The 228684-nt window shown below is 62.3% G+C and carries 215 protein-coding genes and 2 tRNA genes (2 of these 217 cut by a window edge); 110 read left to right on the top strand and 107 right to left on the bottom strand.

The features are described 5' to 3' along the window. A protein-coding gene (locus HME9302_RS12485; RefSeq protein WP_115367285.1) for a DUF5935 domain-containing protein crosses the window boundary here: on the bottom strand, positions 1-349 show its 5' portion. Its footprint begins 1070 nt before the window's first position; only the first 349 of its 1419 coding nucleotides appear in the window; it begins with the start codon at positions 347-349; its stop codon lies beyond the left edge, outside the window. Between the two features lie 291 nt (positions 350-640). Here HME9302_RS12485 and HME9302_RS12475 point away from each other — a divergent pair, with 291 nt between their 5' ends. The 4 genes from HME9302_RS12475 to HME9302_RS12460 all read left to right on the top strand — a co-directional run bounded on the left by HME9302_RS12475 (position 641) and on the right by HME9302_RS12460 (position 10199). Then, positions 641-1873: a TIGR04063 family PEP-CTERM/XrtA system glycosyltransferase gene (locus HME9302_RS12475; protein ID WP_115367283.1), complete on the top strand. Its 1233-nt coding sequence runs from the start codon at positions 641-643 to the stop codon at positions 1871-1873. Positions 1874-1922: 49 nt separating this feature from the next. Beyond that, positions 1923-3815, top strand: coding sequence for a hypothetical protein (locus HME9302_RS12470; protein WP_115367282.1), 1893 nt, complete (start codon positions 1923-1925; stop codon positions 3813-3815). A gap of 295 nt (positions 3816-4110) precedes the next feature. Further along, positions 4111-8751: a glutamate synthase large subunit gene (gltB, locus tag HME9302_RS12465; protein WP_115367281.1), complete on the top strand. Its 4641-nt coding sequence runs from the start codon at positions 4111-4113 to the stop codon at positions 8749-8751. Between the two features lie 11 nt (positions 8752-8762). Then, positions 8763-10199 carry a glutamate synthase subunit beta gene (locus HME9302_RS12460; protein ID WP_115367280.1) on the top strand — a complete coding sequence of 479 codons (1437 nt, stop codon included), beginning with the start codon at positions 8763-8765 and terminating at the stop codon, positions 10197-10199. A 251-nt stretch (positions 10200-10450) separates the two neighbouring features. Here the strand turns inward: HME9302_RS12460 and HME9302_RS12455 are convergent, their stop codons facing one another. From HME9302_RS12455 to ung, 6 genes are all read right to left on the bottom strand, one after another. Then, a complete protein-coding gene (locus tag HME9302_RS12455; protein ID WP_115367279.1) occupies positions 10451-12811 on the bottom strand; it encodes an EAL domain-containing protein in 2361 nt (786 codons plus the stop codon). Positions 12812-12904: 93 nt separating this feature from the next. Then, complete coding sequence (locus tag HME9302_RS12450) at positions 12905-14101, bottom strand: ABC transporter permease (protein ID WP_115367753.1); 1197 nt, start codon at positions 14099-14101, stop codon at positions 12905-12907. An 8-nt stretch (positions 14102-14109) separates the two neighbouring features. Further along, positions 14110-14823, bottom strand: coding sequence for an ABC transporter ATP-binding protein (locus HME9302_RS12445; protein ID WP_115367752.1), 714 nt, complete (start codon positions 14821-14823; stop codon positions 14110-14112). Between the two features lie 155 nt (positions 14824-14978). Beyond that, entirely contained in the window at positions 14979-16328 is a 1350-nt protein-coding gene (locus HME9302_RS12440; RefSeq protein ID WP_115367278.1) for an efflux RND transporter periplasmic adaptor subunit, read from the bottom strand. Then, a complete protein-coding gene (locus tag HME9302_RS12435) occupies positions 16325-17857 on the bottom strand; it encodes an efflux transporter outer membrane subunit (protein WP_115367277.1) in 1533 nt (510 codons plus the stop codon). The genes HME9302_RS12440 and HME9302_RS12435 overlap by 4 nt, the downstream gene beginning before the upstream one ends. A gap of 199 nt (positions 17858-18056) precedes the next feature. Beyond that, positions 18057-18752, bottom strand: coding sequence for a uracil-DNA glycosylase (gene ung / locus HME9302_RS12430; protein WP_115367276.1), 696 nt, complete (start codon positions 18750-18752; stop codon positions 18057-18059). A gap of 110 nt (positions 18753-18862) precedes the next feature. On the opposite strand from ung, the gene HME9302_RS12425 reads away from it, so the two are divergent. The 3 genes from HME9302_RS12425 to HME9302_RS12415 are packed head-to-tail and all read left to right on the top strand — an operon-like array spanning position 18863 to position 20800. Next, a complete protein-coding gene (locus HME9302_RS12425; RefSeq protein ID WP_115367275.1) occupies positions 18863-19480 on the top strand; it encodes a ribonuclease D in 618 nt (205 codons plus the stop codon). Between the two features lie 55 nt (positions 19481-19535). Beyond that, positions 19536-20222 carry an LPS export ABC transporter periplasmic protein LptC gene (locus tag HME9302_RS12420; RefSeq protein ID WP_115367751.1) on the top strand — a complete coding sequence of 229 codons (687 nt, stop codon included), beginning with the start codon at positions 19536-19538 and terminating at the stop codon, positions 20220-20222. Then, the gene (locus tag HME9302_RS12415) at positions 20222-20800 is read left to right on the top strand and encodes an LptA/OstA family protein (protein ID WP_115367274.1); all 579 of its coding nucleotides are present in this window, start codon (positions 20222-20224) and stop codon (positions 20798-20800) included. The genes HME9302_RS12420 and HME9302_RS12415 overlap by 1 nt, the downstream gene beginning before the upstream one ends. Before the next feature lie 8 nt (positions 20801-20808). Here the strand turns inward: HME9302_RS12415 and HME9302_RS12410 are convergent, their stop codons facing one another. The 4 genes from HME9302_RS12410 to HME9302_RS12395 are packed head-to-tail and all read right to left on the bottom strand — an operon-like array spanning position 20809 to position 25440. Further along, complete coding sequence (locus tag HME9302_RS12410; protein WP_115367273.1) at positions 20809-21855, bottom strand: DNA polymerase III subunit delta; 1047 nt, start codon at positions 21853-21855, stop codon at positions 20809-20811. 7 nt (positions 21856-21862) lie between these two features. Further along, a complete protein-coding gene (gene lptE, locus HME9302_RS12405) occupies positions 21863-22387 on the bottom strand; it encodes an LPS assembly lipoprotein LptE (protein WP_115367272.1) in 525 nt (174 codons plus the stop codon). Next, positions 22384-24963, bottom strand: a complete 2580-nt coding sequence (gene leuS / locus HME9302_RS12400) for a leucine--tRNA ligase (RefSeq protein WP_115367271.1) — start codon at positions 24961-24963, stop codon at positions 22384-22386. Before leuS ends, lptE begins: the two co-directional genes overlap by 4 nt. Before the next feature lie 30 nt (positions 24964-24993). Continuing rightward, on the bottom strand, positions 24994-25440 hold the full coding sequence (locus tag HME9302_RS12395) for a DUF3576 domain-containing protein (protein ID WP_115367270.1): 447 nt from the start codon (positions 25438-25440) through the stop codon (positions 24994-24996). 426 nt (positions 25441-25866) lie between these two features. Between HME9302_RS12395 and HME9302_RS12390 the strand changes: the two genes are divergently transcribed. Further along, positions 25867-26682 carry a hypothetical protein gene (locus HME9302_RS12390; RefSeq protein WP_147270822.1) on the top strand — a complete coding sequence of 272 codons (816 nt, stop codon included), beginning with the start codon at positions 25867-25869 and terminating at the stop codon, positions 26680-26682. 152 nt (positions 26683-26834) lie between these two features. Continuing rightward, complete coding sequence (gene phbB / locus HME9302_RS12385) at positions 26835-27584, top strand: acetoacetyl-CoA reductase (protein ID WP_115367268.1); 750 nt, start codon at positions 26835-26837, stop codon at positions 27582-27584. Positions 27585-27621: 37 nt separating this feature from the next. Here phbB and HME9302_RS12380 read toward each other — a convergent pair whose 3' ends face one another. From HME9302_RS12380 to HME9302_RS12370, 3 genes are read right to left on the bottom strand one after another with little or no spacing between them, the layout of a single operon-like run. Next, positions 27622-27846 carry a hypothetical protein gene (locus tag HME9302_RS12380; protein ID WP_115367267.1) on the bottom strand — a complete coding sequence of 75 codons (225 nt, stop codon included), beginning with the start codon at positions 27844-27846 and terminating at the stop codon, positions 27622-27624. Then, a complete protein-coding gene (locus HME9302_RS12375) occupies positions 27846-32126 on the bottom strand; it encodes a translocation/assembly module TamB domain-containing protein (RefSeq protein ID WP_115367266.1) in 4281 nt (1426 codons plus the stop codon). Before HME9302_RS12375 ends, HME9302_RS12380 begins: the two co-directional genes overlap by 1 nt. Then, positions 32126-34570, bottom strand: coding sequence for an autotransporter assembly complex protein TamA (locus HME9302_RS12370; protein ID WP_230080003.1), 2445 nt, complete (start codon positions 34568-34570; stop codon positions 32126-32128). The genes HME9302_RS12375 and HME9302_RS12370 overlap by 1 nt, the downstream gene beginning before the upstream one ends. On the opposite strand from HME9302_RS12370, the gene HME9302_RS12365 reads away from it, so the two are divergent. Together HME9302_RS12365 and HME9302_RS12360 are read left to right on the top strand one after the other, a co-directional pair. After that, on the top strand, positions 34569-35717 hold the full coding sequence (locus HME9302_RS12365; RefSeq protein WP_115367265.1) for a YihY/virulence factor BrkB family protein: 1149 nt from the start codon (positions 34569-34571) through the stop codon (positions 35715-35717). The genes HME9302_RS12370 and HME9302_RS12365 overlap by 2 nt on opposite strands. A 3-nt stretch (positions 35718-35720) precedes the next feature. Continuing rightward, entirely contained in the window at positions 35721-35948 is a 228-nt protein-coding gene (locus HME9302_RS12360; RefSeq protein WP_115367264.1) for a ribbon-helix-helix domain-containing protein, read from the top strand. A 178-nt stretch (positions 35949-36126) separates the two neighbouring features. Here the strand turns inward: HME9302_RS12360 and HME9302_RS12355 are convergent, their stop codons facing one another. Both HME9302_RS12355 and murA read right to left on the bottom strand, forming a co-directional pair. Continuing rightward, positions 36127-36351, bottom strand: coding sequence for a hypothetical protein (locus tag HME9302_RS12355; protein WP_115367263.1), 225 nt, complete (start codon positions 36349-36351; stop codon positions 36127-36129). A 107-nt stretch (positions 36352-36458) separates the two neighbouring features. After that, entirely contained in the window at positions 36459-37742 is a 1284-nt protein-coding gene (gene murA, locus HME9302_RS12350) for a UDP-N-acetylglucosamine 1-carboxyvinyltransferase (RefSeq protein WP_115367262.1), read from the bottom strand. Positions 37743-37896: 154 nt separating this feature from the next. Here murA and HME9302_RS12345 point away from each other — a divergent pair, with 154 nt between their 5' ends. Beyond that, entirely contained in the window at positions 37897-38793 is an 897-nt protein-coding gene (locus HME9302_RS12345; RefSeq protein ID WP_115367261.1) for a UTP--glucose-1-phosphate uridylyltransferase, read from the top strand. A 2-nt stretch (positions 38794-38795) separates the two neighbouring features. Here the strand turns inward: HME9302_RS12345 and HME9302_RS12340 are convergent, their stop codons facing one another. From HME9302_RS12340 to HME9302_RS12310, 7 genes are all read right to left on the bottom strand, one after another. After that, the gene (locus HME9302_RS12340; protein WP_115367260.1) at positions 38796-39392 is read right to left on the bottom strand and encodes a hypothetical protein; all 597 of its coding nucleotides are present in this window, start codon (positions 39390-39392) and stop codon (positions 38796-38798) included. Between the two features lie 12 nt (positions 39393-39404). Then, positions 39405-40157 (bottom strand): SDR family NAD(P)-dependent oxidoreductase, encoded by a 753-nt coding sequence (locus tag HME9302_RS12335; RefSeq protein WP_115367259.1) that lies wholly within the window; start codon positions 40155-40157, stop codon positions 39405-39407. A 52-nt stretch (positions 40158-40209) separates the two neighbouring features. After that, entirely contained in the window at positions 40210-42042 is a 1833-nt protein-coding gene (locus HME9302_RS12330; protein ID WP_115367749.1) for a flotillin family protein, read from the bottom strand. Between the two features lie 87 nt (positions 42043-42129). Continuing rightward, entirely contained in the window at positions 42130-42765 is a 636-nt protein-coding gene (locus tag HME9302_RS12325; protein ID WP_115367258.1) for an OB-fold-containig protein, read from the bottom strand. Positions 42766-42992: 227 nt separating this feature from the next. Further along, positions 42993-43685, bottom strand: coding sequence for a M23 family metallopeptidase (locus HME9302_RS12320; RefSeq protein WP_230080001.1), 693 nt, complete (start codon positions 43683-43685; stop codon positions 42993-42995). 393 nt (positions 43686-44078) lie between these two features. After that, positions 44079-44561, bottom strand: a complete 483-nt coding sequence (locus tag HME9302_RS12315) for a peroxiredoxin (RefSeq protein WP_115367257.1) — start codon at positions 44559-44561, stop codon at positions 44079-44081. Beyond that, the gene (locus HME9302_RS12310; protein WP_115367256.1) at positions 44558-47260 is read right to left on the bottom strand and encodes a bifunctional [glutamine synthetase] adenylyltransferase/[glutamine synthetase]-adenylyl-L-tyrosine phosphorylase; all 2703 of its coding nucleotides are present in this window, start codon (positions 47258-47260) and stop codon (positions 44558-44560) included. The genes HME9302_RS12315 and HME9302_RS12310 overlap by 4 nt, the downstream gene beginning before the upstream one ends. Before the next feature lie 132 nt (positions 47261-47392). Between HME9302_RS12310 and HME9302_RS12305 the strand changes: the two genes are divergently transcribed. The 3 genes from HME9302_RS12305 to HME9302_RS13510 are packed head-to-tail and all read left to right on the top strand — an operon-like array spanning position 47393 to position 50305. Next, entirely contained in the window at positions 47393-49111 is a 1719-nt protein-coding gene (locus tag HME9302_RS12305; protein ID WP_181815771.1) for a M28 family peptidase, read from the top strand. Between the two features lie 25 nt (positions 49112-49136). Next, positions 49137-50117 carry an agmatine deiminase family protein gene (locus tag HME9302_RS12300; RefSeq protein WP_115367255.1) on the top strand — a complete coding sequence of 327 codons (981 nt, stop codon included), beginning with the start codon at positions 49137-49139 and terminating at the stop codon, positions 50115-50117. Between the two features lie 53 nt (positions 50118-50170). Further along, positions 50171-50305 (top strand): hypothetical protein, encoded by a 135-nt coding sequence (locus HME9302_RS13510; protein ID WP_268243482.1) that lies wholly within the window; start codon positions 50171-50173, stop codon positions 50303-50305. A 6-nt stretch (positions 50306-50311) separates the two neighbouring features. Here HME9302_RS13510 and HME9302_RS12295 read toward each other — a convergent pair whose 3' ends face one another. The 3 genes from HME9302_RS12295 to HME9302_RS12285 all read right to left on the bottom strand — a co-directional run bounded on the left by HME9302_RS12295 (position 50312) and on the right by HME9302_RS12285 (position 54750). Continuing rightward, positions 50312-51061, bottom strand: a complete 750-nt coding sequence (locus HME9302_RS12295; protein ID WP_115367254.1) for a sulfite exporter TauE/SafE family protein — start codon at positions 51059-51061, stop codon at positions 50312-50314. Next, a complete protein-coding gene (thrS, locus tag HME9302_RS12290) occupies positions 51061-53100 on the bottom strand; it encodes a threonine--tRNA ligase (RefSeq protein ID WP_115367253.1) in 2040 nt (679 codons plus the stop codon). The genes HME9302_RS12295 and thrS overlap by 1 nt, the downstream gene beginning before the upstream one ends. A gap of 63 nt (positions 53101-53163) precedes the next feature. Beyond that, complete coding sequence (locus HME9302_RS12285; RefSeq protein WP_230080000.1) at positions 53164-54750, bottom strand: alkaline phosphatase D family protein; 1587 nt, start codon at positions 54748-54750, stop codon at positions 53164-53166. A gap of 198 nt (positions 54751-54948) precedes the next feature. On the opposite strand from HME9302_RS12285, the gene HME9302_RS12280 reads away from it, so the two are divergent. The 9 genes from HME9302_RS12280 (at position 54949) to HME9302_RS12240 (ending at position 67105) form a co-directional block, all read left to right on the top strand. Next, entirely contained in the window at positions 54949-55578 is a 630-nt protein-coding gene (locus tag HME9302_RS12280; RefSeq protein ID WP_115367251.1) for a hypothetical protein, read from the top strand. Beyond that, positions 55575-55766: a helix-turn-helix transcriptional regulator gene (locus HME9302_RS12275; RefSeq protein WP_115367250.1), complete on the top strand. Its 192-nt coding sequence runs from the start codon at positions 55575-55577 to the stop codon at positions 55764-55766. Before HME9302_RS12280 ends, HME9302_RS12275 begins: the two co-directional genes overlap by 4 nt. 95 nt (positions 55767-55861) lie before the next feature. After that, positions 55862-56947: a YjgN family protein gene (locus HME9302_RS12270; RefSeq protein ID WP_115367249.1), complete on the top strand. Its 1086-nt coding sequence runs from the start codon at positions 55862-55864 to the stop codon at positions 56945-56947. 19 nt (positions 56948-56966) lie between these two features. Further along, the gene (locus HME9302_RS12265; RefSeq protein ID WP_181815769.1) at positions 56967-58076 is read left to right on the top strand and encodes a M48 family metallopeptidase; all 1110 of its coding nucleotides are present in this window, start codon (positions 56967-56969) and stop codon (positions 58074-58076) included. Between the two features lie 15 nt (positions 58077-58091). Beyond that, positions 58092-58847: an alpha/beta hydrolase gene (locus tag HME9302_RS12260; RefSeq protein ID WP_115367247.1), complete on the top strand. Its 756-nt coding sequence runs from the start codon at positions 58092-58094 to the stop codon at positions 58845-58847. A 30-nt stretch (positions 58848-58877) separates the two neighbouring features. Then, a complete protein-coding gene (locus HME9302_RS12255; protein ID WP_115367246.1) occupies positions 58878-59744 on the top strand; it encodes a tetratricopeptide repeat protein in 867 nt (288 codons plus the stop codon). 20 nt (positions 59745-59764) lie between these two features. Then, the gene (locus tag HME9302_RS12250; RefSeq protein ID WP_115367746.1) at positions 59765-60763 is read left to right on the top strand and encodes an LLM class flavin-dependent oxidoreductase; all 999 of its coding nucleotides are present in this window, start codon (positions 59765-59767) and stop codon (positions 60761-60763) included. Positions 60764-61030: 267 nt separating this feature from the next. Continuing rightward, positions 61031-65812: an NAD-glutamate dehydrogenase gene (locus tag HME9302_RS12245; protein WP_115367245.1), complete on the top strand. Its 4782-nt coding sequence runs from the start codon at positions 61031-61033 to the stop codon at positions 65810-65812. Positions 65813-65869: 57 nt separating this feature from the next. Beyond that, entirely contained in the window at positions 65870-67105 is a 1236-nt protein-coding gene (locus HME9302_RS12240; protein ID WP_115367244.1) for an NAD(P)/FAD-dependent oxidoreductase, read from the top strand. Here the strand turns inward: HME9302_RS12240 and queG are convergent. Next, complete coding sequence (gene queG / locus HME9302_RS12235) at positions 67102-68181, bottom strand: tRNA epoxyqueuosine(34) reductase QueG (protein ID WP_115367243.1); 1080 nt, start codon at positions 68179-68181, stop codon at positions 67102-67104. The two genes, HME9302_RS12240 and queG, sit on opposite strands and share 4 nt — an antisense overlap. 86 nt (positions 68182-68267) lie before the next feature. On the opposite strand from queG, the gene HME9302_RS12230 reads away from it, so the two are divergent. The 4 genes from HME9302_RS12230 to msrB all read left to right on the top strand — a co-directional run bounded on the left by HME9302_RS12230 (position 68268) and on the right by msrB (position 72552). Continuing rightward, positions 68268-69284: an ABC transporter ATP-binding protein gene (locus tag HME9302_RS12230; protein WP_115367242.1), complete on the top strand. Its 1017-nt coding sequence runs from the start codon at positions 68268-68270 to the stop codon at positions 69282-69284. After that, positions 69281-70576, top strand: coding sequence for an ABC transporter permease (locus tag HME9302_RS12225; RefSeq protein WP_115367241.1), 1296 nt, complete (start codon positions 69281-69283; stop codon positions 70574-70576). Before HME9302_RS12230 ends, HME9302_RS12225 begins: the two co-directional genes overlap by 4 nt. Before the next feature lie 84 nt (positions 70577-70660). Beyond that, positions 70661-72004 (top strand): cytochrome P450, encoded by a 1344-nt coding sequence (locus HME9302_RS12220; protein ID WP_115367240.1) that lies wholly within the window; start codon positions 70661-70663, stop codon positions 72002-72004. A gap of 56 nt (positions 72005-72060) precedes the next feature. After that, positions 72061-72552, top strand: coding sequence for a peptide-methionine (R)-S-oxide reductase MsrB (gene msrB, locus HME9302_RS12215; protein WP_115367239.1), 492 nt, complete (start codon positions 72061-72063; stop codon positions 72550-72552). A gap of 19 nt (positions 72553-72571) precedes the next feature. On the opposite strand, the gene HME9302_RS12210 is transcribed toward msrB, so the two are convergent. The 7 genes from HME9302_RS12210 to HME9302_RS12180 all read right to left on the bottom strand — a co-directional run bounded on the left by HME9302_RS12210 (position 72572) and on the right by HME9302_RS12180 (position 78648). Beyond that, positions 72572-74356, bottom strand: coding sequence for a hypothetical protein (locus tag HME9302_RS12210; RefSeq protein WP_115367238.1), 1785 nt, complete (start codon positions 74354-74356; stop codon positions 72572-72574). Then, positions 74356-74784: a GtrA family protein gene (locus HME9302_RS12205; RefSeq protein ID WP_115367237.1), complete on the bottom strand. Its 429-nt coding sequence runs from the start codon at positions 74782-74784 to the stop codon at positions 74356-74358. The genes HME9302_RS12210 and HME9302_RS12205 overlap by 1 nt, the downstream gene beginning before the upstream one ends. A gap of 122 nt (positions 74785-74906) precedes the next feature. Beyond that, positions 74907-76538 carry an NAD(P)/FAD-dependent oxidoreductase gene (locus HME9302_RS12200; protein ID WP_115367236.1) on the bottom strand — a complete coding sequence of 544 codons (1632 nt, stop codon included), beginning with the start codon at positions 76536-76538 and terminating at the stop codon, positions 74907-74909. Positions 76539-76612: 74 nt separating this feature from the next. Then, a complete protein-coding gene (locus tag HME9302_RS12195) occupies positions 76613-77398 on the bottom strand; it encodes a PilZ domain-containing protein (protein ID WP_115367235.1) in 786 nt (261 codons plus the stop codon). A 205-nt stretch (positions 77399-77603) separates the two neighbouring features. Then, positions 77604-77688: transfer RNA gene (locus HME9302_RS12190), tRNA-Leu, on the bottom strand. A gap of 202 nt (positions 77689-77890) precedes the next feature. Further along, the gene (locus HME9302_RS12185; protein WP_115367234.1) at positions 77891-78172 is read right to left on the bottom strand and encodes an integration host factor subunit beta; all 282 of its coding nucleotides are present in this window, start codon (positions 78170-78172) and stop codon (positions 77891-77893) included. Positions 78173-78300: 128 nt separating this feature from the next. Continuing rightward, positions 78301-78648 (bottom strand): GntR family transcriptional regulator, encoded by a 348-nt coding sequence (locus HME9302_RS12180; protein ID WP_115367745.1) that lies wholly within the window; start codon positions 78646-78648, stop codon positions 78301-78303. A 255-nt stretch (positions 78649-78903) separates the two neighbouring features. Here HME9302_RS12180 and HME9302_RS12175 point away from each other — a divergent pair, with 255 nt between their 5' ends. The 4 genes from HME9302_RS12175 to HME9302_RS12160 are packed head-to-tail and all read left to right on the top strand — an operon-like array spanning position 78904 to position 84069. Then, complete coding sequence (locus HME9302_RS12175; RefSeq protein ID WP_115367233.1) at positions 78904-80748, top strand: peptide MFS transporter; 1845 nt, start codon at positions 78904-78906, stop codon at positions 80746-80748. A 47-nt stretch (positions 80749-80795) separates the two neighbouring features. Then, complete coding sequence (locus tag HME9302_RS12170) at positions 80796-82181, top strand: amidohydrolase (protein WP_181815768.1); 1386 nt, start codon at positions 80796-80798, stop codon at positions 82179-82181. Then, positions 82178-83569, top strand: a complete 1392-nt coding sequence (locus tag HME9302_RS12165; protein WP_115367232.1) for an amidohydrolase family protein — start codon at positions 82178-82180, stop codon at positions 83567-83569. Before HME9302_RS12170 ends, HME9302_RS12165 begins: the two co-directional genes overlap by 4 nt. Further along, a complete protein-coding gene (locus tag HME9302_RS12160; RefSeq protein ID WP_230079999.1) occupies positions 83566-84069 on the top strand; it encodes an FKBP-type peptidyl-prolyl cis-trans isomerase in 504 nt (167 codons plus the stop codon). The genes HME9302_RS12165 and HME9302_RS12160 overlap by 4 nt, the downstream gene beginning before the upstream one ends. Before the next feature lie 64 nt (positions 84070-84133). Here HME9302_RS12160 and dxs read toward each other — a convergent pair whose 3' ends face one another. Both dxs and HME9302_RS12150 read right to left on the bottom strand, forming a co-directional pair. Continuing rightward, positions 84134-86065, bottom strand: a complete 1932-nt coding sequence (gene dxs / locus HME9302_RS12155; RefSeq protein WP_115367231.1) for a 1-deoxy-D-xylulose-5-phosphate synthase — start codon at positions 86063-86065, stop codon at positions 84134-84136. Between the two features lie 46 nt (positions 86066-86111). Further along, positions 86112-86432 (bottom strand): ArsR/SmtB family transcription factor, encoded by a 321-nt coding sequence (locus tag HME9302_RS12150; protein WP_115367230.1) that lies wholly within the window; start codon positions 86430-86432, stop codon positions 86112-86114. Between the two features lie 152 nt (positions 86433-86584). Here HME9302_RS12150 and HME9302_RS12145 point away from each other — a divergent pair, with 152 nt between their 5' ends. After that, positions 86585-87337: an SDR family NAD(P)-dependent oxidoreductase gene (locus HME9302_RS12145; RefSeq protein WP_115367229.1), complete on the top strand. Its 753-nt coding sequence runs from the start codon at positions 86585-86587 to the stop codon at positions 87335-87337. A gap of 99 nt (positions 87338-87436) precedes the next feature. Here HME9302_RS12145 and HME9302_RS12140 read toward each other — a convergent pair whose 3' ends face one another. From HME9302_RS12140 to HME9302_RS13345, 3 genes are read right to left on the bottom strand one after another with little or no spacing between them, the layout of a single operon-like run. Continuing rightward, entirely contained in the window at positions 87437-87904 is a 468-nt protein-coding gene (locus HME9302_RS12140) for a Fur family transcriptional regulator (protein WP_115367228.1), read from the bottom strand. Positions 87905-87950: 46 nt separating this feature from the next. Beyond that, positions 87951-88628 carry a peptide-methionine (S)-S-oxide reductase MsrA gene (gene msrA, locus HME9302_RS12135; RefSeq protein ID WP_115367227.1) on the bottom strand — a complete coding sequence of 226 codons (678 nt, stop codon included), beginning with the start codon at positions 88626-88628 and terminating at the stop codon, positions 87951-87953. Beyond that, the gene (locus HME9302_RS13345) at positions 88625-88777 is read right to left on the bottom strand and encodes a hypothetical protein (protein WP_181815767.1); all 153 of its coding nucleotides are present in this window, start codon (positions 88775-88777) and stop codon (positions 88625-88627) included. The genes msrA and HME9302_RS13345 overlap by 4 nt, the downstream gene beginning before the upstream one ends. A 131-nt stretch (positions 88778-88908) precedes the next feature. Here HME9302_RS13345 and HME9302_RS12130 point away from each other — a divergent pair, with 131 nt between their 5' ends. Continuing rightward, positions 88909-89760: an META domain-containing protein gene (locus HME9302_RS12130; protein WP_115367226.1), complete on the top strand. Its 852-nt coding sequence runs from the start codon at positions 88909-88911 to the stop codon at positions 89758-89760. Here the strand turns inward: HME9302_RS12130 and purH are convergent, their stop codons facing one another. The 3 genes from purH to rpe all read right to left on the bottom strand — a co-directional run bounded on the left by purH (position 89761) and on the right by rpe (position 93961). Further along, a complete protein-coding gene (gene purH, locus HME9302_RS12125; RefSeq protein WP_115367225.1) occupies positions 89761-91350 on the bottom strand; it encodes a bifunctional phosphoribosylaminoimidazolecarboxamide formyltransferase/IMP cyclohydrolase in 1590 nt (529 codons plus the stop codon). An 11-nt stretch (positions 91351-91361) separates the two neighbouring features. Then, the gene (locus HME9302_RS12120) at positions 91362-93200 is read right to left on the bottom strand and encodes a heparinase II/III family protein (protein ID WP_181815809.1); all 1839 of its coding nucleotides are present in this window, start codon (positions 93198-93200) and stop codon (positions 91362-91364) included. 98 nt (positions 93201-93298) lie between these two features. Further along, on the bottom strand, positions 93299-93961 hold the full coding sequence (gene rpe / locus HME9302_RS12115; RefSeq protein WP_115367223.1) for a ribulose-phosphate 3-epimerase: 663 nt from the start codon (positions 93959-93961) through the stop codon (positions 93299-93301). Positions 93962-94283: 322 nt separating this feature from the next. On the opposite strand from rpe, the gene HME9302_RS12110 reads away from it, so the two are divergent. After that, positions 94284-94781 carry a DUF2141 domain-containing protein gene (locus tag HME9302_RS12110; protein ID WP_115367222.1) on the top strand — a complete coding sequence of 166 codons (498 nt, stop codon included), beginning with the start codon at positions 94284-94286 and terminating at the stop codon, positions 94779-94781. A gap of 32 nt (positions 94782-94813) precedes the next feature. Here the strand turns inward: HME9302_RS12110 and HME9302_RS12105 are convergent, their stop codons facing one another. Continuing rightward, complete coding sequence (locus HME9302_RS12105) at positions 94814-95737, bottom strand: hypothetical protein (protein ID WP_115367221.1); 924 nt, start codon at positions 95735-95737, stop codon at positions 94814-94816. Positions 95738-95750: 13 nt separating this feature from the next. Then, positions 95751-96842, bottom strand: coding sequence for a diacylglycerol/lipid kinase family protein (locus HME9302_RS12100; RefSeq protein ID WP_181815766.1), 1092 nt, complete (start codon positions 96840-96842; stop codon positions 95751-95753). A gap of 187 nt (positions 96843-97029) precedes the next feature. On the opposite strand from HME9302_RS12100, the gene HME9302_RS12095 reads away from it, so the two are divergent. Continuing rightward, positions 97030-98562, top strand: a complete 1533-nt coding sequence (locus HME9302_RS12095; RefSeq protein ID WP_115367219.1) for a long-chain-fatty-acid--CoA ligase — start codon at positions 97030-97032, stop codon at positions 98560-98562. Between the two features lie 30 nt (positions 98563-98592). Here HME9302_RS12095 and HME9302_RS12090 read toward each other — a convergent pair. Beyond that, a tRNA-Arg gene (locus HME9302_RS12090) sits at positions 98593-98669 on the bottom strand. Positions 98670-98835: 166 nt separating this feature from the next. On the opposite strand from HME9302_RS12090, the gene HME9302_RS12085 reads away from it, so the two are divergent. The 10 genes from HME9302_RS12085 (at position 98836) to HME9302_RS12040 (ending at position 108573) form a co-directional block, all read left to right on the top strand. Then, a complete protein-coding gene (locus HME9302_RS12085; protein WP_181815765.1) occupies positions 98836-99243 on the top strand; it encodes a hypothetical protein in 408 nt (135 codons plus the stop codon). A 180-nt stretch (positions 99244-99423) separates the two neighbouring features. After that, on the top strand, positions 99424-99891 hold the full coding sequence (locus HME9302_RS12080) for an MmcB family DNA repair protein (RefSeq protein ID WP_115367742.1): 468 nt from the start codon (positions 99424-99426) through the stop codon (positions 99889-99891). Between the two features lie 97 nt (positions 99892-99988). Continuing rightward, positions 99989-100720 (top strand): sterol desaturase family protein, encoded by a 732-nt coding sequence (locus HME9302_RS12075; protein ID WP_230079998.1) that lies wholly within the window; start codon positions 99989-99991, stop codon positions 100718-100720. Continuing rightward, positions 100681-101178 (top strand): DUF2141 domain-containing protein, encoded by a 498-nt coding sequence (locus HME9302_RS12070; protein WP_230079997.1) that lies wholly within the window; start codon positions 100681-100683, stop codon positions 101176-101178. The genes HME9302_RS12075 and HME9302_RS12070 overlap by 40 nt, the downstream gene beginning before the upstream one ends. Before the next feature lie 146 nt (positions 101179-101324). After that, positions 101325-103118 (top strand): PAS domain-containing protein, encoded by a 1794-nt coding sequence (locus HME9302_RS12065; protein WP_115367218.1) that lies wholly within the window; start codon positions 101325-101327, stop codon positions 103116-103118. A gap of 77 nt (positions 103119-103195) precedes the next feature. Continuing rightward, entirely contained in the window at positions 103196-104371 is a 1176-nt protein-coding gene (locus HME9302_RS12060) for an App1 family protein (protein WP_115367217.1), read from the top strand. Next, a complete protein-coding gene (locus HME9302_RS12055) occupies positions 104371-105345 on the top strand; it encodes an alpha/beta hydrolase (RefSeq protein WP_115367216.1) in 975 nt (324 codons plus the stop codon). Before HME9302_RS12060 ends, HME9302_RS12055 begins: the two co-directional genes overlap by 1 nt. A gap of 10 nt (positions 105346-105355) precedes the next feature. Beyond that, positions 105356-106747, top strand: a complete 1392-nt coding sequence (locus HME9302_RS12050; RefSeq protein WP_115367215.1) for a M48 family metalloprotease — start codon at positions 105356-105358, stop codon at positions 106745-106747. 26 nt (positions 106748-106773) lie between these two features. Continuing rightward, on the top strand, positions 106774-107484 hold the full coding sequence (locus tag HME9302_RS12045; protein WP_115367214.1) for a DsbA family protein: 711 nt from the start codon (positions 106774-106776) through the stop codon (positions 107482-107484). 18 nt (positions 107485-107502) lie between these two features. Beyond that, positions 107503-108573 (top strand): M48 family metalloprotease, encoded by a 1071-nt coding sequence (locus HME9302_RS12040; protein ID WP_147270821.1) that lies wholly within the window; start codon positions 107503-107505, stop codon positions 108571-108573. Between the two features lie 4 nt (positions 108574-108577). On the opposite strand, the gene HME9302_RS12035 is transcribed toward HME9302_RS12040, so the two are convergent. Continuing rightward, positions 108578-109183 (bottom strand): HD domain-containing protein, encoded by a 606-nt coding sequence (locus tag HME9302_RS12035; RefSeq protein ID WP_115367212.1) that lies wholly within the window; start codon positions 109181-109183, stop codon positions 108578-108580. Between the two features lie 101 nt (positions 109184-109284). Here HME9302_RS12035 and HME9302_RS12030 point away from each other — a divergent pair, with 101 nt between their 5' ends. From HME9302_RS12030 to HME9302_RS12015, 4 genes are all read left to right on the top strand, one after another. Then, positions 109285-110622: a sensor histidine kinase gene (locus tag HME9302_RS12030; RefSeq protein WP_115367739.1), complete on the top strand. Its 1338-nt coding sequence runs from the start codon at positions 109285-109287 to the stop codon at positions 110620-110622. Further along, entirely contained in the window at positions 110619-111422 is an 804-nt protein-coding gene (locus HME9302_RS12025) for a LytR/AlgR family response regulator transcription factor (RefSeq protein ID WP_115367211.1), read from the top strand. The genes HME9302_RS12030 and HME9302_RS12025 overlap by 4 nt, the downstream gene beginning before the upstream one ends. Positions 111423-111803: 381 nt before the next feature. After that, positions 111804-112667: a carboxylating nicotinate-nucleotide diphosphorylase gene (nadC, locus tag HME9302_RS12020; protein ID WP_115367210.1), complete on the top strand. Its 864-nt coding sequence runs from the start codon at positions 111804-111806 to the stop codon at positions 112665-112667. 5 nt (positions 112668-112672) lie between these two features. Further along, on the top strand, positions 112673-113389 hold the full coding sequence (locus HME9302_RS12015; protein ID WP_115367738.1) for a ribonuclease T2 family protein: 717 nt from the start codon (positions 112673-112675) through the stop codon (positions 113387-113389). 18 nt (positions 113390-113407) lie between these two features. On the opposite strand, the gene tadA is transcribed toward HME9302_RS12015, so the two are convergent. Beyond that, a complete protein-coding gene (gene tadA, locus HME9302_RS12010) occupies positions 113408-113836 on the bottom strand; it encodes a tRNA adenosine(34) deaminase TadA (RefSeq protein ID WP_115367209.1) in 429 nt (142 codons plus the stop codon). Positions 113837-113913: 77 nt separating this feature from the next. Continuing rightward, positions 113914-114159: a hypothetical protein gene (locus HME9302_RS12005; protein WP_115367208.1), complete on the bottom strand. Its 246-nt coding sequence runs from the start codon at positions 114157-114159 to the stop codon at positions 113914-113916. A 163-nt stretch (positions 114160-114322) separates the two neighbouring features. Between HME9302_RS12005 and rpmB the strand changes: the two genes are divergently transcribed. Then, entirely contained in the window at positions 114323-114631 is a 309-nt protein-coding gene (gene rpmB, locus HME9302_RS12000; RefSeq protein ID WP_115367737.1) for a 50S ribosomal protein L28, read from the top strand. Between the two features lie 104 nt (positions 114632-114735). On the opposite strand, the gene HME9302_RS11995 is transcribed toward rpmB, so the two are convergent. From HME9302_RS11995 to xseA, 4 genes are read right to left on the bottom strand one after another with little or no spacing between them, the layout of a single operon-like run. Next, positions 114736-115782, bottom strand: a complete 1047-nt coding sequence (locus HME9302_RS11995; protein ID WP_181815764.1) for an esterase-like activity of phytase family protein — start codon at positions 115780-115782, stop codon at positions 114736-114738. 34 nt (positions 115783-115816) lie between these two features. Beyond that, positions 115817-116788, bottom strand: a complete 972-nt coding sequence (locus HME9302_RS11990) for a M23 family metallopeptidase (protein ID WP_115367206.1) — start codon at positions 116786-116788, stop codon at positions 115817-115819. Beyond that, a complete protein-coding gene (locus HME9302_RS11985) occupies positions 116788-116991 on the bottom strand; it encodes a DUF2093 domain-containing protein (protein ID WP_115367205.1) in 204 nt (67 codons plus the stop codon). The genes HME9302_RS11990 and HME9302_RS11985 overlap by 1 nt, the downstream gene beginning before the upstream one ends. 18 nt (positions 116992-117009) lie before the next feature. Continuing rightward, a complete protein-coding gene (gene xseA, locus HME9302_RS11980; protein ID WP_115367204.1) occupies positions 117010-118518 on the bottom strand; it encodes an exodeoxyribonuclease VII large subunit in 1509 nt (502 codons plus the stop codon). Between xseA and purD the strand changes: the two genes are divergently transcribed. Beyond that, complete coding sequence (gene purD, locus HME9302_RS11975) at positions 118517-119857, top strand: phosphoribosylamine--glycine ligase (protein ID WP_115367203.1); 1341 nt, start codon at positions 118517-118519, stop codon at positions 119855-119857. The genes xseA and purD overlap by 2 nt on opposite strands. Here the strand turns inward: purD and HME9302_RS11970 are convergent. Together HME9302_RS11970 and HME9302_RS11965 are read right to left on the bottom strand one after the other, a co-directional pair. Continuing rightward, entirely contained in the window at positions 119838-120776 is a 939-nt protein-coding gene (locus HME9302_RS11970) for a fatty acid desaturase (RefSeq protein WP_230079996.1), read from the bottom strand. The genes purD and HME9302_RS11970 overlap by 20 nt on opposite strands. 552 nt (positions 120777-121328) lie before the next feature. Further along, on the bottom strand, positions 121329-122339 hold the full coding sequence (locus tag HME9302_RS11965; RefSeq protein ID WP_115367201.1) for an adenosine kinase: 1011 nt from the start codon (positions 122337-122339) through the stop codon (positions 121329-121331). Positions 122340-122491: 152 nt separating this feature from the next. Between HME9302_RS11965 and HME9302_RS11960 the strand changes: the two genes are divergently transcribed. Together HME9302_RS11960 and HME9302_RS11955 are read left to right on the top strand one after the other, a co-directional pair. Next, positions 122492-123205, top strand: a complete 714-nt coding sequence (locus tag HME9302_RS11960) for an EI24 domain-containing protein (RefSeq protein WP_115367200.1) — start codon at positions 122492-122494, stop codon at positions 123203-123205. Beyond that, on the top strand, positions 123202-123657 hold the full coding sequence (locus tag HME9302_RS11955) for a hypothetical protein (protein ID WP_115367199.1): 456 nt from the start codon (positions 123202-123204) through the stop codon (positions 123655-123657). The genes HME9302_RS11960 and HME9302_RS11955 overlap by 4 nt, the downstream gene beginning before the upstream one ends. A gap of 24 nt (positions 123658-123681) precedes the next feature. Here the strand turns inward: HME9302_RS11955 and HME9302_RS11950 are convergent, their stop codons facing one another. The 10 genes from HME9302_RS11950 to HME9302_RS11905 all read right to left on the bottom strand — a co-directional run bounded on the left by HME9302_RS11950 (position 123682) and on the right by HME9302_RS11905 (position 132164). Next, the gene (locus HME9302_RS11950) at positions 123682-123984 is read right to left on the bottom strand and encodes a hypothetical protein (RefSeq protein ID WP_115367198.1); all 303 of its coding nucleotides are present in this window, start codon (positions 123982-123984) and stop codon (positions 123682-123684) included. 81 nt (positions 123985-124065) lie between these two features. Then, on the bottom strand, positions 124066-124428 hold the full coding sequence (locus HME9302_RS11945) for a HesB/IscA family protein (protein WP_115367197.1): 363 nt from the start codon (positions 124426-124428) through the stop codon (positions 124066-124068). Further along, positions 124428-124967, bottom strand: coding sequence for an SUF system Fe-S cluster assembly protein (locus HME9302_RS11940; protein WP_115367196.1), 540 nt, complete (start codon positions 124965-124967; stop codon positions 124428-124430). Before HME9302_RS11940 ends, HME9302_RS11945 begins: the two co-directional genes overlap by 1 nt. Before the next feature lie 8 nt (positions 124968-124975). Beyond that, positions 124976-126214, bottom strand: a complete 1239-nt coding sequence (locus HME9302_RS11935) for a cysteine desulfurase (protein WP_115367195.1) — start codon at positions 126212-126214, stop codon at positions 124976-124978. Between the two features lie 2 nt (positions 126215-126216). Next, on the bottom strand, positions 126217-126999 hold the full coding sequence (locus HME9302_RS11930; RefSeq protein WP_115367194.1) for a SufD family Fe-S cluster assembly protein: 783 nt from the start codon (positions 126997-126999) through the stop codon (positions 126217-126219). Further along, complete coding sequence (sufC, locus tag HME9302_RS11925) at positions 126999-127751, bottom strand: Fe-S cluster assembly ATPase SufC (RefSeq protein WP_115367193.1); 753 nt, start codon at positions 127749-127751, stop codon at positions 126999-127001. The genes HME9302_RS11930 and sufC overlap by 1 nt, the downstream gene beginning before the upstream one ends. Positions 127752-127796: 45 nt before the next feature. Then, a complete protein-coding gene (locus HME9302_RS13340; RefSeq protein ID WP_181815763.1) occupies positions 127797-128237 on the bottom strand; it encodes an endonuclease domain-containing protein in 441 nt (146 codons plus the stop codon). Then, the gene (sufB, locus tag HME9302_RS11915; protein ID WP_115367192.1) at positions 128234-129730 is read right to left on the bottom strand and encodes a Fe-S cluster assembly protein SufB; all 1497 of its coding nucleotides are present in this window, start codon (positions 129728-129730) and stop codon (positions 128234-128236) included. The genes HME9302_RS13340 and sufB overlap by 4 nt, the downstream gene beginning before the upstream one ends. After that, the gene (locus tag HME9302_RS11910) at positions 129727-130170 is read right to left on the bottom strand and encodes an SUF system Fe-S cluster assembly regulator (protein WP_115367191.1); all 444 of its coding nucleotides are present in this window, start codon (positions 130168-130170) and stop codon (positions 129727-129729) included. The genes sufB and HME9302_RS11910 overlap by 4 nt, the downstream gene beginning before the upstream one ends. A gap of 158 nt (positions 130171-130328) precedes the next feature. After that, entirely contained in the window at positions 130329-132164 is a 1836-nt protein-coding gene (locus HME9302_RS11905; RefSeq protein WP_115367190.1) for a DUF885 domain-containing protein, read from the bottom strand. Positions 132165-132530: 366 nt separating this feature from the next. On the opposite strand from HME9302_RS11905, the gene HME9302_RS11900 reads away from it, so the two are divergent. The 3 genes from HME9302_RS11900 to HME9302_RS11890 all read left to right on the top strand — a co-directional run bounded on the left by HME9302_RS11900 (position 132531) and on the right by HME9302_RS11890 (position 137379). Next, positions 132531-133568 carry a quinone-dependent dihydroorotate dehydrogenase gene (locus HME9302_RS11900; RefSeq protein WP_115367189.1) on the top strand — a complete coding sequence of 346 codons (1038 nt, stop codon included), beginning with the start codon at positions 132531-132533 and terminating at the stop codon, positions 133566-133568. 9 nt (positions 133569-133577) lie between these two features. Continuing rightward, positions 133578-135338, top strand: a complete 1761-nt coding sequence (ggt, locus tag HME9302_RS11895) for a gamma-glutamyltransferase (RefSeq protein ID WP_115367188.1) — start codon at positions 133578-133580, stop codon at positions 135336-135338. Between the two features lie 205 nt (positions 135339-135543). Beyond that, entirely contained in the window at positions 135544-137379 is a 1836-nt protein-coding gene (locus HME9302_RS11890) for an AMP-dependent synthetase/ligase (protein ID WP_115367735.1), read from the top strand. A gap of 16 nt (positions 137380-137395) precedes the next feature. On the opposite strand, the gene HME9302_RS11885 is transcribed toward HME9302_RS11890, so the two are convergent. Next, a complete protein-coding gene (locus HME9302_RS11885; RefSeq protein WP_115367187.1) occupies positions 137396-137923 on the bottom strand; it encodes a hypothetical protein in 528 nt (175 codons plus the stop codon). A gap of 141 nt (positions 137924-138064) precedes the next feature. Between HME9302_RS11885 and HME9302_RS11880 the strand changes: the two genes are divergently transcribed. After that, positions 138065-139468, top strand: coding sequence for an NAD-dependent succinate-semialdehyde dehydrogenase (locus tag HME9302_RS11880; RefSeq protein ID WP_268243495.1), 1404 nt, complete (start codon positions 138065-138067; stop codon positions 139466-139468). A 22-nt stretch (positions 139469-139490) separates the two neighbouring features. On the opposite strand, the gene thiS is transcribed toward HME9302_RS11880, so the two are convergent. Continuing rightward, positions 139491-140492, bottom strand: coding sequence for a sulfur carrier protein ThiS (thiS, locus tag HME9302_RS11875; RefSeq protein ID WP_115367185.1), 1002 nt, complete (start codon positions 140490-140492; stop codon positions 139491-139493). After that, complete coding sequence (locus HME9302_RS11870; protein WP_115367184.1) at positions 140476-140892, bottom strand: MerC domain-containing protein; 417 nt, start codon at positions 140890-140892, stop codon at positions 140476-140478. Before HME9302_RS11870 ends, thiS begins: the two co-directional genes overlap by 17 nt. A 239-nt stretch (positions 140893-141131) precedes the next feature. Here HME9302_RS11870 and HME9302_RS11865 point away from each other — a divergent pair, with 239 nt between their 5' ends. From HME9302_RS11865 to rpsI, 4 genes are all read left to right on the top strand, one after another. Next, on the top strand, positions 141132-142079 hold the full coding sequence (locus tag HME9302_RS11865) for a COX15/CtaA family protein (RefSeq protein ID WP_230080063.1): 948 nt from the start codon (positions 141132-141134) through the stop codon (positions 142077-142079). Then, complete coding sequence (locus HME9302_RS11860; protein WP_181815762.1) at positions 142076-142849, top strand: hypothetical protein; 774 nt, start codon at positions 142076-142078, stop codon at positions 142847-142849. The genes HME9302_RS11865 and HME9302_RS11860 overlap by 4 nt, the downstream gene beginning before the upstream one ends. A gap of 257 nt (positions 142850-143106) precedes the next feature. Continuing rightward, complete coding sequence (gene rplM / locus HME9302_RS11855) at positions 143107-143586, top strand: 50S ribosomal protein L13 (RefSeq protein WP_115367182.1); 480 nt, start codon at positions 143107-143109, stop codon at positions 143584-143586. Positions 143587-143924: 338 nt separating this feature from the next. Next, positions 143925-144395, top strand: a complete 471-nt coding sequence (gene rpsI / locus HME9302_RS11850) for a 30S ribosomal protein S9 (RefSeq protein WP_181815808.1) — start codon at positions 143925-143927, stop codon at positions 144393-144395. A gap of 119 nt (positions 144396-144514) precedes the next feature. Here the strand turns inward: rpsI and HME9302_RS11845 are convergent, their stop codons facing one another. From HME9302_RS11845 to HME9302_RS11830, 4 genes are all read right to left on the bottom strand, one after another. Then, complete coding sequence (locus HME9302_RS11845) at positions 144515-145846, bottom strand: Y-family DNA polymerase (RefSeq protein WP_230079995.1); 1332 nt, start codon at positions 145844-145846, stop codon at positions 144515-144517. 93 nt (positions 145847-145939) lie between these two features. Next, the gene (locus tag HME9302_RS11840; RefSeq protein ID WP_115367180.1) at positions 145940-146845 is read right to left on the bottom strand and encodes a metallophosphoesterase family protein; all 906 of its coding nucleotides are present in this window, start codon (positions 146843-146845) and stop codon (positions 145940-145942) included. Further along, positions 146838-147692, bottom strand: coding sequence for a diacylglycerol kinase family protein (locus HME9302_RS11835; protein WP_181815761.1), 855 nt, complete (start codon positions 147690-147692; stop codon positions 146838-146840). Before HME9302_RS11835 ends, HME9302_RS11840 begins: the two co-directional genes overlap by 8 nt. Next, positions 147689-147964, bottom strand: a complete 276-nt coding sequence (locus tag HME9302_RS11830) for a hypothetical protein (protein WP_230079994.1) — start codon at positions 147962-147964, stop codon at positions 147689-147691. The genes HME9302_RS11835 and HME9302_RS11830 overlap by 4 nt, the downstream gene beginning before the upstream one ends. Positions 147965-148094: 130 nt before the next feature. Between HME9302_RS11830 and HME9302_RS13335 the strand changes: the two genes are divergently transcribed. After that, the gene (locus tag HME9302_RS13335) at positions 148095-148247 is read left to right on the top strand and encodes a hypothetical protein (RefSeq protein WP_181815760.1); all 153 of its coding nucleotides are present in this window, start codon (positions 148095-148097) and stop codon (positions 148245-148247) included. A gap of 37 nt (positions 148248-148284) precedes the next feature. Here the strand turns inward: HME9302_RS13335 and HME9302_RS11825 are convergent, their stop codons facing one another. The 3 genes from HME9302_RS11825 to HME9302_RS11815 form a co-directional block, all read right to left on the bottom strand. Beyond that, positions 148285-149130: a LytR/AlgR family response regulator transcription factor gene (locus HME9302_RS11825; RefSeq protein ID WP_115367731.1), complete on the bottom strand. Its 846-nt coding sequence runs from the start codon at positions 149128-149130 to the stop codon at positions 148285-148287. A gap of 4 nt (positions 149131-149134) precedes the next feature. Continuing rightward, the gene (locus HME9302_RS11820) at positions 149135-150394 is read right to left on the bottom strand and encodes a sensor histidine kinase (RefSeq protein WP_115367178.1); all 1260 of its coding nucleotides are present in this window, start codon (positions 150392-150394) and stop codon (positions 149135-149137) included. Between the two features lie 97 nt (positions 150395-150491). Next, positions 150492-152024 (bottom strand): fumarate hydratase, encoded by a 1533-nt coding sequence (locus tag HME9302_RS11815; RefSeq protein WP_181815759.1) that lies wholly within the window; start codon positions 152022-152024, stop codon positions 150492-150494. Positions 152025-152199: 175 nt separating this feature from the next. Between HME9302_RS11815 and HME9302_RS11810 the strand changes: the two genes are divergently transcribed. From HME9302_RS11810 to HME9302_RS11790, 5 genes are read left to right on the top strand one after another with little or no spacing between them, the layout of a single operon-like run. Next, positions 152200-152814, top strand: a complete 615-nt coding sequence (locus HME9302_RS11810; protein ID WP_230079993.1) for a protein-L-isoaspartate O-methyltransferase family protein — start codon at positions 152200-152202, stop codon at positions 152812-152814. A 2-nt stretch (positions 152815-152816) separates the two neighbouring features. Then, positions 152817-154310: a TolC family outer membrane protein gene (locus tag HME9302_RS11805; protein ID WP_115367176.1), complete on the top strand. Its 1494-nt coding sequence runs from the start codon at positions 152817-152819 to the stop codon at positions 154308-154310. Between the two features lie 38 nt (positions 154311-154348). Continuing rightward, on the top strand, positions 154349-154897 hold the full coding sequence (locus HME9302_RS11800; protein ID WP_115367175.1) for a DUF2497 domain-containing protein: 549 nt from the start codon (positions 154349-154351) through the stop codon (positions 154895-154897). 49 nt (positions 154898-154946) lie between these two features. Beyond that, positions 154947-157103, top strand: a complete 2157-nt coding sequence (locus HME9302_RS11795) for an alpha/beta hydrolase family protein (protein ID WP_115367174.1) — start codon at positions 154947-154949, stop codon at positions 157101-157103. Further along, the gene (locus tag HME9302_RS11790; protein WP_115367173.1) at positions 157100-157507 is read left to right on the top strand and encodes a (2Fe-2S) ferredoxin domain-containing protein; all 408 of its coding nucleotides are present in this window, start codon (positions 157100-157102) and stop codon (positions 157505-157507) included. The genes HME9302_RS11795 and HME9302_RS11790 overlap by 4 nt, the downstream gene beginning before the upstream one ends. A gap of 27 nt (positions 157508-157534) precedes the next feature. Here the strand turns inward: HME9302_RS11790 and HME9302_RS11785 are convergent, their stop codons facing one another. Further along, the gene (locus tag HME9302_RS11785) at positions 157535-157831 is read right to left on the bottom strand and encodes a hypothetical protein (protein ID WP_115367729.1); all 297 of its coding nucleotides are present in this window, start codon (positions 157829-157831) and stop codon (positions 157535-157537) included. Positions 157832-157938: 107 nt separating this feature from the next. Here HME9302_RS11785 and HME9302_RS11780 point away from each other — a divergent pair, with 107 nt between their 5' ends. The 3 genes from HME9302_RS11780 to xth all read left to right on the top strand — a co-directional run bounded on the left by HME9302_RS11780 (position 157939) and on the right by xth (position 159639). Next, entirely contained in the window at positions 157939-158367 is a 429-nt protein-coding gene (locus tag HME9302_RS11780; protein ID WP_115367172.1) for a CBS domain-containing protein, read from the top strand. Positions 158368-158460: 93 nt separating this feature from the next. Continuing rightward, positions 158461-158790 (top strand): HesB/IscA family protein, encoded by a 330-nt coding sequence (locus tag HME9302_RS11775; RefSeq protein ID WP_115367171.1) that lies wholly within the window; start codon positions 158461-158463, stop codon positions 158788-158790. A 60-nt stretch (positions 158791-158850) separates the two neighbouring features. Then, a complete protein-coding gene (gene xth / locus HME9302_RS11770; protein ID WP_115367728.1) occupies positions 158851-159639 on the top strand; it encodes an exodeoxyribonuclease III in 789 nt (262 codons plus the stop codon). Between the two features lie 92 nt (positions 159640-159731). Here the strand turns inward: xth and HME9302_RS11765 are convergent, their stop codons facing one another. The 10 genes from HME9302_RS11765 to HME9302_RS11720 all read right to left on the bottom strand — a co-directional run bounded on the left by HME9302_RS11765 (position 159732) and on the right by HME9302_RS11720 (position 166361). Continuing rightward, positions 159732-160469 (bottom strand): cell wall hydrolase, encoded by a 738-nt coding sequence (locus tag HME9302_RS11765; RefSeq protein ID WP_230079992.1) that lies wholly within the window; start codon positions 160467-160469, stop codon positions 159732-159734. Positions 160470-160668: 199 nt separating this feature from the next. After that, entirely contained in the window at positions 160669-161001 is a 333-nt protein-coding gene (locus tag HME9302_RS11760) for a DUF1491 family protein (protein WP_115367170.1), read from the bottom strand. A gap of 3 nt (positions 161002-161004) precedes the next feature. Further along, complete coding sequence (locus tag HME9302_RS11755) at positions 161005-161463, bottom strand: PaaI family thioesterase (protein WP_115367726.1); 459 nt, start codon at positions 161461-161463, stop codon at positions 161005-161007. 16 nt (positions 161464-161479) lie between these two features. After that, positions 161480-161941, bottom strand: a complete 462-nt coding sequence (locus HME9302_RS11750; RefSeq protein ID WP_115367725.1) for a PTS sugar transporter subunit IIA — start codon at positions 161939-161941, stop codon at positions 161480-161482. A gap of 94 nt (positions 161942-162035) precedes the next feature. After that, entirely contained in the window at positions 162036-162614 is a 579-nt protein-coding gene (gene hpf, locus HME9302_RS11745) for a ribosome hibernation-promoting factor, HPF/YfiA family (protein ID WP_115367169.1), read from the bottom strand. A gap of 48 nt (positions 162615-162662) precedes the next feature. Beyond that, positions 162663-163358 carry a DNA polymerase III subunit epsilon gene (dnaQ, locus tag HME9302_RS11740; protein WP_115367168.1) on the bottom strand — a complete coding sequence of 232 codons (696 nt, stop codon included), beginning with the start codon at positions 163356-163358 and terminating at the stop codon, positions 162663-162665. A gap of 51 nt (positions 163359-163409) precedes the next feature. Beyond that, positions 163410-164021 carry a dephospho-CoA kinase gene (gene coaE, locus HME9302_RS11735; RefSeq protein ID WP_115367167.1) on the bottom strand — a complete coding sequence of 204 codons (612 nt, stop codon included), beginning with the start codon at positions 164019-164021 and terminating at the stop codon, positions 163410-163412. Then, positions 164018-164878, bottom strand: a complete 861-nt coding sequence (gene aroE, locus HME9302_RS11730; RefSeq protein ID WP_115367166.1) for a shikimate dehydrogenase — start codon at positions 164876-164878, stop codon at positions 164018-164020. The genes coaE and aroE overlap by 4 nt, the downstream gene beginning before the upstream one ends. Next, on the bottom strand, positions 164875-165519 hold the full coding sequence (locus HME9302_RS11725) for a Maf family protein (protein WP_115367165.1): 645 nt from the start codon (positions 165517-165519) through the stop codon (positions 164875-164877). The genes aroE and HME9302_RS11725 overlap by 4 nt, the downstream gene beginning before the upstream one ends. Continuing rightward, the gene (locus HME9302_RS11720) at positions 165516-166361 is read right to left on the bottom strand and encodes a pyruvate, water dikinase regulatory protein (RefSeq protein ID WP_115367164.1); all 846 of its coding nucleotides are present in this window, start codon (positions 166359-166361) and stop codon (positions 165516-165518) included. Before HME9302_RS11720 ends, HME9302_RS11725 begins: the two co-directional genes overlap by 4 nt. 382 nt (positions 166362-166743) lie before the next feature. On the opposite strand from HME9302_RS11720, the gene hemE reads away from it, so the two are divergent. From hemE to rho, 3 genes are all read left to right on the top strand, one after another. Continuing rightward, entirely contained in the window at positions 166744-167772 is a 1029-nt protein-coding gene (hemE, locus tag HME9302_RS11715; protein WP_115367163.1) for a uroporphyrinogen decarboxylase, read from the top strand. Between the two features lie 61 nt (positions 167773-167833). Then, positions 167834-168277 (top strand): CopD family protein, encoded by a 444-nt coding sequence (locus HME9302_RS11710; protein ID WP_115367162.1) that lies wholly within the window; start codon positions 167834-167836, stop codon positions 168275-168277. 229 nt (positions 168278-168506) lie between these two features. Continuing rightward, complete coding sequence (gene rho / locus HME9302_RS11705) at positions 168507-169772, top strand: transcription termination factor Rho (RefSeq protein ID WP_115367161.1); 1266 nt, start codon at positions 168507-168509, stop codon at positions 169770-169772. Between the two features lie 113 nt (positions 169773-169885). On the opposite strand, the gene HME9302_RS11700 is transcribed toward rho, so the two are convergent. Beyond that, on the bottom strand, positions 169886-171493 hold the full coding sequence (locus tag HME9302_RS11700) for an FMN-binding glutamate synthase family protein (protein ID WP_115367160.1): 1608 nt from the start codon (positions 171491-171493) through the stop codon (positions 169886-169888). Beyond that, positions 171493-172191, bottom strand: coding sequence for a dienelactone hydrolase family protein (locus HME9302_RS11695; protein ID WP_115367159.1), 699 nt, complete (start codon positions 172189-172191; stop codon positions 171493-171495). The genes HME9302_RS11700 and HME9302_RS11695 overlap by 1 nt, the downstream gene beginning before the upstream one ends. Before the next feature lie 143 nt (positions 172192-172334). Between HME9302_RS11695 and HME9302_RS11690 the strand changes: the two genes are divergently transcribed. The 9 genes from HME9302_RS11690 to HME9302_RS11650 all read left to right on the top strand — a co-directional run bounded on the left by HME9302_RS11690 (position 172335) and on the right by HME9302_RS11650 (position 183014). Then, a complete protein-coding gene (locus tag HME9302_RS11690; RefSeq protein WP_115367158.1) occupies positions 172335-172619 on the top strand; it encodes a DUF6489 family protein in 285 nt (94 codons plus the stop codon). A gap of 29 nt (positions 172620-172648) precedes the next feature. Further along, positions 172649-173932, top strand: a complete 1284-nt coding sequence (mnmE, locus tag HME9302_RS11685; RefSeq protein ID WP_115367157.1) for a tRNA uridine-5-carboxymethylaminomethyl(34) synthesis GTPase MnmE — start codon at positions 172649-172651, stop codon at positions 173930-173932. Between the two features lie 88 nt (positions 173933-174020). After that, entirely contained in the window at positions 174021-175874 is a 1854-nt protein-coding gene (gene mnmG, locus HME9302_RS11680) for a tRNA uridine-5-carboxymethylaminomethyl(34) synthesis enzyme MnmG (protein WP_115367156.1), read from the top strand. Then, positions 175871-176506 carry a 16S rRNA (guanine(527)-N(7))-methyltransferase RsmG gene (gene rsmG / locus HME9302_RS11675; RefSeq protein ID WP_115367155.1) on the top strand — a complete coding sequence of 212 codons (636 nt, stop codon included), beginning with the start codon at positions 175871-175873 and terminating at the stop codon, positions 176504-176506. The genes mnmG and rsmG overlap by 4 nt, the downstream gene beginning before the upstream one ends. Continuing rightward, on the top strand, positions 176503-177279 hold the full coding sequence (locus tag HME9302_RS11670) for a ParA family protein (RefSeq protein WP_115367154.1): 777 nt from the start codon (positions 176503-176505) through the stop codon (positions 177277-177279). The genes rsmG and HME9302_RS11670 overlap by 4 nt, the downstream gene beginning before the upstream one ends. After that, the gene (locus tag HME9302_RS11665; RefSeq protein ID WP_115367153.1) at positions 177276-178328 is read left to right on the top strand and encodes a ParB/RepB/Spo0J family partition protein; all 1053 of its coding nucleotides are present in this window, start codon (positions 177276-177278) and stop codon (positions 178326-178328) included. The genes HME9302_RS11670 and HME9302_RS11665 overlap by 4 nt, the downstream gene beginning before the upstream one ends. A gap of 252 nt (positions 178329-178580) precedes the next feature. Beyond that, positions 178581-179177: a DUF4402 domain-containing protein gene (locus HME9302_RS11660; RefSeq protein ID WP_115367152.1), complete on the top strand. Its 597-nt coding sequence runs from the start codon at positions 178581-178583 to the stop codon at positions 179175-179177. A gap of 189 nt (positions 179178-179366) precedes the next feature. Further along, the gene (locus HME9302_RS11655; protein ID WP_230079991.1) at positions 179367-180224 is read left to right on the top strand and encodes a fimbrial biogenesis chaperone; all 858 of its coding nucleotides are present in this window, start codon (positions 179367-179369) and stop codon (positions 180222-180224) included. Between the two features lie 114 nt (positions 180225-180338). Continuing rightward, positions 180339-183014: a carboxypeptidase-like regulatory domain-containing protein gene (locus HME9302_RS11650; protein ID WP_147270817.1), complete on the top strand. Its 2676-nt coding sequence runs from the start codon at positions 180339-180341 to the stop codon at positions 183012-183014. Positions 183015-183082: 68 nt separating this feature from the next. Here HME9302_RS11650 and HME9302_RS11645 read toward each other — a convergent pair whose 3' ends face one another. From HME9302_RS11645 to HME9302_RS11640, 3 genes are read right to left on the bottom strand one after another with little or no spacing between them, the layout of a single operon-like run. Further along, positions 183083-184153 carry a hypothetical protein gene (locus tag HME9302_RS11645; protein WP_115367150.1) on the bottom strand — a complete coding sequence of 357 codons (1071 nt, stop codon included), beginning with the start codon at positions 184151-184153 and terminating at the stop codon, positions 183083-183085. A gap of 1 nt (position 184154) precedes the next feature. Continuing rightward, positions 184155-184286: a hypothetical protein gene (locus tag HME9302_RS13505; RefSeq protein ID WP_268243481.1), complete on the bottom strand. Its 132-nt coding sequence runs from the start codon at positions 184284-184286 to the stop codon at positions 184155-184157. A 45-nt stretch (positions 184287-184331) separates the two neighbouring features. Then, on the bottom strand, positions 184332-184829 hold the full coding sequence (locus HME9302_RS11640; RefSeq protein WP_115367149.1) for a GAF domain-containing protein: 498 nt from the start codon (positions 184827-184829) through the stop codon (positions 184332-184334). A 120-nt stretch (positions 184830-184949) separates the two neighbouring features. Here HME9302_RS11640 and HME9302_RS11635 point away from each other — a divergent pair, with 120 nt between their 5' ends. Further along, positions 184950-186407 (top strand): PQQ-dependent sugar dehydrogenase, encoded by a 1458-nt coding sequence (locus HME9302_RS11635; protein ID WP_115367148.1) that lies wholly within the window; start codon positions 184950-184952, stop codon positions 186405-186407. A gap of 3 nt (positions 186408-186410) precedes the next feature. Here the strand turns inward: HME9302_RS11635 and HME9302_RS11630 are convergent, their stop codons facing one another. After that, positions 186411-188165 carry an acyl-CoA dehydrogenase family protein gene (locus HME9302_RS11630; RefSeq protein WP_181815758.1) on the bottom strand — a complete coding sequence of 585 codons (1755 nt, stop codon included), beginning with the start codon at positions 188163-188165 and terminating at the stop codon, positions 186411-186413. An 85-nt stretch (positions 188166-188250) separates the two neighbouring features. Here HME9302_RS11630 and HME9302_RS11625 point away from each other — a divergent pair, with 85 nt between their 5' ends. After that, the gene (locus HME9302_RS11625; RefSeq protein ID WP_115367147.1) at positions 188251-189216 is read left to right on the top strand and encodes an L-threonylcarbamoyladenylate synthase; all 966 of its coding nucleotides are present in this window, start codon (positions 188251-188253) and stop codon (positions 189214-189216) included. A gap of 17 nt (positions 189217-189233) precedes the next feature. Here the strand turns inward: HME9302_RS11625 and HME9302_RS11620 are convergent, their stop codons facing one another. The 6 genes from HME9302_RS11620 to HME9302_RS11595 form a co-directional block, all read right to left on the bottom strand. Then, positions 189234-189581 carry a hypothetical protein gene (locus HME9302_RS11620; protein ID WP_230079990.1) on the bottom strand — a complete coding sequence of 116 codons (348 nt, stop codon included), beginning with the start codon at positions 189579-189581 and terminating at the stop codon, positions 189234-189236. Positions 189582-189682: 101 nt separating this feature from the next. Continuing rightward, positions 189683-190423 carry a head GIN domain-containing protein gene (locus HME9302_RS11615; protein WP_115367146.1) on the bottom strand — a complete coding sequence of 247 codons (741 nt, stop codon included), beginning with the start codon at positions 190421-190423 and terminating at the stop codon, positions 189683-189685. 156 nt (positions 190424-190579) lie between these two features. After that, entirely contained in the window at positions 190580-191116 is a 537-nt protein-coding gene (locus tag HME9302_RS11610) for a CarD family transcriptional regulator (RefSeq protein ID WP_115367721.1), read from the bottom strand. A gap of 286 nt (positions 191117-191402) precedes the next feature. Next, positions 191403-191741 (bottom strand): ferredoxin FdxA, encoded by a 339-nt coding sequence (gene fdxA, locus HME9302_RS11605; RefSeq protein WP_115367145.1) that lies wholly within the window; start codon positions 191739-191741, stop codon positions 191403-191405. 15 nt (positions 191742-191756) lie between these two features. Continuing rightward, positions 191757-192053, bottom strand: coding sequence for an RNA-binding S4 domain-containing protein (locus tag HME9302_RS11600; RefSeq protein ID WP_115367144.1), 297 nt, complete (start codon positions 192051-192053; stop codon positions 191757-191759). Positions 192054-192060: 7 nt separating this feature from the next. Next, on the bottom strand, positions 192061-194619 hold the full coding sequence (locus HME9302_RS11595) for a helicase-related protein (protein ID WP_230080062.1): 2559 nt from the start codon (positions 194617-194619) through the stop codon (positions 192061-192063). 244 nt (positions 194620-194863) lie between these two features. Here HME9302_RS11595 and HME9302_RS11590 point away from each other — a divergent pair, with 244 nt between their 5' ends. The 4 genes from HME9302_RS11590 (at position 194864) to HME9302_RS11575 (ending at position 198746) form a co-directional block, all read left to right on the top strand. Then, entirely contained in the window at positions 194864-196513 is a 1650-nt protein-coding gene (locus HME9302_RS11590) for a M23 family metallopeptidase (RefSeq protein WP_230079989.1), read from the top strand. A gap of 64 nt (positions 196514-196577) precedes the next feature. Beyond that, the gene (gene hemB / locus HME9302_RS11585; protein ID WP_115367142.1) at positions 196578-197588 is read left to right on the top strand and encodes a porphobilinogen synthase; all 1011 of its coding nucleotides are present in this window, start codon (positions 196578-196580) and stop codon (positions 197586-197588) included. After that, positions 197554-198159, top strand: coding sequence for a GNAT family N-acetyltransferase (locus HME9302_RS11580; RefSeq protein ID WP_115367141.1), 606 nt, complete (start codon positions 197554-197556; stop codon positions 198157-198159). Before hemB ends, HME9302_RS11580 begins: the two co-directional genes overlap by 35 nt. Positions 198160-198164: 5 nt before the next feature. Next, complete coding sequence (locus tag HME9302_RS11575; RefSeq protein ID WP_115367140.1) at positions 198165-198746, top strand: gamma carbonic anhydrase family protein; 582 nt, start codon at positions 198165-198167, stop codon at positions 198744-198746. A 13-nt stretch (positions 198747-198759) separates the two neighbouring features. On the opposite strand, the gene HME9302_RS11570 is transcribed toward HME9302_RS11575, so the two are convergent. The 3 genes from HME9302_RS11570 to clpA form a co-directional block, all read right to left on the bottom strand. After that, positions 198760-200370 carry a cisplatin damage response ATP-dependent DNA ligase gene (locus HME9302_RS11570; RefSeq protein ID WP_115367139.1) on the bottom strand — a complete coding sequence of 537 codons (1611 nt, stop codon included), beginning with the start codon at positions 200368-200370 and terminating at the stop codon, positions 198760-198762. Between the two features lie 4 nt (positions 200371-200374). Beyond that, complete coding sequence (locus HME9302_RS11565; protein WP_115367138.1) at positions 200375-201394, bottom strand: ligase-associated DNA damage response exonuclease; 1020 nt, start codon at positions 201392-201394, stop codon at positions 200375-200377. 67 nt (positions 201395-201461) lie between these two features. Then, the gene (clpA, locus tag HME9302_RS11560) at positions 201462-203864 is read right to left on the bottom strand and encodes an ATP-dependent Clp protease ATP-binding subunit ClpA (RefSeq protein ID WP_115367719.1); all 2403 of its coding nucleotides are present in this window, start codon (positions 203862-203864) and stop codon (positions 201462-201464) included. A gap of 94 nt (positions 203865-203958) precedes the next feature. Here clpA and HME9302_RS13705 point away from each other — a divergent pair, with 94 nt between their 5' ends. The 4 genes from HME9302_RS13705 to HME9302_RS11540 all read left to right on the top strand — a co-directional run bounded on the left by HME9302_RS13705 (position 203959) and on the right by HME9302_RS11540 (position 208173). Then, positions 203959-204342 (top strand): hypothetical protein, encoded by a 384-nt coding sequence (locus HME9302_RS13705; protein WP_456061808.1) that lies wholly within the window; start codon positions 203959-203961, stop codon positions 204340-204342. A 76-nt stretch (positions 204343-204418) separates the two neighbouring features. Beyond that, positions 204419-205414 (top strand): NAD(P)H-quinone oxidoreductase, encoded by a 996-nt coding sequence (locus HME9302_RS11550; protein ID WP_115367136.1) that lies wholly within the window; start codon positions 204419-204421, stop codon positions 205412-205414. 133 nt (positions 205415-205547) lie between these two features. After that, positions 205548-206321: a DUF1013 domain-containing protein gene (locus HME9302_RS11545; RefSeq protein ID WP_115367135.1), complete on the top strand. Its 774-nt coding sequence runs from the start codon at positions 205548-205550 to the stop codon at positions 206319-206321. A 166-nt stretch (positions 206322-206487) separates the two neighbouring features. Then, entirely contained in the window at positions 206488-208173 is a 1686-nt protein-coding gene (locus tag HME9302_RS11540) for a long-chain-fatty-acid--CoA ligase (RefSeq protein ID WP_230079988.1), read from the top strand. Between the two features lie 65 nt (positions 208174-208238). Here HME9302_RS11540 and HME9302_RS11535 read toward each other — a convergent pair whose 3' ends face one another. After that, the gene (locus HME9302_RS11535; RefSeq protein WP_115367133.1) at positions 208239-208664 is read right to left on the bottom strand and encodes a bactofilin family protein; all 426 of its coding nucleotides are present in this window, start codon (positions 208662-208664) and stop codon (positions 208239-208241) included. A 4-nt stretch (positions 208665-208668) separates the two neighbouring features. Beyond that, positions 208669-209796 (bottom strand): peptidoglycan DD-metalloendopeptidase family protein, encoded by a 1128-nt coding sequence (locus HME9302_RS11530; RefSeq protein ID WP_230079987.1) that lies wholly within the window; start codon positions 209794-209796, stop codon positions 208669-208671. A 362-nt stretch (positions 209797-210158) separates the two neighbouring features. Between HME9302_RS11530 and HME9302_RS11525 the strand changes: the two genes are divergently transcribed. The 10 genes from HME9302_RS11525 to HME9302_RS11480 all read left to right on the top strand — a co-directional run bounded on the left by HME9302_RS11525 (position 210159) and on the right by HME9302_RS11480 (position 218954). After that, positions 210159-211463 (top strand): glutamate-5-semialdehyde dehydrogenase, encoded by a 1305-nt coding sequence (locus HME9302_RS11525; RefSeq protein ID WP_115367132.1) that lies wholly within the window; start codon positions 210159-210161, stop codon positions 211461-211463. A gap of 8 nt (positions 211464-211471) precedes the next feature. Beyond that, positions 211472-212152 carry a nicotinate-nucleotide adenylyltransferase gene (locus tag HME9302_RS11520; protein ID WP_230079986.1) on the top strand — a complete coding sequence of 227 codons (681 nt, stop codon included), beginning with the start codon at positions 211472-211474 and terminating at the stop codon, positions 212150-212152. Between the two features lie 74 nt (positions 212153-212226). Next, positions 212227-212640: a ribosome silencing factor gene (gene rsfS, locus HME9302_RS11515; RefSeq protein ID WP_115367130.1), complete on the top strand. Its 414-nt coding sequence runs from the start codon at positions 212227-212229 to the stop codon at positions 212638-212640. A gap of 285 nt (positions 212641-212925) precedes the next feature. Next, positions 212926-213348, top strand: coding sequence for a 23S rRNA (pseudouridine(1915)-N(3))-methyltransferase RlmH (locus HME9302_RS11510; RefSeq protein ID WP_115367129.1), 423 nt, complete (start codon positions 212926-212928; stop codon positions 213346-213348). A 5-nt stretch (positions 213349-213353) separates the two neighbouring features. Beyond that, the gene (locus HME9302_RS11505; protein WP_115367128.1) at positions 213354-214637 is read left to right on the top strand and encodes a murein hydrolase activator EnvC family protein; all 1284 of its coding nucleotides are present in this window, start codon (positions 213354-213356) and stop codon (positions 214635-214637) included. Between the two features lie 74 nt (positions 214638-214711). Continuing rightward, positions 214712-215713, top strand: a complete 1002-nt coding sequence (locus tag HME9302_RS11500; protein ID WP_115367127.1) for a GDP-mannose 4,6-dehydratase — start codon at positions 214712-214714, stop codon at positions 215711-215713. 35 nt (positions 215714-215748) lie between these two features. After that, positions 215749-217110, top strand: coding sequence for a S41 family peptidase (locus tag HME9302_RS11495; RefSeq protein ID WP_407641326.1), 1362 nt, complete (start codon positions 215749-215751; stop codon positions 217108-217110). A gap of 11 nt (positions 217111-217121) precedes the next feature. Beyond that, on the top strand, positions 217122-217622 hold the full coding sequence (locus HME9302_RS11490) for a disulfide bond formation protein B (protein WP_115367126.1): 501 nt from the start codon (positions 217122-217124) through the stop codon (positions 217620-217622). Beyond that, a complete protein-coding gene (locus HME9302_RS11485; RefSeq protein WP_115367125.1) occupies positions 217615-218163 on the top strand; it encodes a demethoxyubiquinone hydroxylase family protein in 549 nt (182 codons plus the stop codon). Before HME9302_RS11490 ends, HME9302_RS11485 begins: the two co-directional genes overlap by 8 nt. Before the next feature lie 116 nt (positions 218164-218279). Beyond that, positions 218280-218954, top strand: coding sequence for a nucleolar 14 family protein (locus HME9302_RS11480; RefSeq protein WP_230079985.1), 675 nt, complete (start codon positions 218280-218282; stop codon positions 218952-218954). Between the two features lie 6 nt (positions 218955-218960). Here the strand turns inward: HME9302_RS11480 and fabI are convergent, their stop codons facing one another. Genes fabI through HME9302_RS11465 form a run of 3 tightly spaced genes read right to left on the bottom strand, consistent with a single transcriptional unit; the run spans position 218961 to position 221818 of the window. Further along, entirely contained in the window at positions 218961-219800 is an 840-nt protein-coding gene (fabI, locus tag HME9302_RS11475; RefSeq protein WP_115367124.1) for an enoyl-ACP reductase FabI, read from the bottom strand. Next, positions 219797-220819, bottom strand: coding sequence for a YihY/virulence factor BrkB family protein (locus HME9302_RS11470; protein WP_115367123.1), 1023 nt, complete (start codon positions 220817-220819; stop codon positions 219797-219799). Before HME9302_RS11470 ends, fabI begins: the two co-directional genes overlap by 4 nt. A gap of 24 nt (positions 220820-220843) precedes the next feature. Beyond that, positions 220844-221818, bottom strand: a complete 975-nt coding sequence (locus HME9302_RS11465) for a DnaJ C-terminal domain-containing protein (protein WP_115367122.1) — start codon at positions 221816-221818, stop codon at positions 220844-220846. Positions 221819-221901: 83 nt separating this feature from the next. Here HME9302_RS11465 and pdxH point away from each other — a divergent pair, with 83 nt between their 5' ends. From pdxH to HME9302_RS11450, 3 genes are read left to right on the top strand one after another with little or no spacing between them, the layout of a single operon-like run. Next, a complete protein-coding gene (gene pdxH / locus HME9302_RS11460; protein WP_115367121.1) occupies positions 221902-222549 on the top strand; it encodes a pyridoxamine 5'-phosphate oxidase in 648 nt (215 codons plus the stop codon). Further along, the gene (locus HME9302_RS11455) at positions 222546-223529 is read left to right on the top strand and encodes a cation diffusion facilitator family transporter (protein WP_115367120.1); all 984 of its coding nucleotides are present in this window, start codon (positions 222546-222548) and stop codon (positions 223527-223529) included. The genes pdxH and HME9302_RS11455 overlap by 4 nt, the downstream gene beginning before the upstream one ends. Next, a complete protein-coding gene (locus HME9302_RS11450) occupies positions 223529-224341 on the top strand; it encodes a PhzF family phenazine biosynthesis protein (protein ID WP_115367119.1) in 813 nt (270 codons plus the stop codon). Before HME9302_RS11455 ends, HME9302_RS11450 begins: the two co-directional genes overlap by 1 nt. A gap of 19 nt (positions 224342-224360) precedes the next feature. Here HME9302_RS11450 and HME9302_RS11445 read toward each other — a convergent pair whose 3' ends face one another. Next, on the bottom strand, positions 224361-225518 hold the full coding sequence (locus HME9302_RS11445; RefSeq protein ID WP_115367118.1) for a serine hydrolase domain-containing protein: 1158 nt from the start codon (positions 225516-225518) through the stop codon (positions 224361-224363). 32 nt (positions 225519-225550) lie between these two features. Between HME9302_RS11445 and HME9302_RS11440 the strand changes: the two genes are divergently transcribed. After that, positions 225551-225898 carry a hypothetical protein gene (locus tag HME9302_RS11440; RefSeq protein WP_326833170.1) on the top strand — a complete coding sequence of 116 codons (348 nt, stop codon included), beginning with the start codon at positions 225551-225553 and terminating at the stop codon, positions 225896-225898. Between the two features lie 38 nt (positions 225899-225936). Here HME9302_RS11440 and mnmA read toward each other — a convergent pair whose 3' ends face one another. Then, positions 225937-227115: a tRNA 2-thiouridine(34) synthase MnmA gene (gene mnmA, locus HME9302_RS11435; protein ID WP_115367715.1), complete on the bottom strand. Its 1179-nt coding sequence runs from the start codon at positions 227113-227115 to the stop codon at positions 225937-225939. A 515-nt stretch (positions 227116-227630) separates the two neighbouring features. Between mnmA and sciP the strand changes: the two genes are divergently transcribed. The 3 genes from sciP to HME9302_RS11415 all read left to right on the top strand — a co-directional run. Further along, positions 227631-227930: a CtrA inhibitor SciP gene (gene sciP, locus HME9302_RS11425; protein ID WP_115367116.1), complete on the top strand. Its 300-nt coding sequence runs from the start codon at positions 227631-227633 to the stop codon at positions 227928-227930. 205 nt (positions 227931-228135) lie between these two features. After that, entirely contained in the window at positions 228136-228402 is a 267-nt protein-coding gene (locus HME9302_RS11420) for a GlsB/YeaQ/YmgE family stress response membrane protein (protein WP_115367115.1), read from the top strand. Between the two features lie 251 nt (positions 228403-228653). Further along, positions 228654-228684 carry the start of an efflux RND transporter periplasmic adaptor subunit gene (locus HME9302_RS11415; RefSeq protein ID WP_230079984.1) on the top strand. It continues 1202 nt past the right edge of the window, so the window shows 31 of its 1233 coding nt (coding positions 1-31); its start codon is at positions 228654-228656; its stop codon lies off the right edge, out of view.

The raw sequence follows: 228684 nt of genomic DNA, 5'->3' as shown, positions 1-228684 counted from the left end.
GCAGGAAAATCGCGAACACCAGCGCCTTCCAAACCCAGCCCCATTTATGCGCCGCGTCTTCCGGAAAGTCGGCCCAGCCGGTAGTGAGAAAAGCGTAGGCCAGCAGCAGCACCATCAGACCCTGCCGCACGCCGACGCGCATATCGCGCTTGCTGTCCACCGCCAGCCATCCGGCAAAGGCGGCACAAAATGCGATCAGCGACAGCGGCAGAGCCGGGGTGATCGACCAGCCGATCCGCTGCGGCGTAAGGATGTCGATATAGATATAGGTCAGCACCCACAGGAACGGCCGCCGGGTGCCCAGCGCGAGCAACGCCATGATAAAAAGGAACAGCGCCAGATCGATCATGGCGTCGGGCCGGTATTTGATGGCGGACCGGCGCGTGGGGGCTGGCCAGGTTCAGGCGGCGACGCGCGGCCGGCCGCCATGCGCTTGCGCCGAGTACGGACCGCTGCGTCCGATGGGGGCGGACCGCCTCCGGGTGATTCACGATCCAGATCTTCACGTCCCAGCAGGCGGAATACGACCACCAGCAGCAGGCCATGTATCAGTGCAAGGGAGAACAGGTCGATCACAAGTGCGCGCTTACAGGCAACCGGTTGAGCTTGCGTTAAGGGTGTTGTGGCACACACCATCGTCATGACCCGCGTGCTCCATGTCCTCGACCATTCGTTGCCGCTTCACAGCGGCTACACCTTTCGCACGCGCGCCATCATGACCGCGCAACAGGCGTCAGGGCTGGACGTGCGCGGGATTACCGGGATGCGGCACGCCGCAAACGGTCCAGTGATCGAACTGGCAGAGGGGCTGCAATTCCACCGCACTCCGGGCGAAGCGTCCGGCCCTTCCGGTATGCGCGAGTTGCGCGAAATCGGCGCGCTTGCGGATCGGATCGTGGCACTGGCAGCCACCTGGCGGCCTGACATTCTGCACGCGCATTCCCCCGCGTTGTGCGGCCACGCTGCGCTGCGGGCAGGCAAGCGACTGGGCATTCCCGTGGTGTATGAAATTCGCGCGTTCTGGGAGGATGCAGCCGTAGAAAACGGCACGGGGCGCGAAGGGTCGGTCAAATACCGGCTTACCCGCGCGCTGGAAAACCGCGCTGTCGCAGGGGCCGATGCAGTGTTCACGATCTGCCACGGATTACGCGACGATCTGATCAAGCGGGGCTTCGATGGCGGCAAGATCGGTATTGCGCCCAATGGCGTGGACCTGTCGCTGTTCGGCGAGCCGCCTTCGCGCGATGCCGCGCTGGCCGACCGGCTCGGCATCGGCGCAAATGGCCCGGTCATCGGGTTCGTCGGCAGTTTTTACGATTATGAAGGGTTGGACGATCTTATCGCTGCAATGCCGCTATTGCTGGAACGCGAACCCGATGCTCAATTGCTGATGGTCGGCGGGGGGCCGATGGATGCCGCATTGCGCGCCGCAGCTGAAGTTTCGCCTGCCGGTGACGCGATCCATTTTGCAGGGCGCGTTCCGCACAGGGAAGTGGAGCGCTATTACTCGCTGATCGATATCCTTGCCTTGCCGCGCACGCGTAGTCGCCTGACCGATCTGGTCACGCCGCTGAAACCGCTCGAAGCCATGGCACAGGGAACGCTGGTGGCGGCATCGGATGTCGGCGGCCACCGCGAATTGATCCGCCACAGTGAAACGGGGGTGCTGTTTGCACCCGGAGATCCTGCGGCCTGTGCAGACGTACTTGCCGCGATGAGCGCCGACCGGAGTGGTTGGGACGCGATGCGCACTGTCGCCCGCGCGCATGTCGCCGCCCATCATGATTGGTCGCGAAACATTCGTCGTTATCAAGACGTTTACCATCACCTGTTAGACCGTTTGCCGAATGGGGCGTTGCGCACCGCTGCCTGACCGGCGGCGGACGGTACCGGCCCGGCTAGCAACAAGGGTCGTCCACACCGTGACACGAAACGACAACACAGCATTCGGCACCAAAGCCCAGCCACCGAGCGCGAAGCGCACCGATGCGCCAATCACGGCCCATCCCGGGTTTCCGCTATTGGTGGCTATCTGGTTTGCGGCCCTCCTCGGAATCGGATCGATGGTGCTTCCCACCGCGCTGATCGAGCGCGCCGCAACCGCCTCGGGTCTCGCATCGATCCTGCCTGCCGCCAATCCGCCGCTGGGCATGACCGCCCGCATATTGCTGGCGCTGATCGCTGCGGCCTTCGGTGGAGCGCTCGGTTTTCTGATCGCCCGCAAGGCCGCTGCGCAGGCCGGGGCTGCATTAAGGGATGACCGAGTATCCGACTTGCACCGTAACGAAAGTCGCAACGAAATTCGTAGCGAGCCGGGCGATCCGGCAGTCGATCTGCCTGCAAAACGCCCGATTTCAGCTCGCGAGGAACTTGGTACCATGACTCTGGATGATCCGGTCGACGATAGCGATCTGCCCGGTTCGCAAGTGTTACCCGGCCGGCGGCGCGCGCTTTCGGTGACCGACGAAATACGTGACGTGGAAACCGGTGACGGCGAAACTGGCGACCAGAAAATCGGCGGGCAAAGCTTTGCCATCGGCGATTATGGTGATCTGGACAAGGACTGGCCATCGCAGGCAAACGACGATCCGCAGCACTACGGCAGCGGTTCGGCGGACCCTTCGGCGGCACCTTCGCCCTGGAATAATGGGGTTTTCGATCCTGCCACCGCTGCCGCAGAAACCACGCCCCAACCCGGGGCGGAAGCGCTGGACCTGGCCGATTATACCGCACCGGAAATCTCACCAAGCGAGAACGGAGCATTTGGACCACCGGGATCCCAGGATATCAGCGAGGAGAAAGCAATAGCGGATGCAGGACCTGAGATCCCGCACGCTTTCGATGACACCACCGAGTTTCCAAAAGAAAGCCGCGAGCCTGAGACAGTATTCCTTACCGGCCAGCCTGCGCAAGCTGGCGCAGCGTTCGAAAACCCCGCACGGACCGAAAGTTTCGCTGACACTGAAACCGGCGGTGAGATTGCCGGTGACGTTGCCAGTGACATAGCCGATGAAATGCCGCTCGAAGCGGAGCGCACCCCTGACGCCGCTTCGCAAACGCATTCCGAACCCAGCCTGGGCCAGTTGGTCGACCGCTTTGCCCGCGCTCTCCAGGCGCGCGAACAAGCCAACGCGCAAGGCACTGCCACATCGGCCCAAACGTCGGCCTTTGCTGTGGGCCGCCACGATCCCTTCGCGGCGCCTGCCGAACCGGCACAGCCAGCATTTTCAACGCCTGATGCCCCTTCGTTCGATCCGCAGGTTCCGGCTGCATTGCGCCCGGTCTCTCTCGAATTGTCCGACGAAGATGCTGAGCCCGACGAAGAGGACGCAAGCGACTTTCCCGATCTTTCTTTGGCCTTGGGCACCGCGCGAAAACCGTTCAACCCGCCGCAAGCGGATGCTTCGCCCGCATGCATCGCAACCGAGTTTTCATCCGGGACCGACAGTGCTTTTGGAAACGATGAAGACCAGTACGAAGCGGACGATGCCTATGGCGGCCGGGTATTTGCAAGTGGCGCTTCGGCAGCGGATAGCCAGCATGACCCATTTAGTTCCCTGTTGGCTATGAAAAACTCCGCCGGACAGACGCGTGAAGTCCCGGCAATCGACATATCTGACCAACTAGCGCCGCACCCAGCTGATACGGATACAAAGTCCGGTGTCTGGCCTAAAACATCCGCGCCTTTGGTAACGCCCTCTGCAGCCTCGCCGCGATCCAACGCCGTACCCAAGGCCGAGACGCCCGTTCCGGACAATGAACAGGCTCTGCGCGAAGCTTTGGAGAAACTGCAGCGGATGAGCGGCGCAGCCTGACGTCACGGCCAGCTCGTAGATCTCTTCACGGCTGGGTGGGGTCAGACCGCCTGGCGTGCGGCATCGAATGCGAGGCACCATCCCCTGTGCAATCGTATCCAGCAAAGCGCCCTATCCGCGAGCTTTAACCAGCCCAAGCATTCCTGTTCTCTTCGCAGTTGCAAAAAAACGATTCTGTCTTCAAAGATGGCGTTCGCGACATTTTCACATCCGCCTGGCGCGGTGTAAGTCGCGCTTCGTTGCCGGAAGCGCTGCCTGAAGGCTTGCCGTCCGGCCACTGCAGGATGGAATTGGCATGGCTTACCCAGAACCCCGGGGTCTTTATGATCCGCGTAACGAACACGATGCCTGCGGGCTGGGTTTTGTCGCGCATATCAAGGGTGAAAAAAGCCACGCCATCGTTACGCAGGCGCTGGAAATTCTCGCCAATCTGGATCACCGCGGTGCCGTGGGTGCCGATCCCTTACTGGGCGACGGCGCTGGTCTGTTGATCCAGATACCCGACGCGATCTTTCGCCGCTGGGCTGACAAGGCGGGCCATGATCTGCCGCCTTCGGGCGATTATGCCGTGGCCATGTGCTTCATGCCGCAAAGCGAAGCGGCCCGCACATTCGTCACCGAGCAGTTCGAAAAATTCGTGGCCAAGGAAGGCCAGCGCCTGGTCGGCTGGCGCGATGTGCCCTTCACGCTGGACGGTCTGGGCAAGGCGGTGATCGATTCCATGCCCGTCATCCGCCAATGCGTGATCGCGCGCGGCGAAAATTGCGCGGATCAGGACGCCTTCGAACGCAAGCTGATCGTGATCCGCAAGCAGACGCAGAACCCGCTTAAGAAGCTGGAGGCCAAGCACGACCTGCCCGGCCTGTCGAAGCTGTATATTCCCAGCTTTTCGAGCCGCACCATCGTTTACAAGGGGCTGCTGCTGGCGAACCAAGTCGGCAGCTTCTACGACGATCTGCGCGATCCAGAGTGCATCAGTGCGCTGGGGCTTGCTCACCAGCGGTTCTCCACCAATACCTTCCCCAGCTGGCGGCTGGCGCAGCCGTTCCGCCTGATCGCGCATAATGGCGAGATCAACACGGTACGCGGCAACGTGAACTGGATGAACGCCCGCCGCCGGACGATGGAATCGGAACTGATCGGGGCCGATCTCGACAAGTTGTGGCCCATTGTGCCGCACGGCCAGTCGGACACGGCCAGCCTCGACAATGCGCTCGAATTGCTGCTGCTGGGCGGATACCCGCTCGCCCACGCCATGATGATGCTGATCCCGGAAGCCTGGTCCGGCAACGCGCTGATGGACCCGGCTCGGCGCGCATTTTACGAATATCATGCTGCGCTGATGGAACCATGGGACGGGCCGGCTGCGGTCGCCTTCACCGATGGCCGCCAGATCGCCGCGACTCTGGACCGCAACGGTCTGCGCCCGGCACGGTTCTGCGTAACGAAGGACGATCTTGTCTGCCTCGCTTCCGAAAGTGGCGTGCTGCCATTTGCCGAGGAAGACATCACCCGCAAATGGCGGCTGCAACCCGGCAAGATGCTGGTAATCGACCTGGAAGAAGGCCGCATTATCGAAGACGCCGAACTCAAGGCCGATCTTGCAGCGGCCCAGCCCTATGCCAAATGGCTGGAGCAGGCGCAGTACAAGCTGGAAGATCTGGACGCGATTGAGCCCGACCTGTCCGAAGTGCCCGAACACACGACCAGCCTGATGGACCGGCAGCAGGCCTTTGGTTACACGCAGGAGGATATCACCCGCTTCCTCGAACCGATGGCAATAACCGGCGCAGACCCTATTGGCTCGATGGGAACGGACACGCCGATTGCGGTGCTGAGCGCGAAATCGCGGCTGCTCTACGATTATTTCAAGCAGAACTTCGCGCAGGTTACCAATCCGCCGATCGATCCGATCCGCGAAGAACTGGTGATGAGCCTACTGTCGATGATCGGCCCGCGCCCCAATCTGCTGGGCCGCGATGGTGGCACCCATAAACGGCTTGAAGTGAAGCAGCCGATCCTCACCAATGACGATATGGCCAAGATCCGGTCGGTCGAAGGTGCGCTGGATGGCGCCTTCCGCACAGCCACCATCGATATGACATGGGAGGTGGAAACCGGCACCGACGGCATCGAACTGGCGATCCGCGAGATGTGCTGGGCGGCTACAGAAGCCGTGCTGCAGGACCACACGATCATCATCCTGTCGGACCGGGCGCAGGGTCCGGACCGGGTCGCGATCCCCGCATTGCTGGCAACCGCCGCCGTCCATCACCACCTGACGCGGCAGGGACTGCGGATGCAGACCGGCCTGGTGGTGGAAACCGGCGAAGCGCGCGAGGTGCACCATTTCTGTGCATTGGCCGGCTATGGCGCCGAAGCGGTCAATCCATATCTTGCGTTCGAAACGCTGGAAGATTTGCGCGACGACAAGCTGGGTCATGCCTCCGCCAAGGAAGTACGCGACAATTACGTGAAAGCCATTGGCAAGGGCATTCTGAAGGTCATGTCCAAGATGGGCATCTCGACCTACCAGTCCTATTGCGGGGCGCAGATCTTCGATGCGGTGGGGCTCAGCTCCAACTTCGTGGAAGCCTATTTCACCGGAACCGCCACCACCATCGAAGGGGTCGGGCTGGCGGAGGTTTCGGACGAAACCATCAAGCGCCACACGCTCGCTTACGGTGACAATCCGCTATACGAAACCATGCTGGAAACGGGCGGTATCTACCAGTTCCGCCTGCGCGGCGAGGAACACGCCTGGACCCCTGCCAATGTCGCGCAATTGCAGCACGCGGTGCGCGGCAACCAGGCCGATACCTATGACGAATATGCGCGGTCCGTGAACGAGCAGGCCGAACGTCTGCTGACCATTCGTGGCTTGATGGAGCTCTCCCCCGCAGACAGCGCCATTCCGCTGGAGGAGGTCGAGCCTGCCAGCGAAATCGTCAAGCGGTTCAGTACCGGCGCGATGAGTTACGGGTCCATCAGCCGCGAGGCGCACACGACGCTGGCCATCGCGATGAACCGTATCGGCGCACGCTCCAACACCGGCGAAGGCGGCGAGGAAGCGGATCGTTTCCTGCCGATGGATAATGGCGACACGATGCGCAGCCGGATCAAGCAGGTTGCCTCTGGCCGTTTCGGCGTGACCACCGAATATCTTGCCAATGCCGACGATATCCAGATCAAGATGGCGCAGGGGGCCAAGCCCGGCGAAGGTGGCCAACTACCCGGTCACAAGGTCGACAAAGCGATTGCCGCCGTGCGCCATTCCACACCCGGCGTGGGCCTGATCTCCCCTCCGCCGCACCATGATATCTATTCCATCGAGGATCTGGCGCAGCTGATCCACGATCTGAAAAATGTGAACCCAGCCGCACGCATTTCGGTCAAGCTCGTGTCCGAAGTCGGCGTGGGTACGGTCGCGGCGGGTGTGTCGAAGGCGCGCGCGGATCATGTCACCATCTCGGGCTATGAAGGCGGCACCGGCGCGTCGCCGCTGACCAGTCTGACGCATGCCGGCAGCCCATGGGAAATAGGCCTCGCCGAGACCCAGCAGACGCTGCTCCTTAACGATCTACGCAGCCGCATCGCGGTGCAGGTCGATGGCGGATTGCGGACCGGGCGCGACGTTGCCATCGGCGCGTTGCTGGGCGCGGACGAATTCGGCTTCGCCACTGCCCCGCTGATTGCAGCTGGCTGCATCATGATGCGCAAATGCCACCTCAACACCTGCCCGGTTGGCGTGGCGACGCAGAACCCGGAACTGCGCAAGCGATTCACCGGTACGCCCGAACACGTCATCAATTACTTCTTCTTCGTGGCGGAGGAATTGCGCGGCATCATGGCCGAAATGGGCTTCCGCACGGTGCAGGAAATGGTCGGGCGCGTGGACCGGATCGATACCCGCCGCGTGGACCGCCACTGGAAGGCGCACGGTGTGGACCTTGCCCGGTTGCTCCACCGGATCGAGCCGCCTGCGGGGCGCGAACTTTACAACACCGAAACGCAAGATCACGGTTTGGGCGCGGCGCTCGACAATGAAATGATCGCGCAGTGCAAGCCTGCCATCGAAGGTGGCAAGCCGGTGGTGCTGGATATGCCGATCCGCAACCTCAACCGCACGACCGGGGCCATGTTGTCCGGCGCAATTGCCAGCGCATACGGGCATGCCGGTCTCGCCCCCGATACGATCCGTGTGAACTTTACCGGCACCGCCGGGCAAAGCTTCGGCGCGTGGCTCGCGCATGGTGTCACATTGACGCTGACCGGCGATGCCAACGACTATGTCGGCAAGGGTCTGTCCGGCGGTCGCATCGTGGTGCGCCAGCCCGAATACGTATCGCGTGAGCCGACCGAAAACATCATCGTCGGCAATACGGTGCTGTATGGCGCGATTTCCGGCGAGGCGTATTTTGCCGGAGTGGCAGGCGAACGCTTTGCCGTGAGGAACTCCGGCGCAATTGCCGTGGTCGAGGGGACCGGCGATCATGGCTGCGAATACATGACCGGCGGTGTGGTCGTCGTGCTGGGCAAGACCGGCCGGAACTTTGCGGCCGGAATGTCCGGCGGTATCGCCTATGTCTACGATCCCGAAGGCACTTTCGCGAAACTGGCCAACACCGCGCAGGTCGAGCTGGAGAGTATCTCCGCCGCGCCCGACCCCGATGAAGGCACGGGCCGACCGCAACAGCGTGCCAGCTCGGTTCATGATCTGGGGTTGGGGGACATGTTGCGCCATGATGCGGAACGGCTGAAAATCCTGATCGAACGACACAAGCTGCATACCGGCAGCGCGCGGGCCGCTGCTTTGCTTGGCGATTGGGACACCGCGCTCACGCAGTTCGTGAAAGTGATGCCAACCGATTACCGCGCCGCGCTGGAACAGCTGGAGGCCGAACGCGAAGAGGCCGCCGGAATCGCGGCGGAATAAGGAACAGGGCGATGGGCAAGGACACCGGTTTTCTCGAAATCGAGCGGCAGGATCGCAGCTATGCGGCGCCGGAAGAGCGGCTGGCGCATTACCGCGAATTTGCCATTCCGCACACCGAGGACGCGTTGAAACAGCAGGCAGCGCGATGCATGGATTGCGGCATTCCGTATTGTCATAACGGCTGCCCGGTGAACAACATCATCCCGGACTGGAACCACCTGGTCTATGAAGGCGACTGGAAGAACGCGCTCACCGTGCTGCATTCTACCAACAACTTCCCAGAGTTCACCGGCCGCATCTGTCCCGCCCCGTGCGAGGCAAGCTGCACGCTCAACATCACCGACGAGCCGGTGACCATCAAGAGCATCGAAGCCGCCATTATCGATCGCGGATGGGACGAAGGCTGGGTCATGCCGCAGATACCGAAGGCCAAGACCGGCAAGTCGGTGGCGATAATCGGATCGGGGCCCGCGGGCCTCGCCTGCGCGCAGCAACTGGCCCGCGCGGGGCATTCGGTGACCGTGTTCGAAAAGAGCGATCGGATCGGTGGCCTGCTTCGCTACGGTATTCCCGACTTTAAAATGGAAAAACACCTCATCAACCGCCGCGCGGTGCAGATGGAGGCAGAAGGCGTGGAGTTCCGCACCAGCAAGGAAGTGGGCGTCGATATCGCGTTTGCCACGCTGGAAGAGAATTTCGACGCAGTGGTGCTTGCAGGAGGTAGTGAAGATGCGCGCGCGCTCGCCATTCCGGGCGCGGAACTGTCCGGCGTGCGGCTGGCGATGGAATTCCTTACCCAGCAGAACAAGAGGAACGCGGGCGACGACGAAACCCGCGCCGCGCCGCGCGGAACGCTCACTGCCAAAGACAAGCACGTGATCGTGATTGGCGGCGGCGATACCGGGAGCGATTGCGTGGGCACATCCAACAGGCAAGGCGCCAAAAGCGTGACGCAGCTGGAGATCATGCCGCAGCCGCCGGAACGCGAAGACAAGGCGCTCACCTGGCCGGACTGGCCGGTAAAAATGCGCACCACTACCAGCCATGAAGAAGGCGCGAACCGCGATTGGGCGGTGCTGACCAAACGCGTGGCGGGCAAGGACGGCGATGTAACCGGCCTCGAATGCGTGCGCATCGAATGGGAAGGCCGCGAGATGAAAGAAGTGGAAGGCAGCGAATTTACCATTCAGGCCGACCTGATCCTGCTCGCGATGGGCTTCATCGGACCAAAAAAGCCCGGAATGCTTCAACAGTCGGGCGTTGCGCTATCGGATCGCGGCAATGTCGACGCAGATACGCAAAACTACGTAACGACTCGGGAAAATGTGTTTGCTTGCGGGGATATGCGCCGCGGCCAGAGCCTGGTGGTGTGGGCGATTCGCGAAGGCCGGCAGGCCGCGCGGTCGGTCGATCAGGCGCTGATGGGAACCAGCCAACTTCCGCGTTGAGCGGGTGACGGATTGTATGGGTGGTCTGTGTTTTCTTTTTAGATAACCTAGGGTTAACACCAATGATGCTGGCTGGAGAAGATTAGATACAAAAGAAAAAGGGCCCGGAATTCGGGCCCTTAAACTTATCTGGTTCTGCTAGTTTCTAGCGGCGGCCTGTGCCGAACAGTGCTTCAATGATCCACATAGCGAGCTCCTTTCAGTACGAGTTCACTATGAAAATGCATTAACCAATGAAGTTTGTCAAATATTTACCAAGTTTGTCCCGCTTTGGAACGCTCCTGGCGAAACGGTATTCTCTTCGCAAATTGTATGAGGTCAGCAGTGGATAATGGTTTCGCTATGCCGAAGCCTTGCACGATCGGACACTGCATGCGCCGAAGGTTAGCAATGGCTGCGGCATCTTCCGCACCCTCAGCAACAACCCGTGCACGGGTTTCGGCGCCGAGCTGGATGACGCCAGCGACAATACCGCGGCAAAGCGGTGAGTGATTCATTTTCGCAACGAACGTGCGGTCGATCTTAATTTCGTCGAATGGAAGGTTGTCCAGCACTTCGAAATTTGCACAACCCATGCCGAAATCATCAATCGACATCTTGATGCCCATACCCTTGAACCGGGCGAAAATTGCCCGCGCCATGTCCATATCGCCGATCCGAGAGGTCTCGGTAATTTCGAGCACCATATAGCGCGGATCGATAGTACTTTGCATCAACGCACGTTCGACGACATCGACCAGTCTCATATCGTCGAGAACAGTCGCCGACACATTGATCGATATTGAAAACGGTTCGGCGCTAGCCCAAACCTGTGAAAGTTCATCAAGCGCCCGGCGTAGGACCGTATCGGTCAGGCTGAGCATCCGGCCAGTCTTTTCACATTGTTCGATAAAAAATGACGGCGTGATGTTCCCGCGTTCTGCATCATGCCAGCGAACCAGAACCTCTACGCCCGACAAACTTCCATCGGCCAAAGAGATTTGCGGCTGGTAGACCGTGTATATGTCTCCGTTCTCGAGCGCCTGATCGATTTTCGACTGGAGGCCCATACCCCACAGTCGCTCTTCTTCGCGTTCGTCTCCGGCTGAAAATACAACCGGGTGATAGGCTTCATCACTTTTATCGGCGGCGCCATTTGCCGACGCTATCCGCGCGCGCGGACGTAATTCTTGGCTATCATCTATACCGAATGTGACCAGAGCATCGATCAGAGTGTTGCCGACCGACAGAGGTTGCGACAACAACGCGCGCAAACCGCGCAGGTGGTTTGCTAGCTCGTCGCGTGACAAACCGGGCATTCGCCAAGCCATCCGATCGCGACCATTGGTGTAGACAACCAAATCTTTGTCGAATGCGCGGATACGCCCGGCAATCGCGCAAACGAACTCCACGCGTTGGCTTTCGCTTAACAATGCGGCAATGTCCTCATGCCGATGGATACGCGCAATAATAAGAGGTTGAGCCTCGCCGGCAATATTACGGGCCAAGTCCGTTTCCAGCGCGTCGAATGTCTGCAATCCGGTGGATTGGTCGATGCCGAAACCAGCACCGAGCCTAGCCGTCGCCCTCAGCAGCGCAAAGATCCCTAGAGGTGCAAAAGCGACGCCTGCGCTGAAAGTTGCGGCGGTTAGGCCATCGAACACAATGAACAGGATTGGACTAATGACGGCTACGCCATAAGCGGCAATACGCCAACTGGTTCCGGAAAGAGAAACCGCAACGGCTAACAACAGAAGTGTAACGATAAACGGCGGCCAAGTAAGTGGCTCTGACCACCACGTAGAAGTGACGCTTTCTGCAGCCAAGATCGCTACGTACGGGCCGGGCACGGATAATTCGGAGGGGATAGCAACCACACCCGACGTGCTGCCGACGACGATTTTCTTTCCTGCCAACTTATCAACGTCGAACGATTGGTTTGCGAGGGTTTGAGCGCTCCAATTCGGAATGGCTGACCGATCTAGAGTGTAGTCGACGAAAATCGTATTCTCGATCCTTTTGTCCTGCCCGGAAAGGGATTGCACATACCAGGGTAGCCCCACATCGATGTTCTCGCTCGGACGCCTCGAATACCAGGTGTATCCCCACACATCGAACTGCTCGTCATACGCTACCGACCGTGGCTCACCGAGGGCTTTGCCCCAGTTCGGCTGCAGGGTAACGGTTCCGTCTTCGGCGATCGAGGTGCGCCGCACGATATGCAGGCCGCCGTCCCACGTACGGAATGCTTCGCGCAATTCGGCCTGGTCGTACGTGCCGGAACTTTTCGACAATTGTTCGCCCAGTTCCGGAATATCCAGGTAGACATCCTTTACCGCGGCCGCGTCCAGCGACTGGAGCAGCGCTCCCAGCTGATCGGCCTGTTGTTCCAGCGGTTGTTCGGAGAAGTCCTCGTCCAGCCCGACAAACGCGATATCACCCGAAGGCTCGCTGTCGAATGCCGCGGCCTCCACCATCCAGACACCCATATCGACCAATTCCCCAAGCCGAAGCGGGAAAATGACGCAGATGCTGAGAAGAGCGGCCAGAATGAATTGGCCTAAGCGGCTGCCTATCAACCACCGGGTCGAAAATCGCCTTCTGGCACGCCGGATGCTGTGTTTGAGCCCCATCGAGGCTGCGATAGGAGAAAGACAGTTAACATGTGGTAAGTATGACGGGTGCACTTCCCGCAGGCGTTGATATGCCTTGGTTAATTAATGCACCTATTCGTGGCGCAGCGCATCGATCGGATCGAGTTTCGATGCCCTTCGTGCCGGATAGTAGCCGAACACGATGCCCATGAAGGCCGAAAACACGAAGCTGAGGATGTTGATCGCGGGATCGAAAATGAAGTCCCATTCCAGCGCAGCCGACGCAGCGACCGAGAAAACGAACCCCAGCGCGATGCCCACCAGTCCGCCAAAACAGCACAACACCACCGCTTCGGTCAGAAATTGCAGCCGAACCTCCCGTGCCAACGCGCCAATCGCCAGCCGGATGCCGATTTCGCGGGTCCGTTCCGTGACCGAAACCAGCATGATGTTCATGATCCCGATACCGCCCACCAGCAGGCTGATCCCGGCAATCATGGCGACCATCAGCGTCAACACTCCGGTCGCCGCGCCTAGCGCGTCATTGACCTGCGCGGTGTCGATCACGTTGAAGTCGTTGTCGATCCCTTCCTGCAACAGCCGGCGTTCGCGGAGCAGTTCCACGAGTGACGCCTGGATGGTGCTGCTGGCATAGGCATCGTCATACTTGATTACGAAATACTGGATATCGTCACTGCCGACGAAACGTCGCTGCACAGTCTTCAGCGGCATCATGACGACATTGTCGTCATCCGTACCGCCGCCGCCCTGCCCGCGTTCTTCCAGCGTTCCGACAACCGTGCAGGACACGTTGTTGACGCGCATCCGTTCGCCCACCGGACTGGTGCCAGGAACAAAAATTGCTTCGACGACCTTGGGGCCAAGCAAGCAGACATTCTTGCCGGAGGTTTCCTCTTCGGTCGTAAACGGACGCCCATCGAGGACTTCGATCGATTGCGCCCGCAAGAATGCCGTGTCGGCGCCATCGACCTTGGTCGACCAATCCTGCCCGTTGTGAAACGCGGTGGCCGGGGCAGACGTGCTGCCGGCGGCATCCACCACGCCCGCGATCTGGCTGGCGACCGCATCGACATCGCTTTGGTCGAATGGACGCCGCACCCCGCTTTCGGATGGTACGGGGAAGACAATGAATACGTTGGAGCCGAGCGAGCTGATCTGCTGCTGAATGGATGCGGTCGCGCCGTTGCCTAGCGTGACCATAGTGATGACCGAAGCGACGCCGATTATGATCCCCAGCGTCGTCAGGAACGAGCGCATAAGATGGCGGCGTATCTCGCGCAGGGACAATAGCAGGGTGGCGCCGAACATGCCGAACATCAGGCAGACGCTCCTGCCGCGGGGGCAAGTGGCGCACCGGCCACGCGCGTACCGCTCTCGATCCGTTCCACGATACCGTCGCGGAAATGCACGATGGTGCGGGCAAACTCGGCCATTTCCTCCTCGTGCGTCACCATCAACACGGTGATGCCTTCGGAATTGAGACGGGTGAGAAGTTCCATGATTTCGATCGAGCGTTCGGTGTCGAGGTTCCCCGTCGGTTCGTCTGCCAGCAGTACGTCAGGCTGCGTCACGAGCGCGCGGGCGATGGCAACACGCTGTTGCTGGCCGCCCGAAAGTTCCGCCGGAGTGTGGTCGGCCCATGGCACGAGTCCCACCTGGTCCAGAGCGTGCAGCCCGGCTTCGCGCCGCTGCGCCTTGGTTTCCCCGCGATACAGCAGTGGCAGTTCCACATTCTCCAGCGCACTTGTCCGCGACAGCAGGTTGAAGCCCTGAAACACGAAACCGAGATAGCGCCGACGCAACAAGGATCGCTGATCCGGATTGAGCGCCTGCACCTGCACTCCGCGAAACTTGAATATGCCTGTGGTCGGTACGTCGAGGCAGCCGAGGATGTTCATCGTGGTGGATTTGCCGGAACCGGATGGGCCCATGACCGCCACGAAATCGCCGCGCTGAATTTCGAGATCTACCCCGCGAAGCGCCTGGAACGCGGCCTCTCCTTCACCGAAAGTCTTGGTAATCCCTTCCATTTCTATAAGCGGCGCGTCTTCGCAAGGCGCAAAACCGGGCGAAGCGCCTTCGCTTCCCGCTTCGGGAGCATTCTCGCGCGCGTCCTCGCGCCGGTCGTCGATCTCGTCCGGCTTGAAACCCGGTACGCCTTGAGAAAAAGGAAACGGTTTGCGGCTCACTCGGTTTTCGCCCCGACGCCGGTTACGACCTTCATGCCCGGTTCCAGGGCGCTGGACGTCACCACGGTCATCCGTCCGTCGGTCTGCCCGGTTATGACGTCGATCGCTTCCAGTGTGCCGTCATCTTTCAGCACATGGACGCGCTGCTTGCTGCCGACGCCGATGGAGGCCTGCTGTTCCTGCTGTTCCAGACCCACTTCGACATTCAGCGCACTACCGCCGCCCGTATCGACTTCCTCGTCCGGATCGAACCGCAGCGCGCCGTTGGGCACCAGCATCTTCTTGCCGGTGCTCTGCGTGGCGATAGTGGCCGTGGCCGTCATGCCGGGGCGCAGTAGCCCTTCGGAATTGGTCACCGCCAGCCGCGCTTCGTAACTGACCACCGAATTGGCACCCGGTGTCGCCTGCCCGGTTTGGGAGCCGGTGTTGCTGCTGGCCTGATCGACCCGCTCGACCACCGCAGGAAAACGGCGGCCGGGATACGCATCGACAGTGAAAGTCGCCTTCTGGCCCTCCTCGACCTGACCGACATCCGCCTCGTCGATTTCCACCCGCAGCTGCATGGCTGCGAGGTCTTCGGCGATAATGAACAGGTTGGGCGTGTTGAAGCTGGCAACCACAGTCTGACCAGGTTCGACCTGCCGCGCCAGCACAACACCCGATACCGGCGAACGGATTACCGCCCGGTTGCGGCTGGTGACAGAGGACGACAGTTGCGCCTCGGCGGAAGTGATGTTGGCCCGCGCAGAAGCGACTGCGGCGGCGCTGCGTTTCACTGCGGCCTCTGCCTGTTCGAGCTCGGTCTGGGACGGAACCTTGCCGCCCGATGCCTCGTACACGTTGCGCAGGCGCGCCAATTGCGCACGTTCCACATCCAGCGTGGCCCCTGCCTGGTTGAGCTGGGCACGAGCGGCGTTCACGTTCGCCCGGCCTTGCGTCACCTGATCGCCGATGACATCGGTGTTGATCTGGGCCAGCACCTGACCGCGTGCCACACGGTCGTTCACATCCACCAGCACGCGGTCGACCCGGCCGGAAACTTCGGACCCGATATCGACCTGGTTGGTCGGGCGCAGATTGCCGGTCGCGCTGACGGTAAGGTCGAGACTGCGAGCCACCACATCATCGGTAATGTATTCAGGCTGCTCGTCACCGCCCATGCATTGGGAAACCGACAGTGCCAGAATGACGAGCACCAAGACCGGCAGCCACACCTTCATCCACCGGCGCCACCACGGACGCGGTTTCGCACCCAGGAACTCGTCGATCTGGGCGGGATCCGGATTGCCGGTCCGGGGTGTTGCCCCGGTACTGCTGGCCGTGCCGGAAACATTTGCCTCGGTCATTCTTCGATCCTTTCGCCCATGGGCGTCACGTCGTCAGCTATCAGCGGTGCATCGGACAGGTCGGCATCCGGAACCCCGGCGTCCTGTAAATCGGCCCTTTGCAAATCGGCAGGAGTCCAGCCGCCGCCCAGCGCCTGCGTCAGCCGGACGAATGCAGCCGCGCGGTCCGCTTCGCTCGCTACCAATGCGTTGCGCGCGCCCAGCAACTGATTTTCCGCTGTAAGCAGGGTCTGGAAATCGATCAGCCCGGCCTGATACTGGCTGCGCGCAAGCAGAGCGGCGTTTCGGCCCGCGTCCAGTGCCTCATTAAAAATGACAACGCGTTCGCGCGCGGCGCGCAATGCCACAGCGGCGCTTTCGACATCTTCCAGCGCACCGAGAATGGATTGCTCCCACCCGGCCAGCGAAGCCCCGGCGGCCGCCTCCGCGCCGTCGATCTGTGCGCGGGTGCGCCCACCATCGAACACCAGCTGCCGGACGCCTGCGAACAGCCCGCCGGTTATGATGTCGAACAGGTTGGACGGATTAGTGAAGGCAGCGCCGATATTGCCGGTCAGTTGTACCAGCGGCAGCAATTGTGTGCGCGCCAGACCCAGCCGTGCCGTGTCCGCCAGCAAGGCGGTTTCCGCACGGCGTACATCGGGACGACGGCGCAGGATTTCGGCAGGTGCGTCGAAGCCGAACCCGGCAGGCGGCAGGGGAATTGTCGCGGCATCCTCAAGCAACGCGAGCACCGGGCCGGGTGCCTCACCGATCAGCGTGGAAATCGCATTCGCGCTGCTGGCCAGATCGCTTTCGATGGCCGGGATGGTAGCGGCCGTCTGGGCGCGCTGGCTGCGCGCCTGTTCCACATCCAGGCTGGATACGAGCCCGGCTTCGCGCCGCCAGCGCGCGATCTGCAGGTTCTCGTCCTGGATCGCCAGCGTGTCGCGCGCAATCGCCAGCCGGATCGCCGAAGCGCGCGCGGAAATGGTAGTCTGCGCGACCTGCCCCACGATCAACCGTTGCAGGTCAGCCAATGCAAAGCCGGACCCCGCCAGCTCCGCTTCCGAAGCTGCAACGGCGTAATCAACGCGGCCGAAGATGTCTGCTTCCCAACTGACATCCCCGCCGAGCGAAAAGTTGAGTTCGTCGGAAGCGAAATCACCGAAGTCGCGCCGCACGCCGCCCGACGCATCGACCTGCGGCAGATAGCTCGCACGCGCCTGACGCACCGCGCTGCGCGATTGCGCCACGCGCGCCGCAGCAGCGGCAAGTTCGCGGTTGGCGGTAATCGATTGCGCCACGAAACGGTCGATCAGCGGATCGTCCAGCAAACGCCAGTAATCGACCAGATCGATTGTAAGCGGTGCCGGATCGGCCTGCTGCCAGGCTGCCGGCACCGATACTGCGGGCCGCGGTGCTTCCAGCGCCAGCGGCGCAGTACACGCGGAAAGGACGGAAAGGGACGAAGCAAGCGCCAATGTGCCAGTCACCCGGAACCGGCGCGGAGCCTGTTGTATAGAAGTGCCGGTAATTCGCCCCAGCATTTGGTCCCATCCCCCTTATTGCACTGCCGCCCCTGATAGTCTTGTCGAAACAAACCGGTAAGGCCCGTATCGAGACCCGGCCGCGAAGCAGTGTCTTACTCGACTATAGCAGCAGCTTTTGCCAAGCCAAGAGGCGGAACCGGCTTTTATCGGTTCATCTACGCCGTTGGTCGGGTTGGCAGCGCGGATGACTCGGGGATCAAGCCGCCGCCCAATCGATCGCCCCGCGACCGCTGGCTTCCAGAAACACATTCGTCCTACTGAACGGCTGCGAGCCGAAAAACCCGCGATAGGCCGAAAGCGGGCTGGGGTGCGGCGCGGTGAGGACCAGATGCGGCGTTCCATCGCCCGGTTCGGATCGCAGACCATCGATATGCTGCGCCTTGGCCTGCGCTTGGCTGCCCCATAGAATGAAGACGGCGGGGTCCGCGCGTTTGGCTACGCTCGCCACAATGGCATCGGTAATTGCGGACCAGCCTGCCTTTGCGTGGCTTCCGGCTCGTCCTGCCTCGACCGTCAGCGCCGTGTTAAGCAACAGCACGCCTTCCCTTGCCCAGCCGTCCAGATTGCCATCGGATCGCACCACGCTGATATCGTCCGCCAGTTCGCGGTAAATGTTGCGCAGCGACGGCGGTAGCTTCACCCCGGCGGGGACCGAGAAGGCGAGACCATGAGCCTGCCCCTCGCCATGATAGGGGTCCTGCCCCAGGATCACCGCCTTCACCGCATCAGGCGGTGTCAATTCGAGCGCGCGGAATCGCTGATGCGGCGGGGGGTATATCGTCTTCCCCCGATCGCTATCGGCTTGCAGGCGTTGTTCTAGCGCAGCCGCGTGGGGGCTTTCAAACGAAGGGGCAAGCGCGTCGCGCCAGCATTCGGGAACGGTGTCCAGCATACACCGCCATGTGTCGCCTGCGCCGCGCGAAGTCGAGAGGGCCGTCACGAAAAAAACCCGCGCCGCGCGCCCTTCCCGTTTGCCTGCAATACGCCTACACACCGCCGCCTATGACCGTATACTTTCATGAAGAAGACCTGCCCGCAGGCGCGCTCGCCGATGGTCCTGTCGCCGTCGATACCGAAACCATGGGCCTCGTCACCACGCGCGACCGGCTCTGCGTGGTGCAGATTTCGGATGGCGGGGGCGATGAACACCTCGTGCGGTTCAAGAACGACAGCGCTTACGATGCGCCCAATCTGAAGGCGGTGCTGGCCGATCCTGACCGGGTGAAGCTGTATCACTTCGCCCGGTTCGATCTCGCCGCGATCGAACACTATCTAGGCGTGATGGCCGCGCCGGTATTCTGCACCAAGATCGCCAGCAAGCTGACGCGCACCTATACCGACCGCCACGGCCTGAAGAACCTGGTGCAGGAATTGCTGGGCGAGGATATGTCCAAGGCGCAGCAATCGAGCGATTGGGGCGCAGATACGCTGACCCCGGCACAGCAGGATTACGCCGCATCGGACGTGCGTTTCCTCCACCGGATGCGGGACATCCTGGAAGTGCGGCTGGAACGCGAAGGCCGCACCGAAATGGCGCAGGCCTGTTTCGACTTCCTCCCTGCACGCGCCCGGCTGGATATCGCCGGTTGGGCCGAGCACGACATCTTCAGCCATATGTAATGCGGGCAAGCGCACAGCCATCGCGATGAACGATCTCTCCACCGCCACGGCCGAGATGCCCAGCGCCGAGTTCACAGCTACCGAGCTGGAAGCGCATGAAACGCGCGCGGCGGCAGAACTGCGCAATGCGCGCCAGCATTTCGCCACGCCCGGCGGCTTTCACGATAAGGTAGTGCGGTTCCTGGGTGCAGCGCTGCCGATGGGCGTGGGTGTGGTGGCGGCGTTAATGGTGGTCACTCCGCTCACTCCGCGCGGAGAAGTCAGCTTCCTGCTAGACCGCAACAAGGTTGCCATCATCGACGAGCGCCTACGGGTGGACAACGCCACCTATCGCGGTTCCGATACCAAGGGTCAGCCGTTCTCCCTGATGGCGGGGGAAGCGGTGCAGAAATCTTCCGCCGAAGGGATCGTGCGGATGCGCGAACTGGTGGCGCGGATCATCCTGCCCGAAGGTCCCGCCCGCCTGACCGCGCAAGGCGGTTCGTTCGATATCGACGAGGATACGGTGGCCGCCGTCGGTCCTGTCCGGCTGACCGCTGCCGACGGTTATTCGATGGTCGCGCGCGGCGTGTCTGTCGATCTGGCAGACAAGCGTATGGTCGGCAGCCGAGGCGTGGAGGGTGCGATTCCCGCAGGCACATTTTCCGCCGACGCCATCCGCGCCGATCTGAACGCGCGAACCATATTGCTCGACGGGAATGCGCGGTTGCGCATGGTGCCCGGTAAGTTGAGGATGCCCTGATGAAACCTGTGTCTTTCCCGCCTTCGCGCACGGCCTGTCGGAACGCCGCCATCGGCTTCGTCGCAACGGCGATCATGCTGGGCGGTATCCAGTTGAGCGCGCAGGCGATCGGCGGGCATAACTCCAACGCGCCCGTTTCCTACGCCGCCGACCGGATCGAATTGCAGGACCGGCAGAACCGCGTCGTGCTGTCGGGCGGGGTGGACATTACCCAGGCCGGATTGCGGCTGCGCGCACCGCGCACGGTGGTGAACTATTCCGATGCGGGCGGTCTTTCGATCCAGCGCATCCTTGCCACCGGCGGGGTGACGGTTACGCGCGGCAGCGAGGCGGCGAGCGGGAACGTGGCCGTGTATGATTTCAACCGCCGCATCATCACCATGGCGGGCAATGTGCGCCTGCGCCGTGGTGGCGACACGCTGAATGGCGGACGCCTCACCATTGATCTCAGGACCGGTATTTCCAGCGTCGACGGGCGTGCGGGCGGTTCCAGCAGCGTGACCGGTGAAGACGGGACGGTGCGGGACAATGGCAGCGGACGCGTCACCGGCACGTTCTCCGTTCCCGACCGGAACTAGGCCTTGGGCTAGCGCCTGACGCGGGCAGCGCGGGCGATTTCCGCCAGACCCTGCGACAGCAGCACTTCTGCCGACTGGTTGTTGGACAGGAGCGCGCGGTGCAATTGCATCAGCCGTTCCACCAGCCGCGAAAGCTTGGCTTCGGAATTCCAGCAGCGCAGCTGGTTGTCGAGATCGCGGCGGTCCTTCCAGAACACCCGGCGCGCCTGCTGTTCGTTTTGCAGCACGCCGGAGATATCTCGCTCGCTGCGGATTTTACCCGCGATCTGCGCCAACTGTGCCGTACGCCGTTCGAACGCCAGCAGCAGCCCGACGGGGTTCAACGAAACTTCCCGCATCCGCCGCAATTCACCGGGTAGCTTGGCCGTTTCGCCCGACAGCACCGCATTGACGAGCGGCATGAAGCCGTCCTCTTCCGTCGCCGCGCCGATCGCTTCCAGATCTGCGGCATCGGCGGGCTTTGGCGATTCCACACTGGCATCGAGATATAGCGCGAGCTTGGTTACTTCCGACTGCGCCAGTCGCACGTCGAGGCCCGCGCCGCGCGCAATGCGCTCCCCCAGATCGCCATTAAGGCGCACTCCGGCGGCATCGCCCATTTGCCGGATTTGCGCGGCTACGGCAGGCAGTTCGGGCGGGTAGAACATGCCCACCAGCGCATCCTTGCGCTTCAGCAACAGCTTGGCCGTGCGGGATTTGTCGGTGGCGGACGTCGCCACGATCAGCACCGGACAGGCCGCACCCAACCCCTGGTCCACGCCATCGACCAACAGCTTCACCGCATCATGCGCCTCCTCGCCATTGGCGCGGACATAGATGTGGCGGGTGTCGCCGAACAAGGACGAGGATCGCGCCTCGTCGCCCAGCCTGACCGGATCTTTCCTGAGATCCCCACCGCTCATATCCACCCGCTCGCCGGGGTCGGGCAGGAGTTCGTGGATGCGCGCCGCCGCCGCCGACGCCCCCGCTTCATCGGGACCGCAAAAGAAGAAGATGTTCGCCTCTTTTGCCGCACGCGGGGCCGCGCCTGCGAAATCCTTCTGGGAGGTCTTCATCGCGGCCTCATTCAGGCGCGGAAGCTGGTTTCGTGGCCTCGCCGCGTGTCCGCAATTCCAGCGCCACCCGGGTCACGATCTGGTCGGCCACTTCCTTGGCGAGATTTTCCAGCGCGCGCTGTTCGGCGGCAATGGTCGCATATTCGCTCGACACGACATCGATGCCGGCGTCCGATCCCGCGGTGGCGTCAATCAGGATGGTGTCGGCAGCGATATCGACCAGCTGGTAGCGCGCACGCAGGGTCCGGCGTTCGCGGCTGACCGTATCATCGTTGAGAACGCCCAGCCCTTCCAGCTCGTCATCCAGCCGCACGTCTAGCCGGTAGATGGCCCCGCCGGTGCTACCGCTATTGCCCAGCCGCTGGTTCAATTCGCCCTGCAGCAGCCAGCCGCTGCGATACGGAATGTCGGACACCGTAATCTGGCCAAGCCCCTGCGCCACTGCTCCGCTCGATCCGCCGGCATACATCGGCGTCAGCCCGCAGGATGCGAGCAGTAAGGCCATCGGGGCAAAAAGGATTACGCGGATCATGTAACGATGTTCACCAGCCTGTCGGGCACCACGATCACCTTGCGGACCGCCGCGCCATCGAGCGAACGCTGGACCTTCTCGCTCGCGAGCGCAAGCGTCTCCATCTCGTCCTTCGGCAGGCCCTTGGTCACGGTCAGCGTGTCGCGCAGCTTGCCCTTGTGCTGGATCGCAATCGTCACTTCGTCCTCGACCAGCAGGCTTTCGATGACCTCCGGCCACGCAGCCTGCGCGATCAGCCCCTCTCCGCCGATCCTGGACCAGGCCTCTTCAGCCAGGTGCGGCATCATCGGACTGGAAAGCAGCATCAGCGTGCGGATCGTCTCGCTGCGCGTTGCGGACGGCGCGGCTTTCTCGGCCAGGCCGGTCAATTCGTACAGCCGCGCCACAGCCTTGTTGAAGGATAAAGCCTCGATATCCTCTGCCACAGCAGCGATGGTCTGGTGCGTCTTGCGTTCGAGCGTTATGTCCTCGCCAGCCGCGCTCGCATTATACTGCCCGAACAGCCGCCAGAGCCGCTGGACGAACCGCCCGCAGCCCTCGATGCCGGCTTCCGACCATGGCAGGTCGCGCTCGGGCGGCGAGTCCGACAGCATGAACCAGCGCACCGCATCGGCCCCGTAATCCGCAATGATCGCGTCTGGATCGACCACGTTCTTCTTGGATTTCGACATTTTGACCACGCGGCCGATTTCGACTTCGCCGCCATCAGCCGTCAGCCGGGCGGCCCGCGCCTCGCGACTGATCTCGGTGGGGGCGTAATAAACCGGGCGGCCATCCTGGTTGCGGCTGTACGTTTCGTGCGTCACCATCCCCTGCGTGAATAGCGAGGCGAACGGCTCTTCCAGATCGATCAAGCCGATAGCTTTAAGCGCCCGCGTCCAGAACCGCGCATAGAGCAGATGCAGGATCGCGTGTTCGACACCACCGATATATTGTTCGATCGGCAGCCATTTCGCCAGTTCCTCCCGGTCGAACGGCTTGTCCGCGGGCTGGCTGGCGAAGCGCAGGAAATACCAGCTGGAATCGACGAACGTATCCAGCGTGTCGGTTTCCCGCACCGCATCGCGTCCGCATTTCGGGCAGGCCACGTGCTTCCAGCTCGGGTGTCGTTCCAGCGGATTGCCCGGCGTATCGAATTCCACATCTTCGGGCAGAGTGACCGGCAACTGGTCTTTGGGCACCGGCACCACGCCGCAGCCTGACCCCTCCCCGTCGCTAACGGCATTGCCGCAATGAATAAACGGGATCGGCGTGCCCCAGTAACGCTGGCGCGACACACCCCAATCGCGCAGCCGCCAGACGGTTTTGCCTTCGCCCCAGCCCGCATCCTCGGCGCGCGCGATGACTGCAGCCTTGGCGTCGTCGACACTTTTACCGTCGAGAAAGTCTGAATTGACGATGCGGCCTTCGCCGGTCTGCGCCTCAGCCAAAGGAGTGGCAGCATCTGCGCCGTCTTCCGCCACTACGCGCACGATCGGGAGGCCGTATTTGGTGGCGAAGTCGAAGTCGCGCTGGTCATGGCCCGGTACCGCCATGATCGCGCCGGTGCCGTAATCCATGAGCACGAAATTCGCGATATAGACCGGCAGGTCGCCGCCTGCCAGCGGATGGATCGCAACGATCCCGGTGTCAAAGCCCAGCTTCTCTGCCGTTTCGATTTCCGCCGCCGTGGTCCCGCCGCGCTTGCATGTCGCAATAAAGTCCTGCGCGGCCGGATTGCCGTCCGCCGCGCGCTGCGCCAGCGGATGGTCGGGCGCGACCGCCACGAATGTCGCGCCAAAAATCGTATCAGGGCGCGTGGTATAAAGGTCGATCTGCTCGCCACCGACAACGCCGTCACCCTTCAGGGCGAAGCGCAATTCCATGCCCTGCGACTTGCCGATCCAGTTTTCCTGCATCAGCCGCACTTTGTCGGGCCAGCTTTCCAGTTTGCCCAGACCTTCCAGCAACTCATCGGCAAAATCGGTGATCTTAAGGAACCACTGGTTCAGCTTGCGCTTTTCGACTTCCGCGCCGGACCGCCAGCCCTTGCCGTCGATCACCTGTTCGTTGGCAAGCACGGTCATGTCGACCGGATCCCAGTTCACCGTCGCCTGCTTGCGCGTGACCAGCCCGCCGGCATACAGGTCGAGAAATAGCGCCTGTTCGTGGCCGTAATATTCCGGATCGCAGGTGGCGAATTCGCGCGTCCAGTCGAGCGCGAAGCCGATGCGCTTCAGCTGCGCTTTCATGTTGGCGATATTGTCGCGCGTCCAGCCGCCGGGATGCACGCCTTTTTCCATCGCCGCGTTTTCCGCCGGCATGCCAAAGGCATCCCAACCCATCGGATGGAGCACTTCGAACCCGCGCATCGCCTTGTAGCGCGCCAGTACGTCGCCCATCGTGTAATTGCGCACGTGCCCGATATGGATGCGCCCGCTGGGATAGGGGAACATCTCCAGCACGTAGCTTTTGGGCTTCGGACTGTTCGAATCGGCGGCGAAGCATTGCGCCTCGTCCCAGGCCCGTTGCCACTTGGCGTCGGCCTGCGACGGGTCGAAGCGCGCCGTTTGCTGTGCGCCGCTATCGTCGCTCATGTAATGCCCCGGTATGTCTGCGTGGTGGGTTTAGCCGGACACGGCCTGGCGGCGCAGCGTGCGGGCGCGGGTGAGAATGATATCCTCCAGCTTCTGCACGGTGGCGGCCTGTACTGGTGCATCGACCCAGGATCCTGCCTGCGCTACCTGACGGCTGGCAGCCACGCGCACCGCATCGGCGCGCAGATCCTGATCGAGAATGGTGACCGTCATCTTCACTCGCTCACCCGGATTTTGCGGATTGGTATACCAATCGGTCACGATAACGCCGCCAGCGCTGTCTGTCTGGAGCAATGGCGCGAAGCTTAGTGTTTCAAGGCTGGCGCGCCAGAGATAGGAATTCACCCCGATGGTGGTCACCTGCGCCGCGGCAAGGTCGGCGCGGGGCCGGTCGCCGCCGCCGCATGCGGCCAGCGCGGCAAGCGCGGTTCCGGCGATGATTAGGCGAACGGCTTTGGTCGGGTTGTGCGCGGTCATGATCGGGCGATACGTCCTTGGGCGTTGGTTGTCTGCGCCTCTATACCTTTGCGGGCGCCGGCGGCAAGCTGCATGGCTGAATGATCGCGCCCGCCATACAGGCACGAACTTTTTGCATAGGCGCTGTTGCGAACTTCTGCGCTGAATAGCGGCTTAATTGGCACTGGGACCGTAGCGAGAGCCGTAGCACACCAAGGTGTGGGCGCGGAGCAACACCTTACTTGGAATACTCCGCACGCAGCATCCGACAGCCGGGGAATGTCTGGTAAGCCCGGTCGGCATATCGTAGCATTACAGATGTTCCCGAGTCGTTTTGACGCGCAAGGCCAATATCTTGCGGTCGATAAGGGGTCAGGAACCGTTCAGCGGGTTTAGGGTCTGATTAGAACCGGACCCGAACATGAACGTTCAAACAAGGGGCGAAGGATGTCGAGTCGGCTTAGCAACACGAAGGCAGTATGGCAGCGCGCAGCGCCTGTGTTGCTGTGTGTTGCTGCGGCATCGGCACTGGTCCCTACCGCCGGTTGGGCGCTCGCTGGATTGGGCGATGCAGCCGCTTCCGACAATACTACCCAGACATTCACACCCGCCAATGTCGATCCGGCATTGGCGCTGCGCGTTGCGCAACGGATCGAGGCGAAGGGTCTGGCTCTGCGCTTCACGCCGGCAAGCTCCGCCGCACGCAACGAACGCCCGGTTACAGTGGCCGTTCGGGTGGACGACAAAACTGCCAAGGCGATTTCGATCCGCACGGCCATCAATTCGGTAATCGACGCGGAAGCGGGCAGGGACAATCGCCTGCCGGCGACGGTCGCGGTTGCGCCTACTCGCTATAATCTCGGTGTCTCGCGCGGGTATCAGAGCTTCGCCAAGCCGAGCGCGGTTTCTCCGGTCGATCTGCCCGCATCTTTGGCCGGTCCCAAGTCGCTGTCAGGCAAAGTTCGCGACATTTCGATGCCCGATCTCAGCAGTTACAAGTCCAGCGTCGGTGGCAATGACAAGCCGAGCCGGTTCCAGCCGCGCATCGCACTGGAACAGCAAGCCCGCACCGGACGCACGCCGAGCACGCTGCAGGGTCTCGGTGAACAGTCGGTCGATGTTGGCGGTGCCTATTCGATTACCCGCAATCTCGATGTGACGGCCGGTGTCCGGGTGTCGCAGGATCGCGCGCGCCTCGCCCCGCTGACAGACACTGCGTCGGACGATCAAGCGGTCTATGTGGGTACGCAATTCCGGTTCTGAGCGCCTGCCCGCCCACCCATTTAGTCTGAACAGGATTACACCCCGCCACCTTTGGCGGGGTTTTTGTTGGCGCGGCATTCGCCATTCATTATCATTCCCTCCAACGCGCAGCCGCAACAAGCGGCGCGCCGATCGACAGGGAGAATGATGAGATGGCGAATGAAGGTAAGGCGAATTCCACTTCACGAATAGCAATCGTCACCGGCGGTACGCGCGGCATCGGCCGGGCCATTTGCGAAATGCTGGCGAGCGAAGGGCGTACCGTCATCGCCAATTACGGCGGCAATGACGACGCGGCCCGCGCCTTTACGGACGAAACCGGCATCGTAACGTACAAATGGGATGTGGGCGATCATGAGGCCTGCATCGACGGCTGCGCCAAGGTCGAGGCGGATGTCGGCCCGATCGATATCGTGGTCAACAACGCCGGCATAACGCGCGACGGGGTGCTGCACCGGATGACATATGACGACTGGCACGATGTGATGCGCGTCAATCTGGGCGGGTGCTTCAACATGGCCAAGGCTTGCTTCCCCGGAATGCGGACGCGCAAGTGGGGCCGGATCGTTAATATCGGCTCGATCAACGGGCAGGCGGGCCAGTACGGGCAAGTCAATTACGCCGCCGCCAAATCGGGCATCCACGGCTTTACCAAGGCACTGGCGCAGGAAGGGGCACGGTCGGGCGTGACCGTAAACGCCATCGCACCGGGCTATATCGACACCGACATGGTCGCCGCTGTGCCCGAAGCCGTGCTGGAAAAGATCGTCGCCCAGATCCCCGTGGGCCGATTGGGCCATGCGGAGGAAATCGCGCGCGGCGTAGCGTTCCTGGCGAGCGAGGATGGCGGCTTCGTCACCGGCTCCACGATGAGCATCAATGGCGGCCAGCACATGTACTGATCTGCGCGGGCGTTTGGGTGCGGGCGTAACTTGCTAGTCAGGATACGGGGTCTGGGACAACCTCGCCGTTCGCCTTATCGGGGCCAGACTTGTCTGCTTTATCGGCGGACCGGGCATCTGCAGCTTCGAGATCGTTTTCGATGCTTTCAGCCTTTTCCTCGATTTCAGCCTGCGCCGCCTCGAACCGTTCGTCGAAATCGGGCTCGCTGTCGCAGCCTGATAGTACGAGCGCAAAACCCAGCAAGACAGCCACCTGCCGCATCAATAATTCTTGCGGTATCGCACGTTCACATCCGTGCCGCCCGATCCACCGGCACGGCTCAGGATCGACAACGCCGGCGTCAGGCTGATTTCCAGCTGCGTTGCGGTAAACCCGCGCGCATCGGTGACCAGCTCGATATAGATATCATCGGTAATGTACTGTCCGGCCGCAAGAGCGGTGCCCTGGCCGGTGGTGTCGTCCGGTCCGACGATCCGCAGCCGGTCGACACCCGTGGCAGAGCGCAGCTTGCCCAATGGATTGAGCCCGCCGCCGGTACTCCGCAGCGAATTGAGCGAGGCAGCCAGCTGCACCGCCTGAATGGCGGACAGATTGCCGACCGAATTTCCGAACAGAATGCGCGAAACAATCTCGTCCTGCGGCAAGCCGGGCGAACTGGAGAAGGCGACTTGCGGGTCGTAGGCGCGGCCGGTCACGTTCACGTTGACCGTTACATCTTCGATATCGTCGCTCGCCACCAGACGGATGGTCGGGTTGATCGTGCGCCCACCGGTAAAGCCTATGCGGCCTTCTTTTAGTTCGAACGAACGACCGGCGAAGCCCAGCGTACCGCGGATCAAATTCACCTGGCCGGCCATTACCGGGGCAGCGCTGGTGCCTGTGAGTTTGAAGTCCGCGCTCCATTCCGATTCCAGGCCCATGCCCGAAACATACAGCTTTTCAGGTGCGCGCAGGCCGATATCGAGCCGTAGCAGCGAGAACGCTCCGGTCGCTACATTGGCAGGCTCGTCACCGGTGATGCGCACCGGACCCTTGGGCGGCTTAAAGCGCACCCCTGACAGGACCGGTATTTCGGCAGCACCCTGTCTAACCACCTCATATCGCGTTTCCGGTAGGCGCAAGGTGCCTGCGAGCAGCGCTGTCTGCCCGGCAGCCTTGGTCAGACGCAAATCGCCATTGGCGCTCGCGGACAGTGCATCGCTTTCAGCAAGTCGCGCATCGTCGAGCTTGATGACTACATTCATGGGGTAGCCGCTGTCGGATGCCAGACCGACGAACCCGCTGGCAGAGACCGTGCCGTTGCCGGCAGCCGCCTGCAGCCGGGTAATTTCCAGCCGGCTTCCGTTGAACTTGCCCTCGATCGCCATATTGGCGAGGCGCGTGCCGTAAGTCTGGTTCTCGTAAGTGAGGTTCTTCGCCCGGATGATGCCGTTGAGGCACGGGTCGGACACGCGGCAGGAGAAATCAGCTGCAATGCCGATTGGACCGGACAGGCGCTGGTCGGGCTGCCCGGCGAGCGAGAACAGCGTGTCGGCCGGGCCGTTATACCGCACACCGCCACCTAAGGGCGCTTCCAGCAGGCGTGTGGTCCAGGGGCCGGTCCCCGGCGGAAGCGGCGTCAGTGAAAGATTGAGCCGCCCGATCACGCTGCCGCGCCGCCGGATTACCGCGCGCGCATCGCCGCCATCGGCCAGCAGCTTGCCTACGAAGTTCACATTGACCGGCTGACTGACCGAAACCGCCGTGGTACGGGTGAAATTGCGGATCGACAGACGCGCATCGGCGCGCGGGAAAGCATTGTCAGCTTGCGCGAAATCGAGGCTGCCGGTCGCGTTCCCGTTGATCCCGAGCCCGGGCATGAAAGCGTTCACGATGTCAAGATCGATTTTATCGAGCCTGCTCTGCACCTTTAGCGCACCCTCGCCATAATTACCGGCCAGCCGCAAATTGCCGCGGCCGAAATCGATCCGCGTCGGAAGCAGCCGGTAGTTGCCGTCGCCCGGCACGATGCGCGCAGGACTGGTCGTTGCAAAGCTGATGCCGCGTGCCTTGCCCTTGATTGCGGCACGCCAGAGATCGGGCTGGAGGTCGGCATTGGCGGCCACGCGGAAAGGCACGCCGCTTTCGCCGGTTGCCAGCAACCGCGCAGTGCCACGCCCGCCGCGATAGTCGATCTTGGCCCGCGCCGTGGAGATGAACGCAGCGCCCAGCTGCGTATCGGCGAGCTGCGCGTCGGCCACGACATAGGGCGTGTCGTACAGCACCACGCGCGCATCGACGATTGCTCTGCCGATGCTCAGCGCCATCGGCCCGGGCATGGTCGCGTTGCGCGCGCGCAGATTGACCAGCGCCTCCTGGTACTGGCCCTCCGCACCCAACCGGACCACCCCGTCGAAGCCATTGCCGGTAGCATTTAGCCGGCCTGCAAACGGTCCGGATGCGGTCTGCACCAGCGCCCCATTGAAATCCACGCCGCCCAGATTGGCGCTGCGAACATCGATGGCGAGATTGGCGCCCTGTTTCAGGATGACGTCCGCGGTTAGCAATCCGTAATCGGTATCGCCCCGTGCGTTCAGCCGGTAACCGCCATCGGCGCCTGTGATCTTGGCATCCAGATTGGCGAGGCCGATACCGAAATCCGGATTGTCGGCCAGGATCGTGGCTTCGGGGTTGGTAATCGTGCCCGCCACCCGCACCCCGACCTTGCCATAGGCGTCGGTAAAGGCGGTGCCGTTGAACGCGATCCGGCCGTCCGGGGAATAGCTGCCGCTGCCGCCCGTTATGCGAACCAGCGGCGCGCGCACGGTCAGATTGGAAAAGCGCGCCACCCCATCGGAGCCATACCGAACATCCGCCGCCGCCACGGCATTCCCGCCGAGAAAATCGCGTACGCCTTCATTGGCGATTTGCCGCGAGCGCAGATTGACGCGGCCGGCAAGGGCAAAGCCGTCGCCTTCGGTCTGCAGGTCGATATCGGTTTCGATATCGAAAATACCCACGCTTTCAACGCGGTAATTGTCGATCCGGCCATCGACCGCGCCGGTATAAAGCCCGGTGGACATATCTGCGACCAGGATCAATCCCGCATCGATCCGGTCCGACCGCAGGCGCATATTGTCGGACAGGATGCGCGGCCCTTCGATGGCGAGATCGCCGTCGAGCCGTACATTCGCAAGCGAGCCGCCCGCCACCGTGTCGAGGCCTGTGATCCGCCCGATACGCGCAGAAATCGGGATCATGATGCGGTCGGCATCGATGCGTGCCTCACCCGAAGCGGTCAGGTTTTGCAGCCCCATGTCGTTCATCACGATCCGGTTTGCGTTGATTGTGTAATCCACCACCGGCGTGGCGAATGCCCCATCCAGTGTCACTATGCCGCGCAGGCCGCTGCCGCGCAGGTTCTCCGCCAGAACCGACGGTTTGAGAAGCACGAACGAGGCCTTGAACCCGTCGAAGCCGTTGGTCGCAAGATCGATGATGCCGTTGGTGTTGAGGCGGAATGCGTCGCTGGAAATATTGCCCGCCAGATCGACGCGGCGATCTTCCGGCGTGGCGGTCAGATCGACATTGGTGATTGGACCGAGCAGCGCCTGCGCCTGCGCCTGCCCCTGCAGCAATCGCGCGATACGGGTGGGGCCCTTTACGGTGAATACCCCGTCGCGCGCAGTCAGGTCGAGCCGGGCGAACGCGCTACCGGCAAGGTCGGAAACCAGCCTGCCGTTCCAGCTTTCCCAGCTACCCTTGCCCGAAAGCTTGACCGTCAGCGGATCGGTCAGCCCGGACAGCGCGGCAATCACTCCGTCCGCCGGCGCGTTCAGGTCGAGATCGAGCGCCAGCCGGTTGTCCTCCGGTACCGCATCGAGGTCGAGCACGAACCTGTCACCGCCCGCGCGACCCCTGCCAGCTACCGTGCCGCCGGACGCCTGCACCTGAGCACGGCCATCGGAAATATGCGCCTCGCCCAAGAGCGAAAGCACACGCCGCTCGCCCGAAACCGGCGCTTCGGCAATGAACTGATCGATTTCCAACCTGCCGATATCGATGTCGAGATCGGGCAATAGCGGATCATCGGATGGCGGTGTGTCGGCGAATTCGGGAAGCCTCGCCAGGATTACGCGCTCCGCCACGGCCGAAGTGATGTCGATATGACTGCGGAGCGCCTTGAACGGGCTGTAATCCAGCGCGACCTGCGGCACGGTCAGGAACACGCCCTTGGGATCGGCAATTTCCAGATCGTGCAGCGTCATTTCGCCATAGATCGACCCCTCGATGCGCCCCACGCGCACTTCCATGCCGTTCTCGAATTCCAGCCCTTCGATCTGGTTCGCAATGAACCGCTTGCCGGGGCCGGTGTTGAGGCCGAACAGCACCAATGCGGCCAGAGCAACCAGGCCGAGCAGAACAATGCCGACCCATTTGGCGATGGTTTTGGGCCAGTTGTGCCTCTGTCCGCTCGCCCGCTCGGGATGCCGCTCGCGCTCCTCCACACGATCCACCGCGTCAGGTTCGGTTCCAGCATCGATGACGGTCGGGTCTGTCATCAGAATGCCTGCCCGATGGAAACATAAACATTGATCCGCGATTCGCCTTCACGCCGATCGAGCGGGGTTGCCAGATCGACACGGAAGGGGCCGAAATTAGTGTAGAACCGCCCGCCGATACCGGCCCCGAAACGCAGGTCCGAAAAGCCCGGTGTGGTGCTGTCATACACTTGTCCGGCATCGATGAAGCCAACCACACCGTAATCGCCGAACCGGTAGCGGACTTCGAAGGATGCTTCGTTGAAGCTGCGGCCTCCGATCGGGCGCGAGATGAACGGGTTGTCCTCCTCGTCCGGATCGGTCGGATCGAAATCGGGGTTGGGCTCGATCGATTTGGGGCCGAGCTGCTGGTAAGCGAAACCGCGCACCGATCCCCCGCCGCCGGCATAGAAGCGGCGTGAGGGTGCGAGGTCGAAGCGGTCGATGCCCTGAATGGTCCCGGCACTGGCCCGGGCCGCAAGCACGATGGAATCGCCGAAGGGGAAATATCCCGATCCATCCACCCGCGCCCGGACATAGGGCGAAAATCCACTGTTCAGCGACCCCTCCGGCTCGATCAGCGCGGTGGCACGGAAGCCCTTGGTCGGATTAAGCAGGCTGTCCGAACGGTCGATGCCGATCTGGCCCGTCAGGCCGCCGATAAAGAAGGTGCGGTCCTCACGCTCCTGCGTTTCGACGTTGAAGTCATCTTCGATCGTGCCCAGCAATTGCACGCCATATGCATAGGTGAACGGCTTCTGCCACAACGGCGTGCTATCGTAGCTGACACGGGCTGCCAACCGGCCGGTCAAAGCCTCGAACGCTTCGTAATCGCTGCGAAGTGCTTCGGCCACGGCGGTGAAGCTGCGATCGCGGCGGCCAGCGTTGGAACGGCGGAAGGTCACGCCTGCGCCCTGTTCCTGCGTACCAAGCACGGCCTGCGCGATCAGCGCGCCTTCGGGCGGGAACAGGTTGCGGTGCGCCCAGCTGCCCGAAACTCGCAGACCCTGTCCGGTGCCGAAGCCCGCACTCGCCGCCAATGTGCGCGGCGGGGAGGCGACCTGCTCGACCGCGATATTCACATATTCCGTGCCGTCGCCCGCCACTTCGCCGGTCAGTTCGGGCACGACCGAGGCGGTGCTGAGGAGCCCGGTTGCGATCAGTGCCTGCCGCAAATCGTCGACCATGCGGCTGTCATACAGTTCGCCGCGTTCGAAGCGCGCCAGCAGGCCGACATGCTCCGCATCGAAGGCAATCTCGCCGCCATCCGCCGGACCTGTGGTAAACCCGCCAAACCGGGCACGCGGGCCGGTTTCTACCGGCAGCGTATAGACGCCGTCATCGGTGTCGGGGTCGAGCAGAATGTCCCGCTGGCCGACTTCGGCAAACGGATAACCCTGCTGTGGCAAAGTGACGGCAATCTGCGCTTCGACACCCTGTACACGGGCGGCGATAATCGGATCGCCCACTTTCAGCGCCATGTTATCGGCGATCAGGGCGTCCGGCACAGTCCGGTCTGCCAGCACGTTGATTTCGGCAAAAGTGTATCGCGGCCCCGGCACCACGTCGATCACCGCTGCCAGCGGCTGGCCGTTAACTTCGGGAGAGCGGTCGATGCGGCTTGTGATTGTCGGACTGTAATAACCCTGCGCCGCCAGCAGCGTTTCAATGAGCCGGCTGTCTTCCTCCAGCCGCGCAGCCACTTGCGCGACGTTGGAAGCCTCTCCATCGCCATCTTCCAGCGCCGAAAGATCTTCGAACTGATCGCGCAGGGAGATTTCCGTATCGGCCTCGGCCAGTTCCAGCCCGTTGACGACGGTGCCATATTCCACTTCCAGAATTTCGGCATCGGCTTCGGTTTCGGCAAACTCGACCGGTTCCACATCGAACGCATCGAGTGCAGGCAGCGGCACCGTCAGTTCTGCGTCGCGCACCGGCGCATCGCCGATTTCCTCCACTGGATCGCCATCCACCAGCGCCGGGATCGGCGCTATCTCGTCGTCTGGCGGCCCCACGCTACCTTCAATACCAGTTTCAGCACCGCTGGTTTCAGCACCGGCGTCGGCCAGAGCCTGTTCCTCGGCCAGGCGCGCCTCGAATTCGGCGATGGATTCCATCGGCCGGTCGAGTTCGATATCATCCTCGGCCGAAAGCTCGGGAATATCCTCCGCGAATTCCTCGTCGGTGACGATCGGTTCTATTTCCGGCAGTTGCGCATTGAGCGGCGGGGCCGGTACGTCCAGCTCCATCTGCACGACATCGCCGTCCGGGCGCTGCTCCGCACTATCTTCCGGCGGCGTAGTCTGGCTACCATCTTGCGCAGATGTCGGTGCAGCCAGCAAAGCCACGGACAGGGCGCACAGCCCGGTACCGGCGCGAAACGCGCAGGTGAGGGCACGATTGCCCGATCTGGTCCCGCTCGCGTCCATTGTTTTCAACCCCGGCACGTGCCAGTTGGGCCCCATGCAATCACTCGATCAATCCGGCAGCAACATCCCTGCCGAGGGAACCGATGGGGATCCCGACTCAGCTTCCGTTCCCATCCACAACCAAACCGAGGCGGTAACGATACCGGGCGCTGCCGCCAAGTCCCCTTGGCAACTGCCCGCATCCGCCTGGTGGCAGATTGTGAAGCGGGCCTTCATCATGGCGGGTTTCCACAACCTGAACCTGCTGGCGGCGGGCGTGGCGTTCTTTACCTTCCTGGCCATCACACCGCTCATCGCCGCCACGGTCATGACGTACGGCCTGATCGGCAATGTCGAGACGGTGGAACGGCAAATGCAGGCGGTAACCGAATTCGTGCCGAGCGATGTCGCATCGGTTGTAAAAAACCAGCTGCTCGGCGTGGTGACGGCCAATGCCGGGGTGACGGGCTTCGCATTGGCTATCGCATTGTTCTTCGCGGTATTCGGCGGGATGCGCGCGGCGAACGGATTGGTGGCGGCGCTCAATGTCATCAACGAGGAACATGAAACGCGCGGGTTCCTGCGCGTCACCATGCGTGCCGCCTTGCTTACGCTAGCGGGCGTGGCCATCGCCATTACCGGCGTCGTCAGCGCCAGTGTGTTTGCCTGGCTGCAAGTGTCCTCCACACCGCTACTGGGACCGATTGCCGAACGCGTGGTCGAGGTGCTGACCTGGATCGTGGCGCTGACCCTTGGCAGCATAGGCTTTGCCGTCATCATGCGGTTCGCGCCTGACCGGACGCGCGCGCAATGGCGCTGGTTGATGCCCGGAGCCCTGTTATCGACGCTGTTGTTCCTGATCGTGTCGTTCGGCTTTTCGCTCTACGTCGCTTACGTATCGGACTACAACGCAACCTATGGCTCGCTGTCGGCGGTGGTGGTCTTCCTGATGTGGCTGTTCCTGGCGGCTTACGGCATCCTGATCGGCGCGCTCGTCAATGCCGAAGCGGAACGGCAGACATTCAAGGATTCCACTATCGGGCCGGATCGCCCGATGGGGCAGCGCGGCGCGGTGCTGGCCGATAGCGACATGCTGGGCGGACATAGCGAAGCGATGGCGGAGAAGAAAAGGCGCCGGCATGCGCGGCATCTCGCGCAAAAGGCCGCGCGGGAGGATGCCGGGCAGCGAGCGGGCGGGAGTTAATCCGTGGGCACGCCCTATCACCCGCCGGTAAAACGATCGGTCGAGATCGCGGGACACAAGACCTCCATCAGTCTGGAGCCGGTTTTCTGGGACATGCTGCGCGCCGTTGCTGAAGCCGAGGGCTTGCCGATTAACGCGCTGGTGGCCCGGATCGATGCGGAGCGTCTGGAAGCGGACACGGTGCCGGGCCTAGCCGGCGCAATCCGTATCTGGCTGGCCACCCGGCCTTGATTTAGCTGGTCGGCGCATCGCGGGTCCCTGTGAAGACCGCCACGGTCTTTCTGACCGACGAACCAAGTTCGATGTTAGAACCAAGCAAACGCATTTCTAAGCGCAGCCTACACAGAAAAACGCCGCCATGACGATTGCATGGCGGCGCTGTTTCATACCCGGACCTACACCAATCTTGTCAGTAATTGGCGGGCGGATCGCTGGCGGGGAAGCTTTCGTCGAGTTCCTCATCGGTCTTCGTCCAATTCTTCGGCTTGTCCCGCATCTGGTCTGCGCCAGCATTCCGGACAGTACCGGTCTGGTCCTCGTCGAATGCCGCTGGTGAAGTGTTCTGGCTTTCCTGATATTTCTTGTACCCGAAATAGCCGAGGCCGCCCAATATGGCCATTCTTATCAAACCCATAATCCGTCTCCATAATGCGTCATGCCCTATCAACGGGCAATCGTATCAATGGGTCCGGTCTTGCTACATATCACGTTGGCCCGAACTCTGGATTAGGAGAAGTCTGGTCAGTCGTCGCCCACACGCTCGATATCGGCGCCGACCAGCTGCAGCTTTTCCTCCAGCCGTTCGTAGCCGCGATCGAGGTGGTAGAGGCGCCTGACCTGCGTTTCGCCCTTTGCCGCCAGCCCAGCGATAACAAGGCTCATCGAGGCGCGCAGATCGGTGGCCATGACCTCGGCACCGGTCAGGCTTTTGACGCCTTTTACGATAGCCGTACGGCCCTGCGTGTCGATATCGGCACCCATCCGGATCAGTTCGGGAACGTGCATGTAGCGGTTTTCAAAGATCGTTTCTTGAAGGACGCTAGCGCCTTCCGCCATCGTCAGCAGCGCCATCAGCTGCGCCTGCATATCGGTAGCAAGGCCGGGATAGGGGGCGGTAGACAGATTCACCCCGCGCAAGGGGCCGTTAGCAGAAATGGTGACGCCTTTCTTGTCGGCTTCACATACGACGCCGATGTTCCTCAACGCGTGCAGCGTGCTGGCCATGTCGGTTCCGTCCGCGCCTTCCAACCGGACATTGCCGCCGGTGATCGCGGCGGCACAGGCGTAGGAGCCGGCTTCGATCCGGTCGGGCATGACCTTGTAGGTCGCACCGTTCAACCGTTCCTGCCCGTGTATGATCAATTCGGATGTGCCTATACCCTCGATCTCCGCGCCCATCGCCACCAGCAAATTGCACAGATCGACGATTTCCGGTTCACGCGCCGCGTTCGACAACCGGCTGGTGCCTTTCGCCAATGACGCCGCCATAACCGCGTTTTCGGTTGCGCCGACGGAAACCACGGGGAAGGCGTAATCGCCGCCTGACAGCCGGCCGCCCTTGGCCACCGCTTTCACGTAACCCTGCGCCAGCTCGATTTCCGCGCCCAGCGCTTCCAGCGATTTGAGGTGAAGGTCGATGGGGCGATTGCCGATCGCACAGCCGCCCGGCAGCGACACCGTGGCCTCGCCCGCGCGGGCCACCATCGGGCCGAGCACGAGGATGGAAGCGCGCATCTTGCGCACCAGATCGTATGGCGCAACGGTGCCGGTCAGGCGCGTCGCCTCGAACGTGATAACCCGGCCGAAATCTTCGGGACGCTTGCCCTGAATGCCGGTCGACACGCCGAACTGCGTCATCAGATGCTGGAAACCGTCAATATCGGCGAGACGCGGCAAGTTGCGCAGCGTGAGCGGCTCTTCGGTCAGCAGCGCGCACGGTATCAGCGTCAGCGCGGCGTTCTTCGCGCCGGAAATCGGAATGGTGCCGGAAAGCGTCTTGCCGCCGCGTACGAGTATCTTGTCCATGGGGCAGAGGCTTTAGCGGTTTCGCCCCACACGGCAAGATGCGCCCCGTTCGAGATGCCGTGCCCCCGAACTTGCGGCGGGCGCTTCTGGCGGGACAGGGCGAAGCATTTGATGCGCTTGACGCCGGCTTGCCCCGCTCCCTATCCCCCACGGCATGACCATCCGCAAACCGATCAAGAAAGCCGTCTTTCCCGTGGCCGGGCTGGGCACGCGTTTTCTCCCCGCGACCAAGGCCATACCGAAGGAAATGCTGCCTATCGTCGATCGGCCGTTGATCCAATATGCGGTGGACGAGGCGCGCGAGGCGGGGATCGAACAGCTGATTTTCGTGACCGGACGCGGCAAGACCGCGATCGTCGAACATTTCGACGTAGCGTTCGAACTGGAAGCCACGATGACCGAGCGCGGCAAGGACATGTCCGTGCTCGACGCAGCGCGCGCCACGCCGGGCGATATCATTACTGTGCGCCAGCAAGTGCCCATGGGGCTGGGCCATGCAATCTGGTGCGCGCGCGCCATCGTGGGCGACGAACCCTTCGCCATCATGCTGCCGGACGAATTGATGGTAGCGCAAAAGGGCGGCGGCACCGGTTGCATGAAGCAAATGGTGGAAGCCTATGAGGAGGTCGGCGGCAATCTCATCTCCGTACTGGAAGTGCCGCATGACGAGGTATCGAGCTATGGCGTGATCGATCCGGGCGCGTCAGGTCTGGGAGCGAACGGCGCGCTGACGGAAGTGCGCGGGCTGGTGGAGAAACCGCCTTTGGACGAGGCTCCATCGAACAAGATCGTATCGGGCCGCTACATCCTGCAACCCGAAGTGATGCGCACGCTGGAAACCCAAAGCGCCGGCGCAGGCGGCGAGATCCAGCTGACCGACGCCATGGCCAGGATGATCGGCGGCCAGCCATTCCATGCCGTGACTTTCGCCGGCAGGCGCTTCGATTGCGGCAGCAAAACCGGCTTCGTCGAAGCAACGCTGGCTCTGGCGATGGAACGCGAGGACATGGGCGAGGAGGTGCGCGCCATCGCCCGGCGTTTGCTGGGGTAGGTTTAGGGGTCGCTAAGGTCGATCCCTGCGGCATTAAACATCTGTAACAATCGCCCGACTTCTGTGCCTGCCATGGTAGTGGTGAGGCTATCGTTGATTTCTATCAACATCTCCTTGAAGCCGATAAGCCGAACAGGATTTCCACCAAGAGCCTCTTGGAATGGTTTATGGTTCTCCCACATCCCTCTATCTCCGCGAATTTTGGAAACTGCAGTAAAATATGTGAACTCACGGCTCCCTGTTGCGACCTCAATTGCGTCAACAAAAGCTTCGGACCATTTGGGCTTCGTCAGTTCGCGAAATCCCTGCCACGCTTTCCTGCCACGTATCGTTTTGTCATTCATTATAGCGCTTAGTTCGGATGAAGGTCTGAAGCCGTTTTGCCAACTCTTACAACTCACCGCGACGACGCGCTCGGGTCCAACTTTCTTCGGATGAAACCCGATTATATCGATGTCGCTATGGTTTGAGTCCATTCGGCTGTCGTGCTCAGGATGATCGCGGCGGGGTAAAAATTTTACATTGTGTTGCACGAAATAGCCGCGATGGATCAGGAACTCCTCGACGACCTGTTCTAAAATATCTTCTTTGGTCGCCATCTCAAGCCGTCCTCACATCAGCGTTAGCCCGCCATCCACCGTCAGGGTCTGTCCGATCATATAGCTGGCCATGGACGAGGCGAGGAACATGGCGGCGTCGGCTATCTCGTCCTGTTCGCCAGTGCGGCGCAGGGGGATGGTCCGCAATGTCTGGGCCTCGCGCTTCTCGTCTTCGAACTGTTGCGCGGTCATTTTGGTGCGGACGAAACCCGGTGCGATACCGTTTACGCGAATGCCGTCGCGCGCCCATGCCAGCGCCAGCGCCCGGGTGAGCGCGATGGCGGCCGCTTTCGAAGCGCCATAGGCAGGATTGGTCGCGGTGGCCTTGTATCCGGCGATGGAACTGACGGTGATGAGCGAGCCCTTCGTGGCGGCCAGCAGCGGATGCATCAGCCGCGCGCAATCCATCAGCGAAGTGAGGTTTACATCCACCACCTCGTCCCACGCATCGCGGCGATATTCCGCAAGGTCGTATTTGACCACGCCTTGGCTGAGCATCGCGATATCGAGCGTCTCGGGCAGGCTTGCCGCATCGAGCGAAGCGCGGTCCGCCACGTTGACCTGCGCGTAATGCAGCCCTTCCATATCGGAATCGCCGTAATCCGACGCTGCTGCTTGGGTGCCCCACACATGGACCGTTGCCCCGGCACGGCGGAACGCCTGCGCGGTCGTGTTGCCGATCCCGCTCGACCCGCCCACCACCAGCGCGGTCTTGCCGGAAAAGTCGAATGGGTTGCCGGCTAGGTTCGGGGCGGTATCGGTCATGGTCGGTTCTCCTGCGGCAACACGCCGCCGCGTCGGTTGGTGTCGATCGGAATTAGCTGTGCGAAGATGATGTGTCGTCTGGCGAAGCTTTGGGCAACCGGCGTTTCGAACCGCTGTCCTGTGGTTGCGAATCCTGGCGCTGCTTACCTTGCGACCCGCGGTCTTGCTGCTCGCTATCGGTCTTATGTTCCGGTTGCGACCCTGACTGCGACGCCGACTTCGATGCTGGCTGGGTAAGGGCGGGCCGTGATGCGGCAGGAGTGGCTTGCGCTTCCGCTTCGCTCGCGCCCTCGACCAGCTTGGAAAGCGAGGAGCCGTCCAGCCCCAGCTCCTTCATCAACCCGTCGAGCACTGGTGCCTGTGCACGATAGGCAAGCGCGGCCGACACGGCGTCACCGGCCAGATTGCCCGATCCGCTTCCGGAGCCATTCGACCCGTCCCCCGAACCACGGCCCGAACCGCCATTCTGGGTCAGCCCGTCGACCTGTACGATCTTGATCGAATCGATCGCTTCCATCGGCTTGGCGCTTTCACGCACCAGGTCCGGCATCACCTCGAGCAGCGCCAGCTTTGTCTTGAGCGAGATTTGATCATTGGACAGGATATTGGCCGCTTCGTTGACTGCCTTCTGGCCTGCGGCTTCCACTTCGAAACGGACGCGGGCCGCATCGGCGCGCAGTTTTTCCGCTTCCGCTTCACCCTGCGCTTCAAGACGCTGGGCCTCGGCGCGGTTGGAAGCGGCATCCTTTTCCGCTTCGGCTTCCACCCGCACGTGGATGGCATCGCGTTCCGCCGCCTTGGCCGCCTCGATCAGCTCGATGCGCTTGTCGCGATCGGCCACTTCGGTTTCGCGGGCGGTCTTCACGCCCTCTTCCGCTGCAACCGCGCTTGCGCGAGCTTCGTCGGCCTGCGCCTTGGCCTGGCTTTCCTCGCGACTTTTGTTCTGCACCGCGATCTGTTGTTCCTGACGGGCGATTTCCAGCGCGCGGGTCTGGTCGATGCGCGCCTCCTCCACCAGCCGGTCGGCCTCGATTTGCTGGGCGTCGACCTGCTTCTTCGCTTCGATCCGGGCGGCATCCGCCTCGCGGTTGCGTTCGGCCTGTTCGCGCGCAATTTCGGCGGTCTGTCCAGCGCGGCGAACCTCGACCTCGCGTTCCTGTTCCAGCCGCGCATATTCCTGGTCGCGCCCGATTTCGAAGCTTTTCTGATCCGCCTCCAGATTCTTTGTTTCCATCTGGACGCGCGTGTCCTGTTCGATGTCGTTGCGCGCTTTCTTACGCAGCTCGATCTGCTCGGTCAGCTTGGTCAGACCTTCCGCATCGAAAGCGTTGTTGGCATTGAAATGTTCGATGCTGGTCTGATCGAGCCCGGTCAGTGAGACCGATTCCAGTTCCAGCCCGTTCATGGCGAGATCGCTGGAGGACACCTGCTGCACCTTCTGCACGAAATCTGCCCGCTGTTCGTGTAGTTGGTTCATGGTCATGCCCGCCGCGACCGACCGCAGCGCATCGACGAATTTGCCTTCGACCAGATCCTTCAGCGCTTCGGGTTCCATCGTGCGTAGGCCCAGCGTCTGCGCGGCCATGGCAATAGCGCCTGCATCGGGCCGCACGCGAACGTAGAATTCCGCCTTTACGTCGATCCGCAACCGGTCGAGCGTGATGAGCGCGTCGGCATTCTTACGCTCCACTGCAAGCCGCACGGTGTTCATGTTGACCGGCATCGTTTCATGCAGGACCGGCAGCACCAGTGCGCCGCCATTCATCACCACCTGCTCGCCCCGGAACCCTGTCCTTACGAATGCGACTTCCTTGGTCGCGCGGCGATAAAGGCGCGTGATTACGAACGCTATAATCAGCAGTACAGCCAGTACGGAGCCGGCCATAACGGCGAGTTCGATCAGGTTTTCCATGAGTTCCCCTCAGTAGGATTGTTTGGGTGTTGGCAGGTCGCCGGCGGAATGACACGCCGGTCAGGGCGAAAGATTGCGTTGCTCCATCGACTGGGCGAAAAATATGTCGCCTTCGCGGCGGACGAGCAGGACCTGCTCGCCCTCCTGCAAAGTCTCCGTATCGTCATGCGGTTCGACCATCACGAAATGCGGATGGCCATGGAGGTCAATTACCTTGGCACGGGCGGATGAGGCGCGCCGTGCGGTACCGGTTTGGATATGCGCACGGCGGCCGAGCAGGCTGTCCACGGTGACAGCGGTGGTTTCGTCCTGCGGCAGGATACGGCCGAGCGGACGGGCAAGCGCGCCGGTGACCGGCACCGCTGCAGCCCCGGCGCCCAGCGCCGCCAGCCAGGGAAGCACCGGCGCGCCCAGCACGGCCACCGCCAGCATCTGCCCGCTTATTCCGATCAGCGCGAAGCTCAGCAAAAGCAATGAGAGCCAGATCATGAAGGGCACACGGCCAAGGCCCGCAACGCTCATCAACCCGTCGATCGGACCGCCGCCGGTCGCACCGTCCGCGTCGAAGCCGGGGTCCATTTCGGCATCGGTCCCATCGAGCAAATCGCCGATACCGACCATCTGCAGCAGGAGCAGCGCCAGCATTACTGCCAGCGCCAAGCTGAAGGGCAGGTTGTAGTCGGCCAACAGGGTCAAGCCGCCCTGCCTTTTATGTGCCGATACAATGGACTGCCCACGTGCCTCACCCCTTATCTGCTTGGCGGCAAGCTATCAGAGGCAAAGCACCCGTTCCAGCGATATCGGATTGAAAGCACCTGCCGACACGGCGTTCATCGGGCGTGGTGATACGTCAAAAGAAAAGCGACGAACCCTTATCGGGTTCGCCGCCTCAAATCCCGTCCAAGGGTTAAATTGATACTGGCTTACTGACCGCCGCGGCCGCCTTCGGCCATGGCCAGCGCGAACGCCTGCTGTGCCTGGCTTTCGACCATGTAAGGTACGGGGTTCACAGCCTTACCAGCGATCCGCACTTCATAGTGCAGGTGTGGTCCGGTGGAGCGACCCGTGGAGCCTACATAGCCGATGATCTGGCCTTTCTTCACACGGTCTCCACCGCTCACGGCGAGGCGCGACATGTGGGCGTAGCGTGTCTGCAAGTTCGCGCCATGGCCCAGGCTGACATAAAGGCCGTAGCTGGAGAACCAGTTGGCCCGCTCCACGATACCGTCAGCCGTGGCGTAAACCGGCGTGCCGGTCGGTGCAGCGAGGTCGACACCTTTGTGACGCTTGCGCTTGCCGAGAACAGGGTGGGTCCGCATTCCGTAATCGCTGGTCAGCGCAGCATTGCTGAGCGGCATGCGCGATGGAACCGATACTGCCGGCGCAGCGGTTTCCGATGTGACATCGCCGCCATCCAGATCACGCCATTGCGCGAACATCTTTGCGAATTTGGCATCACCCTTGTCGAAGGGCGAGGATATTGCGGACATTTCGCTGGTAACACTTACTGCGGCTGTTTCGGCGGCGGCTGGTGCCGCACCCATTGTGAGGGTTGCCCCGGCCAGAGCCGCGAAGCCCATGGCAAAACGCTTGGTAAAGTTGCCTGCAAAACCCATCCCGAACCTTCTTTCCGGTGCCTCTGACACCGTTGCGACCCCGGTTTCCCGGCTGTCATGCAAACCTGCGACCCCTCGCAGATAATGCGTTTCAAAAAATATTTTGAAGCAATCCGGAACCCCATCCCGCTTCGTGCATTTGTGGGTTAATCGGACAATCCTTAACGGGACAAGTGCGTTTATCGCTGGTCACGACAGGATGCATTCAACGCGGGTTGAACCGTTGAAATGCGCTTAAAACTGCCATTTTTTCAAACAGGAAGCGCACCGTCTGTGCGATTTTCGTACCTGAACGCGCTATCCTGTGGAAATCACAGACTGCACTCTTGCGCTGATTCGCAGCGATTGCGTTCCGGTCGTCAATTCCAACGTGGGCTGATCAGGACCGTATCGTCACAGAGCCTGCGCCGCAGCCAGAACTTCAGCAGCATGACCTTTCACGCGCACCTTGTTCCAGACCTGCGCGATGGCGCCGTCCGCCGCAATCAGGATCGTGGTGCGGACCATTCCCATATAAGTTTTCCCGTACATCTGTTTCTCGGTCCAGATGCCGAGCGCGTCCGACAAACCACCGTCAGCCGCGTCGGTGGCCAGCGGGGTTTCGAGATCATGCTTGGCAATGAAGTTCCGGTGCTTCGTCGGCGAATCCTTGCTGACACCCAGCAGGGCCGTGTCCGCCGCAGCGAAGTCCTTCGCCAAAGCTGTGAAATCCTTGGCTTCCGTCGTACAGCCCGGCGTATTGTCCTTGGGATAAAAGAACAGCACCAGCTTGCGGCCCTTGAATTCCGTTGGGCTCACGGAGCCGCCAGCAGGTGTTTCCATAGCAATGTCCGGGATCGGCTGGCCGTGTTGCAGAATTTTATTATCCAGGGTCATATCTCGTCCTTAAATCTTTCGCCGAAAATGTCGGCCCATGCATTCTTTACCGTATCGCGCGCGGAGGTGAACGCACTCTCGACCTCCATCATGTCTTTCAACCGGCAGCTTTTCGCCAAAACATTCGCCGGGCGCGCGGGGGGCTTGGTTCCGTCAGGGGCGAACAGGCGCCCGGCCACCAGCAGCCGTGTCATCAAACGATGCGCCTTGCCGATACCGTCTGGCAAATGACCTGCCGTCTCCAGCGTAGCGATGGCTGCCGTAACGTCAGGTGAAAGGCCGGTGCGATGACGCAATTGCAGATAGTGAACCAAGAACTCGCAATCGACGAGCCCGCCACGCCGCAACTTGGCGTCAAGTTCGCCTTGAGGTGCCTTATGCGCGGCCATTTCAGCACGCATGGCCATCACGTCGGCGCGCAACTTGCCAGGATCGCGCTCCGTCATGAGTACGCTTTCGATGACTGCGGCAACTTCCGCCCGGGCTTCCAACGATCCCGTCAGCGCACGCGCGCGGCACAGCGCCATATGCTCCCACGTCCACGCATCCTGCCGCTGATAGCGCGCAAAGCTGTCGAGGCTGACAGCCAGCGGCCCCTGCGCGCCTTGCGGCCGAAGCCTTGTATCAACCTCATACAAAGCGCCCTGCGCTGTCGGCACGCTGAGCGCCCCGCCAATCCGCTGCGCCAGCCGGTTGAAATACAGCGTCGCACCAAGCGGTCGATCCCCATCGGATTGGGCCGCATGGTCGCCCGTGAACAGATGCACGATATCGAGATCGGAAGCATGGGTCAGCGCCCCGCCGCCCAGCCGCCCCAGCCCCAGCACCACCGGCTCCGCGCCTGGCACGCGGCCATGGGCGATGGCGAACTCCTCCTCCGCCGCATGTTGCGCCACCGTCAGCGCCGCTTCCGCCACGCGCGCCAGCCCTTCCGCAATGTCGAGCGGGTCCTGCGCCGCCTCGATCAGTTGCACACCCAGCGCAAAGCGTTTCTCGCCCGTCACGATGCGAATGCGGTCGAGCTGGCGTTCGTAATCCTCTACCCCGCGCCGCATACTCGCGGCGATGGTGTCCACCGGGCCGGGCAGATCAAGCGCACTGCGGTCAATCAGCGCGTCCAGCAATTCCGGCCGCCGCGCCAGCCTATCCGCCAGCGGCGGAGCGAGGGTGATGATGTCGACCAGCTGATCGAGCAGAGCGGGCCGCGCTTCCAGCAGGCGGAACAAGTTGATGGCGCTGGGCAACTTTTCCAGCAAAGTCTCGAACCGCATCAGTGCGCGCGCCGGTTCGGGTGCAGCAGCGAACGCCTCCAGCAGCGCTGGCAGCAACGCATCGAACGCCTCACGCGCGCCGTCGGAACGCAGTGCGCGAAACCGGCCATCGCGCCAGCCAGTGATGCGCGCGGCCAGCCGTTCGCCTTCACCAAAGCCCATGGCGCCTAGCTGCCTTGCAAGCTTGCGCTCGTTCGGGCGCGGGGCGGGTGAGGTGTCGTCTGTCTCGATCAGCGTATCGAAAATACGCGCGACGTCGGCGGTTGTTTTGCGCAGATCGTCCAGCAGCGCCGCCCCATCCGCAAAGCCGTCGAGCCGGGCCAGCGGATCGAGCGCATCGCCGGCCGGCAGACTGTGCGTCTGCTGGTCGCGCACCATCTGGATGCGGTGCTCCGCCGTGCGCAGTCGGTCGTATGCGGTGCCTAGTATCTCCGCTTCCCGCGTGCCGATCCGCTCGCTCGCCACCAACGCTGCCAGTGCGGGCTTCGTACCGCGCACCCGCAGCGACGGATCGCGTCCGCCATGGATCAGCTGGTGGGTCTGGGTGAAGAATTCAATCTCGCGGATACCGCCGCGCCCTTGCTTGAGGTCGAAGCCGGGCTGCGGATGCGGCGGGCCGCCATTGGCGCTGCGTATGCGGGCGGTCAGCTTGGCGATTTCGCGCGCTGCCCCGAAATCGAGGCTGCGGCGCCAGACGAAAGACTGGATCGCGTCGAGAAATTGCGCGCCAGCGGCGATATCGCCCGATGCTGCGCGCGCGCGAATGAACGCCGCGCGTTCCCACGCCAAAGCGGAGCTTTCGTAATGCGACAGCGCGCCGCCCAGCGGGATGGCCAGCGGGCTGACTTCGGATTGCGGGCGCAGCCGCAGATCGACGCGGAACACATATCCTTCCGCCGTCACGTCGGACAACAGCTGCACTACGTCGCGGGCATAACGCTGCGCCGCTTCGCCCGGCTCGTCGCGCGGACGGCGCGGCAAGTTGTCGGGATCGTAGAGCAGGATGGGATCGATGTCGGAGGAGTAGTTCAATTCGCCCGCGCCATGCTTGCCCAGCGCCAGCGCGATGAAGCCTCTGGTCGCGTCGTCGCGCGCCAGATCGGGCAGGCGGCGCATCACGGCCGCCGCCATCGCCGCATCCAGCGCCCTGTCCGCCAATGCCGACAACTCCGCCATGACCCGGTCGAGCGAGAATGCCCCTGCCAGATCGCCAATGGCCAACGCGATGGCGAGAGCCGTACGTTCGCGCCGCAGGGCGACACCGACTTCCGCGATCCCTTCGCCGGCCGCGCGGGCATGAGCCAGCGCCGCCTCGCCGTCCCCCGCCGCCAACATGGTCGCCAGGTCCGGCAAGCGGTCCAAGCCGCGCGCGAGAAACGGTGCCTCGGCGCGGGCGCGTTCGAGCGCCGATGTCCAGTCCGGTTCCATATCGCGCGTCCTGACGCGGCGGCACACTTGTGGCAAGCATGCACGCTACCTTGCCTAGCGCGCCAGGACTTGCGACAAGGGCGGCAACACAAAGATAGAGCGCGAACGCGCCCGTATGAGGATCAAACCGCCATGAAACGCATCATATCGACAGTTCCCGCATTCGCGGCCGCGCTGGCATTGTCCGCCTGCGCCACTACCACCGGCATGAACGACACCGCATCGCTCGACATTCCGGCGGTTGCCGCAGGCACCATTTCCGAAGCCACGATGAAGAATATCACCCGCACGCTTTCGTCGGACGAGTTCGAAGGCCGGATGCCCGGGACCATTGGCGAGGAAAAGACCGTCGCGCTGCTGATCGAACGGTTCAAGGCCGCCGGATTGCAGCCCGGCAACGGCAATAGCTGGGTGCAGAACGTGCCGCTCGTAGAAATCACCGGGCGCGATTTCGCTCCGCTGACGATTCGCGGTGGCAGCGGCGGCAGCACGGGCGACATGAAGCTGGACTTCGCCAAGGACTGGGTCGGCGTCAGCTATCGTGAGGATGCCCGCACCGTGCTGGACGATAGCGAGCTGGTCTTCGTCGGTTACGGCATCGACGCGCCCGAGAAGGGCTGGAACGATTATGCCGGTATCGACATGACCGGCAAGACCGCCGTCATCCTGGTAAACGATCCCGATTTCGGCGCGGAAACGCTGGAAGGGGACTTCAACGGCAAGGCGATGACTTATTATGGCCGCTGGACCTACAAATACGAAGAAGCCGCCGAAAAGGGCGCGGCGGGCGCCATCATCATCCATGACACTGCGCCGGCCTCCTATGGCTGGAACGTCGTGGAATCCTCATGGTCCGGCCCGCAGGCCTATGCCCAGCGCGGCGCCAACGCTCCGGCGCTGACGCAGATGAACGGCTGGGTGCAGAAGGATGCAGCGGCGAAAATCATGGCGGCGGCGGGCAAGGACCTGAATGCACTGTCCGCTGCAGCGAAGCGCAAAGGCTTCCGCGCCGTACCGCTCGGGCTGACGGCCTCGACCAGCTTTTCAAACGACATCAAGACCTACGAATCGCAGAACGTAATTGCGATTCTGCCGGGTAGCAGGCGGCCTGACGAATATGTCATGCACACGGCGCATTGGGATCACCTCGGCCGTTGTACGCCCGCGCCGGACGGCGATGATATCTGTAACGGCGCGGTCGATAACGCGACCGGCACGGCGGCGCTGGTGGCTCTGGCCGAAGCCCACGCCAAGGCGGGCGCGCCCGATCGCAGCCTGGCATTTCTGGCGGTGACGGCGGAAGAACAGGGCCTGCTCGGCGCGGATTATTACGCTGCCAACCCCGTCCTGCCGCTCGCCCAGACGGTTGGCGGCATCAACATGGACGCGTTCCAGGTGGCCGGTGTGGCCAAGGACGTCACCGTGGTCGGTCCGAACAAATCGCAGCTCGACCAATTCCTCAACGCCGCGCTGGTGACCGATGGCCGCGTGGCGACGCCCAATCCTAAGCCGGAAGCGGGCTATTACTACCGCAGCGATCACTTCGCCTTCGCCAAGCGCGGCGTGCCGATGCTGTATATCGATGGCGGGGAAGATCTGGTCGCGGGCGGCGTGATGGCCGGCGCGGAAGTGGCGCGCGATTACACCGAAAATCGCTATCATGGGCCGAAGGACGAGTTCAACGAGAACTGGGACTGGTCCGGCGTGATGGCCGATTTGCAGCTGTTCTACCGCATCGGCCGCAGCCTCGCCATGAGCACCAGCTGGCCCAACTGGAACCCGGGCGATGAATTTCGCCAGACGCGCGACGAAAGCTGCGCGGCGGCGGATGGCGAGGGCTGCGGGTCTTAGCCCGCACCTTAGCCGGGCTTGGTCCATGTCGTTGGTAATGCCGCCTGAATGGGCGCCGCAGGACTGGTTGTGGATCGGCTTCCCTCACGATGCGACGGAGTGGCCGGGCATCCTGCCGCGCGCACAGGAACAGATCGCCGCCTTCGCCGACGCCGTTGCCGATAGCGGACAACCCGTGCGCCTGCTGGTGCGCGACGCCGCAAACGAAGCGCGCGCGGCCTCACTATGTAGCGCATCGATTGCGCTGGAGCGCCGCGAATATGGCGATATCTGGCTGCGCGACACCGGGCCGCTGGTGGTGCTGGATGATCGCGAGCGCGCGGCACGCCGGTTCGGCTTCAACGGCTGGGGCGGGAAATACCGCATGCCGGGCGACGAGACTATCGGTGCGGAACTGGTACGCGATGCCGACCTGCCGCTCGAAACCGCGGACTGGATCCTGGAAGGCGGCGCGGTGGATAGCGACGGCACGGGGCTGGCCGTGACCACCGAGCAATGCCTGCTAAACCCCAATCGCAATCCCGACCTTTCGCGATCCGATATCGAAGCGCGGCTGGCGCGCGATCTAGGGTTTGACCGGGTGTTGTGGCTCGGCGACGGATTGCTGAACGACCACACGGACGGCCACGTAGACAACCTCGCACGCTTCGTCGCGCCCAATAAGCTGGCGCTTCCCAAAGCGACCGGCGCCGATGATCCAAACGCCGCGATCTACGCCGATGCAAAAAAGCGCGCGCTGAATTTCGGTGTCCGCGTCCAAACCATCCCTTCGCCCGGGCGCATCATGCGCGGCGATCTGGTGGAACCGGCAAGCTACGCCAATTTCGCCATAACGACCCATCTGGTCGTGGTGCCGACATTCGGATCGGTGCATGATGCAGACGGCGTGGCGGCAATCGCCGACCTGTTTCCGGACCGGACAACCATCGGCCTGCCTGCCGATGCCGTATTGGCAGGCGGTGGCGGTTTCCATTGCGCGAGCCAGCAGATGCCGTCCGCCGCTTAATCCGGCGGGTCGTATTAAGGTATTCTTAGGCGGTGGCTGCGAAACTAAGTTCCATGACCAAAGCCGCCAACCAAGCCTGCGATTACGCTGCCGCACACCACGCAGCGCTGGCGGAGGCGTTGCGTATCGTAATTGTCAGCGGATGCGGCATGGCACTGGTAATGGCCGGAACCGCGCTCCCGCTCTGATAGGCTTCAGCCGCCGGCGAGCTTGATTAGCGCCGCAGCCGCAGCTGCAAACAAAACAAGGCCGGTGAAGCTTCGCCATACGGTATCGCTCACCTTGCCGAACGCCTTCGCGCCCAGCCAATTGCCGATGATGACAACGGGAAACAGCAGCAGCGCCAACCCCAACAGCCGCCATTCCAGCGCGCTGATAGCCAATCCCGATCCCAGCCCGGCAAAGGCAGCAATCGTGAAGATCAGCAGCATCGACGCCTTGGCCGTATGGCGCGGAATGTCGCGCCCGACGTAGTAAGGCACCACCGGCGGGCCGGGCATTCCGGCAAACCCTGTTAGGAGCCCTGTGGCAACACCGGTCAGCCCGGTCGTCAGCCGTCCCGGCACGGCCGCTCCCCGTTGCGGCAGCAATACGGCGGCAAACGCGGACAGCGCCACCAGCGCAATCAACAACCGGGCCAGCGCCGCCGGAGTAGCCGCCAGCAGGATCAGTCCTGGAGCGGTCGACAGCAGCACCAGCGCACCAAGTGTCCAGGCGGACCGTTCGGCTTGCTTCAGTATCCAGCGCATTTCGCTCAGGCCCAGAAACAGCGCCACGAAATTGGTGACCAGCACTGCCTCGACCGGCGTCAGGGCCAGTGCCAGCACCGGTACCATCAGGATCGCCATGCCGAACCCTGCCAGCCCGCGCACGAACGCGGCGGCGAAGGTCGCCGTCAGCGCCACCGCGATCTGCAGCAGGCTGAAGCCCGCAATCAGTTCCATTATTTGAGGTCTGGCGCAGTCGCCTCCCCGCGCAGCATTGCAATCGCCTCGTCCAGCGGCATGACGCGCTGGTCCTTACCGCCAAGCGTGCGCAGCGCGACGGTGCCCTCCTCCGCCTCCCTCTGGCCCACGACCAGCAGATACGGCACTTTTGCCAGGCTGTGTTCGCGCACCTTGTAATTGATCTTCTCGTTGCGAAGGTCGCTTTCCACGCGAATGCCCGCTGCTTGCAGTTTCGCCAGCGCCTCGCCGGCATAGGCGTCCGCATCGGACACGATGGTGGTGACGACTGCCTGCACCGGTGCAAGCCAGAGCGGCAGCTTGCCCGCGTAGTTCTCGATCAGGATGCCGATGAAGCGTTCATACGATCCGTAGATCGCGCGGTGTAGCATGACAGGACGGTGTTTGCCGCCATCTTCGCCAATATACGTCGCATCGAGCCTTTCGGGGAGCACGCGGTCGGACTGGATGGTGCCCACCTGCCAGGTGCGCCCGATCGCGTCGGTCAGATGCCATTCCAGCTTGGGCGCATAGAACGCGCCTTCGCCTGGCAGTTCCTCCCAGCCGAATTCCTCCGACGCCATGCCGGCGGCCGCCACGGCGTCGCGCAGTTCCTGTTCGGCCTTGTCCCAATCCGCATCGCTGCCGAAGCGCTCGTCGGGCCGAGTGGCCAGCTTGATGGCAAATTTTTCAAAGCCCAATTCCTTGTACACGCGGCTGGCGAGGCGGCAGAAGCGGTTCACTTCCTCCACCACCTGATCTTCCGTACAAAAGATATGCGCGTCGTCCTGCGTGAACTGGCGTACCCGCATCAGTCCGTGCAGCGCGCCGTGGGGTTCGTTGCGGTGGCAGCAGCCCATCTCGCCCAGCCGGATCGGCAGGTCGCGGTAGGACGTGATGCCTTGCTTGAACACCAGCACATGGGCCGGGCAATTCATCGGCTTGATCGCCATCCAGTCGGCATCGTCCGCCACCTTGGGTCCGGCCGCTTCGCCTTCGCTGTCCACATCGGGCACAATGTCGGGCACGGCGAACATGTTGGCGCTGTATTTGCCCCAGTGGCCGCTGCTTTCCCACTGCCGCACATCCATCAATTGTGGCGTCTTGATTTCGCGGTAGCCGCCGCCATCCATCGCGCGGCGCATATAGGCTTCCAGCTCGCGCCAGATCATGTAGCCCTTGGGATGCCAGAACACGCTGCCATGCGCCTCTTCCTGGAGGTGGAACAGGTCCATCTCGCGGCCCAGCTTGCGGTGGTCGCGCTTGGCGGCTTCTTCCAGCCGGATGAGGTGCTGTTTCAGCTGTTTGCGATCGAGCCAGCCGGTACCGTAAATGCGCGACAGCTGCGGATTGCGCTGGTCGCCGCGCCAGTATGCGCCCGACACCCGCATCAGCTTGAACGCCTTGGGATCGAGCTTGCCGGTGCTGGCGAGATGCGGCCCGCGGCATAGGTCGAGCCACGTGCCGTCGGCCCCGACATCGCCCGAATGATAGACCGTCAACGGTTCGCCTTCGGGCAATTCCTGCGCCCATTCCGCCTTGAAGCTTTCGCCCTTGTCCTTGAACCAAGCGATCAGGTCGTCACGCGTCCACTCTTCCCGGATGAGGGGTTTGTCCGCAGCGATGATCTCGCGCATCTTGTCTTCGATAACCGGCAGGTCTTCTTCGGTAAACGGCCCGCGGCTGTCGCCCGTGCTGAAATCGTAATAGAAGCCATCATCGGTCGCCGGGCCGAAAGTAATCTGTGTGTCTGGCCATAGCGCCTGCACGGCCTCGGCCAGCACATGCGCGTAATCGTGCCGCACCAGTTCCAGCGCGTCCGCCTCGTCGCGGCTGGTGATCAGTTCCATCGAGGCGTCGCCTTCGAAGGGGCGCATGATATCGCGCACTTCGCCCCCCTCGCCATGATCGATCCGCGCAGCCAGCGCCGCTTTCGCGAGGCCGGGACCGATGGCCGCCGCCACATCGGCGGGGGTGGAGCCTGGCTCGACCTCGCGCACCGATCCATCGGGCAGGCTGATTTTCAGAAGTTCGGTCATTGTCGCTCGTCTCTTTCGTTTGACGGCGCAATGGCAGAACCGGGCGCGAACCGGAAGAGGGGACTAGCCCTGCGCCAGTTTGTTCGTCCCGGCCGCCGTGGTCATCCTGTGGCTACCCGCCAGCCGGGCGGAGCGTTTCCGCACGCGTTGCGTAAATCGCCAGTCGCAAACCGCCGACGCGGGCGTCAGCTCCACCGCCATATAGCCGCGTTGCGAAGTGTCGGTCCATGTAAGCTGCGGGCTGGACTGCATGGTCGAAGCCGCCAGCATTTCGGGCGGCAGGCCGGGTAGATAGGTTTCGAAGCCGGGCGAGGTTACGCTTTGCCCGCCGAATTCGACCCCCGCCGCCATGCCGTCGTGGGTCAGGTCGAACGCCCAGGCGTTGTGCGTGTCACCCGCCAGCGAAATGAGGTTCGCATCCGCATTCAGCGCGGACACCAGCAACCGTTCGCGCGCGGCGGGGTACCCGTCCCAGGCATCCATATTGAGCGGCAGTCCCGCTCGGCTGGCAAGCGAGGCGGCGCGCAGCCGCCCCTGTACGGCAGCAGGCGCGCGGTCGACGATCGCATCGAGCAGATCGGCATTGCTGGACACCTGGCCCATCAGCACCTGCTGCGCCAACACCTGCCAGGTCTTGCCGTCCGACCGCGAGCGTTTCAGACCGTTCGCCAGCCAGTCCTGCTGCGCCTGCCCCAGCATCTCGCGAGAGGAATCGCGATAGGCGCCTTCCCGAAACGCGGCGAGCGCCGCCATCATCTCGTCCGGCGATTTCCCGCCTCGCAACACCGTGCCGATATCGAATTGCTCGGACCGGTTGGTCAGGCGCGTTTCCAGTCGGTACAACGTGGCCAGCTGCCCAATTTCATACGCCGCCCAGGGTTCATCCGATACCGGCAACCATTCGCGATAGGCGCGCGTCGCGGCATCGGTCCGCGCGCGCCATGTTCCTTCGGTTGCAACATCGTGGTTTTCCGCCCCGCCACTCCAGCTGTCATTGGCGGTTTCATGATCATCCCAGCCCAGCACCATGGGGTAGATCTGGTGCAGGCGCTGGAGGTCCGGATCGGCGCGGTAACTGGCGAAACGCGCGCGGTAATCGGCCAGCTTCAGGGTTTCGCTCGCCGGTGAAATCTCGCGGTCTGCAATCGTGCTTTCCGCATCGGGATAGGTGCCTGCGCCATATTCGTAGAAATAGTCGCCCAGATGGAGCACGAGATCAAACTCGTTCGCCTCCGCTGCATGGGCATAGGCGTTGAACCAGCCGAACCCCTTGTTGGAACAGCTGAACACCGCCATCCGGAAACGCGACACATCGCCAACCGGAAGCGTTCGCGTGCGGCCGTCCGCGCTGGTGGAGCCGTCCGGCGCTGTGAACTGATATGTGTACCAGCGCCCCGGCTCCAGCCCGCTCGCGACGGCTTTCGCGCACCAGTCGGTATCGGACGAGGCAAGCGCCGTCCCTTCCGCAACCACGCGCCGGTTCGCGTCCATCTCGCGCACGACATAGGTGAGCTGCGTATCCTGCGCGCCTGCAAAGCGCGTCCACAAAAGCACCGAGCCCGACGTCGGCTCGCCACTGGCCACACCATGAGTAAAGCCGCGCCCGCCAGAGGTTGCGGCGAGCGGCGCTGCGGCCGCGAGCCCGGACATTAGCGCCCCCGACTTGAGAAGTGTGCGGCGGTCGAAAGCGGGCTGGGGATGTTGGTTCATTTGGCGGACAATAAACATCGTTCGCAGCAGAACAATCGCCGTTTCGCGTCAAGGCTCGCAAACATTTTGTCAATCTCACTTGACAAGCAACTTTTCTTTGTCTAGTTTCCTTGACATAAATTCAATGGAGCTTGTCACATGGAAAAACGGAAAAGCACTTTGGAAAGATCTCCCGGTTTCTGGGCCGGGATGATGTTCGCGGCGTACGGGGTTATCGTCGCGCTACAACTGACAAACGCTGTCGAAGGCCCGGCCGCAACTCTGCTGTATTTCCTGCCGATCGCCCTTCTGTGGCCGCTATATCGGTCCGCGTCGGCGCTGCACCGCAAAACCGGCACGTCCAGCGCGGCGGTCCGTCGCTACAATCAGCGCTTCCTGCTCGCCGCATTGGGCTACATGCTCGGGCTTGGCATAGCCGTTACCTTGCACAACAAGTTCGAACTGAGCGCGAGTGCATTGTTCGCCATCGCCATGCTACCCGTGATCCCCATTTGCGGCATGATCTGGGCGATGGCGCGCTATCTACTGGAGGAAACAGACGAATACCTACGGTACCGCGCGGTCAACGCTTCGCTTGCCGGGCTTGCGGTATTGCTGGGGCTGGCGTCATTCTGGGGCTTTCTGAAAACGTTCGACGTCGCTCCGCACGCACCTGGCTGGCTCGCCTTTCCGATATGGGCGGGCGGCATGGGGATTGCACAATGCTGGATGAGCCTGCGGGCACGCAGCGATGATAGCGCTGGTGACGATATGGCGGGTGAGGCATGAAAAATCGCCTCAAGGTCCTGCGGGCTGAACGCGATTGGAGCCAGCAGGCGCTGGCCGACCGATTGGAAGTATCGCGCCAAAGCGTAAACGCCATCGAAACCGGCAAATACGATCCCTCCCTTCCCCTGGCATTCAGGATCGCCGATCTGTTCAATCTTCCCATCGAAGAGATATTCCTGCGCAGCTGACCGTTAGCGGCCCAATCCGGCGCTTCGCCCGACTTGTCCTTGATAACCCGAATGATAGTGGGCATCCCCTTACTAATTAAAGGGGAGGTGGGGTTATGGACGAACAGCGGCAGGACGCCGAAAGTGCATTCGGCTTCGAGGGGGCGTGGCAAGAATATGCCCCGATTGCCTTTACCAATTTGCTGCTGACGATCGTCACACTGGGCATCTACCGTTTTTGGGCAACGGCGCGCACCCGGCGGTATTTATGGTCGCGCAGCCGGTTCGTGGATGAACCGCTGGAATGGGCGGGGACCGGGATGGAACTGTTCATCGGTGCCTTGCTGGTGCTGGGGCTGATCGGCCTGCCGTTCTTCCTGTCATCCTTCGCTACCCAGGCTCTGGCGATGCGGGGCTACGAAGCTGCCGCGGTCCTGTTGCAGATCGCCGTCCTGGTGGCTGTGTTCTACCTTGTCGGCGTGGCGGTGTTTCGCGGTCTTCGTTACCGCCTGTCCCGCACACGCTGGCGCGGTATTCGCGGCGGTAGCGATGATGCCGGCTTCGGCTACGGATTTTCCTACATGTGGAAGACAGTTGCCGGCTACATTCCGCTTGGTCTGGCTGTGCCGTGGTCCATGACCAGCCTGTGGAACGAGCGCTGGAACACAATGAGCTTCGGGCCGCACAAATTCGAAGCCAACGCCGAATACGGCAATATCTTCGCGCGGTATCTACTGTTCTACCTCGCGCCGTTCGTATTCGTCATTCTCGCGATCCTGTTTGGCGCTACGGGCGCGCTGGCGGGTTTCGGGGTTGGCGGACAGGATGGCGGCCTTGGCGGAACCTTTTTCGGAATTTTCCTAGGCGTTATCTTCGCCTACCTCGCGCTGGGCCTGATCGCGATGGCGTTCTACGCCAAATACTTCCGGGAAGTCGTGGGATCGACCCGCTGGCACAAGCTGCAATTCCATTTCAACGCATCGACGATGGACTGGTTCAAGCTGTTGATCGGCGACATCCTTCTAGTGGTGTTTACGCTCGGCATAGGAGCGATCTTCCTGACGTATCGTCACTGGAAATTCTTTATGATCCACATGGATGCAAGCGGCGAAATCGTGTTGGACGAGCTGACCCAGTCTACCACAAGAACGGCTGGCCATGGCGAGGGGCTGCTCGACAGCTTCGATATGGGCGCAATCTAGGGTGCGGGATGACGGCGGAATGGCTGCGTCCGAAGCGGCGAGCGCCGTGCGCGCAAGCTGGTTCGACGGGCTTACTGCCGTCAAGCATGAAGGGGTGGCCGCCGCTTTGGACGGCAATCTGTTGCTGCGGGCGGATGCCGAACCGGGCGATCGGGTGGAGGATATCACCGTCCCTGCAAGCGAGCTGCAATATCTCGACAAACGCGCCGACGGCATAATCTACGGCCGCGGCGAGATTGAAGAATTCCGGCTGATCCTGCCTGCCGACCCTCCGCCCGCGATCGCAGCGTTGCTGCCGACAAAATCCGATTACGGCGCGTGGATCGACCGGCACGGGCTGCTGAAAATGACGGCCGGATTTGCCGCAGTCAGCGTTACTGCTGTCGCGCTGTTCATGACCGCGCCAAACTGGCTCGGCCCAATGGTACCCGAACGGTGGGAACGCAATATGGGCGAGGCGATGATCGGCGATTTCGGCGGGCGGCTGTGCAGCACACCTGAAAGCGATGCGGCGCTGGCCAAGCTGGTGCGCACAATGGACCCGGGTAGCGAGGAAGACGGCGCGCGCATCAAGCTCGGCATTGCCAATTTCGATATGGTCAACGCGGTGGCCCTACCCGGCGGGCAGGTGCTGCTGTTCGACGGGCTGTTGCAGGAGGCGGAAAGGCAGGATGAAGTGACAGGCGTGCTGGCGCATGAGGTGGGTCATGTGCGCGAACGCCATGTGATGACCGCGGTGCTGCGCCAGTTCGGCCTGTCGATCCTGTCGGCGGGTCTGGGCGGCGGTTACAGCGAAAGCGCGCTGGGCATCGCCTCGCTGGATTATTCGCGCGAGGCGGAAACGGAAGCGGACGAATTTGCACGCGAAAGACTGCGCGAAGTGCGCGTTTCACCCGATGGCGCGGCAGCGTTTTTCGATCGGGTGGCGGAAGAATATGAAGACACGAATGCGCCGGCCATCACCGGATGGCTCGCCACGCACCCCGCTGCCAAGGAACGCGCCGATGCCTACCGCGCCAGCAAGGATCCGCAGGCCAGCTATCGCGACATCCTGACGAAGCGTGAATATGCCGCCATCCTGTCCGCTTGCAAGAACGATCCCGATGTGGAGGAGTTCGATTTCTTCTAGGGAAGCGACCGACCGATGACCCACATTCCGATCGAGTATTTTGCGCTTCCCGAACGCATCGACACAGCGCGGCGGAATATTGCCTTCCGCTATCATCCCGCCCCGCCCGGCGCGCCGACAATCGTGTTCCTGCCCGGCTATATGTCGGACATGGACGGCGGCAAGGCGACCGCCACGATGGAGTGGGCGAGAGCGAACAAACGTGGCTGCCTGCTGCTCGATTATTCGGGTTGCGGATCGAGCGACGGGGAGTTTGCAAACGGCACGCTGACACAATGGCGGGACGAGGTGCTGGCGCTTATTGCAGCCAGGGCAAATAGCCCTGTCGTGCTGGTCGGTTCGTCGATGGGCGGTTGGCTGATGCTGCTTGTGGCGCGCAAGCTCGGGGCTTCGCTCCACGCGATGGTCGGCATCGCAGCTGCGCCGGATTTCTCGCAATGGGGCTTCGATGACGGTCAGAAGGCCAAACTCGCAGCGGGCGAGACAGTCTTCGAGGACAATCCCTACGGCCCTGAACCCACGCCGACATATGCGAAGTTCTGGCAGGACGCGCAGCAATCGTTGCAGCTCGGCGGCGAGATTCCGGTCGATGTGCCGATGCGCCTGCTCCACGGGCAACGCGATGCCGATGTGCCGTGGGACATCAGCTTGCAACTCGCAGCCGCGCTTCGTTCGGACGATGTACAGGTGACGCTCGTCAAGGACGGCGACCACCGCCTGTCGCGCGATACCGATATCGAGGCGCTGCTAGGCATTTATTCCGCGCTTTGACGCGCGCGCCCCACCGGGACGAAACGAACCATGACTGCTACCTTTGCCGGACTTGTCCTGCCCATGCTGATGCAGGTCGGCCCCGCACCGCGTGAAAGCGTGATAAGCGCGCTGCCCGAAGAACTCGCCAACCGGCCCGACCGCCCCACGCCGACACCCATGCCTACTCTCGATACCGGCGATGCGGACGAAACCACGGCGCAATTGCCCGCTGCTTTGCAGGATTGTCTGCAACTGATCCGCAGCAACCCCGCTGTGGCGCGCGACCGTGCGGAGCGTAATTTGCTCGGCGCGACTGGCGAGCGCCGTATTATCGCCGCTCATTGCCTCGGCCTTGCGCGCAGCGAGCTTGGACAGTTTACCGGAGCGCGCGACGCATTCCTGACCGCGCGAGAGAGCGTGGTGGATACCGATGCCAATTACCGCGCGATGCTGGGGCTGCTGGCAGGCAACGCCGCGCTCGCCAATGGCGATGCCGCCACCGCGCTGGCAGATTTCGGGCCTTATGCCTTCGGGCTGCCGCTGGCCGGTGACATCGCTCTCGACAGCGCCCGCGCGCTGGTGGCGCTGGGGCGGCTGGACGAAGCCGCAAGCGCCTTGGCTTTCGCCCGCGAGGCCAAGGCTGGCGATGCGGCACCGTTTCTCTATTCCGCCACTCTCGCCCGCAGGTTGGACGATCTGGCGGCAGCGCAAATGCATATCGAACAGGCCGTCACGCTCGATCCGCTCGACCCGGCCATCGGTTTGGAGGCAGGCGTCATCGCAATCTTGCAGGGGCGCGAGGATGCCGCGCGCAAGAGCTGGCAATCTGTACTGGACACGGCGCCGGATGGGGCGGAAGCGGAAGTCGCAAAAGGCTATCTCGCGCAGATCGCCCAACCGGCCCCGAACCCGTGACTGCACCCGCGACCACATCGATACCCGCGCTATCCGTTCTCGATCTCGTACCGGTACGCGAAGATAGCTCGCTGGGCGAAGCTTACGAAGCTGCGGCGGACCTGGCAAAAGCCGCAGAAGATGCCGGCTATGCGCGGTACTGGGTGTCGGAACACCATGCGATGGAGGGGGTTGCAGGCGCAGCCGCCGCGGTCGTCATCGCCCATGTCGGCCATGCGACGTCCACCATCCGCGTCGGATCGGGCGGGATCATGCTGCCCAATCACAGCCCATTTCTGATTGCGGAACAGTTCGGGACGCTGGATGCGCTGTTCCCCGGACGGATCGATCTCGGGTTGGGTCGCGCGCCGGGCGCGGACCAGCGGTTCCAGCGGGCGCTACGCAAGAACCTGCACGCCGCAGCCGAACAATTCCCGCAGGATGTGGTGGAGCTGCGTGCGCTTCTGACCGGCGACATCGACCTGCCGGTAACCGCCACGCCCGGCATGGGCGCGAATGTGGAAATGTGGATGCTGGGCAGCAGCCTGTTCGGCGCGCAGTTGGCGGCGAAGCTGGGGCTGCCTTATGCGTTCGCAAGCCATTTCGCGCCCGACCATCTGGATGCCGCGCTGGCGATCTATCGCCGCGACTTCCAGCCTTCCGCCGCGCTGTCGCAGCCCCATGTGATGGCCGCGATGACGGTACTCTGCGCCGAGACCGACGAAGAAGCGTACTACCACGCCAGTTCGCAGCAACAGGCCTTTGTCCGGCTGCGCAGTGGCAGCCCGGGCAAATTGCCGCCGCCGGTTCGCAATTACGCCGACAGCCTGCCTGCACCTGCCCAAGCGATGCTGGCGCATCTGTCGCAGGCCAGCGCGATAGGCAGTCCGCAAACCGTACGCACCGCCATCGAGGCATTTGTGAAACGAACAGGTGCGAACGAGATCATCTGCGCCGGATCGACTTACGATCCCGCAATCCGCGCCCGCTCGCTCGGCCGGGTCATGGATATCCTTGGGGCGGACATCCCCGGCGACTGAGCGAGCGGGCGCGGCGGCCGGTACGGGTATAACCGGCTGGGTAGAAGACCAGGCCCTTCAGGGCCGGCCTGCAAGCGGCGAGGGGCGGAAGGGACCGGCACCGCAACAGCTTGCTTTAACGTTATAGAGCGATGCGGCGGCATTCGGGCAGACGCACATAAATAAATTACGCTACGGTATGACCGCAGGGTCATGACGCAGCCAAATTAGACTGTTACATCGCTGCGCGAGGCGGCAATATCCTTGCGCCGCCCGAGGAGCACATCGATGGCCGCCCGCAAGAAATCCGCCAGCACAAAATCCGCGACGAAGGTTTCCGGGGCTGACGGCAAACTGTCACGATCGGACGCGGCACTGGTTGCAAACCTTTCGGACACCATGTGCGCCTCCATCCTGCCCGGCGAAGAGCCCTTCTCGCGCGAGCAGATGGACGAGGCTGCAGCATTCCTCTTTACCGCCAGCGAAACGCGCGAAGCGGGCGAACCGGTGGTCGAGATGACCAGCGCCACGGCGGATAAACGCTTCATGCGGATCGCGGTGGTGAACGAGGATATGCCGTTCCTGGTCGATTCCGTCGCGTCGCTGATCACGGCGGAAGGAGTCACCATCGACCGGCTGGTTCACCCGGTGGTGCCCGTAAGGCGGAACGCCGGTGGCCGGATCGAGGCACTGGGCGGGTCGCTGTCGCCTAGCGACAAGGCGGTGGTCGCGGAGTCCATGATCTATATCGAAACCGACCGGGTGGATGCCAAGCAGCGCCGCGCACTGGAACGCGCGCTGCGCACCGTGCTGGGCGATGTACGCGCCGCGGTGAGCGACTGGTCCAAGATGCGCGCGGCGATGGAAGCCGATATCGAACGCGTCGTGGACGAGGAGGGCGCGGCACTGCTCGACTGGCTCAATAAGGGGATGCTTACGCAGCTCGGCCATATCACCCGCCACCGCGATGGCAGCCATTCCAAGGTGCTGGGTATCTGCCGCCGCAGCGCCAAGAGCATTCTGGCCGATGAAAGTTACGACCGCGCGTTCGCATGGTTCGAAAGCCGTGACGAGGGGTCCGAACGCGCCCCGCTGGTGGTGAAGGCGAACCGCCTGTCGAACGTCCACCGCCGCGTCCCGCTAGACCTGTTCATCGTGCCGGTGCGCGAAAACGGCGATCTCGTCGCGCTGTCCATCCATGCCGGTGTCTGGACCAGCGCCGGATTGAGCGCGCCGCCCGCCTCCGTCCCGCGCCTGCGCGCGCAGCTGGTACTGATGATGGACGAATTGCAATTCTCCCCCACCGGCCATGCCGGCAAGGCGTTGATCCATGCGCTGACCACCCTGCCGCACGATCTGCTGGTCGGGTTCGAAGATGAAGATATCATCCGGGTGACCACAACCATGATGAGCCTGGTGGACCGGCCGCGCCCGCGCCTTGCGCTGGTCGAGGCACCGCTGGCCCGCCACCTGTTCGCTTTCGCCTGGCTTCCCCGCGATTCGCTGTCCACTGCCGTCCGCCTGCAAATCCAGAGCCTGCTGCAGCGCGGGGCGAACGCCGATATCCTCGACTGGAGCGTGCAGGTCGAAGGCGGCAACCTTGCCATGATGCGCTTCGTCCTCGACTTGCGCGGCGGCGATTACACGATCGACGAGGCAGCGCTCGACAAGCGCTTGCAGGATATGCTGCGCGGCTGGAGCGAGGCCGTGGAAGGCGAGCTGGCGCACGACATGGAGCCGGGGCGGGCGGCGGCCATCGCCCAGCGTTTCGCGGGAATCTTCCCCGCCACTTATCGCGGTACGTATGGCGCGGCGGAGGCAGCGCGCGATATCGGACGCTTACGGCGCCTGTCTGCCCTCGATCTCAAATCCAGCCATGCCGCCCCGCTGCGCGATGCCCGATTGTATCGATTTGCATCTGACGCACCGGGCCGTCTGCGCCTCAAGGTCATCCAGCATCGCGGTGCGCTCGCGCTGACCGATGCGGTTCCGGCGCTGGAAAATTTCGGTTTCACCGTGCTGACCGAAAGACCCACCCCGCTGAACGATGGCGAACTTGGCACGATCAACGATTTCCTGCTGTCCCTGCCCACATCCCCCGAAACCCCCGACGCCGCCGCGACGACCGACGCAATGCTGCAACGCGGCGATGCGATCGAGGAGGCGATTGCCGCCGTTCTCAACGAACATGCCGAGGACGATCCGTTCAACCGGCTGGTCATCACCACCGGCCTGTCGGCGCAGCAGGCCGGCTGGCTTCGGGCGACCTATCGCTATCTGCGGCAGACCGGCATGGGCTTCACCATCTATACCGTCGTCGATGCGCTGGACCGCGCACCCGACGTCACACGCGCGTTGATTGCACTGTTCGACGCGGTCCACGATCCCGATTTTTCCGGTAAGCGCGAACCGGTTGCGAAGGCTGCGCGCGAGGCAATCCGTGCAGGGTTGGCAAACGTCCACGCCATCAACGACGATCGATTGCTGCGCCTGTATCAGGCCGTGTTCGAAGCGGTGCTGCGGACCAACGCGTTTGCCCCCGCGGCGGACGAGGCGCTGGCGTTCAAGATCGATTCCTCGCTCATACCCAATTTGCCAAAGCCTGTGCCATGGCGCGAGATCTTCGTCTATTCGCGGCGCGTCGAGGGTATTCATTTGCGCGCCGGCGCAGTCGCGCGCGGCGGGCTTCGCTGGTCCGACCGACGCGATGACTTCCGCACCGAAGTGCTGGGTCTGATGAAAGCGCAGCGCGTGAAGAACGCGGTGATCGTGCCGACCGGTGCGAAAGGCGGGTTCTATCCCAAGCAGCTTCCCTCCCCCGCGATCGACCGCGAAGGTTGGGCTGCCGAAGGGCAGGCAAGTTACAAGGTGTTCATCCGCACGCTGCTGTCGGTGACGGACAATATCGTCGACGGCAAGGTCGTGCATCCCGACCGGGTCGTCATTACCGACGGCAACGATCCCTATTTCGTGGTGGCGGCGGACAAGGGCACTGCGCGCTTCTCCGACGTTGCCAACGCCATTGCGGAAAGCCGCGATTTCTGGCTCGACGATGCCTTCGCCAGCGGCGGGTCGAACGGGTACGATCACAAGGCGATGGGCATCACCGCGCGCGGCGCATGGGTTTCGGTCCAGCGCCATTTCCGCGAGATGGGCGTGGACGTGCAATCGGACGAGATTACCGTGGCCGGCTGCGGTGATATGTCGGGCGACGTGTTCGGCAACGGAATGCTGCTGTCGAAGACCATCCGGCTGGTCGCCGCCTTCGATCATCGACACATCTTCATCGATCCCGATCCGGATGCCGCGAAAAGCTGGACCGAGCGCAAGCGCCTGTTCGGCCTCGCCCGGTCGAGCTGGGAAGATTACGATTCCAAGCTGATTTCGAAAGGCGGCGGTGTATTTCCCCGAAGTGCGAAACGCATCGAACTGTCGGACCAGACCCGCGCGCTGCTCGGTATCGAGGCGGACGAGATCGAACCCGATGCGCTGATCTCCGCAATCCTCAAGGCCGAGGTCGACCTGCTGTGGTTCGGCGGCATCGGCACTTACATCAAGAACAGCACCGAGAATAACGCCGTCGTGGGCGATCCTGCCAATGACACGATCCGCATCGACGGCGAGGAAGTGGGCGCGAAGGTTATCGGCGAAGGCGCAAACCTTGGCGTGACGCAGGCAGGCCGCATCGAATTCGCGCTGGCGGGCGGGCGCATCAACACCGACTTCATCGACAATTCGGCCGGCGTGGACTGTTCGGATAACGAAGTGAATATCAAGATCGCGCTGGCCGCCGCCCGGCGTGACGGCAAACTGTCGGAAAAGAAACGCAACGCCTTGCTCGTCCAAATGACGGACGAAGTGGCGCAGATCGTGCTTGAAGATAACCGGCTGCAGGCGCTGGCGCTGTCCATTGCGGAAATTGGCGGGGCCAAGGCAACGGCTGCGCAGATGCGCCTTATCGAAACGCTGGAGGAGATGGGCGATCTCGACCGGCGGACCGAAGGTCTGGCGGATGGCGAACAGCTTTCGCGGCGCGCGGCCGATGGTACCGGCCTGACCCGGCCGGAACTGGCGGTGCTGCTATCCTCGGCCAAGCTCTCCCTGCAGGACGCGATCGAAAACAGCGCCTTGCCGGACGATCCGGCAATGGAACCTGTGCTGTTGGGCTATTTCCCCGAACCCATGCGCAAGACCTATCGCGCGCAGATTCTTGGGCACCGGCTACGACGCGAGATCATCGCCACCGAAATCGCCAACCGCGTGGTCAACCGGCTGGGCCTCGTTCACCCGTTCGAGTTGCAGGAAGAAGAGGGCGTCACGCTGGCGCAGGTCGCCACCGCTTTCGTCACCGCCGAAGAGCTGTTCGACTTTCCGGACCTGTGGGAACGCCTGGAACAGAGCGATATGAACGAAGATGCGCGGCTGTTGCTGTTCGACAGGGTGGCTGTCGCGATGCGCGGCCAGATGGCGGACCTGCTACGCATTGGTGTGGACCGGCTCGGGCCGGCGGAAACGGTCGCGCAATTGCAGAAAGGCGTCAGCGAACTTTCGCGCGAAACCGGCAGCCTGCTTGCCGCCGAATCGCGGCAGCAAGCGGAAACCCTGTGCCGCACTTTCACGCAGGCCGGTGCGCCTAAGGATCTGGCCACCGATGCGGTCCATTTGTTCGAAATGGATGGAAGTATCGGGCTGGCACGCCTGGCGGTCGATACCGGCATCGCGCCGCGCAAGCTGACCGGCGCGTTTACCGAACTGGGTGGCGCTCTCGGTCTCGATTGGGCGCAGGGAACCGCCACGCTGATGAACCCGTCCGACATCTGGGAACGGATGCTGGTAGCCGGACTCGCCCGCGACTTTCAGCAGATGCGGCTCGATTTCCTTGCCCGGCTGGCCCGCCGCAAGGATGGCAAGGCCGATCCGCGCAAGGCAGTGACGGCATGGCTGGACGCGAATTCTGACGCAATCCGCCAGTTCCGTTCGATGATCGGCCGGGCGCAGCGGCATCCGCAGGTCGCGCCTGCCATGCTCGCCCAGATCGCCAGCCAGGCTCGCAACCTGCTGCTGCGCTGATGAGGCGAGACGGGCCAAACTTGACGCGAGCCCGCCGGATGCCCATTCCGCTGCCGCATGGATAGCACCCACAGCACCGATGTCCTCATTGTGGGCGGCGGCCATGGCGGCGCACAGACCGCCATCGCGTTACGCCAGAACGGCTTCGAAGGATCGATCACGTTGCTGGGGCGGGAACGGGAGCGGCCTTATGAACGCCCGCCGCTGTCCAAGGATTATCTCGCCGGCACGAAACCGTTCGACCGGATAGCGATCCGTCCGCAACAATTCTGGGACGATCGCAACATTGCCTTCCGCATGGGCGTGGCCGTGGTGGAAGTGAACGAGGCCGCTCATAGCGTGACGCTGTCCGACGACAGCACGATGACCTATCGCAAGCTGGTATGGGCCGCGGGCGCAGATGCGCGGCGGCTGTCCTGTCCGGGGTCCGACTTGGACGGCGTCCATTCGATCCGCACCCGCGCCGATGTGGACCGTATCATTGCGGACCTTGCGCGCGGTGCGCGGCGCGTAATGGTGATCGGCGGCGGCTATATCGGGCTGGAGGCGGCTGCGATCCTGCGCGAGCGTGACTGCGAAGTAACCCTGATCGAAGCAAAGCCGAGGCTGCTTTCACGGGTGGCCGGGCCGCAGCTATCCGCCTTCTACCTCGAACAACATCGCGCCCATGGCGTCGATATTCGCCTCGAAACCGAGATCGAGGGTCTGGAAGGCGAAAACGACCGCGTTACCGGTGTGCGGCTGGACGGGGGCGAGATTTTACCGTGCGATATGGTGGTGGTCGGTATCGGCGTGGTTCCGGCAGTCGGTCCGCTGATCGCGGCCGGCGCGGCGGGCGCGAATGGGGTGGACGTGGATACGCTATGCCGCACTTCGCTCGACGATATCTACGCCATCGGTGACTGTGCCGCCCACGCCAATCCCTATGCCGATGGTCGGGTGATCCGGCTGGAATCGGTGCAGAACGCCAATGACATGGCCACCACGGCAGCGAAATCGATCTGCAAGGTACCGGAAGATTACGACGCCCTGCCGTGGTTCTGGTCCAATCAGTACGATCTGAAGTTGCAAACGGCGGGGCTGTCGCTGGACTATGACGAGACGGTCTTGCGCGGCGATCCGGCAACCAAATCGTTCTCGGTAATCTATTTGTCCGAAGGGCGGGTGATTGCCATCGATTGCGTCAATTCGGTGAAAGATTACGTTGCCGGATCGAAACTGGTGAAGGCCCGTGCCGGGCCCGATGCCGCGCAGTTAGCCGATATCGAGGTTCCACTGAAGGATCTGCTCTAGACTGCCGCCTTGCGCAATCTGGCCGCAGCCCAACCGGCGGCTTCCGCCACTACCGGATCATCGTCGCCGCGTAGCAGTTCCGCCTGCCCCAGCAGCATGGCATCGCCGCTATTGCCTGCAGCGATAAGACAATTGCGTACGAAGCGGTTACGCCCGATGCGCTTGATCGGGGAGCCTGCGAACAGCCGCCGGAACCCGGCATCGTCCAGCATCAGCAAATCCGCCAGCTTCGGCGCGGCGAGTTCCGCACGCGGCAGGAACGCGCGGTTGGCTGCCGCGCTTTCAGCGAACTTGTTCCACGGGCACACCGCCAGGCAATCGTCGCAACCATAGATGCGGTTGCCCATCGCTTCCCTGAATTCGTCGGGAATCGGACCTTTATGTTCGATGGTGAGGTAGGAAATGCAGCGCCGCGCATCCAGCCGGTAGGGCGCTGGAAAAGCGTCCGTCGGGCAGGCCGTCTGGCAGGCGGTGCAGGCGCCGCAGCGGTCCACGTGAGGGTCGTCCGGCGCGAAAGGCAATGTGGTGTACATCGCGCCGAGGAACAGCCAGCTCCCCTCGCTACGGCTGACCAGATTGGTGTGCTTCCCCTGCCAGCCGATCCCCGATGCTTCCCCTAGCGGCTTCTCCATCACCGGAGCGGTGTCGGTAAACACTTTGAGTTCCACCGGCCCCAGTCCCGCCGCATCCGCTTCGCCGACCAGCCAGCGCGCCAGCACCTTCAGCGCCTTTTTCACGGTGTCGTGGTAATCGCCGCCCTGCGCATAGACGGAAATGCGCGCGCGATCCGTCGCCTCCCCCAATTTCATAGGGTCGGTTGCCGGGGCGTAGCTCATGCCGAGTGCGATGGCGCTGCGGGCGTCGGCCCACATGGCCTGCGCGCCGCTGCGGATTTCGCTGCGCTGCGCCATCCAGTCCATCGTGCCGTGATGGCCGTCCTCCAGCCACTGTGCCAACCGCGCGGCGCGCAAGGGGTCGTCGCCTGGCGGCGCGAAACCGATCGCGGCGAAGCCCACCTCAGCCGCCTTTTCGCGCAACCGCGCCTGCAATCCGTCGAGCGCAGGGTCCTTAACCACGTTTCGGGTTGCTCCCGTTCATGGCCCGCGGGTAACACCGGCAGCGAAACCGTCAACCTCGCGCCCTGAAAGCTTGCCCCCAGACCATGAATGCAACCGCAAAGTCTACCGATCCGCAAGCCGTGCGCGTATCCGGCCCGCTGGCGATCGAAGCGACCGGCCTGGTCAAGCAGTTCAACGGCATAACCGCCGTCGGCGGGGTGGACCTTGCCGTTCCCGAAGGGGCCATTTACGGCATCCTCGGCCCCAACGGCGCGGGCAAGACCACCACCATCCGGATGCTGCTGGGCATTATTGAACCCGATGCGGGCGTGCGCCGTATCTTCGGCCATGAACGCCCGCACGATGTGGCGCGGATGATCGGCTATCTCCCTGAAGAGCGCGGGCTCTATCCTTCGATGAAGGCTTATGAAGCGATCGGTTTCATGGGTTCGCTACGAGGCCTTCCGCAGGCGGAAGGGCGCCGGCGCGGGCGCGCCATGATGGAGGAATACGGGCTGGGCGAGGCGGTCGACAAGCAGATCCGCCAATTGTCCAAGGGCATGGCGCAGACCGTGCAACTGCTCGGCACATTGGTCCACCGGCCCCGGCTGGTGGTGCTGGACGAACCGTTCTCCGGCCTCGACGCGATCAACCAGGGCAAGCTGGAAGTGATGATCCGCGATCTGGCGGCGCGGGGCACCACGGTGATCTTCTCCACCCATGTGATCGCCCATGCCGAACGCCTGTGCGAAGGGGTGGCGATTATTGCAGGCGGGCGCGTACCCTATGCCGGATCGGTGGACGAAGCGCGCGACCGTATTCCGGCGCAGGTCAGGCTGGAAACCCGTGCGCAGGATGGATCTTGGCGCGGTGCTCTGCCAGCCGACGCAAAACACGATCAAAAGCGCGAAAGCGGCGGGACGACTACGGGCTATTTATGGACATTCTCGCTCCCGGAAACCGGTATCGAACCGCTGCTGCGCGCCTTGATCGAGGGGGAGGCCGGCATTCAGTCCCTCAGCATCGAACGCGCCGGACTGCATGATGCCTTCGTGCATATCGCAGGCGAAGCGGCGGCCGCCGCGCTGGATGAACCCAATACACTGGAGGCCGCCCGATGACCGGTTCTGTAACAACTGGCCCCGCAACAGCTAACTTCGCAACAGCCGGGGCTGGAACCCACGCTAAGGATCGCCTGTCCATCTGGCAGGCAGCGTTCGTGATCGCCCGGCGCGATTTCACCGCCATCCTGTTTTCCAAGGCGTTTTTCTTCTTCCTGATCGGGCCGCTGTTCTTCCTCGCCATCAGTGCCGGGGCAGGTTTGCTGGGAGCGAGCGCGGCCAGCAGTGCCGACAGCCCCAAACTGGCGGTCGCCATGGCGGGCGAAGATACCGCCGCCTTCGCCGCTGCGCATAAGGAGCTGGACGAGCTGATCGGCATGCCGGACATTCTCAGCATCGATCCGGCCGAGGCGGACAATACGCAGGCGCTGCTCGCCGACAAGGATCGCAATATCGCGGCCGTGCTCACCGGCAGCCTGGCCGCGCCCGAACTGGTCGGCACGCAGGAACGATTGGACCGGTGGGAAGGCGACGTGGCGCTGATCGCTGCCAACGCCGCCGGAACTGCCGGCGAGTTTCCACCGGTTACCATGACGGCGACTGCCAATAGCAGTGCCAATACCCGCAGCGCCAATGTCGCCACCGGTACCGGTGCGCTTACGCTGTTGTTCATGTTGACCATGCTGCTTGCCGGGATGGTGCTGTCCAATCTCGTCGAGGAGAAGGGCAACAAGATCATCGAGATCCTCGCTGCCTCGATCCCGATGGATGCGGTGTTCCTGGGTAAGCTGTTCGCCATGCTGGCCATCAGTTTCGTCGGAATTGCGGTGTGGGGTACGGTGGCCGGTGCGCTGCTGTTTTTCGGGGCAGACGCGCTTCCGGCAATCCCCGCCCCGGCGGTTGGCTGGCCGCTGTTCGCGGTGCTGTTCCTCGTTTATTTCGCCATGGCTTACCTGCTCATCGGGTCGGTCTTCCTGGCAGTCGGATCCATGGCACCGACGGTGCGCGACGTGCAGACGATATCGATGCCGGCCACGATCCTGCAGCTATGCGTGTTTTTCCTGGCGACCTTCGCCATGACGAAAACCGGGTCTGCCATCGAGCTGTTTGCCGTGTTGTTCCCGCTTTCCAGTCCGTACGCCATGGTGGCACGCGGCGCGCAGGAAGCGGCACTCTGGCCGCATTTGCTGGCGCTGGTGTGGCAAATCATGTGGGTCGCGATCTTCGTGAAGGCGGGCGCCACGCTGTTCCGCAAGAAGGTGCTGCAATCCGGCTCCACCCCGAAGGAGCGGCGCACCAGGCGGAGGTTCTTCGGCCTCGGCCCGAAAATACCGCTCGATCAGATGGGTTGAACCGGCGCGTAATCGGTTTTCATTTGCGACCCACTATTGACATTGGTGTAAGCAGGTTCAGGATAGCGCGAACGGAGAACGGATATGGCGACCCAAGCAGCAGATCTCGGACCCATCTTGCCAGCGGGGGGAACCGGCTGGACCCGATCACCCAGCGCCTATGCAGCGCTGCGCGGTCATCGCGAAGACCATCCCGAACAGCAGCCGAAACATCCCGACCCGTTCGATGTCAGCCGCAGCGACATCTATGCCGAAGACCGCTGGCAGCCGATTTTTGCCGAGATGCGCGCCAAAGGCCCGATGCATTACATCGAGGAAAGCCCCTTCGGCCCCTACTGGGCGGTGGTCCAGCACGAAGCGATCCAGCATATCGAGGCGTTGCCCGATGTCTTTTCCTCGAGCTGGGAACATGGCGGCATCACCATCCTCGACCGGCTGGAGGAGATCGAGGGCGACCGGTTCGAACTGCCGATGTTCATCGCGATGGACCGGCCCGAACATACCGGCCAGCGGCGCACCGTTGCGCCTGCATTCACGCCGAAGGAAATGAAGCGGATGGATGGCGATATCCGCAAGCGCACCGGCGACCTGCTCGATTCGCTGCCCGAAGGGGAACAGTTCGACTGGGTGGAAAAGGTTTCCATCGAACTCACTACCGGAATGCTGGCCTTGCTGTTCGATTTTCCATGGGAAGACCGCGACCTGCTGACCTTCTGGTCGGACTGGGCGGGCGATACCGAACTTGCCAGCGTGCGCGATCTTGATGAACGCAGGCGCGCAATGCTGTATGAAATGGCAGGCTATTTCCAGCAGCTATGGGCCCGCAAGAGCGGTGAGGAGCCGCAGCCCGACCTGATTTCCATGATGATCCATTCGCCCGCCATGAACAGCATGAGCCCGCAAGAATTCATGGGCAATCTGATCCTGCTGATCGTGGGCGGCAACGACACCACCCGCAACACCATGTCCGGCATCGTGCATGGCTTCGACAAATTTCCCGATCAGCGCGAGCTGTTCGAGACGCAGCCCGACCTCATCCCCAATGCGGTGCAGGAATGCATCCGGATGCAGACCCCGCTGGCCCACATGCGACGCACCGCCACGCAGGATCACGAATTGTTCGGCAATCAGGTGAAGGCCGGCGACAAGGTGGTGCTGTGGTACCTTTCCGCCAATCGCGACGAGCAGGTGTTCGACAATCCGGACAAGCTGGACATCACGCGCGACAACGCACGCCGCCATCTCGCCTTCGGCTATGGCATCCATCGCTGCGTTGGGGCGCGGCTGGCCGAATTGCAGCTTCGCATCCTGCTGGAGGAAATGCATTCCCGCCGAATGCGCGTGAAAGTAACCGGTGATGTGGAACGTGTGCAGGCGAACTTCGTCCATGGTTTCCGCAAGCTGGAAACCACCATTTCGCGCTTTTGACGCTGCACGCAATGCTGTTCAGTAACCGTTAGACCGGTTTGCGCGAATACAGACGCATGAACAACATCCAATCCTCGCGCCGCAATATCCTACGCTGGGCCGGTATCGGTGTGGCGATGCCCATGCTGGCATCATGCGGCTCGCCCGCCGAAGCGCGCAGCTGGAAGGTTTCGTTGACAGAAGCGCAGTGGCGCAAAAAGCTGACTGCGGCCGAGTTTCGTATCCTGCGAAAGGCCGGGACGGAGCGGCCCTATTCCAGCCCGCTCGACAAGGAAAAACGCAAGGGCATCTTCATCTGCGCCGGCTGCGACAACCGGCTGTATGCCTCGTCCACAAAATTCGATTCCGGCACTGGCTGGCCCAGTTTCTGGAAACCGCTGCCCGGCGCCATCGCCACGAAAACGGATTACAAGGTCGGCTATCCCCGTACCGAGGTTCTGTGCGCCGATTGCGGCGGGCATCTGGGCCATGTGTTCGACGACGGGCCCAAGCCGACCGGCAAACGCTATTGCATGAACGGTGCGGCAATGGATTTCCGCCCCGCCTGAGCTCGGGCTCGGTTCTCAATTATGGCCGAATGCGGTAGATCGCCATGCCGTTGTTGCGCGCGGTCGCCAGCGGCTCCAGCCAATCGGGTGTGTCGCCCGATACAAGCTGCGCCATCAGGCCGTTCGGTGCCATTTCGACATAGCGCGCAGGCTCGATCAGATCAGGACATATGGCGATATAGTCGGTGCCGCGTGCCGCGAGCCGATCGCGCGCATCGGCAGGTGTCCCGGCGAAGATATCGATTGCGGCGCGCATCCCCGGCTGGCCGCGATGATGTGCGGTGGCGACCACCTCATGCTGCGTTTCATACAGCAGGCGCGGCCCGATATCGAACGGGCTGAGTATCTCGCCCTGCGGCAATGCACGCAGGAATTTGCCGGCCCGCGGAATATCGCAGCTGGCCACGCGTTGGACCGGCACGGTGCCAAGCCGCGAACTCGCGCTGGCAGGGATGGCCACGGTCAGCAATGTCAGCGGCATGGTGGGCAATAGCGCAAGGCAGATGGCGATCAGCGCCAACGCCCGTTTGCCGGGTTTGCGAACATGGCGCGCAGCGCGCACCCAGACGGCGATCTGCCAGCCAAGCGGTATTGCAGCGAGCGCGCCCGCCACCGCCCCGGCGCGGGTTACGAACACTGCCACGAGCAGACCTGCCACCAGAAGTATCGCATAATCGAGCCACCAGCGGGCGAGCCATCCGCCATTCTGCCGCGCAAGCTTGATCGCGGCTGCAATGCCCAACAGCGGCGGCACAATCGTCTGCAGCGCCAGCGCGGGCGTCTGGTGCCAGATAGGCATGCCTTCCAGCACACCATCGAACCAGAACCCGGCCACAACCGGATCCATCCCGGCAAAGCCGCCGCCTGCGCATTGCGGGACGACTTGCCACACAACAGTAAACGCAGCGGCACCAATAGCGGCAAAACCTGTCATCAGCGCCACGCGCGATATGGGTTCCATCCACGAAAGAAACGCCGCGCCGGCCGCACCAATCATGAAAATGCCCACATGCGCTGGGCCGATAGCGTCGCAGTAATTAACCAGGCCGGCCATGCCACGTGTCAACAGCAGCAGCACAACCGACACCGCGGCCAGACTGACTACCAGATTGACGAACAGCACCCGGTCCTTCCGGTCGCGCAGCCAGCGGAATGCCGCCAATGCACAGATTACAGCGGCCAGCGGCAGACCCTCGATCGATATCGCCATCCAGAACGCCAGTGCCGCACCGACGAGGCGGCCGCCCAGCGCAGGGTTGCGCGCCACCAGCCCGTTGACTGCCAATAACGCGAACACGATCTGCCACCCGTGGTGGTCGATCCGCATGGGCCGCAATTGCGAAATGACGGGAATGGACAGTGCCATGGCGAGGCACGCGAACCCGGCCGCCTCCTCCCCGATCAGGCGCCACGCAATCCGGCCTGCAAGCAGCAGGGCAATACCGAAGGTCACCAGCGGCACGGTAACCAGCGCAGTCATCTCCGCTGCCGATTGTCCGATAATCGGGGTCAGCGCGGCGATAACCAGCATCAGGGGGATGTCCACGAGGCGCGACCAGTGCATCGCCACGCCGCCGGCAGCGGCATCGATACGGTACTGCTGAAGGTCGAACCAGCTTTGTCCGGCCAGCAAATCGCGCACCTGCACCAGCCGCAGCGTATCGTCCGGATCGGGGAAACGTGCCGCGGAAATGGGACCAATATTGGTGACCAGCAGGACAGCGCAGATCATCAGCCAGGCAAGGCCCACGATCAGCAGCAGATCGACAGAGACCAGATTGCGACGGCGTTCGATAAACGACATCAGCCCGCCCTCCGGTCCAGCGCAGGCGCGCGGAACACCACGAGGGCGCGCAATAACCAGGTTGCGGTGAAACTGACGAACACTGCAATCAGTTTGGCCAGCCGCGGATCGAACCCCGCATTGTCGGCGCTCCCCACAATCAGCGTCGTAAGCAGCAAACCGATGAAGGCGGAAACGACGAACAGCGCCTTTTGCCGCCAGCGTTCAAACCCGCCATCCGCGACGTTGTCGGTAAAAACCGTGCGGCTGGACAGCAGCCAGTGGGCCAGGATGCCGAAACTGTAACCGGCAGCCGATGCGGGCGCGGGATCGAGCCCGATCTGCATCAATGACAGGAAGCACGCGATATCCAGCGCCAGCGCACCAATGCTGGCCAGCAGATAGGGCAGCAGACGCAAATTGCGGAGCAGGGCCAGCAGCCAGTTCATACCAATGCGCCTCCCCCCTTTGCCCTTGCGACGAACCCGTCGATATTCTGCGCGGCACACAGCAGCCCGCAGTCGGTCAATTGCTTCCCTATGCCTTTATTAAGGTAAAGATTTTTACAATTTCACGCCGCGCGGTTATCTTTCGATTTACCATCGGCGGCAATCCGTTCCGGCACACCGCGCAACGATGTGAGCGCCGCGACCTGATCGTCCGACAATGGTCTTGAAGCTGGCGCATTATCCGCCCCGCCTGTTTCGCGCGCCGGCAGCGCAGCTTGTGCGCCCTCGTCACCCGCCTCGTGATATTCAGCGTCTTCGTTAACGCACCATGTGTCGTAGACGCGGCTTCCGGCGAGAATGTTCTCCACCGTCAGCATCGCCGTCATCATGGCGTGATCCTGATTGTTGTAACGGTGCATCCCGTTGCGTCCGACCAAGTGCAGCGTTGGATGCGTTTCTTCCAGTTCCTGCCGCAGAGCCTCGACATGGGACGCGTAGTCGCCGTCATAGACCGGATACGCCTTTTCCTGCCGCACCACCGCGCCGCCGACCACATCGGCCGGATCGGCCAGGCCCAGCGCCTGCATTTCCTTCGCGGCCAATTCGACAAGCGCATCGTCATCCATCGACCAGAGGCCGTCATTCTCGAAGCAGAAATATTCCAGGCCCACGCAGGCGACATCGGGATCGGGCACCATCTCGGGCGACCAGCTGCGGAAGTTCTGTACCCGGCCGACTTTCACCGAATCGTCGTGGATATAGATCCAGTTGTCGGGAAACAGGTCTTCCGATCGGATCATCAACGCCACGGTCAGGAAGTCACGGTATTTCAGCTGTCCGCCGTTCCACGCGGTGTCGGGCAGGGGGTGGAGGCGTGCGGCGAGTTCGCGCATTGGCGCGCTGCTGATGACATGCTTCGCACGGATCGCCAGTTCGCCATCGGGCCCGTCCGCCGTGACCCGCCAGCTATCGTCCGACCCTTGCGACATCTGCTTGAGGCCGTGACCCATATGCACGGTGCCGCCAGCGGCCACGATCTTGTCGCGCGCCGCATCCCACATCATGCCCGGGCCTAGGCGCGGGTAGCGAAAGGTTTCCAGCAGCGTCTTGTGTTCCTGCCCGTCATTTGGCCTCTTGTTGAGGCCGAGCGAGCGTTTCAGCCCGTCGATAACCGCGCTCCACAGGCTCAACCCCTTGATCCGCTGGGCCGCCCAGTCCGCGCTCATTTCGTCGCATGGCATACCCCACACTTTTTCGGTGTAGGTCTTGAAAAAGATCGAATACAATTTCTTGCCGAACTGGTTGATGGTCCAGTCCTCGAAGCTTTCCACGTTCTTCACTGGAAACAGTTTGTAGCGCAGATAGCTCGCCATGCAGGCAGTGCTGCGCCAGATGCCCAGATTCCCCAGCGCTTCGAACGCGCGCAAGGGATAGCTGTAGAATTTGCCTTCGTAATAGATGCGGCTCATCCGCGGGCGCTGGATGAAATCGTCGGGTAATATCTCGTTCCACAGATCGACGACCTGCTGGCTTTTGGAGAAAAACCGGTGTCCGCCGATGTCGAAGCGGTATCCGTCATGTTCCACCGTGCGGCTGATGCCGCCAACGTAAGTGGCGTCCTTCTCGATGATCGCGACTGATTTACCCTGCTTCGTCAGCAGATAACCAGCTGTCAGTCCGGCAGGTCCCGCGCCTACGATCGCCACGTCGACATCCAGCTGGTGTGAGCCGGTTCCGGCATTATGTGCGGTCATCGATACAGGCCCCCATGATCATTTGCCAAAATTCTTGGCTCACTTGGGAGTGAAGGAAATTGGTTAGGCTAAAGTTAACGCGGGTGCGGGTCTCCGTGCGATGGCAGGTTTACCGCGGCCCGATGCATAGCCATTCCAGACATCGCTTCGTGCCGGTAGGCCGCGTGGTTACCTGCCCCCTGCAACGTCGCCACGAAACAGGCCAGTTCGCGCATCGAGATGGTGGTGTCGAGCACGAGGCCATAAAGGTCGCCCCTGCACCAGCGAACGCGCGCCTCGATTTCGGGCAGGCCGTCTGCGGTCAGAATCAGGCGCTGTTCTGTGGCCAGAGGCTGATCGCAACGCACCAGAGCACCTTGTTGCGACAGGTTAAGCATTTGCGCGCGGCCAGACGCGCCGCGGACGCGCAACTGGACCGCAAGGTCCAGGGAAAAGCGCAAATGGCGGCTGCCATAGGGACCTTTTTCAGAAACGATCAGGCGCAGATCGGTGGGTTCGTGGAAGCGGAACCCAGCTTCCATCTCCCGGCCCCAGACCCGGTCCAGACGATGCCGCTGGCCGCTTCTCAATTCCAGTTCGCAGCGATGGTCCGAAGGGCCAGGATGGAAAAAGCGCAGGCACAGTCCGGAGCTCGACACGTCTCTGATGACCGCCAGGAACTCCCCCCTGCCGGTAATCAGCTTGGCTGGACGGATCAGCAGCGTGACCCGTTCATCCTGCCGACCATCGATGTCGCTGGGCATATCGGCATCGTAGCGGTCGTGACCGGCGGCGTTATTGGATGCCGGGCTCGAAGGAGCGGGCGATGCGGACGAGACTTGCGGTCGCGGCTGCGGCGGCGAAATAGCGTTGTGATTCATCGGACCCTCTCTCCGGTGGAGAACAATGGATCCGAGGCATAATCACATCGGTTTGCCGGGAAATGGCCCGGCGGTTAGGGGTAACTACCGAATTTCAGAGACATTTCGCGAACACGCACCGCAAACATCGCAGCATGTTGCGGCATATCGCGGCATGGGGGCCTCCGGCCGGAGGTTGCGCCGGAAGGAATGCGCGCTGAAAGGATGGTGCGGGTGGTGGGACTCGAACCCACATGACCAAAGGTCGAGGGATTTTAAGTCCCTTGCGTCTACCATTCCGCCACACCCGCGCGCGCAAGCCTTTGTGTCTCAAAAACGGCCCTGCGCTTCAACAGGGCCGAAACGGCTTGACGATTTGCCCCTACCGCGCGTCGGCGGGCGGCGCAATCGGGCCAAGGCTGAACGCCTTAGCCAGACAAATGCGAATAAGGAAATGAGGATAGCAAGTGCAGGGGGAGAACCGGAACGCTCCGGCAATTCCCCTATTGCAGATCAGCCGGCGTTGAGACGCTCGCGCATGTCCTTGCCCGGTTTGAAATACGGCACCCGCTTCGCCGGTACGTCCACTGCCTCCCCGGTGCGCGGGTTACGGCCTTTACGCGCCTTGCGTTCGCGCGTGGAAAAGGCACCGAAACCGCGAAGTTCGACCCGGCCGCCTTCCGCAAGGCGGTTTGCGATTTCACTGAAGAAAACGTCCAGCACCTGCTCCACCTCGTCGGGCTTCAGGTCGGGATTGTCCTTCTGCAAAGCTTCCAGTAATTCGGAACGTATCATGAAAATCCTTCCGGTAATCCGGTTCGTGCAAAGGACGGTTTCGTTTCAAAGATTACGTAGTTTCTCACCACTTGACTTAATCCAAGTCAAGTCCCCCGGGAAACATCTGGGCTGTCTGGGCGCGTTAATCAGGCAGATTCCTGCGTCAAAAGAGCGGCCGGATCGATCCGTAGACGTTGCATCCGGGCTTTTATTTCCGGCCACTCCCCACTGAGAAAGGCCTGCCGTTCGGCAGTGCGCAACTTGTCGGCGGCGCCCTTGGTTACATACATGCCAACCCCGCGCTGCACAGCGACCAGCCCGTCGGACTGGAATTGTTGATACGCCTTGGCCACGGTGAGTGGATTGGCCCCCTGCTCCGCCGCGAAAGCGCGTACCGATGGCAACATGGCCCCTTCGGCATACCGCCCATCCATGATCGCCGCGGCAATCATGTCGCGCAGCTTCAAATATACAGGACGGGCAGGTTCGGACATTCGGGTCTCCGGAAGGAGGTGCATCACTGCCATAATACACCCGGGCAGGTCAAGGTTGTGGTACTATACATCCAGGCGCAAGGCAGCGCGGCGGATCATGACGTTTCCGGTCCGTAATCCTGTTCAGAACAGCGAAATGACAGTTTCGCTTGAAACTTCCACTTCACAGAACCGAATTCGCCGCTAGGGTGCGGCGCTTGACTGTCGGCGGAGGGGCCGGCCCATAATAATATGTGCAGGGAGGGCGCCGGGCCCATGTATGAGCTGATCTTTACCTTCGATTCCGCATATGAGGCTATCGCCTTCTGGGTGGCTGTAGTCGCGCTGGCAGGATTCCTGCTGGGTGGTCTGTTTCTGGTAACGCGGCCGACGGCTGAAGTCGTTGGGCACCCCAAGGGGCTTTTCCTCCTTTTCATGGCCGAAATGTGGGAACGCTTTTCCTATTACGGTATGCGGGCGCTGTTGATTTTCTATCTGGTTCAGCACTGGGCCTTTTCGGATTCCGACGCCTCGATAATTTACGGGGCCTATACCGCGCTCGTTTATATCACTCCCGTCATTGGCGGATATCTGGCCGACCGCTATCTGGGTCAACGCAAGGCTGTGCTTTTTGGTGCGGTCCTGTTGACCTTCGGGCACTTCTTCATGGCGTTTGAAGGTGATGGCGGACAGGCTGATCCGACTATCAACGTTTTCTGGGCAGCGTTGGCGCTTATCATCGTCGGCTCCGGGTTCCTGAAGGCGAACATTTCAGTCATCGTCGGGCAGCTCTACTCGCGTACCGATATCCGCCGCGACCCGGCTTATACCATTTTTTACATGGGAATTAATGTTGGCGCCGCGACCGCCGCTATCATCTGCGGTTATCTTGGCCAGAGCCCCGAATGGGGTTGGAGCTGGGGCTTTGGCCTTGCCGGGGCAGGCATGTTGATTGGACTGATTTTCTTTGTCGTCGGCAAACCGTTGCTGCTGGGGCGCGGCGAAAGCCAGCATCCGGAACGCATCGCAGGCGGCAGGGAATGGGGCATTTACGGCGTCGGCCTCGCAATGGTCGCGTTCTGCTGGATTGCTATTCAGTTTCAGGACGAAGTTGGCGTATTCCTTGGGACATTCGGGGCAGCATTGGTCTGTTATGTTCTGGCTATTGCCACATTCCAGCTTCCCTACGGTAGCTATGCCAATGCCCCGCGGCCGGCTTTCATGGTATTCATGGCCGGTGCGGCGCTGCTCGTACTTTCGATGTTCTTCCTCGTAATCGGTAACGAAGGTGCGAAATGGCCGGCCGTCATCGGCGGGGGAACGGTTCTGACCGTCTTGGTTACGCAGATGATCGGCAAAGTTGCCCACGACCGCGACCGTATTGTTTCGGCAATGTTCCTGATCATTGTGTCGGTTGTGTTCTGGGCGTTGTTCGAACAGGCGGGCTCCAGCCTCAATCTGTTTACCGACCGCCACGTGGATACGCAGGGTGTGAACGCATCCATGTTCCAGTCAATCAACGCGATTTACATCGTTCTGCTGGCACCGATATTCGCAATGCTGTGGCAGGGATTGGCGCGAAAGGGGGCCGAGCCGTCTACGCCAATGAAGTTCGGCTTGGCTTTGGTGCAGGTGGGCCTCGGCTTCCTGGTCCTTAAATGGGGTGCCGAGTCCGTTGGGGTCAATATTCCGACCCCTGTGATTTTCATCTTCCTGATCTACCTGCTGCACACAACTGGTGAATTGTGCCTTAGCCCGGTGGGTCTATCGGCGATGAACCGGTTGGCACCTACTCATATGGCTTCGCTGATTATGGGTACTTGGTTCTTCGCGTCAGCCACTGGTAACTTCGCCGCTGGTCTTATTGCGGCTGCGACTGGTGCAGAAAATGTCAGCGAGGCTGCAGGCAAGCAGCTTGTCCTCGATGTGTATGGAACAGTTGGCTGGTATGCGATGGGTATCGGTGTGGCGGCGATGGTGATTAGTCCGCTGATTAAAAAGTTGATGCATCTCGATACGCTGGCCGACGATAATGTGGGTGATGATCTGGAAGGGCTGTCGCAGGCCGGTCTGGAACAGCAGGAAGCGGGCATTCATCCCGCGACGCGCCCAAAGGGCTAATTGTATAAGCGACTGACAGGTACTGAATTGGAATGAGGAATATCGCGATGCATATCCGCGCCATGGCAACACTTGCAGGCGCGGCTATGCTCGCGGCCTGTTCCACCTCCGGCGACAATAATAGGGGCGATGTTGCCTCCGCTCGCGGTGCGCCGCTAGGCGATAATGACCGCGTTCCCTTCGCCTCGACCTACGAACCCTATCCCGGCGCGCCCACCGCTCTGGTCGGCGCGACCGTGTTCGACGGGGCCGGCGGGCGGATCGACAACGGCACGGTGCTGTTTTCCGGCGGCAAGATCGTGGGCATCGGCGACGCATCGCTCGGCACCGATGGCTACACCCGCATCGATGGGACCGGCAAATATGTGACGCCGGGTATTATCGACGTGCATTCCCATCTGGGCGATTATCCCAGCCCCAGCGTGGACGCGCATTCCGACGGCAACGAAGCCACCAGCCCGACCACGCCCGAAGTCTGGGCGGAACACTCCGTCTGGCCGCAGGACCCCGGTTTCAGCCGCGCGATGGCCAATGGCGGGATCACCAGCCTGCAAGTCCTTCCCGGCAGCGCGAACCTGATGGGCGGACGGTCCTCCACTTTGAAAAACGTGCCCAGCCGCACGGTGCAGGGCATGAAATTCCCCGGCGCACCCTATGGCTTCAAGATGGCCTGCGGTGAAAACCCCAAGCGCGTTTATGGCGGCCGTGGGCGCGCGCCGTCCACCCGGATGGGCAACTTCGCCATCAATCGCCAGACGTGGTTGGATGCTAAGGTCTACGCCGATGGCGACCGTGACAAGCGCGACCTGGCCAAAGAGACACTGGCCGGCGTGCTCGACGGCGATATCCTGGTCCACAATCACTGCTACCGCGCCGACGAAATGGCACTCGTCATGGATATGGCGAAAGAGATGGGTTACAAGGTGACCGCCTTCCACCACGCCATCGAAAGCTACAAGATTGGCGATTTGCTGCGCGAAAACGACGTGTGCAGCGCGATCTGGGCGGACTGGTACGGTTTCAAGATGGAAGCCTATGACGCGATCCCTGAAAACGCGGCGCTGCTGCAGAAACAGGGCGCCTGCGTGGTCATTCACTCCGACGATGAAAACGGTATCCAACGCCTGAATCAGGAGGCTGCCAAGGCGCAGCACGCCGGTCGCCGCATGGGGATCGAGATTGCCGATGCCGAAGTCATCCGCTGGATCACACTGAACGCAGCCAAGGCGATGGGCGTCGAAGCAATGACCGGCAGTCTGGAAGCGGGCAAGATGGCCGATGTGGTGCTGTGGAACGGCAACCCGCTGTCGGTCTATTCGCGGCCGGAAAAGGTCTGGGTCGATGGCGCGCTGCTATATGATGCGATGGATCCGAAACGCCGACCGGTGAGCGATTTCGAGCTTGGCCAACCCGGTGAAGGGGACGTGAAATGAGCCGCTTCTCGCACATCCTTGCTACTGCGACTGCTGTGGTCGCGCTCGCGACACCAGCGGGGCTTTGCGCGCAGGACATCGCGATCACCAACGCCACAGTGGCCACCGGCGACGGCAGCGAGCCGATGGAAGGCGCAACGGTCGTCGTGCGCAGCGGCAAGGTCGTCGCGGCTGGGCGCGGCGTAACCGTTCCTGCCGGAATGCAGACTGTCGACGGCACCGGCAAATGGGTCACGCCCGGCATCTTCGCCGCCGCCACCACGCTCGGCTTGTGGGACGTGGGCGCAGTGAGCGAAAGCAACGATCTCACGGCCGGAAATTCGCCCTTCAGCGCCGCGCTTGACATTGCACCCGCTCTCAACCCCTCGTCGCAGCATGTCGCGGTCAGCCGCGCGGGCGGCGTCACAAGGGCAAGCATCGTGTCGGCACCCGCCAGCTCGATCTTCGGCGGACAGGGCGCAATCGTGGACCTTGGCGCAGACCCTGACATGGTGGTCCGCCCGCGCGCGTTCCAGATGGTCGCACTGGGCGAATATGGCGCGCGTCTGGCGGGTGGCAGCCGGACAAGCGCCCACGCACTGCTTCGCAACGCCCTGCGTGAGGCGCGCGATGTCGGCAGCGGGGAAATGATTCCCGGCGGCCGGGCAGCGCGCGGCGCACCCCGGCAGGGCGACGATCTGGGGCCGGACAACCGCATGGCCCGGAACGAAACTGATCGCGGCAGCGACGTATTGCTAACACGCTTCGACGCTGCTGCACTGGTGCCGGTGCTGGATGGCACGCAGCCGCTCTATGTCGTGGTCGAACGCGCGGCCGACATTCGCGCGGTGTTGGCACTGCGGAACGAATTCCCCGCGCTCGACCTGGTGCTTGCCGGTGTCAGCGAAGGCTGGCTGGTCGCAAGCGAAATCGCTGCTGCCGGCGTGCCGGTGATAGCCGATCCGCTCGACGATCTGCCGTCCAGTTTCGAACAGCTGGCCGCCACGCAAAGCAATGTTGGCCGCATGGTCGCTGCCGGAGTAAAGGTCGCTATCGGCAGGCTCGGCAACGGTATCGAACAGCCGCGCAATTCGCCGCAATATGCCGGCAATCTGGTGGCGCTTGGCAAGATTCCCGGCGCATCTGGATTGAGCTGGGGCCAGGCGCTAGCCACCATCACCTCGGTCCCGGCAGAGATCGCCGGCTATGGCGGTCAGTTCGGGGTGCTCGCCACCGGCGCTGCGGGCGATATCGTCATATGGGATGGCGATCCGCTCGAGCTGTCGAGTGCGCCGACCGCCGTTTATATCGACGGCGTGCTGCAACCGGTCAGCAACCACCAGACCCGCCTGCGAGAACGCTACCGCGATCTCGACGAAAGCGATCTGCCCAAGGCGTATGACTGGTGAGCAGGCGTAGCGTCACCCTGTTTGCCGCAGCTGCCATGTTAGCGAGTGCATCGGGTGTAACCGCACAGGATCGTTCGGCGGACGCGACTAACCATGCGCAGGACGCCGCGTGGCATAACCGCCAGCAGGCGGCTATCGCGACACTGTCGGCCGAAGATGGCTGGGGTTACATCGATGGCGGTCTGATGTGGCGCAGGGTCGCGGGCGATGGCATTGGCCCCCGCCCGACCGTGGCCGATACGGTCAAGGTTCACTACGCAGGCACGTTTGTGGATGGGGAAACGTTCGACAGTTCCTACGACCGCGGGGAGCCGGTGGAATTCCCGCTCGGCCGTCTGATCTCCGCCTGGCAGCTCGCCATTCCGAAAATGGCTGTGGGCGACACGATTGAAATCGCGTCCCCTGCCAGTCTTGCTTACGGAGTGACGGGCAACCCGCGCATTCCCGGCGGAGCAACGCTGATGTTCAAGGTTGAGCTACTGGGAATTGCCGAACAATAGGCTCGGACGCTTAGCCGCTTCCGCTACCTGTACGGCCCAGCAAATTGCCCTTTCCGCGTTTCTCTCAGGCGCGTGCCTCTTCCACGCGCTGATCGTCCCCGGCGGTGTTGTGGCGTAGCGCCTTCAGCACAGTCTCGACGATTTGCGGCGCGTTCAGGCCGGCTTCGTCATATTGCTTGTCCGGTGCGTCCTGATCCTGGAACCGGTCTGGCAAGCGGAGCGTGCGGATTTTCAGGCCCGCATCGGTCAACCCCTCGTCACTGGCATAAGTGAGCACATGCGCGCCCAGCCCGCCAATGGCGGCTTCCTCCACCGTGACCACCACCTCATGGTCACGCATCAGCCGTGCAATCAGATCGGTATCAAGCGGCTTGGCAAAGCGCAGATCGGCCACCGTCGTACTCAAACCTTTGGCTTCCAACTGGTCGGCGGCCTTTTGCGCTTCGGCCAGCCGCGTGCCGAGCGACAGCAGCGCGACCTTGCTGCCTTCGCGCACCACGCGTCCCTTGCCGATTTCCAGCAATATGGGTGTTTCGGGCAAGTCCACGCCCACGCCATTGCCGCGCGGATAGCGCAGGGCGATAGGGCCGCTGTCATGTTCAGCGGCGGTGTAAGTCATATGAACCAGTTCCGCCTCGTCCGCGGCGGCCATCACAACGAAATTGGGAAGCGAAGCCAGATAGGTAATGTCGAAACTGCCCGCATGGGTCGCGCCGTCCGCGCCCACCAGACCAGCCCGGTCGATGGCAAAGCGCACCGGCAGGTTCTGGATCGCGACATCATGCACCACCTGATCATAGGCGCGCTGCAGGAAGGTTGAGTAAATCGCTGCGAATGGCCGCATTCCCTGCGCTGCCAACCCGGCGGCGAAGGTCACGCCGTGCTGTTCCGCAATGCCGACATCGAAGGCGCGGGTGGGATGCGCGGCGGCAAATTTATCGACGCCCGTACCGCTCGGCATGGCAGCGGTAATCGCGCAGATACGCGGATCATTATCGGCCAGTTTGGCCAGCGTTTCCCCGAACACGTTCTGATAAGCGGGCGGGCCGGCGGCGGATTTCGCTTTCTCGCCCGTGACCACGTCGAATTTGGGCACACCGTGATATTTGTCGGCGCTGTCTTCGGCAGGGGCGTAACCCTTGCCCTTCTTGGTGACGACATGGACCAGAACCGGGCCATCTTCCGCATCGCGCACGTTTTCCAGCACCGGGATCAAATGGTCGAGATTGTGCCCGTCGATCGGGCCGACATAATAGAAGCCCAGTTCCTCGAACAAGGTTCCACCGGTCACCATACCGCGCGTGAATTCTTCCGCCTTACCGAGCGAATTGTGCACCCGGCGCGACATCTTCTTCACCAGTTTTGACGCGAGGCTGCGCAGGCCGAGATATTCGCTGCTCGACACCATGCGCGCCAGATAGGCCGACAGGCCGCCCACCGGCGGAGCAATCGACATGTCGTTGTCGTTCAGAATGACCACCAGCCGATTGCCTGCCTGCTCGGCATTGTTCATCGCCTCATACGCCATGCCCGCGCTCATCGCGCCGTCACCGATGACGGCAATGCCCTTGCCCGGCGTGTCGTTGAGCTTGTTGGCCACTGCAAAGCCCAGCGCGGCCGAGATGGACGTGCTGGAATGCGCCGCGCCGAACGGGTCGTATTCGCTCTCGGTCCGCTTGGTGAAGCCGGACAGTCCGCCACCCTGACGCAGGGTGCGGATACGGTCGCGCCTGCCGGTCAAGATCTTGTGCGGATAGGCCTGGTGGCCGACATCCCAGATCAACCGATCGTCAGGCGTGTTGAACACGTAATGGATGGCCGTGGTCAGTTCCACCACGCCGAGGCCCGAACCGAGATGCCCGCCGGTACTGCCGACGGCGGAAATCATCTCGTCCCGCAGTTCATCGGCCAGCTGGCGCAATTGCGACTTGTCGAGCTTGCGCAGGTCGGCGGGCATATCCACCGTGTCGAGGAGCGGGGTCTTGGGAGCTGTCATCCCATCATGCTTACCAAGTGGCAGCCTGCGTGTCGATGAACGAGAATCAGGCCGAAGCGGCGAGCACGGCATTGAGTAGCTCGGGGAACCGAGCATCCACCGCCTGGCGGCGCAACCGATGCAGCACCCGAACGCCGTCCTTGCGAGCCTCGACCAGTCCAGCTGCGCGTAGGATGTTGTAATGGTTCGACATCGTCGCCCGCGGAAGTTCGGGGCAAGCTGCGTCGCTGCATGATAGCCCGGCGCCACCATCACGGCGATCTTCGTCCAGACGGCGCACGATATTCAGGCGTGATGGATCGGCCAGCGCGTGCAGCGCCGCGGCAAGCGGTACATCTGCAAGGTCAGGGTGAATGAAGCGGGCCACACAAACGATATAGTTCCGGAATGTCGAACTTCAATTTTTCTATTGTTCGGATATATTGAACTAATGCTCAATGCGCCTATTTCATCGACATGGTCGCAATGCCGCGGCCCCCGAGCAGGGTTGTTGCCAGCCCACAATCAAGGACGAATATCATGAGCAAATCACTTCACAACCAAACTGCCCTTGTTACCGGGGCCTCGCGCGGGATCGGCGCGGCTATTGCCCGCCGTCTCGCTGCCGACGGGGCGCATGTGCTAGTGCATTATGGCCAGTCCGCCGACGCCGCCGACGCTCTTGTCAAAGAAATCGCGGACGAGGGTGGCTCCGCCGTTTCGCTGCAAGGTGATCTGCTCGACCCCGCAGGACCGGCAGAACTGGCTCGCGAAACCGAGAGGCTGCTGGGCGAGGCCAAGCTCGATATCCTGGTGAATAACGCCGGAGTGGCCGAGTTCGTGGACTTTGCCGATACCGATGCGGCGGTGATCGACCGGCAATTGGCAGTGAATGTCCGCGCACCATTCCTGCTGGCAACGGGGCTGGCGGACAGGTTTGCGGATGATGCCCGCGTGGTGTTCACCAGCTCCATCGTGGCTCAGACGCATTTTTCCGGAATACCCGCTTATGCGCTGACCAAAGGCGCGGTGAACACGCTGGTGCGCGACCTTGCAGCCGAATGGGGCCCACGTGGCATCCGCGTAAACGCAGTGGCACCGGGCGCCATTCTGACCGATATGTCCGCTTGGCTGGAAAGCGAAGAAGGCGGTGAGAATGCGCGCAACATGCAGGCGCTGAAACGGATCGGCCAGCCGGACGATATCGCCGGAGTGGCCGCATTTCTGGCCGGTCCGGATAGTGGCTGGGTTACCGGCCAGGTGATCGACGCGTCGGGAGGCGCGAAGCTATAAACCAGTTCGGCTCAGACCGACTTGACCGAAGCCCGCCCTGCCCGCTTCTCCGGATAACCGCAAAGCAGCAGCGGCGGGCTTTCGTTTAAAGCGAAGGGATTACCGGCAGGCGCTGCATAGCCCGCGAATTTCGATAATCGGGCGCCGCGCCGTGAAATTGCTTTCCGCTGCAACGCCTCTGATGCGCTGCGATACCGCGTCGTCATCGACATGGGTGGCTTCTCCGCATTCGTCGCACACCATGAAGATGCAATCATGCGCGCAGCCGGGATGTGTGTTGGCGAGGTAGGCGTTGGCGCTTTCGACCCGCATGGCGAGGTTGTTGGCCACGAACAGGTCGAGAATGCGGTAAATGCTGTTGGCGGCCACCCGCTTGCCGCGTGCCTTACCCAGATTGTCGGCAATGTCGTAGGCGCTGGCAGGGCGTTCGTGCCGGGCGAGTTCGGCGAACACTGCCTCGCGCATACCAGTCCATTGTTCGCCCGATTCCACCAGGGAATTGCGCGCGGCATCGACCAGCTTTTCGCCGGAATGTTCGTGGTGATGGTGTTTTGCAGCTTCGCCCATGACGGCGATATAGCGACTGCCGTCGTCCGCTTCTACCCGCGCGCTGTTACCCTCGCTTGAAAGTGGCGCGGTATTTGGAAGGGTACAGCCGCTTCAGCGCGTTCACCTTGGGCGCATCCCACCGCCGGATATAGGGGTGGCCCGGGTTCTTCGCGGCAAAGTCCTGATGATAGGCTTCCGCCTTGTAGAACGTCTTGTGCGGTTCGATCTCGGTCACGATCGGGCGCGACCACTTGCCGCTGGCCTGCATCTGTTTGAGATAAGACGCCGCCACGATGCGCTGTTCCTTGCTGACTGGAACCAGCGCGGCGCGATATTGCGGGCCGCGATCAGGGCCCTGCCGGTTGCGCACGGTTGGATCGGCCCCAACGGAGAAGAAAATACGCAGCAGCTGGTCGTAGCGCACAACCTTTGGATCGTAGACCACCTTCACCGCTTCCGCATGCCCAGTGACGCCGGTGTTGGTTTGCGCGTAGGTGGCGGTCGCCTTGTTGCCGCCATGATAGCCGGCAATCGCGCTTTTGACGCCCTTGGTATGACTGAAAACCGCTTCGATACCCCAGAAACATCCGCCTGCGAAAATCGCAGTTTTCAAACCCGCGCCTTCCTTGGCGACCCGTTTGGCCAGAGGTGCGGCGACCACGTTTTCAGCGGCAATGGCGGGACCGTTGCAAGCTGACAGAACGAGCCCGGCAGCCGCGAAAAAGGGAAGTATGCGCCTCACAGTCCAGCCAGACCCAATACCGCACCCAGGATCGCAGGCGCGATTTCGGACCGTGCGGCAGAGTCCATCTGGATGATGGAAAATGCGGTGCCGATGGTGAAGCCGGCTGCAACAAGGCGGGTAACTTCGGATTTCAGAAAACTGGTCATGAGGACTCTTTCGAATGAATAAGCCAGATGGTTACAGCAGCACCTGTTAGCAATCGCTGAATTGCGGCGTTGCCTTGCGTTCAGGTGATCGGGCGGACACTGCGTAACTTGCAGAAAACAGGGGCGGTGCGATGTGGCATGTGAAGGCGGTGGTAGTGGCGGCGGGTATCGCGTCCGCTTTGTCGGTGGCCGCTTGTGTTCCGCCACCCACCACTGATCGCGCACCCACGCCTGCACCGGCAGCGGCGACACCGGCGGCAGATGCCGAAGCCGCAACCATGCTCGGGGGACAATGGATGGTCCAGCGCATCGGCGAACTGGCATATCCATCTGGCAACAGTGCGGATATCGGCATCGTACATTTTCAAAGCGACGAGTTTTTCAGTCACGAAGCCGGATGTGGTGGCGGGCATCCGGCGTTTTATGCAGCCGGGGCAGACGGGACGCTGCGAACCTGGCGGCGCGAAGCGGTGGTGATCGCCAAATGCTCAACCGCTGCAGCGCCTGAGCTGGAGCGTACCCTAGCGCGGTTCGTCGATCAGGCCAACGCATGGGCGGTTAGCGGCGACGGTACACTGACGCTGACGGCGACCGATGGGACCATGGCCGAACTGAAAAGGCGCATCGGTCCGGTTCCGGACTTGGAGGGGGATTGGCGCGTCGTATCTGTTGCTGGTGCCGCATGGAAAGGGCCAAAGCCCGCATCGGTCAGCTTCGCACCGAATTGGTACAGCGCCAGCGCGGGATGCAACAGCGGCGGCGCGCAATGGTCCTCACCCAAGGCAGGGCGACTTGTCATAGGCAGTTTTGCTAGCACACAGATGCGGTGCGAACCACTGCTGATGGAGGCGGAGGCAAGCCTGTTAGCTGCGGCCGAGATGGTGACCGGCTATCGCCTGCTGGCGAAAGATAAGCTGCAACTTACTGGGCCGGAGCCGATCCTGCTGCAGCGTATTTCGGAACCGCCGACCCGCGACCGGTAATCAATGCCGGAAGTGGCGCATTCCGGTATAAACCATCGCCAGTCCCGCTTCGTCGGCAGCGGCAATTACCTCGTCGTCACGGATCGAGCCGCCGGGCTGGATGACGGCTGTTGCTCCTGCCTCGGCGGCCGATAGCAAGCCATCCGCGAAGGGGAAGAACGCATCGGATGCCACTGCGCTGCCAACGGTTCGCGCCTGGTCCCAACCGAACGTCTGCGCAGCTTCGGCGGCCTTCATCGCGGCGATGCGGCTGCTGTCACGTCGGTTCATCTGGCCCGCGCCGATACCCGCCGTAATTCCGTTTTTAGCGTAGACGATGGCATTCGATTTGGTGTGCCGCGCCACGGTCCATGCGAACAGGCAGTCGCGCACCTCCTGATCCGTCGGTGCGCGCTTGGTGACCACTTTCAGATCGTCCGCAATGACCGCGCCATTGTCGCGGTCCTGCGTAAGGATGCCGCCCGCGATGATTGCCAGCGTCTGGCCGACGCGGCGCGGATCGGGGAAGCCGTCCACCAGGAGCAGGCGCAGGTTTTTCTTTTTTGCAAAGATTTCGAGCGCTTCATCGTCCGCACCGGGCGCAACCACCACTTCGGTGAAGATTTTCGTGATGGCCGTGGCCGTTTCCGCATCCAGCGGGCGATTCACTGCCACGATCCCGCCAAATGCCGATACGCTGTCGCATTCGAGCGCGCCCTGCCACGCATCGATCAGCGTGTCGGCCTGCGCCACGCCGCACGGGTTGGCGTGTTTCACGATCACGCAGGCTGGCGCGCCGCCGGCAAACTCCGCCACCAGTTCCAGCGCGGCATTGGCATCGTTGTAATTGTTGTAGCTGAGCGCCTTGCCCTGAATTTGCTCAGCCTGCGGCAGACCGGACGTGTGCGGCCCTTCCGGCAGGTACAGCGCCGCATCCTGATGCGGGTTTTCACCGTAGCGAAGTTTGCCTGCAAGCTTGCTCGCGATGGTGCGGCGGGGCGGGAATTTCTCGCCTTGATCGGCAAAGCCGAACCAGCTGGCGATCGCGCTGTCATAGGCGGCGGTGGCAGCAAACGCCTTGGCGGCCATGCGTGCGCGGAACGGTTGGGACGTCGCGCCGTCATGCCCGTCCAGCTCGTCTGCCAGCGTGCCGTAATCGGCGGGATCGGTCAGGATCGTGACGAAACCGTGATTCTTGGCGGCAGACCGGACCATGCTCGGCCCGCCGATATCGATGTTCTCGATGATTTCAGGGCGGTCCGCGCCCTTCGCCACGGTCTGCACGAACGGGTAGAGGTTCACCACCACCAGGTCGATCGCGCCGATGCCGTGTTCGTCCATCGCCGCCGCATGTTCGGGATTGTCGCGCACCGCCAGCAGCCCGCCATGGACCATCGGGTGTAGCGTCTTGACCCGTCCGTCCATCATTTCGGGAAAGCCGGTCAGGTCCGACACATCGCGCACTGCCAGTCCCGCATCGCGCAGCGCCTTCGCAGTGCCGCCAGTAGACACGAGTTCAACGCCGCGCGCGGCCAACATCTTGCCCAGATCGGCAACGCCGGTCTTGTCGGACACCGACAGCAGGGCCCGCTTGATCGTAACGTCAGTCATTTGTGCGAACCTTATCCCGTTTTCTTCAACAGCCAGGAAAAGCGCCCGCCGCCGCGACTCGTCATACCCTGGATGACAAGCTGCTGGATTGGTTGCGGGCGGCCCTGGCCATCCACCCACAGGCTTTCTTCCACGGCAACCTCGCCGTTGAAATTCGAATTGCCGACGCGGAACTGCCAATAGCTGCCGTCCGGCAAGGCGAGCCCTGCGCCCAACCGGTCCTCCGCCAGGCCGATTTCGATGCCAAGGCCGATGTGGAAGCGGATGGCGAAACCGATCTTGCCGCGCTTGCCATTCTTGCCCGAGGGCACCAGCACATCCTCGCCGCGCAGCTCGTCGCCATCATCCTTCATGATCAGGATGCGGCGATGGGTCAGGCCGTAACGCGCGCCATAGCCGTCATGGCTGGCCTCGATCCGAGTGGCGGTGCCGTTTTCGCGGCGCAGCGTACGGCGGTCCACCTCGACCTCCGTCACGCCCGCGCCAAGCTTGCCCTTGATATGGACGGCGGTGGAATTCGCATCGTCCAGAACCAGCGTGGAATGCGCAGCCGTGGCGCGCAGACCCTGCTCGATCCGTACCGGCGTCTGTCCGCCGGCAACCGCAGCCCCGCCGCAATTGACGATGATCCGGTGATCGCCGCTGCTCAGTTCGAACGCCAGCGTAGACGCGCAGCCCCAACGTGCGTGGCGCGCCAGCGGCGGCGGCGCGGCGTCCAGTTGCAGCACACTTTTGCCGGCAGCGATCCGCTGATACCCCCATTGCCGCACATCCTTCAGCGGGCGGGTACGGACCCCGCTGGCCGCAATCAGCGCGGCGAGACGTGGGGCGCGCACGGAATTCGCACCCTGCCAGCTCCCCAGCCGGCCATCGCTATGCACCAGTGCCAGCAGCGGCGGCACCAGCAGCGCGCGCATAGTATCGAGCGCTTCGGGTACGTCGCGTCCGGCAGCCTCGTAGCAGGCGGCAAGGTCGGTCAGCACGGTGATGGCATCCATCTGCGCCAGCGGACTGCGTGACAGCACGCCGCCATCATCCGCCACCAATTCGCCCAACGCACGTACCAGCCCGGCCTCACCAAAGATACGCCGTGGCTTGCCGTCGGGCAACAACAGCCCGGCGGCGGTAATCGCCGCCCAGCCAGCTACCGCACCCAGCTGATCGTCGGCCTTGGTCACATTCCGGTCGAGCCAGCGCGCGGTATCAGATATCGCCTGCAGGATCTGCGTGCGCGCCTTGTCGTCAGCCTTGTCCAGCACCAGCGGCGCGTGGACCAGCCACGCGAGCAGGCGATGTCCGGTATGTTCGACCTTCCATGCCGGACCGCGCGCAGGCTTGGGATTGGCTGCAAGCCATCCTGACGTCACGCGCCCCGCGGCATTCGCAACCTGTTCCACCGTACCGCATGCCGCCAGATCCCGCATCCAGCCGAAGCCATGGATTGCGCGTTCAAACGGGGGCGTGAGCGGCGCGCCGGTGGCGTAATCCATCTGCGCAATCGGCGCCTTGACGCCATAAATCAGGAAGTGGCCTGCACGCAAAGCCATGCCCGCGCTGCGATCACCGAATTCCGGCGGCTTTACCTTAGCCAGCAAGCGGGTACGCTGCGCCTTTCGGAACGGAGCCACGATGGTGGCGGAAGGGATGCCCATCCGATACGCCAGCCGGATCAGTTTCTCGCCGGGATTGAGGCGGGGCGTTGTAAAGTCGGATACGACCAGCGCACGACCGGGCTCCAGCAGTTCGCTACCCTTCGTTTCAGGCTGCAGGTCGGTATCATCCGACCCTGAATATTTGGCGCCATGTTCGGCGGCCGGTTCGTCGCGACCCGGCGCCAGCGGGATAGCCATCTGCGCCTCCTGTTCGGAATGGTCGGGCGCTGCACCATTGCCGGTGCCGTCGGAAGTATCGGGCGCTGCGGCGCGCGATGATTGCACGCCGAGATCCATTATACGCCGCCCTTCAGCGCCGCGATATTGCCGGCATAATGGTCGGGACCGCCCTTGAATGTGGCGGAACCTGCCACGAGCACGTCGGCCCCTGCCTCCACGCAGAGCGGCGCGGTCACCGCATCCACCCCGCCATCGACCTGCAACCGGATATCGCGGCCGGAGGCGTCGATACGCGCCCGGATATCGCGCACCTTGGCGAGCTGGTTATGGATGAATTTTTGACCGCCGAACCCCGGGTTCACGCTCATCACCAGCACGAGGTCGACCTGGTCGATCAGATAGTCCAGCGTATCGACCGGGGTGGCGGGATTGAACACTACGCCCGCCTTCTTTCCCAGCGCCTTGATCGCCTGCACCGTGCGATGGACGTGCGGCCCGGATTCGGGATGGACCGTAATATAATCGGCCCCCGCATCGGCGAACGCTTCCAGATACTGGTCCACCGGACTGATCATCAGGTGTACGTCGAACACCTTGTCCGAATGCGGCCGCAGCGCCTTCACCACGGCAGGACCGATGGTGATGTTGGGCACGTAATGTCCATCCATCACGTCGATATGGATCCAGTCCGCGCCTGCCGCATCTATGGCGCGCACTTCCTCCCCCAGCCGTGCGAAATCGGCGGAAAGGATGGATGGTGCGATCAACGGTTGGGGCATGGTGCCGGGGGAAACCTGGGTAAAATGTGGATACGGTTGCGACGTCGGTTACGCCTAGGTTGCAGGACCGACAAGCGCGCCCTTACCTGTTTTCCACATGGAAACCCAGCATTTCCGGCGATTCGCATGCGAAGAATCGTTAATTACGATACGGAGCGACAGCCCAACGCGAGACCCTGCCTGAAAGCCATGTTTGCGGGGGGAAGCCGGGCAGCCAGCCGCGCATCCTGCACCGCCTATTCAGGGCCAATTCAGCGCCTTCTCCCTAAAACCAAGCGCATATCACCAGCCCGACACGGGTTTCGGTCGAACGGGAATAATCATGACAAAGCATATTATTATGGGCCTGGCGGCCGCCGGTCTTATCGCGGGCAGTATCGGAATGGCTGTGCCTGCTCACGCCCAGTACAAACGTACTATTTCCAACAATCTATCCGACTGTAACGCCGGGTCATCGTCTGCCGTTATGGTGACAGTGGACGGGATCGACCAGTCCAGTGGCACAATGCGGGTGCAGATCTATCGCGGTACCGAAGGGGAATGGCTGAAAAAGGGCAAATGGCTGAGCCGGATCGAAACTCGGGCTAAAAACGGTTCGATGACGTTTTGCCTGCCGGTGTCCGGCCCCGGCACATATGCCGTGGCGGTACGGCACGATAAGAACGGCAATGGCAAGACGGACCTCACCACCGATGGCGGGGCGATGTCCAACAATCCCAGCTTGAATATCCTCAATCTTGGCAAGCCAAGTTACAAGAAAACCGCATTCTCCGTCGGTACCGGCGTGAAATCGATCCGCATCCGGATGCGTTACATGTAAGCGTGCCGGCGCCAAGTCAGGGCTGATGGGCGTCAGTGCCTTTTGCGCCTGTGTCGCCACAATCGGTAAAGGACTTCGGGCGCAGCCAGCAGCGGGCGCTTTTCGCGAGCCGGCGTGACCTCCATCGCAATGCCGGTATGCCGCTCAACCTTCCACGCCGCATAGCGCGCCGCGCCGTCGAAAGTCGTGCTCGCTTTCATCAGCCGCATCAGGTTGAGCGGTTTGCCCAAGCGTCGCCGCCTGCGCCACCAGCGCATGGCGCGCCGCTGCTCTTTCTCGCTCAACCTTGGGCGCAGGGTATTGCCCGCCCGTTCGAACACGAGGCCCTGGGCCGACCAGGCAAGTGGTAGCAATCCATCGAAATGGTCGGCGTTTACCGACAGGATGGAATCTTCCCGCCCGCGCTTCTCCACGCGAAACTCCGCCTTGTACGTCGCTTGGAACAAAGCGCGCCAATAGGCATCGGCGGTCCCGCTGGCGGGTCCCAGCGTGGCGGCCAGCCGTGACGCCGTCTTCGCCGCGTCTGCCAAGGCGGCCAGTACCGCATCGCGCGCGGCCTCGTCGCGCGACCATACCAATGCGCTCGGCTGCACGAACCGCGTCCAGATAGTGGTATCGCGCGATCTTCCTGCTGCAGCCCGCGCAAAGGTATCGATCGGCATGGTCGCCGTCTTTGCGCGCAATATCTGCGCGTCATGGCTGCATTCGCGGTACCCGATTCGCGGCCAGATACGATCGGCGCGAGTTTTTGCTGGGACGCTTTCACCCGCATCCGCCGGCATCAGCACATAGAAATCAAGCACCCCGTCGAGCGAGCCGGTCCGCAGGTTCGAACCGTAGAACAGCACCGCCGCGGCACCTGCCTCATGCGCAAGCCGTTCGGCAAACTGGGTAATGGCCGGATGCACCGCCCGGTCGGCGGAACGCGTTATCCGGTCGGCAAGTGTCTCGCTCACGGCAATACAGCGCTCATGGAACGACGAAACACAATTCAGGGCCGAGCGTGACACTGTAATTTCCCGGCGGGAACGCCTCCCCGTCAAGGATGAACTGCCCTTCCACGTGCATCTCCAGCCGGTCTGTTTCGGCACGGTGGAAGCCGCGCCCGGCCAGATAGTCCCCGTCCAAGCCCGCCGCGACTGCGGGCAACAAAGGCGTATAGCGCCGCAGCGGGCGGTCCATCGCGGCCAGCCTGATGGCTCCCTTGCGTTTGCCAAATGGCTGCAGCCGGAACGGCATCTTCTTCAACGTGCTGGCAAACAGCACCATGCGGCGGTCTTCCTCGCCAAGGCCGCTATGCGGCAGCGGGGTCTTCCGGTCGCCCAGCAGCAGTTCCATCTTTACGCCGCGGCGATATTTGTTGCGCGCACCGCCCAGCAGGATCTGGCTCATCGCCCAGCCCGTGGTCACACCCACCACCATGGAGTTGAACGCCCCGATCCGGTGCGCACCCTGCCCAGCGCGAATGGCCCGCGTAAATGCTCCCGCGCCAAGGATGAAGCCCTGCAGCACGCCCGCACTATGGTCGAGCGGTTCGATGGCGAGCGGGCGGCGGCGCACTTCCCGGCCGCTGTCCAGCGCATCGATCGCGGCATCCAGCGTCCAGTCCTTCGGCGCGCCCAGATCGACATTCAGCGCATTGGTCTTGCCCTTGGGCAGCACCGCGATCCGGGGCCAATTGTCACCGAAGAACGGCTGCCCGCAAGTCAGCACATCGCGCACCGTTCCATCGCCGCCATTGATGATGAGATAATCGATCCCGCTGCGCGCGAATTCCTCCAGCTGGGCAGGCATCTGGCGTCGCTTGCCGGGTGTGGCGATGGCGATGTCGGGCGCGTTGTCTCCACGCGAATGCAAAGCGAGGTCGCGGCCCTTGTTACCGTGGCTGCGCGGATTGTAGATCACCCCGATCCGGGGCACTCCTTCGCGCCGGACGGATGACTGGCGGAACGCGACCACACCGCCCGATCCCGCGCCGGTTATGCTGCCCGATACCGCATCGTCGCCGCGCAACTCGGCGCGGGCGGGCAGGCTGGAAAATTCCTTGATCGGACCAGGCATGGGTACTCCCTTAACGGGTTCGGCGCGGGTATGGCCAATGGATAATGCAGCGCGCCATAACGCGTGCCCCGGCCCACCCCATGTCGATTTACCCGGCGAGTGCATCCCGCACTTGGCGCATGCAGCGCTTCCTTGCTACTCCAGCGCCAAGGCCGACGTACAAATCGGCCGCAGGGAAAGGCCGGCAATGACAGCGACAACCTATGGCGAGGCACTGGCTCGTCACGCAGCAGAACGCCCGGCGCAAATCGCAGTCCGGTTCCAGGACCGGACATGCGATTACGCCGAGCTCGATCGCCGCGCCAACCGCATCGCCCGTGCTTTCGTCGCTGCAGGTTGCGAACCCGGCGCCCGCATCGCCTATGTCGGCAAGAACAGCGACCGTACTGTCGAACTGATCGCAGGCGCGGCGCGGGCCAATGTCGTGCTGGTGCCGATAATCTGGCGGCTCGCCCCTGCCGAAATCATGACCATCATCCGCGATTGCGAGGCCGCCATGCTGTTTGTGGAGGACGCCTTCATAAACGTCGCGGACGGGTTTGATGGTCCGGTCGTGCAAATGGAAACGGGTTTCGACGACTGGCGCGATGCGCAGGCCGATACCCCGCTTGGTATCGCTGTTTCGCCGGATGACGTGCTGCTCCAACTATATACCTCAGGCACCACCGGTACTCCCAAAGGCGTCATGCTGACCCATGCAAATGGCACCGCCACTCGCAAGCGTCTGAAGAAGGAGGGCATCTACTGGTATGCGCCGGACGCGGGCGACACCGGCATCCTGGCGATGCCTTATGGCCACATCGCCGGCATCGGCATGGCGCTGAACGGGCTGTTGTCCGGCATGGAAGTCATCGTCCATGCCGAATTCGATCCGCTGCTCACGATGACGGATATTGCCAGGCATCAGGTGAAGTGGATTTTCCTGGTACCCGCCGCGCTACGTATCATGCTCGCCCATCCCGAGGCGGACCGGGCAGACTTCAGCTCGGTCCGCGGGCTTACCTACGGCGCCAGCCCGATCCCGCTCGATTTGCTGAAGGAAGGGGTGGAGCGGCTGAAATGCGGCTTTGCCCAGCTTTACGGGTTGACCGAAACCTTTGGCACGGTGGTCACCCTGTCACCGGAGGATCACTTGCCGGGCCGCGAACATACGCTGCGATCGGCCGGGCAGGCCCTGCCGGGTATGGAACTGCGTATCTTGGGCGAAGATCTGGAAGCGCTTGGCGCGAACGAAACCGGCGAAATCGCCATTCGCGGTCCTGCAATCATGGCCGGTTACTGGAAGCGCGAGGAAGAAACGGCGCGCGTCATGCTGGACGGCGGCTGGTTCCGTACCGGCGATGCGGGCTATCTCGACGAAGACGGCTATCTCTTCATCCAGGACCGGATCAAGGACATGATCGTATCCGGCGGGGAGAATGTCTATCCAGCCGAAGTCGAAAGCGCGCTGTACGGGCATCCCGCCATCGCCGACGTCGCGGTAATCGGCGTGCCGGACGATGCCTGGGGCGAAGCGGTCAAGGCAGTGGTGGTACGCAAACCCGGCACCGATCTGCAAGCAGGCGATGTGATCGCCTACGCCCGCGAACGGATCGCCGGGTTCAAATGCCCCAAAAGCGTGGACTTCATCGCCGAATTACCCCGGAACCCCTCCGGCAAGATCCTGCGCCGCACCCTGCGCGAACCCTACTGGGCCGGACGCGACCGGCAGGTAAACTGACCAAGGTGCCGGATCGCCGGACTGAAATTGTGGTGCACCCGAGAGGATTCGAACCTCTGGCCTCTGCCTTCGGAGGGCAGCGCTCTATCCAGCTGAGCTACGGGTGCCGGTGCATTTTGCCAGGTTGACCCGGCGCAGGCGGGGCCTTTAGCAAAGGGCGATGCGCTGCGCCATGGGGAATGTGGGCCGGGATCGTCAGGGGCTGCTTGGCCACGGCTTGCCCGCCCGCGCGTTAGCGAATTGGCAAGCGAAATGCGGTTAGGGGTGGCATCCATGAACGCTGTTTCGAACTCCTTCCAAGGCACCGCTGCGCATTCTGCGGCACCCGCAGGTGCGGGCGATGAGCAGACAGACAACCACGCAGATAACCAAGCAAGCGCGTTTGCAGCCGAGTGGGCGGCGGTCGAGGATGCGGCGCGGGCGGTATCTTTCATGGCCGGTCTCGCGCCGGAACCCGCCTCGGACCAGCCTCGCGCCTTCCCGGATCTAATCCACGAAGCCGGCGGTTGGCGCCTGGACGAGGCTGCGCAGCGGCTCGCCGATCTCGCCGCGATCCTGACGCCCGGCGTAGCCGCGCTGCTAGGCGTGCTGGAACGAGGGCAAAATGCACGGGTACCCGCGCTCGTTCTGTGGCGCGAATATCACGCTTCCCGTTCTGCCCTGCTGGCTTTGGCAAAGTAACCGGACACGCCGGAACGCCGGCTAGCGCGCCGCCTGACATTTGTGTCGCCTCGGAAGCCATGGGCGCTTGACCGTGTTCGCTATTCGTTCCACATTGGCAGCATGAATTCACGCGCTCTCGCCCGCCCTTCGATGGATACTCCGCAGATTCGCAAACCGGCAACGGATCTGTCCCGCGACATGATTGCCGATGCAGTTGCCGTGGCGCGGGGTATCAAGCGCCTGTTTGCGCGCAACGATATCTGGTGCCTGTCCGAAATGCCGCTGCGCAACAACCGGCGGGCCGATCTGATGGGGATCGATCCCAAGGGCCGTATCGTAATCGTGGAGATTAAGGTGAGCCGCGCCGATCTGTTGGGCGATGGCAAATGGCCCGATTATCTCGATCATTGCGACCGCTTTTACTGGGGCCTGCCGCCCGAGCTCGACCGTGCCGTGCTGGAGGGAGAGGATTATCGCCCCGATTGCTGCGGGGTGATCGTGGCGGATGGCTACGATGCGGAAATCGTGCGGCCTGCGCCCTCCCACCCGCTGGCTGCTGCTCGCCGGAAGGTGGAAGTGGAACGCCTGTGCCGCACATCGCTACGGCGGCAGGTCGTTGGCGCGGACGAACATTGCGCGCCGTGGGGCGCCGGCGCCGGAACCTGACTACGCCCGGGAGTGCGGTCCCCGGTGCGGACGTCGCGCGCTCGTGCAAACCGATAGGCCTCGCGCTGCGTTAACCCTTGCGGCATAGGATGGCGGCATGACCGGCACCCTGTTCCTGTCCCTGGTTCTGACCAGCGCCGTGATGACGGCGATCGTGGCTGTGCGCTATCTTGCCATAAGCGGCGGGTTTGCATGGCTCAGCCGCAAGGTCCGCCCCGGCATTTACGACGGGCTTAGCCCCCAGATCCGGCGCGAATTGCGCTGGTCGCTCTTGTCGGCGGCGATTTACGGCATTCCGGCAGGCTTTGCGCTGTGGGGGTGGAAGGAACACGGCTGGACGCGTGTTTACACCGGCTGGGACGCGATGCCCTTGTGGTACCTGCCGGTCTCGCTGTTCATCTATCTGTTCGTCCACGACACATGGTTCTACTGGACCCACCGGTGGATGCACCGGCCGCGCCCATTCCGCGTCATGCACGCGGTTCACCATGCCAGCCGCCCGCCCACGGCCTGGGCCGCGATGAGCTTCCATCCGTTCGAGGCGCTGACGGGGGCGTTCGTCGTGCCGCTGTTGGTGTTTTTAGTTCCCATTCATGTATCCATGCTAACAGCCGTGCTTACGATCATGACGGTGATGGGCGTCACCAATCACATGGGATGGGAGATGTTTCCGAAATGGCTGGTGCATTCGCGCGTCGGGGCATGGCTGATAACGGCCAGTCATCACCAACATCATCACGAGGCCTATTCATGCAATTACGGCTTGTATTTCCGGTTTTGGGACAGGCTGTGCGGGACCGATCGCGGGCTGTCGCCAAACGCGGGCTGACGCTTTCCGCCCTGACCGTGATGGCGGTGGCAGGCGCGGTTCCAGCAGCCTCGGACCCTGCGCCGCCAGCATCTGCGACAGGGGCTACTTCGAATGTCGAGGTTTCGGTGACCAACCTGCGTTCGGGCAAGGGCAGGGTGCTCGCCTGCATGACGCGCAGTGCATCCAGCTTCCCCAAATGCGGCAAGGACCGGCTGGCTTTCCGGGTGATGGTGCCCGCGTCGGGCGAGGTTCGCCTGCGTTTCGAAGGTGTCCCCGCCGGCACATACGCAATCGCTTTGCTGCATGACGAAAATGGCAACGGCAAGGCAGACAAGGCGTTGATGCTGCCGCGCGAAGGGTTCGGTTTTTCACGCGATGCAGAGGCCCGTATGGGACCGCCCAAGTTCCGGGATGCCGCCATCGAAGTCGGCCCGCGACTGCCCCGCCAGACCATCAAGATGCGCTATATATTCTAGGCCATTGGCAAATGGCGCGCCGATTTCCGACAAGTTGCCCGGTCGCCTGTCTAACCCGTCATTCGCGATCTCGCGCAACTTAACGCGATGTTTACCATGTCGCGCCAGAACACCCTTGTATTAACCATCAAGGGGCAAACGCAGCCATGGACAGCTTGCGTGGACATTTCGACACCAACAGCACCGGCCTTTCGCCGGCTGACGCCTATGATCCGTCCGCCGAGGACGAGATCGAGCGTGAGGTGCCGCCGTCCCCCATCGGGCAGGACGAGCGCCGGATGCAGGTCCGCGCCTATAATCACTGGGCCGGCCTGCTGGCCGACCGCAGCTTCCCCTCGATCGAAGATCTCGAACCGGAAAACCTGCCTGATTTCGGCCCCTATAGCGTACTCCTCGATTTTACCGCCGGGGTAGAAGACCCGGGCATCCCGTATCTGGGTGCGGAACTGGCACGCGAATGCGGCACCGATGACAGCATCGAAACGTTGAGCGACGTGCCCAGCCGCAGCCTGTTGAGCCGGATCACGGATCATTACATGCAGATCCTGGCCAATCAGGCCCCGATCGGTTTCGAAGCGGAGTTCGTGAACCAGCGCGGCGCGACCATTCTTTATCGCGGTATTCTGCTGCCCTTCTCCAGCGACGACGACACTATCGATTTCATCTATGGCGTCATCAACTGGAAGGAGATGGCCGACCAGCTGACGAGCGACGCGCTGCTGCTGGAAATCGACCAGGCGCTGGAAACCGCAGATGCACCGCTGACAAGCGATGCCCCTCTTCCCGACGAACCGGAAGCCGACGACGACCAAAACGAGGAAGCGCAGGATGTTTTACCCGACCCCGTCCTGCGCTCCTCCGACCCGGTCACAGACTGGGCCGACGTTCCCAGGGACACGGCCCTGGACGACGCGGCAGCCAGCGATGCGGTGGCGGATGATGCGGCAGACGATACGGCAGACGGGGGGGAACCGGACGACGAAAGCGCTTTGCCGCGACCATCCTTCGGCAGTCTGGAATCCATCGCATCGGACAGCGGCGCAGATGCTGCTATCGAGGAAGACGATTACGACGACGAATATGGTGAAGACGGCAGCGATGGTACGGACGATGACGCCATCGCCTTCATCCCGCGCGGCATGCTCGATGTAGTCCGCCGGCAGACCAAGACGCCCGCTTTGCCGCCGCTCGATCTGAGTGAACTGGAAGCGCCGCTGGACGAAAGCTGGGACCAGCCGGAACCGGATTTCGATCCGCAATATTCGGTCGATGCGATCACACCGCCTGCAGCGGATTTTGCAGCAGAGGCGGAAGGCGAAACGGACACCGCAGACGCACCGCTGCCCCTTGCCGATTGCCTTGCCGCTGCCCGCGACCTCGCCCAGGCTGCGCGCAGTTGCGAAGATCGCAGCCGCAACGCGCTGTATGATGCCGTGGGCCGTGCCTACGATGTCAGCCTTGCCGCGCAGGCCGAACCGGAAGCCTATGACGAGCTTGTCAGCGAAAACGGGCTGACGGTGCAGGAACGCGCCCCGATGACTCCGGTGGTCAAGCTGGTCTTCGGCACAGATTACGACAAGACCCGGCTGACCGAATACGCGGCCGTCCTGACCCATGCCCACCGCATCGGCATCGAACGCGGGCATCTGTCACACTTCCTCGCCAATGCGGAAGGCGGCCTGAAAGGGGTGGTTACAGAGGAACGCCGCCTGCGCCGCGAGGCCAATGCGGCAGGTGAAAAGGCCGACGGCCCGCGCGAGAAACTGGCGCGGAAGCTGCGCGCGATCCCACCCCAAAGCTTCGATGACATTGCCCATGATGGCGAGGAATTCGCGCTGGTCATGATCCGCCGCACACCCGAAGGCGAAATCGTGATGCTGGGCGAAATCGAGGACGATGCCGCGCTGGTCGAACGCGCCGCGCGTAAATTGACAGGCTGAAACTACCCGCGCCTGCCATAGGTATCGCGAAGCGCGGGACTATACGGACTCGCCCCGCCGCGCTAGCCGTGGCGGCCATGGACATCATTCACGGCCCGCCCATCCGCATCCAACCCTATTTCGGTTATCGAAGTCGCCACCGGCTGGTGCTGGCAGCGCGCGCATTGCGATCCGGTAAGCCGGTTTTCGGCGCGGCCAATGGGGGCAGGCAGGCCGGTGGCCGCATCCAGGCACTGCGCACCATGATAACCCAGTTCGCCAGCCGCGAGCAGCCCGATCTGCCGGTGCGGCTGGAAATCAAATCTCCTGCGGGCACTACGCATACCCATGATGCCGTCACCGATAGCGAAGGCTTCGTCCGGTTCGATATCGCCCTGGGCGAGCTGGATGGCAGCAATATGGAGGAGGGTTGGGATCTGCCGGCGGATCCTGCGTGGGAAACTGCCAGCCTGCACTGGGAAAACCGCAAGGGTCCGCAATGCGTGCATGCGCATATGCTGGTCCCGGGTAGCAACACCACGATCGCAGTCGTGTCCGACATCGACGATACGATCATCGAAACCGGCATTACCGGCGGGTTTCGCCAATTCCTGCGCAACTGGCGCCGTGTGCTCGCCCAACTACCGGAGGAACGGATCGCGGTGCCCGGCTCCGATGCGTTCTACAACGTGCTGGGCGGGGGCGAGGTGCTGCGCGAGGCAGACGAGGTCGGCGCTCGCGTCGCTGCCAGCCACCGGCCGTTCTTCTATGTTTCGTCCAGCCCGTGGAACCTGTTTTCCTATCTCGTCCAGTTCCAGCGTCACAACAAGCTACCGCTCGGCCCGTTGATGCTGCGCGACTGGGGCCTCAACCGTGCGACGTTCGGCAGTTCCAGCCACGGCGCGCACAAGGCTGGCGCCATTGCGGACATTCTTGAAACCTATCCCGACATCAAATTCGCGCTGATCGGCGACGATACGCAGGGCGACCTGACAGCTTATGCCAAAGTAGTTGCCGCCGCGCCCGAACGGATCGCGGCGGTCTTCATCCGCACTGCCGGCGAGGCGATGACGCCCGAAGAACTGGCTGCCAAAGCCGCCATCGAGGATACCGGCGTCCATCTGTGGCTTGGCGATGATTACGCCACGGGGCACGCCTTTCTGGAAGATATCGGCCTTGCAGGCGATGGCGAAGCGGAGAATATCGTCGAAACGGTGGAGCAGGTGGCGGCATCCGGTGAAGCGGCGGACGCATTGAGCACAAGGAGTTCGTGATGGCGGGGAAGCGAAAGATGGGTTGCTGGATGTGGGCGCTGGTCGCGCTGATCGTGCTGGGTGTGCTGGCATTCGCCGCGTGGCAGTGGTCGATCCGCAACCATTCGATCGAAACGCTGGACCGGATCGACAGCTTCTGGACATCCGACGATGCAAGTGCTGCCGAAACTGTGAAATATGGGACGCATGAAAGCCAGCGACTGATGGTGTTCACACCCGCCGACGCAGAACCGTCGCGGCAACTGCCGGTGATCGTCTGGCTGCATGGCGGCGGATGGCGTTCCGGTAGTCCGGAAGGATACGCCTACATCGCCCGCAATCTCGCGCCCGAAGGGTTCGTTGTGGTCAATGCTGGGTACCGGCTCGGCCCGGACGGCAAATTTCCCGCCATGCTGGAAGACGGCGCGGCAACCGTCCGCTGGGTCACGGACAATATCGCGGATTATGGCGGCGATCCCGGACGTATATACCTGATGGGACATTCCGCCGGCGCCTATAACGCCGCCATGCTGGGGCTGGACCGGCAATGGCTTGGGCGCGAAGGGCTGCCCGAAGACACGATCGACGGCGTGGTCGGCCTGTCCGGCCCGTACGATTTCTATCCCTTCGACAAGGATACGTCCAAACAGGCCTTCGGCGACGCACCGCGCCCCGAAGCGACCCAGCCCGTCAACTTCGCGCGCGGCGACGCCCCGCCCATGCTGCTGCTAACGGGTGACGAGGATACGGTGGTGCGCCCGCGCAATTCGGTTGCCCTGGCGAAGGCGCTGACGGATGCCGGCGCGGCGACCGATCCGGTTATCGTGGCCGGTATGAACCATGCCGCCGTCGTGATGGCCCTGTCGCGCCCGTTCAACGGCGAAGGGACGGTGCGCAAGGCCGTGCTGGACTTCCTGCGCGAACGCGAACGGGCGCTCGATGCGGCCCCTCGAACTGGCACGCCTTCAGTCGCGGTTCAGGGCGAAACCGGCTAGCATTACCGCCATGCGCGTACCTCACATCGATTTCGCCCGTTCGGCTGCTGCAAAGCTGGTGGCTGCCGCCGCGCTTTTGGCAATGGCTGCCCAGCCCGCTTCTGCACAAAGCGTGCTGCGCGATGCGGAAACCGAAAAGCTGTTGGACGATATGGCCGCGCCGCTGGTGGAGGCCGCCGGGCTGGCCCCCGGTAATGTTGACATCGTCCTCATAAACGATCCATCGATCAACGCCTTCGTGGCGGGCGGGCAGGCGGTCTATATCCATAGCGGGCTGATCGACAAGGCGGACACCGCCAACGAAGTGCAGGGCGTGATCGCGCACGAACTTGGCCACATCACCGGCGGGCATATCGTCCGCTACGGCGAGGGGGTCGGCCAGGCGACCAAGATTACCGTGCTTTCCATGCTGCTGGGTGCGGTTGCCGCTGCCGCCGGGGCCGCCGATGCGGGTATGGCCGCGATGATGGCGGGCCAGCGCGCTGCGATAGGGCGCTTCCTCGCCTTCAGCAGGGTACAGGAATCCAGTGCCGACGCGGCGGGCAGCGAGTATCTTTCCAAGGCCGGGATTTCCGGGCGCGGCTCGATCGAATTCTTCAAGAAGCTGCAGAACCAGGAATTCCGCTATGGCTTCTCGCAGGACGACGAAGCTGCGTTTACCCGCACCCACCCGCTTTCCGGCGACCGGATCTCGACCCTGCGCGAAACCTACATCGCCGATCCGGCATGGGATGCGCCCGACGATCCTGAATTGCAGGCCCGCTTCGAACGGGTGAAGGCCAAGCTCTACGGCTATATCCATACGCCCGCCCGCGTGTTGCAGCGCTACCCCGAAACCGTCCAGACCACACCCGCCCGCTATGCCCGCGCCTATGCCCATCACAACAACGCCATGATCGACAAGGCGCTGGTGGAAACAGAAGCGCTGATGGCGACCGACCCCGACGACCCATATTTTCTGGAACTGAAGGGTCAGGTGATGCTGGAATCGGGCAAGCCGGATCAGGCGCTGGAGCCGCTGCGCCGCTCGACCGAACTCAGCAATTCCGACCCCCTGATCGCCTCCATGTTCGGCCACGCGCTGATCGCGACCGAGGACAAGGACAATTTCGCGGAAGCCGAGCAGGTCCTGCGCAATGCGGTGGCGCGCGACCGCCGCAATCCTTTCGCCTGGTACCAGCTGGGCGTGGTCTATGCTGCGCGGGGCGACATGCCGCGCGCGCGCCTCGCCAGCGCGGAACAGCAGGTGATGAGCGGGGAATACGCCCGCGCGCTCCGCAGTGCGCAGGCGGCAGAGGCAGGCCTGCCGGAATATACGCCCGACTGGCTGCGAGCGCAGGATATCCGGCTACAAGCGACGGCCGAGCTGGAGCGTGACGACAACCGGCGCGGCCGGCGCTGAGCGTTAGCGAGAACCGGCCCGCGACGATGTCCCTCCGCTCGATTATACTGACCGTCCTGCTGGCGCTTGCCGGCGGTTTTGCCGGTGCCGCCATCTGGCAAATGTCGGGGCTGGCCGATGCGAATACGCGCGCATATCTGCTCGAAAACCCCGAATTGCTGCCCGAAATGGCCGCCGCTTACGAAGCGCGCGAGAAGGAGAAGCGGCTGGTCGAAGTGGCGGGCAAGGTGTCCGCCCCGTTCCCCGGCATGGTGCTGGGCAATCCGGAAGGCTCCGTCACGCTGGTCGAGTTCACCGATTACCAATGCGGGTATTGCCGCCAGTCGCGCGCCGATGTGGCGGCGCTGATTGCGGATAACCCGGATTTGCGCGTGGTCGTGCGGGAATGGCCGGTGTTCGAAGGCAGTGAAGCGGCCGCGCGCATGGCTCTCGCCGCAGCCAAGCAGAACAAGTTCGCAGCCTTCCACGAGGCGATGTTTGCCGCCGGACGCGTTTCACCCGGCAGCATCGATGCGGCAGCGCGGCAAGCCGGCCTCGACATGGACCGCGCACGCGTGACCGCCGCATCGGACGAGGTCACCCGCGAAATCGCTGAAACCATGACCTTGGCGGAACGGCTGGGCTTCACCGGCACGCCCAGCTGGGTGGCCGGAAACCGCATCGTGGAAGGGGCCGTGGGCAAGGACCGACTGGCCGAAGCGCTTGCCAATCCCGCACCTGAACCTTCCGGCGCGTGACGCGTGCGTAAGGTGCGTATGACGACCACAACTCTCGGACGTCCTGTTGCCGTCATGGCTGCAATGCTGGCCATTGGCGCCACCGCGCCGGCGATTGCGCAGGAGGTGACGGGAACGCGGCAAACTCCCTTGGTCATTACCAGCGCCAGCAATGACGCTCCCACGCGAGAGGAAAGCAATTACCGCCGCTCCATCGCGAAGATGCAGTCGCAAAATGCAGCATTGCAAACGTTCGGCTACCGACTGGCGAAAGCCAATGCGCCATTTTGCAGCCGTGCAATCACTTCCATCGGGATACTGCTGCACGATCGCGCCGCCTACGACCGGCCCGATATTGCCAGGCGTATGTTCCATGCCGCCAGCGATATCGGCGTGCAGGCAGTGGCAGGCGGTTCCGCCGCCGCGCGTGCATCGATACCGGTAAACGCCGCGATATTGGCGGTCGACGGCGTGCCCCCGCCCGAACCGCAAACCCCGCTATGGCGCAGGCTGACGGCGATGCATGATGCGATCGACGCGTCGCTGATGGCAGATGGCAGTGTCGCCATCACCTGGACCACCGATACGGGCGCATCCGGCGCAAGCATCACTACGCTGACCGGGGATCCGGTGTGCCGGACCCGCTTCGAAATCCATCCTAAAACGGACCGCGCCAGCGCCGATGGCGAGCGCGTGATCTTCGGCACGGAATTTGCCGGTTTCGACTACGCACCGCATGAGTTTGCCGCCGCCATCGCGCATGAGCTGGCGCACAATATCCTGGCCCATAGGGCGCGGCTCAACGCCACCGAACGCACGAGCGCGGCCATTCGGGTGACCGAGCGCGAGGCCGATTTGCTCAGCCCGTGGCTGCTGGCGAATGCCGGTTATCCGCCCCGCGCTGCCGAAGCCTTTATGCGCCGCTGGGGGCCTGATCATGGCGGCGGACTGTTCCGCAAGCGCACGCATGACAGCTGGCAGGACCGGGCTGCAGCGATTGGCCGGGAAATGGCTCTCATTGAAAGCGCGCAGGCGGGACAGCCGGACGGAACGAAGCTCGACTGGCGCCTGCAATTACCCCGGATTCGCGCAGCTGCCGCTAGACTTTAAGGTGTCACTCCGCGGCTACCGACATGGCCGCAGGTAGCGGTTTTGCCATGACCCGGCGCACCATCGGTTCGAAGAACTCCAGCGGCTCGCTGTCATAGTCGGGATCGAACGCGGCCTGATCGTATTTCTCGCAGAACTCCGCGCAGGCATCGAAATAGGGCGAACCGCGAAACTCGTCGCGGGCATCCTTGTCCATTCCGATATAATGCCAGAAATAATACCCCTGGAACGCGCCATGATGCTGGCAGATCCAGTGCAGTTCCTCGCTGACGAAGGGCTTGATGATTGCGGCGGCGACGTCGGGGTGATTGTAGCTTCCCAGCGTGTCGCCAATGTCATGCAGCAACGCCATCACCACGTAATCCTCGCCCCGCCCGTCACGGTGTGCGCGGGTGGCGGTTTGCAGCGAATGTTCCAGCCGGTGAACCGGAAAGCCGCCGAAATCGCCGTCGAGTATCTTGAGGTGGGTCAGCACACGGTCCGGCAGGCCCTTCGCAAAGGCCCGATACTGCCCGCCGATCACAGCCCAGTCCTGCGCCGTTCCGTCCTTCATCTCGCGGAACTTCGCCCGTTCGGCAGCGCCGTGCGCAATATCCTGATCAACGTCCATGCGAGAGTCTCCTATAGGGCAGGTTGTACAAAATACCGCATCGTGCACCGGATGGCAAAAGGGCCTGCCGCAGACGCCTGAAATCGGCTATGACGGGTGCCATGGCCGTGCTGCCCTTCGAACCCACACCCTTTTTCGCCAACAAGAACCGCGCGTTCTGGAACCTGCAATTCGCCGGTTGGGGCGGGGCCTTCCTGCTGCGCGTCATGTCGGCGCTGGCCGGCAATCAGGACCTGTCTTTCGTACTGATCGTAATGATCGCCACAATCACCGGCTTTTCCATCAGCACAGCGCTTTCGGTTGTCTATCAGGATCTGCTCAATCGCAGGCCGATCGTCACCTGGTCGGTCACCGCGCTGGCGCTGGCGATCGGGGTGATGCTGTTCGCGTTCATCGATAGCTGGGTCAGCACGCTGTATTTCCCTGACAGTTCATCGTCGATCGTGCGGCGCGCGATGGGGTATATCTTCATCGACCTGATCCTGCTTGGCGCATGGTCGGCGCTGTATTATGCCATTAATTTCTTCATCCAGGTGGAAGAACACGCCGATCAGATGGAGCGGTTGCAGGCACGGGCGACCGGCGCGCAACTGGCCATGCTGCGGTATCAGCTGAACCCGCATTTCCTGTTCAACACGCTGAATTCCATCAGTACGCTGGTGCTGCTGAAACAGACCGCACCCGCCAACGCCATGCTGACGCGGCTGTCCAGTTTCCTGCGCCACACGCTGATTACCGAACCGGGCGCCAACGTTACGCTGGCACAGGAAGTGGCCACGCTGAAACTGTATCTCGATATCGAGCGGATGCGGTTCGAAGATCGGTTGCGCACCGGATTTGAAATCAGCGACCAGGCAGCCAAGGCCTGCCTCCCCTCCATGCTGCTGCAACCGCTGGTGGAAAATGCGATCAAATACGCGGTTTCCCCGCAGGAGGAAGGCGCGCGGATCACCGTTACCGCCCGGGTAAGCGCGCGTTCAGGCTGGGACCCTTCTATCGAACAGGAGACGCTTCGCATCGAAGTGTCCGATACCGGCCCGGGCATGCGTCCCACTCCTGGAAGTGGCCAGCGCCTGCCCGATGCCGTCACCGGGTTCGACCGCCGCCAGTCCACCGGCGTCGGCCTGACCAACATACGGGACCGCCTGGCGCAGGCCTATAGCGACCGGCACCTGTTCGAAATACGCAACCCGGCCGAAGGAGGGTTTACCGTGATTATCGAGATACCTTTCACTCCTGCCCCCACAGAGGACACCGGTACAAGCGACGGTAATAGCAGCATCAGCGAAAGCAGGACCGATGCACCCGGTCTGTTGCCCGCCTTTTCCGGTGCCAATCCGCCGGGTCCAAACCTGCCTGCCAGATCATACTCGAAACCTGCCGCCCCCACCGGCGACACCAACCTGCGTCAGAAGCCAGATATCGGAACTTCATCATGACCATCCGCACCATCCTCGTCGACGATGAGAAGCTTGCCATCCAGGGCCTGCAACTGCGCCTGGAACCCTTCGAGGATGTCGAGATCATCGACACCTGCTCCAACGGGCGCGAGGCGATCCGCAAGATCAAGACCGAGAAACCCGATCTGGTTTTCCTCGACATCCAGATGCCCGGCTTCGACGGGTTTTCGGTCGTGAAAGGCGTGATGGAAATCGAACCTCCGCTGTTCGTTTTCGTTACCGCTTTCCAGGAACACGCCATCCGCGCGTTCGAGGCCAATGCGGTAAATTACCTGATGAAGCCGGTAGACGAGGACAAGCTGGCCGACACGATCGAGCGTGTGCGCGTGCGGCTGGCTGAAAAGCGCAGCACCGAAGACGCGGAAAAGCTCATCCACGTGCTGCAGGAAGTCGCGCCGGATGCAGCGGAAGAATTTGCCGAAGGTGACGGCACGTCGGAAACCAGCGACCGTTTCGAAAAGCTCATCAACATCAAGGATCGCGGCCAGATCTTTCGCGTGGAAACCGATTCGATCGAACATATCGAGGCGGCTGGCGATTACATGTGCATCTATACCGGCGACAATTCGCTGATCCTTCGCGAAACGATGAAGGATCTGGAGCGCCGCCTGGACCCACGCACATTCCAGCGCGTCCACCGCTCCACCATCGTCAATCTGAACCAGGTCCGGCAGGTAAAGCCGCACACCAACGGCGAATGCTTCCTGGTGCTGGAATCCGGTGCCGAGGTAAAAGTCAGCCGCAGCTACCGCGACGTGGTCGCCCGGTTCGTGCATTAGGTTTTCGTGCACACCCATCCGGGTGTGCGGCTTCCTCGCTTTCACGGACTACGTCCGCTTCGCTGCGGGCGGCCCGGTGGGCCTATGGATTGCCGTGAATAGTTGGTCTGGCCTCAGGCGCCGGCGGTCGCGTCCGCTCCCTTAGGCTATCCTCGCTTCGCTGCGGGCGGCCCTTTGGGCCTATGACTGCTGTGACCAGGGACCGGGTGCTACGCCGCTAACTCAGTACAAGTTCGGTCCGCGACCAGCGGACCGCAAGGCCGAACGGCCGCCCGAGCTTATGCGAGGTAGCAAGGAACCTGTATGGGTTCCGCCCGCAGGGCTAAAACAAAAAACCTCATCGCTTGAGGCTGAACAAAAAACTCTCCATGAACACGCACCATGACCACGTTCACTCTCCCCGGTTTCGACCTCGACAGCTTTGTGCGCGATACGCTGGCGGAGGATCTGGGTGAGGGGCTTTCCGGTGGGGGGCGGGATGTTACGTCGCAAAGCGTCATTCCCGCCGACGCCATGTTCGCAGGTGTGATGGACAGCCGCGATCCGATTTCGGTGGCCGGATTGCCGATCGCCGCTGCATTCTTCCGCTCGCTCGATCCCGACATGGAGATCGACATATTGGCCGAGGAGGGCGCGCAGGTGCCTGCCGGAACCGACCTGATGCGTCTGTCGGGCAATGCCCGCGCTATGTTGACGGCGGAACGCAGCGCATTGAACACGGTGCAGCACCTTTCCGGCATCGCCACCATGGTGCGCATGTATGTCGACCGGATGGCCAACCCCGATTGCACGCTGCTCGACACGCGCAAGACCATTCCCGGCCTGCGCATGCTCGAGAAATACGCGGTGCGTATGGGCGGCGGCAGCAATCATCGCATGGGCCTGTGGGATGCCGCCATGATCAAGGACAATCACGTGCTCGTGGCGGGCGATGTCGGCGAAGCGGTACGGCGGGCGCGCGCGGCGGGTGTCGACACGATCATCTGCGAGGTGGACCGGCTGGACCAGATCGAACCCGCGCTGGAGGCTGGCGCGACCCGGCTGCTGCTCGACAATATGGAGCCCGATACCCTGCGCCAAGCCGTAGCGCTGGTGGCGGGCCGGGTGCCGACCGAGGCGTCCGGCGGCATTACCCTCGACACGATCGCCGCGAAGGCCGCGACGGGCGTCGATTACGTATCCGTGGGCCGGTTGACTCAGAGCGCGCCCGCCGCCGATATCGGGCTCGACTTCACGCCTGCATGACCTGCATGACGCGCCCGCGCGCCTTTCTGCCGGTTGCCGTCACCGCCGTCATCGCGGCCTTCCCGGCGCCAGCGATCGCGCAGGCCCATCAGTGCCGCGCGGCGCAGCGCGTTTCTGTCCCCACGGTACGGGTCGACGGTCCGCGCCGCACTATGCCCACCACCGGCTACACGCTGGCATTGAGCTGGTCGCCGGAGTTCTGCAAATCGCGCGAGGGGCAGGCGCGCCACGCCGCGCAGTGTTCGGGCAAAAATGGCCGCTTCGGACTGATCGTGCACGGGCTGTGGCCGCAAGGTCGCGGTGGGTGGCCGCAATGGTGCCCGACCCGCAGCCGGGTTTCGCCGGCCGAGGCGGCTCGCAATATGTGTATGATGCCCGGCGCGCGCCTGCAGGCGCGGCAATGGGTCAAGCACGGGTCCTGCATGACGCGCCGCCCACGGACCTATTTCAAGGTGACGCGCATCTTGTGGAACAGCCTGCGCATCCCCGAACTCGATCGATTGTCGCGGCAGGAGGGCCTGAGCGCAGGCGATATCCGGACCGCGTTTGCATCCGCCAACAAAGGCTGGCCGGCCCGCGCCATCGGTATCAAGCTGAACGGCCGCGGCTGGCTGCAGGAGTTGCGGCTCTGCTATTCCAGGCGCTTCCGGCCGGAACCCTGCGACGCACGGCGGCTGGGTCCTGCGGATCGCGCCAAGGTGAAAATCTGGCGCGGTATGTAAGGCAAAGCCGTGCAGCGATCAGCGCCGCGCCTTGAAGAAAGTACGTAGCAGGTCTGCCGCTTCCGCCTCCCGCATTCCACTATAGATTTCGGGCCGGTGAAGGCATTCGGGCCGATCGAACAGACGCGGTCCGTGGATCACGGCCCCGCCCTTGGGATCGGGAGCGGCAAAATAAAGCCGGGTGATGCGGGCGTGCATAATGGCGCCTGCACACATCGGGCATGGCTCCAGTGTTACCCACAGGTCGCAATCGGTCAGCCGTTCCTGGCCGAGCCTTCCGGCAGCGGCTCGCATAGCAATGATTTCGGCATGGGCAGTCGGGTCATGGCGCGCGCGCGGACTGTTCGCGCCCTCCCCGACGATGGTATTCCGGTGGACCACCACGGCCCCGACCGGCACCTCCCCCTGCTCCGCCGCACCCTGCGCGAGGGTCAGCGCCCGTTGCATGAACGGTGCAGGAAATGAGGGCGTGGAACCGGACGACAATGGCTGTTCGGCCTTCGCCGTCCGGTTCGCCTGACTGCTTACTCGGTCTCGCCGGTAACCGGCTCGCCTTCGGCATCGTCGGCGGGTTCTACGTCGACGTCGAGCGTCGGCATTTCCATGTTCGTATCGACGTCTACATCGGGTGCGCTAACGTCGTATTCGGGCAGGTTGCCGCCTTCTACGTCAACTTCGGGCATGTCGCCCTCTTCCGTCTGATCCACATCGCAGGCGGACAGCATGAATGCGGCGGTGCCGAGAACGGCGAAAGCAAAAGTCTTTTTCATATTTGCGCTCCTATGGGTGCGGGCTTGGTGCTATAGCTGTCTGCCTGCCTTTGCAACGCGCCTGTTGCATGTTGACGATTCGCGGCAGCACAGCTAAGCGCCCCGCTTCCCGGACACCCGGCACCTGTTTGGCCGGTAACCCATTTTTTGAACGAGATTGATGATGTCGCGCATTTGCGAACTGACCGGCAAGGGTCGCCTGACCGGCAACAATGTAAGCCACGCCAAGAACCGCACCAAGCGCGTGTTCCTGCCGAACCTTCAGAACGTGACGCTGCTGTCCGAAAAGCTGGAGCGCGGCTTCAAGTTCCGCGTGTCCACGCATGGCCTGCGCTCCGTCGAGCATAATGGCGGGCTGGATAACTGGCTGCTCAAGACCAAGGACGAGAAGCTGTCCAAGAACGCGCAGAAGGTGAAGCGCGATCTGAAGAAAGCTGCCAAAGCCGAGCCCAAGACAGCAGAAGCCGCCTGAGCTTATTCCGCCCGGCCCATCGCGGGTCTGGCCGGTCTGTTTATCGAAAAGCGCGCGGGAGCGATCCTGGCGCGCTTTTTCGTGCGCGTCGTAGATCTGGGGCGCTATTGCTTTCGCGCGGCGGGCGGGCGCGGATTGATGCGCGGCCGCGCCGGTGGTTCGATGCTCAGCCACTCCATCCGGTAGAGCAGCGTGCGCTGGAACTCGCCGCCATTGTCGTCCGAGATCATCCAGAGGATCGGACGGTCGCCGGGCGCCGGTTCGGGCGACAGGGCCAGCCCTTCGAAATTGTCGGTCGGCAAAGGCGGATCGAATCGCGCGACAACCTGCCCACGCCATGCCTTCCCCGCCTCGATCTCTGTCGGATCGGCCAGCACCAGCGCGGTGGCGAAGCGCGGTGGCAGGCCCCAATCGACCCGCCTTACCAGCACGAGTACTGGCCCATCGGGCAGCTGCTCGGCATCGACCGGGCGATATCCGGTTGGCGGAGTGAAGGTGAATTCTATCGGCGCCCCTGCTGCTGCCCCGTCGGTCGCCACTGGATCGCCGGCAAACAGCAGTGCCGGATGGCCAGTTTCACCGTCGGGCACGCCTTCTGAAATGGCGAGGAAGCGCCCGTCTGCCAGCCTGACCAGCGATTCGGCGCCGGAATTGGCGGACCATCCGCGCATCGCTTCAGGTCGCACCGCCTTTCGGCTGCCCAGCGCTGCGTCACGCCGTTCCAGCGTATTGCTATCCTCGTACCCGCCCCAAATCGTCCCGCTTGCCGGATCGCGCGTCAGGGATTCCAGATCGACGGTGTGCTTGTCCTGCTGCGGGCCGCCCGCATAATATCCCATGGCCAGCATCCGGCCTGTGCGTCCGGCTTCCGGCCCCGGCGCGGTCAGGCGCAGGAAGCGCCCCCGATCGCTGCCTGCCAGCAAGGTCGTATCGTCCAGTGCGACCAGCGCGGAATAGCCGCCGAAATGGTCGTTTTCGCTGCGCAATTGCCAGATGCCGGAAACTTCCACGGCTCCGATCCGGCGGCGCTCCAGATCGAGCGCGATCATGTCCATCCCGGCAGTGAAGTTGCTGGGCGGTTTGGGGGTACGCACGAATGTCCCGGGCGCAAGGCCGAGGGCAATCATGCCCACCAGCAACCAGCGCTTCATCCCGCTCATCCGGACCCGCCGCATGGCGAGGTGGCTAAGTCGGACCGACGAACAGGAGGGGATCGAGGCGGGTGTTCTGCCACTTGATGCCCCAGTGCAGATGCGGACCGGTCGCGCGCCCGGTCGAACCGATATTACCGATATATTGCCCCTGGCGCACTGTGTCGCCTTCGCTCACGGCAAGCCTGGACGCGTGCAGGAACGCACTGTTGAGCCCCATGCCATGGTCTATGATCAGCAGATATCCTTCCAGGCTGAACGGCCGTGTGGTGGCAAGTGTGACCACACCATCCGCTGGGGACACGAACGGGGTTCCGCTCTCGCCGGTCGCGATGTCGAGGCCGGAGTGGTAGCTTCCCGGCTCACCGCGATAAATCCGCTGGGAACCGAAGCGTCCCGAGATACGCCCTTTTACCGGCCACACGAAATCCTGTTGCCAGCCATCCGAATCGGCATTCACCCGCCGCGCTGCGCCGATCTGCGCCAGTTCCGGGCGGCGGCGTTCCATGAAGGATGCACTGGCACCGCCCGCCCGACGCGCCACATTTACCCGCTCGATATTCCAGTCACGCGGACTGACGGCGACGGAGCTGGAAATGATGCGGCCATCGGACAGTTGCGCCGTCAGCACCGCCTCCGTCCCGGCATCGCGGTCGAAAGCCGCAAAAAACCGTCCGTCGTCCGACAATGACAGAGCCTGATCGCCCAGCCGCGCGGACGTGGTGCCGGCCGGAACCTGCCCGCGAATCCAGCCGCCCTGCGTCAGTGCGCCATCATACAGGAATGTCGTTGGACCTACCGGCTCAGGTGCGGGAACCGGTGCGGGCGGCAGATCGACCTTGACCGGCTGCACCGTCTCGGTCGCGGTGGTATTCACCGCAACGCTGGTATTTTCGCCAGCCGCAGCGCCTCTTTCGATCCCTGCGCCATTACAACTGCCCAAGGTCAGGCCGATTGCGGCACCGAGCGCGGCTTTCGGAAGGAAGTTATGCGCCCGCACCGCCATCACGCCTCGCCCAGAAGGCGGCGGGTGGCGTTTTCGGGCGTGGCATAGGCCTCCTGCCGTTCCACGCACCAATAGCGCAATTCCTCCAGCGGAATGGCCGCCCCGCTGACCGCGCAGGCGACGAACGCCCCGCTGCGCATCACGCGGAAGCCGTTGGGGCCGTATTGCAGTTTCGCTTCGGATTTACCGGAATTCATCAACATAGGCGGCTATATAGGCGTTCAGCCGCCGCCGAACAAATCATCTTGTCGTCCCTGTGTGTCAGCGGCACTTTTTGGCGGGCGTTTGCGGGGCCTTGCGGACCGAGATGTGGGAACGCTGGGTTTGGGGGCGCGTGGCTTGCCTTCCGGTGTGGCGGCCAAATTGCCGTCGCGAAATTGCAGGACCAGCGCCGCTTCCTTCGCTGCCATAGCCTGTGTGGTGAGCGCCTTGCCGTTTGCGCTGCGCACGATCGCATAGCCGCGTTCGAGCGGGCGTTCGGGGTGCAGCGACAGCATCAGGCGCGCCGTCGCTTCCAGCCGCCGGGTGCGTTCCGCCAGCGGCGTTTGCACCAGTGCCGCGCGAAAGCCAGCGCCTGCCAGCCGCAATGCCGCCCGCTCGCCGCGCGAACGCAGCGCACCGCGCGACAATCGCACGCGGTCCGCCTGCAATGCTTCGCGCGCCTTGCCGGCCCGGTCCTTGAGGCCCTGCCGCAGCCGCCCGGCAAGATCATCGAGCCGTTGGGATTGCGGCTGCAACACCGCCTCTATCCGCGGCATTCGCTGGATGCGCTGCTCCAGCCGCTCGCGGCCCATTGCAACCGGGCGCAGCGCGCTTCGCTGCTGGCGGGCGGCATAATCGGCCAAGGTTGCGGAGAGTTCCGCCCGCACCGGCACCGCGATCTCTGCCGCCGCAGTCGGCGTGGGCGCGCGCCGGTCGGCGGCGAAATCTGCCAGCGTGGTGTCGGTTTCATGTCCGACCGCGCTGATGACGGGGATCGAACAATCGGCGATGGCGCGCACCACCGCTTCCTCGTTGAAGCCCCACAGATCCTCGATCGAACCGCCGCCGCGCGCCACAATCACCAAGTCGGGCCGAGGCACTTCGCCGCCGGGTGCGATGGCGTCGAACCCGCGTACCGCCTGGGCTACCTGCTCTGCTGCGCCCTGCCCCTGGACCAGCACCGGCCAGACAAGCACATGGCTGGGGAAGCGGTCGGCCAGCCGGTGCAATATGTCGCGGATCACCGCGCCGGTGGGCGATGTCACCACGCCGATGACCTGCGGCAGAAACGGCAAAGGCTGCTTGCGACCCTTGTCGAACAACCCCTCCGCCGCCAACCGGGCGCGGGTTTTCTCCAGCAGCGCCAGCAGCGCGCCTTCCCCCGCCAGTTCCACCGATTCCATCACGATCTGGTATTTGCTGCGGCCGGGATAGGTGGTGAGCTTGCCGCTGGCGATCACTTCCAGACCATCTTCGGGCACAAAGGCCAGCCGCTGCGCCGCGCCGCGCCACATCACCCCGTCGATCACCGCCTTGTCATCCTTGAGGCTGCAATAGAGATGGCCGGAAGCGGCGCGTTTCACGCCGGACAGCTCGCCGCGCAACCGGACGAAGCCGAACTGGTCCTCCACCGTGCGTTTCAGCCGCGTGGATATTTCCGACACGCTGACCGCTTCCGCGTTGTCGCCGCTACGCCCCTTCGCTACCAGCGAGGCGTTTTCATCTTCGGAATAGGGTGCGCCTGGCATGAATATCCTTCTGATCGGTTCGGGCGGGCGCGAACATGCGCTGGCGTGGAAGCTGGCGCAATCCAGTCTGCTGTCGTCGAGCCTGTTGTCGCACGCTCCCGGCAAATCCGACGATACGCTCTACGCCGCGCCGGGCAACCCCGGTATTGCCGACCATGCGCAGCTGGTGACGCTGGACGCTGCCGACCACTCCGCCGTGCTGGCCTTTTGCGAAGACCATGTGATCGGGCTGGTGGTGGTCGGGCCGGAGCAGCCGCTGGTGGCCGGCCTCGCCGATGATTTGCGGAAGTCCGGAGTGGCGGTGTTCGGCCCGTCCAAAGCCGCCGCGCAGCTGGAAGGCAGCAAGGCCTTTACCAAGCAACTATGCGAACGCGCGGGTATCCCCACCGCCGCCTATCGCGAAGTGGAAACCGTGGCGGATGGCAAGGCTGCGCTCGATGAAATGGGTGCCGCGCCTTATGTGCTGAAAGCGGACGGTCTGGCGGCGGGCAAGGGCGTGGTCATCGCCGAAACCCGCGCCGAGGCGGATGCCGCGCTTGCCGACATGCTGGGCGGCCAGTTCGGCAGTGCGGGCGCGCGCGTCGTGATCGAGGCGTTCATGGCGGGCGAGGAAGCCAGCTTCTTCGCGCTGACCGACGGCACCACCGTCATTCCCTTCGGCACGGCGCAGGATCACAAGCGCGTGGGCGATGGCGACACCGGCCCCAACACTGGCGGTATGGGCGCCTACAGCCCCGCCCCGGTCCTGACCGGCGCATTGCAAGCGGAAGTCATGCAGCGCATCGTCCAGCCGACCGTGGACGCATTGCGCGCCGAGGGTACGCCCTATTCCGGCGTGCTCTATGCCGGGCTTATGCTAACGGCGGACGGCCCGCAGCTCATCGAATATAATTGTCGTTTCGGCGATCCCGAATGCCAGGTGCTGATGATGCGGCTGGAAAGCGATCTGGGCGAAGCGATGCTGGCCTGCGCCAACGGAATGCTGGCGGAATTCGGCGAAGCGCGCTTCGCAGAGGATTTCGCACTGACAGTGGTGATGGCCGCAAAGGGCTACCCCGGAACGCCGGAAAAAGGCGGCGCAATCGTGCTGGGCCCGTTCGCTGATGGTGCGGCGGAAACCGGCGCGAAGGTGTTCCACGCGGGGACCACGATGGACGGCGCGGCATTGCGAGCCAGCGGCGGACGGGTGCTGAACGTCACCGCGACAGGCGCGACCGCGACCGAAGCGCAATCGGCAGCGTATGCCGAGGTGCAGTCAATCGATTTTCCGACCGGCTTCTACCGCACCGACATCGGCGGCCGGGAGGTAACGCGGGAGGTCAGTTCGCGGCGCGTCTAGACCGCGCCTCGCGAAACGTGACCAGCGTACGCTGTTCCTCGTCCCACAGCCCCAGCACAGTCGCCTTGAAGGTTTGGAGGGCCGTGAAGCGATTGAGATTGCGGATCTCGGGAAACGCGTTGAACACCTCGGTCAGGCGATAGAACGGAATCCGGCTGGCCAGATGGTGCACATTATGCACCCCGATATTCCCGGTGAACCACCGCAACGGTTGCGGCAGATCGAGGTGGGAACTTCCGAACAGGGCCGCCTCATGGAACGACCAGTCGGACGCCTTGTCCCAGTGCGCTTCTTCGAACTGGTGCTGGATATAGAACAGCCAGACGCCGGCAGACGCAGCAACCAGCAGCGGCGGCATTATCGCCCAAAGGGTCGTGGCAATTCCGAAGAAATACAAGGGGATGGCCAGTAACACGGCGGTCGCCAGATTTGTGGCAATCGCGCTTACCCAGTATTTCGATCCGTCCTTCATCAGGCCGAACGGCAACCGGTGACGCAAGAGAAACAGATAGGCGGGACCGACGCCGAACAGGACGATCGGATGGCGATATGCGCGATAGAACAGGCGCATGAAGAAACCCCGGGAAAGAAACTCTCCCACGGTCCAGGTATCGATGTCGCCAAAGCCCCGAGCATCCAGATTTCCCGTCGTCGCATGGTGCAGCGCATGCAAACGCTTCCAGCAATCATAAGGCGTGAAGGTGAGCGTCCCCAGCGCTCGTCCGATCCAGTCATTGGCGGACCGGGAACGAAGGAATGAGCCATGACCACAATCATGCTGGATGATAAACAGCCTGAGCAGCAGCAGCCCTGCGACAGGTGCCAGTGCGAGCGCGACATAATAGCCGGCATCGATCGCAAACATCATGGCGATGATCACACCGAAAAAGGGGACCAGCGTATTGCCGAGTTCCCACATACTTCGCCCCGTGCGGGGGGTTGCGAATTCCCTGAGATCGGCCGTGAGCTTGCGCGGATCCAGCGACATCGTGCCTGCGCGCGGCAGACCCCCTTGGTAAGGCGAATGACTGTTTTTCAAAATACCCAGTTCTCAATTTCAACAAGTGCGCGCCTGCGAGACCCACCCTCCAATGGCAGGAAAAACCAGATGCAGGACTACGCGGCAGGAGGAAGGCTGATTTGGTGCAATACTAGGGGGGCAGGTATTAATCAGCCATGTAGGACAATGCCCGTCTCCCATCCATCGGCAATCGTGCGGTCGGCGCGCGTTTTCCTACAGCCTTTCGCCATTCTATGACCCCTCATTATGCGCAAGACCCACCCCCGACGTTCGCCCCGCGTAGGAAATAATCTGTCGTGGGTATTCACGAATATTTGTTTTCCGGCGTTTGGCGTAACGTGCGATTATTCGCAGAATCTGGAGTGTTTCCAGTTTGTTGCGGTAGGTGACACGGTTTTAGTCCGTGTCGCTTGTGTCGCCCTCGATCCAGCGAGCGAGCTACGCATGGTTTTACCCCAGTTTGGCCTTTACCAGCGCTCTCAAATCGGCTTCCGCCCGCGCGCCATAGTGGCTGATGATTTCAGCAGCGGCGATGGCGCCCATGGTGAGGCTTTGGTCGAGACTGCGGCCTTCGATATGCCCGGCCAGGAACCCGGCAGCGAACAGATCGCCCGCGCCGGTCGTGTCGACGACCTTTGCCACGGGCTGCGCGTCCACTTCGGCGCGCACCCCGTCGGCGATGGCAACCGCGCCCTTCTCGCTCCGTGTGGCGACCAGCACGGGGACTTGCGGAGCCAGCTTTGCAAGGCCGGTATCGAAGTCGTCTTCGCCGGTCAGCGCAGCCAGCTCGGCCTCGTTGCAGAACAGGATGTCGATCTTGCCATCATCAAGCAGGGCACGAAAGTCGTCGCCATGACGGTCGATCACAAAGGTATCGGATGCGGTGAAGGCCACTTTCCGCCCGGCTTCGCGCGCCACGTCGATCGCCTGCAGCATCGCGGCGCGGGGCTCTTCGGGGTCCCACAGATATCCTTCCAGATACAGCACGCTGGACGCGCGAATGGCATCTTCGTCCAGCGCCTTGGCCGGCAGGAACTGGCTCGCGCCCAGGAACGTGTTCATCGTGCGCTCCCCATCGGGGGTGACGAAGATCAGGCACCTTGCGGTCGGCGGATCGCCCGCGCGCGCCGGCGTGGTGAAGCTGGTTCCGGCGGCGCGGATATCGTGCGCAAAAACCTCGCCCAGCTGATCGTCCGCAACCTGCCCGATGAACGCGCTTTTCAAGCCGAGCTCGGCACACCCAGCAAGCGTATTGGCAGCCGATCCACCCGACATTTCACGTCCCGGACCCATCGCCGCATACAGATCGCGGGCCTGATCCGTATCGATCAGGCTCATTCCGCCGCGCGCCATGCCAAGCTTTTCGATCAGCGCATCGTCGCACGGTGCGACCACATCCACGATGGCATTGCCGATGGCAATTACGTCGAAACGGGTGTCGGCGGGCTGGGAAGCGGTCATGCGGTACGTATCCTGCTGATCATGATAATCGGGTGCCGCGCGCCTAGCCGCTTGTGCCCATCGCGCCAAGGGGGCAGCCGACGGCATTATGGCCGGTTCGGCGGCATACCGGCGATTGACATGAGGCGCCTGCCCCCGGATGACCGGCGGCGATGCCCGGCCTTTCTTCCGCCCTTGCCAAAGCTGTCGGCCAATTGACCGATCCGGCAATCCTGCGTGTGCTCGCAAAATCGCTCGCCGTGACGCTGGCGGTGTTCGGGTTGCTGGGTGCGTTGCTGTATTGGACGGTGGCGGCGGGACTGCGGCAGAGCGGCTGGGAACTGGGCGAGGAGGCTAGCGCGCTGATCTCCTTGCTGGGGCTGATAATTGGTGGCTGGCTGCTGTTCCGGCTGGTTGCGATTGCCGTCCTGCAGATGTTCGCTGGCGAGGTCGTGCGTGCGGTGGAGGCGCGGCATTACCCGCAGGCAGCCGCTGCCGCGCGCGACCTGCCTTTCCTGCAGGACTTGGCGCAGGGACTGCGATCGACCGGGCGTGCCTTGCTGGTCAATCTGGCCGCCCTGCCGTTTGCGGCGGTGTTGCTGGTAACGGGCTTCGGCACGGTGGTGCTGTTCGGGATCGTCAACGCCGTTCTGCTGGGCCGCGAGCTGCAGGATATGGTCTGGCTGCGGCATCGTCCTCAACGCGGTATTGACGGCGAGCCGGCAGGCACGGATGGACCTCCCGACCCGCTTACCCGATCGCAGCGTTTTGCCGTGGGCGGGGCGACTGCGGCGCTGTTCGCAATACCCTTTGCCAATTTGCTGGCACCGATTATCGGTGCAGCAACCGCCACCCACCTTGTCCATCGCGCGAGCGGATCCAGATGATTATAATTCAAGTCAAACGCGGCATTGCCCTGTGCGCCATCCCCCTGTTGGCAGCCTGCGCCTCGACAAGCCCGGCAGGGCCGAGAGGCACCGATGCGGCTGGCATACCGCCCGTCAATCAACGAGCCGTTGCCGTGCCCCGCACCCAGCCTGTCGCTCCACCGACGTTCGGCTTTCGGGCGCCGAAGGTGATGAACGTCCCAGGCCTCGAAGGGGTGATCGGACAGACGGCGATCGGACTGGTCGGCCTGTTCGGACCGGCGCGGCTGGATGTGCGTGAAGGTGACGTCAGGAAACTGCAATTCGCAGGCCAAGCCTGCGTGCTCGATATCTACCTCTACCCTGTCACATCCGGCGCGACCCCGACCGCGACCTTCGTCGATGCACGGCGCTCTAGCGATGGGCTGGACGTCGACCGGACCAGCTGTGCCGAGGCGCTGAAGCGCCGGTAGCGTGAATTTACGAGATCGCCCGCTTTACTGGAATTCGAACAGGCGCGTGCCGACACCGTTGCGGCGGCGTTGGAATTTGACATCGGATTTCGCATGCGCGCGATTGTCGCGGAACTGGACCTTCACGCCTTTCATGACCCTCGCAACCGACCTGACCGCAGCGAAGGCTCTACCCTTCGGACGTTTCTTAATTCCGACACCGGGTTTCGCTTTGCGCTTTTGCGCCCCTGGCTCACGCGGCTGATCATTGAGGGTAGCAGCCGCAGCCTTGCCGGGAGAAAAGACAAGCAGCGGAGCGATTACGAGAGCGATAAATTTACGCGACATGGTGGTACAATGGATGAGACGCGAACGGGTTTCCCCTAATCCATTCAATCGTTTACGCGAAATTAACCAGACGCCCGTTCGTCACACCATAAAGCTTTCACCACAACCGCAGGCACCCTTCGCGTTGGGGTTCTCGAACGTGAAGCCGGCGGTAAAATCGTCTTCCACCCAATCCATGACACTGCCGACGAGATAGAGCACGCTGGCACTATCGATGTAAAACACGCCGCCTGGTGTTTCGATCTTTTCGTCGAAGCCGTGTTCCTCGGTCACGTAATCGACCGAATAGGCGAGGCCGGAACACCCACGGCGCGGGGTCGACAGCTTTACCCCGATCGCTTCCGCAGGTGCCTTAGCCATCAGGTCGGCCACGCGCTGTTCGGCGGCGGCGGTCAAAGTAACCGCGGCGGGCAGTTTGCGGGTTTTTGTCTGCGTGTCGGACATTACAACATCCCCAGTTCAAGGCGCGCTTCGTCGCTCATCTTTTGCGGGTCCCACGGCGGATCCCATACCAGCACGACTTCCGCATCGCGCACGCCGGGCACACTGCCGGCGCGCAACTCCACCTCGGCAGGCATCGATTCGGCGACGGGACAATTGGGCGTGGTCAGGGTCATCGAAACCGTCACATCCGCCTCATCATCGACATCGACCCCGTAAATCAGGCCCAGGTCGTAGATGTTCACCGGAATTTCCGGATCGTAAATTTCCTTCAACGCAGCGATCACCGCTTCCTGCAAGGCACCGCCTGCGCCGCCCGTGCCAAGCTCCTCAGGCTTCTTGGCGAGAAACCCTTCGAGGTAATCGCGCTTGCGCTCCAGCTTTTCGGGCGCGGTTTCAGGTTCGGCATCGACCGCATCGGCAACCCGCGCGCGCGGTGGCTTGCCCCGTGCGTTTGCCGGTTTGTTCACAACCTGCTCGTTCGGCGCGGGCGCGGCGATGAAGTCGCGTTTCTTTTCGGGGCTGGTCGTCGTGTCGATCATGGTTCTTCCTAGCCGAAAATCTTCTGCGTGCGTTCGATACCGCGCATCAGCGCGACAATGTCGCTGTCATCCGAATAGATGCCGAAGCTGGCACGAGCAGTCGCGGGTATACCCAAATGCTCCATCAAGGGCTGCGCACAATGGTGTCCGGCGCGGATGGCAACGTTTTCCTCGTCCAATATGGTGCCGAGGTCGTGCGGATGCACCCCCTCCATCACAAAACTGACGATCCCGGCACTGGATTCGGGGCCGAGCAAACGTATGGAATTGATACGCGACAGCTCTTCGCGTGTTTGGCGGACCAACGAGTTTTCATGCGCGTACAGCCCCGCCATGCCTGCCTCACCGGCAGCGGCCTCCAGGTAATCGAGCGCCGCATGGAGTGCGATGGCCTCGGTAATCATTGGCGTGCCTGCTTCAAACCTTTGCGGCGCAGGAGCGTAAGTGGTCTTTTCGAACGCAACCTGGTCGATCATCGCACCGCCGCCCTGCCATGGCGGCATTTCGGCAAGGATATCCTCGCGCGCCCACAACACGCCGATTCCGGTCGGCCCGTACAGCTTGTGTCCCGACATAACGAAGAAGTCGCAGCCCAGCTCGTCCATCGCGAGGCGCATGCGCGGCGCGCTCTGGCAGCCATCCAGCAGCAGCTTCGCGCCCACCGCATGGGCCGCCGCCGCCGCGCGCTTGGCGGACAACACGCTGCCCAGCACGTTAGAAACATGCGCCAGTGCCACGATCTTGTGGTGCGGGGTGAGCATCGCTTCCAGTGCGTCCAGATCGATCTCGCCGTCTTCTGTGATAGGGCAGACGTCGATCTCGGCACCCACACGCTTGGCCAGCAATTGCCACGGCACGATGTTGGAATGGTGTTCCAGCTGGCTGAGCATGATGCGGTCGCCCGCACCGATATTTGCGCCGCCCCAGCTTTGCGCGACCAGGTTTATGCCCTCGGTCGCACCGCGCACGAACACGACCTCGTCTTCCTTCCCGCCGATGAAATCCGCCACGCGCTTGCGCGCCGCTTCGAAGCCGAGAGTCATCTGTGCGCTGCGGGAATAGACGCCGCGATGGACGGTTGCGTAATCCATGCCCAGCGCGCGACTCATCGCGTCGATGACGGTCTGCGGCTTCTGCGCCGTAGCTGCCGTGTCGAGATAGTGCCAGCGCTCGCCCTCGGGCGTGTAGAGGCCGGGGAAATCGGTCCAGTCCGCATCCACGCGCGGTGGTGCGATGTTGGCTTGCATGTTCACAGCTTTGCCTCCTCCAGCGCGGTCAACGCTGTTTCCAGCATCCGGTCACGCTCCGCTTCGTCATCCAGCGCGACAAAGGCATCGGCGAGGAAAGCGCGTACCAGCAGCTTCTTGGCGGTTTCGGGCGTAATACCGCGCGCAGCCATGTAATAGCGCGCCATTTCGTCGAGTTGCCCCACCGCGGCGCCATGCGCGCATTTCACATCGTCGGCATAGATTTCCAGCTGAGGCACCGCGTTCGCGCTTGCCCCCTTGTTCATCAGCAGGCCCTTGAAGCTTTGCGCAGCATCAGTTTTCTGCGCGTCACGCACCACGTCGATCCGACCGAGGAAATTTCCGGTGCCCTTATCCCAATGCACCGCCCGAACCACCTGATTGGACGTCGCGTTGGGTTTCTCATGCGCGACCCGCGTCACAAATTCGCGTGTCGTATCGCCGCCGCCCAGAGTTACGCCGCCAAACTCAAAATGCGCGCCGTCGCCCAGCTGCACCACCATTTCGATCCGGCCCAGCTGCGCCGCCGCATTGACGGCGAACATCGCGCAGGTGCCGCCATCGCCAATATGGATACGGAAACGGCGCAATTCCGCAGCCCCTTCCCCGTCCAGCACCAGGCATTCGGTGAAGCTTTCACCCGCCGCAACATCGATATCGCGCCAGTCGTCGAAGCGGCCGACGTCCAGCGTGGCCAGCGCATCCATATCGGAATAGCGCCATGCTTCGTCGCGCCGCGTAGGAAAGGGCGCGCCCGACTGATCGGGGGAGGGCTGGGTTGCCATCAGGCCGCCTCTTCCATCACGGTTTCATACCCCTCGTTCTCGAGCCGGACTGCGAGGTCCGGGCCGCCGGTAGTCACGATGCGCCCACCGGCGAGAACATGCACATAATCCGGCTTCACGTAATCGAGCAGGCGCTGGTAATGGGTGATCAGCAGCACGCCCTTGTCAGGCTTTCGCATGATCGCGTTGATGCCGTCGCCCACCGTGCGCAGGGCGTCGATATCCAACCCGCTATCGGTTTCGTCCAGGATCGCAAAAGCTGGGTCGAGAATACCCATCTGCACCATCTCGGCGCGCTTCTTCTCGCCGCCCGAAAAGCCGACATTCACGTTGCGCTTGAGCATGTCCATGTCGAGCTTGAGCAACGCAGCTTTTTCGCGCGCAAGTTTTAGGAATTCACCGCCCGATAGCGGCTCTTCCCCGCGCGCCGCGCGTTGCGCGTTCAAAGCCTCACGCAGGAACTGCACATTGGACACGCCGGGAATTTCGACCGGATACTGGAACCCGAGAAAAAGCCCCGCAGCCGCGCGTTCATGCGAGTCGAGCGCCAGCAAATCCTCTCCATTCAGCGTTGCAGTCCCGCCGGTCACTTCATAGCCGGGCCGACCGCCCAGCACGTAGGACAGGGTGGATTTACCCGCCCCGTTGGGACCCATGATCGCATGGATTTCCCCCGCCCCGACTTCCAGCGTCAGCCCTTTGAGTATTTCTGTGCCGCCAACGGTAGCGTGAAGGTTTTCGATTTTCAGCATGAGTGTTTTATCTCGATCGGTTTGTAACGGGAGCGCAGGTCGCACTTAGCGACGCGGCTTCTCGAACGGCTTTTCCAGCTCGGCCAGAATTTCGGATTTCACGCGGTCCATGTCGTCCAGTACATCCGCCTCGTCATACCGCATCACGCGCACGCCGACATCGGTCAGCTTGCGGTCGGACAAAGCGGCGATGGTGGTGTCGGCCTCGGTCTCGCCGTTGATTTCGACCACCAGCCAGCGCGTCTTGCAGGCGAAATCCACAATTGCGCTGCCCATCACAACCTCGCGACTGAAAGCGAAATTGCCGACGCCCTTATTATCGAGCTCGGCCCACAAAGCCTTGTGCGCCGTCGAAGGATGCCGCCGGTTATACCGCGCGCGCTCCTTCAATTGCTCCGCCCGCTTGTCGGAAATCTTCCACGCGGCGGTAGGGTCCGCATTGGGAGCGGTACCAGCATCGAGAGAGAGGGTTTTGCGGTCAGTCACCCCACGCTCCCTTCGAGCGAGATCGCCAGCAGCTTCTGCGCTTCGACGGCGAATTCCATCGGCAGCTGCCGCATGACATCCTTGGCGAAGCCGTTGACGATCAGGGCTACGGCCTCTTCCTCGCCAAGTCCGCGCTGTTGGGCGTAGAACATCTGGTCGTCGCTGATCTTGCTGGTGGTGGCCTCGTGCTCGATCTGCGCGGTGGGGTTCTTCACCTCGATATAGGGCACGGTGTGCGCGCCGCATTCGCCGCCCAGCAGCAGGCTGTCGCATTGGGTGAAATTGCGGACATTGTCCGCGTTCGCGCCCACACGGACGAGGCCGCGATAGGTGTTGTTGGACTTGCCCGCGCTGATACCCTTGGAAATGATGGTGGAGCGGCTGCCCTTGCCGTTGTGGATCATTTTGGTGCCGGTATCGGCCTGCTGGTGGTTATTGGTCACCGCGACGGAGTAGAACTCACCCACGCTGTCTTCACCGTTGAGCACGCAGGACGGATATTTCCAGGTGACCGCGCTGCCGGTTTCCACCTGCGTCCAGCTGACCTTGCTGCGGTCACCCTGGCACAGAGCGCGCTTGGTTACGAAATTGTAGATCCCACCCTTGCCGTCCGCATCGCCTGGATACCAGTTCTGCACGGTGGAGTATTTGATCTCCGCATCGTCCATCGCCACCAGTTCGACCACGGCGGCGTGCAGCTGGTTCTCGTCGCGCATCGGCGCGGTGCAACCTTCGAGGTAGCTGACATAGCTGCCTTTTTCGGCGACGATCAGCGTGCGTTCGAACTGGCCAGTATTTTCCGCATTGATGCGGAAGTAGGTGGAAAGCTCCATCGGGCAGCGCACGCCTTCCGGGATGTAGACGAAAGTGCCGTCGGAAAAGACAGCGCAGTTCAACGTGGCGAAGTAATTGTCGCGCTGCGGCACGACTTTGCCGAGCCACTTTTTCACAAGCTCGGGATATTCGCGGATCGCTTCCGATATGCTGCGAAAAATTACGCCGGCCTTTTCCAGTTCGGCGCGGAAAGTAGTAGCGACCGACACGCTGTCGAACACCGCATCCACAGCGACCTTGCGCGCGCCTTCCACTCCGGCCAGCACTTCCTGTTCGGCGATGGGGATGCCCAGCTTTTCGTAAACGCGCAGAATTTCGGGATCGACCTCGTCAAGGCTGCCCAGCTTTGGCTTGGCCTTGGGTTCGGCGTAGTAATACGCGTTTTGATAATCGATCTTGGGATAGCCGACCTTGGCCCAGTCCGGTTCTTCCATATCCTGCCACAGGCGAAACGCCTTCAGCCGCCAGTCAAGCATCCACTGCGGCTCGTCCTTCTTGGCTGAGATGAACCGCACCGTATCCTCATTGAGGCCCTTGGGCGCGAATTCCTGTTCGATGTCGGAGGACCAGCCATGTTCGTATTCCGCCGCTTTTGCAGCAGCATCATGCGCATCCTGGTCCTGGACCGGAGTGTCTTTGATGGCGGTCTGGTCGGTCATGCGATTTCTTTCACGGAATTCGGGATTGCCGGGGTGGCAGGGCTTGCCAGCCGCGTCAGCTTGATGTCGTCGAGCGCGCCGCGCAGCGCCGCATTGACGACGGGCCAGTGGGGACGGATCGCGCAGCTATCTTCCAGAGCGCAGTCATGCGCGCCATGTTCCACACAAGCGGTAAGCGCGATCGGACCCTCCACCGCTTCCACGATATCCGCCACACTAATGGCGGCTGCCGGCCGCGCCAATTGCAAACCACCGCCGGTGCCGCGTGTGGAACGCAGCAGGCCGGCAGCCGTCAGCTTGCTCACCAGTTTCTGTACGGTCGGCACCGGCAGGCCGGTTTCGCGCGCCAGTTCGGCAGACGAAACCCGGCTGCCCCCGCAATGGCGGGCCGCGGCGCCCATCGTAACGACGGCGTAATCGGCAAGGTTGGACAATCGCATAGCTGTAATCGGAACAAATCCGTCCGATTACAAATAAGGCTGTCGCCCCGCCCTTTCAACGCCAATCCGCTTGTTGCGAGTCGTTAGCGTTTGCGCGTTCTGTCGTGGCCTACAATCATCAGGCGGCTGGTCTGGCGAACCCGGGGGTCCGTTTTACCCTATCCCATCTCGCTGGCGATCCAGGCGTCCACGTTTTCCTCCATGATGGCGAGCGGTACCGGCCCGCTTTTCAGGATCACATCGTGGAAAGCGCGGATATCGAAATCGTCGCCCAGCTGCGTGCTGGCTCGGTCGCGCAGTTCCATGATCTTCAGCTTGCCGATCATGTAAGCGGTCGCCTGGCCGGGATAGACGATATAGCGTTCGATCGCCTTGCGGATATCGCCATCGGGATTGGGCGTGTTTTCGGTCAGGTAGCCAATCGCTTTCTCGCGGCTCCAGCGTTTGTGATGAATGCCGGTATCGACGACCAGCCGCGCCGCGCGCCACAATTCCATCCCTAACCGTCCGAAATCGGAATAGGGATCGGTATAGAACCCCATGTCCTTGCCCAGTTCTTCCGAATACAGGCCCCAGCCTTCCGAATAGGCAGTCACTCCGCCAAAACGGCGGAACGGCGGCACATCGCCCAGGCCGGTCTGGATCGACAGCTGCAAGTGATGCCCCGGCGCGCCTTCGTGATAGGCCAGCGCTTCCAGCTCGTTCTTGCTCATGTCCTTGAGGTTGTAGAGGTTCACGTAATAGGTGCCGGGGCGTGAACCATCAGGTGCAGGACGCTGGTAAAACGCCTTGCCCGCGCTTTTCTCGCGAAACGCCTCGACCGGTTTGATTACCAGCGGATCGGTCGGCAAAGTGGCGAAATATTCCGGGAGCTTAGCGTTCATCTTGGCGAGCACGGCCTCGGCGTCGGCAAGATATTCGGCGCGCGTGTCGTAAAAGAACTCCTCGCCGGTGCGGGTGTATTCGAAAAATTCCTGCAAGCTACCGTCGAAGCCCACCTGCTGCATGATCTCGCGCATTTCACCATGGATCCGCTCCACTTCGCGCAGGCCGATGGCGTGAATCTCGTCGGCGCTCAGACTGGTGGTGGTGTAGTTCGCGAGTAGCGCGTCGTAATAATTCGCTCCGTCGGGAAGCCGCCACACACCGTCATCGGTCGGCGCGATGGTTTCCTGCCGCTTCATTTCGGCAAGCAGGCGCTGATAGGCGGGGACGGCCTGCGTGTTCCACGCCTGCGTCGCCTGGTTTTGCAGCTCGCTCGACTGGCGCGGTGTAAGCTTCAGCGCATCGACCTTGCCGTAAAAGTCCTTGAGCACCGCGTTTTCATTGCCTGCCCCAAGCAGGTTCTCGACGTCCGAAATGACGTATGGATACACCCATTTTGGCGGCATGACGCCGTTCGCGGCGCGTTCCGCCGACTGCATCGTCAAAGTGTCGAGCGCCTGCGACATTGCGCCGATCCGGCTGATGTAGTCGCGCGCCTCTTTCGCGTTCGACACGCTGTGGATGTTGATGAGGAAGGCGGGCCCTTGGCTTTGCGCACCGCGCATCTGGTCGTAAATATAACCGTTCTTGCGATAAGGGTGCAGCGATGCGCTACGCTGCGCCATCGCTTCGAACAGGCGCACGGACAACGCATCCTGCGGCGAAAGCTGGGCGGGATCGTACTCGGCCTTGATGCGGCGGGCATAATCCTGGGTCATCTGGAAATCGCGGATATCGGCCGCGTCGGACTGGTCGTCCCACTTGCCGTAATCCTCGTCACGAATGCCGCGATAAGCCTTGCTGGCAGGCGACGCGGCAAGGCTGTCGGCATCGTATTGCTCGAACAAAGCGGCCAGTTCGGCGGAATTTTCAACGTCGGCGGTCGCCGCGACTACGGATGGGGTAGTTGCCTGCATTGGTGCGGCGGGTGCTGGCGCTGGTGCCGGTACGGTGGCGCAGGCCGAAACGGCGGTCAGGGCGGTAACGGAAAGCAGGGCGCGCATTAACATCGATATTCTCTCCCGGAGTGAGCCGCAATCATGCGGGGGCTATGAAAGATTATCAATGCCGGAATGGGGAAGATTGCAACGCCGTGCTTGAAACGCACCCGCAATTTCGTTGTCTGGTATACCTTTGACGCCAATGCGTCGCGGATAAAACGGAGCGGCCGATGCTCCGGAATGCTTCGGGACATCGACCGCTCTCCAAGGTCGCAGGAGTGGCTCTGGTCGGGTAGGGCCGCTGTGTATTGTATCGATGCACCGGCCCAGGTGAATCCGGTCGAACTCGGACGTTGTGCTTAACCGGGCGTTTGGCCCCTTGATGCGCCATGCTCCGCTCGACTCGCCCGGATAGGCGCGGCATAGGCACGCGCGATGCTGTTCAAAATTGCCCGCCCCGCCATCTTCATGCTCGATCCGGAACGCGCGCACCGGCTGACTATTGCGGCGCTCAGGGCCGCCCCGCATGGCGCGCCGGCGTCTAGCGGACCACTGGCCGTGACGGTGGCCGGGCTGCGGTTTGCCAATCCGGTGGGCCTTGCGGCCGGGTTCGACAAGGATGCCGAAGTGCCGGATGCGGTCATGGGCATGGGGTTTGGTTTTGCCGAAGTCGGGTCGATCACGCCGCGCCCTCAGGCAGGCAACCCCAAACCGCGTCTGTTCCGGCTGGAGCAAGACCACGCGGTCATCAACCGGATGGGGTTCAACAATAGCGGGGCGCAAACCGCCCTTGCCCGGCTGACGGCACGCAAACGGCGCGGCACGCTTGGCGTCAATATCGGTGCCAACAAGGATAGTTTGGACCGGATCGAGGATTACGCCGTGCTGGCAAAGATGATGGCGCCGGTGGCGGATTATCTGGCCGTCAACATCTCCAGCCCCAACACGCCGGGATTGCGCGCCCTGCAGGACGAAAGCGCGCTGGCCGACCTGCTGGATGCCACGATCGCCGCACGGGACGAGGCCGCCCTGCCCCAGCCCCCGCCGATTTTCCTTAAGGTCGCGCCGGATCTGCAGACCGCCGATATCGAAGCCATCGCCCGGCTTTCCATGGACCGCAAGCTGGGCGCATTGATCGTATCCAACACCACGATTACCCGGCCCGAATTGCGCTCCCGCCATGCCGGTGAGCTGGGCGGGCTTTCGGGCGCGCCGCTAAGGGCAATGGCGTTGCAGCGCATCCGCGATTTCCGCAGCGCGACGGGCGGGGCCATGCCGCTGATCGGGGTCGGCGGGATCGCCAGTGCGGACGACGCGTGGGAGCGTATTTGCGCCGGTGCCAGCCTGGTCCAGCTATACAGCGCGATGGTCTATGAAGGACCCGGCGTCGCACGCGCTATCACGCGCCGGCTGGAACAGCGCCTGCAACAATCGGGTCTTACCTCCATTGAAGCTGCAGTCGGGAGCGAGTAGCCGAACGATATGAAAGCACTTTACCTCGCTCTCGCCGCGCTGCCCCTGCTGGGCGCATGTGCCACCATCCCTGCGGTGCAGCCCGATACCGCCGTGGATACACCTTCGGTCCTCGCGACATCCGTCCAGACGCGCGAGCAAGCCGCTGCCGATCCGTCGGAGGCTCTGGTCAGCGCTGCCGATCCGCGCGCAGCAGGGGCGGGTGCCAAGATCCTGCGGCAGGGCGGCAGCGCCACCGACGCCGCCATCGCCACGATGCTGGCGCTTACGGTGGTCGAGCCGCAAAGCAGCGGTATCGGCGGTGGAGGGTTCTATGTGCGCGGCAATGCCGCAGGAGACGTCATCACAATAGACGGGCGCGAAAAGGCTCCGGCTGCGGCTACACCTGCCTGGTTCACCGGTCCGGACGGAACACCGCTGCAATATAGGGACGCCGTGCTGACCGGGCTGAGCGTGGGGGTGCCGGGTAATGTCGCGCTGGCTGCTAATGCGCATCGACGTTTCGGCAAGCTTGCCTGGGCGGACCTGTTTGCGCCCGCCATCGCGCTGGCCGAGGGCGGTTTCGAGGTTACCCCACGCTTCCATGAGTATCTTGGCCGGTTCAAGGATCGCGCGGCGGCCAGTGCATTCGGGCGCAGTCGGTTCTTCACTCCTGTGGGCGACCCCCTGCCAGTGGGGACAAAGGTTCGTAATCCGCAGCTTGCAGAAACCTTGCGCGCTATTGCCACAGGCGGCGCGGCGGCATTTTACGAAGGAACCAGCGCCGCCGATCTGGCGGACGTGGCAGCCAGGGCAACTCCGCGAGCGGAGCGCATGACGGCTGCCGACCTTGCGCAATACGCCGCCACCCCACGCGCGCCAGTGTGCGGCCAATATCGCGCGTACCGGGTTTGCGGCATGGGTCCGCCATCGTCGGGCGCGACCACCGTTTACGCGATCCTGAAGCAGCTGGAACGCTTCGACCTCGCTTCCATCGGCGCGAACAGCGCGACTTTCTGGCACCTGTTCGCGGAAAGCCAGCGCCTCGCATACGCAGACCGCGAACGTTATCTGGCGGATGACGATTTCGTGGCGGTCCCGGTCGGCTGGCTGACCGACGCAAACTACCTCGCCAGCCGCAGCGCGCTCATCTCGCCGGACAGCCGGATGAGCGAGGTTGCCGCTGGCGTCGCCCCCGGCCTCGCAATGGCTCCGCCCGATGGCGACGAGCCGCCGGAATATGGTACGTCGCATTTCGTTACCCGCGACCCCGATGGAAATGCAGTCAGCTACACATCCACGATCGAGGGACCGTTCGGTTCAGGGCTGACCTTCGGCGGGTTCTATCTCAATAACGAACTTACCGATTTCAGCTTCGTTGCAGAGCAGGACGGCCGACCGGTCGCCAACCGGGTGGAAGGCGGCAAACGTCCGCGCAGTTCGATGGCACCAACGCTGGTCTATGGCCCCGATGGCAGCCTGCTCATGGCGGTTGGCGCGGCGGGCGGCGGGACCATTCCGGTGCAAACCGCCAAGGCTATTATCGCAGCGATCGACTTCGGCCTTCCAGCCTCCGAAACGCTGGCTTTCCCGATGCTGTATTCACCCGGAGACACCATAGTGGTGGAAGAAGGCACATCGCTAGTAGCTCTAACCTCCGCGCTGGAAGCTTTGGGGCATACGGTTACTGCACGCGCCCTGCCGCTGAAGGCGAACGCCATAATATGCGAAGCAAAAGGCTGCATCGGCGCGGCTGATCCGCGGAGCGAAGGCGCGACGGTTTCTCGCTGAGCCACGACATTACCGAGGCCGCCCGTGCCTGGTTGAAACCGGGCGCATGATTGACACCGGCTGGAAAGACGTTTCATTTGCAACCGGCGGTCCGCCGTAGAATAACCATTCGCTCGGATGCGCTCGGTCGTGCTCGCGGTTCAAAGTGCCGGGGCACCAGTCCACCGAAACCGCGATCTGCCAGAGCCCCGACCCGGAGGAATGCTTGGAACTTTCTGATATCGAAACGGCGAACAGTCTCGTCGAACTGTTTCTCGACCGGGCGGAATCGCGCGGCGAGACCACATTTCTTGCTACCAAAAAACGCGGCGAATGGCAGCCGATAAGCTGGCGCGAGGCGGCGGACCGCGTGTGCCTGCTCGCCGAATCGCTGCGGGAGTTGGGGCTCGAGGATGGCGACCGGGTGGCACTGGTGTCTGAAAATCGGCCCGAATGGTGCATCGCCGACCTTGCCATCATGGCGGCAGGCTGCGTCACAGTGCCGGCCTACATCACCAATACCGAACGCGATCACTTACACATCCTCGACAATTCGGGCGCGAAGGCGGTCATCGTTTCGAACGACAGGCTGTCCAAACCGCTCATCCCGGCGATGATGCAGTCCGGCATTGCCGATCACATCATCCCGATCGACCGCGTCAAATCGTCTCAGTCCGGCATGATCTCATGGCACGATTGGGACGCGATGGTTTCCGGCAGCGAGGATCGGATCGGCACCTCGCGCGCCGCTGTCCGGCAACGGTTGCAGGGTATCACCCGCGATCAAACCGCCTGCATCATCTATACCAGCGGTACCGGCGGCGCGCCGCGCGGCGTGCTGCAGCACCATGGCGCGATCCTGTGCAACGTCACTGGCGCAGCGGAAATCCTGGCCGACGATTTCGGTTGGGGAGAAGAACGGTTTCTGTCCTTCCTGCCGCTCAGCCATGCCTATGAACATACCGGCGGCCAGTATCTGCCCATCGGCATGGGCGGCCAAATCTACTACGCCGAAGGGCTGGAAAAGCTCGCGTCGAATATCGAGGAAACGCAGCCCACCATCATGGTGGTGGTCCCGCGCCTGTTCGAAGTGCTGCGTACGCGTATCATGAAAAATATCGAGAAGCAGGGCGGCATGGCGCTCACCCTGATGAACAAGGCGATCGAAATAGGTGAGCGCCGTTCGCGCGGCGCGATGAACCTGCTGGATTACCCGGTCGACTTCGTGATCGAGCGCGTTTTGCGTCCGAAAATCCGCGCCAAATTCGGCGGCAAGCTCAAGGCCATGGTCTCAGGCGGTGCGCCGCTCAATCCCGAAGTCGGCATCTTTTTCGAATCCGTGGGCCTCACTATGCTGCAGGGATACGGGCAGACCGAATCCGGCCCCGTCATCTCGTGCAATCGCCCCGCAGCCGGCATCGCCATGGACACGGTCGGCCCGCCGATGAAAGGCGTGGAAGTCCGCATTGCAGACGATGGCGAAATCCTGTGCCGGGGGGAGCTGGTGATGCATGGCTACTGGCAGAACCAACCTGAAACGGAACGTGTGCTGAAACGCGATCCGGCCGAACCCGACAAGGGGCCTTGGCTGCATACAGGCGATATCGGCCACATCGATCATGTCGGCCGGATCAAGATTACCGATCGCAAAAAGGACATGATCGTCAACGACAAGGGCGACAATATCGCCCCGCAGAAGCTGGAAGGCATGCTGACGCTGCAACCCGAAATCGGGCAGGCGATGGTGGCGGGCGACCAGCGTCCGCATATCGTGGGGCTGCTCGTTCCGGATGCGGAATGGGCGATGGATTGGGCCAGGGACAACGGCAAGGATTTCGACCTTTCCGCATTGCAGCAGGATGACGCCTTTCGCGCCGCCGTGCGCGCCGGGGTGGACCGGGTGAACAAGGATTTGTCTGTCACCGAGAAGGTCCGCAAGTTCATCTTCGCAGACGAGGCGTTCTCGATCGAGAACGAGGAAATGACCCCGTCCATGAAAATCCGCCGCCACAAGATCCGCGAACGGTATCAGGATCGGCTCGACGGGTTGTACCGCGGATAGACCCGCTACGCCGTAATCAGGCTGCTTCGGTTTCCACAAATTCGGGGAAGAAGCCCGGCTCCCGCAATGACCAGCCCGGCGCCGTGGCGGCGGCCTCGCTCAAGGATTGCAGCAACATCCGGCGGCGTTCGGGGCGAATCGCGGGCAATGCGGCGGCGGCGCAGAACGCGCTGGGCAGGAACGGGCGAACCTCGGCCCCGAGCAGTCGTTCATAAAGGAAGCGGAAGGCGCTGAAGCATTCGATCCGCTCCTGCGACAGGTCGAACACCGCGACCTTGGTCAGATTGCCGATAAACACCGCCACTGCGCCGATGGCACCTTCATGCGGGATCACGTCGCGCAGCATTTTCAAATCCTGATAGGCCACATACTGCCCGCGAATGGCGATGTTCTCCGCCGCGTCGCGCGCCCACAGCTTGAAGGCATCCTGTCGTGCCAGACCCACATCGAGGCTGCGCTTGATATAGCGCTGTTCGGCAGGATCGAAGCTGGCGAATTCACGCATCTCGGTAATAGTCAGCGAGGCGGTACTGGTTACGGTCATGGCAATTGTCCCTGTTACGCAAACAGGTGTGGCCGGACGTGGTTAATATTCCGTAACGCTTCCGAACGGGAATTACACACACGCCCATATACCGGAAACGCGCGCGCCACAGGAACGTTATCCAACCGTACCGCCGACCCGATACGATCCAAGGAAGCCCGAACGATGATCTCCACCCACAATCCCGCCACCGGCCAGAAACTCGCCGATTACGAGGAGCTGACGAAGGACGGGATCGAGGACGCGCTGGTCCGCGCCGACACTGCTTATCGCAGCTGGCGCGAAACCGGGTTGGATGAGCGCTGCGCGCTGCTCGAAAAGCTGGCCGAAACATACGAGGCGAATGCGGATCGGCTCGCACGCATGTGTACCAAGGAGATGGGCAAGACCCTGAGCTCAGCCACGGCCGAGGTTCACAAATGCGCCACCGCATTCCGTCATTTCGCACAGGAAGGCCCGGCGATGCTGGACGATATCACCTGGCAATTGGGCGGCGGCGGGACGGCGACCGGTCGCTGGCTGCCGCAAGGCGCGGTGTTGGCGGTGATGCCGTGGAACTTCCCCTACTGGCAGGCCGTCCGCTTCCTCGCCCCGACCATCCTTGCCGGTAACGTCGGCCTCTTGAAACACGCCAGCAGCGTGCAGGGTTGCGGTGCGTTGATGGAGGAAATGATGGTCGAGGCAGGCGCACCCGACGGACTGTTCCAGAACCTGCCGATCAAATCGGACGCTGTAGCAGACATCCTTGCCGACCGGCGCGTGGTGGCCGCCACTCTCACCGGCAGCGAAGGCGCAGGCCGCGCCGTTGCGGAACAGGCGGGCAAGCATCTGAAAAAGGTCGTGCTGGAACTGGGCGGGTCCGACCCGTTCATCGTCATGCCGTCCGCCGATCTGGACGATGCGGTGGAGCAAGCCGTGCAGGCACGCATTCAAAACACCGGCCAGTCCTGCATCTGCGGCAAGCGGATGATCGTGCACACCGATATCTACGATAGCTTCATGGCCAAATTCACCGGCGCCATGCAGGCGGTCACCACCGGCGATCCGTATGACGATGCGACAGACATGGGGCCGCTATCCAGTTTCGAGCAGCGCGAGACCGTGCTGGACCAGATCGCCAAGGCGCAGGATGAAGGCGCCAAGCTGGAATTCGGCGGCGAGGCGTTGGATGCGGGCGCACATGCAGGCGGTGCTTACATCAGCGCGGGCGTGCTGACCGGCATCGATCTGGACGGCCCGATGGCGAAGGAGGAAATTTTCGGCCCCATCGCAATGGTCTTTCGGGCCGAAGATATCGATCATGCCATTGCTCTCGCCAACAACATCCCCTTCGGCCTTGGTTCGGCAGTCTTCACGCAGGACGAAGTCGAACAGGAACGCTTCATCCGCGATATCGAGGCAGGGATGACCGCGATCAACCAGATGCTGTCATCTTCAGCAGAAGCTCCGTTCGGCGGGATCAAGAATTCCGGCCACGGCCGTGAGCTGGCGCAGTTCGGCCTGCACACATTCATGAACCTGAAAACGGTCATGCGGCTCGGTTGAGGCGCATTAAACTGGGACTGGGCTAGATAAGCCCGGCCAAGGGCGAACTGGGATCGGCATATTTGCGCCGTCCCATCCGGCCCGAGAGGTAGGCGTGCCGTCCGGCCTCTACCGCCAGCTTCATGGCGCGGGCCATACGCACGGGGTCTTTCGCTTCCGCAATTGCGGTGTTCATCAGCACACCGTCGCAGCCCAGCTCCATCGCCACGGCGGCATCGCTGGCCGTGCCGACGCCCGCATCGACCAGTACTGGCACATTCGCGCCTTCCACAATCAGCCGGATGGTGACCCGGTTCTGAATGCCGAGGCCCGATCCGATCGGCGCGCCCAACGGCATGATCGCAACCGCGCCGGCCTCTTCCAGCTGCTTCGCCGCGATGGGATCGTCGACGCAATAAACCATCGGCTTGAAGCCTTCCGCCACCAGCACTTCGGTCGCTTTCAACGTCTCGCGCATATCGGGATACAGCGTGCGCGCCTCGCCCAGCACTTCCAGCTTCACAAGCTCCCATCCACCTGCCTCGCGAGCAAGACGCAGGGTCCGGATCGCATCATCGGCAGTAAAGCAGCCCGCAGTGTTCGGCAGGTAAGTGGTCTGTTCGGGGTCGATAAAGTCCGACAGCATCGGCGCATCGGGATCGGTCACATTCACCCGGCGGACTGCCACGGTAACGATTTCCGCACCGGAGGCGGCCAATGCAGCGGCGTTTTCGGCAAAGTCCTTGTACTTGCCGGTGCCCACGATCAGGCGCGAATTGAACGTGTGCCCTGCAACGGTCCAGCTATCGTCCGGCGCGGCATAACCGGTATTCCCCGAACCACCGCCGACAAAATGCACGATTTCCAAGGTGTCGCCTTCGGCCAGCAGAACCCGGTCCAGATTGCTGCGCGGGACGATTTCGCCATTGCGCTCGACCGCGACCTTTTCAGGAAGGAGACCGATGGCTTCAACCAGGCTGGCGATGGTTCCGGGGGCGGCGCGCCGGGGCTCGCCGTTCAGGGTGATGCTAAGTGTGCCGCTCATCCCCGCGAGATAGCGCTTGATGCGAACCGCGCAAGTTCAGGATGTGTCCGGCAGAAACCAGTGCCACGCCGATGATCGTCAGTACCGCCTCTTCCATTCCGTGCGGCACAGCCAAGGCACCGCCCATGAAGCTGAGCCCGGTCATCGCAACCACGAACGGCGCAGCGCGGCGATGGCGCAAGGCACCCAGCCCGATGGCGACCGCCGCCACGAACAAGGCAATCACCAGCCCGAAGCGGTGGATCGCCGGATCGAGCAGCCACATGCCCAGCGCGCTACCACCCGCTCCCAATGCAGCCAGCAACACCACGCTGGCGAGGCAATGCACTGCACAAAGCCCTGACAGGACGATGCCGGTGCGGTCGAGCGTGATGCGAAATCTGGATGGCGTGCGCGTCATGACCTGCCCTATGTATGTGACAGTGTAACATGATGCAAGCTTTCAACGCTGTCCGGCATATATACATGGTGCAGCGTGAACCCCTTGCGCTTTGCTATTGCGGTCCGCAAATGACGTGTATGGTCGCAACCACACCGCTTACATCTCCGCCTACGCAGTTCCGTCTGAACGGCAGCGTGGGTGACGCGCCAAGGGCGATCGCCAACTGGCTGTGGTTCGTGGCTGCATTGGTGGTTGCGATGGTTGCGGTCGGCGGAATTACCCGGCTGACCGAATCGGGCCTGTCGATCACGGAATGGCAGCCGATAACGGGCACCATCCCCCCTTTGTCCGATGCGGCCTGGATGGCGGAGTTCGAAAAATATCAGGCCACCGGTGAATACCGGAATGTCACCGGACCCGCCGGAATGACATTGGCGGACTTCAAGTTCATTTTTTTCTGGGAGTGGTTCCACAGGTTGCTCGGCCGTGTGATCGGACTGGCCTTCGCGCTTCCGCTGGCGTGGTTCTGGGTCAAAGGGCAGATACCCAAGGGTTACAAGATCCGGCTAGTGGCACTGTTGATGCTGGGCGCGATGCAGGGTGTTTTCGGCTGGTTCATGGTGCGCAGCGGCCTGTCGGGCGAAATGACGGATGTGAGCCATTTCTGGCTGTCGATCCATCTGCTGACCGCGCTGTTCACGCTTGCCGGACTGATCTGGACCGCGCTCGACCTGAAGGCGCTGGGCCGCGATGGATCGCCGCCATCGCGCCTGACGACAGTGGCTTCGATTGCCGCGCTGGTGCTATTCGTGCAGCTTTTGCTCGGTGCATGGGTGGCGGGGCTGAACGCCGGACTTGCTTCCGATAGCTGGCCGCTGATGCAGGGCCGGATCGTGCCCGAATATGACGGGTCGCGCGGCTTGCTGCATGCCATGGCATTCGATCCGTATTTGCTGCATTTCCTGCATCGGTGGTGGGCATTTGTTGCGCTGGCCGGTCTGGTGGTGCTGGCGCGTGCGTTGCGACCGGTCCGCCGGTCCGCTTCGGTCGCAATCCATTCCGTCGTTGGCGTGCAGATCCTGCTTGGTATTGCCACCGTAATGACCGGCGTCGCGTTGTGGCTGGCCGTCGCGCATCAGGTGACTGGCGCGCTGCTGGTCGGCGTAACCGCGTGGGGCGCCCATATCCTGGGCCGCCGGGCGTGAACGGGATGGACCGGCGCGCGATCCTGCAGCGCCTTGGCTGGGGCACGGTTCTTGCCGCGGGAGCCACCGGTATCGGCGGCCCGGCATATGCCGCGACCGGGCTGCTGCAATCCAATCCTGTCTTCGATCCTCCCGACACCGATCTGGTGCTGCGGCGCGTACTAAGCCGCCCCCTGGCGAACCCGAACCCCGCAGCCCGGCAGGAAGCGATCATTGTGTCGAGGGACTGGCGCATTCGCTTCCACCGTCAGGAGCGCGCCTACATTGTGTCCGGCGCGCAATCCGCGGTAAACGTCGACACTCCATCCTCGCTCGCCTGGCTGGCCGATAAAGAGCGCGCGCGTATTGCCGACACGCAATTCCCGCTTGCACTGGACGCGGTTGGTCTGATCGGCGATGCTGGCTATCCGTCGGAGCAACACGTGCTCAACGATGCCATACGAGAAACGCGTGCATTGCTGGAAACGGCCAGTCCGCCCCGCCCCGAAGTCGAGGCCGTCCGCAATTACCTTGTCATGCTTGCCGCGAACGGAGCGCAATTGCTGTCGCGCTGGCCACGCGACCTGTTCGCCCCGCAACGCCTGCAATGGCGCGACGCAAGAACCATAGCGCTCCCTGGTGGCAGCGAAGGTACGGTCGAGGTTACATTCGATGCAGAAACCGATTCGCAAACGGGCATGATGGCGCGTGCCTCGCGGCAAGTGGTAACCTCCATCGGAACCAGTCACCGCACTACTAGCGAAAATTGGAGTCTGTCGGCAGCCCGATAAACGAAGGCATGTCACGCAAATTTGGTTCGGACGGACACTAACAGAAACCCGATCGAGCCGATCCAAATGCCTCACCAAACATCGGGCCGCACACCCTGTGTAAGTGCGTGCGGTATTATTATACCTCCCCCAAGCACCGCATGAAAGCTTGACTAAATCACCATTCGCGCACAAATGCCCGCTTCCCCGCGGACCCCGGCGCGCGAATCCAGTTTGCCGTGCTCTCCGCGATTACGTTTACGTCAAGGAACACAGCCATGAAGGCGCTCACCAAGGCGACCCGGTCGATCAAACCGGCCGAAGTCGAAAAGAAATGGCACGTCATCGATGCCGAAGGTCTGGTCGTTGGCCGCCTCGCATCGATTATCGCCAACCTCCTGCGCGGCAAGCACAAGCCGAGCTACACCCCGCATGTGGATTGCGGCGATCACGTAATCGTCATCAATGCCGGCAAGGTGCGCTTCACCGGCAAGAAGATGTCGGACAAGAAGTATTACAAGCACACCGGCTATATCGGCGGAATCAAGGAAACGACGCCCGAGAAGATCCTCGAAGGCGCCTTCCCCGAACGTGTGCTCGAAAAGGCTGTCGAGCGCATGGTTCCGCGCGGGCCGCTGGGCCGCGACCAGATGCGTGCGCTGCACCTCTTCAACGGCACCGAGCATCCTTATAACGGGCAGGACCCGCAAGTGCTCGACGTCGCTTCCATGAACCGCAAGAACAAGGCTGTTTCCTGATGGCTGACGACAAGAAAACGCCCGACACCAAGGCAGAAGACGCCAAGGCAGACGATACCGCTGCTGAGAAGCCTGCTGCGAAGAAGGCTCCGGCCAAAAAAGCTGCGGCGAAGAAGCCTGCCGCGAAGAAGGCTCCTGCAAAAGAGGCCGACGACAAGAAAGCCGACGCAGCACCTACCGAAAGCCCAGCCGAGAAAAAGGCTGAGGAGCCAAAGGCAGCTGCAGCCAAGGAAGATGCACCCAAGGCCGACGTAAAGGCAGCTGACCCTGCGGAACCCAAGGCTGAAGAGCCAAAGGCCGAGACAGCAACCGTCTCCGACCTCGCCGATCTGAAAGACATCGCTGGCGATGCGCCGAATGCCGATGCTGCCACGATCGCCCAGAACCCGCCCGCACCTTTGCGTGAGCAGGAACTGGACGCCCAGGGCCGCGCTTATGCCACTGGCCGTCGCAAGGATGCCAAGGCTCGTGTCTGGATCAAACCCGGCAAGGGCAAGATCACGGTCAATGGCCGCGAACAGGAAACATATTTCGCGCGTCCGACGCTGCGTCTTGTGCTGAACCAGCCATTCGCCATCACCGACCGGGAAGGCCAGTACGATGTGGTCGCCACCGTTCGCGGTGGCGGACTGTCCGGCCAGGCCGGCGCGGTCAAGCACGGCATCAGCCAGGCACTGACCCGGTTCGAACCGGAACTGCGTGCCACGGTGAAAGCCGCCGGCTTCCTTACTCGCGACAGCCGCGTGGTGGAACGCAAGAAGTATGGCCGTGCAAAAGCGCGCAAGAGCTTCCAGTTCTCGAAGCGGTAACAATCCGCCCGTATGGGCGCCTGATCACCGAGGAAAGGCGGCCTGCGACAAGCGGGCCGCCTTTTTCGTTTCAGCTTTGTGTGTAAGACCTCAGGGTCATGTCCAGCGTCTCATCTGGCTCAGGCCGAGCAGAAATGCGTCGCGCCGTCCTCGGTCTGGGCTTCGCTGAAATCGGCGAGATCGGGAATCCGCCCGAATGCGATCTTGGCGCCCAGATAGCCTCCAGGCAATTCGACTTTCGGGCCGATCGTGGCTGCTGCCGGCCCGTGTGCCGCTCGCAGCAGATCGAGCGTATCGCTCAATTTCTCGCGCTTGGCTTGTGACACCCGTGGACGGCCCGATACCGAGGTGGAGGACGCAGGACCGAACAGGTCGCCCTGCGCGGCGTCTTCCGCCACCAGCCCATGGACCATGACGCTGACGGAGCGCGGTTTGAAACGCCATTCGCGCGCGCAATGCGTCATGGCTTCGCTCAATATCTCCAGCAGCGTGTGATCGTCGCGCGCGGGCTCGAACACCAGTTCGCGGACCCATCTCTTCGCGCCTTTCGCGCTGCGCCCTCCGGTCGAATACCGCCCTTCGCGCAGCCCCACGGTCATTTTCGTCGCGCGGAAGCCAGCCCGTCGCAATCGCCGACCGGCGCTTAAAGCCAGTTGCCGCGCGCATTCGTGAACTTTCTCGGGTGTCCGCCAGTCCATCGGCAGCATCCGGCTATGTCCAAACATCCGCTTCACGGTTTCCGGCCGCTCCATATGTTCGCCGTGAAGCCCGTTCCAGAAACGTTCGCCTTCGACATTGCCCCAAAGCGCACGCAGATGTTTCCGGTCGAGCGCCCACAGATCGGGGAAACTGCGGATACCGGCAGCCAGCAACCGGGCCTCGATCCCATCCGAAACGCCGGGTAGCTTGGTCAGTTTCAGATGTTCCAGCTGGCCCGGCAGGTTTTGGGTGCGCAGCAGGTTGAAACCGTCGGGCTTGGTCAGTTCCGCCCCGATCTTGGCCAGCAATTCCGTACTCGCGACCCCGATGGAGCATGTAAGGCCCGAACTGAATTCGTCTGCCAGCGCGCGTTTTATACGGCCCGCCAAAGCTATCACCGTTTCCGATTGCGATGGGAGCAAATGGCAAACAAGCTCGTCGATCGAGCGCACTTTTGCGATTGGCAAACAGGCCTCGATGACTTTCAGGATGCGGTGATGCAGACGCACATAGGCATCGGGGCGGGCGACCACGAAGATCATGTCCGGCACGGTTTGCCGCGCCTCCTTGATCGAAACATTGGATTTCAGCCCGCGCGCCTTCGCTTCCCGACTGATGGCGATACAGCCGGTATGCGGCGAATCGAGCGGTACCACGCCGACCGGTTTGCCGCGCAAGTCCGGGTTGAAGTGCTGTTCCGCCGAGGCGAAGAAGCTGTCGAAATCCAGATAGAGCCGCTTCGCATCGGCCAAATTGTCAGGTGCTGAGGATACCGAATCGGACATCGCACAAAGTTAGAACATTGCAGGAACACCGGCAACCAGCGCTCTACCAAAGGTTGATTGTCAATGTACGGGCGGGTCGGTGCGCGGGACGTGTCCGACCGGTGCGACGGGTTCGCCTGGCTGGCGGGGCGGAAGCGCATTTTCAGGCACGCTGCCGATCATCATGTCGTCGCTGGCAACCGCTTCGAGATTGCGCACCGAGACGTGCAATTCGCCGTCCCGAAAAGTCAGCTCGTTGAAGCTGGGCGGGGTTGAGCGCACGCGCTGCGACAAGGTGCCCGCCCCGATCATCCGTACCGGACCATTGGGAGTGTCCTCGGTAATATCGAACGCGTCGTGCACATGGCCCGACAGCACCGCTGTAATGTTGCGCTTCGCCAATTCGGCGAGCGCTTTCTCGCCGTTCTTCGTCAGCGCAGTTCCATGCGTTCCCACCTCACGCAGGGGATGATGGACTGCGACCAGTCGCCGTGCGGTATCCGGTACCGCGTCGAGCAGGCTTAGGCATTCCTGCAATGCACGGTCCGTCACCCAGCCTTTCGACCAGTTGAGGCGCGGCTGAGCCCGCACTGCGGTCTTGAGCGGAATGATTGCCATTCCCGGCAGGCCGAGCGGCCGCTCCACCAATGCCTCCAGCCCCTTGAACCGCTTGTATGGCGCGAAAAACCGTTCGATCGGGTTGAAATAGGGCATATCATGATTGCCTACTTCCAGCGTGACCGGAACGTTGTGCGCCAGAATGGCCCGTTCGATCCATTCGCGCGCTGCGGCAAACTCGCTGTGCCGGGCGCGCATCGTCAGGTCGCCCGTGATCATCACCGCATCGGGTTTGCGCGCGGCGATCTCGGCTGCGACCCAATCCAGCGCGGTGTTGTCCTCCAGCCCGAAATGGATGTCGGACAGCTGGAAAAGCAGCGGACCCTGTGGCCTATCTTGTGGCGTATCTGTCTCGACAGGATCAGCCATGCTCGCTCGCCAGCAAATCCACCCCGGCCTGGGCCATCGTATAGGTTTCGCGCGCATCCCCGCTGAAGGGTTCACCATCGATCAGCATTTCTATCGGCTCGTCTTCCACGTTTTCGCAGACCAGTTCGTCCACCATTCCAAGTCGTTCATGCGGCCCTTCGCGGAAGCTGCGGCGAAGCAGCGCCCAGGTCTGTTGCAGGTAATCCCCCGGCGTCTGCGAATCATATGCGTCCACTTGCAGTCCCCATTCCCCGGCCGCGATTTCCATAAGTGCGTAACCCTCCCGGCGCCCCAGAACAGGTTCGATCACCGTTATCCTCGATCCTGTGGCCGTTTCCGCAGTGGCTTCCTGCGCCAGCTTCACCGTTTCCAGAACTTCCATACCGCGCATTGCCTCGCGCACTTCAGCCCACAAGGTGCCAGGCCCGATCAGGATCGTTGAATAGGCATTGCCGTGGCCGCTACGCACGATCGAGGGCCGGACCTTTCGCATCGCACCGGTGCCTGCCCGGCGGAGAATTTCCTCCTGATCCACATCGCCATGCAGGCGCTTGCACAACAGGTTCATCGTCCCGCCCGGCAGCACCAGCACTTGCCCGTCCCAACCATCGAGCTGCGACAGGCAGAAACTGAGCGATCCGTCGCCCGTATAGATTGCGACCGTATCGATACGCGCGTCGTCCAGCGCGGCCGGAATGGGGGCGTTATCGTCGGGAAAGTCGATCTGGCGGTCGATAGTGAACCCGTTTGCGGCGCACGCGTCCTTCAGCCGCTCGATCGCAGTCTCGTCATTGCTGCCGGCGCGCGCGTTCACGACCAGCCAGATGCGCCTAGGTTCCTGGTTCATATCCGCCCCGTCACGATCACCCACGCAGAGGCGTAGTTGAGGATGCTGTATATGCCATAAGCCCATGCCAGCAACGGCCAGCCGCCGCTGACCAGTAGCATTGCGCCAAGCAACACGGAAAATTCGAGCCATAGGGTGAGGCCCTTGCGGCCGCCATGAACGAACCATGGTGTGCTGGCGAGCAGTGGGTGCCCGCTTTCCAGCACTGCCTTATGTGCGGCGAAATTGCCAATGCCGAGGATGAACATGATGGTGAGGGCGACAGCGTTCACAGCCCGGCCCCTGTCATCGGCGGCCTTTCAAGCCTGACAATGGGAATGGGTCGAACGGCCAACATATGCGGTTTGTCGCCCATTTTCCGCCGTCCGTCCAGCATGATGGTCGCTGGTCGGCGAGCGCCGCATGACCATCGAACACCGGCTGCAAACGGAATGGCGTGCCGGTAACAAACTGAAGGCGGCCGGCGATCCTTCCCCGGTTGCCTCTGCGCCGCGACACCCCAAGGGCGCAGGCGAACCCGGGCTGGATCAGTCCCCCGGCCCGGGTTTTGCCTAACGGCCTGTCCGGTGCCGGCGAACGCCAGCGGAACCTGTCAGCGTCCGGCCATTGCCTTGACCTTGGGCAAATAAGTGCGCCCGATGCGCAGCGCCTCTTTCTCGCCCTGACCGCCCAGCTCCACCGACCAGACGCCCAGCCCGTCATGCCGCAGGCCGGTTATGCGGTCGCGGCGCAGGATGGTGCTGCGATGGATGCGGATAAACTCGGCCGGGTCGAGACGTTTTTCCAGCCCTGCAATCGTCTGCAGCAGGAGGTAGGTTCTCACATCAGATGCTTCGCTGCCGGTATCGGCGTTACCATTGTCGGCAGGGCCCACATGGAGCCGGACGTAATCCCGCTCGGCATCGATGCGCCCGACCTGCGCGATGTCGATCCGCAGCAATTCGGACCGGTGCGGCACCCATAGTTCCTGCAGCCACTCCTGATCCGGCCCGCTGCCCGCCGCGTTCCGCGCCCCGCCGCGTTCATCGCGGCGCTGCACCGCCCGCTCGATCGCGCGCGCCAGCCTGTCGGATGCAACCGGTTTCAGGACGTAATCCACCGCATCGAGATCGAACGCCTCGACCGCGAAATTATCATGCGCGGTAACGAAGATGACTGCCGGGCGTTTCGCGAACTCCGCCAGTTTACGAGCCACCTGCAAGCCATCGAGTTCGGGCATGGTCATGTCGAGCAGGATCAGATCGGGCGCAAGCGCGTCGGCCAACCGCAATGCCGCCGCACCGTCACTGGCGGTGCCCACGACGTCGAGCTGCCCGAGCTTTGCACAAATGACCTGCAGGCGTTCCACCGCCAGCGGCTCGTCATCCACGATGAGGGTGCGAAGGGGTGCGCCCTGCGCTTCGGAGGAAGGTTTTGCCGTATCGGTCGGGCTGATCATCGGTTCAAAATCCATGCTTGATGAGGGGAAGCCGCAATTCCGTTTCATACCCATGTGCCGTCGGGCCGGAAGTGATACTGGCATCTTTGCCGAACCGCGCAAGCAACCGGTCGCGTACATTGGCGAGCCCGATGCCGAAACCGTGCTGGGGCACAGCGACACTACCCTTGCTGTTGCCACCATCCTGCGCGCGCTCCGCAACCTGCGTTTCGTCGGACACACGCACGATAAGCCGCCCGTTTTCCTCATGCGCGGTAATGCTGATGGTGACCGGATCGGTCCGCGCAGCCACCGAGTACTTCACCGAGTTTTCGACCAGCGGTTGCAGGATCATGCCGGGTACGCGCGCCTCTTCCAGATGTTCGGGCAGGTCCAGCCGCGTCCGTAGCCGGTCGGGAAACCGCACGGTTTCGATGGCGAGATAGAGCCGCTGCGAATCGAATTCGTCGGCCAACGGCACATCGGATGTGGGATCGTCGATCAGGCTGCGACGGTAGAACCGGCTGATCGTGTGGATCATTTCCTCCGCTTGCTCGCTCCTGTCGGTCATCACCAATGCGGACAGCGAGTTCAGCGAATTGAACAGGAAATGCGGGTTCACCTGATAGCGCAGGGATCGCAATTCAGCCGCCTTGGCCGCGCGGCGAAATTCGCCGCCGCGCCGCTCCGCCGCCTTGGTCTGCGCCACGGCCAACAGGGCAAAATACAATGCGCACCATACCAGCAGCAGGTAATATCGCGCCAGCAGGATATCGGTGAGCCTTTGCCACTGCAGCTTGGTCACTGGTATCATCGTCATCGCCGGATCGGAATTGCCGGCATCGGCCTCCTCTTCATATTCTTCCGGAAACGCGCCTTCCGAACCGGCAATATCTACCAGAATATTGCCCGCTTCATCGCGGCGTACGGTCACTCCGGTCTGTTCATCGGAGAACAGGATGACCGGCCTCTGCACATCTGCAAAGGCGATCCTGTTGGCCTGCGCCAAGAACAATGCAGGCGGAATTGCGAATACGGCTGCCGCAACGATCTTCAGCCAGAGCGGCTTGCTGTCGAGCGGGCGTAAGATCAGCCACAGCGCGAGCGTTACGATCATACCGAACAGTGCCACCCCGGCACGCCGCAGCAGCAGTTCGGACTGCATATCCAGGTCGAGCATGACGCCGCGCAGGGTCGTCATGATGAAATACACTGTCCACAGGACCACTACCGAAACAAGCACTGTGCGTACGGGAACGCGCGCGTCGGGAGTTACAGGCAGCATGGCCCTGGCCTAGTCCGCAGGACCGTAGCGCGCCAGCGCCGTGGTCGAATGCCAGCCGCGCTTCGTCGATACGGGCTGCGACGCCGCCCAGCGTATGTCAGGCGAGGTAAGGTTCCAGCAGGCCCTCTTCGGCGATTTTCTTGCGCCATTTGGCCGGTGCAAGGGTATGGACATTGTTGCCGCGCGCATCGACGGCGACTGTCACCGGCATGTCCTGCACGGTGAATTCATAAATCGCCTCCATGCCCAGATCTTCGAACGCGACGACTTTGGATTCTTTGATCGCCCGGCTGACGAGATAGGCTGCGCCGCCCGTCGCCATCAGGTATGCGACCTTGTAGCGCGCGATCACTTCCACCGCGTCATGCCCGCGTTCCGCCTTGCCGATCATTGCCAGCAGGCCGAGGTCGAGCATGGTTTCGGTGAACACGTCCATCCGAGTGGCGGTGGTGGGACCCGCCGGACCAACGACTTCGCCCATGACGGGATCGACCGGGCCGACATAATATATCGCACGGCCCCTGAAATCGACCGGCAATTCCTCGCCCTTGTCGAGCATTTCCTTGATCCGCTTATGCGCCGCATCGCGGCCGGTCAGCATCTTGCCCGACAGCAGCAGGCGGTCCCCATCTTCCCAGCTGTTTACGATCTCCGGCGTCAGATGATCGAGATCGACGCGCTTGGCCGCCGCATCCGGCTGCCAGTTCACTTTGGGCCATGCATCCAGATCAGGGGCGGGCAGATAGCTCGGGCCGCTGCCGTCGAGAGTGAAATGCGCGTGGCGGGTGGCGGCACAATTGGGGATCATCGCCACCGGCTTGCCCGCGGCGTGGCACGGCCAGTCGAGGATCTTCACGTCGAGCACGGTGCTGAGCCCGCCCAACCCCTGCGCGCCGATACCCATTGCATTCACCGCATCGAAAATGTCGATCCGCAGTTTCTCGATATCCGACTGCGGCCCGCGTGCTTTCAACTGGCCCATGTCGATCGGGTCCATCAGCGATTGCTTGGCCAGCTTCATACAATGTTCCGCTGTGCCGCCGATCCCGATGCCGAGCATACCGGGCGGGCACCAGCCAGCGCCCATCGACGGCAGCTGTTCCAGCACCCATTCGACGATATTGTCGGACGGGTTCATCATTTTGAACTTGGACTTGTTCTCGCTGCCGCCGCCTTTGGCCGCGACGTCGATTTCGACAGTGTTGCCCGGCACCATCTCGACGCTCACCACGGATGGTGTGTTGTCGCGCGTGTTGCGGCGGGTGAAGGCGGGGTCGGCCAGGATGGAGGCGCGCAGCTTGTTTTCGGGATGGTTGTAAGCCCTGCGCACCCCCTCATCGACAACGTCTTGCAGGGGTCGCTGGCTGTCGAGGTGACAGTTCTGACCCCATTTAAACATCACGTTGACGATCCCGGTATCCTGGCAGATCGGCCGGTGACCTTCGGCGCACATCCGGCTGTTGGTCAGGATCTGCGCAATCGCGTCCTTGGCCGCGGGGCCCTGTTCCGCCTCATATGCTTCGCCCAGCGCGGTGATGTAATCGAGCGGGTGGTAATAGGAGATATATTGCAGCGCGTCGGAAATGCTGTCGATCAGATCGTCTTCGGTAATGGTGGTAATGTCGCTCATCGAACCCGAACTCCTGCCTGTCGAACGTGCCTTACGCCTAAGCATGGCCGCGCCATAGGGTCAAAGCGCTTGGCTGGACGGGCCGTTCCGCTTAGAAGCTGGTGGCGGGCCGGAGCGCCCTTTCGAAGTCCCCGGCGATATCTGTGAAAACGCCGCAACCGAACGGAATGCTTACGTGCGACCCTTCAATCCGACCAGTGCCGAAACGCTCGATCCGCCGCATACCGCACGCCGCGCGATGATCGACAGCCAGCTTCGCCCCAGCGGTATCAACGATCTATCGACGCTGGAACGCCTGGCCGCCGTGCCGCGCGAAGATTACGTGCCGCCGGAAATGCGCGCCTTCGCTTACACCGACCGCGCCGTATCGCTGGGCGATGGGCGAAATATCGCACCCCCATTGTTCTACGGTGCGCTGTTGCAGGAAGCGAAGCCCAGGCAGGCCGACCGCGTGCTCGTGCTGGATGGCGGCAGCGGTTATCTTGCCGCGCTTGTGCAACCGCTGGCAGGCACTGTGGAAGTCCTCAACATCGATGAGGCGGCGAAGAAATCCGGCAAGAGTGGCGACTATACGCTGCTGCTGATCGATGGTGCGGTGGAAGAGTTTCCCACTCATCTGGCGAAGCGTTTGGCCGATGACGCCCGCGTGGTCACAGGCGTTGTCACCAATGGCGTGACCCGGCTGGCATCGGGCCGCAAGGTTGGCAAATCGGTCGCTCTGGTAGAGCTGGCGGAAATGGGCATTCCGCGGCTGACCGCTTTCGACACGGTCAAGGCCTGGGCCTTCTGACGATGCTGCGCGGTACTTTGCTGACGATTGCGGGGCTGGCCGCAGGCAGCGCGCTGGTGCCAGCCAGTGCCTCGGCCGACACGCTGAGAGAAGCGTTGGCGCAGGCCTATCGCACCAATCCGGTACTGGCCGGGGCCCGGGCGCAGCAGCGTGGGACGGATGAGAACGTGGTTATCGAAAAATCGCGCGGACGGCCGTCGGTCGATGCCACAGCCGATTATATCGAATTCGTGAAACAGGCCTCCACCAGCTTTACCGCTCCTGAAAGGTCCGTCGGTACGGGACTCGATCTTGGCGTGCCGCTATATTCCGGCGGTGCGGTCAAGAATGCCGTGCGGGCGGCGGAAACGCGGGTTGCCGCCGGTCAGGCAGAGCTTCGCGCAACCGAATCCTCGCTTTTCAGCCAGGTTGTGGCCGCCTACATGAACGTCATCGGGCAGGAAGCGATTGTCGGCCTTTCCGCAAACCAGGTCGATGTGTTGGCCGTGAACCTGGATGCGACGGGCGACCGGTTCGAAATCGGCATCCTGACACGCACCGACGTGGCGCAATCGGCATCGCGGCTGGCGTTGGCACAAGGGGACCTGCAGTCCGCGCGCGCCAACCTCATCAGCGCCCGTGAAAACTATATCCAGCTGGTTGGCGAAGCGCCGACGAACCTCCAGCCCCCGCCCCCTTTGCCGGGCCTTCCCGCTACGGTCGGCGAGGCGGTGCTGATCGCGCTGGAATCCAACCCCGATCTGATTGCAGCGATCGAACGCGCCGAAGCGGCCGGGATCGACATTCGAGTGGCAGGTGCCGGACGTCTTCCGCGCGTCAGCCTGTTTGCTGGCGGCAATTACAACAACTTCCTTGGCACGTTGGGCGGATCGGGCGGCGGTGTTGCCGTCAATCCGCCGCAGGGCCAGACCAGTGCGCAGGTTGGCGTGCGCCTGTCCGTCCCGCTGCTGCAAGGCGGACTGACGGCAGCCCGCGAACGGCAGGCCAGCGCATTTGCCAGTGCCGCGCTGGAGCAGGTCATCGCGGTCGAGCGTGACGTCATCGGGCAGGTTCGCTCCAGCTGGTCGAGCTGGCAGGCCGCGCTCGCCATTATCGATTCTTCGCAATCGGCGGTCGATGCGGCGGAATTGTCACTCGAAGGCGTGCGCGCCGAAAATACGGTCGGCAACCGCACCGTGCTCGATATATTGGATGCCGAACAGGAACTGCTTGGGTCACGGGTGCAATTGGTGACTGCACGGCGCAACGCCTATGTCGCCGGCTTTTCCCTGCTGGCTGCCATGGGCCGCGCCGAAGCGCGCGATCTGGGCCTGTTCCCGGGCGAGCAGCTGTACGATCCGCAAACCAATTACGAGGCGGTTCGCGGCAAGTGGTGGGACTGGGAACGCACCGAAGCACCGACCACGACCGGTACCAGCACCGTTGACATTCCCGCCCCCGACGCGGAAATACCGGGCGAAATTCAGGGTCCGGAACTGGATCGGCGCCCGTCTTAGGGTATTGGCCCGTCTTTGGGTATGGGAAAGCGGTTACGATGCAGCATGGCAGCGATGCTTCGGTGGAGGAAATCCTCGAATCAATCAAAAAGGTAATCGCGCGGGACAACCGCAGCGGCGCGCATGATCGCAGGCGGCGGCGGGAGCGCGAGAGCCTCGAGGCCGAAATTGCCGACGAACCCGAAACAACCGAGGCCGAACCGGAAAACGCAGCCGCGCCAGAGCCCGCTTCGCATGACGAGGCGGAAGAGATCCTGGACCTGTCGCCCGCCGACTATGCCGAGGACGCCGCTTTCGATGATGAAGATATGGCGGATGAACCGCGCGACCTGGCCGATGACGATACGGTGTCCTTGCTGACCCAGCATACGCATGACGCCATGCGCCAGAACCTTGCCGCCCTGGCCACGATGGCCACACCTGGTGCCGCGCCGCAGATCGTCCGGTCCGGCGAAACGTCGCTGGAAGGGCTGGTGCGCGAAATGCTCCGTCCGATGCTGGCGCAGTGGCTAGATACCAATCTGCCGCCGATGGTGGAGAAACTGGTGCAAGCGGAAATAGCCCGGATTGCCGGCAAAAGGGGCTGAGCCCTGCAACCACTTCCCAGCAGACCGCCGCTGGGCTAGCTGCTGCACCATGAAAACAACTCTCGCATACGCAATCTCGCTCGCCGCAATGGCCGCCGCAACGCCTGCCCATTCTCAGACAAGCGCTGAAACAAGCGCCGATACCGTGGCCGAACCGCATCCCATGACGGCGCAGGATCTTGTCACAACACCTCGGCTAGGCAGTCCATCGGTCAGCCCCGATGGCGGGATGGTGGTCTATTCGGTTACAAAGACCGATCCCGAAACCTACAAGCGGTCATCGCACAAATATTTGCGCTCGATCGCGGCAATGGGCGAACCACTGCATCTGGAAGCGCTCGGCGAAGCTTCGTCGGTCCGCTTCGGCAGCGATGGTGCGTTGTGGTACCTGGCCCCGGACGAGGCAGGCATCACGCAGGTATATCGCGCAGCCTTGCAGAAAAACCGCCGCCTGGCCGAGCCTCGCCAGGTGACCAGCTTCGCCGCGTCGGTTGGCGGGTTCGTCCTCGCGCCAGACCTGTCGCGGATCGTGGTGCATGGCGCCCGCGCGCGTAGTTGCAGCGCGTTCGATTGCGATGCCGGCCCCAAGGGCGGCGACCCGGTTGGTGGTGACGCGGTTGGCGGCACCGGACGTCTGTATGAAAGCGATGGCGGCTTCATCCGGCATTGGGACGCATGGGAAACCCCTGGCACTTACAACCGCGCTTTCGCCTATGCGCTGGATGGCGGCAGCATTACCGGCGCAGCGATTCCTCTCGACGGGCCAGCAGGGAGCGGCGCGCTTGTCGGGGACACTCCAACCGCACCGTTTGGCGGGGACGAGGACATCGCGATCGCGCCCGATGGATCGGCAGCCTACATCACCGCCCGCGTCGCCGATGCAAACGAGCCCTACTCCACCAATCTCGACATTTATCGGACCGATCTGAGCACCGGCGCGGTCACCAATCTGACGGCCGATAACGCGGCGACCGATGCACTGCCCATGCCCTCACCCGACGGCCGGTATCTTGCGTACGTCGCGATGGCCCGGCCGGGTTACGAATCCGACCGGATGGTGGTGCAACTGCGTGATCTTGCTTCGGGAACCACGCGCGCGCTGACGCAAGATTTCGACCGCAGTTTCAGCTCGCTCGCCTGGACGCCTGATTCGCGCACCCTGCTGGCGACCGCGCAAAGCGTGCTGGATACGCCCGCGTATGCCATCGACGTGGTCACCGGTTCGATCCGCGAGCTCGACCTGATGCCGGGGAACGAGGCACATATCGGCAATGTCGCTGCGCTGCCGGACGGCAATATCCTCTTCACCCGCGATTCTATCGGCGCGCCTTCCGAACTGTATCTCTCCGTCGATGCAGGTCAGGCGATGCCGCTGACCGACGTCGCCAGCAGCCTGATGGGCCGCCAGCGCAGCGTTGTTACAACCCGCTTCAGCTTTGCCGGGGCGGATGGCGACACGGTATATGGCCAGATCACCAAGCCGGAACGGCATGCAGGCAAGCTTCCCGCGATCCTGTATGTACATGGCGGGCCACAGGGCAGCTTCAACGATGGCTGGTCCAGCCGCTGGAACCCGCGCGTGCTGGCCAGTCAGGGCTATGCCGTGGTGTCGGTCGATTTCCACGGATCGACCGGATACGGGCAGGATTTTGCTGACAGCATCAATGGCGATTGGGGCGGCAAGCCATTGGAGGACCTGCAACTCGGCCTGGCCGCGGCGTTGGCGAAAGACAGCCAGATCGACGGCACCCGCGCCTGCGCGATGGGCGCATCCTATGGCGGCTACATGATGAACTGGATCGCCGGAAACTGGCCCGACCGGTTCAAATGCCTGGTCCAGCATGACGGGCTGTTCGACCTGAGGATGTTCTATTACACCACCGAGGAACTATGGTTTCCGCGCTGGGATTTCGGCGGTTCCTATGCTGACAATCCCGACGCTTACGAAAAGTGGAACCCGGTGGACCACGTCGACAAGTGGCAGACCCCAATGCTCGTCGTGGCAGGCGAACAGGATTTTCGCATTCCCTATACGCAAGGTATCGCCAGCTTTACCGCGTTGCAGGAGCGCAATATTCCCGGCCAGTTGCTGGTCTTTCCGGATGAAAACCACTGGGTCCTCGGCCCGAAGAATTCGCTTCAGTGGCACGAAACCGTGTTCTCTTGGCTCGATCGCTGGTTAAAACAGGAAGATGCCGGCAAATGAACGAACCAAAATCGCTGCTGAAGGCGCGGCGCGCGCTGGCCAAGATCGGCGGCGCGGAAGCTGAACGGCAGATCTTTCTGTGCGCGATATCGGACAAGCAGAAATGCTGCAAACGTGCCGAAGGCGAAGCTGCATGGAAATTCCTGAAGCAGCGGATGAAGGAGCTGCGCCTTGTCGGCGGCAAGAGCGGGCGCGAGGCGGGCCGACCCATTATCCAGCGGACCAAGGCCGATTGCCTGCAAGTCTGCGCTCATGGCCCCATCGCCGTCGTCTGGCCCGACAATGTCTGGTATCATTCCTGCACGCCGCCGGTGCTGGAACGTATCCTGCAACAGCACCTGATCGGCGGCGAGCCGGTGGAAGAATTCAGGCTTTACCCGGCCGAGGGCGACACACTCGCCTGAAGCGACCGTGCATTTTGAACTATCGCGTTAGTCGGCGGTAGGATCGTGGATCGATGCGTCATGGCCGGTGCCGTTCGACAGGAACACCAAACCCATCAGAGCGCTCGTCAGCAGCATGGCAAATCCGATACCCAGCGCGGTGGCGATGTACAAATGTACCGACACATCGCCGTTTTCGCGCCACAACAGGTACATCGCGCCAGCCACCACGCTGACCGTGACGAACATCATGAATGCCATCAACCTACGGTAACGGGCCCACGCGAACGCCGCCTGTTCGGGATCGTCGAGCGGCGATTTCTTCTGGTTTGTCGGCTTGGCCATACCGCCTGAAATGGGCGAAGCGCTGCCTTCCTGCAACCCTTCACTAACAGCGATTCGCAATCCGGCGCGATTCATGGCAATCTTGCAGGACAATTGCAGGAGCCGACATGAACATTGCGAAATTGGTCGAAACGCGTTCGGTGGATGACATCATCAGTTGCGAAACATCCTGCACGATGCGCGATGCGGTGACGATCCTCGCGGAGAAGCGCATCGGCGCCCTCCCCGTGATGCAGGATGGCGAAGTGGTCGGCATTTTCTCCGAGCGCGACGTGATCTATCGGCTCGCCAATGAGGGCGCCGTCTGTCTCGACCGGAAGCTGGGCGACGTCATGACATCGCCCGCAATCACTACTGAAACGAGCAAAAAAGTGGATGATGCTCTGGGGCTGATGACACGCCGCAGAATCCGGCATTTACCAGTCGTCGAGAAAGGCCGGATGTGCGGCTTCGTTTCGATCGGCGACCTGGTGAAATCCCGCATGGACGAGGTGGAGCAGGAGGCGCAGGCCATGCGCGAATATATCCGCACCTGACCCAAGCGGGGCGGGCGACAGCGGGCTGCGGTAGTTGGCGGCAACGCCACCGTGCTCTTGAGCCGACCGCCCTTCGCGCTTACATCGCCTTATATGGCAGACACCCTCACTCTTACTCCCGCAGCCGCGAAACGCGTCGCTGCCATCGCGCAAAAGCAGGATCGCCCTGCTATCCTGCGCCTTTCGGTGGAGGGTGGCGGATGCTCTGGCTTCCAGTACAAATTCGACTTGTCGAGTGCGCCCGAGGGTGACGATATGGTCAGCGAAACCGCCGGCGTACGGCTGGTGGTCGACCCTGTCAGTCTCGATCTCGTTTCGGGAAGCACTGTGGACTTCGTCGAATCGCTGGGCGGTGCGGCATTTCGGGTGGAAAACCCGCAAGCGGCCGCTGGTTGCGGCTGCGGCTCCAGCTTCGGCATATAGATCGGCATGGCCGAGGACAGTCAGGGCGCGGCGCCGGTAAACGACGCTGCTTCGGCGAGCATGCGCATCGCCAGTTTCAACATCAATGGGGTGAAGGCACGGCTTCCCAGACTGCTGGAATGGCTTTCCGAAACCCGGCCCAAAGTTGCTTGCCTGCAGGAAGTCAAAAGCCAGGATGAGGGGTTCCCGGCCGAAGAATTCGCCAAGATCGGCTATGAAGCGATCTGGCACGGGCAGAAGGGCTTCAACGGAGTTGCGATCCTTGCCGATGGGATAAAGCCGATCGAGACGCAGCGCCGTCTGCCTGGCGACGACACCGACGAAATGGCGCGCTATCTGGAAGCCGATGTGGACGGGGTACGGATCGCCTGTATCTACCTTCCCAACGGCAACCCGCAACCGGGCCCGAAATTCGATTACAAACTGGCATGGATGGAGCGGCTGCGCGACCGGATGCGCGATTTGTGGGCGCTGGAAGTACCCTGCGCTGTCATCGGCGATTATAATGTCATCCCGCAGGACAAGGACACCTATTCGGTGCGGGCGATGGCGAACGATGCCCTGATGCAGCCGGAAAGCCGCGATGCCTATCAACGCCTGCTGGCCGATGGCTGGACCGACGCGCTGGACACGTACAATCCGCGCGGCGGTGTCTGGACCTATTGGGATTACCAGGCGGGTGCGTGGCAGCGCGATCACGGCTTTCGCATCGATCACATGCTGCTTTCACCCGAACTGGCCGACCGGATGGTGGCTGCGGGCGTCGACAAGGAATATCGCGGCCATGAAAAAGCGAGCGACCATGCCCCTGTATGGTTCGAGGTGTCCCGCCAACCCGCTTCGGACTGAGCGGGCTTCGCACCGGCCATAAAAAAGGCCCCCGCTTCGTGCTGAAGCGGGGGCCTTTTTTATCTGCCTACCCTGTGGTGCGGAGTGGCGCCTCAGCGATAAAAAATGTGCGTCTTGATCGTGGCACGCGCCTGCTTCTTGCGGGCCCATGACGGGCTGACGTATTTTGCATGGAAATACAGCGCGTCCTTGGCCGCGCTATCCCACAATTCTTCATGCGCGATGCGAGCGATCTTCTTCGCTTTTTTCCATGCCTGTGTGCTCCGCTTGATCCGCGGCATCTTGCCGTTTTTCACAAAGCTGAACTGGGCGCGTTGGTACACGACGCCGCAATAGCTGGCCGGAAAGGCGCGCGCTTCGCTACGGTTGATGACCACTGTGGCCACTGCCAGCTGACCGGCGATCGGCTCACCGCGCGCTTCGAAATAAACAGCACCTGCGAGACATTCCATCTCGCGGGAAAGTGACGCAGGAGCCTTGATATTGCTTACGAGCTGGCGGAGCGACGACGCTGTCGGTGTCGTTGCAGCATCCGCGAGCGCCTGATTGGCCGCTACATCGTCTGCATCGGTTGTGGGCACGGTCTGCACCACTTCGTTCGATACGAATTCCGGCGCAGCATCAGCTTCGGGCGCAGGCTTCGTTTCGGGTGTGGCGACCGGAACCAGTTCTTCGGTTACGGAAACGTTGGAAACTGTACGGTTCATTTCCGCTGTCACCGGCGCCGTTTCGGCAACCTGTGCGAACGCGCCGGAACCTTCGGCGTTGATAAACGTAAAAACCAGTGTGGCCGAAATAACTGCGGCACTGGCGAAGCGTTTCTTGTACATATAATCCGTCACTTAGGGCGGTGAGCGAGCGCTGGCGCAGGTGCAAACCCAGTTGCGTAATCGGAAATATTTCGGGTTTTGTAATCAACCTGCCGGCTGCCCCCCGTCTGCGCTGTAGCTGGGCGACCCCGTGCCAACCCTGACTACCGGCGCTCCCGGAAGTTGCTGGTGAAGTAGGCGAACTAGTTACAAAGTCAACTTAATCGGGCAGAGTTGCGGTGAAGCGTGCTGCATCCTCGACGTCTGCTTCCAGAATCCATAGATCACGGTCCTGTCGCTGTCGCCGCGCCAGATAGTCGGAAAATTCCTGTTTGTTTTCAGGGTCTTCAATGCGAGTTACCGTATAACTCCGCGAGCCGTCCAGTTCCGGCATGCGTTCCAAAAATTGCGCAGGTGCGCCGCGCGGCATTACGATTATGACGATCGTGCCGGCATCCCTTTCGCCTTTGGCGATTACCGTCCCGAAACCGCCTTGCGCCGAAACGAGGCGCAAAATAGCGGAAGCTTCCAGATGTGCAGGGAGCCTTGTCACGTCCTAACCCGAATATCCGGCCAGACCAGATAATGGGATGTGGGATTTCATAAACGTACCGGTTCCCCGCCCCACTTCATCGCCTTCCTCGTCCACCAACCGCGATTCAGCCACGAACACGCGCCGCCTGCCGCTGATCCATCGGCCATGGGCTTCGATCTGGCCTACGCCGACAGGCTTGGTGAAATGAAGATTGAAAGATGTAGTCAGCAGGAAGCGGTCGCTGACCAACGTGTTCGCTGCATAAAACGCCGCGTCGTCGAGCATTTTAAAATACAGCGTGCCATGTGCCGCCCCGCCGGCGTGGAACATTTCCGGCGTGATGACGAAGCGTATGGTCGCCCGCCCTTCCTCTTCGATCCCCAACTGCGACTTGAACAGCATATTGATCGGCGCCAGCTGGTACAATCGCTCGAGGGCGCGAAAGTGTTCGGCCGCGCCATCGCTATCCTGATCGGTCATGAACAGCCCGCCAGCATCAGGCGACCGCGCGTTCCGGGGCATTCGTTAGCAAGGCTACCAGCGTTTCCTCGTCTGCAGCCTCGATCATCTGCGTCCGCCTGGCGTCATCGCGGACAATGCGGGAAATCGCCGCGAGTGCGTGGAGATGCGCAGCACCAGCCGTTGGTGACGACAACAGACCGACAACCAGATTTACGGGTAGTGCATCGGCGGCCTCGAATTCGACCGGACTGGAAAGCCGCAACAAGGCCGCGACCGGAGCTTCGACGCCCGCGAGCCGCGCATGTGGCAGCGCCACACCGCGCCCAAATCCGGTACTACCCAGCATTTCGCGTTCGTTGAGGCCATCCAGCACGTCCGCCTCGCAATGCCCGTAGCTATACGCAAGCAGTGCCGCCATCTCAGACAACACTGCCGCCTTGTCGGCACAGTCGACGGTTCGCACCGCATGGGGTTCGAGGCGGAAATTCAGGGTCATGGTTCCGTTCATCCGGTCAACGCCGGAAAATCAGCGCAGGTTCCTGGGCTTGGGCATCACCAGCGGTGCAGACGTGTGATGCGACCGGCCAGAACTACCCTTGGCGCGGTTCGACCCAACCGATCGACCCGTCGCCGCGCCGATACACCATATTGTGGCGGCCCGTCTTGCCGTTTTTGAAAAACAGCGCGTTGGTATCCCTGAGATCGAGCATCATGACCGCGTCGGCCACGCTTGCCTCGGGTATGTCGACCTTGGTTTCGGCCACGATAGCAGGAGCGTCACTCGCCTCTTCTTCCAGTTCCTCGCGCTCCATTTCCTGCGCGAAGATGGTGTAGGCGGCTTCCTCCTCGCGGGCTGACCGGGCGGTCTGTTCATGGCGATCGGTCAGACGGCTTTTATAGCGGCGCAGCTGCTTTTCCACCTTGGCCGAAGCCTGGTCGAGCGCCTGGTGCGCGTCCTGCGCTTCCGCCGTGGCACGCACGGTACTGCCTTGCGATGCGTGCGTAACGATGTCGCATTTGAACCCGCCATTGGCGCCTTTACCGAAAGTCACGTCGGACGAGATGGCACGGTCGAAATACTTCTCGACCACGCTGCCCAGCCGGTCACGCGTATGATCCTGCAGGGCGGTGCCGGTCTCTACCTGGTGGCCTGAAATGCGAATATCCATGCGGATCTCCTTTGGAATTGGGGGAGGGTGAGTAGCGCTACGACGCAGCTATTTGAGCCATATCGGCGTCTCAATCTGGTCGAGGAATGTGCGGTGCGCAGCAAGCTCTGCAGCAGATGCAGAATGCGGACGGGCTTCGCGGCGCGGGCCGGTCGGTTTGGGTAACACCGGACTGTCGACAGGCGCATTGGATGCCTCGGTCCCGGTATCGGCCGATAATCCGAGGCCGATCTGCCGTCCGCCGGTCAGTTCGACATAGACCTGCGCCAACAATTCCGCGTCCAGCAGCGCGCCATGTTTGATCCGGTGGCTGCGGTCCACGCCGAACCGGGTACACAAATTGTCCAGGCTGACTTTCGCACCGGGGAATTTCTTCCGCGCCATCGCGACCGTATCGATCATCCGCCCAAGGTCGATTTCGGGCAGGCCCACCATCTGTAATTCGTTGTTGAGGAAGCCGAAATCGAACGATGCGTTATGGGCAACAAGCGGCGCATCGCCCAGAAATTCGAGCAATTCTGCCGCGCCATCGCGGAACAGGCCTTTGTCCGACAGGAAGCTCGCGCTCAATCCGTGTACGGCTTCTGCCCCTGCAGGCATGTCGCGTTCCGGATTGTAATACGCGTGAAACGTGTTGCCGGTTTCCACCCGTCCGATCATTTCCACACAACCGATTTCTACCATGCGGTCACCCGTTTTGGGGTCCAGCCCGGTAGTTTCGGTGTCGAAGACAATCTCACGCATATCTATACCTATCGGTATGCCACCCGTTCAAGGCAAGGGGCGGAGCGGCCTTCAGGACGTTTTTTCTCCGCCATCTGTACCAAGTTTTGTGATCAGTGCCCGTACTGCGCACCGCGTTTCATCCAGCGATCCGCTTGTGTCGATGACATGATCTGCCCGCGCGCGCTTGTCCGCATCGGGGGTCTGCAGACCAAGGATGTGCGCGAACTTTTCCTCGGTCATGCCCGGGCGGCGCAGCACGCGTTCCCGCTGAATTTCTGCCGGCGCGGAGACGACGACGATCACATCGACCGCAGTATGACCGCCCTTCTCGAACAATAGCGGAATGTCGAACAGGATCGCCGGGCTGTCCCGGTGCAATTCGAGAAAGGCTTCGCGCTTTGCGGCCACGGCGGGATGAACCAGAGCTTCCAGCCGGGCCAGCTGGTCGCGATCGCCGAACACTTTCGCGCCCAGCGCTTCGCGGTCCACCCCATCGGGGCCGGTGCAGCCTGGAAAGGCGGCCTCGATCGCGGGCACCAATTCGCCGCCAGCGCCCTGCATCGCGCGTACTTCGGCGTCGGCATCGAATACCGGCACTCCGGCCTCTTCGAACATGGCCGCCACGGTGGATTTGCCCATTCCGATGGAGCCGGTGAGGCCGATGATGAGCGGCTTGCTCATGATGCGAGCAGGTCGCGCAGGTCGGTATCGCCCGGCAGGCGAGGCGGGGGAGCTCCGAAAAACAGGGCGAATGCAGCGGCAGCCTGTCCGATTAGCATCGTATAACCGTCGATTGTCTGAAACCCTGCCTCTTGCGCAGATTGCAGAAACGGCGTTTGAACGGGATCGGTCACGATATCATAGGCGATGCTACCGGGCGGCGCATGGCTCCAGTCGAAGGGGAGGGGCGGTTGCCCGCGCATTCCCAGCGGGCTGGCATTGATGACGAGGTCGCAGCATCCCTCTCGGTCGTCGAACGCAAACTCGGTCGGTGTGGCAAAATGATCGAGAGGCGGGGCGTGGTGCTCGCCCTCAGGCGCCAGCTCGCCCAAAATCTCGCGGGCCTTGTCTGGGTTCCGGCCTGCCAGCACCAGCGCGAATCCGGCATCGTACAGCGTTGCTGCGATCGCCCGCGCCGCGCCGCCCGTCCCCAATATCCGGGCCATCCGGAAAAGGTGCTGTGCAGCAAGAACGGGTTGGAGCGGTTCGAGAAAGCCGGCCGCATCGGTATTGTGGCCCACCAGGGCGCCGTCGTCCGGAACGATCGTATTGACCGCCCCAATCCGCTGTGCGTCGGCGCTAAGCCGGTCGAGCAGAGGCAATACGGTCTGCTTGTGCGGCATCGTCACGTTGCAGCCAAGCCAGTCGGCGTCCGTGCGGCGGCTGTTCAGATAGGCCTGCAGCCTGCCACTTTCGACGCGAGTGGCGCGGTAGTCCGCCGACAGGCCGGCACGCTGCAACCAGACCTGGTGAATGGCAGGCGATTTGGACTGGGCGATGGGATCGCCGATTACCTCGGCATAGGCGCGCCCGCTCATACCTGTATCACCCCTTCTGCTCGCAACCGTTCGAGCACCGCGAGCAGTGGCATTCCCAGAATGGTAAAATAGTCTCCTGTGATCTTACCAAACAGCAACGGTCCGGGCCCTTCGATGCGGAACACCCCCACGCACTGGGACACCGCCGGCCATTCTCGATCGAGATAGTCGGCGATGAATGTATCGCTCAATTCCCGCACATGGAGATGCGCGGTCTCCGCATGGGTCCACACAATACGCCCATTTCCAGATGATCCCTCGTTATCATCAGCTCCGCGCCAGAGCGCTGCAGCGCTGTGCAATTCCATGACTTTGCCGGAGAAGAACCGTAAATGCTCGGCAGCCTGCTCGCGGCTTTCCGGTTTGTCGAAGCGCCGTCCGGCAACACTCACCAGCGAATCGCTACCAAGGACCAGCTTTTCTCCCGTGACGCCGTCGCCAACTTGCCGCGCCTTCGCTTTCGCCAGCGCCAGCACGATGATGGAAGGGGCCGCTCCAGCCAAATCGGCTTCCAACGCGCGTTCATCCACATCGGCCGGCACAGCATCGTACGGCACGCCCACCGCATCCAGCATGGCGCGGCGCGAGGCGCTTTTGCTGGCAAGTACAAGGGGTTTTAGGGAGGCGCGCACGTCACTCATATCGGTTTCTCACTCGGCTTGTGCAGTCCGCCGCGTTTCCGGCGCGCTTCCAGCAAGCGAATGACCGCAGCGGCGGTTTCCTCGATCGAACGGCGCGTGACGTCGATTACCGGCCAGCCATTGTCGGCGAACATCCGGCGGGCGAATTTCAACTCCTCGCGCACCCGCTCTCCATCCACGTAATCGGTCGCTGTCCCCTCGTTCAGGCTCAACAACCGGTTACGGCGGACCTGTACCAGGCGTTCGGGCGCCGTGGTCAGTCCGACCACCATGGGATGCCGCAGCCCGTAAAGCGCCTGGGGCGGGGGGCTTTCCACCACCAGCGGGATGTTCGCGACCTTGTAGCCGCGATTGGCGAGGTAGATGCTGGTCGGCGTCTTGGAACTGCGCGAAACGCCGGCCAGAAGGATATCGGCCTGTTCCCAATCCTCATGCGCGATGCCGTCATCATGGGCGATGGTGTACTGGATGGCGTCCACCCGTTCGAAATAGGCATCGTCCATCAGGTGCTGGCGGCCCGGCCGGCCATGCGCTTCCTGCCCCAGCTGCGATTCCAGTGCGGTCGTCACGGCGTCCAGCGCATCCACAGTCGGTAGTCCGAGTTGCCGACACTTTTCTTCCAGCCGGGCGCGCGTATCGTCGTTCACCAGCGTATAGAGGACGAGGCCGGGACTAGCGGCAAGATCGGGTACGATCCGGTCGAGATGCTGGCGGCTGCGGACCATCGGCCAGAAATGGCGGCTGATCTCGGCATTGTCGAACTGCGCGAGCGCCGCCTTGGCAATCATCTCCAGCGTTTCGCCGGTGCTGTCGGACAGGAGGTGCAGGTGCAGCCGTTGCATGATGTCTCCGGCACGATGGGGAAGAACTTGGGTATGCGAATGAGGCCCTGCGCAGCGTGCCTGTACTCGCCGGCGCCCCTGTGGACAGGCAGCGGTATAAACCACGGGAAAACTTCGCGGACAAGTTGCCGGGTCGATTCCATGCCCGGTACTCGAATTTCCCCTACCCGCTTATGGACAGCCAGCCTGCTTTCCCCACAGGCTGTGGGAAAGGCAAACAAGTTTGCTTTGACTCAAGCGCCGGCACGAGTCGCGTTGGCGCCATGCTCTGGCATTGAGCGGACAAATCGGGCAGGGCGCGCCCGTCCCCAATATCCACAGGGCCAACTACTTCATCAGAATCTATATAATACTTTATATATTATGATTGGACGCCTTCCCGATGCCCGGAATCCTGCTTGAAACGCTGCGCGGAATGCGCGCTTCGGACTTGAACCGGCCAGCGCCTGTCTGGCTCATGCGGCAGGCCGGGCGGTATCTGGAAGAATACCGCGCCTTACGGGCCGAAAAGGGCGGTTTCCTCGATCTCGTCTACGATTCCGATGCTGCTGCCGAAGTGACATTGCAGCCCATCCGCCGGTTCGGCTTCGACGGGGCGATCCTGTTTTCCGACATCCTGATCGTACCTTATGCGATGGGTCAGAATCTGGAGTTTCTTGCCGGCGAAGGGCCCAGACTTTCGCCCACGCTGGTCGACGCCGCGCTATCCAGCCTGCAAGCCGTGCCAGGGCGGCTTTCGGCAATTTACGAAACCGTGGCCAAGGTGCGGGCCGGCCTGGGCCCGGACACCACGTTGCTCGGCTTTGCAGGCAGCCCGTGGACGGTTGCCACCTACATGATTGCGGGCGAGGGGAGCCGTGACCAGCACGCCGCGCGGGCCATGGCCTATCGCGATCCTGAAGCGATGCAGGCGATCGTCGATGCCGTGACCGATGTGACGGTGGAATATCTGGTCGGACAGGCCGAAGCCGGCGCCGAAGCGGTGCAATTGTTCGACAGCTGGGCGGGTAGTCTGGCTCCCGACCAGTTCGACCGCTGGGTCATCGCGCCCAACAAGACCATTACCGATCGCTTCCGCGCCCAGTGTCCCGAAGTGCCCGTGATTGGTTTTCCCAAGGGTGCTGGCGAGAAATTGCCGGATTATGTCCGCGGAACCGGCGTCGATGCCGTCGGTGTGGACGAGACGCTGGATCCCGTCTGGGTGGCGGCGAACCTGCCCGATGGCGTACCGGTCCAAGGCAATCTGGACCCGTTGCTGTTGTTGGCCGGCTCGGATGAGCTGGAGCCGCGTATCGCGCAGATTCTGGAAGCTTTCGCGGGACGGCCGCATATATTCAATCTCGGTCATGGGATCGATCGTCATACACCGGTCGAACATGTCCACAGGTTGCTCGCAGCTTTGCGAACGTAAATCTGCCGCGTCCGGCCTACCGAGGGGTGCAATTCGCGGCTTCCGGGATTAGGTGGCGGACATGCAGGAACTACTCGCATCGTTGTATCTCTGGCTGAAGGCCGGACACATTATCTTCGTCATCTTCTGGATGGCGGGCCTGTTCATGTTGCCGCGGTTCTTCGTCTACCACCAGGAAAGCGCCGTCGGATCGCCCGAGGATGCCGCCTGGATCGAACGGGAGCGGCGGCTGCTCAAGATCATCCTGTTGCCGGGCATCATCGTCGTCTGGCTGCTTGGCCTGGCCCTTATGAGCGCGATCGGCGCACACACGCAGGGCTGGTTCCATGCCAAGTTGCTCGTGGTGCTGGCGCTGTCAGGCTATCACGGCTGGATGAGCGCCTATGCCAAGAAACTCGCGCGCGGCGAGCGGGTCTGGTCGGGCAAGAAATTGCGCCTAATGAATGAAGTGCCCGGACTTGCCGCAGCGATTATCGTGGTGCTGGCGATCATCAAACCGTTCTGAGCCGCAGGCCGAAAGCTGGCTTTGGACCCGGTTTGGTCACAGACCGATTGACGGTGGCGACGTTAGGATTTAATCCCCAGCCATCGGCACAGCGCCGCATCAATGCGATGCGGCCGGGTCGGCTTTCTCCAAGCCCTATCGACCTTACGGCCATATACAGTGACTATTCCTGCCGGACAGGGCCGCAATCGGCCCGATTCCGGCCAACACGCATCACGGATTCCATTCCATGCATCTGAAAAACCTGAAAGAGAAAACTCCAGCTGAACTGGTCGTCATGGCCGAGGAACTGGAAGTCGAGGGCGCGTCCACCATGCGCCGGCAGGACCTGATGTTCTGCATTCTGCGCGAACTGGCGGAGGATGAGGAATATGAAGAGAAGATCATGGGTATCGGCACGATCGAGGTGCTGCAGGACGGCTTCGGCTTCCTGCGCAGCCCGGAAGCCAATTACCTTGCCGGGCCGGGGGACATCTACGTTTCGCCCAACCAGATCCGCAAGGCAGGCCTGCGTACAGGCGATACTGTCGAAGGCGAAATTCGCGCCCCTTCGGAAGGGGAACGCTATTTCGCGCTGACCAGCCTTACCACGGTAAATTACGACGATCCCGACGCTGTTCGGATGCGTACCAATTTCGACAATCTTACACCGCTCTACCCGGACGAAAAGCTTACTCTGGATACGCTCGATCCCACGGTTACGGACAAATCGGCGCGCGTGATCGATATCATCAGCCCGCAGGGCAAGGGCCAGCGCGCCCTGATCGTGGCACCGCCACGCACCGGTAAGACGGTGCTGCTGCAGAATATTGCCAAGGCCATCACTGACAATCATCCCGAAGTGTTCCTCCTGGTCCTGCTGGTCGATGAACGCCCGGAAGAAGTCACCGACATGCAGCGCAGCGTGAAGGGCGAGGTTATCTCCTCCACCTTCGACGAACCGCCGCAGCGCCACGTGCAAGTTGCCGAAATGGTCATCGAGAAGGCAAAACGCCTGGTCGAACATAAGAAGGACGTGGTGATCCTGCTTGATTCCATCACCCGACTGGGCCGTGCCTACAACACCGTGGTGCCGTCTTCGGGCAAGGTGCTGACAGGCGGCGTAGATGCCAACGCATTGCAGCGTCCCAAGCGCTTCTTCGGCGCGGCGCGCAATATCGAGGAAGGCGGCTCGCTTTCCATCATCGCCACTGCGCTGATCGACACTGGCAGCCGCATGGACGAGGTGATTTTCGAAGAGTTCAAGGGCACCGGTAACTCGGAAATCGTGCTCGACCGCAAGGTTGCCGACAAGCGGATCTTCCCCGCGCTCGATGTCGGCAAATCCGGCACCCGCAAGGAAGAACTGCTGGTGGAGAAGGACAAGCTGTCCAAGATGTGGGTCTTGCGCCGCATCCTGATGCAGATGGGCACGATCGATTCCATGGAATTCCTGCTCGACAAGATGAAGGATTCCAAGACGAACGAGGACTTCTTCGAAACCATGAACCAGTAGGCTACCCGACGCTGCTCCCACCGCTGTGGTGCTTTATGGAGCGCCCACAGGCGGTACGAGGGGTAGACTGTTGAAGATAGCCCTTCGACGTCTTGGGATAGCGTGCGCGGCGCTTACACAAACCGCCTGAAGCTATCGGCCCGCGCTGCGGCCCAATGGTGGGCGAGCTTGGTGCTGTCGGGGTCGGCGACCAATACATCCGGTTCCAGAAAGCTGTAGATCCGGTCGAGCGCGTCGGAACGGGCGCCGTTCACCCGTTCACGCATATCGCGCGGTTCGATTTTCCAGGGGCTTTCCAGGCCCATCGCAACCACGATTTCACGCAATGAGTGCAGGGTCTGCTTCTGGAAACGAGCGACGCGGGGGCCCTTGTCTTCGACAACAAGCCCTTTCTGACGCCATTCTTCTTGCGTTGCGACACCTGTCGGGCAGTCCCCGCGGTGGCATTGCATGGATTGCACACAGCCCAGCGCGAACATGAACGGCCGCGCGGCGTTGCACCAATCGGCTCCCATGGCAAAGCTCTTGGCCATCTGCGCCCCGGAATGGATCTTGCCTGATGTTGCCAGCTTCACCCGATCCTTCATACCCGTTCCGACGAGCATGTTGCGAACCCAGATCGTGCCTTCGCGCAGCGGCATACCCACACTGTTGCTGAGCTCCAATGGAGCAGCACCGGTACCTCCTTCCGCGCCGTCCACAGTGATGAAATCCGGATGCAGCCCGGTTTCCAGCATTGCCTTACCGATCGCCAAAACCTCGTGAGGCTGTCCCACGCAAAGCTTGATGCCGACCGGTTTACCGCCTGATAATTCACGCAATTGCTGCAACCATTCGAGCATCTCGATGGGCGTGGAAAAGGTGCGGTGCGCTGCAGGTGAGTTGCAATCCTCGCCCACGGGAATGCCGCGCGCTTCGGCGATTTCCTCCGTTACCTTACTGCCGGGGAGTACGCCGCCGTGGCCGGGCTTCGCCCCTTGGCTCAGCTTGACCTCGATCATCTTAACCTGATCGGGTGCGGCATTGTCGGCAAATTCAGCTGCGTCGAACCCGCCATCATCGGTCCGACACCCGAAATAACCGCTACCGATTTCCCAGATAAGATCGCCATTATGGGCACGGTGATATTTGCTGATGCTTCCTTCGCCGGTATTGTGCGCGAAATCGCCCTCCCGCGCGCCGTAATTCAGCGCCTCTATCGCCTTTGCGGATAACGACCCGAAACTCATTGCGGAGATGTTGAGCAATGAGGACGAGTAGGGCTTGGCACACTGCCCTTCGCCAACAGGCACACGCCACGTATCCTGCGCACCGTCATTGGGAACGACCGAATGGCTGAGCCACTCATATTCGTCCGAATAGACATCCAGTTCGGTGCCCATCGGGTGCGAATCCAGCTCTCCCTTGGCGCGGGCATAAACCAGCGCGCGCGCTTGGTGACTAAACGGCCTGCCTTCCAGATCGCCTTCGATGAAGTAAGCGCGGACGAAAGGGCGCAAATCCTCCATCATCCAGCGAACCCGCGCCAGTAACGGGTAATTGCGGCGCAACGCATGATCATCCTGCACGAAGTCCCACAAGGCAATCAGAAGCGCGGCAGCCAGTAATCCGGTCAGGACGATGCCCCACCACGCAGGTATCGCCGCGGCGGCGAGCGCTGTTGTAAATATCAAAGCTAGCGGGACGAGATAACGCGGCGCCAGCAGCTTGCCCACGCTCATCAACCCAGATGCTGCTGAAAGAAGGCGTCCGTGCGGCTGTCCGCCAGCTTGGCACCCTCATCGTCGCGCCGCTCTCCAAATTGGGTAGCGAACCCATGATCGAGACCCGGGTAATCATGCAGGGTTACCTTCGGATGGTCGTCCAGCCCCTCATGCATCGCGGCCTGCGCATCCTTGTCGACAAAATGATCTTCGACCGGAATATGCAGCATCAACGGGTTGGCGATCGCTTTCGCCTCACCCAGCATTTCATCGACGCCAACCGCGTAATACCCGACAGTAGCATCGCTGTCGGTACGGCAAGCGGTCATGTAAGCGAGCTTTCCACCGAGGCAGTAACCGACCGCGCCGACTTTCCCGCCACCGGTCTCGCTGCGTGCCCATTTTATAGTCGCCTCGATATCACTTACACCCTGATCGGCATCGAATTTCCCCATCAGGTCAAGCGCGCGATTGAATTCGGGCTCGATATCGGGATCGAGTTCGACGCCGCGTTCCAATTGCCAAAACAGATCGGGGGCAACGGCGAGGTAGCCTTGTTCCGCCAACAGGTCGCATTTGCGCCGAATTCCAGCGTTCACACCGAAGATTTCCTGAATCACGACGATTGCTGCTTTGGCGGTTTTAGCTGGTCTCGCGACATAGGCGGAGAAGTGGTCGTCGCCTGCAAAGGTGGTAATGTCGGCGGTCTCGGTCATGCTAGTTGCTCCGTCAAATGTCGGCCCATTTACTGCGCTGGTCGGCAGAATTCGGGCATAAGGCTTGCATCCGTGGCCCCGCAACCGCAGATTGTCACAGTACCGGGGGCCAGCGGGCTCCTTCAACAAACGGAGCAGACGCCATGAAGGTCCATGTGGAAATCGATTGTACGCCGGAGGAGGCGCGCACCTTCATGGGCTTGCCGGACGTCGCAAAGGCGAACGATGTCTATATCGACACTATGACCAAGGCGATGAAGGGCGTTTCGAACCCCGAACAGCTACAGGGTTTTGCCAAGCAGTTGGCACCCATGGGCCAATTGGGTTTGAAGATGTTCCAGAATCTGGTCGAAGGCGGAATGATGGCTGGCGACGCAGCAGCCTTGGCGGCCAAAACAGGTGGCAAGAAAAGCGGCTCCGACAAGTAGACCGTCGTGGCCGGAGCGAGGTGGCTGGCGTGAGCGACACGATCTTCGCGCTTTCCAGCGGTATGCCGCCGGCAGGGATAGCGGTTATTCGCATTAGCGGCCTAGCCGCGACCGATGCGCTGACCGCTATAGCGGGACGGGTTCCGGAACCACGTCGCGCCACCGCAATGACCTTACGAAGCGCGTCAGGGGAGGTGCTGGATCAAGCACTGGTCCTGTTCCTGCCCGGCCCGAACAACGCCACGGGTGAAGATTCAGTAGAATTGCACTGCCACGGCGGGCGCGCGCTAGTCGCTGCGGTTTCGGCAGAGCTTGAGCGACAACCGGACCTTCGCCCGGCGCTCCCAGGCGAATTTACCCGCCGGGCCTTCGCGAATGGCAGGCTCGATCTGGCGGAGGCCGAGGGGCTGGGCGATCTTTTGCTGGCGGAAACGGAATTACAGCGCGCATCGGCCATGACGATGATGGGCGGGGCATTGTCGCAAGAGGTCGCCAAATGGCGCGAGGCGGTGCTGCGTCTGTCGGCCGAGGTCGAAGGTGTACTGGACTTCTCGGACGAGGAGGACTCTGCCGAATTGTCCGATACATTCTTCGATCGTGTCGGCAAATTGGTGGCAGAACTGCGCGCGAAGCTGGCCAGACCGACAGTAGAAGCATTACGGAATGGATATAGGGTAGCGCTTGCGGGGCCACCGAACGCCGGAAAATCGACGTTGTTCAACGCTTTGGTCGCCAAGGAGGCTGCGATAACATCACCGGTCGCAGGAACCACGCGTGACGTGATCGAGCGGACGGTATCGTTTGGCGGCGTACCGATGACCTTCGTTGACATGGCGGGCCTGCATGAGGGCACGGGCGATGCCATCGAGGCCGTCGGCATCGACCGCGCACGAAACGAAATCGACCTCGCGGATTGCGTTTTATGGCTCGGACCTCCCGCCGACGCGCCTCAGGACGCCGTTATCGTGCGCAGCAAGGTGGATTGCGTTGACGCTCTCGTCGTTTCGGCAGAAGTAGAAGCTCTGTCCGTCTCACCCGTTAGTGGGGAGGGTATGGAAACCTTGCGACACAAGCTCGACACTCGCGCACGCCTTGCCATGCCCAAGCCCGGGGAAGCAGCCATAAACGCGAGGCAACGAACCTGCCTGGAAGTTGCGGCGACCGCCTTGGCCGAGATCGATCATTCGACTGACCCTTTATTGGTTGGGGAAAGCCTTCGCGCGGCCAGATCGGCATTCGATGCTGTAATCGGGAAAACCTCAACCGAGGATATGCTGGACGCCTTGTTTTCGCAGTTTTGCATCGGCAAATAGTTCCACGTGGAACACTTTTCGTCGCAAACCAACCGGCGTTCCACGTGAAACGCTTTACCCGATTGGATGGGCGGCGTAATCGAACGCAATGCGCGTATTTGATGTCCTTGTAGTAGGCGGCGGCCACGCCGGAGTGGAGGCGGCCGCAGCTGCCGCGCGATTTGGCGCCAATGTAGCGCTGGTAAGCTTCGAGCCATCAAAAATTGGGGCAATGAGCTGTAATCCAGCTATCGGCGGATTGGGGAAGGGCCACCTTGTGCGTGAGGTGGACGCGCTGGACGGCATCATTGGTCGAGCGGGCGATGCGGCGGCAATACACTACCGTATGCTCAACCGGTCAAAAGGGTCGGCAGTCTGGGGACCGCGCGTGCAGGCAGATAGGACGCTATTTCGACAGGCCGTCCATGCTTTAATTCCTACCCATGGCGATATTTCAATCATTGCTGCCGAAGTGGCCGCGTTGGTGCTTTCACGTGAAACAGTTGCTGGTGTGGAGCTATCCGATGGCTCAACTATAAGCGCCCAGACTGTCATTCTTTGCACAGGTACGTTTTTGGGAGGGAAGCTTTTTCGCGGGGAAGAGCGGCTTGATGGTGGCCGTATTGGCGAAGCCTCTGCGCATAGGCTAGCTGGTCAGTTGCGTGCTGCGGAGCTTCCGATGGCGCGGTTGAAAACCGGCACACCGCCGCGTCTCGATGGCCGCACTATCGACTGGGGGCGGCTCGAAGAACAGCCATCCGACGCCGAAAGGTGGACCCTTTCGTCGCTCACCAAGCAGCGCGTCAATACACCCATATTTTGCGCGATTACGCGCACCAATGCCAAGGCGCACGACCTGATCCGCGCAAATCTGGACCGCTCACCGCTGTTTTCAGGTGCGATCGGCGCGGAGGGTCCGCGTTACTGCCCATCGATCGAGGACAAAATTCATCGATTCGGCGATCGCGACGGCCACCAGGTGTTCCTGGAACCGGAGGGGTTGGGCACGCATCTTGTCTATCCAAACGGGATCAGCACATCGCTTCCGGTGGACGTCCAGTTGGGGATGCTGCGGGCCATGGAGGGGCTTGAGCGAGTTGAAATGGCGGTACCCGGTTATGCCGTCGAGTACGACCATATCGATCCTCGCGCGCTCGACAGCGGATTGCAGGTCAAAGCGATCCCGGGGCTGTATTGTGCTGGGCAGATCAATGGGACCACCGGGTACGAAGAAGCCGCTGCGCAAGGGCTTGTCGCAGGTCTTCACGCTGCTGGCGCGGTTCTTGGTAAGGCTCCGCCAGCGCTCGACAGGGCGAATAGCTACATTGCGGTGATGGTGGACGACCTGACCCTGCACGGTGTGACCGAGCCTTACCGGATGTTGACCTCGCGTGCTGAATACCGGCTGCGTTTGCGGGCGAATAATGCCGACACCCGGCTGACAGCACTCGGTCTGGAAATCGGCTGTATCGGTCCGGAACGGCGGGAATGGTTTACTGCCAGGGAGGGTCGGCGTCAGTCGATTGAGAATGCTCTGTCGACCGTCATTCATTCCGCCGAACTGGAAAAGGCAGGCGTGCCGGTCCGCCGTGACGGTGGCCCGCAACCGGCTGCCGAGTGGCTGCGTTATGGCGGTGTAGACCTGGCGCGACTGTCGCCTTGGTTGGGTGATCTGGACACTAGTGATCCACTCGCGCTGGAAATGGCGGAAGACGCGACCTACGCGCCCTATCTGGCGCGGCAGGATGCCGAATTGCGAGACCTGCGGGCCAATGAACTGATCGCTTTGGGTGAAGGCTTCCCCTATCGCGACGTGCCAGGCCTTTCCAACGAGATGGTCGATCGGCTGGAGCGTGCACAGCCCGAAACCCTAGCCGCAGCTGACCGATTGGGCGGGATAACACCGGCAGCGTTGTCGGCTTTGCTGGTAGCTGCCAAACGTCGGGAGCGGCAAGCCGCATGATTACCACCGAAAGCGGTGCCCGCTCCTTTGTTGCTGGATTTGCCACCACTTCAGCAATGGAGCAGTTGGACCAGTTCGCCAGTGACCTGCGGCTTGAGAACGACAAGCAAAACCTCGTGGCAAAGCAGTCTCTAACGCAACTGTGGCAACGCCATTTCGCAGACAGCGCGCAACTCCTCACGCTGGTTGCGCGCGATCATGGCGTTTGGCTGGATCTTGGATCGGGCGCCGGTTTTCCAGGAATGGTGATCGCTGCTTTGCGACCTGGGATGCAAGTAAAACTTGTCGAAAGTCGCAGGATCAGAGCCGAATGGCTGCAGCGCGCGAGCGACGAGATGGGCCTTGAGAACTGTGAGATCGTGCATGCCAAGCTGGAGCTGGTCGAGCCATTTCCGGCGGATTTTATTAGTGCGCGAGCGTTTGCGCCGTTGCGTAAGCTTGTCACGATAGCCGCACCTTTTTCCACAAGGGACACGAAGTGGTTGTTGCCGAAAGGCCGTTCTGCGGCGCAAGAGTTGGCTACGCTCAAGCCCAAACAGCGCAAGGGGTTTCACGTGGAACCATCGCAGACGGATGGCGAGGCAGGGATAATCGTCGGGAAACTTACTTCCGGAGGGATCATCAGACCGTGATTACGATAGCGATCGTCAACCAGAAGGGTGGGGTCGGGAAAACGACTACTGCCATCAACGTCGCAACCGCAATGGCCGCGACCGGCTCGAAAACCTTGCTCGTCGATCTTGATCCGCAGGGCAATGCTTCCACTGGAATGGGGATAGCCGCAGCCGACCGGACCGTATCGAGTTACGATTTGCTGCTGGGCGATGCGGAACTGGCAGACGCGATGCAGCCTAGCGATATCCCCGGTCTCGATATTGTGCCTGCTACGGTCGATCTTAGCGGAGCGGAGGTCGAGCTTGTAACACTTGAGAACCGCACCGATCGCTTGCGCGCAGCGTTATCGGATCATTCCGGACACGACATTTGCCTGATCGATTGCCCCCCGTCTCTGGGTTTGCTGACTCTGAATGCCTTGGGCGCTGCGAACACGCTGCTGGTCCCACTCCAATGCGAATTTTTCGCGCTTGAGGGGCTCAGCCAGTTGTTGCAAACCGTGGAGCAGGTGCAGCAGCGCTTCAATCCGGACCTCGGCATTGTGGGGATCGTGCTGACCATGTTCGACCGTCGCAACAGGCTTACCGATCAGGTTGCCGACGACGTTCGCGACTGCCTCGGCACGTTGGTCTTCGAATCGGTCATCCCCCGCAACGTCCGTTTATCCGAGGCACCGAGCCACGGTATGCCCGCCCTGGTTTACGATCATAACTGCGCCGGTAGCCGCGCCTACATCGCACTCGCGAGGGAATTGATCGGACGACTGCCGCAAGAGAGGAAAGCTGCATGACCAACACCACCGATCCAATCCGTTTTTCGGTGCCCGCGCGTCCGGCCGGTACCCGCAAAAAACTGGGTAAGGGGCTGGGTGCGTTGATGGGGGAAACCCGGCGAGAGGAACCGCTGGTGACCAATCCGGGCGCAGATGGTCCGGGGTCAGCTGGTGTGGGGCCAACTGGTTCAGGGCCGGCACCCGGCGCAGCCACGGCGAGTCCGACCACTACAAGCGAGGGAGGCAGGACAGATTCCGGCCTCGCATCGCTCGCAATATCCGCCATCGAGGCCATGCCTGGACAGCCGCGTACATATTTCGACGAGGGCGCGCTGGCTGAGCTGGCTGCCTCCATTGCAGCGCGCGGGGTAATCCAGCCTATCATCGTACGTCCGATTGCTAACGGGCGGTATCAGCTGGTGGCCGGGGAGCGCCGTTGGCGCGCGGCGCAGAAGGCGCGTCTGCACGAAATCCCGGCTCTCGTCCGGGATCTGGAAGAGCGCGAAGTCATGGCTCTGGCGCTGATCGAAAATATTCAGCGCGAGGACCTCAACCCTATCGAAGAGGGGCGGGCCTATCAGCGGCTGTCCGAGGATGAGGACATGACGCAGGCCGAGATCGCACAGCTGGTGGACAAGTCGCGCAGCCATGTCGCCAATTTGCAGCGCCTGCTTTCCCTGCCCGCCGATGTTATCGAAATGGTTGAAGGCGGCGCGTTGTCCATGGGCCATGCAAGGGCCCTGATCGGCCATGACGATGCTGAGGCGCTGGCCCGAAAGGCCGTGAACGACAATCTGACTGTGCGTGATGTGGAGCGATTGGCGCGGGGGGAAGGCGAGCCGTCCTCCGAAGCCGGCAAGGGTGCGAGGCGGACCGCGCGTGCGCCCCGCAATGCGGAAGGCGACGCCGATATTGCAGCAGTGCAGCGCCACCTCGAAGAGTTTCTTGGCCTTTCCGTACGTATAAAAACGGATGCCGATCCACGTAGCGGGGCGGTGACGATTCGCTATCGCACGCTCGATCAGTTGGATCTGGTTTGCCAGCGTTTGACCGGCGGCGATATCTGAAAACCGCTCGAAACGGGCGTTTATAAACCAGCGAACATACGGGGCGACGGCTACTGCATCGTACACGGTGCCGGAAGCGGCGGACAGCCATGGTTAATGTAAAACGGTTGCAGTGTTAACCATTTCCAGAAGTAAAGATGGAACAAAGTACTTCTACATAGGGTCTCGAACGGGTCGCAGAACCTGTTTGCCGGAACGCTGTGGGAGTGGTCCGGCCGGGTAATAGAAGGCCAGTCTGAAGGGACCAAATACATGAACAAGACTTTCCGCATGAGCGCCGCTGGTGCCGTAATCGCCGCCGCCATGGGCATGAGCTCGATGGCAGCTGCGCAGGATACGGCAACCGTCACCGCCAAGGTCGAAGTGCTCAAGCCACTGACGCTCGTAGCAACCAATGACCTCGACTTCGGTCAGCTGGTCATCGCCGACGTAGCCCAAGGCGGCAGCGTTTCGCTGACGGCCGATGCAAACCCTGCACGCACCTGCTCGGCCGATCTGGTGTGCAGTGGCCTGTTCACCGTCCCCGAGCTCGTCGTGAGCGGCGGTACGGCCGGCAAGGGTGTTACGGTCAATGTTCCCAAGAACGTCGTGCTGCGCCTTGACGGTGCCCTCGCGACTTCGACCGATGCCAGCGAACTGATCGAACTGGTACCGACGCTGAACATCACGCAGGATACCACTGTCACATCCGCAACGGACAACTTCTACAAAACCACGTTGAGCGCCGACACGGCAGCTGATGGTGGCGGTATCGCTACGTTTTACATGGGTGGTGATATCGCTCTCGACGGTAGCGAGCAGGCTGGTAACTATGCCGCCGACTTCAATGTCTCGGTAGAATATAGCTGATTGATTGGCGTCTGCGGACGCCGTTTATTCGAGCATGGGAAGGGTCGTATCTCAGGGTGCGGCCCTTCTTCGCGTCTATAGCTCGTCATGCCGAACAGTCCTTAGCGGGTTATTAACCGTATGTAGATACAATTGGATCTGAAGATGGGAGTCCATGCAACTCCCGAAACACGTTCAGGGATGTTCCACATGAAACTTATGCCGTTCCGCCTTCCGCAATTGGGCAAAAGAGCGTTCGCGAGCACGATCGCTGGGGCGGCGCTGGCTGCTTCGCTGGCAGCTCCGGTCCCGGTTGCGGCGCAAGGCGATTTGCTGGTCGCTCCGACCCGCGTCATTCTGGATGGCCGACGCGGTACGGAAGTCATTTTGAGCAATATCGGAAGCGAAGAGGCGACCTATCGCATTTCGCTCGTACTGCGGCGCATGAATGCGTCTGGCACGCTCGTCGAAGTGTCTCCTGACGAAGCCAACGAATTGGAGGAAGCAGCTCTCTCCATGGTGCGCTACGCACCGCGCCGGATTGTCCTGCCGCCGGGTCAGCCGCAAGCGGTTCGGATTGCCGCGCGTCCATCGACCGATCTTCCTGACGGCGAGTATCGTGCGCATATGTCGTTCCAGTCGATACCCAAAGCTGCACCGCTGACGGAGCAAGGTTCGAATCCCGAGGGTGTATCATTGCGCTTGATCCCGATTTACGGGGTGACGATTCCCATTATCATCCGCCACGGCGAGGTCGCCGCTACGGTGGCGCTGGCTAATCCACGTGTCACAACCGATGTGAATGGATCGCTATTTCATCTGGATATGCAACGCAGCGGCGAAAGTTCAACCTACGGCGAACTGCGCGTGCTAAAGCAGGGGTCTGACGAGCCGATCTATATGGCGCGCGGCGTGGCGATCTACCCAGAGCTTGACGAACGGCAAATTGCCTACCCTGTGACCGCTGAACAGGCGGCACTGATGAGCGGTCCCGTGCGGGTCGAATTCCGCGAAATGCCGGAAAAAGGCGGAGCGCTGATCGCTTCCGTCGATACGGTGATGGGCTAGGACCCAGGCGCCAAAGCGTCACCGGTTAAAGCCGTGACCGGTACTATCCCAGACAAACTGCGTGGTGCCCGAGGGCTCCTGAGCGTCGCTGCGGTCTTCGCGGCGGCGTTTGGCATGCCAGACACAGCCAGCGCGCAAGATACGCCGTCTGATCCACCCAGCGCTCAGGTCGATGAAGACGATTTCCTGTTTCTACGCCTGATGCACGGCACTTACGCGCTGTCGGAAGAGGTGCGCGGTTATCGCATCGAAGGCGGGGTATGTTTGGACCTGGCAGACGTCATACAGTCACTGGACCTGCCCATACGGCTCGACAAGAAGTCGCGCCGCGCGACTGGCTGGCTGTTTTCAGAAGACCGCAAAATCGTAATCGATCGGGGGTCAGGCGAAGTACAAAAGGTGAACGCAGATACCGCGCCGATCGACGGTGAAATTTACGATTCGCCAGAAGGGTGGTGCGTCGACGCAAATGCTTTGTCGCGTTGGTTCGGAGTCGATCTGAAACCCGATCTCTATAATGCTGTTGTCACATTGGAGAGCGATGAGCCGCTTCCGTTTCTGCAAGCTATCGAGCGCAGAAGTCGCGCGGCGCGACTTCGCCCGAAACGCGAAGCGTTCGACCTTTCGAAGTTCCCCAGCAAGGACATGGAGTACAAGATCTGGCGCACTCCCTCGGTGGATGCCGTGGTTCGTTCGACTTACGCCCGATCGCCAGATGGCAACTCCCGGCTGCGGTCGCGGTATGAACTTTATGCAACTGGTGAGCTGGCAGGCGCCAGCGTTGACGCCCGCATTGCGTCCGACACCGACCTGGTGCCCGCCAGCCTGCGTGTGCGAGCGTACCGCTTCGATCCGGACGGGGAGCTGCTCGGGCCGCTAAAGGCGACCAGGATTGCAGCCGGTGACGTCGAGAACGAAGCGGGGCAACTTACCGGCGGAAGCGTGGTTGGGCGTGGCGCCTATATTTCCAACAGCCCACTTGGCGGTCTAGCGCGTTTTTCTACAACGACTCTGCGTGGCACCCTGCCGGCGGGTTGGGACGCTGAACTTTACCGCAATGGCCAACTGGTCGCCTTTCAGGACGATCGCGGCGACGGACGCTATGAATTCCTCGAAATCCCGCTGTTTTTCGGCCGAAACGCGCTGGAAGTGGTGTTGTACGGCCCACAAGGACAGATCCGGCGTGAACGGTCCGACTTTCCGGTCGGCCGGTCCAACATCAAACCCGGCAAAACGTTCTGGTTTGCCAGCGGATTGCAAGAAAACCGTAATCTGATCGACTTGCGAAAACCGGTCATCCGCCCGGGCGCGCCAGAAGCCGGGGCATGGCGTTGGGGCGCAGGACTGGAACACGGTATCGATGCGCGAACCACTGGCGCGCTGGGCGTACAAAGCTTCATGCTCGACGGGCGACGGCGAAACTACCTCGAAGGTCGTCTCAATCGGTCATTCGGGATCATGCAACTGGAAACAGCCCTCGCCCACGAATTGGGCGGCGGGCTGGCGCTGCAGGCCAATGCAATCGGACGTGTCGGCTCCTTTAATCTAGGTGCAAATGCAACTATATCACGTGGCGATTTCTCCAGCGAATTCATTCCCATATCGCTGGATTACAGGGCTGGTTTCTCGGCCGACACTTCATTGAAACTGGGCCGGTTGGTCGTGCCGTTGCAATTCGGGTTGGACCGGCTGGTGCTGCGTGATGGCAGTACCGAAATGACCTATAATGCCAGTACGGCCATGGCGATCCGCGGGCTCGACCTGACAGCCCGGTTGGAACGCAGGGTTACAAACGATCTGACTGGACGCATCGACGATCCGGAAACAGAATTGCAACTACTTGCAAACGCAAGACTCTTCGGTCTTCGCGTTCGTGCGGCTGCGGCGGCGGAGCTTTCGGGACGTGAGAAAGGTCTGCAGTTCGTCCGCATATCGACTCGCAAACCGCTCGACCGTGAATCCGAACTGGCGGGCGAGATCGAATATTTCCCTCAGCAGGACGATACGCGGTTCAGCCTTGGCTATGCGCGCCGGTTCGACAAGTTTGCGATCCGCACCGATGCCACCGCCACGACGCGCGGATCGTTTGGGGCGAACTTCGCCCTGTCGTTCAGCATCGGACCCGATCCCGTTTCCGGAGGCATTCGCTTCAGCCAGGCCCCGCTGGCGCGTAGCGGGCAGGCCGCGGTCACGGTCTTCCGTGACATAGATGGCGACGGGGTGCGAGATGCCGACGAGGAAACGCTGGAAGATGTGTACGTTGTCGCTGGCACAGCACAGGGCAGGCGCCCGACCGACGCAGACGGCAGCACGATTGTGGACGGGCTGAAACCGTTTCGGCCCGTGTTGATAGGGATCGACGAATCCAGCCTTTCAGATCCGTTCCTAGCGCCGAACGGGAAGGGCATCGTGATTACGCCGAGGCCAGGCGTAGCGACGCGGATCGATCTGCCGGTCACTCCGACAGGCGAAGTGGAAGGCACACTGCTATCCACCACAGGGACGGCGCGCCCTGGGGTTACGCTCGAACTGATTGACAGCCGGGGCCAGATCATCGGACGAACGGTAACCGAATTCGACGGCTTCTTCCTGTTCGACCGTATTCCCTATGGCAGATACCGCCTGCGGGTAGGGGCCGAGGCTGCGCGCACGCTACAGGTTGCTGAACGCCTGCGTGACGACGTGGTGCTGGACCGCACTAACGATGTAGCGCGGATGGGTGTCGTTCGATTGCAAGCAGGCAACCGAACGATCGTGATCGCCGACCCGATCGCCGATGACGGTGGATAGCGGACATGAAAAGGTCCGACGGGCGGATACCTGCCGGACCTTTTTTGTGTGGTTGAGTTCGCTTGTTTCTAGCGGTTCTTGATCGACTTGATGCGGCGAACAGGGCGCGGCTTGTGCGCCTTGACCGGCGCTTTGATATAGCGCGGCGGATGGACCACTTCGACGGTTTCTTCCACTACCGGCACGTCGACCCATTCCTCGGTCACATATTCACGGACGACCAGCCGCCCGGGAGGCGGCGCGTGATGCGTAACGGTCACGATGGTCTGCGCCCCGCCATATACCTGACCGCCATGGCCATAGCCTGTGCGCGCCGCATAGCCCGGGTGATGGCCACCCTGGTACCCTCCGCGGTAGCCATGAGCCATGCCGCCCTGGCCATTCATGTAATCGGAATAGCCGGGATAGGCGCTGGGGTTCGGGCCATAACGGTCGAGATAGTCGCGGCAGGCATCATCCTTGCGCGACGTTACCTGTCCGATCAGCGTACCGATTGCCAATCCAGCCAGACCGCCGATACCAGCACCGATCAAGGTACCGCCCAAGCGCTCGCTGTCATAAACGCGATTGCCGATCACACCGCCTGCTATGCCGCCCAGAATACCGCCGGCGACACCTCCCCTGCGGCCTGCACGCTTGCGCTGCGCCCGGTAAGCATCGCGGCATTCGTCGAGCCATGCGTCGCGATCATACCCGTCTGCATACTGGTAAGCCGGGTAGGGCTGGGCAGGATAGGCCGGTGATGGGTAGGCCTGCGCAGGGTAAGTCTGGGCGGGATACGCGGTTCTCGGATACGCAGAAGCCGGGTAGGCTTGCGCAGGATAGGTCTGGACAGGATAAGCGGGCGCACTGTGTACCGGCGTGGCGACGGGACGGTGCTGGACCGGGGTGCCATATTCGTAAGTATACCGGTCGGTTTCATACCGATCCGACTGGGTGATAACGTCTTCCTGAACCACTTCTTCCGCTCGATACACAACCTGCGGAGCCGGAGCCGGAAGCGGTTGCGCATATTCGTAAGTACGCGTTTCGTAATTCATTTCCTGCCCGGCGGTAGCATTGGCATTGGCATTGGCAGGAGCGGCGCTGAGGATAGCGCCAAAAGCGGCTCCCAGCGAAAGAACGTGACGGACACCCATGTTAAATTCCCTTGTTCAACGGCGCGATTGCATTTTTAAAACCGGGTTCAGGATATTCCTCCCGGACCGATGCGATCATGATGTTAAGGGAAAATTTAGCACTACTGCCCGCAGGAAAGGGGCGAATTTCCATCGCTGTCCTGTTTCGGGTCATCCCGGCCCGCGTTAACCAGCGGCGTCAGGCGGCAGCTTCGGTAATCCGGCCGGCCAACATCTGCGCAAGTGCCTTGATGCCTTCGGCGTCTTCACTATCGAAACGCGCTGGTGAAGGACTATCGAGGTCGATCACCGCAACCACGTTATTGCCCGACACGACCGGTACGACCAGTTCGGAAGCGGTGTCGCCGTCGCAGGCAATATGGCCGGGAAAGGCGTGGACATCCGGCACAATTTGCGTTTCCGCGCTGCTCGCCGCAACGCCGCAAACCCCTTGGCCGATCGGTATCCGGATACAAGCCGGCCGGCCGACGAACGGGCCGAGCACCATTTCGCCGCCCATAACGCGATAGAACCCAGCCCAATTGAGATCCGGCAGGTATTCCCACAACAAGGCTGCGATGTTCGCCATGTTGGCCACACCGTCAGGCTCATCATCGGTGAGCGCGCGAGCCGCATCCAGCAATTGGCGATAGATTTCCTGTTTGGGCAGGTCGGGGTCGGGCGCGAAATCGAACATGGCTGCTGCGCCTAATCAGCGAGCGCGCCTTCGGCAAGCTTGCGTGCCCCCGCGCACGGGCCACGGGTCTATCGCATCGCGCCATTGCCGCATGGCAGTCTGCGCGATAACACTGCCGTCATGAGCAGAACCAAGAAAATCGTCATCGCCATCCTCGTCGTGATCCTGCTGCTTCTGGGCGCATTCGCGTTGTTGATGCGCGGCGATATGGCGGATTACGATGTCGCCGCCGTCACCGGGACCGATCCCATGCTGGACGAACCGGATCCGGAAAGCTTCCCAACGGTCAATATCGCCGAACCTGTGGGCTGGGCGGACGACGCCATCCCCGACGCGGCGGAAGGGCTGGTCGTCAATCGCTTCGCCGACGGACTCGATCATCCGCGCGTCATCCACACGTTGCCCAATGGCGATGTGCTGGTAACACTGACCAACAGCCCGCCGCGCAAAGGTGGCGGGATCGAGGGGTTCATTGCCAAGATCCTGTTCTCCAAGGCCGGTGCCGGCACGCCGTCCGCCAACCAGCTGGTGCTGCTGCGCGACGCCGATGGAAACGGTGTCGCGGACCAGCGCACGATTTTGACCGGCGAACTGGATTCGCCATCCGGGATCGCGTGGGATGATGGCGTCCTGTATGTTGCCAATCACGATGCCCTGCTCGCCTTTCCATACGATCTGGGCCAGACGAAACTGACCGCTCAGCCGCGCAAGCTGATGGATCTGGCGCCCGCAGGTAATCACTGGATGCGCAACATCATGTTAAGCCCCGACAAGCAGTCGATCTATGTCGCGGTCGGGTCCGCTTCCAACATCGGTGAAAAGGGAATGGAGGCCGAAGAAGGCCGCGCGCTGATCTGGGAATACAATCTGGCCACAGGCCGCCAGCGGATGTTCGCTACCGGCCTTCGCAATGCCAACGGCCTGGCCACCAACCCGTGGAGCGGAGAGCTTTGGACCACCGTCAACGAGCGTGACATGCTGGGGAGCGATCTCGTGCCCGATTACCTAACGAACGTGCCGATCGGCGCGCAATATGGCTGGCCGTGGATTTATTGGGGCGACATGGTCGACGACCGTGTAGACGCGCCGATGCCCGCTTATCTGGTCGAATACGCCCGTCGCCCCGAATATGCGATGGGCCCACATGTGGCGGCACTAGGCCTGGCCTTTACCGAAGAGGGCACCCGGATGGGCGACAAGTTCGGGCAGGGCGCTTTCGTGGCGCGCCATGGTTCCTGGAACCGCAAGCCGGCCGCTGGCTACGATGTGGTTTACGTCCCCTTCGACAAGCGCGGCAATCCGCTAGGCAAGCCGCAGCCGGTGCTAGAGGGGTTCCTGACTGGCGAAGGCACCACGCGCGGCCGCCCGACTTGGGTTGAATGGGCAGGCGACGGTTCGCTGCTGGTATCGGACGATACCGCCGGGATCATCTGGCGCGTGATGGCGAAGGGGGCAGGACCTGCTCCTGCCATTGTCCGTAACAGCAGCGACCGCCTGCCGCCGCGCCGGGAATTGCGCGGCGATCCCACGGCCAGCTTCGGGCGCGACGATCCTGCCGGCGAAGTGCCTGCGCAGTAATGCTTAGCCGACCAGCTGGTCTGCGCTGAGTTCGTAAAGCAGTCCGGCCCCGGCGATGGCTGCAGCTTTCAATCCCGAAGCCTCGGGCACCACGTGGTCCAGGATGTAGCGCGTCGTGACCGGCTTGATCGCAGCCAGCGCGGGCGCGTCGCCAGCGCTTACGGCGCGGTTCTGCCGGACCATCTGCCAGGCGGCGACTGTAACCGCGCACATGGTGGTGAAGGGCACACTGCCCGCCAGCCGGTCGTCCAGGCTCGCTTCATCGCGCATCCAGGTGCCCACTGCCGCGCATTCGCCTGCCAGAGCAAACAAGGCGGGATGATCGGCGCAATCTCGCGCGATATCCGCCATCAGCGCGGCGAACACCTCGCCATTTTCCAGTCCAAGCTTGCGGGTGACGAGATCGGCGGCCTGAATGCCGTTGGTGCCTTCGTAGATCGGCGCGATCCGCGCATCGCGGTAGTGCTGTGCAGCGCCCGTTTCCTCGACGAAGCCCATTCCGCCATGGACCTGCACGCCAAGGCTGGCGACTTCGATCCCAATATCGGTACCCCATGCCTTCAGCATCGGCACCAGCACATCTGCGCGCGCCTTGGCCGCCGCATCGCCCAGCGTACCGCGATCGACCTGGCCGGACGTGTAATACAGCAGCGCACGCGTCGCTTCTGTCAGAGCCTTCATCCGCAGGATCATGCGGCGCACATCGGGATGTTCGAGAATGGCGACCGGGTTCGCATCGCCCGACCCGGCACGCGCTGACTGAATGCGCTCCTTGGCGTAGCTTTGCGCCTGCTGCGTGGCGCGTTCGGCGATCTGTACACCCTGGCTGCCGACATTGATGCGAGCGTTGTTCATCATCGTGAACATGGCGGCGAGACCGCGGTTTTCGGACCCGACGATCTCCCCGATGCACTCGTCATTATCGCCATAGGACATCACACAGGTCGGGGAGGCGTTGATGCCCAGCTTGTGTTCGAGGCTGACGGGACGCACATCGTTGGCCGAGCCCAAGGACCCGTCAGCATTCACATGGTACTTCGGCACCACGAACAGGCTGATGCCGCGGCTACCTTCCGGTGCCTCGGGCGTACGGGCCAGCACGAGGTGGACGATGTTGTCCGCCAGTGTGTGATCGCCCCAGGTGATGTAGATCTTTTGGCCCTTGATCCGGTATTTGCCAGTATGTTCGCCATTGAACTCGTCCGCGGTGACCGGATGCGCAGTGGTGCGCAACGCGCCGACATCGCTGCCCGCCTGCGGTTCGGTCAAATTCATAGTGCCCGACCAGCGACCGCTGACGAGGTCGGGCAGGTACATCGCCTTTTGCGCATCGGAGCCATGGTGGTCGAGCGCCTCGATGGCTCCGATGGACAGCATGGGCAGCAGGGTGAAGGCCATATTGGCCGCGCCCAGGTTCTCGATCACATTGCACCCCAGCGTGAACGGCAAACCCTGACCGCCAAAATCGGCAGGGCTGGCAATCGCGTTCCAGCCCTGTTCGACATAATGGCCATAAGCTTCTTCGAACCCGTCGGGCAGCCTCACCACGCCGTTCTCCAGCACCGCGCCCTGTTCATCGCCGACGCGATTGAGCGGCGCAAACTCGCCAGCGGCAAATTGCCCGATACCTTCCACGATCGCCTCGACCAAGTCGGGTTCGGCGGCTGCGAAGCGTTCGCTTTGCGCCAACTCCTCGATGCCGGCATTGATGCGGATGGCCAGCAACTGGTCCTGCGTCGGGGCGGTATAGGGGATCATGATCGATTTCCTTGAGGTGGGGCTTTATCCGCGCCTATGGGTCGCAAACGGGCCGCATTTGCGCCCATGAATAGAGCGAGCGGGCATGGGCGGCAAGGACGCTACGGAACGGCTGCACGACGATGCGGCAGGCATCGCGCGGGCGATCGAGCTGCTGTGTGCAGGCCATCCTGTCGCCCTGCCGACCGAGACAGTCTATGGATTGGCAGCGCGTACCGATGATGCGCAAGCGGTTGCCGGGATCTATCGCGCCAAGGGGCGGCCCGATTTTAATCCCCTGATCGTGCATGTGCCCGATATTACCGCCGCGAAACGGCTCACAACGTGGGACGAGCGGGCTGTCAGATTGGCGGCGCAGTTCTGGCCTGGCCCGCTGTCGCTTGTGTTACCGACATTGCCCAACTCCGGTATTGCGCCGGCGATTACCGCAGGCCTCAATACGGTAGCGCTGCGCTGTCCCGCCCATCCAGTCATGCGTGCCGTGCTTGGCGAGACCGGACCACTCGCTGCGCCGTCGGCCAATCGCAGCGGCGGCGTGAGCCCGACGACTGCCGACCACGTGCTTGCCTCCCTGGACGGTCGCATTGCTGCGGTAGTGGATGGCGGCCCGAGCGGGCGGGGTATCGAAAGCACGATCCTTGCACTGCGCGAAGGCGGCAGGTGGGAGATATTGCGGCCCGGGCCCGTAACACACGGTGACATCGCAGGAGTGCTGGGCATGCGCGAAGACGCCATGACGGAAGGCACCAGCGGTCGCGGGGTAGAGGCCCCCGGCCAGCTTGCCAGCCACTATGCGCCCGGTAAACCCGTTCGGCTGGGGGCAGTTCAAAGCGAGGAAGACGAATTTCACATCGGTTTCGGAGACGTGCCGGGTGATCGCTCATTATCGCCGAGCGGCGATCTCGCAGAAGCAGCAGCCCGACTTTATGATTGTCTGCATATAGCGGCGCTGGCTCCCGAAACACGGATTGCGGTCGCGCCCATACCGGAACGGGGCATCGGTGCCGCCATCAATGACCGGTTACAGCGCGCCGCTGCGCCGGTTGTCTGAAAGTAACCGCGGGGCGCTTAGTCGTCGTCGGCTCGCTGGGCGGGAAGCGATGGGATCAGCGCCTGGATTTCGCGGTGCGCAGCGCGAGCCTCATCGCAGGCGCGGCGGTTGCCATCACGGCACTCTTTCATTTTCCTGTCGTAACGCCGTTCCAGCTTGCCGAGCCGTTCATAGCGTTCGCGCAATTCGCGTCCGCGTTTCTCATCGCTTTCCGATTGGCTGGTCGTGGCAAGGTCCACGGCCTTGCCCGCCACCTTGATCGGCGCCGTAACTACATCGGCCACGGTGCTCATGACACAACCGCCAGTCATCAGGCTGGCAGCGAGCAGGGGGAGAACGAGGACACGGCGTGCGGTCGAAGACATGACAGGCTTCTTTCCACACGCCACCTAAGTATTTGATGAACGGCGCGCCCATTTATTTGGATCGCTTTAGCTCTGCGATAAGGGCTTGCGTGACCCGCCGATTATTCTGAGGCGCAGGTTAACTTGCCCGAACCCATCGTGTTGACGTTACACGTAGCCTTGCCGATCACGCGAACATTGCCGGATCCCGCGATGGACGCGTCGACGGTGCCGTCCGACGCGAATTCGGCGTCGCCTGAGCCAGCGATCGAAATATCCGCGGAATCGGCTTTAAGGTCAGCCAGCCGGACATCGCCCGACCCGGCGATACTCAATGCAAGCTTGCCCGTACTGCCGCCGCCATCGACTTTGCCGGATCCGGCAATATCGATCGCAAGCGCATCCGCCTCGATGTTTCGTGCCCGCGCACTCCCGGATCCGGCAATTTCTATTTTGGCATCGCCGGACAGGCTTTCGGCGTCGATTGTGCCGGATCCGGCCTGCGACATGGCGGTCAGGCGGGGAAGTGTGACGGTAACGGTCGCAGTTCCATCACTGCTGTTATAATCCCTCCCCTCGCGGGCAATCCGCAAAGTATCGTCGTCGAGTTTGAACCGCATCGCTTCGACTGCGGCGGTATCGCCCTCCACACGGACATCGAAACGGGCGCCATCTTTTACGAGGACCGTATCGGGCGACGCGAGCGAGACGCCTTCCGGGGCGGCGGCATTAAAATCGAGTTCCGCCAAGGGGACGCCATCGAACTTCGTCATGCCGTAGTCGAAATTGCAGCCCGACAGGCCGGCGCTTGCAAAGCCGAGAGCGGCGACAGGGGCGAATGTACGATAGAATTTGCGGAACATGAGCGTCTCCTCCAGAAAGCTTGGCGTGTTACGATGCTAATACACCCAAACATGTCTGGCAACAAAAAGGCCGCCGGAAACCGGCGGCCTCGTTGCACTTTGGTCGGACCTGATAAGTCCCTGGTCGAAAGATCGAGCTTTCGAACTCCCGAAGGGTCAGCTTTCGTCTTCGTCGTTCCCGTAATATTGCGGCGCGTGTTCGCGCAGCACTTCGAGGATTTTTTCCAACGCCGTGGGCTCGTCGGTCTTTTCCATTGCGGCCAACTCACGAGCAAGGCGGCTGGAGGCCGCTTCGAAGATCTGCCGTTCGGAATAGGACTGTTCGGGCTGGTCTTCGGGCCGGAACAGGTCGCGAGTGACTTCCGCGATGCTGACGAGCTCGCCGGAATTGATCTTCGCTTCGTATTCCTGCGCGCGGCGCGACCACATGGTGCGCTTGACCTTGGGCTTGGCTTTCAGCGTTTCCATCGCTTCCTTCAGCGTCTTGTCGCTGGAAAGCTTGCGCATGCCGATCGATTCCACCTTGTTGGTGGGTACGCGCAGGGTCATGCGCTCTTTCTCGAAGCGCAGGACATACAACTCCAGCTGCATCCCGGCAATTTCTTCATTCTGCAATTCCATCACCCGGCCCACGCCGTGCTTTGGATAGACCACATAATCGCCAACATCGAAGGCGAGCGTGTCATTGGCCATAAAAAAATCCTTTGTTCCGGCGTGCTTCGCCTGGCCTTTTATCCGTACCTTATGGTCGGCAGCGCCGCGCCATTGCGGGGCCATCCAATGGAAACAGACAATGGCCAGAAAATCCGCAGCGCCACCCGTTCGACAAAAATCAGCCCTTGCCAGTGCGGCGTTCAGACCGCGCTGCAAGGGCTTGAAAGATTATATAGCACGTTCGGGCCAAAAATTCCAGCGCCGCAGTCGGCAACGCAGGCGCGCGGTGTTTGTGCGGTGGTCGCGCAGTATTCTCGCGGTGGGCCTAGTCGCCCTCGCCGGGTTTTTCGGAGAAGAACTTTTCGTACTTTCCTTCGACGCCTTTGTGCTCGTCGGCATCGGCGGGCGGTTCTTTCTGGCTGGTAATGTTAGGCCATTCGGCCGACATCTTGGTGTTGATTTCCAGCCACTTTTCCAGATTGTCCTCGGTATCGGGCAGAATCGCTTCGGCCGGGCATTCCGGCTCGCACACGCCGCAATCGATACATTCGGACGGATTGATGACGAGCATGTTCTCGCCTTCATAGAAGCAGTCGACGGGGCACACCTCCACGCAGTCGGTGTATTTGCATTTGATGCAGGCGTCGGTGACGACGTAAGTCATGGCAGGCGTGCCCTTCTATTCGGCTGAGTCCGTATCCGGCGCTGCTAGGTCGCTTTGCCCCGATGCGTCAAGCACGCGGTAATGGCTGCGTGCCTCCGCAGCGGGTCCGCGGCGGTTCGGTAACGCAAGCAATTCGAGCACGCGCACCTCGTTTCCCAGCATCAGCGTCAGCACGTCTCCCGCCTCGATCGCCTGGGCTGGGCGGTCGGTGCGCTGGCCGTTGATCCGCATATGTCCGCGCGTGATATAGGCGGACGCGCGGCTGCGGGTTCTGGCCAGACGGAGATAGCACAGCAGCCGGTCAAGCCGCATCAGCGCCTCATTTCAGCAGGTCCGCCAGCCCTGCAAATGCTTTGCCGGTAGCGGGGCCAGGTTTGGGTTTCGGAGCTGCAGTCGTGCGCGGTCCTCGGCCAGCGGGTGTGCCATCGTTGCGTAGGGCCGGCTTCCCGCCCGTCTTCGCCTGTACATGGCGCGGTTTGTTTGGGGCGGAACTGCCGCGCGAAGGTCGCCATTCCCACATATCGGGCGCGGCAGGTCCCTGCGCGCCTTCAGCCAGTTTACGGGCCGGATGGTGCCGGAACCCGGCAGAGCCGAGCAACCGTCGCCAATTGTCCTCCGCCAGACCGGTCGACACGCCAAGCGCCGGATCGATGGCGAAGCGGCGCATACCCTTGGGGGCTTTGGCGCGCGCATCGAACGCCGCCTTCAGCAGCTTTTCCGCAACGTCCACGCGCATCGCCTTCGTTCCGGCCCGGCGATAACCACTCGGCATTTGTCCCTCGGCGGATTTGACCGGTTGCATATCTGCCTCCAGCCTGCGTTTGTCGCGGCCCAGCGCGTGGAGCAACGCGCGCGGCGCCGGCTTCAACAAAAGCGGCGCAAACAGGTCAAGCGCGCCGAATGCGATGCCAAGCCGCCTGAGGAAAGGCCGCGCTTCCTTCGGCAGATGTTCGATGCCCGCTTCGGCGCGGTCGATATAGCCATGCCCGGCAATCAGGTTGAGGAGGATCGCGCGCGCTTCCGAGCCCGCCGCAGGATCGCGAGCCGCCTCCTGCAACTTTGCCAGCGGAGCCAGCGGTTGCAGCTTTGCGGCCAGCCATGTGGTGATGCCGTCGGCCAGCTTCCGGCGCGATGGTTCAGGCAGCAGGGCCGTATCGCGCGACAGAACGACGCGCGGTGCCGTGACGTCGGCAGTGTCTTCCAGCGTGGCAATGTCCTGCGATGCCTCGCCGGTGTTCCAGCGGACGTTCCAGCGGACGATGCCGTTCACCAGTTCAAACTGATCCAAATTACCATCGAGCAACTGGTCGGCGCGTTTGGCGAGTAGGCCGGGGAGCGCCTTTTCCGCGGCTGCCAGAAGCATCTTGCGATCCTCGTGTCCGGCATTAGGATCGACGATGAAGCGGAACCCCTCGATCCGGCCGATGGCCTCGCCCTCGACTGTCAGTTCGCCATTGTCGGCGAGGTCCACAGGCAACAGGGCGGCGTCGGGTCCTAGGCTTTTCATCAGGATTGCAGTCCTCCGGTTCACGAATCGCTCGGTCAGTCTTGCATGGAGCGCGTCCGACAGTCGAGCCTCCACCGCCCGCGCGCGAGCCGCCATTTCGTCGCGCGCCAGCACCCAGTCGGGCCGCTGACAGATATAGGCCCAGCTGCGAATTGCGGCGATCCGGCCTTGCAGCGTGTCGATATCACCCACCGTCCGGTCGAGTTCGGAAATACGCGTGGCGACATAATCCGCGCCAAGATACCCTTCGCCCAGGTCCTGCCACAGCCGTGCGACAAACCGCGCATGCGTGTCCGCACCGACTTGCCGGAAGTCGGGCAGCGAGCAAGCTTCCCAGAACCGCCGCACCGCGCCTGCCCCCTTGACGCCATCGCCCATTGGCTCGTCAGCAAGCTTCTTGAGCACTATAAGGTCGATGGATTCCGGTGCCTTGGCAAGTTCCGGTTCGCAGGGCGCCGTTTCCAGATCGGAAATCAGCAGCTGCAGATTATCGAAGCGCGGGGTCGGGTTGCGCCAGAACAGGCGTGTGACCGGCGCGAAACTGTGTTCCTCGATGGCGAAGATCTCCTCTTCGCTGAACTCGGGTGGAGGGCCGCCGCCACCTTTGCCGCCGCTACCAGCCAATGTGCCGAAGCTGCCATCGGTCTGGTGCCGCCCGGCACGCCCGGCAATCTGTGCCATTTCGGCAGGGGTCAGCCGTCGTTTCCGCACGCCGTCGAACTTTGTCAGTCCGGCGAACGCCACGTGGCGGACATCCAGGTTGAGACCCATGCCAATGGCGTCGGTGGCGACGATGTAATCCACCTCGCCCGACTGGAACAACTCCACCTGCCGGTTGCGCGTGTCGGGGCTCAATGCGCCCATCACCACTGCCGCCCCGCCGCGAAACCGGCGCAACATTTCGGCGACAACATAAACCTGCTCGGTTGAAAACGCGACAATCGCGCTGCGGCGCGGCAAGCGCGACAGCTTGCGGGTGCCCGTATGGGTCAGGGTGGAGAAACGCGGGCGCGTGATGATTTCCGCGTCCGGCTCCAGGCTGCGCACAAGCGGCTCCAGCGTGGCGGAACCAAGCAGCAACGTTTCTTCCCGACCCCGTGCATTCAACAATCGGTCGGTAAAAATATGCCCGCGTTCGCGGTCGGCAGCAATCTGCGCCTCGTCCAGAGCCACAAAAGCATGGCCGCCTCCAGTTCTGGGCATAGCTTCGGCAGTACACAGGAAATAGCGCGCATCGGGCGGTTCGATGCGTTCCTCGCCCGTAATCAGGGCAACCTGCCGTTCGCCCTTGATGGCGACCACCCGGTCGTACACCTCGCGCGCCAGCAGCCGCAAAGGGAAGCCGATGGCACCACTGAAATGCGCGCACATCCGCTCGATGGCGAGATGGGTCTTGCCGGTGTTGGTGGGGCCCAGAACGGCCTTCAAATTGCTGTCATCATGCCGGGGCACGCTGTGAAGGTGGCATCGGCCCGCCGCCTCCGCAACCGTCAGGTCCGCACAATCAACGGCTGATCGCATCTCGCGCGCGGAATACCCCGGTTTAAATCGAACTTAACTTTGTTTTGGCAAGTTTCACGGGCAATCGGCCGCTCGGTCGCAAACAGGATTCCGCGTGTATATTCCGCCCGAGGGCACAACTCATATTACTGACGGTTCGCCGGATGGCGCTGGTTCTACCGGGCATGAGCCGTCATTGGGCGAACCGCGTGTGTATGTCGGTGTCTGGGAGGATAGCGATCCAGCGCGGCCGCTCGTGCTTCAACGCAAGCAGACGTTGCGCGAACGCTATTCCATCTGGCGCAATGCGGCGGGTGAACGTCTGAAGCGCATCGACCTTGCGCCCGATCTAGCCAACGATATTGGCAGTACACGCTGGTTTCGCGGACTGGGCACGCTGGTTGCGCTGGCGGCGGTTTCGCTCGCTTTCTGGCCAGAATTGGCTCCCTTGGAAGCCGCACCGGCGATGCGGGTGGACGATGCCGCGCGCGACGAATTTCGCAGCCAGATGATCACGCCGCTTGCAATGGGCGGGGATAGCGGGCGGCGGATGGGCTTTACCGAGGCGGTGCTGCCTCTGAAATCCGCACCCGAACGCCCGCAACTTCAAGTGCTGGCCACGCTTGCAAAGGGCGATGGCTTTGGACGGATGCTGAAACGCGCCGGTGTGGGCGCAGGGGACGCGGAACGGGTAAGCGACCTTGTAGCCAAAGCCATGCCCCTTTCTGATATCGAGCCCGGGACCCAGGTCGATATCACGCTGGGTCGCCGGATCGCCTCGGGCAATGCGCGTCCGCTCGACCGGCTCGATTTTCGCGCTAGGTTCGATCTCAAGCTGGGGATCGAGCGGGATGCTGGCGGCAATCTGTCACTGGTGCGCGAGACGATCGAGGTGGACGAAACTCCGCTCCGCATACGTGGTAGGGTAGGAGACAGCCTCTATCGCAGTGCCCGCGCCGCCGGGGCACCCGCCGGCGCGGTGCAGGCATTTCTCAAGACCGTCAGCGCGCACAAACCGCTCGACCGCGCAATGCGCCCGTCGGACACATTCGACATCATCGTCGCCCATCGACGCGCCGCGACCGGCGAACGGCAAGCAGGGCAATTGCTGTATGCAGGCGTTGAACGCGGTGGCCGCGCCTCCATGCAACTGATGCGATGGGGCGAGAAAGGGCGGTTCTTCGAAGCATCCGGGCTGGGGGAGCAGCGCCATGGCCTTGTCGCTCCGGTGCCTGGCCGCATGACGTCACGCTATGGTATGCGCCGCCATCCGGTGCTCGGTTATCGCAGGATGCATGGCGGAGTCGATTACAAGGCGGGCTACGGAACGCCGATCGTCGCAGTAACGGACGGCCGTGTGTCGAGCGCCGGACGGGCCGGAGGCTGCGGCAATACCGTCAAGCTGGCGCATGGGGGTGGTCTGCAAACGCGGTACTGCCATATGAGCCGGATTGCGGTGCGCGGCGGGCAGAGCGTGCGACGCGGTCAGGTAATCGGCTATGTCGGTTCGACCGGCCTGTCTACCGGCCCGCACCTGCATTACGAAATGTATCGCGGCGGCCGGAAAGTGAACCCGGCTTCGGTCAGTTATGTCACGCGCGCGGAATTGTCGGGCAGCGAATTGCGCCGCTTTCGGGCAACTCTTGCACAGCTCAAGCAGGTCGAAGCTGGCGCGGCGCTGGTCGATCTTCGTCCGCAGGTGGATCAGCCTGTCACTAACATTCGGGAAATCGAGAAGCTCGACCGGCCGCGGCAGGTCGGCTGACGGCCATCGGAGTCAAAGCGAGACCGATTGCGCCCGGTTTGCCTTTGCGGCAAGGCTTTGTGCCATGATCCGCACTCCAGTATCCGCCAGCTATCCCGCCACCCGCCTGCGCCGTACCCGGGCCCATGGCTGGAGCCGGGCGATGCACCGCGAAACCGTGCTGACGCCGGCGGATTTGATCTGGCCGTTATTCGTCACGTCCGGAAATGGTGTGGAGGAACCAGTTGCCAGCTTGCCCGGCGTGTCGCGCTGGTCGGTGGACGGGATTGCGAAACGGGCGAGGGAGGCGGTGCAGCTTGGTATTCCCTGCGTTGCCCTGTTTCCCAATACGCCCGGCGACGCACGCTCCGATGACGGGGCCGAGGCGTATAATCCCGACAATCTGATGTGCCGCGCGATCAACGCGGTGCGGCAGGCTTGCGGCAACGATATCGGCATCCTCACCGACGTCGCGCTCGACCCCTATACTACACATGGTCAGGACGGGCTGGTCGGCACGGACGGCTACGTCGTCAATGACGCCACGGTGGCAGTTCTGGTGGATCAGGCGCTCAACCAGGCGGAGGCCGGCGCGGATATCATCGCCCCGTCGGACATGATGGATGGCCGGGTGAAGGCGATCCGTATGGCATTGGAAATGGGCGATTATCCAAATGTGCAGATCATGGCTTACGCTGCCAAGTTCGCCAGCGCGTTCTACGGCCCGTTCCGCGATGCCGTGGGCAGTGGAGACCGGCTGGCAGGGGACAAGAAAAGCTACCAGATGGACCCGGCCAATGGCGACGAGGCGCTACGCGAAATCGCGATGGATATTGCCGAGGGCGCGGACAGCGTGATGGTGAAACCTGGCCTTGCCTATCTCGATATAATCTACCGCGCAAAAGAAGCCTTCGGGGTGCCGGTCTTCGCCTATCAGGTGAGCGGCGAATATGCTCTGATCGAGGCTGGCGCGGCGGCGGGCGTAGGCGACCGCGACGCGCTGATGATGGAGAAACTGATCGGCTTCAAACGCGCGGGCTGTTCGGGCGTGTTGACCTATCATGCACCGCAGGCGGCGAGACTACTTGGTGGCTGAAGAGGCATCACCTTTCAGGCTGGAAACCGAGCGTCTGATCCTGCGCGACTGGCGCGACGAGGATTGGCCAGAGTTCTGGCGCGTCACCAATACCCCCGCTGTGATGCGCTGGCTGGGGGACGAAGCGGACGCCGCAACGCGGGACGCTGCGCGTGCGCGCTTGGAAGGCTACCGCTCGCAACATGGTCACACCTTTTGGGTGCTTCAGCGCAAGGATGATGGCGGCCATTTGTCGGGCGAGATGCTGGGCTTCTGTGGACTGAAACGCTCGAACGTGGTAGGCGAGACGGTCGAGGGAATGATGGAAGTGGGTTGGCGCCTGCGCGAGGATGCCTGGGGCTCGGGTTATGCCAAAGAAGCGGCAGTGGCTTCGCTCGACACAGCATTTAACCGATTTGGTGCGGACGAAGTCGTTGCGCTCACCGTTGCGGGCAACAAAGCGAGCTGGGGTCTGATGGTGCGCCTTGGTATGCAACGGCGCGAAGATCTCGATTTCACCGACCCGCGATACGGGCCCCACCTCAACCCCAGCATCGTTTATGCGGTTACATTCGAGCAATGGCAGGAGTAGAACCCATGACTGCGATCAATCGCGGCGCTGGACGCCCCGGCGTCAACATCATTCCGATCCACAGCAAGACCCCGAACATCCACGACAGCGCGTTCATTGCGCCGGGCTGTTCCATTATTGGCGACGTGACCATAGGGGCGGACAGCTCGGTCTGGTATAATTGCGTGCTGCGCGCCGATGTCAGCCAGATTGTAATCGGCGAACGGTCGAATATCCAGGATGGCAGCATCGTTCACTGCGACCCTGAACGTCCCGGCGATCCCGATGGTTCGCCATGCATCATCGGCGACGATGTGCTGGTCGGCCACATCGCCATGATTCACGGTTGTATAATCGAGGATCGCGGGTTCGTCGGGCTGGGGGCAATCGCGATGAACAAAGCCCGCATCGGTTCCGACGCCATGTTGGCAGCAGGCGCCATGCTGACCGAGGGCAAGGTGATGGAACCGCGCCAGTTATGGGCAGGCCGACCCGCGCGATTCATGAAAGACCTGACCGATGCGGCTATTATGGGGATGCGAATGGGCGTGGCGCATTACGCCGAAAACGCCAAAGCTCACGGCAAGGCTGTCGGCGAAGCATTCTAACTCCGTTCGGGGGTCAATCCCGCACCAGCGCCTGCAAGGATTCGATCCGGTCGGCCTCGTGAGCGGGCTTGTCCCAGCGGATACGGTGGATACGGGGAAAGCGCATGGCGAGGCCGCTTTTGTGGCGCTTGGACTGGTGCACACTGTCGAACGCGACTTCGAACACCAGTTTTTTCTCCGTTTCACGCACCGGACCGAAGCGGTTGATCGTGTTCTGGCGAACATGCTTGTCGATCTTCTTCAATTCCTCGTCGGTGAACCCGGAGTAGGCCTTGCCCACGGGTAGCAAATCGGCCCCAGCGTCGGGATCACCGTTCCAGCAGCCAAACGTATAGTCGGAAAAGAAGCTTGATCGTTTACCGCTACCGCGCTGGGCGTACATCAAAACACAATCGATCAGCAGCGGGTCACGCTTCCATTTGTACCACAGCCCGGTCTTGCGGCCCGAAACGTACGGGCTGTCGCGCCGCTTCAGCATCAGGCCTTCGATCGCATCGTCGCGCGTGCCCTCGCGGATTTGCGCCAGCGCTTCGAAGCTGTCGGCTTCCACGATAGCGCTGATGTCGAAATGGGTATCGGGCAATCGCGGGAGGAACCGTTCGAGGTGTTTGCGGCGCGCCTCCCACGTCAGGCTGCGCAAATCTTCCCCATCCACGGCCAGCGCATCGTACAGGCGCACGAAAGCTGGTGCTTCGGTAAGCATCTTCTTCGATACGGTCTTGCGGCCAAGGCGCTGCTGCAATGCGTTGAAGCTTGCGGCTCCACCTTGCGAAGGCGCACCAGCTTCGCCACCCTGGACATCCCCGCGCACAAGCAATTCCCCATCGAGTACGGCAGGAATGTCGAGCGCACTAACCATTTCGGGAAACGTGGCGGAGATATCGTCACCGGAACGGCTATAAACGCGCGTCTCGCCACCTGCGTGAACGAGTTGGACACGGATGCCGTCCCATTTCCATTCCGCGGCATAGTCGGCCATGTCGATCACTGTTTCTTCCAGCGGGTGTGCCAGCATGAACGGGCGGAACAATGGTAGGTTTTCGGTTTCCGGCGGCTCCGCACCATCCGCAGCCCAGGCAAACAAGCCCGCATAGGGAGGCGCAAGTGCGTGCCAGTATTCCTCCACCTCATCGACGGTAACATCGAACGCCTGCGCAAAAGCGACCTTGGCAAGCCGGCTGGAGACGCCGATCCGCATCGCACCGGTCGCCATTTTCAACAGCGCATAACGCCCCGAATCGTCCAGCCGATCGAGCAGTTGTGGCAGGTCTTTCGCCACGGTTGCACGGTTCATGCCTTCCAGCATCGCCACCGCTTCCGAGACGGTCGGAGGCGGCCCGACATCGCCAAAAGGTTCGGGCCAGAGCAGGCTGGCGCATTCTGCCGTGTCGCCCACGAAATCTCGGCTGAGCGACCATAATAGCGGGTCGACCCGGTCTTTCATGATATTGCGGATGGTGGAGGATTTAACCGCCTTGAAGTCCAGTCCGTCGGACAGGGCCGCCAGTGCCCACCCGCGATCCGGATCAGGCGAATCGCGCAGATACTCCGCGATAAGGCGCAATTTTTCGTTACGGCTGCGGGTGTAGACCAAGCGGTCGATGAGGGCGGCGAATTCTTCCAACCGGCTATTCGTCCTCGTCCTCACGCCCGACCATGGCGAGCGCGCGGGCACGGCGCTGGGTCAGCTGGCACCAGCGCAGCAGCGCATCCTCGCGGCCGTGGGTAATCCATGTCTCGGTCGGCTTAACCTCCTCGATGGTGCGGGTCAGCTCGTGCCAGTCGGCATGATCGGATATGACCAGCGGCAATTCGACATTGCGCTGCCGGGCTCGCTGGCGAACCCGCATCCAGCCGCTTGCCATGGCTGTGATGGGGTCGGGCAGGCGGCGGCTCCAGCGGTCGTTCAGTGCGGACGGGGGCGACACGATGATATGTCCGCGCATATTGTCCTTCGGCGTGTCGGCCACCAGCCGCAGCTCACCCAGATCGACGCCGTGATCTTCATACAGGCGGCACATCTTTTCCATTGCGCCGTGGAGATAGATCGGATCCTTGTGCCCGGCGGCGCGCAGCTCCGCAATGACGCGTTGTGCCTTACCGAGCGCATAGGCCCCTACCAGCACGCAGCGATCGGGGTTCTGCGCCAGCGCATCCAGCAATTTTTGCATCTCGCCTGCGATCGGCGGATGGGTAAAGACCGGCAATCCAAACGTCGCCTCAGTAATCAGGATGTCGCACGGCGTAACTTCAAAAGGTGGGCAGGTGGGGTCGGGACGACGTTTGTAATCGCCGGTTGCGATAATTCGCTCACCCGCATGCTCGAGCAAGATCTGCGAACTTCCAAGAACATGGCCGGCCGGAATATAAGTCGCATCGACACCCCCGGGCAGCCGGATCGTTTCACCGTAGGGGACAGGCGTGGCCTTACCCCCCGAAGAACCTTCCCCTGTCTGGTACCGCAATTTCATGATTGCCAGCGTTTCGGGCGTCGCGACAGTACCGCCGTGCCCACCGCGCGCGTGATCGGCATGGCCATGCGTCACCAGTGCGCATTCGACCGCTTGTGACGGGTCTATCCAGGCGTCGGCTGGCTTTACGTAAATGCCGTGCGGATGGGGTTCGATCCAGGAAAAGGGGGCGGCCATGTCTGACTCAAGCAAAGGGGGCGCAAACCGTTCCCAGCCGCGCCCCCTTGCGGTCTTTTGTTATCTGTCAGCTTTCGCCGTCACCCGGGCTTTTTTCCGATCCCGGGCCGTCACTGTCAGCGGCGGCATCGGGCGCCTTGTCTGGTGAAGCCTTCTTGGGTGCCGCCTTCTTTTTCGGCTTGGCCTTTATCTTGGGCGGCGCGGGCGTCAGTTCGAAGGCGGGTTTGCCATCCTTCACGCTCACCTGCACTTCGCCGCCATCGGACAATTTTCCGAACAGTAGTTCTTCGGCGAGTGGTTGCTTGACCTTTTCCTGGATCAGGCGGCCCATCGGGCGCGCGCCGTACAGACGGTCGTAACCCTTGTCCGCCAGCCATTTGCGCGCTTCTGTATCGAACTGAATATCGACATTCTGTTCCGCCAGTTGCAGTTCCAGCTGCAGGATGAACTTGTCGACCACGCGCGCAACCGTGTTCTTGCCGAGATATGCAAACGGTACGATTGCATCCAGCCGGTTGCGGAATTCCGGCGTGAACATCCGCTTCACGGCTTCTTCGGATGCATCTTCCTTGGATACGTCACCGAAACCGATCCCCTGGCTCGCCATATCGGCAGCGCCAGCATTGGTCGTCATGATCAGCACAACATTGCGGAAGTCTACCGTCTTGCCGTGATGGTCGGTCAGGCGGCCATTATCCATCACCTGCAACAGGATGTTGAACAGGTCGGGATGTGCCTTCTCGATTTCGTCGAGCAGCAGCACGCAATGCGGGTTCTGATCAACCGCATCGGTTAAAAGGCCGCCCTGATCGTAACCAACATAACCCGGAGGTGCACCGATCAAGCGCGATACGCTGTGCCGTTCCATATATTCGGACATATCGAAGCGTTTGAGTTCGATCCCCATGATGGAGGCAAGCTGCCGCGCGACTTCGGTCTTGCCGACGCCGGTGGGGCCGGAGAACAGGAACGAGCCGATCGGCTTGTCCGGATCACGCAGGCCCGCGCGGGAAAGCTTCATGGCACTGGCCAGCTTGTCCACGGCGAAGTCCTGCCCGAACACGACATGTTTCAGATCGCGGTCGAGGTTCTGGAGTGCCTTCTTGTCATCCTTGCTGACCGATTTGGGCGGTATGCGCGCCATCGTGGCGATAACCTGTTCGATCTCGCGTGCGGTGATCTTCTTCTTACGGCGGCTGGGTGGGACCAGCATCTGCATTGCGCCCACTTCGTCGATCACGTCGATCGCCTTGTCCGGCAATTTCCGGTCGTTGATGTACCGCGCCGACAGTTCGACGGCGGTTTTCAGCGCGTCCACCGTGTATTTGACCTGGTGGTGATCCTCGAACGCGGACTTCAAGCCCTTCAGAATGGCCACCGTATCTTCGATTGTCGGCTCGTTTACATCGATTTTCTGGAACCGGCGCAGCAGCGCGCGATCCTTTTCGAAATGGTTGCGGAATTCCTTGTAGGTGGTGGACCCGGCGCAGCGGATCGTCCCGCCCGACAGCGCAGGCTTCAACAGGTTGGACGCGTCCATCGCCCCGCCGCTGGTCGCGCCCGCACCGATCACGGTGTGGATCTCGTCGATGAACAGGATTGCATCCGGCATGGCTTCCAGTTCGGACACTACCTGCTTCAGCCGTTCCTCGAAATCGCCGCGATAACGGGTGCCTGCCAGCAGCGCCCCCATATCGAGCGAGTAGATGACTGCATCCTGCAGCACTTCGGGCACTTCGCCTTCCACGATCTTGCGCGCAAGCCCTTCGGCGATGGCAGTCTTGCCAACGCCGGGGTCGCCCACATAGAGCGGGTTGTTCTTCGACCGGCGGCAGAGGATCTGGATCGTGCGATCTACCTCGGGTCCGCGCCCGATCAATGGATCGACCCTACCATCCAGCGCCTTCTGATTGAGATTGACGGTGTACTGGTCGAGCGCGGTTTCCTTCTTCTTGCCGCTGCCTTCCGCCTTTTCCTCTGCGCCGCCGCCATCGTCGGCATTGCCGATCGCTGCGCCCTCGACCGTCTGGCCGCTTTTGCCGACGCCGCTGCTGATGTAGCTGACCGCATCCAGCCGGCTCATATCCTGCTGTTGCAGGAAATAGACGGCATAGCTGTCACGTTCGGAAAACAGCGCGACCAGCACATTCGCGCCCGTCACCGAATCCTTGCTGCTGGATTGCACATGCAGGATGGCGCGCTGGATCACGCGCTGGAAACCGGCGGTGGGCTGCGGGTCTGAGCCGTCTTCGGATTTGAGCGACTGGTATTCCTGATCGAGATACTGCTTTACCACTTCGGCCAGCTCGCCCGTTTCCACGCCGCATGCATCCATCACCTCGGCGGCGTCCTTATCCTCGATAAGAGCCAGCAGAAGATGCTCGAGCGTGGCATATTCATGCCGCCGTTCGGCAGCGAAGGTCAGCGCGGCATGAAGGGTTTTCTCAAGGTTCTGGGCGAAACTGGGCATGGAAGTGCTTTCTAGTTCTGCGACTCGCATATGTTCGTCGGGGGGAGGGCTGCGCCGGGAAAGCGCGCGCCCCTGTCATGCATGGGATATGGGGATGCAGCGCGGCAATTGCCAACCATCGCGGCGCGATGCGGGGCACAAGAATTGCTTGGCCGCGCCATCATTACCCCTTCCCGCCGAACAGCGCATCGGCGGCACTGCGATGGGCCGCGGCCTTGTCGCGGTGGGCGGCAACGCGCGCCACCTCGGCTTCAAGCAGGGCGATACGGTGGTTAAGTTCGTCCTGCGAATAAGGGCCGAGTTCCTCGGCGGCGAGCTGGCTCGCGGCGTCGCCCTTGCGGCGTGGATTTTCTGGCTCTTCCATCGCCTGCACTTTCGCGCGGGCAAGCGCGTGCTGTCAATGGGCGGCAATGCGTGGTCGGCACGAGATGTGGCTGCATTCGGCTGGCCCGTACACCAGCCAAGGCAATGGGCGTAAAAGGAGATGGCGTCCGGCGCTTGCGAGGCGCAAGGTGATTAAGCTACGTGCGGCGGGTAATAAGGGGCTGGGCAGAATGACGATACCAAAGGAGATGACGGCCATCGGTTTCGATGCGCCGGGTGCGGCCGATGTCCTGCGGCCCGAAACGACTGCCGTCCCAAGCCCCGGCGTGAACGAGGTGCTGATCAAGGTCAGCCATGCGGGCGTGAACCGGCCTGACGTAATCCAGCGGCAGGGTTTCTATCCGCCGCCTCCCGGGGCATCACCGATACCGGGGCTGGAAGTGTCGGGCACCATCGTGGCGCTGGGGGAAGGCGTCGGACGCGACGTGAATGGTCAGATCGTCTGCGCGCTGGTGACGGGCGGGGGATACGCCGAATACTGCCTCGCCGATATTCGTCATTGCCTGCCGGTCCCTGCCGGAATGGACATGGCCGCCGCCGCCGCAATTCCCGAGACCCTTTTCACCGTCTGGCACAATGTGTTCGAGCGCGGCTGGGCAACCGAGGGCGAGACGTTGCTCGTGCATGGCGGCACCAGCGGCATCGGCACGATGGCGACGATGCTCGGCAAGGCCTTCGGGTTGAAAGTTATAACCACGTGCGGTTCGGACAAAAAATGCGCCGAGAGCCTCAAGGTGGGCGCGGATTATTCGATTAATTACAAGACCGCCGATTTCGTCGAGGAAGTGGCGCGCATAACTGGTAAGGCTGGCGTCGAAATCGTGCTCGATATGGTGTCAGGCGATTACGTGCCCCGCAATCTCAGCGCTCTTGCCCCGGACGGGCGGCATGTGACTATCGCCGTATTGGGCGGGTTGAATGCAACGCTCAACATGGCGCAAATCATGCAGAAACGCCTTACTCTGACCGGATCGACCCTGCGTCCGCGCCCGGCGGAGTTCAAGGCGCTGCTGGCGGACGAGATTCATAACAACGCCTGGCCGCTATTTGCAGACGGTACGTTGCAGCCGGTGATGGACCGTATCTTCCCGTTGGCAGAGGCTGCCGCCGCCCATGCGCGGATGGAGGCAGGCGACCATATTGGTAAAATCGTGCTTCAGGCCTGATGGACTTTTGCCTTAGGCCGGGCAGGGCACGCATACCGCTTTTCCTTGCCGCCGCTGCCCGGTTGCCCTAGTCAGGGCCAGCAACGGCCGCTCCGCAAGGGGCGGCCCTTATATTTTCAACAAGGAATTTTCCATGGCCCAGCAAGCCGCCCCGCTGATGCCGCACGCCACCGCCACCTGGCTGATCGACAACACCAGCCTCGCCTTCGAACAGGTCGCCGAGTTTTGCGGCATCCATATCCTTGAAGTGCAGGCCATGGCCGATGATCTGGCGGGCAGCAAATATACCGGGCGCGATCCGGTTCACGCCGGCGAACTGACGCAGGAAGAAATCGAGAAGGGTCAGGCGGACTCAAGCTACAGCCTCGTGATGCAGAAGGCGCCGCTGGAAGTTACCCGGACCAAGGGACCGCGCTATACTCCGGTTTCCAAACGGCAGGACAAGCCCGACGGTATCGCCTGGGTACTGCGGAACCATCCCGAAGTGTCCGACGCGCAGATTTCCAAGCTGATTGGCACCACTCGCAACACCATCAACGCCATCCGCGATCGCAGCCACTGGAACATCCAGAATATTCAGGCGAAAGACCCTGTGACCCTGGGTCTGTGTTCGCAGCGCGAGCTGGACGCGGTTGTTGCCAAGGCTGCGAAGAAGGCCGCCAAGGATGCTGCTGCTTCGGGCGAGCCGGTCGAGGAAGCACCCGCTCCCGACGAAGGCAAGCAGACCGATCGCGAACGCCTGATCGAGGAGCTGCGCGCCGAGCGTGACGCCAACGAGAAAGCCGCCGCCGAAGCCGTGCAGGAGGCCGAGGCTGCTGAATGGCTTGAGAACAAGCGCGCGGCGGAAGCTGCTGGCGAAACCGTGGAAGATCCCGATACCCCGCCATCGACATCCGGTGGGTTCTGATACGCGCCTGACGGTTTGGATATGAAGAAAAGGGGCGGCTCGGGCCGCCCCTTTTTCTTTCATGCCTAGGCGAGCATTGCGCGAAAGACCGTAGGTCGCCCGGCCAAAACTAGCTGGTTGCAAAATCTGCGTTATCGCGGCGCTATGGCTTGCTCTGGCCGCCGCTATGGGCCAATCCGCTGACATGGATGTCAGTAAGCCCGCCTATCGCCACCCGACCGAATGGGACCTTTCGCTCGAAGCGATTCCCATGCCGGAATTCCTTCGCCGCAGCGCGCAGCGGACGCCGGATGCTGCACTCGTCGATTTTATGGGGCGTACATACAGCTATGCCGAAATCTGGGCGGAAGCGCAGCGCTTCGCCGCTGGTTTGCAGGCCCGCGGCGTAATGAAGGGGGACCGCATCGGGCTGTTCCTGCCCAATGTGCCGATCTACATTTCCGCCTATTACGGGGCGATGCTGGCGGGCGCAGTCGTAGTGAATTTCTCACCGCTTTATTCGGCCGACGAATTGTCGCAGCAAGTGCGCGATTCGGGTACCACGATGCTGGTCACGCTGGATGTGCCGGCCTTGCTGCCGACCGCGATCGAGGTGCTCGAAGCCTCGCCGCTCAGCCAGCTGGTGGTGGGCAGCCTTGCGGCCCAGCTGCCGACGTTCAAGGGTATTGCGCTGCGGTTGTTCGGCCGCAAGCAGCTGACAGCACTGCCGGACCGTGCCGATGTGATCCACTGGACGGACATGCTGGGCCTCAACCCGGCTCCCGTGGCTATCGATGCGGATGAGGATCTGGCGCTGCTACAATATACCGGCGGCACCACCGGCACGCCCAAGGGTGCGATGCTGACCCACGCGAACCTGGCCGCCAATGCGCAGCAGGTGGACGCGCTCGACCCGTTCGACCGCAGCGATCCCGATATCATCCTCGGCGTGCTGCCGATGTTCCATGTCTTCGCCAACACCTGCGTACTCAACCGGACGGTGGTGCGCGGCGGCATGATCGCGATGTTGCCGCGGTTCGAGGCAAAACAGGCGTTGAAAGCGGTCAATCGCGTTCGCCCTACGGCATTTCCGGGCGTGCCGACCATGTATCAGGCGCTGCTCGATCATCCGCAGATCGCGAAGACCGATTTCTCGTCCCTGCGGGTATGCATTTCCGGCGGAGCGGCATTGTCGGCCCCCACGCGCGAAAAATGGGAGGCGGTGACCGGATCGCGGCTATGCGAGGGTTATGGCCTGACCGAAAGCGCCGGGGTGGTCTCCGCCAATCCATACGACGCGGAGCGTAAGCCGGGCACCATCGGGCAGGTCATTCCGCAAACCTGCATTCGGCTGCGCGACAAGGAGGACGCGGCGAAGCCTGCGCCCGAGGGCGAGCCCGGCGAACTGGTGATCCGCGGGCCGCAGGTAATGCGCGGCTACTGGAACCGGCCCGAAGCCGCCAAGGATGCCTTCGTAACCATCGATGGCGAGGCCTGGCTTCGTACCGGCGATATTGCGGTGATCGACGATGACGGCTTCATCAAGATCGTGGACCGCAGCAAGGATATGATCGCCGTTGGCGGGTTCAAGGTCTTCCCCAGCCAGGTGGAAGAGGTGCTGGTCGAACACGAGGCCGTGAAGGAAGCACTGGTCATCGGCGTGCCCGACGATCGGATGGGCGAACGGCCCAAGGCCTTCGTGACATTGAACACAGGCTTCGAAGACACTGGCGGCGATGGCCTGTCCGAATGGCTCAATAGCCGGGTCGGCAAGCATGAGCGGGTGAGCGGTGTGGTGGTGCGGGACGACCTTCCCAAGACCATGATCGGCAAGCTGGACCGCAAGGCGTTACGGGCTGAAGTACTCGATTAAGAGCCGGGATTCGCGCGGGGGGGGGCGCTCTTACAGGCGGCGTACCTTGCGCCTGAATTGTTTACTTAGGTCGCCAGGGCCAGTTTGGGATCGCTGTTCGCATTCGCTGCGGCATCGGCAGCGGCGCCATTCGCGATCGGCTTGCTCGAGGCAAGCCCGGTGCCGCCGCCCGAACGGAATGCCAGCCGCCCTTCGACCTGCGCGCCCTGTTCGATGGTCAGCGCATCGTAATGTACATCGCCGTCGATCTTGGCGGTCCGCAGGATCGTGAGTTCGCGGGCGTTGATACTGCCCGAAACGGTTCCGGCGAGACGGGCGCTTTCAGCCTTTACCGCGCCTTCGATGACGCTTTCCTCGCCTTGGACAAGCGAAGCGCAGGCGATATCGCCATCCACGCGTCCATCGACATGAAGATCGACCGAAGCGCTGATATCGCCCTTGATCGTGACGTCGGTCCCGATGACCGAAAAAGTGCTGTTTCCCTTGGCCATGGTCTTACTCGGCACGGGCGCGGAGAGCGCCTGCTCTGACTTCTTCGAGAACATCTGGGGCAGTCTCCAGGAAGTGGCGCGGATTGACCGCACGATTGTTGATACGCACTTCGAAGTGCAGATGCGGGCCGGTCGAACGGCCGGTGCTGCCGATGGCGCCGATGCGCTGGCCGGCAGCGACCGGATCGCCCAGCTTCGCACCAAGGCGCGACATGTGGGCATAGCGGGTCATCAGTCCATTGCCGTGGCTGATTTCGATCGTCTTGCCGTACCCGCCGCGATAGCCGGCATATGTGACCTTACCCTTTGCCGCAGCATGGATCGGCGCTCCGGTAGGGCCGCGGAAATCGAGGCCCTTGTGCATGGCGCCGCTGCCGTTGAACGGATCGCGGCGATAGCCGAAGCCGGATGAAATCATGCGGATATCGGCAGGAGTAACCTGCGGCACGCCTTCCAGCCCGTTTTCCAATGCGGACATCCGTTCCAGGCTAAGGCCGAGGCGGGCAAAGCGCGGGTCGATCGAACCATCGGCTTCGGAAGCCAGCTTCTCGAACGGACCACCCATCGCCGCAGCGAAGCGTTTGCGGTTGCCGCGCAGCATGAGGTCGGGGTTGAGGCCAAGCTTGCGAATGGCGGATGCCGCCAGATCGGCACGGCGGTCTGCAAAGCGAGTCAGGCGCTCCACGAACAGAAGCTGCCGCGCTTCGATACGGGCAAGCTCGGCCGCTTCGGGAACCGACGCGCTTACTTTCTTGATGGTATCCTGTGCTTCAGCACTGGAATCGGAAACCGTATCGCCCGACTTCACATCGGCCGGCAGCCCCTCGACGATACCGTCGATGAAATCCTGCCGTTTCTGAAGATCGGCGGTTACGGATTCGATATCCGCACCATAGGCATCTACGCGCTCTTCCGCAGTGGCAACCTGCGCTTCGCGTTGCAGCAGGGATGTCCGTTCGGCCTGTGCCTGAAACTGAGTCCAGCCCATTGCGGCCATTGTCAGCCCCCACGCCAGCAAGGCACCTACCAGCACGGTAGCGGCCACCAACTGAAATTTCGATGTCACTTTGATGAAGCGAACTTGGCCCTGCGACCGCATGAAGAATTCGCGGTCCGGAAACCAGCTTTTCACGCGAGCAAATGCGCCGTCAATATGCGTATTATGTTCCAATGAGATCCCCACGACCCGTCGTTTTTCCGTGCCTTGGGGCTAGCGGCATAATCATGAACAAGTCGAATCGAATGGCGCAGATTAGGGACGAATGGACAAGTCGAAGCGGTGAAACGTTCAAAATGACATATATTTATGATAATCTGGGGAACTAGCGCGGAACTTGCTGGTTAGGTCTCTTCGCGCCACGCCGAATTCGGCTCATGCCCGGCCCCGATCGAGAAATGACGCAGCTACGGTCCGCGCTTAGACTCGTTATGGTGCATCAGCCTATGAAACAGGGAATGCCTGACATGGCTGCAATGCCTTGCTAGCAGAGCTGCATGACCCGCGAAGACAGCAACTCCAACAATACGGTGGCTTCCGATCCGGTAGCCCTTGTGGCGAAGCTGGCGAGAGCAGGCCGGATTGCCCAGCGTGCCCTCGCTCGGATGACGGACGAAGCTCGGGCCGATGCACTGCGCCGTGCCGCGCGCCAGGTGCAAAACCACTCGGATGCCATCCTGGCTGCGAATGCGCGCGATATCGCGGCGGCGGAAGATCGCGGACTGTCCGCCGCGATGATCGACCGGCTGCGGTTGGACGAGGATCGGCTCGGCGCAATCGCTGATGCCGTGGATGCCGTTGCGGCGCTGCCGGGGCCGCTCGGACAAATCATCGACAAGAGCCGGCGGCCCAACGGTCTGCAGCTGGCGCGCATTCGCATTCCCATCGGGCTCATTGGGATAATTTACGAAAGCCGCCCCAACGTCACTGCCGACGCGGCGGCGCTCTGCCTACGCAGCGGTAATGCTGCCATCCTGCGTGGTGGCAGCGAAGCTGTACATTCCAACCGGGCCATCCATGCCGTCATGGCGGCGGGATTGGCGGAGGCAGGCGTCCCTGCCGATGCCGTGCAATTGATGCCGACTCAAGACCGCGCGGCAGTCGGCGCTATGTTGCGCGCCAACGGGGCCGACGGAGCGGGGCGGATCGACATGATCGTACCGCGCGGGGGCAAGGGGCTGGTGGCGCGCGTGCAGGCCGATGCACGGGTGCCGGTGCTGGCCCATCTCGACGGAATCTGTCACACTTACATCCATGCCGCTGCTGACCCAGCCATGGCGCGTGACGTCACTCTCAATGCCAAGCTGCGCCGAACCGGCATTTGCGGGGCGATGGAAACCCTGCTGATCGATGCGACCTACCCTGATGCAGCGGCGGTGCTGGCCGGTCTGGCCAATGCGAATTGCGAATTGCGCGGCGATGCGCGGGCACGCGCGATAGACAGCCGCGTCCGCCCGGTTTTGCCGGAGGATTGGGACACCGAATATCTCGACGCCGTGCTTTCGGTCGCGGTCGTGGATGGGATGGAGGATGCCTTGGCGCATATCGCCGCCCATTCCAGCGGGCACACTGATGCCATTGTGACGTCAGACGATCGGGCGGCAGAAATTTTTCTGGCGGAAGTCGATTCGGCCATCGTCATGCATAACGCGTCATCGCAATTTGCCGATGGCGGAGAGTTCGGGCTTGGCGCGGAAATCGGCATCGCAACCGGCAGGCTGCACGCGCGCGGTCCGGTCGCGCTGGAGGGACTGACGACGTATAAATGGCAAGTGCGCGGCTCCGGCCAGACCCGGCCCTGACTGCGCGGATGTTCCAGATTAGCGGAAACACAGCGCTGACCGCGCGAACGCGCAAGCGCATCGGCCTGTTGGGCGGCAGCTTCAACCCCGCCCATGGCGGTCACCGACGAATCAGCCTGTTCGCAATGAAAGAGCTGGGGTTGGACGAGGTGTGGTGGCTCGTCTCACCCGGAAATCCACTGAAATCCAAAGCCGGAATGGCCCCGCTGCCTGCGCGCATTCGGTCCGCACGGCAGCAGGCACGGCGCGCACCGATTCGCGTTACCGCAATCGAACAGGCGTTGGGCACGCGGTATACCGCCGATACGTTGCAACATATGCGACAGCGATATCCAAAGCTCGAATTCCTCTGGCTGATGGGGTCGGACAATCTGGCGCAGTTCCACCGCTGGAAAAACTGGCGGCAGATCGCCCGGACCATGCCGCTCGCCGTGGTGGCGAGGCCGGGATACGATGCCGCAGCGATGGCCGGCCCGGCAATGGCGTGGCTGGGGCGCTACCGCATGACGCCTGCCGCGTTCCGTGCGAGCGAATCCACAACGCTACCAGCGCTTGTCATGCTGCGTTTCCGTCCCGACCCACGTTCGGCCACGGCGATTCGCGCGGACGATCCCGACTGGGCTGAAGCCTATGCGGCACGTCCCCAGCCACGCGATCAGGTCACGCGCAAACGCATCCGGCCCGGCTAATCACGGGTCCGCGCGGCTTTGACGCACGGCAGATGCCTCTTCCCATTAGCCCGCGCGAAGCCTACCTTTGCACGATGAACGCTCCGCAAACCGATAATAACGCCTCCCCGGGCCGCCAGAACGCGACTGCCAGCCCGGTATCCGACATCGAAACAGAACCCGGCTCGCTCCATGCGCTCGTCATTCACGAGCTGGACGAGAACCAGGCGCAGGACGTCGTCTCTATTCCGCTGGAAGGCAAATCGTCCATCGCCGACCATATGGTGATCGCCTCGGGCCGCTCGACCCGCCAGGTCGGCGCAATCGCGCAGAAGCTGGCCGAGGAAGTAAAGCACGCAGGCCACGGCCCCGTCCGGCTGGAAGGCCTGCCTGCTGCCGACTGGGTGCTGGTGGATGCAGGCGACGTGGTAATCCACCTGTTCCGCCCCGAAGTACGCAGTTTCTACAATCTGGAACGAATGTGGGCCTTCGGTGATACCGAAGGTTGAAACGGGGTGTTTTTGTTCAGCCTCAAGCGCCGGCGGTCGCGTCCGCGTTATTTGTTTGGACCCTGCGGGCGGGGACCATCCGGTCCCCTTGCTTCCTCGTATAAGCTCGGGCGGCCGTTCGGCCTTGCCGTTTGCTGATCGCAAACGGAACTCGCACCGGACCTGCAAGCTCGCACCCGGTTCCGGGTCACGGCAGTCATAGGCCCAAAGGGCCGCCCGCAGCGCGCAGCGCGAGGAAAGCCTAAGTGGCCGAATGGCCACGCCGGCGCTTGAGGCAACACGAATATGCTTCTTCACGTTATCGCTCGCGGAAAGATCGGCCGGTCGCCCGAGGCCGAGTTGGTGGCGCGGTACGAAAAGCGTATTACCTGGCCGACCAGGCTTACAGAACTGCCTGAAACCGGCGGCCGGATGGGCGACGCTCTGACACCGTATCGCACGGTGCTGCTGGATGAGCGCGGCAAGGCGATGGGGTCCGAAAAGCTTGCCGCCACGATCGGGCGCTGGCGCGATGACGGCGTGCGCGAGGCGCGCTTCGTGCTGGGCGCGGCCGACGGACATACCGATGCGGAGCGCGCCGGTGCGGATCTGCTGCTGGCTTTCGGTCCGGCGACATGGCCACATCTGATGGTGCGCGCGATGCTGATGGAGCAGCTCTACCGCGCCACCGCGATCCTTGCCGGGCATCCCTATCATCGTGCAGGGTAACCGGGATGTCCGCTGCCAGAACTTTCCTGCCGGTTACCCTCGCGATAGCCACGCTGACCCTGTCGGTCGGCGCGATCCAGGCGCTTGCGCAAACAGGAACGGTGCAAGCCGGTGGGTCCGCCGGTGCAAATACCGCCGATACGCAGGCTGCGCTGGCCCGCGCGCAAGCGCAGGCCGCCAGAGCTGCTGCGCGCGGTGCGAAGCTGGAACAGGATGCGCGCGCTGCGACCACGCAGGCAGAAAAAACCGGACAGCAGGCTGCGGCGCTTGCCGCCCGCATCCAGGAATCGGAGGCAGGGATCGATGCCGCACAGGCGCGTATGCAACTGGTCGATCGTCAGCGGCGCGCTCTGTCCCGCCGCCTCGCTGAACGGCAGGAGCCGCTGGTCCGCCTTACTGCTGCGTTGCAGAAATTTGCCCGGCGGCCGCTGGTTCTGTCGGCGCTGCGCCCCGGGTCCCTGCGCGAAACGGTCTATCTGCGCGCGGTGCTCGACAGCACTGTACCGCAAGTCCGGGATCGAACCGCAGCCCTGCGGCAGGAGATCCTGCGTGGCCGCCGACTTCGCCAGCAGGCTTTGGTTGCGCTGAACACTTTGCAGGAAAAGCAGCAGGAGCTGGAGCAGCGCCGCCGCAAGCTGGCCGCGCTGGAGAGCCGCCAGCGCCTGGAATCGCGGCGGATCGGCGGCGTGGCGGCACGCGAAAGCGAACGGGCGCTGGCGTTGGCGGAAGAAGCGCGGGACCTCGATGCACTGATGGGAGAGCTCGACCGGGCAGGGACCCTGCGTGCCGACCTCGCTGCCTTGCCCGGCCCGCTGCTGCGCCCGCGGACGTCCGGGGAACGCGCGGAAGGCACGAGGGTAGGCGGCACGACGTCACGCCCCGCCGACCCCTCGCCGGCACCACCCACGCCTCGTAGCTCTGGCAGGCCGGCATTCCAGCTGCCGGTCGTCGGCCGAACGGTTGCGGGGTTCGGCTCGCCGCTGGCCGATGGCACGCGCAACAATGGCCTGTCGCTTGCCCCGGCGGACGCCGCTCAGATCGTGGCACCGGCGGCGGGGCGCGTCGTGTTTGCCGGGCCGTATCGCGGCTATGACCGGATCGTGATCATCGAACATGCGGGCGGCTGGACCAGCCTTGTCACCGGTATGGCACGCACGGATGTGGGTATCGGTGCGGAGCTTGTAAAAGGCGCTCCGATCGGGGTCGCGGGGACAGGCGATCCGGTCGTCACATTGGAAGTGCGCAATGGCGGTTCGCCGGTAAACCCGCTGTCGGTGCTGGGCGGCTAAAGCGCACTAGTCGCCAAGTTTTCAGGTCTGGCGCGCGTGAACAGTGCGTCAGCATTACAGACAGGGTTTACGATATGCGGGTTTTGGTAACGGGCGTAGCAGGCTTCATCGGGGCGGCAGTGGCGGATGCGTTGCTGGCACGCGGCGATGCGGTGATCGGCCTCGACAATCTGAACCCCTATTACGAGGTGGCGCTGAAGGAAGCGCGGTTGGCCCGCGTGGCAGGCAATGCACCGAGCGGCGCGTTCGCTTTCAAGCGCGCGGACTTCTCCGACGAGGCGGCGTTGGCAGATGCGCTGGAAGGGGAAGATTTCGACCGCATCGTGCATCTGGGCGCGCAAGCGGGCGTCCGGTATTCGCTCGACAATCCGATGGCCTATGCGCGCTCCAACCTGGTGGGGCACCTGGCGCTCCTTGAAACGGCGCGGCACCGGCAATTGCCGCATATGGTCTATGCATCCTCCAGCAGTGTTTACGGCGCGAACCGCAAGACACCGTTTGCGACAGAGGACCGGACGGACCGGCCGATGTCGCTTTATGCCGCCACGAAAAAGGCGGACGAATTAATGAGCGAGACATACGCGCATCTTTATCGTCTACCCTTGACCGGATTGCGGTTTTTCACGGTTTACGGACCTTGGGGGCGCCCCGACATGGCGCTCTGGCGGTTCGCGGAACGCATTTTCGCAGGAGAACCCATCCCGGTTTACAATGGCGGCGAGATGAGCCGGGACTTCACCTATATCGACGACATCGTCGCAGGGGTGCTGGCCTGCCTCGACAAACCGCCCGAGGATAACGAGCAGGAGAAACCCGGCGGCAGCATCGCCCCGCATACAATATACAATATCGGCAACAACAATCCCGAACAGCTGATGACCATGATTTCGGCACTGGAAAGCGCCATCGGGAAGAAGGCGCAAATCGATTACCTGGCGATGCAACCGGGCGATGTGCCGACGACTTACGCCGATATCAGCGCGATAGCCCGGAATGTGGGTTATGCGCCCACGACAAGCATCGCCGAAGGCATTCCCGCCTTCGTTAACTGGTTTCGGGAATATCGCGGCCTGTGATAGTTGCAGGTCATCGCACCTAGGACATTAGATTGATGAAAACGTCGCTGAAATTCGGGCCGCTTATCCGCTCTGCCGCGCTGGTCACCGCCGTGGCGATGATACCCGCTTCGACCATTGCCTTCGCACAGGTCGATGGCCGCGCCGGTCCAGAATTTGCGCGACTGTTCGCGATCTACCAGCGGGTGAAGGCAAGTTATGTCGAACCGGTGGACGACGAAAAGCTGATCCGAGGTGCGATCGACGGGATGTTGGCCAGCCTCGACCCGCATAGCGCCTATCTCGACGGGACCGACCTGCAGCGGCTGGAAACCATGATCGATGGCAATTATTCGGGTCTCGGCCTGTCGGTCGTGATGGAGGATCGCGCGGTCAAGATCATCTCGCCGTTCAAGGGCAGCCCGGCGGACAAGGCCGGAATCAAGGCGGGCGATTTCATCACCCATCTCGATGGTGCGCTGATTTATGGTGTCGACCTCGATGAGGCGGTCAATCGGATGCGCGGTGCGGCGGGTACGGATATTCGCCTCACGATCTTCCGTGCGGGCCGTGACGAGCCGTTCGACGTAACGGTGACGCGCGGCGTGATCGAGCTGGAGCCGGTGACGCATGAATTGAAGGACGGCAATATCGGCTATATCTCGGTGAACGAGTTCAGCCGCGATGTCGGCGCGGACGTGTTTGCCGCCTGGGATGCGATGAGCAAGGAAGCCAGCCAAAAACCGGGTGGCGCGATGAACGGACTGGTGCTCGATATGCGCCGTAATCCGGGCGGTTCGCTGGACGAGGCGGTGGCCCTGTCCGACCTGTTCCTGTCCGAAGGTCGCATTGTCAGCCAACGCGGCCGCGCACGCGGCGAAACGGCGTTGTACGACGCCGAAACCATGTTCCGCGGCGAAATCGCCAATGGCGTACCGATCGTGGTACTGATCGATGCGGGCTCTGCCTCTGCCAGCGAAATTGTGGCGGGCGCGCTGCAGGACCATCGCCGCGCGGTGGTCATGGGCGAACGCAGTTTCGGCAAGGGCAGCGTCCAGACCCTGCTGCCGGTCGGCAACGATGCGGCGCTGAAGCTCACGACGGCGCGCTATTTCACGCCGTCGGGCCATTCCGTGCAGGAAGGCGGCATCAAGCCTGATATCACCGTGCCGCAGCTGTCCGATCCGGACCTGGCCAAGCGCGCCCAGTTCCAGATGCGCGAAAGCGATCTGCGCGGTCACCTCGTCAACGAACTCAAGCTTGAAGACGAAGCGCTGACCAAGGACAGCGCCCCCGATCCGCGCTTCACCCAGACGGCGGAGGAACTGGAAGAACAGGGGATCGAGGATTACCAGCTGCATTACGCACTGAAAACGCTGCGCAAGACCTCGTCCACCAACCGGACCAAACGGAAATAGGGCGGCCGGCCATGCCCACCAAGAGCGCCAAACGCCTTCGCGCTGCGCACGTGGCTGCACTGGCCGTTCCGGCGGTCCTGCTGGCCGGGGCCTATGCCAGCGAGTGGGTGCTCGGCCTCTACCCATGCGAAATGTGCTGGTGGCAACGCTGGCCGCATTTCGTGGCGCTGGCGTTCGGACTGATCGCCTGGGTGGCACCCGTAAGGCGGTTATGGGTCGCGCTGGCCGGGGTTGCGATCCTCGTGTCGGGGTTGATCGGCGGCTTTCATGCCGGTGTCGAATATGGCTGGTGGGAAGGCCTGACCGCCTGCGCCAACACGGTTACAGCTGGCGGCGATGGCGGAAGCGCTCTCGATGCGGTATGGGATGCGCCGATGATCCGGTGCGACAAGGCGCCATGGGCGCTGCTGGGCATCAGCCTGGCGGGCTGGAATTTCCTGATTTCGACCCTGACCGGGCTGGGTATCGTGACGTTGTTGTTATTGCGCGGAAAGTTTGGACTCGATGACTGATACAGCCACTGCGACAAGCGGGCGCGATGCCCGCAACAAGCGGATGATCCGCGTCGATCAGGCCGGTGAGTTCGGCGCCACCCGGATTTACGAAGGCCAGCTTGCCGTGATGGGCAATCGCGGCCCGCATTCGGCAGAGATCGAGGCCATGGCCGCACAGGAGGCGACCCACCGCAAGGAATTCGACGCGCTGATGGCGCGGCGCGGCGTGCGGCCAACGGCGTTGCAGCCTGTATGGTCCGCTGCTGGCTACGGCTTGGGTGCGGTGACCGCCCTCATGGGGCCGGAAGCGGCGATGGCCTGCACTGCAGCTGTCGAAACCGAGATAGACCGCCATTATTCCGATCAGCTGGACGAGCTGGAAGCCAATGGCTCCGATCCCGAACTTGCCGAAATGATCGAACGCTTCCGCGAGGATGAACGCGAACATCTCGACACCGCGATGACCTCCGGCGCGGAAAAGGCAGCCGGTTACCCGCTGCTGTCCGGAGCGATCCGGCTGGGCTGCCGCTTTGCCATCAAGCTTTCGCAGCGTGTCTGACGGCCACTCCACCACTCGGGCCGCCCGGAACCACGGGCTGGTTTCGCGCGCTTCATAACGGGTTCAGCGCGACAGGCGCTTGCTTGAACCGAAACGTTCTATCCAAGGATGCCCTGATGTATCGCTCTTTCAATGCCGCTATCCTCGCCGCTTCGGCGCTGTTCGCCATACCCGCCGCCGCGCAGGACGAAGCCGGCGATTCGGTAAACATGGTTATTGTCTACGGCGACGATGCGTGCCCGCCTTCCACCGGCGGCGAGATCGTGGTGTGCGCACGGCAGAGCGAAAGCGAACGGTTCCGGATTCCCGAGGCGCTCCGTCTGAGCGACGATCCGGCCAACGCAGCCTGGGCCAAGCGGGTCGAAAGCCTCGAAGCCATCGGCGACTTCGGGACGTTGTCCTGTTCGCCAACGGGCGCGGGCGGCTTTACCGGCTGCACGCAGAAACTGATCGATGCCGCCTATGGCGAGAAGCGCACCGACAGCTCCGTCCGCTTTGGCGAGATCATCGCGGCGGCCCGCGCCGACCGGCTTTCCACGATCGATGAAGACGCCGCCGAACAACAGCGCCGGGTCGAGGAGCTGGAAAACGCCTACCTACGCCGGTTGGAAGCGGAACGCGATGCCGAGCTGCCCGACGCGGTGGTCGATCCCAGTCCGCCGCCGATCGTCGGCACCGATAACAGCCTGCCGAATGCCGAGCCGTCCAAGCCCGGTCCGTTCGACGACGGTGACGAGGAACAGCGCGCGGTTGGCGACAACGCGCCTGCGGTTTCCGCCGGAATCGACTAAGAACGCTCAGGTGTCGAGCGCGATATCCGGCGCGTCTTCCTGTTTCATGCCAACCACATGATAGCCCGCATCGACATGGTGGGTTTCGCCCGTCACGCCCGATGCAAGGTCGCTCAGCAGATACAACCCCGCGCCGCCGACGTCGTCGATCGTGACGTTCCGGCGTAGCGGTGCATTCAGTTCGTTCCACTTCAGGATGTAGCGGAAATCGCCGATTCCGCTGGCCGCCAGCGTCTTGATCGGCCCGGCGGAGAGCGCGTTGACCCGGATACCGCGCGGGCCCAGATCGTTGGCGAGATATTGCACGCTGGTTTCCAATGCTGCCTTGGCAACGCCCATCACATTGTAATGCGGAATGACCTTTTCCGCGCCGTAATAGGTCAGCGTCACGATGGAGCCGCCGCCGCTGCGCGTGCCATCCTCCGCCACGACCTGTTCCGGCATCAGGGCCGCAGCACGCTTGGTAACGGCGACCAGCGAATAGGCGGAAATGTTCATCGTCATCAGGAAATTGTCGAGGCTGGTATCGACATATTTGCCGCGCAGTTCGTCCTTGTCGGAAAAGCCGATGGCGTGGACCAGAAAGTCGAGCGTGCCCCAGCGTTCCTCGATCTTCGCGAAGGCCGCATCGAGCTGCGCCATGTCGGACACATCGCAGTCGATCAGGAAGTCGCTACCCAGCTTCGCCGCGAGCGGCCGGACACGCTTCTCCAGCTTGTCCCCCTGATAGGAGAACGCCAGCTCCGCACCATGCGCGCCAAGCTGTTGCGCGATACCCCAGGCAAGCGATTTATCGTTGGCGAGACCCATGATGAGCCCCTTTTTGCCTGCCATCAAACCGCTCATGCCAAATGCTCCTGTTCTTCGGCGACCAAGCTGTTGTCCGCCGTATCGTCCGCCGCACCGAAGGCTTCTTCTTCTTCGGGCGTTTCCGCCAACGCTGCGTTCAGTTCGGCACCTACCACGACGCCAAGCCCGACCAACCAGAAAAAGAACAGCGCGATCATCATGCCCGCCAGGCTGCCGTAGGTGAGATTGTAGCTGAACATCATCCGTAGCACCGGCGGCAGGGCCAGCGTGACCGTCACCCACCAGACCGTCACCAGCAAGGCACCAGGCCATTTGGGATAACGGCTGGTGCGATAACTATGCGGAGTGAGGGTGTAGAACAGCAGGTAAATCGAACCGAACAGGCCGAAGGCGGGGATGATGCGGGTGAGTTGTAGCTTCCCGATTACATCGATCAACTGCGGGACATAGGCCGAAATCACTTCGGTGGCCGTACCGATCAGGACCTGCAGGATCAGCGACGTCATCAACAGCACGACGGCAAAAATGATCATGCCCGCACTAAGCAGCCGGTACCGCCAGAAGGCCAGGGTGGCCTGCGTGCCATAGGCGCGGCGCAGGATGTCGCGAATGGTTTCGATCAGGCTGGATACGGTCCACAACCCGAAGGCACCGCCTGCCCATAACAGCCATCCACTGCGCGCTTCTACCACGCCGCGCGCGACAGGTTCGATCACATTACCCACCACGGGGGGCAAGGCGAACAGGATGGCATCGATGGCGGCGGCGCGGTCCGCCTCCTCGCCAAACAGGCTGAACAGCGCGGCACCGGTAATGAAGAAGGGGAAGATCGCCAGCATCGCCATGTAGGCAAGGTTTCCGGCGTGGATGAAGCCGTCATTATAGGCACCGACGGCCACGCGCTTTACCACGTTCCAGACGCGCGTCCCTGGGCCGACACGCTTGATGACGCGGCGTTTCAGCTTCGTACGCAAATGCGTCGCTTCGAGGCGACGGTCTTCCGGTGTCAGACGTTGGACGGTGCGCTGGTCAGGGTCGGGTACCGCGTTTTCCATCCCGTCTCCCAACACCGATCCCGCTTATACGCCCATCTCGCTGCGCGGATTGGATGTATCCTGCCAACCTTCCAACCGTTTGGCCAGTTCCGCCGTATCATCGGGCAGGGCGATCTCGATCGTGAGCAACTGGTCACCGCGCTTGCCATCCTTGCGGGTAAAGCCCTTGCCTTTCAGCCGCATCGTGGTGCCGCCCGATGTGCCCGGCTTGATCGTCAGCATGACCGGACCATCCACTGTCGGCACCTTGACCTTTGCGCCGGCCAGTGCCTCGTCCAGCGTGACAGGCAGGTCAATTCTCACATCGTCCCCATCGCGCACGAAGAAGGCATGGGGGTCGATCTGTATGATAACCAGCCCGTCGCCAGCGCCGCCCGGACCCTGCTCGCCCTTGTCCTTGAGCCGCATCTGGGTGCCGTCTTCTACCCCCTTGGGAAGGCTGAGATCGATGGTCTTGCCGTCGGACAAAGTGATGCGCTGTTTTGCCAGCGTTGCAGCGTCGGTGAACGGTACGCGCAGGCGGTACTGGATGTCGGCTCCCTTGCGCGGTGGGGCCTGCCGACCGCCGCCCATACCCCCACCGAAGCCGCCACTCGCCGCGCCGCGTCGCGCGCCGCCGGCGCCACCGAACAGTCCTTCGAAAATGTCGCCCAGATCGGCTGTCTGACCGCCGCCTCGCTGAAAATCCTCGGGCCGGAAGCCGCCGCGTCCCCCGCCCATACCGCCACCGAAACCGCCGCCACCTCCGCCGCCCATCCCCGCAAACGGGTGGGTCGGGTTGCCGTCGCCGTCGATTTCGCCGCGATCGAACTGGGCGCGCTTGTCCGCGTCGGACAGGAGATCGTAGGCATTGGTCACCGTGGAGAACCGTTCCGACGCCTTGGGATTGTCCTTGTTCCGGTCCGGATGAAGCTCTTTCGCCAATGTGCGATAGGCGCTTTTGATGTCTTTTTCGGTTGCCGTGCGCGGCACACCAAGAATGGTATAGGGATCGGCCATAGCGTGTCAGCTAGGTAAGACAGCGCCGCGGTGCAAGCGCCGCAGTCTTTTCACAGGGCCAAGGCGGGAGTAGGGCTGCCAGTATGGACCGCGCCCCAACCGATACCGATTGCATCAGCGATATCCCGCGCAGCGACCCGTTCGCATTGTTCGATGAATGGTTCGGCAGGGCGCAGGAGAGCGAACCGAACGATCCCAATGCGATGGCGCTCGCCACCGCGACCACAGACGGTTTGCCGTCGGTGCGCATGGTTTTGTTGAAGGGCCACGGCCCGCACGAGGCGCTAGGCGGCGGTTTCACATTCTTCACCAATGCATCCAGCCGCAAGGGCGGTGAAATACGCGCCAATAGACAGGCATCCTTGCTGTTCCATTGGAAAAGCCTGCGCCGCCAGATCCGCATCGAAGGCCCGCTTGCCGAAGTAAGTGCCGCGCGCGCCGACGATTACTTTCATTCACGGCCGCGCGATTCGCAGATTGGCTCGGCAGCATCGGACCAGTCGCGTCCGCTCGACCGGCGGCAGGATTACCTTGATCGGTGCGAGGCGATTGCGGCGGAATTTCCCGAAGGCGATATTCCGCGTCCGCCGCATTGGACCGGTTTCACTATGACGCCTGTGCGGATCGAATTCTGGCTCGATCGCCCGGGCCGCCTGCACGACCGCCGCTTGTTCACCCGGCTTGGTGAGGATGCCGGCGGCGGCTGGGAAGATACGCTGCTGTACCCATGACCGAACGCACCCCTGAAGAAATTCGCGCACGGCTGACCCACGGTGCTGCCTATGCATCCATCGCGGTGGCGAGCATGCTGCTGGTGCTGAAGCTGTGGGCAACGTGGCGCACCGGCTCCACCGCGATGCTCGGCAGTCTTGCGGATACCGGGTTGGACCTCGTTGCCAGTATCGGCACATTGATCGGCGTGTGGGTGGCCGCGCAACCGGCGGATCGCGAACATCGTTTCGGCCATGGCAAGGCGGAAGCGATCGCCGCCATGGCGCAGGTCATGCTGATCGGACTGTCGGCCGCCGGAATTGCCTTCCGCGCAGTCACGGTGCTGGTGGAAGGCGGGCGTACGCAAGCGGCGGGCGATGGTATCGCTGTATCCGCCTTCGCCATCCTGGCGACATTCGGCCTGATTGCCTGGCAGTCCTACGTCATAAAACGCACAGGTTCGGTAGCCATCAAGACCGACCATCTGCACTATCAGTCGGATTTGCTGCTCAATCTGGCCGTCATAGCAGCGCTGGTGCTGGACCAGTTTGCAGGGCTTGGCCTAGCCGATCCGCTGTTTGGGCTGGCGATTGCCTTGTGGCTGGCATGGAATGCTTGGCAGGCGGGGCTGGAAGCGGTCGATCACCTGATGGACCGCGAATGGGCCGACGACAAACGCCTCGCCTTCGTGGAAGCGGCGGCGAAGCACCCCGAACTCAACAATTTGCACGATCTGCGCACCAGGACATCCGGCGCGCGCGATTTCGTGCAATTCCATGTCGATATGCCCGCCGCGATGAGCGTGGGCGAAGCGCATGACATCATCGACCGGGTCGAGGAGGACCTCTGCCGCCAGTTTCCCGGCACCGAACTGATCGTGCATATCGACCCCGCAGGCCATGTGGACGAGCCGGGCAATCCGCTGGTCGAGGAAGATGAATTTGCCAAGCTCTCCGATACAGGGGAGCCGGTGCACGAGACGCCTGACAAGGATATTTGATGCCGAAGCTTCCCTATACCCACGTCGATGCGTTTGCGGACCGGCCGTTCGCGGGCAATCAGGCGGCGGTCATGCCGCTCGACACGTGGCTGCCGGACGATGTGTTGCAGGCGATCGGGGCGGAAAACAATTTCGCCGAAACCGCTTTCACCGTGCCGGACGAAACAGGCGCGGCGGATTACGAATTGCGCTGGTTCACGCCGACCGACGAAGTCGCGATGTGCGGCCACGCGACGCTGGCGGCGGGACATGTCCTGCTCGCCCAGAGTGGCGGCGACCGCGTCACCTTCCGCACGCGCAAGGCTGGTGTGCTGGAAGTGCAGCGCGCGGATGATGGCTATGCGCTGTCGCTGCCCGTGACACTGGTGGAACAGCGCGACAACGCTGCCTTGCTCAGCGCCCTCGGCTGCGAAGGCACGGTATATGAATCGATCAGTGGCGCGGAAGCCACGGCGATCATCCTGGTCGAGGACGAGGCGGCGCTGCGTGCAATCAGACCCGATATGCGGGCGCTGGGCGGCATCGATCTGATGGCGATCTGCACAGCGGCGGGCAGCGATACGGATGTTGTGAGCAGGGTGTTCGTACCTGCATGGGGTGTGGACGAGGATAGCGTGACAGGCTCCGCCCACGCCGCGCTCGCACCGTTCTGGACGGAGCGATTGGGTCGCCGCGAATTTACGGCTCACCAGGCCTCGCTACGCGGCGGCGATCTGACCTGCCGGCTCGAAGGTGAAGGCAAGGATGCGCGCGCCTGGCTTGGCGGTCCGTGCGTCACAGTGGTGGAAGGCGTATTTCACTTGCCGGATTAAGGTCGGCGATGCTTGCGCTTCAGCGCTCCGGATACAACTCCACGATATCCATCAGCTCGTCCACCATGGCGAAGCGTACGTCCTGGCCGGAATGGCCCAGCCGCACGAGCGTCAGTTTCTGGCGCGGCGATACCATCACATACTGCCCCATATGACCGATGGCGGAAAACAGCGTGTCCGGCCCGCGATCCGGTTTATCCGGGTCACGGTCGATTCCCGATTCGCGGTTGAGCCATGTTTGCGCGCCGTAGAATTGCGCGCGTGGGCTGGGGCTGCGCATGAAGTCCATCCATTTGCGCGGCACCAGCTGCGACCCGCGTACCGAGCCGCCATGGCGCAGGAATTCGCCGAATTTGGCCCAGTCGCGTGCGGTAGCGTGCATCAAGCTGCCGCCGATCATTGTGCCTGCCGCGTCATATTCCACGACCATGGAATCCATGCCGAGCGGCCCGAACAGACGCGTCTTCAGGAAAGTATCGACGGCTTCCCGCCGCGTGTCGGGATCATCGCTCCGCGTGAGAACATTGGCGGCGATCTTGGCCAGGATTACGGTCGTATTGCTGGAATATTCGAACTGGCGACCGGGTTCGGCCTCCAGTGGCTGCGCTTCGGCCCAGTCGGCCATATCATCCCGCCCATCCAGGAACAGCATCCGGACTTCCGCCGAATCGTAAGGCGGGTCGCCAGCCTCGGTATGGCGCAAGCCGGAGCGCATCTGCAGAAGTTGGCGCAAGGTAATCTCGCCGCGCGGATCGCCCGGCCTTTGCCAGCGCGCGATCGGCGGCGAATCATCCAGCCGCAGGCGTCCGTCGGCCACCAGCATCCCGATTATCACTGCAGTTACCGTTTTGGCCATCGACCAGGAGATATGCCGCGTGTCCGCGTCATAGCCCGGGGCATAGCGTTCGGCCGCGATCTCGCCCGCATGCATCACCAGCAGCGCGCGGGTTTCGCCCAGACCTTCGGTGTCGCGGAACAGATCGTCGACCTCGCGCGCCAGCCGGTCTTTCGGCGCGCCGGGCGTGTCGGTAACCGCTGCCAGGGCCGCCGCGGTAAGGGGCGGCGGACCGGCCGGGGCCTCGCCGCACCCGGCCAGCAGCAGACCGCCGCACAAAGCAGCCGCCACAAAGGCTGGCGGGCGGGTAAATCGGACGATAGGGGAGAGGGCACAGCGCATTACGGGACCGTGTGTCGCAAGGGAGCTTGGGCTTGGCAATCGCAAAAAATCGCAGCGCAGGCGGATCGCGCAAATGGGTGACGCTGCTGCTGCTTATCGTACTGGTGCTGGCAGCGGCAATCGTATGGTTCCGGGCGCCGATTACCGGGTACAGCTCTGCTGGGGCGGCCTATGCCGCTCGGGTTGGCTGCTCCTGCCGCTTCGTCGCCGGACGGGATCTTGAAAGCTGCGAGACCGACCGCATCACCGGCATGGAGCTGGTCACATTGGTCGAGGATACGGACGCCAAAAGCGTCACTGCCCGCTTCCCGCTGATCGCCAGCGCCACGGCGACTTACCGCGAAGGCTATGGCTGCGTGCTGGAGCGGTGGGAGGGTTAAGCGCCCGTGCTGCTCGGCCCTGTTTGTCCTGCGCAGGTCTAACCCGTGATGCCGATGGTCGATTCGATCCAGCCGCCGCCAACCACCCGTTCGCCGTCATAAAGCACTGCCGCTTGTCCGGGTGCTACGCCGTATTCGGGTGCGGCGAACCGCAAGAGGACGGCCGCGCCATCACCAGGAATACCTTCCAGTTCGACCGGTACCGGTTTGGACAGTGACCGGACTTTGGCTGTCAGTTTTCCGAGCTCCGGCATCGGACCGATCCGGTTGGTTTGCGTCAACCGTGCAGCCGCCACGCCGAGCAGGCGCTTTGGCCCGACCCGTACCGCATGGGATGCAGCATCGATGGCGATCACATAAAGCGGTTCCGGCTGCCCGCCGATCTCAAGCCCGCGCCGCTGGCCGACCGTATAATGGATCACACCTTTGTGCTGGCCCAGAACGTCGCCCGTCAGCGCATGAACGATATCGCCCGGAGTACCACCCTCGGGCCGCATCTTTTCGACGATAGCGGCGTAATTGCCATCGGGGACGAAGCAGATGTCCTGACTGTCGGGCTTGGCCGCGTTGCGCAGCCCCGCCCGCTCCGCCAATTCGCGCACCTGTGATTTCGGAAGGCCGCCCAGCGGGAAGCGGATGTAATCGAGCTGCGCATCGCTGGTGGCAAACAGGAAATAGGACTGATCGCGCGCCGGATCATGGGCGCGGTGAAGCTGGCGGTGGGTGCCATCGCTCGCCTCGACCCGCTTCACATAGTGCCCCGTGGCAAGGCAATCGGCGTCCAGTTCGCGTGCCATGCGCAGCAGGTCGGTAAATTTCGGCCCCATGTTGCAGCGAATGCAGGGCACCGGCGTGCGGCCTGCGAGATATTCGTCGGCGAAAGTTTCCACCACTTCTTCGCGGAACGATGATTCGTGGTCGAATACGTAATGCGCGATGCCCAGCCTGTCGCACACGGCGCGCGCATCGGAAATATCGTCACCGGCACAGCAAGCGCCCTTGCGCCCGGTCGCGGCACCGTAATCATACAGCTGCAGGGTGATGCCGATCACTTCAGCCCCGGTGGCCGCAGCAAGCGCGGCAACGACGGACGAATCCACGCCGCCCGACATCGCGACCACGATCCGGCAGTCCGCAGCCGCGCGCGGTAAATCGAACAGCGCCGCAGCGTCCAGCGTGCCCGTCAATCCGGCTTCAAGAGTGGACGCGTCTGTCATGAACGCTGCGACATATAGCGGTACTGTGCCGCCAGTGCCAGCTTGCATGAACTGAGCCGCGCGGGAGCCGGCAAGGCACGTTTTTCAAAAATGACCGCAAAGTAAATTCCGGCTTTACCTGTTCTTGACCTTAGTCGGTCTAATAAGACTGCCATGTTGCACGAGACATTCGAAAAGATTGGCCGGAATACCGGTTCCGCGGGGTTGCCGGCTGAAGGTGGGCGCGATGGCACCGCCTTGCGTGCGGTGAGCTGGGGTGAATTGTCCGCACGGCTCGATGCTGCCCGTGAACTGCGAAGTATGCTCCGCTCCGACGCGGCCGCAATGAGGGGAAGTTTCGCTGCGATGCAGGTCGGCGCGTTGTGCACAGCGGCTGATCAGCCACGCGGGCTTCAGGACAATCACGCGGATGATAAAGCTGGTATTAACCCTGATATTTCAGGCGATGGCAAACCCTGTTGGCATAATAACGTGCCAGCCGCGCGGGATGCGGCGTCAGGCGGACGAGAGACACGATGATCGAGAACCAAAAAATTCGTCCGGCCGAAGTTATCGGTCCCTTAGGGGAGCCGCTGACGCTGGACGACCTGCCATCGCCCAAAACGCGCCGCTGGGTGGTACGCCGCAAGGCTGAAGTGGTCGCGGCCGTCAATGGCGGCTTGCTGACCATCGACGAGGTTCTGGAACGCTACGGCCTGACGCTGGAGGAGTTCGCGTCCTGGCAGCGGGCGGTCGACCGGTCCGGAATGCAGGGCCTGCGCGTCACGCGTATCCAGCATTACCGCGATCTCTACGAACGCCAGCTCAAATACTGATTAGCGATACCGAAGACGAGGATCTGAAAAGCTCGTCGATACGATCACGCCTGCCAGACTAAAGCACGGCGCGGATTAGGTGTTTTCCGCAAGCCTTGCTAACCTTCCGGCGGTTTCCGGCAAAAATGCGGGGAACCCCTTGGCTATACCGCACGTTGTGATGCGGTACGGCCCGGATAAGGGTCTTAACAGGAGGTTTTAAGTTATGGGCTGGATTATCGCAATTATCGTTGGTGGTGTCGCGGGCTGGTTGGCAAGCCTGGTCATGAACCGTGATGCCTCGATGGGCATTTTCTGGAATATCGTGGTCGGCATTATCGGTTCGATCCTTGGCAACGTCATCGCCAACGCAGCATTTGGTCTTGGCGGGTCGATCCAGGAATTCAGCCTGACCGGTCTGATCATCGCCATCGTTGGCGCGATCGTATTGCTCGGCATCGTGAACCTCGTCCAGCGTGGGCGCGTTCGCTGAACTATTTATAGTCGTCCGGCTTCTTTAGCCGGAAATAAAACGATGGGGCGGGAATGGCACAGGCTGTTCTCGCCCTTTTTTCGTCTGCTATTGACCTAATAACCGATCGCTACCCATCCGGTAGCGAAAAGCCGTCCGTCGGATGGATACGCGCCCTATCGAGCGGCACGTTGTGATATTGTGCGGTGCAGTGTAGAGCGTGGTTCCGAATTTCGCGCGTCCGGAACGCCCGGCCATGAGGCATCGAAACCATGAATTACGAGAGCCCGCTCGAACCGCATG

Source organism: Alteripontixanthobacter maritimus (genome assembly GCF_003340475.1).
GTDB classification, from domain to species: domain Bacteria; phylum Pseudomonadota; class Alphaproteobacteria; order Sphingomonadales; family Sphingomonadaceae; genus Alteripontixanthobacter; species Alteripontixanthobacter maritimus.
This window is presented reverse-complemented; position numbering and strand designations above follow the sequence as displayed.

Bases quoted from the DNA above. Each gene is read 5' to 3' on its own strand.
- HME9302_RS12475 (WP_115367283.1), top strand. From the start codon at position 641: ATGACCCGCGTGCTCCATGTCCTCGACCATTCGTTGCCGCTTCACAGC.
- gltB (WP_115367281.1), top strand. From the start codon at position 4,111: ATGGCTTACCCAGAACCCCGGGGTCTTTATGATCCGCGTAACGAACAC.
- HME9302_RS12460 (WP_115367280.1), top strand. From the start codon at position 8,763: ATGGGCAAGGACACCGGTTTTCTCGAAATCGAGCGGCAGGATCGCAGC.
- HME9302_RS12455 (WP_115367279.1), bottom strand. From the start codon at position 12,811: ATGGGGCTCAAACACAGCATCCGGCGTGCCAGAAGGCGATTTTCGACC.
- HME9302_RS12450 (WP_115367753.1), bottom strand. From the start codon at position 14,101: ATGTTCGGCGCCACCCTGCTATTGTCCCTGCGCGAGATACGCCGCCAT.
- HME9302_RS12445 (WP_115367752.1), bottom strand. From the start codon at position 14,823: ATGGAAGGGATTACCAAGACTTTCGGTGAAGGAGAGGCCGCGTTCCAG.
- HME9302_RS12440 (WP_115367278.1), bottom strand. From the start codon at position 16,328: ATGACCGAGGCAAATGTTTCCGGCACGGCCAGCAGTACCGGGGCAACA.
- HME9302_RS12435 (WP_115367277.1), bottom strand. From the start codon at position 17,857: ATGCTGGGGCGAATTACCGGCACTTCTATACAACAGGCTCCGCGCCGG.
- ung (WP_115367276.1), bottom strand. From the start codon at position 18,752: ATGCTGGACACCGTTCCCGAATGCTGGCGCGACGCGCTTGCCCCTTCG.
- HME9302_RS12425 (WP_115367275.1), top strand. From the start codon at position 18,863: ATGACCGTATACTTTCATGAAGAAGACCTGCCCGCAGGCGCGCTCGCC.
- HME9302_RS12420 (WP_115367751.1), top strand. From the start codon at position 19,536: ATGCCCAGCGCCGAGTTCACAGCTACCGAGCTGGAAGCGCATGAAACG.
- HME9302_RS12415 (WP_115367274.1), top strand. From the start codon at position 20,222: ATGAAACCTGTGTCTTTCCCGCCTTCGCGCACGGCCTGTCGGAACGCC.
- HME9302_RS12410 (WP_115367273.1), bottom strand. From the start codon at position 21,855: ATGAAGACCTCCCAGAAGGATTTCGCAGGCGCGGCCCCGCGTGCGGCA.
- lptE (WP_115367272.1), bottom strand. From the start codon at position 22,387: ATGATCCGCGTAATCCTTTTTGCCCCGATGGCCTTACTGCTCGCATCC.
- leuS (WP_115367271.1), bottom strand. From the start codon at position 24,963: ATGAGCGACGATAGCGGCGCACAGCAAACGGCGCGCTTCGACCCGTCG.
- HME9302_RS12395 (WP_115367270.1), bottom strand. From the start codon at position 25,440: ATGACCGCGCACAACCCGACCAAAGCCGTTCGCCTAATCATCGCCGGA.
- HME9302_RS12390 (WP_147270822.1), top strand. From the start codon at position 25,867: ATGTCGAGTCGGCTTAGCAACACGAAGGCAGTATGGCAGCGCGCAGCG.
- phbB (WP_115367268.1), top strand. From the start codon at position 26,835: ATGGCGAATGAAGGTAAGGCGAATTCCACTTCACGAATAGCAATCGTC.
- HME9302_RS12380 (WP_115367267.1), bottom strand. From the start codon at position 27,846: ATGCGGCAGGTGGCTGTCTTGCTGGGTTTTGCGCTCGTACTATCAGGC.
- HME9302_RS12375 (WP_115367266.1), bottom strand. From the start codon at position 32,126: ATGACAGACCCGACCGTCATCGATGCTGGAACCGAACCTGACGCGGTG.
- HME9302_RS12365 (WP_115367265.1), top strand. From the start codon at position 34,569: ATGCAATCACTCGATCAATCCGGCAGCAACATCCCTGCCGAGGGAACC.
- HME9302_RS12370 (WP_230080003.1), bottom strand. From the start codon at position 34,570: ATGGGGCCCAACTGGCACGTGCCGGGGTTGAAAACAATGGACGCGAGC.
- HME9302_RS12355 (WP_115367263.1), bottom strand. From the start codon at position 36,351: ATGGGTTTGATAAGAATGGCCATATTGGGCGGCCTCGGCTATTTCGGG.
- murA (WP_115367262.1), bottom strand. From the start codon at position 37,742: ATGGACAAGATACTCGTACGCGGCGGCAAGACGCTTTCCGGCACCATT.
- HME9302_RS12345 (WP_115367261.1), top strand. From the start codon at position 37,897: ATGACCATCCGCAAACCGATCAAGAAAGCCGTCTTTCCCGTGGCCGGG.
- HME9302_RS12340 (WP_115367260.1), bottom strand. From the start codon at position 39,392: ATGGCGACCAAAGAAGATATTTTAGAACAGGTCGTCGAGGAGTTCCTG.
- HME9302_RS12335 (WP_115367259.1), bottom strand. From the start codon at position 40,157: ATGACCGATACCGCCCCGAACCTAGCCGGCAACCCATTCGACTTTTCC.
- HME9302_RS12330 (WP_115367749.1), bottom strand. From the start codon at position 42,042: ATGGCCGGCTCCGTACTGGCTGTACTGCTGATTATAGCGTTCGTAATC.
- HME9302_RS12320 (WP_230080001.1), bottom strand. From the start codon at position 43,685: ATGGGTTTTGCAGGCAACTTTACCAAGCGTTTTGCCATGGGCTTCGCG.
- HME9302_RS12315 (WP_115367257.1), bottom strand. From the start codon at position 44,561: ATGACCCTGGATAATAAAATTCTGCAACACGGCCAGCCGATCCCGGAC.
- HME9302_RS12310 (WP_115367256.1), bottom strand. From the start codon at position 47,260: ATGGAACCGGACTGGACATCGGCGCTCGAACGCGCCCGCGCCGAGGCA.
- HME9302_RS12305 (WP_181815771.1), top strand. From the start codon at position 47,393: ATGAAACGCATCATATCGACAGTTCCCGCATTCGCGGCCGCGCTGGCA.
- HME9302_RS12300 (WP_115367255.1), top strand. From the start codon at position 49,137: ATGTCGTTGGTAATGCCGCCTGAATGGGCGCCGCAGGACTGGTTGTGG.
- HME9302_RS13510 (WP_268243482.1), top strand. From the start codon at position 50,171: ATGACCAAAGCCGCCAACCAAGCCTGCGATTACGCTGCCGCACACCAC.
- HME9302_RS12295 (WP_115367254.1), bottom strand. From the start codon at position 51,061: ATGGAACTGATTGCGGGCTTCAGCCTGCTGCAGATCGCGGTGGCGCTG.
- thrS (WP_115367253.1), bottom strand. From the start codon at position 53,100: ATGACCGAACTTCTGAAAATCAGCCTGCCCGATGGATCGGTGCGCGAG.
- HME9302_RS12285 (WP_230080000.1), bottom strand. From the start codon at position 54,750: ATGTCCGGGCTCGCGGCCGCAGCGCCGCTCGCCGCAACCTCTGGCGGG.
- HME9302_RS12280 (WP_115367251.1), top strand. From the start codon at position 54,949: ATGGAAAAACGGAAAAGCACTTTGGAAAGATCTCCCGGTTTCTGGGCC.
- HME9302_RS12275 (WP_115367250.1), top strand. From the start codon at position 55,575: ATGAAAAATCGCCTCAAGGTCCTGCGGGCTGAACGCGATTGGAGCCAG.
- HME9302_RS12270 (WP_115367249.1), top strand. From the start codon at position 55,862: ATGGACGAACAGCGGCAGGACGCCGAAAGTGCATTCGGCTTCGAGGGG.
- HME9302_RS12265 (WP_181815769.1), top strand. From the start codon at position 56,967: ATGGCTGCGTCCGAAGCGGCGAGCGCCGTGCGCGCAAGCTGGTTCGAC.
- HME9302_RS12260 (WP_115367247.1), top strand. From the start codon at position 58,092: ATGACCCACATTCCGATCGAGTATTTTGCGCTTCCCGAACGCATCGAC.
- HME9302_RS12255 (WP_115367246.1), top strand. From the start codon at position 58,878: ATGACTGCTACCTTTGCCGGACTTGTCCTGCCCATGCTGATGCAGGTC.
- HME9302_RS12245 (WP_115367245.1), top strand. From the start codon at position 61,031: ATGGCCGCCCGCAAGAAATCCGCCAGCACAAAATCCGCGACGAAGGTT.
- HME9302_RS12240 (WP_115367244.1), top strand. From the start codon at position 65,870: ATGGATAGCACCCACAGCACCGATGTCCTCATTGTGGGCGGCGGCCAT.
- HME9302_RS12230 (WP_115367242.1), top strand. From the start codon at position 68,268: ATGAATGCAACCGCAAAGTCTACCGATCCGCAAGCCGTGCGCGTATCC.
- HME9302_RS12225 (WP_115367241.1), top strand. From the start codon at position 69,281: ATGACCGGTTCTGTAACAACTGGCCCCGCAACAGCTAACTTCGCAACA.
- HME9302_RS12220 (WP_115367240.1), top strand. From the start codon at position 70,661: ATGGCGACCCAAGCAGCAGATCTCGGACCCATCTTGCCAGCGGGGGGA.
- msrB (WP_115367239.1), top strand. From the start codon at position 72,061: ATGAACAACATCCAATCCTCGCGCCGCAATATCCTACGCTGGGCCGGT.
- HME9302_RS12210 (WP_115367238.1), bottom strand. From the start codon at position 74,356: ATGTCGTTTATCGAACGCCGTCGCAATCTGGTCTCTGTCGATCTGCTG.
- HME9302_RS12205 (WP_115367237.1), bottom strand. From the start codon at position 74,784: ATGAACTGGCTGCTGGCCCTGCTCCGCAATTTGCGTCTGCTGCCCTAT.
- HME9302_RS12200 (WP_115367236.1), bottom strand. From the start codon at position 76,538: ATGACCGCACATAATGCCGGAACCGGCTCACACCAGCTGGATGTCGAC.
- HME9302_RS12195 (WP_115367235.1), bottom strand. From the start codon at position 77,398: ATGAATCACAACGCTATTTCGCCGCCGCAGCCGCGACCGCAAGTCTCG.
- HME9302_RS12185 (WP_115367234.1), bottom strand. From the start codon at position 78,172: ATGATACGTTCCGAATTACTGGAAGCTTTGCAGAAGGACAATCCCGAC.
- HME9302_RS12180 (WP_115367745.1), bottom strand. From the start codon at position 78,648: ATGTCCGAACCTGCCCGTCCTGTATATTTGAAGCTGCGCGACATGATT.
- HME9302_RS12175 (WP_115367233.1), top strand. From the start codon at position 78,904: ATGTATGAGCTGATCTTTACCTTCGATTCCGCATATGAGGCTATCGCC.
- HME9302_RS12170 (WP_181815768.1), top strand. From the start codon at position 80,796: ATGCATATCCGCGCCATGGCAACACTTGCAGGCGCGGCTATGCTCGCG.
- HME9302_RS12165 (WP_115367232.1), top strand. From the start codon at position 82,178: ATGAGCCGCTTCTCGCACATCCTTGCTACTGCGACTGCTGTGGTCGCG.
- dxs (WP_115367231.1), bottom strand. From the start codon at position 86,065: ATGACAGCTCCCAAGACCCCGCTCCTCGACACGGTGGATATGCCCGCC.
- HME9302_RS12145 (WP_115367229.1), top strand. From the start codon at position 86,585: ATGAGCAAATCACTTCACAACCAAACTGCCCTTGTTACCGGGGCCTCG.
- HME9302_RS12140 (WP_115367228.1), bottom strand. From the start codon at position 87,904: ATGGGCGAAGCTGCAAAACACCATCACCACGAACATTCCGGCGAAAAG.
- HME9302_RS13345 (WP_181815767.1), bottom strand. From the start codon at position 88,777: ATGACCAGTTTTCTGAAATCCGAAGTTACCCGCCTTGTTGCAGCCGGC.
- HME9302_RS12130 (WP_115367226.1), top strand. From the start codon at position 88,909: ATGTGGCATGTGAAGGCGGTGGTAGTGGCGGCGGGTATCGCGTCCGCT.
- purH (WP_115367225.1), bottom strand. From the start codon at position 91,350: ATGACTGACGTTACGATCAAGCGGGCCCTGCTGTCGGTGTCCGACAAG.
- HME9302_RS12120 (WP_181815809.1), bottom strand. From the start codon at position 93,200: ATGGCTATCCCGCTGGCGCCGGGTCGCGACGAACCGGCCGCCGAACAT.
- rpe (WP_115367223.1), bottom strand. From the start codon at position 93,961: ATGCCCCAACCGTTGATCGCACCATCCATCCTTTCCGCCGATTTCGCA.
- HME9302_RS12110 (WP_115367222.1), top strand. From the start codon at position 94,284: ATGACAAAGCATATTATTATGGGCCTGGCGGCCGCCGGTCTTATCGCG.
- HME9302_RS12100 (WP_181815766.1), bottom strand. From the start codon at position 96,842: ATGCCTGGTCCGATCAAGGAATTTTCCAGCCTGCCCGCCCGCGCCGAG.
- HME9302_RS12095 (WP_115367219.1), top strand. From the start codon at position 97,030: ATGACAGCGACAACCTATGGCGAGGCACTGGCTCGTCACGCAGCAGAA.
- HME9302_RS12085 (WP_181815765.1), top strand. From the start codon at position 98,836: ATGAACGCTGTTTCGAACTCCTTCCAAGGCACCGCTGCGCATTCTGCG.
- HME9302_RS12080 (WP_115367742.1), top strand. From the start codon at position 99,424: ATGATTGCCGATGCAGTTGCCGTGGCGCGGGGTATCAAGCGCCTGTTT.
- HME9302_RS12075 (WP_230079998.1), top strand. From the start codon at position 99,989: ATGACCGGCACCCTGTTCCTGTCCCTGGTTCTGACCAGCGCCGTGATG.
- HME9302_RS12065 (WP_115367218.1), top strand. From the start codon at position 101,325: ATGGACAGCTTGCGTGGACATTTCGACACCAACAGCACCGGCCTTTCG.
- HME9302_RS12060 (WP_115367217.1), top strand. From the start codon at position 103,196: ATGGACATCATTCACGGCCCGCCCATCCGCATCCAACCCTATTTCGGT.
- HME9302_RS12055 (WP_115367216.1), top strand. From the start codon at position 104,371: ATGGCGGGGAAGCGAAAGATGGGTTGCTGGATGTGGGCGCTGGTCGCG.
- HME9302_RS12050 (WP_115367215.1), top strand. From the start codon at position 105,356: ATGCGCGTACCTCACATCGATTTCGCCCGTTCGGCTGCTGCAAAGCTG.
- HME9302_RS12045 (WP_115367214.1), top strand. From the start codon at position 106,774: ATGTCCCTCCGCTCGATTATACTGACCGTCCTGCTGGCGCTTGCCGGC.
- HME9302_RS12040 (WP_147270821.1), top strand. From the start codon at position 107,503: ATGACGACCACAACTCTCGGACGTCCTGTTGCCGTCATGGCTGCAATG.
- HME9302_RS12035 (WP_115367212.1), bottom strand. From the start codon at position 109,183: ATGGACGTTGATCAGGATATTGCGCACGGCGCTGCCGAACGGGCGAAG.
- HME9302_RS12030 (WP_115367739.1), top strand. From the start codon at position 109,285: ATGGCCGTGCTGCCCTTCGAACCCACACCCTTTTTCGCCAACAAGAAC.
- HME9302_RS12025 (WP_115367211.1), top strand. From the start codon at position 110,619: ATGACCATCCGCACCATCCTCGTCGACGATGAGAAGCTTGCCATCCAG.
- nadC (WP_115367210.1), top strand. From the start codon at position 111,804: ATGACCACGTTCACTCTCCCCGGTTTCGACCTCGACAGCTTTGTGCGC.
- HME9302_RS12015 (WP_115367738.1), top strand. From the start codon at position 112,673: ATGACGCGCCCGCGCGCCTTTCTGCCGGTTGCCGTCACCGCCGTCATC.
- tadA (WP_115367209.1), bottom strand. From the start codon at position 113,836: ATGCAACGGGCGCTGACCCTCGCGCAGGGTGCGGCGGAGCAGGGGGAG.
- HME9302_RS12005 (WP_115367208.1), bottom strand. From the start codon at position 114,159: ATGAAAAAGACTTTTGCTTTCGCCGTTCTCGGCACCGCCGCATTCATG.
- rpmB (WP_115367737.1), top strand. From the start codon at position 114,323: ATGTCGCGCATTTGCGAACTGACCGGCAAGGGTCGCCTGACCGGCAAC.
- HME9302_RS11995 (WP_181815764.1), bottom strand. From the start codon at position 115,782: ATGAAGCGCTGGTTGCTGGTGGGCATGATTGCCCTCGGCCTTGCGCCC.
- HME9302_RS11990 (WP_115367206.1), bottom strand. From the start codon at position 116,788: ATGGCGGTGCGGGCGCATAACTTCCTTCCGAAAGCCGCGCTCGGTGCC.
- HME9302_RS11985 (WP_115367205.1), bottom strand. From the start codon at position 116,991: ATGTTGATGAATTCCGGTAAATCCGAAGCGAAACTGCAATACGGCCCC.
- purD (WP_115367203.1), top strand. From the start codon at position 118,517: ATGAATATCCTTCTGATCGGTTCGGGCGGGCGCGAACATGCGCTGGCG.
- xseA (WP_115367204.1), bottom strand. From the start codon at position 118,518: ATGCCAGGCGCACCCTATTCCGAAGATGAAAACGCCTCGCTGGTAGCG.
- HME9302_RS11970 (WP_230079996.1), bottom strand. From the start codon at position 120,776: ATGTGGGAACTCGGCAATACGCTGGTCCCCTTTTTCGGTGTGATCATC.
- HME9302_RS11965 (WP_115367201.1), bottom strand. From the start codon at position 122,339: ATGACCGCTTCCCAGCCCGCCGACACCCGTTTCGACGTAATTGCCATC.
- HME9302_RS11960 (WP_115367200.1), top strand. From the start codon at position 122,492: ATGCCCGGCCTTTCTTCCGCCCTTGCCAAAGCTGTCGGCCAATTGACC.
- HME9302_RS11955 (WP_115367199.1), top strand. From the start codon at position 123,202: ATGATTATAATTCAAGTCAAACGCGGCATTGCCCTGTGCGCCATCCCC.
- HME9302_RS11950 (WP_115367198.1), bottom strand. From the start codon at position 123,984: ATGTCGCGTAAATTTATCGCTCTCGTAATCGCTCCGCTGCTTGTCTTT.
- HME9302_RS11945 (WP_115367197.1), bottom strand. From the start codon at position 124,428: ATGTCCGACACGCAGACAAAAACCCGCAAACTGCCCGCCGCGGTTACT.
- HME9302_RS11940 (WP_115367196.1), bottom strand. From the start codon at position 124,967: ATGATCGACACGACGACCAGCCCCGAAAAGAAACGCGACTTCATCGCC.
- HME9302_RS11935 (WP_115367195.1), bottom strand. From the start codon at position 126,214: ATGCAAGCCAACATCGCACCACCGCGCGTGGATGCGGACTGGACCGAT.
- HME9302_RS11930 (WP_115367194.1), bottom strand. From the start codon at position 126,999: ATGGCAACCCAGCCCTCCCCCGATCAGTCGGGCGCGCCCTTTCCTACG.
- sufC (WP_115367193.1), bottom strand. From the start codon at position 127,751: ATGCTGAAAATCGAAAACCTTCACGCTACCGTTGGCGGCACAGAAATA.
- sufB (WP_115367192.1), bottom strand. From the start codon at position 129,730: ATGACCGACCAGACCGCCATCAAAGACACTCCGGTCCAGGACCAGGAT.
- HME9302_RS11910 (WP_115367191.1), bottom strand. From the start codon at position 130,170: ATGCGATTGTCCAACCTTGCCGATTACGCCGTCGTTACGATGGGCGCC.
- HME9302_RS11905 (WP_115367190.1), bottom strand. From the start codon at position 132,164: ATGTTAATGCGCGCCCTGCTTTCCGTTACCGCCCTGACCGCCGTTTCG.
- HME9302_RS11900 (WP_115367189.1), top strand. From the start codon at position 132,531: ATGCTGTTCAAAATTGCCCGCCCCGCCATCTTCATGCTCGATCCGGAA.
- ggt (WP_115367188.1), top strand. From the start codon at position 133,578: ATGAAAGCACTTTACCTCGCTCTCGCCGCGCTGCCCCTGCTGGGCGCA.
- HME9302_RS11885 (WP_115367187.1), bottom strand. From the start codon at position 137,923: ATGACCGTAACCAGTACCGCCTCGCTGACTATTACCGAGATGCGTGAA.
- thiS (WP_115367185.1), bottom strand. From the start codon at position 140,492: ATGAGCGGCACACTTAGCATCACCCTGAACGGCGAGCCCCGGCGCGCC.
- HME9302_RS11870 (WP_115367184.1), bottom strand. From the start codon at position 140,892: ATGACGCGCACGCCATCCAGATTTCGCATCACGCTCGACCGCACCGGC.
- HME9302_RS11865 (WP_230080063.1), top strand. From the start codon at position 141,132: ATGGTTGCGGTCGGCGGAATTACCCGGCTGACCGAATCGGGCCTGTCG.
- rplM (WP_115367182.1), top strand. From the start codon at position 143,107: ATGAAGGCGCTCACCAAGGCGACCCGGTCGATCAAACCGGCCGAAGTC.
- HME9302_RS11840 (WP_115367180.1), bottom strand. From the start codon at position 146,845: ATGGCTGATCCTGTCGAGACAGATACGCCACAAGATAGGCCACAGGGT.
- HME9302_RS11835 (WP_181815761.1), bottom strand. From the start codon at position 147,692: ATGAACCAGGAACCTAGGCGCATCTGGCTGGTCGTGAACGCGCGCGCC.
- HME9302_RS13335 (WP_181815760.1), top strand. From the start codon at position 148,095: ATGACCATCGAACACCGGCTGCAAACGGAATGGCGTGCCGGTAACAAA.
- HME9302_RS11825 (WP_115367731.1), bottom strand. From the start codon at position 149,130: ATGATCAGCCCGACCGATACGGCAAAACCTTCCTCCGAAGCGCAGGGC.
- HME9302_RS11820 (WP_115367178.1), bottom strand. From the start codon at position 150,394: ATGCTGCCTGTAACTCCCGACGCGCGCGTTCCCGTACGCACAGTGCTT.
- HME9302_RS11815 (WP_181815759.1), bottom strand. From the start codon at position 152,024: ATGAGCGACATTACCACCATTACCGAAGACGATCTGATCGACAGCATT.
- HME9302_RS11805 (WP_115367176.1), top strand. From the start codon at position 152,817: ATGCTGCGCGGTACTTTGCTGACGATTGCGGGGCTGGCCGCAGGCAGC.
- HME9302_RS11800 (WP_115367175.1), top strand. From the start codon at position 154,349: ATGCAGCATGGCAGCGATGCTTCGGTGGAGGAAATCCTCGAATCAATC.
- HME9302_RS11795 (WP_115367174.1), top strand. From the start codon at position 154,947: ATGAAAACAACTCTCGCATACGCAATCTCGCTCGCCGCAATGGCCGCC.
- HME9302_RS11790 (WP_115367173.1), top strand. From the start codon at position 157,100: ATGAACGAACCAAAATCGCTGCTGAAGGCGCGGCGCGCGCTGGCCAAG.
- HME9302_RS11785 (WP_115367729.1), bottom strand. From the start codon at position 157,831: ATGGCCAAGCCGACAAACCAGAAGAAATCGCCGCTCGACGATCCCGAA.
- HME9302_RS11780 (WP_115367172.1), top strand. From the start codon at position 157,939: ATGAACATTGCGAAATTGGTCGAAACGCGTTCGGTGGATGACATCATC.
- HME9302_RS11775 (WP_115367171.1), top strand. From the start codon at position 158,461: ATGGCAGACACCCTCACTCTTACTCCCGCAGCCGCGAAACGCGTCGCT.
- xth (WP_115367728.1), top strand. From the start codon at position 158,851: ATGCGCATCGCCAGTTTCAACATCAATGGGGTGAAGGCACGGCTTCCC.
- HME9302_RS11765 (WP_230079992.1), bottom strand. From the start codon at position 160,469: ATGTACAAGAAACGCTTCGCCAGTGCCGCAGTTATTTCGGCCACACTG.
- HME9302_RS11755 (WP_115367726.1), bottom strand. From the start codon at position 161,463: ATGACCGATCAGGATAGCGATGGCGCGGCCGAACACTTTCGCGCCCTC.
- HME9302_RS11750 (WP_115367725.1), bottom strand. From the start codon at position 161,941: ATGACCCTGAATTTCCGCCTCGAACCCCATGCGGTGCGAACCGTCGAC.
- hpf (WP_115367169.1), bottom strand. From the start codon at position 162,614: ATGGATATTCGCATTTCAGGCCACCAGGTAGAGACCGGCACCGCCCTG.
- dnaQ (WP_115367168.1), bottom strand. From the start codon at position 163,358: ATGCGTGAGATTGTCTTCGACACCGAAACTACCGGGCTGGACCCCAAA.
- coaE (WP_115367167.1), bottom strand. From the start codon at position 164,021: ATGAGCAAGCCGCTCATCATCGGCCTCACCGGCTCCATCGGAATGGGC.
- aroE (WP_115367166.1), bottom strand. From the start codon at position 164,878: ATGAGCGGGCGCGCCTATGCCGAGGTAATCGGCGATCCCATCGCCCAG.
- HME9302_RS11725 (WP_115367165.1), bottom strand. From the start codon at position 165,519: ATGAGTGACGTGCGCGCCTCCCTAAAACCCCTTGTACTTGCCAGCAAA.
- HME9302_RS11720 (WP_115367164.1), bottom strand. From the start codon at position 166,361: ATGCAACGGCTGCACCTGCACCTCCTGTCCGACAGCACCGGCGAAACG.
- hemE (WP_115367163.1), top strand. From the start codon at position 166,744: ATGCCCGGAATCCTGCTTGAAACGCTGCGCGGAATGCGCGCTTCGGAC.
- HME9302_RS11710 (WP_115367162.1), top strand. From the start codon at position 167,834: ATGCAGGAACTACTCGCATCGTTGTATCTCTGGCTGAAGGCCGGACAC.
- rho (WP_115367161.1), top strand. From the start codon at position 168,507: ATGCATCTGAAAAACCTGAAAGAGAAAACTCCAGCTGAACTGGTCGTC.
- HME9302_RS11700 (WP_115367160.1), bottom strand. From the start codon at position 171,493: ATGAGCGTGGGCAAGCTGCTGGCGCCGCGTTATCTCGTCCCGCTAGCT.
- HME9302_RS11695 (WP_115367159.1), bottom strand. From the start codon at position 172,191: ATGACCGAGACCGCCGACATTACCACCTTTGCAGGCGACGACCACTTC.
- HME9302_RS11690 (WP_115367158.1), top strand. From the start codon at position 172,335: ATGAAGGTCCATGTGGAAATCGATTGTACGCCGGAGGAGGCGCGCACC.
- mnmG (WP_115367156.1), top strand. From the start codon at position 174,021: ATGCGCGTATTTGATGTCCTTGTAGTAGGCGGCGGCCACGCCGGAGTG.
- rsmG (WP_115367155.1), top strand. From the start codon at position 175,871: ATGATTACCACCGAAAGCGGTGCCCGCTCCTTTGTTGCTGGATTTGCC.
- HME9302_RS11665 (WP_115367153.1), top strand. From the start codon at position 177,276: ATGACCAACACCACCGATCCAATCCGTTTTTCGGTGCCCGCGCGTCCG.
- HME9302_RS11660 (WP_115367152.1), top strand. From the start codon at position 178,581: ATGAACAAGACTTTCCGCATGAGCGCCGCTGGTGCCGTAATCGCCGCC.
- HME9302_RS11655 (WP_230079991.1), top strand. From the start codon at position 179,367: ATGAAACTTATGCCGTTCCGCCTTCCGCAATTGGGCAAAAGAGCGTTC.
- HME9302_RS11650 (WP_147270817.1), top strand. From the start codon at position 180,339: ATGCCAGACACAGCCAGCGCGCAAGATACGCCGTCTGATCCACCCAGC.
- HME9302_RS11645 (WP_115367150.1), bottom strand. From the start codon at position 184,153: ATGGGTGTCCGTCACGTTCTTTCGCTGGGAGCCGCTTTTGGCGCTATC.
- HME9302_RS13505 (WP_268243481.1), bottom strand. From the start codon at position 184,286: ATGGAAATTCGCCCCTTTCCTGCGGGCAGTAGTGCTAAATTTTCCCTT.
- HME9302_RS11640 (WP_115367149.1), bottom strand. From the start codon at position 184,829: ATGTTCGATTTCGCGCCCGACCCCGACCTGCCCAAACAGGAAATCTAT.
- HME9302_RS11635 (WP_115367148.1), top strand. From the start codon at position 184,950: ATGAGCAGAACCAAGAAAATCGTCATCGCCATCCTCGTCGTGATCCTG.
- HME9302_RS11630 (WP_181815758.1), bottom strand. From the start codon at position 188,165: ATGATCCCCTATACCGCCCCGACGCAGGACCAGTTGCTGGCCATCCGC.
- HME9302_RS11625 (WP_115367147.1), top strand. From the start codon at position 188,251: ATGGGCGGCAAGGACGCTACGGAACGGCTGCACGACGATGCGGCAGGC.
- HME9302_RS11620 (WP_230079990.1), bottom strand. From the start codon at position 189,581: ATGTCTTCGACCGCACGCCGTGTCCTCGTTCTCCCCCTGCTCGCTGCC.
- HME9302_RS11615 (WP_115367146.1), bottom strand. From the start codon at position 190,423: ATGTTCCGCAAATTCTATCGTACATTCGCCCCTGTCGCCGCTCTCGGC.
- HME9302_RS11610 (WP_115367721.1), bottom strand. From the start codon at position 191,116: ATGGCCAATGACACGCTCGCCTTCGATGTTGGCGATTATGTGGTCTAT.
- fdxA (WP_115367145.1), bottom strand. From the start codon at position 191,741: ATGACTTACGTCGTCACCGACGCCTGCATCAAATGCAAATACACCGAC.
- HME9302_RS11600 (WP_115367144.1), bottom strand. From the start codon at position 192,053: ATGCGGCTTGACCGGCTGCTGTGCTATCTCCGTCTGGCCAGAACCCGC.
- HME9302_RS11595 (WP_230080062.1), bottom strand. From the start codon at position 194,619: ATGTGCGCGCATTTCAGTGGTGCCATCGGCTTCCCTTTGCGGCTGCTG.
- hemB (WP_115367142.1), top strand. From the start codon at position 196,578: ATGATCCGCACTCCAGTATCCGCCAGCTATCCCGCCACCCGCCTGCGC.
- HME9302_RS11580 (WP_115367141.1), top strand. From the start codon at position 197,554: ATGCACCGCAGGCGGCGAGACTACTTGGTGGCTGAAGAGGCATCACCT.
- HME9302_RS11575 (WP_115367140.1), top strand. From the start codon at position 198,165: ATGACTGCGATCAATCGCGGCGCTGGACGCCCCGGCGTCAACATCATT.
- HME9302_RS11565 (WP_115367138.1), bottom strand. From the start codon at position 201,394: ATGGCCGCCCCCTTTTCCTGGATCGAACCCCATCCGCACGGCATTTAC.
- clpA (WP_115367719.1), bottom strand. From the start codon at position 203,864: ATGCCCAGTTTCGCCCAGAACCTTGAGAAAACCCTTCATGCCGCGCTG.
- HME9302_RS13705 (WP_456061808.1), top strand. From the start codon at position 203,959: ATGCAGCGCGGCAATTGCCAACCATCGCGGCGCGATGCGGGGCACAAG.
- HME9302_RS11550 (WP_115367136.1), top strand. From the start codon at position 204,419: ATGACGATACCAAAGGAGATGACGGCCATCGGTTTCGATGCGCCGGGT.
- HME9302_RS11545 (WP_115367135.1), top strand. From the start codon at position 205,548: ATGGCCCAGCAAGCCGCCCCGCTGATGCCGCACGCCACCGCCACCTGG.
- HME9302_RS11540 (WP_230079988.1), top strand. From the start codon at position 206,488: ATGGGCCAATCCGCTGACATGGATGTCAGTAAGCCCGCCTATCGCCAC.
- HME9302_RS11535 (WP_115367133.1), bottom strand. From the start codon at position 208,664: ATGGCCAAGGGAAACAGCACTTTTTCGGTCATCGGGACCGACGTCACG.
- HME9302_RS11525 (WP_115367132.1), top strand. From the start codon at position 210,159: ATGACCCGCGAAGACAGCAACTCCAACAATACGGTGGCTTCCGATCCG.
- HME9302_RS11520 (WP_230079986.1), top strand. From the start codon at position 211,472: ATGTTCCAGATTAGCGGAAACACAGCGCTGACCGCGCGAACGCGCAAG.
- rsfS (WP_115367130.1), top strand. From the start codon at position 212,227: ATGAACGCTCCGCAAACCGATAATAACGCCTCCCCGGGCCGCCAGAAC.
- HME9302_RS11510 (WP_115367129.1), top strand. From the start codon at position 212,926: ATGCTTCTTCACGTTATCGCTCGCGGAAAGATCGGCCGGTCGCCCGAG.
- HME9302_RS11505 (WP_115367128.1), top strand. From the start codon at position 213,354: ATGTCCGCTGCCAGAACTTTCCTGCCGGTTACCCTCGCGATAGCCACG.
- HME9302_RS11500 (WP_115367127.1), top strand. From the start codon at position 214,712: ATGCGGGTTTTGGTAACGGGCGTAGCAGGCTTCATCGGGGCGGCAGTG.
- HME9302_RS11495 (WP_407641326.1), top strand. From the start codon at position 215,749: ATGAAAACGTCGCTGAAATTCGGGCCGCTTATCCGCTCTGCCGCGCTG.
- HME9302_RS11490 (WP_115367126.1), top strand. From the start codon at position 217,122: ATGCCCACCAAGAGCGCCAAACGCCTTCGCGCTGCGCACGTGGCTGCA.
- HME9302_RS11485 (WP_115367125.1), top strand. From the start codon at position 217,615: ATGACTGATACAGCCACTGCGACAAGCGGGCGCGATGCCCGCAACAAG.
- HME9302_RS11480 (WP_230079985.1), top strand. From the start codon at position 218,280: ATGTATCGCTCTTTCAATGCCGCTATCCTCGCCGCTTCGGCGCTGTTC.
- fabI (WP_115367124.1), bottom strand. From the start codon at position 219,800: ATGAGCGGTTTGATGGCAGGCAAAAAGGGGCTCATCATGGGTCTCGCC.
- HME9302_RS11470 (WP_115367123.1), bottom strand. From the start codon at position 220,819: ATGGAAAACGCGGTACCCGACCCTGACCAGCGCACCGTCCAACGTCTG.
- HME9302_RS11465 (WP_115367122.1), bottom strand. From the start codon at position 221,818: ATGGCCGATCCCTATACCATTCTTGGTGTGCCGCGCACGGCAACCGAA.
- pdxH (WP_115367121.1), top strand. From the start codon at position 221,902: ATGGACCGCGCCCCAACCGATACCGATTGCATCAGCGATATCCCGCGC.
- HME9302_RS11455 (WP_115367120.1), top strand. From the start codon at position 222,546: ATGACCGAACGCACCCCTGAAGAAATTCGCGCACGGCTGACCCACGGT.
- HME9302_RS11450 (WP_115367119.1), top strand. From the start codon at position 223,529: ATGCCGAAGCTTCCCTATACCCACGTCGATGCGTTTGCGGACCGGCCG.
- HME9302_RS11445 (WP_115367118.1), bottom strand. From the start codon at position 225,518: ATGCGCTGTGCCCTCTCCCCTATCGTCCGATTTACCCGCCCGCCAGCC.
- mnmA (WP_115367715.1), bottom strand. From the start codon at position 227,115: ATGACAGACGCGTCCACTCTTGAAGCCGGATTGACGGGCACGCTGGAC.
- sciP (WP_115367116.1), top strand. From the start codon at position 227,631: ATGATCGAGAACCAAAAAATTCGTCCGGCCGAAGTTATCGGTCCCTTA.
- HME9302_RS11420 (WP_115367115.1), top strand. From the start codon at position 228,136: ATGGGCTGGATTATCGCAATTATCGTTGGTGGTGTCGCGGGCTGGTTG.